The organism is Cognatishimia activa (assembly GCF_001458335.1).
GTDB classification, from domain to species: Bacteria; Pseudomonadota; Alphaproteobacteria; order Rhodobacterales; family Rhodobacteraceae; genus Cognatishimia; species Cognatishimia activa.
Genome location: NZ_CYTO01000009.1, coordinates 320,385 through 548,837, shown reverse-complemented (window position 1 = coordinate 548,837; position 228,453 = coordinate 320,385). Strand labels below are relative to the sequence as shown.

The 228,453-nt window shown below is 55.0% G+C and carries 220 protein-coding genes, 3 tRNA genes, 1 other RNA gene, 1 pseudogene and 3 riboswitches (1 of these 228 cut by a window edge); of the genes and pseudogenes, 96 read left to right on the top strand and 129 right to left on the bottom strand.

The features are described from left to right. A protein-coding gene (locus TA5113_RS07165; protein WP_058315648.1) for a YebC/PmpR family DNA-binding transcriptional regulator crosses the window boundary here: on the bottom strand, window positions 1-150 show its beginning. It extends 591 nt beyond the left edge of the window; 150 of the gene's 741 nt are visible here — the first part of the coding sequence; it begins with the start codon at window positions 148-150; the stop codon falls past the left edge of the window. A gap of 154 nt (window positions 151-304) precedes the next feature. Here TA5113_RS07165 and TA5113_RS07160 point away from each other — a divergent pair, with 154 nt between their 5' ends. After that, window positions 305-2,077 carry an SLC13 family permease gene (locus TA5113_RS07160; protein WP_058315647.1) on the top strand — a complete coding sequence of 591 codons (1,773 nt, stop codon included), beginning with the start codon at window positions 305-307 and terminating at the stop codon, window positions 2,075-2,077. 74 nt (window positions 2,078-2,151) lie between these two features. Here TA5113_RS07160 and TA5113_RS07155 read toward each other — a convergent pair whose 3' ends face one another. Together TA5113_RS07155 and TA5113_RS07150 are read right to left on the bottom strand one after the other, a co-directional pair. Then, entirely contained in the window at window positions 2,152-3,936 is a 1,785-nt protein-coding gene (locus tag TA5113_RS07155) for an SLC13 family permease (protein WP_058315646.1), read from the bottom strand. 120 nt (window positions 3,937-4,056) lie between these two features. Then, on the bottom strand, window positions 4,057-4,878 hold the full coding sequence (locus TA5113_RS07150) for a TIGR00282 family metallophosphoesterase (RefSeq protein WP_058315645.1): 822 nt from the start codon (window positions 4,876-4,878) through the stop codon (window positions 4,057-4,059). Between the two features lie 138 nt (window positions 4,879-5,016). Between TA5113_RS07150 and TA5113_RS07145 the strand changes: the two genes are divergently transcribed. Further along, window positions 5,017-5,940 (top strand): DMT family transporter, encoded by a 924-nt coding sequence (locus TA5113_RS07145; protein WP_165589389.1) that lies wholly within the window; start codon window positions 5,017-5,019, stop codon window positions 5,938-5,940. On the opposite strand, the gene TA5113_RS07140 is transcribed toward TA5113_RS07145, so the two are convergent. Continuing rightward, on the bottom strand, window positions 5,937-6,506 hold the full coding sequence (locus TA5113_RS07140) for a 5-formyltetrahydrofolate cyclo-ligase (RefSeq protein ID WP_058315643.1): 570 nt from the start codon (window positions 6,504-6,506) through the stop codon (window positions 5,937-5,939). The genes TA5113_RS07145 and TA5113_RS07140 overlap by 4 nt on opposite strands. Then, complete coding sequence (mgtE, locus tag TA5113_RS07135) at window positions 6,503-7,900, bottom strand: magnesium transporter (RefSeq protein ID WP_058315642.1); 1,398 nt, start codon at window positions 7,898-7,900, stop codon at window positions 6,503-6,505. Before mgtE ends, TA5113_RS07140 begins: the two co-directional genes overlap by 4 nt. Window positions 7,901-8,155: 255 nt before the next feature. On the opposite strand from mgtE, the gene guaD reads away from it, so the two are divergent. Beyond that, a complete protein-coding gene (gene guaD, locus TA5113_RS07130) occupies window positions 8,156-9,463 on the top strand; it encodes a guanine deaminase (protein ID WP_245627178.1) in 1,308 nt (435 codons plus the stop codon). Window positions 9,464-9,470: 7 nt separating this feature from the next. Here the strand turns inward: guaD and TA5113_RS07125 are convergent, their stop codons facing one another. The 4 genes from TA5113_RS07125 to TA5113_RS07110 form a co-directional block, all read right to left on the bottom strand. Then, window positions 9,471-9,959: a CAP domain-containing protein gene (locus tag TA5113_RS07125; RefSeq protein ID WP_245627177.1), complete on the bottom strand. Its 489-nt coding sequence runs from the start codon at window positions 9,957-9,959 to the stop codon at window positions 9,471-9,473. Further along, window positions 9,959-11,308 carry an 8-oxoguanine deaminase gene (locus tag TA5113_RS07120; RefSeq protein ID WP_058315640.1) on the bottom strand — a complete coding sequence of 450 codons (1,350 nt, stop codon included), beginning with the start codon at window positions 11,306-11,308 and terminating at the stop codon, window positions 9,959-9,961. The genes TA5113_RS07125 and TA5113_RS07120 overlap by 1 nt, the downstream gene beginning before the upstream one ends. Before the next feature lie 115 nt (window positions 11,309-11,423). Next, entirely contained in the window at window positions 11,424-12,227 is an 804-nt protein-coding gene (gene hisN / locus TA5113_RS07115; protein ID WP_058315639.1) for a histidinol-phosphatase, read from the bottom strand. 53 nt (window positions 12,228-12,280) lie between these two features. After that, window positions 12,281-12,649 carry a helix-turn-helix domain-containing protein gene (locus TA5113_RS07110; protein ID WP_058315638.1) on the bottom strand — a complete coding sequence of 123 codons (369 nt, stop codon included), beginning with the start codon at window positions 12,647-12,649 and terminating at the stop codon, window positions 12,281-12,283. 289 nt (window positions 12,650-12,938) lie between these two features. On the opposite strand from TA5113_RS07110, the gene TA5113_RS07105 reads away from it, so the two are divergent. Then, window positions 12,939-13,898, top strand: a complete 960-nt coding sequence (locus TA5113_RS07105) for an NADPH:quinone oxidoreductase family protein (RefSeq protein WP_058315828.1) — start codon at window positions 12,939-12,941, stop codon at window positions 13,896-13,898. Window positions 13,899-13,903: 5 nt separating this feature from the next. Here TA5113_RS07105 and TA5113_RS07100 read toward each other — a convergent pair whose 3' ends face one another. Then, on the bottom strand, window positions 13,904-14,797 hold the full coding sequence (locus TA5113_RS07100; protein ID WP_058315637.1) for a LysR family transcriptional regulator: 894 nt from the start codon (window positions 14,795-14,797) through the stop codon (window positions 13,904-13,906). Between the two features lie 125 nt (window positions 14,798-14,922). On the opposite strand from TA5113_RS07100, the gene TA5113_RS07095 reads away from it, so the two are divergent. The 3 genes from TA5113_RS07095 to TA5113_RS07085 all read left to right on the top strand — a co-directional run bounded on the left by TA5113_RS07095 (window position 14,923) and on the right by TA5113_RS07085 (window position 16,654). After that, a complete protein-coding gene (locus TA5113_RS07095; RefSeq protein WP_106387483.1) occupies window positions 14,923-15,147 on the top strand; it encodes a DUF1127 domain-containing protein in 225 nt (74 codons plus the stop codon). 167 nt (window positions 15,148-15,314) lie between these two features. Next, window positions 15,315-16,052, top strand: coding sequence for a Bax inhibitor-1/YccA family protein (locus TA5113_RS07090; protein ID WP_058315635.1), 738 nt, complete (start codon window positions 15,315-15,317; stop codon window positions 16,050-16,052). A 155-nt stretch (window positions 16,053-16,207) separates the two neighbouring features. Next, complete coding sequence (locus tag TA5113_RS07085) at window positions 16,208-16,654, top strand: hypothetical protein (protein WP_058315634.1); 447 nt, start codon at window positions 16,208-16,210, stop codon at window positions 16,652-16,654. A gap of 16 nt (window positions 16,655-16,670) precedes the next feature. Here the strand turns inward: TA5113_RS07085 and TA5113_RS07080 are convergent, their stop codons facing one another. Together TA5113_RS07080 and rpmG are read right to left on the bottom strand one after the other, a co-directional pair. After that, on the bottom strand, window positions 16,671-17,180 hold the full coding sequence (locus TA5113_RS07080) for a GNAT family N-acetyltransferase (protein WP_058315633.1): 510 nt from the start codon (window positions 17,178-17,180) through the stop codon (window positions 16,671-16,673). A 138-nt stretch (window positions 17,181-17,318) separates the two neighbouring features. Beyond that, window positions 17,319-17,486, bottom strand: a complete 168-nt coding sequence (gene rpmG / locus TA5113_RS07075) for a 50S ribosomal protein L33 (RefSeq protein WP_058315632.1) — start codon at window positions 17,484-17,486, stop codon at window positions 17,319-17,321. Between the two features lie 235 nt (window positions 17,487-17,721). Between rpmG and TA5113_RS07070 the strand changes: the two genes are divergently transcribed. Further along, window positions 17,722-18,177 (top strand): ion channel, encoded by a 456-nt coding sequence (locus TA5113_RS07070; protein ID WP_245627176.1) that lies wholly within the window; start codon window positions 17,722-17,724, stop codon window positions 18,175-18,177. Between the two features lie 3 nt (window positions 18,178-18,180). Here TA5113_RS07070 and TA5113_RS07065 read toward each other — a convergent pair whose 3' ends face one another. From TA5113_RS07065 to TA5113_RS07025, 10 genes are all read right to left on the bottom strand, one after another. Further along, window positions 18,181-18,948 carry an ABC transporter permease gene (locus tag TA5113_RS07065; protein WP_058315631.1) on the bottom strand — a complete coding sequence of 256 codons (768 nt, stop codon included), beginning with the start codon at window positions 18,946-18,948 and terminating at the stop codon, window positions 18,181-18,183. Continuing rightward, on the bottom strand, window positions 18,945-19,739 hold the full coding sequence (locus tag TA5113_RS07060; protein ID WP_058315630.1) for an ABC transporter ATP-binding protein: 795 nt from the start codon (window positions 19,737-19,739) through the stop codon (window positions 18,945-18,947). The genes TA5113_RS07065 and TA5113_RS07060 overlap by 4 nt, the downstream gene beginning before the upstream one ends. 56 nt (window positions 19,740-19,795) lie before the next feature. After that, window positions 19,796-20,806, bottom strand: coding sequence for an ABC transporter substrate-binding protein (locus TA5113_RS07055; RefSeq protein ID WP_082625908.1), 1,011 nt, complete (start codon window positions 20,804-20,806; stop codon window positions 19,796-19,798). A gap of 199 nt (window positions 20,807-21,005) precedes the next feature. After that, window positions 21,006-21,373: RNase P RNA component class A (gene rnpB / locus TA5113_RS07775), an RNA gene on the bottom strand. 91 nt (window positions 21,374-21,464) lie between these two features. Then, a complete protein-coding gene (locus TA5113_RS07050; RefSeq protein ID WP_370736434.1) occupies window positions 21,465-22,151 on the bottom strand; it encodes an N-acetylmuramoyl-L-alanine amidase in 687 nt (228 codons plus the stop codon). 14 nt (window positions 22,152-22,165) lie between these two features. After that, the gene (locus tag TA5113_RS07045; protein WP_058315629.1) at window positions 22,166-22,837 is read right to left on the bottom strand and encodes a hypothetical protein; all 672 of its coding nucleotides are present in this window, start codon (window positions 22,835-22,837) and stop codon (window positions 22,166-22,168) included. 49 nt (window positions 22,838-22,886) lie between these two features. Then, entirely contained in the window at window positions 22,887-24,374 is a 1,488-nt protein-coding gene (gene gatA / locus TA5113_RS07040; protein ID WP_058315628.1) for an Asp-tRNA(Asn)/Glu-tRNA(Gln) amidotransferase subunit GatA, read from the bottom strand. Beyond that, on the bottom strand, window positions 24,374-24,661 hold the full coding sequence (gene gatC, locus TA5113_RS07035) for an Asp-tRNA(Asn)/Glu-tRNA(Gln) amidotransferase subunit GatC (protein WP_058315627.1): 288 nt from the start codon (window positions 24,659-24,661) through the stop codon (window positions 24,374-24,376). The genes gatA and gatC overlap by 1 nt, the downstream gene beginning before the upstream one ends. 33 nt (window positions 24,662-24,694) lie before the next feature. Then, window positions 24,695-25,351 (bottom strand): ceramidase domain-containing protein, encoded by a 657-nt coding sequence (locus TA5113_RS07030; RefSeq protein ID WP_058315626.1) that lies wholly within the window; start codon window positions 25,349-25,351, stop codon window positions 24,695-24,697. A 108-nt stretch (window positions 25,352-25,459) separates the two neighbouring features. Next, window positions 25,460-25,915 (bottom strand): nucleoside deaminase, encoded by a 456-nt coding sequence (locus TA5113_RS07025; RefSeq protein ID WP_058315625.1) that lies wholly within the window; start codon window positions 25,913-25,915, stop codon window positions 25,460-25,462. A gap of 64 nt (window positions 25,916-25,979) precedes the next feature. Between TA5113_RS07025 and TA5113_RS07020 the strand changes: the two genes are divergently transcribed. The 8 genes from TA5113_RS07020 (at window position 25,980) to dtd (ending at window position 33,937) form a co-directional block, all read left to right on the top strand. After that, window positions 25,980-26,951 carry a pseudouridine synthase gene (locus tag TA5113_RS07020; protein WP_058315624.1) on the top strand — a complete coding sequence of 324 codons (972 nt, stop codon included), beginning with the start codon at window positions 25,980-25,982 and terminating at the stop codon, window positions 26,949-26,951. 132 nt (window positions 26,952-27,083) lie between these two features. Beyond that, window positions 27,084-27,902, top strand: a complete 819-nt coding sequence (locus TA5113_RS07015; protein WP_058315623.1) for a TerC family protein — start codon at window positions 27,084-27,086, stop codon at window positions 27,900-27,902. A 215-nt stretch (window positions 27,903-28,117) separates the two neighbouring features. After that, window positions 28,118-29,005 carry a 5-bromo-4-chloroindolyl phosphate hydrolysis family protein gene (locus tag TA5113_RS07010; RefSeq protein WP_058315622.1) on the top strand — a complete coding sequence of 296 codons (888 nt, stop codon included), beginning with the start codon at window positions 28,118-28,120 and terminating at the stop codon, window positions 29,003-29,005. A 23-nt stretch (window positions 29,006-29,028) separates the two neighbouring features. After that, complete coding sequence (locus tag TA5113_RS07005) at window positions 29,029-30,228, top strand: toxic anion resistance protein (RefSeq protein ID WP_058315621.1); 1,200 nt, start codon at window positions 29,029-29,031, stop codon at window positions 30,226-30,228. Window positions 30,229-30,234: 6 nt separating this feature from the next. Further along, entirely contained in the window at window positions 30,235-31,179 is a 945-nt protein-coding gene (locus TA5113_RS07000) for a DUF2927 domain-containing protein (RefSeq protein WP_058315620.1), read from the top strand. 30 nt (window positions 31,180-31,209) lie between these two features. After that, complete coding sequence (locus tag TA5113_RS06995) at window positions 31,210-32,322, top strand: SPFH domain-containing protein (protein WP_058315619.1); 1,113 nt, start codon at window positions 31,210-31,212, stop codon at window positions 32,320-32,322. 31 nt (window positions 32,323-32,353) lie between these two features. Continuing rightward, window positions 32,354-33,469 (top strand): TFIIB-type zinc finger domain-containing protein, encoded by a 1,116-nt coding sequence (locus tag TA5113_RS06990; RefSeq protein ID WP_058315618.1) that lies wholly within the window; start codon window positions 32,354-32,356, stop codon window positions 33,467-33,469. Window positions 33,470-33,487: 18 nt separating this feature from the next. Then, a complete protein-coding gene (gene dtd / locus TA5113_RS06985; protein WP_058315617.1) occupies window positions 33,488-33,937 on the top strand; it encodes a D-aminoacyl-tRNA deacylase in 450 nt (149 codons plus the stop codon). Window positions 33,938-33,961: 24 nt separating this feature from the next. Here the strand turns inward: dtd and glpK are convergent, their stop codons facing one another. The 3 genes from glpK to TA5113_RS06970 all read right to left on the bottom strand — a co-directional run bounded on the left by glpK (window position 33,962) and on the right by TA5113_RS06970 (window position 39,607). Further along, a complete protein-coding gene (glpK, locus tag TA5113_RS06980) occupies window positions 33,962-35,446 on the bottom strand; it encodes a glycerol kinase GlpK (protein WP_058315616.1) in 1,485 nt (494 codons plus the stop codon). A 211-nt stretch (window positions 35,447-35,657) separates the two neighbouring features. Further along, entirely contained in the window at window positions 35,658-37,541 is a 1,884-nt protein-coding gene (locus TA5113_RS06975) for an acyl-CoA synthetase (RefSeq protein WP_058315615.1), read from the bottom strand. A gap of 269 nt (window positions 37,542-37,810) precedes the next feature. Further along, a complete protein-coding gene (locus TA5113_RS06970; protein ID WP_058315614.1) occupies window positions 37,811-39,607 on the bottom strand; it encodes an ABC transporter transmembrane domain-containing protein in 1,797 nt (598 codons plus the stop codon). A 254-nt stretch (window positions 39,608-39,861) separates the two neighbouring features. Between TA5113_RS06970 and TA5113_RS06965 the strand changes: the two genes are divergently transcribed. The 8 genes from TA5113_RS06965 (at window position 39,862) to TA5113_RS06930 (ending at window position 47,985) form a co-directional block, all read left to right on the top strand. After that, a complete protein-coding gene (locus TA5113_RS06965) occupies window positions 39,862-41,580 on the top strand; it encodes a sensor histidine kinase (protein WP_058315613.1) in 1,719 nt (572 codons plus the stop codon). A 3-nt stretch (window positions 41,581-41,583) separates the two neighbouring features. Next, the gene (locus TA5113_RS06960) at window positions 41,584-42,921 is read left to right on the top strand and encodes a sigma-54-dependent transcriptional regulator (RefSeq protein ID WP_058315612.1); all 1,338 of its coding nucleotides are present in this window, start codon (window positions 41,584-41,586) and stop codon (window positions 42,919-42,921) included. 139 nt (window positions 42,922-43,060) lie between these two features. After that, window positions 43,061-43,801 carry a ZIP family metal transporter gene (locus TA5113_RS06955; protein WP_058315611.1) on the top strand — a complete coding sequence of 247 codons (741 nt, stop codon included), beginning with the start codon at window positions 43,061-43,063 and terminating at the stop codon, window positions 43,799-43,801. 130 nt (window positions 43,802-43,931) lie between these two features. Beyond that, window positions 43,932-44,942 (top strand): TRAP transporter substrate-binding protein DctP, encoded by a 1,011-nt coding sequence (gene dctP, locus TA5113_RS06950; RefSeq protein WP_058315610.1) that lies wholly within the window; start codon window positions 43,932-43,934, stop codon window positions 44,940-44,942. Between the two features lie 85 nt (window positions 44,943-45,027). After that, window positions 45,028-45,660, top strand: coding sequence for a TRAP transporter small permease subunit (locus tag TA5113_RS06945; RefSeq protein WP_058315609.1), 633 nt, complete (start codon window positions 45,028-45,030; stop codon window positions 45,658-45,660). 12 nt (window positions 45,661-45,672) lie between these two features. Then, window positions 45,673-47,073, top strand: coding sequence for a TRAP transporter large permease (locus TA5113_RS06940; RefSeq protein ID WP_058316656.1), 1,401 nt, complete (start codon window positions 45,673-45,675; stop codon window positions 47,071-47,073). A 177-nt stretch (window positions 47,074-47,250) separates the two neighbouring features. Further along, window positions 47,251-47,841, top strand: coding sequence for a peroxidase-related enzyme (locus TA5113_RS06935; RefSeq protein WP_058315607.1), 591 nt, complete (start codon window positions 47,251-47,253; stop codon window positions 47,839-47,841). A 70-nt stretch (window positions 47,842-47,911) separates the two neighbouring features. Continuing rightward, window positions 47,912-47,985: transfer RNA gene (locus tag TA5113_RS06930), tRNA-Gly, on the top strand. 39 nt (window positions 47,986-48,024) lie between these two features. Here TA5113_RS06930 and TA5113_RS06925 read toward each other — a convergent pair. The 3 genes from TA5113_RS06925 to TA5113_RS06915 all read right to left on the bottom strand — a co-directional run bounded on the left by TA5113_RS06925 (window position 48,025) and on the right by TA5113_RS06915 (window position 53,104). Next, window positions 48,025-49,404, bottom strand: coding sequence for an FAD-binding oxidoreductase (locus tag TA5113_RS06925; protein ID WP_058315606.1), 1,380 nt, complete (start codon window positions 49,402-49,404; stop codon window positions 48,025-48,027). Window positions 49,405-49,564: 160 nt separating this feature from the next. Then, complete coding sequence (locus tag TA5113_RS06920; RefSeq protein WP_058315605.1) at window positions 49,565-51,325, bottom strand: diflavin oxidoreductase; 1,761 nt, start codon at window positions 51,323-51,325, stop codon at window positions 49,565-49,567. A 30-nt stretch (window positions 51,326-51,355) separates the two neighbouring features. Beyond that, entirely contained in the window at window positions 51,356-53,104 is a 1,749-nt protein-coding gene (locus TA5113_RS06915; protein ID WP_058315604.1) for a NirA family protein, read from the bottom strand. 750 nt (window positions 53,105-53,854) lie between these two features. Between TA5113_RS06915 and TA5113_RS06910 the strand changes: the two genes are divergently transcribed. Together TA5113_RS06910 and TA5113_RS06905 are read left to right on the top strand one after the other, a co-directional pair. Then, on the top strand, window positions 53,855-54,994 hold the full coding sequence (locus TA5113_RS06910; RefSeq protein WP_220387197.1) for an NAD(P)/FAD-dependent oxidoreductase: 1,140 nt from the start codon (window positions 53,855-53,857) through the stop codon (window positions 54,992-54,994). 55 nt (window positions 54,995-55,049) lie between these two features. Then, window positions 55,050-56,063 (top strand): arsenic resistance protein, encoded by a 1,014-nt coding sequence (locus TA5113_RS06905; protein WP_082625907.1) that lies wholly within the window; start codon window positions 55,050-55,052, stop codon window positions 56,061-56,063. A 33-nt stretch (window positions 56,064-56,096) separates the two neighbouring features. Here the strand turns inward: TA5113_RS06905 and TA5113_RS06900 are convergent, their stop codons facing one another. Then, window positions 56,097-57,323, bottom strand: a complete 1,227-nt coding sequence (locus TA5113_RS06900; RefSeq protein WP_058315603.1) for a CobW family GTP-binding protein — start codon at window positions 57,321-57,323, stop codon at window positions 56,097-56,099. Window positions 57,324-57,463: 140 nt separating this feature from the next. On the opposite strand from TA5113_RS06900, the gene TA5113_RS06895 reads away from it, so the two are divergent. The 3 genes from TA5113_RS06895 (at window position 57,464) to TA5113_RS06885 (ending at window position 60,251) form a co-directional block, all read left to right on the top strand. After that, entirely contained in the window at window positions 57,464-58,228 is a 765-nt protein-coding gene (locus TA5113_RS06895; RefSeq protein ID WP_058315602.1) for a LamB/YcsF family protein, read from the top strand. A gap of 133 nt (window positions 58,229-58,361) precedes the next feature. Continuing rightward, the gene (locus TA5113_RS06890) at window positions 58,362-59,486 is read left to right on the top strand and encodes a glycosyltransferase family 61 protein (RefSeq protein ID WP_131726429.1); all 1,125 of its coding nucleotides are present in this window, start codon (window positions 58,362-58,364) and stop codon (window positions 59,484-59,486) included. An 18-nt stretch (window positions 59,487-59,504) separates the two neighbouring features. Continuing rightward, on the top strand, window positions 59,505-60,251 hold the full coding sequence (locus tag TA5113_RS06885; protein WP_058315600.1) for a class I SAM-dependent methyltransferase: 747 nt from the start codon (window positions 59,505-59,507) through the stop codon (window positions 60,249-60,251). 90 nt (window positions 60,252-60,341) lie between these two features. Here the strand turns inward: TA5113_RS06885 and TA5113_RS06880 are convergent, their stop codons facing one another. Together TA5113_RS06880 and TA5113_RS06875 are read right to left on the bottom strand one after the other, a co-directional pair. Further along, complete coding sequence (locus TA5113_RS06880; RefSeq protein ID WP_058315599.1) at window positions 60,342-61,241, bottom strand: response regulator transcription factor; 900 nt, start codon at window positions 61,239-61,241, stop codon at window positions 60,342-60,344. After that, on the bottom strand, window positions 61,234-64,563 hold the full coding sequence (locus TA5113_RS06875) for a hybrid sensor histidine kinase/response regulator (protein ID WP_058315598.1): 3,330 nt from the start codon (window positions 64,561-64,563) through the stop codon (window positions 61,234-61,236). Before TA5113_RS06875 ends, TA5113_RS06880 begins: the two co-directional genes overlap by 8 nt. Window positions 64,564-64,804: 241 nt before the next feature. Here TA5113_RS06875 and urtA (TA5113_RS06870) point away from each other — a divergent pair, with 241 nt between their 5' ends. The 7 genes from urtA (TA5113_RS06870) to TA5113_RS16630 all read left to right on the top strand — a co-directional run bounded on the left by urtA (TA5113_RS06870) (window position 64,805) and on the right by TA5113_RS16630 (window position 71,325). Beyond that, on the top strand, window positions 64,805-66,076 hold the full coding sequence (gene urtA / locus TA5113_RS06870) for an urea ABC transporter substrate-binding protein (protein WP_058315597.1): 1,272 nt from the start codon (window positions 64,805-64,807) through the stop codon (window positions 66,074-66,076). A gap of 80 nt (window positions 66,077-66,156) precedes the next feature. Next, on the top strand, window positions 66,157-67,083 hold the full coding sequence (gene urtB, locus TA5113_RS06865) for an urea ABC transporter permease subunit UrtB (protein ID WP_058315596.1): 927 nt from the start codon (window positions 66,157-66,159) through the stop codon (window positions 67,081-67,083). A 12-nt stretch (window positions 67,084-67,095) separates the two neighbouring features. Next, the gene (urtC, locus tag TA5113_RS06860) at window positions 67,096-68,223 is read left to right on the top strand and encodes an urea ABC transporter permease subunit UrtC (protein ID WP_058315595.1); all 1,128 of its coding nucleotides are present in this window, start codon (window positions 67,096-67,098) and stop codon (window positions 68,221-68,223) included. Window positions 68,224-68,232: 9 nt separating this feature from the next. Further along, window positions 68,233-68,973, top strand: coding sequence for an urea ABC transporter ATP-binding protein UrtD (urtD, locus tag TA5113_RS06855; RefSeq protein ID WP_058315594.1), 741 nt, complete (start codon window positions 68,233-68,235; stop codon window positions 68,971-68,973). Between the two features lie 15 nt (window positions 68,974-68,988). Beyond that, a complete protein-coding gene (urtE, locus tag TA5113_RS06850) occupies window positions 68,989-69,678 on the top strand; it encodes an urea ABC transporter ATP-binding subunit UrtE (RefSeq protein ID WP_058315593.1) in 690 nt (229 codons plus the stop codon). A gap of 26 nt (window positions 69,679-69,704) precedes the next feature. After that, window positions 69,705-70,934 (top strand): formamidase, encoded by a 1,230-nt coding sequence (gene fmdA / locus TA5113_RS06845; protein ID WP_058316655.1) that lies wholly within the window; start codon window positions 69,705-69,707, stop codon window positions 70,932-70,934. 61 nt (window positions 70,935-70,995) lie between these two features. Then, window positions 70,996-71,325: an FmdB family zinc ribbon protein gene (locus TA5113_RS16630; protein ID WP_082625905.1), complete on the top strand. Its 330-nt coding sequence runs from the start codon at window positions 70,996-70,998 to the stop codon at window positions 71,323-71,325. A gap of 196 nt (window positions 71,326-71,521) precedes the next feature. On the opposite strand, the gene TA5113_RS16925 is transcribed toward TA5113_RS16630, so the two are convergent. From TA5113_RS16925 to TA5113_RS06810, 7 genes are all read right to left on the bottom strand, one after another. Further along, entirely contained in the window at window positions 71,522-71,674 is a 153-nt protein-coding gene (locus TA5113_RS16925) for a hypothetical protein (protein WP_165589388.1), read from the bottom strand. Further along, window positions 71,671-72,135, bottom strand: a complete 465-nt coding sequence (locus TA5113_RS06840) for a hypothetical protein (protein ID WP_058315591.1) — start codon at window positions 72,133-72,135, stop codon at window positions 71,671-71,673. The genes TA5113_RS16925 and TA5113_RS06840 overlap by 4 nt, the downstream gene beginning before the upstream one ends. After that, window positions 72,135-73,409 (bottom strand): agmatinase family protein, encoded by a 1,275-nt coding sequence (locus TA5113_RS06835; RefSeq protein ID WP_220387196.1) that lies wholly within the window; start codon window positions 73,407-73,409, stop codon window positions 72,135-72,137. The genes TA5113_RS06840 and TA5113_RS06835 overlap by 1 nt, the downstream gene beginning before the upstream one ends. Then, complete coding sequence (locus TA5113_RS06830) at window positions 73,396-74,154, bottom strand: ATP-binding cassette domain-containing protein (protein WP_058315589.1); 759 nt, start codon at window positions 74,152-74,154, stop codon at window positions 73,396-73,398. Before TA5113_RS06830 ends, TA5113_RS06835 begins: the two co-directional genes overlap by 14 nt. After that, the gene (locus TA5113_RS06825; RefSeq protein ID WP_058315588.1) at window positions 74,151-74,963 is read right to left on the bottom strand and encodes an ABC transporter permease; all 813 of its coding nucleotides are present in this window, start codon (window positions 74,961-74,963) and stop codon (window positions 74,151-74,153) included. The genes TA5113_RS06830 and TA5113_RS06825 overlap by 4 nt, the downstream gene beginning before the upstream one ends. 60 nt (window positions 74,964-75,023) lie before the next feature. Continuing rightward, window positions 75,024-76,088, bottom strand: a complete 1,065-nt coding sequence (locus TA5113_RS06820) for a putative urea ABC transporter substrate-binding protein (protein WP_058315587.1) — start codon at window positions 76,086-76,088, stop codon at window positions 75,024-75,026. A 94-nt stretch (window positions 76,089-76,182) separates the two neighbouring features. Continuing rightward, window positions 76,183-76,291: riboswitch (guanidine-I (ykkC/yxkD leader) on the bottom strand. A 161-nt stretch (window positions 76,292-76,452) separates the two neighbouring features. Continuing rightward, window positions 76,453-76,542 (bottom strand) — tRNA-Ser (locus tag TA5113_RS06810). A 222-nt stretch (window positions 76,543-76,764) separates the two neighbouring features. Here TA5113_RS06810 and TA5113_RS06805 point away from each other — a divergent pair. Genes TA5113_RS06805 through TA5113_RS06775 form a run of 7 tightly spaced genes read left to right on the top strand, consistent with a single transcriptional unit; the run spans window position 76,765 to window position 83,150 of the window. Continuing rightward, window positions 76,765-77,622: an SPOR domain-containing protein gene (locus tag TA5113_RS06805; protein WP_058315585.1), complete on the top strand. Its 858-nt coding sequence runs from the start codon at window positions 76,765-76,767 to the stop codon at window positions 77,620-77,622. A 39-nt stretch (window positions 77,623-77,661) separates the two neighbouring features. Then, window positions 77,662-78,843: a D-alanyl-D-alanine carboxypeptidase family protein gene (locus TA5113_RS06800; RefSeq protein ID WP_082625904.1), complete on the top strand. Its 1,182-nt coding sequence runs from the start codon at window positions 77,662-77,664 to the stop codon at window positions 78,841-78,843. Then, window positions 78,840-79,487 (top strand): dTMP kinase, encoded by a 648-nt coding sequence (gene tmk, locus TA5113_RS06795; RefSeq protein WP_058315584.1) that lies wholly within the window; start codon window positions 78,840-78,842, stop codon window positions 79,485-79,487. The genes TA5113_RS06800 and tmk overlap by 4 nt, the downstream gene beginning before the upstream one ends. Beyond that, on the top strand, window positions 79,484-80,605 hold the full coding sequence (locus TA5113_RS06790; RefSeq protein WP_058315583.1) for a DNA polymerase III subunit delta': 1,122 nt from the start codon (window positions 79,484-79,486) through the stop codon (window positions 80,603-80,605). The genes tmk and TA5113_RS06790 overlap by 4 nt, the downstream gene beginning before the upstream one ends. A 2-nt stretch (window positions 80,606-80,607) precedes the next feature. Then, complete coding sequence (locus TA5113_RS06785) at window positions 80,608-81,414, top strand: TatD family hydrolase (protein WP_058315582.1); 807 nt, start codon at window positions 80,608-80,610, stop codon at window positions 81,412-81,414. Next, complete coding sequence (locus tag TA5113_RS06780) at window positions 81,411-82,214, top strand: MBL fold metallo-hydrolase (protein ID WP_058315581.1); 804 nt, start codon at window positions 81,411-81,413, stop codon at window positions 82,212-82,214. The genes TA5113_RS06785 and TA5113_RS06780 overlap by 4 nt, the downstream gene beginning before the upstream one ends. Before the next feature lie 6 nt (window positions 82,215-82,220). Continuing rightward, window positions 82,221-83,150, top strand: coding sequence for an AEC family transporter (locus TA5113_RS06775; RefSeq protein ID WP_058316654.1), 930 nt, complete (start codon window positions 82,221-82,223; stop codon window positions 83,148-83,150). Window positions 83,151-83,153: 3 nt separating this feature from the next. Here the strand turns inward: TA5113_RS06775 and TA5113_RS06770 are convergent, their stop codons facing one another. From TA5113_RS06770 to phnG, 8 genes are read right to left on the bottom strand one after another with little or no spacing between them, the layout of a single operon-like run. Beyond that, the gene (locus TA5113_RS06770) at window positions 83,154-84,341 is read right to left on the bottom strand and encodes an alpha-D-ribose 1-methylphosphonate 5-triphosphate diphosphatase (RefSeq protein WP_082625903.1); all 1,188 of its coding nucleotides are present in this window, start codon (window positions 84,339-84,341) and stop codon (window positions 83,154-83,156) included. After that, a complete protein-coding gene (gene phnN, locus TA5113_RS06765; protein WP_058315579.1) occupies window positions 84,338-84,886 on the bottom strand; it encodes a phosphonate metabolism protein/1,5-bisphosphokinase (PRPP-forming) PhnN in 549 nt (182 codons plus the stop codon). The genes TA5113_RS06770 and phnN overlap by 4 nt, the downstream gene beginning before the upstream one ends. Then, on the bottom strand, window positions 84,883-85,566 hold the full coding sequence (gene phnL, locus TA5113_RS06760; protein WP_058315578.1) for a phosphonate C-P lyase system protein PhnL: 684 nt from the start codon (window positions 85,564-85,566) through the stop codon (window positions 84,883-84,885). Before phnL ends, phnN begins: the two co-directional genes overlap by 4 nt. 2 nt (window positions 85,567-85,568) lie before the next feature. Beyond that, window positions 85,569-86,339 carry a phosphonate C-P lyase system protein PhnK gene (gene phnK, locus TA5113_RS06755; RefSeq protein ID WP_058315577.1) on the bottom strand — a complete coding sequence of 257 codons (771 nt, stop codon included), beginning with the start codon at window positions 86,337-86,339 and terminating at the stop codon, window positions 85,569-85,571. Then, the gene (locus TA5113_RS06750; RefSeq protein ID WP_058315576.1) at window positions 86,336-87,196 is read right to left on the bottom strand and encodes an alpha-D-ribose 1-methylphosphonate 5-phosphate C-P-lyase PhnJ; all 861 of its coding nucleotides are present in this window, start codon (window positions 87,194-87,196) and stop codon (window positions 86,336-86,338) included. Before TA5113_RS06750 ends, phnK begins: the two co-directional genes overlap by 4 nt. Further along, window positions 87,193-88,281, bottom strand: a complete 1,089-nt coding sequence (locus TA5113_RS06745; protein ID WP_058315575.1) for a carbon-phosphorus lyase complex subunit — start codon at window positions 88,279-88,281, stop codon at window positions 87,193-87,195. The genes TA5113_RS06750 and TA5113_RS06745 overlap by 4 nt, the downstream gene beginning before the upstream one ends. Then, window positions 88,281-88,844, bottom strand: a complete 564-nt coding sequence (gene phnH, locus TA5113_RS06740) for a phosphonate C-P lyase system protein PhnH (RefSeq protein ID WP_058316653.1) — start codon at window positions 88,842-88,844, stop codon at window positions 88,281-88,283. The genes TA5113_RS06745 and phnH overlap by 1 nt, the downstream gene beginning before the upstream one ends. After that, entirely contained in the window at window positions 88,844-89,293 is a 450-nt protein-coding gene (gene phnG, locus TA5113_RS06735) for a phosphonate C-P lyase system protein PhnG (RefSeq protein ID WP_058315573.1), read from the bottom strand. Before phnG ends, phnH begins: the two co-directional genes overlap by 1 nt. Before the next feature lie 96 nt (window positions 89,294-89,389). Here phnG and phnF point away from each other — a divergent pair, with 96 nt between their 5' ends. Continuing rightward, on the top strand, window positions 89,390-90,124 hold the full coding sequence (gene phnF / locus TA5113_RS06730) for a phosphonate metabolism transcriptional regulator PhnF (RefSeq protein ID WP_058315572.1): 735 nt from the start codon (window positions 89,390-89,392) through the stop codon (window positions 90,122-90,124). Between the two features lie 7 nt (window positions 90,125-90,131). On the opposite strand, the gene TA5113_RS06725 is transcribed toward phnF, so the two are convergent. From TA5113_RS06725 to TA5113_RS06690, 8 genes are all read right to left on the bottom strand, one after another. Then, window positions 90,132-90,749, bottom strand: coding sequence for an LbetaH domain-containing protein (locus TA5113_RS06725; RefSeq protein ID WP_058315571.1), 618 nt, complete (start codon window positions 90,747-90,749; stop codon window positions 90,132-90,134). Then, window positions 90,749-92,080, bottom strand: coding sequence for a phosphonate ABC transporter, permease protein PhnE (gene phnE, locus TA5113_RS06720; RefSeq protein ID WP_058316652.1), 1,332 nt, complete (start codon window positions 92,078-92,080; stop codon window positions 90,749-90,751). The genes TA5113_RS06725 and phnE (TA5113_RS06720) overlap by 1 nt, the downstream gene beginning before the upstream one ends. 1 nt (window position 92,081) lies before the next feature. Then, a complete protein-coding gene (gene phnE, locus TA5113_RS06715; protein ID WP_058315570.1) occupies window positions 92,082-92,960 on the bottom strand; it encodes a phosphonate ABC transporter, permease protein PhnE in 879 nt (292 codons plus the stop codon). A gap of 66 nt (window positions 92,961-93,026) precedes the next feature. Continuing rightward, on the bottom strand, window positions 93,027-93,935 hold the full coding sequence (phnD, locus tag TA5113_RS06710) for a phosphonate ABC transporter substrate-binding protein (protein WP_058315569.1): 909 nt from the start codon (window positions 93,933-93,935) through the stop codon (window positions 93,027-93,029). Between the two features lie 57 nt (window positions 93,936-93,992). Beyond that, window positions 93,993-94,802 carry a phosphonate ABC transporter ATP-binding protein gene (gene phnC / locus TA5113_RS06705; RefSeq protein WP_058315568.1) on the bottom strand — a complete coding sequence of 270 codons (810 nt, stop codon included), beginning with the start codon at window positions 94,800-94,802 and terminating at the stop codon, window positions 93,993-93,995. 213 nt (window positions 94,803-95,015) lie between these two features. After that, on the bottom strand, window positions 95,016-95,795 hold the full coding sequence (locus tag TA5113_RS06700) for an ATP-binding cassette domain-containing protein (protein ID WP_058315567.1): 780 nt from the start codon (window positions 95,793-95,795) through the stop codon (window positions 95,016-95,018). 1 nt (window position 95,796) lies between these two features. After that, window positions 95,797-96,915, bottom strand: coding sequence for an ABC transporter permease (locus tag TA5113_RS06695; protein WP_058315566.1), 1,119 nt, complete (start codon window positions 96,913-96,915; stop codon window positions 95,797-95,799). 87 nt (window positions 96,916-97,002) lie between these two features. Beyond that, the gene (locus tag TA5113_RS06690) at window positions 97,003-97,953 is read right to left on the bottom strand and encodes a sugar ABC transporter substrate-binding protein (RefSeq protein WP_058315565.1); all 951 of its coding nucleotides are present in this window, start codon (window positions 97,951-97,953) and stop codon (window positions 97,003-97,005) included. A gap of 186 nt (window positions 97,954-98,139) precedes the next feature. Between TA5113_RS06690 and TA5113_RS06685 the strand changes: the two genes are divergently transcribed. Then, the gene (locus tag TA5113_RS06685) at window positions 98,140-99,138 is read left to right on the top strand and encodes a LacI family DNA-binding transcriptional regulator (protein WP_058315564.1); all 999 of its coding nucleotides are present in this window, start codon (window positions 98,140-98,142) and stop codon (window positions 99,136-99,138) included. Between the two features lie 15 nt (window positions 99,139-99,153). On the opposite strand, the gene TA5113_RS06680 is transcribed toward TA5113_RS06685, so the two are convergent. Genes TA5113_RS06680 through TA5113_RS06670 form a run of 3 tightly spaced genes read right to left on the bottom strand, consistent with a single transcriptional unit; the run spans window position 99,154 to window position 102,324 of the window. Beyond that, window positions 99,154-100,287, bottom strand: a complete 1,134-nt coding sequence (locus TA5113_RS06680) for a Gfo/Idh/MocA family protein (RefSeq protein ID WP_058315819.1) — start codon at window positions 100,285-100,287, stop codon at window positions 99,154-99,156. A 21-nt stretch (window positions 100,288-100,308) separates the two neighbouring features. Beyond that, window positions 100,309-101,202, bottom strand: coding sequence for a TIM barrel protein (locus tag TA5113_RS06675; protein WP_058315563.1), 894 nt, complete (start codon window positions 101,200-101,202; stop codon window positions 100,309-100,311). Window positions 101,203-101,220: 18 nt separating this feature from the next. Beyond that, entirely contained in the window at window positions 101,221-102,324 is a 1,104-nt protein-coding gene (locus TA5113_RS06670; protein ID WP_058315562.1) for a Gfo/Idh/MocA family protein, read from the bottom strand. Between the two features lie 165 nt (window positions 102,325-102,489). On the opposite strand from TA5113_RS06670, the gene iolD reads away from it, so the two are divergent. The 6 genes from iolD to TA5113_RS06640 all read left to right on the top strand — a co-directional run bounded on the left by iolD (window position 102,490) and on the right by TA5113_RS06640 (window position 111,216). Beyond that, window positions 102,490-104,358: a 3D-(3,5/4)-trihydroxycyclohexane-1,2-dione acylhydrolase (decyclizing) gene (gene iolD, locus TA5113_RS06665; protein ID WP_058315818.1), complete on the top strand. Its 1,869-nt coding sequence runs from the start codon at window positions 102,490-102,492 to the stop codon at window positions 104,356-104,358. Continuing rightward, complete coding sequence (iolC, locus tag TA5113_RS06660) at window positions 104,358-105,338, top strand: 5-dehydro-2-deoxygluconokinase (protein WP_058315817.1); 981 nt, start codon at window positions 104,358-104,360, stop codon at window positions 105,336-105,338. Before iolD ends, iolC begins: the two co-directional genes overlap by 1 nt. 12 nt (window positions 105,339-105,350) lie before the next feature. Continuing rightward, window positions 105,351-106,208 carry a 5-deoxy-glucuronate isomerase gene (locus TA5113_RS06655; protein WP_058315561.1) on the top strand — a complete coding sequence of 286 codons (858 nt, stop codon included), beginning with the start codon at window positions 105,351-105,353 and terminating at the stop codon, window positions 106,206-106,208. Next, the gene (locus tag TA5113_RS06650) at window positions 106,205-107,041 is read left to right on the top strand and encodes a class II fructose-bisphosphate aldolase (protein WP_058315560.1); all 837 of its coding nucleotides are present in this window, start codon (window positions 106,205-106,207) and stop codon (window positions 107,039-107,041) included. Before TA5113_RS06655 ends, TA5113_RS06650 begins: the two co-directional genes overlap by 4 nt. Then, window positions 107,041-108,027: an inositol 2-dehydrogenase gene (iolG, locus tag TA5113_RS06645; protein ID WP_058315559.1), complete on the top strand. Its 987-nt coding sequence runs from the start codon at window positions 107,041-107,043 to the stop codon at window positions 108,025-108,027. The genes TA5113_RS06650 and iolG overlap by 1 nt, the downstream gene beginning before the upstream one ends. 396 nt (window positions 108,028-108,423) lie before the next feature. Further along, window positions 108,424-111,216, top strand: coding sequence for a bifunctional aconitate hydratase 2/2-methylisocitrate dehydratase (locus TA5113_RS06640; protein ID WP_058315816.1), 2,793 nt, complete (start codon window positions 108,424-108,426; stop codon window positions 111,214-111,216). Between the two features lie 49 nt (window positions 111,217-111,265). Here TA5113_RS06640 and TA5113_RS06635 read toward each other — a convergent pair whose 3' ends face one another. Beyond that, window positions 111,266-112,276 carry a 5-oxoprolinase subunit C family protein gene (locus TA5113_RS06635; protein WP_058315558.1) on the bottom strand — a complete coding sequence of 337 codons (1,011 nt, stop codon included), beginning with the start codon at window positions 112,274-112,276 and terminating at the stop codon, window positions 111,266-111,268. After that, on the bottom strand, window positions 112,269-112,958 hold the full coding sequence (locus TA5113_RS06630) for a 5-oxoprolinase subunit B family protein (protein WP_058315557.1): 690 nt from the start codon (window positions 112,956-112,958) through the stop codon (window positions 112,269-112,271). The genes TA5113_RS06635 and TA5113_RS06630 overlap by 8 nt, the downstream gene beginning before the upstream one ends. Before the next feature lie 137 nt (window positions 112,959-113,095). Continuing rightward, a riboswitch (cobalamin riboswitch) is annotated at window positions 113,096-113,310 on the top strand. Window positions 113,311-113,413: 103 nt separating this feature from the next. On the opposite strand from TA5113_RS06630, the gene TA5113_RS06625 reads away from it, so the two are divergent. The 7 genes from TA5113_RS06625 to fdhD all read left to right on the top strand — a co-directional run bounded on the left by TA5113_RS06625 (window position 113,414) and on the right by fdhD (window position 120,313). Further along, window positions 113,414-113,821, top strand: a complete 408-nt coding sequence (locus TA5113_RS06625) for a DUF1636 family protein (RefSeq protein WP_058315556.1) — start codon at window positions 113,414-113,416, stop codon at window positions 113,819-113,821. Further along, on the top strand, window positions 113,818-114,624 hold the full coding sequence (locus TA5113_RS06620; protein WP_058315555.1) for an ABC transporter ATP-binding protein: 807 nt from the start codon (window positions 113,818-113,820) through the stop codon (window positions 114,622-114,624). The genes TA5113_RS06625 and TA5113_RS06620 overlap by 4 nt, the downstream gene beginning before the upstream one ends. An 11-nt stretch (window positions 114,625-114,635) precedes the next feature. Further along, on the top strand, window positions 114,636-115,568 hold the full coding sequence (locus TA5113_RS06615; protein ID WP_058315554.1) for an ABC transporter substrate-binding protein: 933 nt from the start codon (window positions 114,636-114,638) through the stop codon (window positions 115,566-115,568). A gap of 2 nt (window positions 115,569-115,570) precedes the next feature. After that, a complete protein-coding gene (locus tag TA5113_RS06610; protein ID WP_082625902.1) occupies window positions 115,571-116,620 on the top strand; it encodes a FecCD family ABC transporter permease in 1,050 nt (349 codons plus the stop codon). Between the two features lie 287 nt (window positions 116,621-116,907). Further along, complete coding sequence (locus TA5113_RS06605) at window positions 116,908-119,202, top strand: FdhF/YdeP family oxidoreductase (protein WP_058315553.1); 2,295 nt, start codon at window positions 116,908-116,910, stop codon at window positions 119,200-119,202. Further along, window positions 119,199-119,525: a hypothetical protein gene (locus TA5113_RS06600; protein WP_058316651.1), complete on the top strand. Its 327-nt coding sequence runs from the start codon at window positions 119,199-119,201 to the stop codon at window positions 119,523-119,525. The genes TA5113_RS06605 and TA5113_RS06600 overlap by 4 nt, the downstream gene beginning before the upstream one ends. Next, entirely contained in the window at window positions 119,522-120,313 is a 792-nt protein-coding gene (fdhD, locus tag TA5113_RS06595) for a formate dehydrogenase accessory sulfurtransferase FdhD (RefSeq protein WP_058315551.1), read from the top strand. The genes TA5113_RS06600 and fdhD overlap by 4 nt, the downstream gene beginning before the upstream one ends. Before the next feature lie 86 nt (window positions 120,314-120,399). Here fdhD and TA5113_RS06590 read toward each other — a convergent pair whose 3' ends face one another. The 4 genes from TA5113_RS06590 to TA5113_RS06575 all read right to left on the bottom strand — a co-directional run bounded on the left by TA5113_RS06590 (window position 120,400) and on the right by TA5113_RS06575 (window position 125,472). Beyond that, window positions 120,400-122,211, bottom strand: a complete 1,812-nt coding sequence (locus TA5113_RS06590) for an assimilatory sulfite reductase (NADPH) flavoprotein subunit (RefSeq protein WP_058315550.1) — start codon at window positions 122,209-122,211, stop codon at window positions 120,400-120,402. Window positions 122,212-122,216: 5 nt separating this feature from the next. Then, window positions 122,217-122,957, bottom strand: a complete 741-nt coding sequence (locus TA5113_RS06585; RefSeq protein WP_058315549.1) for a phosphoadenylyl-sulfate reductase — start codon at window positions 122,955-122,957, stop codon at window positions 122,217-122,219. A 47-nt stretch (window positions 122,958-123,004) separates the two neighbouring features. After that, complete coding sequence (gene cysI, locus TA5113_RS06580) at window positions 123,005-124,723, bottom strand: assimilatory sulfite reductase (NADPH) hemoprotein subunit (protein ID WP_058315548.1); 1,719 nt, start codon at window positions 124,721-124,723, stop codon at window positions 123,005-123,007. Window positions 124,724-124,818: 95 nt separating this feature from the next. Next, a complete protein-coding gene (locus TA5113_RS06575) occupies window positions 124,819-125,472 on the bottom strand; it encodes a peroxiredoxin (RefSeq protein WP_058315547.1) in 654 nt (217 codons plus the stop codon). A gap of 501 nt (window positions 125,473-125,973) precedes the next feature. Here TA5113_RS06575 and TA5113_RS06570 point away from each other — a divergent pair. Beyond that, window positions 125,974-127,116 (top strand): AMP-binding protein, encoded by a 1,143-nt coding sequence (locus tag TA5113_RS06570; protein ID WP_058315546.1) that lies wholly within the window; start codon window positions 125,974-125,976, stop codon window positions 127,114-127,116. After that, window positions 127,113-128,213, top strand: coding sequence for a thiolase family protein (locus tag TA5113_RS06565; RefSeq protein ID WP_058315545.1), 1,101 nt, complete (start codon window positions 127,113-127,115; stop codon window positions 128,211-128,213). Before TA5113_RS06570 ends, TA5113_RS06565 begins: the two co-directional genes overlap by 4 nt. On the opposite strand, the gene TA5113_RS06560 is transcribed toward TA5113_RS06565, so the two are convergent. The 5 genes from TA5113_RS06560 to TA5113_RS06540 are packed head-to-tail and all read right to left on the bottom strand — an operon-like array spanning window position 128,210 to window position 131,373. Next, on the bottom strand, window positions 128,210-128,791 hold the full coding sequence (locus TA5113_RS06560) for an MOSC domain-containing protein (RefSeq protein ID WP_058315544.1): 582 nt from the start codon (window positions 128,789-128,791) through the stop codon (window positions 128,210-128,212). The two genes, TA5113_RS06565 and TA5113_RS06560, sit on opposite strands and share 4 nt — an antisense overlap. Then, window positions 128,788-129,468 carry a nitroreductase gene (locus tag TA5113_RS06555; protein ID WP_306338070.1) on the bottom strand — a complete coding sequence of 227 codons (681 nt, stop codon included), beginning with the start codon at window positions 129,466-129,468 and terminating at the stop codon, window positions 128,788-128,790. Before TA5113_RS06555 ends, TA5113_RS06560 begins: the two co-directional genes overlap by 4 nt. A gap of 23 nt (window positions 129,469-129,491) precedes the next feature. Further along, a complete protein-coding gene (locus tag TA5113_RS06550) occupies window positions 129,492-130,052 on the bottom strand; it encodes a biotin transporter BioY (protein ID WP_058315542.1) in 561 nt (186 codons plus the stop codon). A 3-nt stretch (window positions 130,053-130,055) separates the two neighbouring features. After that, complete coding sequence (locus TA5113_RS06545; protein ID WP_058315814.1) at window positions 130,056-130,670, bottom strand: CbiQ family ECF transporter T component; 615 nt, start codon at window positions 130,668-130,670, stop codon at window positions 130,056-130,058. Further along, window positions 130,645-131,373 (bottom strand): energy-coupling factor ABC transporter ATP-binding protein, encoded by a 729-nt coding sequence (locus tag TA5113_RS06540; RefSeq protein WP_082625901.1) that lies wholly within the window; start codon window positions 131,371-131,373, stop codon window positions 130,645-130,647. The genes TA5113_RS06545 and TA5113_RS06540 overlap by 26 nt, the downstream gene beginning before the upstream one ends. Before the next feature lie 557 nt (window positions 131,374-131,930). Here TA5113_RS06540 and TA5113_RS06535 point away from each other — a divergent pair. From TA5113_RS06535 to TA5113_RS06520, 4 genes are all read left to right on the top strand, one after another. Continuing rightward, the gene (locus TA5113_RS06535; RefSeq protein ID WP_058315541.1) at window positions 131,931-133,127 is read left to right on the top strand and encodes an ABC transporter substrate-binding protein; all 1,197 of its coding nucleotides are present in this window, start codon (window positions 131,931-131,933) and stop codon (window positions 133,125-133,127) included. Next, window positions 133,114-134,829 carry an ABC transporter permease gene (locus TA5113_RS06530; protein ID WP_245627174.1) on the top strand — a complete coding sequence of 572 codons (1,716 nt, stop codon included), beginning with the start codon at window positions 133,114-133,116 and terminating at the stop codon, window positions 134,827-134,829. The genes TA5113_RS06535 and TA5113_RS06530 overlap by 14 nt, the downstream gene beginning before the upstream one ends. Further along, window positions 134,822-135,463, top strand: coding sequence for an ATP-binding cassette domain-containing protein (locus TA5113_RS06525; protein WP_058315540.1), 642 nt, complete (start codon window positions 134,822-134,824; stop codon window positions 135,461-135,463). The genes TA5113_RS06530 and TA5113_RS06525 overlap by 8 nt, the downstream gene beginning before the upstream one ends. A 161-nt stretch (window positions 135,464-135,624) precedes the next feature. Beyond that, complete coding sequence (locus TA5113_RS06520) at window positions 135,625-137,373, top strand: sugar phosphorylase (RefSeq protein WP_058315539.1); 1,749 nt, start codon at window positions 135,625-135,627, stop codon at window positions 137,371-137,373. A gap of 1 nt (window position 137,374) precedes the next feature. Here TA5113_RS06520 and TA5113_RS06515 read toward each other — a convergent pair whose 3' ends face one another. Genes TA5113_RS06515 through TA5113_RS06470 form a run of 10 tightly spaced genes read right to left on the bottom strand, consistent with a single transcriptional unit; the run spans window position 137,375 to window position 144,527 of the window. Continuing rightward, the gene (locus TA5113_RS06515; protein ID WP_058315538.1) at window positions 137,375-138,595 is read right to left on the bottom strand and encodes a glycosyltransferase family protein; all 1,221 of its coding nucleotides are present in this window, start codon (window positions 138,593-138,595) and stop codon (window positions 137,375-137,377) included. Window positions 138,596-138,613: 18 nt separating this feature from the next. Continuing rightward, complete coding sequence (locus TA5113_RS06510; RefSeq protein ID WP_058315537.1) at window positions 138,614-139,402, bottom strand: HAD-IIB family hydrolase; 789 nt, start codon at window positions 139,400-139,402, stop codon at window positions 138,614-138,616. Window positions 139,403-139,451: 49 nt separating this feature from the next. Beyond that, entirely contained in the window at window positions 139,452-140,069 is a 618-nt protein-coding gene (gene ureG / locus TA5113_RS06505; protein WP_058315536.1) for an urease accessory protein UreG, read from the bottom strand. Then, entirely contained in the window at window positions 140,066-140,749 is a 684-nt protein-coding gene (locus TA5113_RS06500) for an urease accessory protein UreF (RefSeq protein ID WP_245627173.1), read from the bottom strand. The genes ureG and TA5113_RS06500 overlap by 4 nt, the downstream gene beginning before the upstream one ends. After that, a complete protein-coding gene (gene ureE / locus TA5113_RS06495) occupies window positions 140,703-141,209 on the bottom strand; it encodes an urease accessory protein UreE (protein WP_058315534.1) in 507 nt (168 codons plus the stop codon). Before ureE ends, TA5113_RS06500 begins: the two co-directional genes overlap by 47 nt. 10 nt (window positions 141,210-141,219) lie before the next feature. Then, window positions 141,220-142,932 (bottom strand): urease subunit alpha, encoded by a 1,713-nt coding sequence (ureC, locus tag TA5113_RS06490; RefSeq protein WP_058315533.1) that lies wholly within the window; start codon window positions 142,930-142,932, stop codon window positions 141,220-141,222. After that, a complete protein-coding gene (locus tag TA5113_RS06485) occupies window positions 142,933-143,238 on the bottom strand; it encodes an urease subunit beta (RefSeq protein WP_058315532.1) in 306 nt (101 codons plus the stop codon). After that, window positions 143,235-143,423, bottom strand: a complete 189-nt coding sequence (locus tag TA5113_RS06480) for a hypothetical protein (protein WP_058315531.1) — start codon at window positions 143,421-143,423, stop codon at window positions 143,235-143,237. Before TA5113_RS06480 ends, TA5113_RS06485 begins: the two co-directional genes overlap by 4 nt. 12 nt (window positions 143,424-143,435) lie before the next feature. After that, complete coding sequence (locus tag TA5113_RS06475; RefSeq protein WP_058315530.1) at window positions 143,436-143,738, bottom strand: urease subunit gamma; 303 nt, start codon at window positions 143,736-143,738, stop codon at window positions 143,436-143,438. Window positions 143,739-143,741: 3 nt separating this feature from the next. After that, a complete protein-coding gene (locus TA5113_RS06470; protein ID WP_058315529.1) occupies window positions 143,742-144,527 on the bottom strand; it encodes an urease accessory protein UreD in 786 nt (261 codons plus the stop codon). 433 nt (window positions 144,528-144,960) lie between these two features. On the opposite strand from TA5113_RS06470, the gene urtA (TA5113_RS06465) reads away from it, so the two are divergent. The 5 genes from urtA (TA5113_RS06465) to urtE (TA5113_RS06445) all read left to right on the top strand — a co-directional run bounded on the left by urtA (TA5113_RS06465) (window position 144,961) and on the right by urtE (TA5113_RS06445) (window position 150,857). After that, a complete protein-coding gene (urtA, locus tag TA5113_RS06465) occupies window positions 144,961-146,241 on the top strand; it encodes an urea ABC transporter substrate-binding protein (RefSeq protein ID WP_106387470.1) in 1,281 nt (426 codons plus the stop codon). Window positions 146,242-146,309: 68 nt separating this feature from the next. Then, window positions 146,310-148,247, top strand: a complete 1,938-nt coding sequence (gene urtB, locus TA5113_RS06460; RefSeq protein ID WP_058315528.1) for an urea ABC transporter permease subunit UrtB — start codon at window positions 146,310-146,312, stop codon at window positions 148,245-148,247. A 4-nt stretch (window positions 148,248-148,251) separates the two neighbouring features. Further along, window positions 148,252-149,418 carry an urea ABC transporter permease subunit UrtC gene (urtC, locus tag TA5113_RS06455; protein WP_058315527.1) on the top strand — a complete coding sequence of 389 codons (1,167 nt, stop codon included), beginning with the start codon at window positions 148,252-148,254 and terminating at the stop codon, window positions 149,416-149,418. Continuing rightward, window positions 149,415-150,155: an urea ABC transporter ATP-binding protein UrtD gene (gene urtD, locus TA5113_RS06450; RefSeq protein WP_058315526.1), complete on the top strand. Its 741-nt coding sequence runs from the start codon at window positions 149,415-149,417 to the stop codon at window positions 150,153-150,155. Before urtC (TA5113_RS06455) ends, urtD (TA5113_RS06450) begins: the two co-directional genes overlap by 4 nt. A 3-nt stretch (window positions 150,156-150,158) precedes the next feature. Beyond that, the gene (urtE, locus tag TA5113_RS06445) at window positions 150,159-150,857 is read left to right on the top strand and encodes an urea ABC transporter ATP-binding subunit UrtE (protein WP_058315525.1); all 699 of its coding nucleotides are present in this window, start codon (window positions 150,159-150,161) and stop codon (window positions 150,855-150,857) included. Here urtE (TA5113_RS06445) and TA5113_RS06440 read toward each other — a convergent pair. The 3 genes from TA5113_RS06440 to TA5113_RS06430 are packed head-to-tail and all read right to left on the bottom strand — an operon-like array spanning window position 150,854 to window position 154,818. Next, window positions 150,854-151,468, bottom strand: a complete 615-nt coding sequence (locus TA5113_RS06440) for a response regulator transcription factor (protein ID WP_058315524.1) — start codon at window positions 151,466-151,468, stop codon at window positions 150,854-150,856. The two genes, urtE (TA5113_RS06445) and TA5113_RS06440, sit on opposite strands and share 4 nt — an antisense overlap. 35 nt (window positions 151,469-151,503) lie before the next feature. Beyond that, entirely contained in the window at window positions 151,504-153,450 is a 1,947-nt protein-coding gene (locus TA5113_RS06435) for an ATP-binding protein (RefSeq protein ID WP_058315523.1), read from the bottom strand. A gap of 36 nt (window positions 153,451-153,486) precedes the next feature. Next, a complete protein-coding gene (locus tag TA5113_RS06430; RefSeq protein WP_058315810.1) occupies window positions 153,487-154,818 on the bottom strand; it encodes an aspartate aminotransferase family protein in 1,332 nt (443 codons plus the stop codon). Window positions 154,819-155,056: 238 nt separating this feature from the next. On the opposite strand from TA5113_RS06430, the gene TA5113_RS06425 reads away from it, so the two are divergent. The 4 genes from TA5113_RS06425 (at window position 155,057) to TA5113_RS06410 (ending at window position 159,720) form a co-directional block, all read left to right on the top strand. Next, window positions 155,057-156,028, top strand: coding sequence for a TAXI family TRAP transporter solute-binding subunit (locus TA5113_RS06425; protein ID WP_058315522.1), 972 nt, complete (start codon window positions 155,057-155,059; stop codon window positions 156,026-156,028). Between the two features lie 102 nt (window positions 156,029-156,130). Beyond that, window positions 156,131-158,734: a TRAP transporter permease gene (locus TA5113_RS06420; protein ID WP_058315521.1), complete on the top strand. Its 2,604-nt coding sequence runs from the start codon at window positions 156,131-156,133 to the stop codon at window positions 158,732-158,734. After that, on the top strand, window positions 158,731-159,162 hold the full coding sequence (locus TA5113_RS06415; protein ID WP_058315520.1) for a universal stress protein: 432 nt from the start codon (window positions 158,731-158,733) through the stop codon (window positions 159,160-159,162). Before TA5113_RS06420 ends, TA5113_RS06415 begins: the two co-directional genes overlap by 4 nt. A 9-nt stretch (window positions 159,163-159,171) precedes the next feature. Then, a complete protein-coding gene (locus TA5113_RS06410; RefSeq protein ID WP_058315519.1) occupies window positions 159,172-159,720 on the top strand; it encodes a carboxymuconolactone decarboxylase family protein in 549 nt (182 codons plus the stop codon). A 61-nt stretch (window positions 159,721-159,781) separates the two neighbouring features. Here TA5113_RS06410 and TA5113_RS06405 read toward each other — a convergent pair whose 3' ends face one another. From TA5113_RS06405 to TA5113_RS06330, 16 genes are all read right to left on the bottom strand, one after another. Next, window positions 159,782-160,705, bottom strand: coding sequence for an SMP-30/gluconolactonase/LRE family protein (locus TA5113_RS06405; RefSeq protein WP_058315809.1), 924 nt, complete (start codon window positions 160,703-160,705; stop codon window positions 159,782-159,784). Then, entirely contained in the window at window positions 160,705-161,454 is a 750-nt protein-coding gene (locus tag TA5113_RS06400; RefSeq protein WP_058315518.1) for a cytochrome b561 domain-containing protein, read from the bottom strand. The genes TA5113_RS06405 and TA5113_RS06400 overlap by 1 nt, the downstream gene beginning before the upstream one ends. After that, window positions 161,454-162,329 carry a carbohydrate ABC transporter permease gene (locus tag TA5113_RS06395; protein WP_058315517.1) on the bottom strand — a complete coding sequence of 292 codons (876 nt, stop codon included), beginning with the start codon at window positions 162,327-162,329 and terminating at the stop codon, window positions 161,454-161,456. The genes TA5113_RS06400 and TA5113_RS06395 overlap by 1 nt, the downstream gene beginning before the upstream one ends. Window position 162,330: 1 nt before the next feature. Then, window positions 162,331-163,257 carry a carbohydrate ABC transporter permease gene (locus TA5113_RS06390; RefSeq protein ID WP_058315516.1) on the bottom strand — a complete coding sequence of 309 codons (927 nt, stop codon included), beginning with the start codon at window positions 163,255-163,257 and terminating at the stop codon, window positions 162,331-162,333. 99 nt (window positions 163,258-163,356) lie between these two features. Next, entirely contained in the window at window positions 163,357-164,685 is a 1,329-nt protein-coding gene (locus TA5113_RS06385; protein ID WP_058315515.1) for an extracellular solute-binding protein, read from the bottom strand. Between the two features lie 32 nt (window positions 164,686-164,717). Further along, entirely contained in the window at window positions 164,718-165,806 is a 1,089-nt protein-coding gene (locus TA5113_RS06380) for an ABC transporter ATP-binding protein (protein WP_058315514.1), read from the bottom strand. Window positions 165,807-165,900: 94 nt separating this feature from the next. After that, window positions 165,901-166,941 carry a LacI family DNA-binding transcriptional regulator gene (locus TA5113_RS06375; RefSeq protein WP_082625898.1) on the bottom strand — a complete coding sequence of 347 codons (1,041 nt, stop codon included), beginning with the start codon at window positions 166,939-166,941 and terminating at the stop codon, window positions 165,901-165,903. A 61-nt stretch (window positions 166,942-167,002) separates the two neighbouring features. Then, complete coding sequence (locus tag TA5113_RS06370) at window positions 167,003-168,505, bottom strand: aldehyde dehydrogenase (NADP(+)) (RefSeq protein ID WP_058315512.1); 1,503 nt, start codon at window positions 168,503-168,505, stop codon at window positions 167,003-167,005. A 1-nt stretch (window position 168,506) separates the two neighbouring features. After that, window positions 168,507-169,421 carry a dihydrodipicolinate synthase family protein gene (locus TA5113_RS06365; protein WP_058315511.1) on the bottom strand — a complete coding sequence of 305 codons (915 nt, stop codon included), beginning with the start codon at window positions 169,419-169,421 and terminating at the stop codon, window positions 168,507-168,509. Window positions 169,422-169,423: 2 nt separating this feature from the next. Further along, window positions 169,424-170,599 (bottom strand): L-rhamnonate dehydratase, encoded by a 1,176-nt coding sequence (locus TA5113_RS06360; RefSeq protein WP_058315510.1) that lies wholly within the window; start codon window positions 170,597-170,599, stop codon window positions 169,424-169,426. A gap of 12 nt (window positions 170,600-170,611) precedes the next feature. Further along, the gene (locus tag TA5113_RS06355) at window positions 170,612-171,622 is read right to left on the bottom strand and encodes a 4-hydroxythreonine-4-phosphate dehydrogenase PdxA (protein WP_058315509.1); all 1,011 of its coding nucleotides are present in this window, start codon (window positions 171,620-171,622) and stop codon (window positions 170,612-170,614) included. Beyond that, window positions 171,619-172,581: a YncE family protein gene (locus tag TA5113_RS06350; RefSeq protein WP_058315808.1), complete on the bottom strand. Its 963-nt coding sequence runs from the start codon at window positions 172,579-172,581 to the stop codon at window positions 171,619-171,621. The genes TA5113_RS06355 and TA5113_RS06350 overlap by 4 nt, the downstream gene beginning before the upstream one ends. A gap of 117 nt (window positions 172,582-172,698) precedes the next feature. Next, a complete protein-coding gene (locus TA5113_RS06345) occupies window positions 172,699-173,124 on the bottom strand; it encodes a GlcG/HbpS family heme-binding protein (protein WP_058315508.1) in 426 nt (141 codons plus the stop codon). 96 nt (window positions 173,125-173,220) lie between these two features. Next, entirely contained in the window at window positions 173,221-174,198 is a 978-nt protein-coding gene (locus TA5113_RS06340; RefSeq protein ID WP_058315507.1) for a TRAP transporter substrate-binding protein, read from the bottom strand. Window positions 174,199-174,215: 17 nt separating this feature from the next. Next, the gene (locus TA5113_RS06335) at window positions 174,216-175,496 is read right to left on the bottom strand and encodes a TRAP transporter large permease subunit (RefSeq protein WP_058315506.1); all 1,281 of its coding nucleotides are present in this window, start codon (window positions 175,494-175,496) and stop codon (window positions 174,216-174,218) included. After that, a complete protein-coding gene (locus tag TA5113_RS06330; RefSeq protein WP_058316650.1) occupies window positions 175,493-175,975 on the bottom strand; it encodes a TRAP transporter small permease in 483 nt (160 codons plus the stop codon). Before TA5113_RS06330 ends, TA5113_RS06335 begins: the two co-directional genes overlap by 4 nt. 161 nt (window positions 175,976-176,136) lie before the next feature. On the opposite strand from TA5113_RS06330, the gene TA5113_RS06325 reads away from it, so the two are divergent. After that, on the top strand, window positions 176,137-177,156 hold the full coding sequence (locus TA5113_RS06325) for a LacI family DNA-binding transcriptional regulator (protein WP_058315504.1): 1,020 nt from the start codon (window positions 176,137-176,139) through the stop codon (window positions 177,154-177,156). A 41-nt stretch (window positions 177,157-177,197) separates the two neighbouring features. Here the strand turns inward: TA5113_RS06325 and TA5113_RS06320 are convergent, their stop codons facing one another. From TA5113_RS06320 to TA5113_RS06290, 7 genes are all read right to left on the bottom strand, one after another. Further along, window positions 177,198-178,349, bottom strand: a complete 1,152-nt coding sequence (locus tag TA5113_RS06320) for a substrate-binding domain-containing protein (protein WP_082625897.1) — start codon at window positions 178,347-178,349, stop codon at window positions 177,198-177,200. Between the two features lie 80 nt (window positions 178,350-178,429). After that, entirely contained in the window at window positions 178,430-179,557 is a 1,128-nt protein-coding gene (locus tag TA5113_RS06315) for an ABC transporter permease (protein ID WP_058315502.1), read from the bottom strand. A gap of 11 nt (window positions 179,558-179,568) precedes the next feature. Continuing rightward, on the bottom strand, window positions 179,569-180,330 hold the full coding sequence (locus TA5113_RS06310) for an ATP-binding cassette domain-containing protein (RefSeq protein WP_058315501.1): 762 nt from the start codon (window positions 180,328-180,330) through the stop codon (window positions 179,569-179,571). Window positions 180,331-180,357: 27 nt separating this feature from the next. Then, window positions 180,358-180,783, bottom strand: a complete 426-nt coding sequence (locus TA5113_RS06305) for a c-type cytochrome (protein WP_058315500.1) — start codon at window positions 180,781-180,783, stop codon at window positions 180,358-180,360. A gap of 127 nt (window positions 180,784-180,910) precedes the next feature. Continuing rightward, window positions 180,911-181,957 (bottom strand): substrate-binding domain-containing protein, encoded by a 1,047-nt coding sequence (locus TA5113_RS06300; RefSeq protein ID WP_058316649.1) that lies wholly within the window; start codon window positions 181,955-181,957, stop codon window positions 180,911-180,913. A 22-nt stretch (window positions 181,958-181,979) separates the two neighbouring features. Continuing rightward, entirely contained in the window at window positions 181,980-182,999 is a 1,020-nt protein-coding gene (locus TA5113_RS06295; RefSeq protein ID WP_058315498.1) for an ABC transporter permease, read from the bottom strand. 10 nt (window positions 183,000-183,009) lie between these two features. Then, window positions 183,010-184,515, bottom strand: coding sequence for a sugar ABC transporter ATP-binding protein (locus tag TA5113_RS06290; protein WP_058315497.1), 1,506 nt, complete (start codon window positions 184,513-184,515; stop codon window positions 183,010-183,012). Between the two features lie 122 nt (window positions 184,516-184,637). Here TA5113_RS06290 and TA5113_RS06285 point away from each other — a divergent pair, with 122 nt between their 5' ends. Continuing rightward, on the top strand, window positions 184,638-185,726 hold the full coding sequence (locus TA5113_RS06285; RefSeq protein WP_306337892.1) for a LacI family DNA-binding transcriptional regulator: 1,089 nt from the start codon (window positions 184,638-184,640) through the stop codon (window positions 185,724-185,726). 6 nt (window positions 185,727-185,732) lie between these two features. On the opposite strand, the gene TA5113_RS06280 is transcribed toward TA5113_RS06285, so the two are convergent. From TA5113_RS06280 to TA5113_RS17160, 5 genes are all read right to left on the bottom strand, one after another. Then, entirely contained in the window at window positions 185,733-186,554 is an 822-nt protein-coding gene (locus TA5113_RS06280) for an SDR family oxidoreductase (protein WP_058315495.1), read from the bottom strand. Between the two features lie 18 nt (window positions 186,555-186,572). Continuing rightward, the gene (locus TA5113_RS06275; protein ID WP_082625922.1) at window positions 186,573-187,289 is read right to left on the bottom strand and encodes an enoyl-CoA hydratase/isomerase family protein; all 717 of its coding nucleotides are present in this window, start codon (window positions 187,287-187,289) and stop codon (window positions 186,573-186,575) included. A gap of 272 nt (window positions 187,290-187,561) precedes the next feature. Then, window positions 187,562-187,795, bottom strand: a complete 234-nt coding sequence (locus TA5113_RS17340) for a caspase family protein (protein ID WP_370736432.1) — start codon at window positions 187,793-187,795, stop codon at window positions 187,562-187,564. Beyond that, a complete protein-coding gene (locus TA5113_RS06270; RefSeq protein WP_058315494.1) occupies window positions 187,755-188,393 on the bottom strand; it encodes a caspase family protein in 639 nt (212 codons plus the stop codon). The genes TA5113_RS17340 and TA5113_RS06270 overlap by 41 nt, the downstream gene beginning before the upstream one ends. Further along, window positions 188,378-188,962: an OmpA family protein gene (locus tag TA5113_RS17160; protein ID WP_058316647.1), complete on the bottom strand. Its 585-nt coding sequence runs from the start codon at window positions 188,960-188,962 to the stop codon at window positions 188,378-188,380. Before TA5113_RS17160 ends, TA5113_RS06270 begins: the two co-directional genes overlap by 16 nt. Before the next feature lie 183 nt (window positions 188,963-189,145). On the opposite strand from TA5113_RS17160, the gene TA5113_RS06255 reads away from it, so the two are divergent. Then, complete coding sequence (locus tag TA5113_RS06255) at window positions 189,146-190,345, top strand: peptidoglycan-binding domain-containing protein (RefSeq protein ID WP_165589387.1); 1,200 nt, start codon at window positions 189,146-189,148, stop codon at window positions 190,343-190,345. A gap of 51 nt (window positions 190,346-190,396) precedes the next feature. On the opposite strand, the gene TA5113_RS06250 is transcribed toward TA5113_RS06255, so the two are convergent. Both TA5113_RS06250 and TA5113_RS06245 read right to left on the bottom strand, forming a co-directional pair. After that, on the bottom strand, window positions 190,397-191,641 hold the full coding sequence (locus TA5113_RS06250) for a D-amino acid dehydrogenase (protein ID WP_058315490.1): 1,245 nt from the start codon (window positions 191,639-191,641) through the stop codon (window positions 190,397-190,399). A 119-nt stretch (window positions 191,642-191,760) separates the two neighbouring features. Then, window positions 191,761-191,846: riboswitch (glycine riboswitch) on the bottom strand. Window positions 191,847-191,917: 71 nt separating this feature from the next. Further along, window positions 191,918-192,856: a carbohydrate kinase family protein gene (locus TA5113_RS06245; RefSeq protein WP_058315489.1), complete on the bottom strand. Its 939-nt coding sequence runs from the start codon at window positions 192,854-192,856 to the stop codon at window positions 191,918-191,920. Window positions 192,857-193,092: 236 nt separating this feature from the next. Here TA5113_RS06245 and TA5113_RS06240 point away from each other — a divergent pair, with 236 nt between their 5' ends. After that, window positions 193,093-194,127 (top strand): LacI family transcriptional regulator, encoded by a 1,035-nt coding sequence (locus TA5113_RS06240; RefSeq protein WP_082625895.1) that lies wholly within the window; start codon window positions 193,093-193,095, stop codon window positions 194,125-194,127. Window positions 194,128-194,142: 15 nt separating this feature from the next. Further along, complete coding sequence (locus TA5113_RS06235) at window positions 194,143-195,363, top strand: AGE family epimerase/isomerase (protein ID WP_058315487.1); 1,221 nt, start codon at window positions 194,143-194,145, stop codon at window positions 195,361-195,363. A 311-nt stretch (window positions 195,364-195,674) separates the two neighbouring features. Here TA5113_RS06235 and TA5113_RS06230 read toward each other — a convergent pair whose 3' ends face one another. Both TA5113_RS06230 and TA5113_RS06225 read right to left on the bottom strand, forming a co-directional pair. Beyond that, on the bottom strand, window positions 195,675-198,149 hold the full coding sequence (locus TA5113_RS06230) for a heavy metal translocating P-type ATPase (protein ID WP_058316646.1): 2,475 nt from the start codon (window positions 198,147-198,149) through the stop codon (window positions 195,675-195,677). Between the two features lie 56 nt (window positions 198,150-198,205). Continuing rightward, entirely contained in the window at window positions 198,206-198,424 is a 219-nt protein-coding gene (locus TA5113_RS06225) for a heavy-metal-associated domain-containing protein (RefSeq protein WP_058315485.1), read from the bottom strand. A 300-nt stretch (window positions 198,425-198,724) separates the two neighbouring features. On the opposite strand from TA5113_RS06225, the pseudogene TA5113_RS06220 reads away from it, so the two are divergent. Further along, window positions 198,725-199,273: pseudogene (locus tag TA5113_RS06220) on the top strand (peroxiredoxin). Window positions 199,274-199,941: 668 nt separating this feature from the next. Here TA5113_RS06220 and TA5113_RS06215 read toward each other — a convergent pair. From TA5113_RS06215 to ychF, 3 genes are all read right to left on the bottom strand, one after another. Beyond that, window positions 199,942-200,031, bottom strand: a tRNA-Ser gene (locus TA5113_RS06215). Window positions 200,032-200,144: 113 nt separating this feature from the next. Continuing rightward, window positions 200,145-201,062, bottom strand: coding sequence for a nucleoside hydrolase (locus tag TA5113_RS06210; protein WP_058315484.1), 918 nt, complete (start codon window positions 201,060-201,062; stop codon window positions 200,145-200,147). Window positions 201,063-201,187: 125 nt separating this feature from the next. Continuing rightward, the gene (ychF, locus tag TA5113_RS06205) at window positions 201,188-202,285 is read right to left on the bottom strand and encodes a redox-regulated ATPase YchF (RefSeq protein ID WP_058315483.1); all 1,098 of its coding nucleotides are present in this window, start codon (window positions 202,283-202,285) and stop codon (window positions 201,188-201,190) included. A 144-nt stretch (window positions 202,286-202,429) separates the two neighbouring features. Between ychF and trpA the strand changes: the two genes are divergently transcribed. Further along, window positions 202,430-203,221: a tryptophan synthase subunit alpha gene (trpA, locus tag TA5113_RS06200; protein WP_058315482.1), complete on the top strand. Its 792-nt coding sequence runs from the start codon at window positions 202,430-202,432 to the stop codon at window positions 203,219-203,221. Between the two features lie 109 nt (window positions 203,222-203,330). Here the strand turns inward: trpA and TA5113_RS06195 are convergent, their stop codons facing one another. Further along, window positions 203,331-203,651: a 4a-hydroxytetrahydrobiopterin dehydratase gene (locus TA5113_RS06195; protein WP_058315481.1), complete on the bottom strand. Its 321-nt coding sequence runs from the start codon at window positions 203,649-203,651 to the stop codon at window positions 203,331-203,333. 3 nt (window positions 203,652-203,654) lie between these two features. Further along, complete coding sequence (gene phhA, locus TA5113_RS06190) at window positions 203,655-204,455, bottom strand: phenylalanine 4-monooxygenase (protein ID WP_058315480.1); 801 nt, start codon at window positions 204,453-204,455, stop codon at window positions 203,655-203,657. Between the two features lie 120 nt (window positions 204,456-204,575). Between phhA and TA5113_RS06185 the strand changes: the two genes are divergently transcribed. From TA5113_RS06185 to TA5113_RS06155, 7 genes are all read left to right on the top strand, one after another. After that, window positions 204,576-205,034, top strand: coding sequence for an Lrp/AsnC family transcriptional regulator (locus tag TA5113_RS06185; RefSeq protein ID WP_220387195.1), 459 nt, complete (start codon window positions 204,576-204,578; stop codon window positions 205,032-205,034). 60 nt (window positions 205,035-205,094) lie between these two features. After that, window positions 205,095-206,261 (top strand): alpha-hydroxy acid oxidase, encoded by a 1,167-nt coding sequence (locus TA5113_RS06180; RefSeq protein WP_058315479.1) that lies wholly within the window; start codon window positions 205,095-205,097, stop codon window positions 206,259-206,261. A gap of 295 nt (window positions 206,262-206,556) precedes the next feature. Continuing rightward, the gene (locus TA5113_RS06175) at window positions 206,557-206,835 is read left to right on the top strand and encodes a hypothetical protein (RefSeq protein WP_058316645.1); all 279 of its coding nucleotides are present in this window, start codon (window positions 206,557-206,559) and stop codon (window positions 206,833-206,835) included. 110 nt (window positions 206,836-206,945) lie between these two features. Beyond that, window positions 206,946-207,476, top strand: coding sequence for a hypothetical protein (locus TA5113_RS06170; protein WP_058316644.1), 531 nt, complete (start codon window positions 206,946-206,948; stop codon window positions 207,474-207,476). 79 nt (window positions 207,477-207,555) lie between these two features. Then, complete coding sequence (locus tag TA5113_RS06165; RefSeq protein WP_058315805.1) at window positions 207,556-208,167, top strand: hypothetical protein; 612 nt, start codon at window positions 207,556-207,558, stop codon at window positions 208,165-208,167. A 118-nt stretch (window positions 208,168-208,285) separates the two neighbouring features. Then, window positions 208,286-208,942, top strand: a complete 657-nt coding sequence (locus TA5113_RS06160; protein ID WP_058315476.1) for a 50S ribosomal protein L25/general stress protein Ctc — start codon at window positions 208,286-208,288, stop codon at window positions 208,940-208,942. Window positions 208,943-209,115: 173 nt separating this feature from the next. After that, window positions 209,116-209,862 carry an alpha/beta hydrolase family protein gene (locus TA5113_RS06155; protein WP_058316643.1) on the top strand — a complete coding sequence of 249 codons (747 nt, stop codon included), beginning with the start codon at window positions 209,116-209,118 and terminating at the stop codon, window positions 209,860-209,862. On the opposite strand, the gene TA5113_RS06150 is transcribed toward TA5113_RS06155, so the two are convergent. Next, window positions 209,852-210,532: an FkbM family methyltransferase gene (locus tag TA5113_RS06150; RefSeq protein WP_165589386.1), complete on the bottom strand. Its 681-nt coding sequence runs from the start codon at window positions 210,530-210,532 to the stop codon at window positions 209,852-209,854. The two genes, TA5113_RS06155 and TA5113_RS06150, sit on opposite strands and share 11 nt — an antisense overlap. 153 nt (window positions 210,533-210,685) lie before the next feature. On the opposite strand from TA5113_RS06150, the gene pth reads away from it, so the two are divergent. Genes pth through TA5113_RS06135 form a run of 3 tightly spaced genes read left to right on the top strand, consistent with a single transcriptional unit; the run spans window position 210,686 to window position 212,794 of the window. After that, entirely contained in the window at window positions 210,686-211,363 is a 678-nt protein-coding gene (gene pth / locus TA5113_RS06145) for an aminoacyl-tRNA hydrolase (RefSeq protein WP_058315473.1), read from the top strand. Further along, complete coding sequence (locus TA5113_RS06140; RefSeq protein WP_058315472.1) at window positions 211,360-212,409, top strand: DUF2332 domain-containing protein; 1,050 nt, start codon at window positions 211,360-211,362, stop codon at window positions 212,407-212,409. Before pth ends, TA5113_RS06140 begins: the two co-directional genes overlap by 4 nt. Window positions 212,410-212,422: 13 nt before the next feature. Beyond that, window positions 212,423-212,794 carry a DUF2237 family protein gene (locus tag TA5113_RS06135; protein WP_058315471.1) on the top strand — a complete coding sequence of 124 codons (372 nt, stop codon included), beginning with the start codon at window positions 212,423-212,425 and terminating at the stop codon, window positions 212,792-212,794. On the opposite strand, the gene TA5113_RS06130 is transcribed toward TA5113_RS06135, so the two are convergent. From TA5113_RS06130 to rpsA, 9 genes are all read right to left on the bottom strand, one after another. Continuing rightward, a complete protein-coding gene (locus TA5113_RS06130) occupies window positions 212,791-213,270 on the bottom strand; it encodes a helix-turn-helix transcriptional regulator (protein ID WP_058316642.1) in 480 nt (159 codons plus the stop codon). The two genes, TA5113_RS06135 and TA5113_RS06130, sit on opposite strands and share 4 nt — an antisense overlap. Before the next feature lie 35 nt (window positions 213,271-213,305). After that, a complete protein-coding gene (locus tag TA5113_RS16920; RefSeq protein WP_058315469.1) occupies window positions 213,306-213,665 on the bottom strand; it encodes a hypothetical protein in 360 nt (119 codons plus the stop codon). 129 nt (window positions 213,666-213,794) lie between these two features. Continuing rightward, window positions 213,795-214,187, bottom strand: coding sequence for a hypothetical protein (locus TA5113_RS17055; RefSeq protein WP_058315468.1), 393 nt, complete (start codon window positions 214,185-214,187; stop codon window positions 213,795-213,797). Between the two features lie 501 nt (window positions 214,188-214,688). After that, entirely contained in the window at window positions 214,689-215,942 is a 1,254-nt protein-coding gene (gene trpB / locus TA5113_RS06110; protein WP_058315465.1) for a tryptophan synthase subunit beta, read from the bottom strand. Between the two features lie 80 nt (window positions 215,943-216,022). Further along, window positions 216,023-216,682, bottom strand: a complete 660-nt coding sequence (locus TA5113_RS06105) for a phosphoribosylanthranilate isomerase (RefSeq protein WP_058315464.1) — start codon at window positions 216,680-216,682, stop codon at window positions 216,023-216,025. Window positions 216,683-216,747: 65 nt separating this feature from the next. After that, the gene (locus TA5113_RS06100) at window positions 216,748-217,098 is read right to left on the bottom strand and encodes a lipopolysaccharide assembly protein LapA domain-containing protein (protein WP_058315463.1); all 351 of its coding nucleotides are present in this window, start codon (window positions 217,096-217,098) and stop codon (window positions 216,748-216,750) included. Between the two features lie 2 nt (window positions 217,099-217,100). Continuing rightward, complete coding sequence (gene ihfB / locus TA5113_RS06095; protein ID WP_058315462.1) at window positions 217,101-217,385, bottom strand: integration host factor subunit beta; 285 nt, start codon at window positions 217,383-217,385, stop codon at window positions 217,101-217,103. 248 nt (window positions 217,386-217,633) lie between these two features. After that, a complete protein-coding gene (locus TA5113_RS06090; protein ID WP_058315461.1) occupies window positions 217,634-219,628 on the bottom strand; it encodes a DEAD/DEAH box helicase in 1,995 nt (664 codons plus the stop codon). 106 nt (window positions 219,629-219,734) lie between these two features. After that, complete coding sequence (gene rpsA / locus TA5113_RS06085; RefSeq protein ID WP_058315460.1) at window positions 219,735-221,414, bottom strand: 30S ribosomal protein S1; 1,680 nt, start codon at window positions 221,412-221,414, stop codon at window positions 219,735-219,737. A 349-nt stretch (window positions 221,415-221,763) separates the two neighbouring features. On the opposite strand from rpsA, the gene TA5113_RS06080 reads away from it, so the two are divergent. Further along, window positions 221,764-222,177 carry a GNAT family N-acetyltransferase gene (locus tag TA5113_RS06080; RefSeq protein ID WP_058315804.1) on the top strand — a complete coding sequence of 138 codons (414 nt, stop codon included), beginning with the start codon at window positions 221,764-221,766 and terminating at the stop codon, window positions 222,175-222,177. Between the two features lie 2 nt (window positions 222,178-222,179). Here TA5113_RS06080 and TA5113_RS06075 read toward each other — a convergent pair whose 3' ends face one another. Next, window positions 222,180-223,142 (bottom strand): 2-dehydro-3-deoxygalactonokinase, encoded by a 963-nt coding sequence (locus tag TA5113_RS06075; protein ID WP_058315459.1) that lies wholly within the window; start codon window positions 223,140-223,142, stop codon window positions 222,180-222,182. 121 nt (window positions 223,143-223,263) lie between these two features. On the opposite strand from TA5113_RS06075, the gene TA5113_RS06070 reads away from it, so the two are divergent. The 5 genes from TA5113_RS06070 to TA5113_RS06050 all read left to right on the top strand — a co-directional run bounded on the left by TA5113_RS06070 (window position 223,264) and on the right by TA5113_RS06050 (window position 228,331). Further along, the gene (locus tag TA5113_RS06070; RefSeq protein ID WP_058315803.1) at window positions 223,264-224,172 is read left to right on the top strand and encodes a dihydrodipicolinate synthase family protein; all 909 of its coding nucleotides are present in this window, start codon (window positions 223,264-223,266) and stop codon (window positions 224,170-224,172) included. A gap of 9 nt (window positions 224,173-224,181) precedes the next feature. Continuing rightward, window positions 224,182-225,351 carry a mandelate racemase/muconate lactonizing enzyme family protein gene (locus TA5113_RS06065; RefSeq protein ID WP_058315458.1) on the top strand — a complete coding sequence of 390 codons (1,170 nt, stop codon included), beginning with the start codon at window positions 224,182-224,184 and terminating at the stop codon, window positions 225,349-225,351. 64 nt (window positions 225,352-225,415) lie between these two features. Beyond that, the gene (locus TA5113_RS06060) at window positions 225,416-226,384 is read left to right on the top strand and encodes a TRAP transporter substrate-binding protein (RefSeq protein WP_220387194.1); all 969 of its coding nucleotides are present in this window, start codon (window positions 225,416-225,418) and stop codon (window positions 226,382-226,384) included. A 142-nt stretch (window positions 226,385-226,526) separates the two neighbouring features. Next, a complete protein-coding gene (locus TA5113_RS06055; protein WP_058315457.1) occupies window positions 226,527-227,018 on the top strand; it encodes a TRAP transporter small permease in 492 nt (163 codons plus the stop codon). Continuing rightward, window positions 227,018-228,331: a TRAP transporter large permease gene (locus TA5113_RS06050; RefSeq protein WP_058315456.1), complete on the top strand. Its 1,314-nt coding sequence runs from the start codon at window positions 227,018-227,020 to the stop codon at window positions 228,329-228,331. Before TA5113_RS06055 ends, TA5113_RS06050 begins: the two co-directional genes overlap by 1 nt. Window positions 228,332-228,453 lie beyond the last annotated feature (122 nt).

The window sequence follows — 228,453 nt, the reverse complement described above, 5'->3', positions numbered from 1 at the left end:
ACGCAGTCGCGGGTTTTTCTCTGGGTCCGGGTCACCCATTTTCGCGGCAACCGTGATTTCTTTTGCGAGTTTAGAAAACAGCTTGGACCGCGCGGCGTCCTGACGTCCCTTGCGGTGCTGGATGTTTGCCCATTTACTGTGGCCAGCCATGCGTATTGTCCTGTTCTTAAGTCTGGTTTCGCCTCGTATACCGCAAGGTCGGTAGGGGCTGCAAGTTACCGATGGCGCGGTTTTTGCGCCCTTTTTCCCCTTGCCTGCAACCGCCCCGTAAGATTGGCTAAGATCAAAGCATTTGAGGCCCTTTATGACCCAAGACCAGATCATTCTTTTTTCCCTTTTTGGTGCGGTGTTTGCCTTCTTGATCTGGGGACGTTTTCGCTATGATCTGGTCGCGTTCTCGGCGCTGCTGATCGGAGTTTTGCTAGGCGTCGTCCCTGAAAAAGACGCGTTTTCGGGCTTTGGACACCCGGCAACATTGGTCGTTGCGCTTGTTTTAGTGGTCTCCGCGGGTCTCGTGCGCTCTGGAGCAGTGTTCTTGATCACACGCACCCTCGTGGACAGTTCCCGCAGCTTAGGCGGCCATATCGCCCTGATGGGCGGCGTTGGCGGTGTCCTATCGGCTTTTATGAACAATGTGGCCGCCTTGGCGCTCTTAATGCCTGTGGACGTGCAAACGGCGCGTAAGGCGGGCCGCAGCCCGGGCCTGTCTTTGATGCCCCTGTCCTTTGCGACGATCCTTGGCGGCATGGCGACATTAATCGGCACGCCGCCCAATATCATCATCGCAACCATCCGAGAGGACGCATTGGGAGAGCCGTTCCGGATGTTTGACTTTGCTCCAGTGGGCGGCGTTACGGCAATCGCAGGTCTCGCATTTGTGGCTTTGGTGGGCTGGCGTTTCATCCCCAAGCGCGAAGATGCGGGCCAGGCGATGGCGGATATCACAGAATATGTGGCCGAACTGACCGTACCAGAGGGAAGCAAACTGATCGGACAGCGTTTCGGCGCGCTCGAAGAAGATGCCGCCAAAGCAGATGTTGCCTTGCTGGGTCTCATGCGGGATGGAAAACGGCGATACGGCCGGGCCAGAAACTCGATCCTTGCGGCGGAAGACACATTGATCTTAGAGGCAACACCGGACGCGCTTGATGAGTTTCGCGCGGCGTTGGGGCTGAATTTTTCTGACGAAAGCCGTGAGGAGCGTCTGAAAGCTGCGGGTGAAGGGCTAGATGTGGTCGAGGTCGTGGTGCCAGAGACCGCCCGCATTGCTGGTAAAACGGCCGAACGCGTGGGGCTGGCATGGCGTCAAGGCGCGGTTCTGATGGGGATGTCTCGCCAAGGTAAGCGCATCACCAAGCAGTTGCGAAAAACCGAAGTTCGCCCCGGTGACATTCTCTTGCTCTTGGTGCCAAAGGATCGCGGTGCCGACATCACCGAATGGCTTGGCTGTCTGCCATTGGCAGATCGTGGTCTGGCCGTCACTGCGGATCAAAAAGTATGGCTGGCCATTGGCTTGTTCGTGGGCGCGGTGATCGCCGCGGCATTGGGCATCATTTACCTGCCAATCGCTTTGGGCATTGTGGTCATGGCCTATGTATTTACACGCATTGTGCCCCTGTCAGAGCTTTACACGCACATTGAATGGCCCGTTGTGGTGCTGTTGGGCAGTATGATCCCCCTTGGCGCGGCATTAGAACGCGTTGGCGGCACCGAACTGATTGCAGGAACCTTGGTGGATTTGACCGCAGGATTACCCGCATGGGCAATTTTGACGGTGCTCATGCTCGTCACAATGACCCTGAGTGACGTGTTGAACAACACAGCGACCACCATCGTGGCGGCTCCGGTGGGTATTCAGATGGCGCAGTCGCTGGGCGTGTCGCCCGATCCGTTTTTGATGGCTGTGGCCGTCGCCGCCAGTGCAGCTTTCCTGACGCCTATTGGCCATAAGAACAATACGTTGATCCTTGGCCCGGGCGGCTATCAGTTCGGAGATTACTGGCGCATGGGTTTGCCGCTTGAGATCTTGGTGGTTGCGGTGTCGATCCCGTCCATCCTGGTCTTCTGGCCATTATAGAAATGGGGGCTTTGCCCCCGGATGCGCTGACACGCATCCTCCCCCAGGATATTTTAGCCAAAAAGAAAGCCGTTTTAGGGGCTTAAAGGCCAGATGAATGGGATAATGGCGCTGGCCAAGAGGCCGATGCTGAGGTTCAGAGGGATGCCGACTTTCATAAAGTCGCTAAAGCGGTAGCCGCCGGGGCCGTAGACCAACATGTTGGTTTGGTATCCGATTGGCGTTGCGAAACTGGCGGATGCGGCAACCATCACCGCGACGACAAGTGGTCGTGCGTCAATTCCCATAACGTCAGCGAGGCCGACGGCAATCGGGGTCACAACCACCGCAACGGCGTTATTGGACACCATTTCCGTGAGCACTGAAGTCAGCAGATAAATCGCCCAGACCAACAGAAACGGCGGCAACATGCTGAGGTAAGGAGCGATCCCTTCAACGATCAGACTGACGGCACCCGAGCTTTCCAAAGCCACACCGATCGCAAGCATAGAAAAAATCAAAGCAAGTAAGCGCCCATCGACAGATGCAAAGGCTTCGTCTGCATCAATACAGCGGGTCAACAAGACAGCAGCAACCGCCAAGACGGCGAGCAAGAAGATCGGCGCAACGCCGAGACCCGCCAGCAAGACCAAGCCAATCAGCGCAGCGAAGGCAATCGGCGCGTGTCCTCGGCGGTATTCGCGCTCGGTCGGTTGGCTGACAGAGACCAAATCCATATCGGACGCCAGTCGCTGAATGTCCTCGGTTGTGCCTTCCAGTAGCAAGGTGTCCCCCACGCGGACGATCAGATCATCGATCTGCATGCCAATATTCTGGTTTTTACGGTGCACCGCCAATGTGTACACACCATAGCGACGGCGCAGGCGCAGCGACCCAAGGCGACGCCCGACCATGCGACATCCCGGAGTGATCAGAACTTCAACTGTATTGGTTTCAACCGAGCTCACCTGATCCACGCGTTTGAGGGACTTGTCGCGCTGAAGGCTCAATAGCTCGGTCATTTTTGTCCGCAGGATCACTCGGTCACCGACTTGCAACTCGACCCCTTTGAGTTTGCGCCGCAAGGATTCATCGCCCCGGACCACGTCGATCAGGCGGACCCCTTCTCGCTTAAAGAGCTGAACGCCGGTCACTTCGCGACCAATCAGGTTTGATTCAGGTGGGATCACCGCCTCGGAGAAGAACTTCATCTGGCTGCGATTGCCCAGAAGGTTCGCCATACTATCGCGATCTGGCAGCAACCGTGGCGCAATGAAACGCAGATAGATCATGCCCCAAGCGACAAGGATAATGCCCAATGGTGTGACCTCAAAGATTGAAAACCCTTCGAGGCCTTGTGCGCGGGCCACACCGTCTACGAGCAGGTTGGTCGAGGTCCCGATCAACGTGAGTGTACCACCTAGGATGGCCGCGTAGCTCAATGGGATCAGTAGCTTACTGGCTGACACACCTAGCGTCGTGCTGAGCTGAATAAAGACCGGGATCATCACCACGACCACCGGTGTGTTGCTGACAACTGCGGACGCGATCACCACAAATGCCATCAACATCGCAACGGCAATCTTTGGGTTGGTCTTTGCCTTTGCATCCGCGACTTGAGTGAAAGCAGAAAGAGCGCCAGTCCGAACCAACGCTCCCATGACGATAAACATCGCGGCAATGGTCCAAGGTGCGGGGTTTGACAGCACTGTCAGCGCTTGCTCGTAGGGCAGCACTCCAAGGATCAAGAGCGCCGAAACCCCGGCAATGGCCACAACCTCTGTGGGAAAGGTCTCCCTTAGAAAGAAGATGAACATGACCGCGACGGTCGTCAAAGTCAGGATCGCTTGGGTGGTTTGGGAGAACGCAAAGAAGTCCATACGGTAAAAGTGCCCTGTATTGCATTGCGCAAAATGCGTTACGCAAGCTTCCCCTAAGGGGCCACAGGGGGCAACCCCTTCTTTGCATTGACAGAAACTTGAGGGAAAATGGTCTGGTTTTTAATCAAACACCGGACCAGATTGGCTCAAACGCCCCCCTTGGCGCACCATTTCGACCCGTGTCGCGGCACCGGTGCGGTCATCTGTTTCCACATAAACCCCCGCCACCGTCGCTTCGCCCAAAGCCGGCGTGAAACGCCCCTTTGGCATGCCCGTGATAAAACGGCGCATGGGTTCGGCCTTTTCCATGCCAATCACAGAATTGTAGTCGCCACACATACCTGCATCCGCCTGAAAAGCCGTGCCTTTGTCCAAGATTTGAGTATCCGCAGTCGGCACATGGGTATGTGAACCCACCACCAAAGACGCACGTCCATTGCAGAAATGGCCCATGCCCATTTTCTCGGACGTGGCTTCGCAGTGCATATCGACAATGATTGCCTGAGCCAGACCGCCGCGCGGGTGGGATTTTAGCACCCGGTCCACCGCAGAGAACGGATCTGCGTAAGGGCGTTTCATAAAGACTTGGCCAAGAGCTTGAAGCACAAGGACTTTCTTACCGCGCACATCAAAGATGCGGTGCCCCCTGCCCGGCACGTCGCCCTGGGCATAGTTCAAAGGTCGGATCACACGGCTATCGTTTTGAATATACTGCATCATGTCTTTCTGATCGAAAGCATGATCCCCCAGCGTCACACAATCTGCACCCGCTTCAAACAACAGCTTGGCATGATCCCCGCTGAGCCCCATTCCGTTGCTGGCGTTCTCGCCGTTCACCACAACGAAATCCAGCCGCCACTCTTTGCGCAGCCGTGGCAGGTGCTCTTTGACCGCGTTGCGTCCCGCGCGGCCCATGACATCTCCGAGGTACAGTATTTTCATGGGGTTCTCGCCTATAGGGCCAAAAGGACAAGAGCAAGAGGGATGTTGATATGTGCGGTCTGGACCTAACGAAAAGGTCTATGCAGAGCCCCGTCTCTCGTGCCACCAATGCGCAGAACGCCTTCTTTTGGAGCAGAAATGAGTAGCATAGCGACACATCAAAATGTGACAGCCGGGCTTGTCCTGATTGTCTTTACGGCGCTGACAATTTCGCTGCAGGACGTGGTGTTTAAACTATTCGCAAGCGATATGACGCTTTGGCAGATTTTCAGCCTGCGGGGCGTCTTTGCTCTGGCGATCCTTTTCGTGATTGCCCGGGTGCGACATGGTTCATATGAGGCGATCAAAGCGGCCTTTCACCTTTGGCCGTTGATGCGCGGCCTGTGTCTGACATGCGCCTTGCTATGCTTCTATGCGGCGATCCCTTTCCTAAGCTTGGCGACAATGGGCGGGGCCATGTACCTCGCGCCGATTTTTATTGCCCTGCTCTCGGCCTTCCTGATCGGAGAGCCGGTCAGCCGTCTGGGATGGATTGGCGTTGTTCTGGGCTTTATCGGCGTTTTGGTGTTGTTGCAGCCGGGATCAGACGCGTTTTCGACCTTCGCGCTTTTGCCAGTCTGCGCCGCAGTCCTATATGCGTTTACTCACATCATTACACGCGCACGGTGTCAGGGTGTTCCTCTGGAAGCATTGTCTTTCTCTTTGAATACAATGATGTTTTTGGCAGGTTGCCTGATCAGCCTTGCATTATTCACTTTGAACCCCAGCGCAGAGTTCTTTCAGACCTACCCCTATTTGTTCGGGCAATGGTCTTCGGTTTCAGGTTCAGACATCCTTGTATTGATCCTGCTGGCGGTGTTTGCCGTGTGTATCGGCATGATGTTGGCGGGTGCCTATCAATTGGCACCTCCTGCAACGGTCGCCACGTTTGAGTACAGCTACCTCGTCTTCGTGGCAGTTTGGGATATCCTATTCTTCGGAATCCCACTCAGCACCACAACGTTGCTCGGTATGGTCATGATTTTCGGAGCCGGCGTTTTGATTTTGCGAAAGCCAGCTTAGGCTTTGAAATCGCGGATACCAGTCTCAGTGATCATCAGATCGAGCGGCTGATCCGTCGGCTCTAACGGCAAGCCATCTGCCTCTTGCGCATCAAATGCAAAGCCGACAGCAAGCGTCGCGCGCTTGCTGCGCAACAGTTCCAGTGTGCGATCATAGAAGCCGCCGCCATAGCCCAAACGACCGCCCTGCCCGTCAAATGCCACCAACGGTACAATCACAATTTCGGGCTCAAAATAGGTGGCATCCGCTGGGATCTGGGCTCCAAACGGACCAGAGACCATCTTTGCATCCGGCTCCCATTGCGCGAACTTCAATGGCTGCCCCGCCGCTTCAATCACCGGCACACCGACGGTGCCATGAGCCGCAGCTTCTGCCATTGCAGCCAATGGGTTGATTTCTGTGCGGATCGGCATGAAACCGGAAACCGGCACGCCCCTGTAGCCTGCCAGAAACTCGGAAAGATAGGCCGATTGCCCCGGATGGGCAGTTTCAAACGCAACCTTACGACGGGCGAAAGCCGCCTTACGAGCTGCGTCTTTGCGCGCCTGCAAATCTTCTGATGTCACAGCAAAATCGCTCCTGCCAATGCCAAAAAGGCAAAGAAACCAACCACATCGGTGACCGTTGTCACAAAGGCACCAGACGCCAGCGCGGGGTCGACACCGATCTTTTCAAGCAACACTGGAATACCGGTTCCCGCAAGGCCAGCCACGACAAGATTGACCACCATTGCGACAGCAATCACCACACCGAGCATCGGCGAACCAAACCAAATGATGCCGACCACGCCCATCACAAGGGCAAACACCACCCCATTGATCAGGCCCACAAGCACCTCGCGGCGGATAACTCGCCAGACGTTGGCGCTGGTCAAGTCTTTGGTCGCAAGTGCGCGCACCGCAACCGTCAAAGACTGGGTGCCCGCGTTGCCACCCATGGAGGCGACAATCGGCATCAAAACTGCAAGCGCCACGTATTGCGCAATGGTGGCTTCAAACTGAGCGATCACTAGGGAGGCCAAGATCGCCGTCACCAAGTTAACCGCCAGCCAAGGCAAACGTTGGCGTGTGGTTTCCACCACCCGGTCCGACAGCGAGCTTTCCTCACCAACACCGGCGAGACGCAGAATGTCTTCTTCATGCTCTTCATCAAGCACTTCCATCGCGTCATCAATGGTGATGACGCCGACCAACCGTTCGTTCTCATCGACAACAGGCGCGGTAATCAGGTGGTATTGGTTAAACGCGTAAGCGACGTCCCCTTCATCCTGCGTCACAGGAATGATCTGAAACATCTCTTCGGCGATGTTCTTCAACGGTACGGTGCGCGGCGCACCCATGATTTTGCCCAGCGTCACATTCGCGACCGGTCGCATGCGCGGATCCACAAGGATCACGTGGTAGAATTGCTCCGGCAACTCTTCGGCATCGCGCATATAGTCAATCGCATCGCCAACGGTCCAATGTTCCGGGGCCATAACCGTTTCGCGTTGCATCAGACGACCGGCGGAAAACTCCGGGTAGCTCAGCGCCTGCTCAACCGCGACCCGGTCCGCGTCTTCCAGCACCTCAAGGATGGCTTCCTGTTGCGGTGCATCAAGGTCTTCGACCAAATCCACAACGTCATCGGATTCCATATCCCGAACCGCTTCCGCAAGCGTTTCGGGGCGCAGAGCCGCCATAACCTCTTCACGGATATTCTCATCCAGATCAGAGAGGATTTCCCCGTCAAACTCTTGATCATAAAGCCGGATCAGACGCCCGCGATCAAAGGGATTGATCTGTTCTAGAAGGTCCGCGATGTCGGCGGAGTGCATCGGCTCCATAAGCGCAAGCAACCGATCACGATCGCCAATCTCGACCGCATAAAGAACGGCTGCGACGCCACGACGATCAAGGACATATGCGTCTTCTTCCTCAAGCTCAGTTTCCGGTGCGATCTGATCATTAAGGTCTGCCATAGTCGCCTCCCGGTCTTAATGCTTTGGGGTTGAGGCGACCATAGGGGAGGTTTCGGGTGAAACTCAATGGCGCTTGGGGAAAATCCTTTGTTTTCGGGAATGAACGAAAGCGTTTCTAAAAAAACTTGATGTGAAATCGCGCAACAAGCCGTTAGGTTCGCCCGAATGTGGCCGCCCCCCTTCGTTTCCAGTGCAAATTGCGTAGAATGAACCCGCAGGTCGCACGCGCCTATGCCATGTCTGAAAGGATACCCCGTGTCTGACACGCCTGACACCCGTCAGCCCACACTACTCTTGGGCCAAACGCTGAGCTTCACGGCAAACCCATTTGAGGTGCCCTTTGAAGATGCGGTGAGCCATGAGACAGTGGGCGCAGTTTTGATCCGAGACGGGCAAATCGCAGCGGTGGGTCAGGCAGAGACTCTGCGCGCACTTAACCCAACCGCCAAGGTGATTGATTACGGCAAAGGCCTGATCATGGCGGGCTTTGTAGATGCCCATGTGCACTACCCGCAAACCGCAATGATCGCGAGCTGGGGCAAACGGCTGATTGATTGGCTGAACAGCTACACCTTCCCAGAAGAAATGCGTTTTGCGTCAAAGACCTACGCGGCAGATATTGCAGGGCGTTATTTGGATCTGACGAAAGCCCACGGCACCACAACAGTGGCCAGCTATTGCACCATCCATCCTGTATCTGTGGATGCCCTATTTGAAGAAGCGCAGAAACGCGGGCAGCGCGTGGTCGCAGGCAAAACCTGTATGGATCGCAATGCACCCGAAGGGCTGATGGACACAGCCCAGACTGCCTATGACCAAAGCAAGCAATTGCTGCAAGCTTGGCATGGTGTGGACCGGATCAGCTACGCGATTACTCCGCGTTTTTCCCCCACATCAACGCCAGAACAATTGGATGCCATGGGTGCGCTTTGGGCAGAGCATCCGGATTGCCTGATGCAGACCCATTTGTCAGAACAAACTGACGAGATCGACTGGGTCCTCGGCATGTTCCCAGACGCCAGGGATTATCTGGATACCTATGAAAAGTTTGGTCTTTTGGGCGAGCGCGGCCTTTATGGGCACGCCATTCACCTGACCGATCGAGAACGCGCGCGTCTCAAAGAAACCGGTGCAGGTTTGGTCCATTGCCCAACATCCAATACGTTTATAGGGTCAGGACTATTTGACATGCAGGGCCTCATGGCTGAAGGCCACAACGTCGGACTTGCCACGGATACCGGCGGCGGTTCGTCCTTCTCGATGCTCCGCACCATGGCAGCGGCCTACGAGGTCGGACAGTTGCGGCATAACCCACTGCATGCCTCGCAACTTCTGTGGCTCGCCACGCAAGGCAGCGCGCGGTCTTTGCATCTTGATGACAAGATCGGCAATTTGGCTGCCGGCATGGAAGCTGATTTGGTTGTACTTGATTTGGCGAGCACGGATGCGATCTCTCAGCGGTCAAGCCGCGCAGAGGACCTTTGGGAATCAATCTTCCCCACCATCATGATGGGCGATGACCGCGCCATCCGCGCGGTCTGGATCAACGGCAAAGCCGCTTAACAGGCCCTCAACAAGTACGGCTGCCCAGAACCATCACCCAGGTATTGCCACGGCCACGGGTCACACCAATCTCAGTCACGTCTGAGTCCAAGATATTCTGGCGATGCCCTGGGGACTTGATCCACCCCCGTGTCACGGCTTGGGGCGAACGATGACCTTGAGCAATATTCTCGGCAATCACACAGTATTGGTAGCCTGCGCGAAGGGCACGGTCGCCAATATCAGACCCATCGGACCCGGAATGAGAAAAAAACGAATAGCGCGCCATGTCCTCGCCATGTGCTTCTGCCACCCGCTCGAGGTTCCGAGAGATATGCAGCGGCTTAAGCCCATATTTTGCGCGATATTGGTTGGTCATGTTGGCGACATCACGAACCGGTTCCGCTTGAACAAATGAAGGAATGGCGAAGAGCGCGGTGAGCAGCATCACAGCAAGCGCCCAAACACGGAACCTTGGCTTCTGCGTGCGGGTGCGTGTGAAATCCAAATTTGACATTACAGTTTCTCCTGCAATGCCCCCACAAGCTTATTCTGTCTCTCAATCATTAATGGCAGGTTTATGGCAGAGATGTGGTAATCGCGCACAATTTGGACACCTTCCACAAAGAGGGTCCGCACCTTGCGCGGGCCCGCCAAGACCAATGCGGCGGGGTCCCAACTTCCTGCGCTTTCAATGCCCGACACGTCCCAAATCGCAATATCTGCACGCTTCCCAACGGCGATCTGACCGCATTCCGGCCGATTCAAAACCTCAGCGCCACCCCGTGTCGCGATCTCTAATGCTTCCCGCGCGCTCATGGCGTCTGCCCCCTGACTGACACGCTGAAGAAGCATCGCTTGGCGGGCTTCTTCCATCAGGTTGGAGCTGTCATTGCTGGCAGACCCATCCACGCCAAGCCCAACATTCACCCCCGCATCTCGCATCTGACGAACAGGCGCGATACCTGAACCCAGGCGGCAATTTGAACAGGGACAATGGGCGATCCCGGTATGACTTTCGGCAAAGAGATCAATCTCTTGACCATCAAGTTTGACGCAATGGGCATGCCAAACGTCATCCCCTGTCCAACCCAGCTCTTCAGCATACTGCCCGGGACGGCAGCCAAATTTCTCTAAGGAATAAGCTATATCCTCGTCATTCTCCGCGAGGTGCGTATGCAGCATCACTTGCTTATCTCGGGCGAGCTTGGCCGCGTCTTGCATCAGACCTCGGCTGACGGAGAATGGAGAGCACGGCGCAATGCCAACGCGCAGCAAACTGCCCTCAGACGCATCGTGATATTTGTCCACGACACGAATGCAGTCTTCGAGAATAGCGTTTTCCTTCTCGACCAATGAATCCGGTGGCAAGCCACCGTCACTTTCGCCAATGCTCATAGCGCCGCGCGTGGGGTGAAACCGCATCCCGATCTCTTGCCCCGCGGCGATACTGTCATCCAGCCGCGCCCCGTTTGGGTAAAGATAAAGATGATCAGACGTCATCGAACACCCGGTTAAGGCAAGTTCCGCCAAGCCAATCTGCGTCGATACGTAAATCTCTTCGGGCCCAAACTTTTCCCAGATCGGATAGAGGGTCTTGAGCCAACCAAACAGCAAAGCATCTTGTGCTTCTGGCACCGCGCGGGTCAGGGTTTGATAAAGATGGTGATGCGTATTCACCAAACCCGGTGTGACGACGCACCCAGTCGCATGAACCAGCTCACCGTCACTGCTAAGCCCCTGCCCCAATTCAACAATCAGGCCATCCCGAACGCGAATATCTGTGTGGACTAGGTCCTCACGCGCGTCATTCATCGTGAGAATAACATCTGCATTCTTGATCAAGATTTCTGATTTTGGATTCATACGCCACTCCTTTGACCCGTTTCGGAGGAGCGACTGAGGCGCTGACAGAAATCGGGCAAAGGACTCAGCGCGGGATCAGGCTATCGAAGCGCAAATAGCTTTTCAACTTAAGCGATTAGGATTTTCGTAAAATTTCTAGGGCTTTGGCGTGAATTTCAGCATTTGCCGCCGCTAGAACGCGCCCACCCTCATGGGCTGGATTGCCTTCCCAATCGGTCACCACGCCGCCAGCCGCTTGAATGACGCCAATCGGACCTTGAATATCATACGCATTCAATCCTGCCTCAATCACCAAGTCGACCTGCCCCGCGGCCACCAGAGCATAGGCATAGCAATCCATTCCATAGCGCGTAAGTTGCGCGTTTTCGGAAACCCGTTCAAATGCAGCACGCTCATCTGGGGTGCCAACTTCTGGGAATGTGGTGAAAAGAATAGCGTCGAAAAGCTCAGAAGTATCTTTTGTTTTTAAGGGCATAGCGCCATGTGGCCCGCTGCGTTCAGCAATCCCAAAACCCCCAAAGAACCGCTCGCCAATATATGGCTGATCCACGACACCAAGCACGGGACCGGTTTCATCGCTGGCCGCAATCAGCACACCCCAGGTCGGCGTACCGCTGATGAAGCCGCGGGTGCCGTCAATCGGATCAAGCACCCAAGTTAGCCCAGATGTACCCTCTTGCGCGCCAAATTCTTCGCCCAGAACGCCATCCTGCGGACGACGCTTTGTGAGAACCTCGCGCATGGCTTCCTCGGCAGCGCGATCCGCCACTGTGACGGGATCAAAGCCATCATCCAGCTTGTTTTCGGTATTCAGAGAAGTCGTGCGAAAAAACGGCAAAATGGCCGCACGCGCTGCGTCGGCCATCTCATGCGCCACAGAAATCAACTCGGCGCTGGTCTTGTCATTGATGAGCATCATGTTCCCTTCCCTGCCATAGCCGCGCTACCGCAGGGCGAGAAGAAACTCAAGGCTTATGCGACGTTGCTAAGAACCCGCGCTAGATCGAACAAACGACGGCGCTGGTTTTCAGGGATCGCATAGTAAGACCGCACCAGATCCAATGCTTCTTTGTCTCCCATCAAATCAGCAGGGAAAGCGCCGGTCGGTGCTTCTTCTGCTTGATCCCCAATGCCTTCAAAGAAAAAGCTCACCGGCACGTCAAGCGCATCGGCGATATCCCATAGCCGAGATGCACTCACACGGTTTGCACCGGTTTCATATTTTTGAATCTGTTGAAATTTAATACCGACCTGCTCTGCCAGCTGTTGTTGGGTCATACCGACCAGCCAACGCCGATGGCGAATACGCTTGCCAACATGCACGTCTACGGGGTGCGTCATTGGAATACTCCTAATTTTTAACAACAAACCGGTACAGCGCTCCCGCCGCCCTACCGGGCGTTTTGCCAGCTCCCACACTGGCTCAACGTCTTGATGCATGCTGCGCATCCCTACAACAGCAGACCTGTTTTAGCAGCTTCTCTGAATTGATCAAGTTATTTGAGAAAAAATGATGCGCCATATAACCTAGGGTTGCTGGATCATAGCGCCTTGTGACGCTGGGTTTTGGGTTCAAAAATTGCGCCAAAGCCCCTAGGAAATGAAGGAAATTACCAGCGGAGCAAGAATCATGCGCGGCTACCAAGTTTATTCACATAGTGAACGCCCTAAGGTCGTAGATCTACCTTTACCTGAGCCCTCAAAAGGTCAATTTCGTATGAAAATATGCGCATGCGGATTGAACTTTGCCGACCTGTTGATGCAACGCGGAACATATCAGGACACCCCAGAATTGCCCTTTGTGGCGGGAATGGAGGTTGCAGGCGTCGTAGATGCAATTGGTCCTGACACAAGTGGTTTGAACATCGGAGACCGCGTCGCGGTTTTTGGTGGGCAAGGCGGGCTTGCGGAGTACGGATGCTTTGAAACTGACCGAGCGGTCGGCCTTCCTGATTCGATGTCTTTCGAAGAAGCTGCGGCCTTTCAGATTGCCTATGGCACCAGCCATGTGGCGCTTGACTACCGCGCAAGGTTGCAACCCGGCGAAACGTTGTTGGTGCTGGGTGCCGCCGGAGGCGTCGGATTGACTGCGGTTGAAATCGGCAAGCTTATGGGAGCAAAGGTGATCGCCTGTGCCCGTGGCGCAGAAAAACTGTCGGTTGCGAAAGCCGCAGGCGCAGACCATCTCATAGACGCAAAGACTGAAGACATTCGAGACGTCGTGCGATCTCTGGGTGGCGCAGACGTGGTCTATGACCCGGTCGGCGGCGAGCAATGGGACGCGGCATTCCGCGCCTCAAATCCCGACGCGCGACTGCTTCCAATTGGTTTTGCCAGCGGCGATGTTCCTAAAATTCCCGCCAACCATATGCTGGTGAAAAACCTCACAGTGATCGGCGTTTATTGGGGGGGGTATCTGAAATACAAACCCTCAGTGGTCACTGACAGTCTGAAAACCCTGTTCGATTGGTATGAGGCAGGAAAGTTAAAGCCCCATGTCAGCCACACCCTCCCACTGGAGGATGTAGCCGAAGGCATGGAGCTTTTACGGAGCAGAAAATCCACAGGCAAAGTGGTGATCGTGCCTTAAGCGCGCTAACTGGCTGACTTTAAGTGTGTCACCGCGTGGGCCTTTGCCTGTGCACCCATCTCTCTGAATGCTTGGCGCACCAAGTCGGCCATCGCTGTGACCCCTTCCCCTTTCACGGCTTCCCCGCCGTACATATTAATGTACTGCATACCGATATCGGGCAACGTCCCCCCATGGTCGATCACCTCGAGCTGGGCGGGCTCAGTTCCCTCGATCATCGCCGAAACCGCCAAGTCGGCAGCGACGGTCACTTCAATCGATCGATCAGACCCCGTATCCACTGCGCTTTCCCAATCGACACCCTGTTCATCGAGCACGCCAATCATGCGCGGACGAAACGAGCAATTGCGGCTTTGTGCGATCTGTAGAGGGCGGCGGCGCCAACACGCACCGCCAGGAGATCCAATCCAGACCAAAGGCAGTGCGCAAAGCGTATCACCGCTTTGTGTGGGCTCTGTAGTCAGGATGAGATCGTACATTCCCTTTTCGAAATTCGGCAAAAGCTGGTGCGTGTTTTCATTCACAACATTCACTTTCAACCGCGGATAGGTTGCCCGCATCTTTTTCAAAACATTTGGAATGGATGGATAAAGGATGTCGTGTGGAATGCCGATCGTAACTTCGCCCTCAAATTCCTGATCGGTTAGTCGGCGGACCGCCTCATCGTTCAATGCCACCATGCGACGAGCGTACCCTAAGAGTTGTTCCCCCGATGCTGTCAGTGCAATCCTGCGCCCGGTACGATCAAATAGATCCAGACCCAGCAGTTCTTCTAGTCGCTTAAGCTGCATGGACACGGCCGATTGGGTCAGATTCAAAAACCCAGCTGCCTTGGTGACACCACCCAAATCGGCGACCGCCATAAAGCTGCGCAACGTGGTTACGTCGAGATTTCTCATAATCACAATCCTTGATGCATCACTTAACAAACATTCGTTTTCCTAATGTTTCATGATGACGCATATATATCAAGAGTTTTGATGAAACTCACTGAAAGCATCAATTTTTAAGAATGGAGAAGACAATGGCATTCCTACAAACCCTAAGCCGCTTTGCAGGTCTCTCTTTCGAGAAGGCCGGTCATAAAAACCACAGCTGGCAGGATCTGGTCGAATTGCGTCGCCAACGTAAAGTGTTGGGCAAACTGACAGATCGCGAGCTGCGCGATATCGGGCTGACCCCCTATGATGTGGAACGTGAAGTTTCTCGTTCGTTTTTTGACGTTCCAAGCCACGGGCCACGGACCTAAACCGGCGTGAACGCGCGCAACACATCAAAATACTGAAAATCGCTCGGAATTCCGGCGGAATACCTGCCGGAATTCCTTGAAAAAGACCCAAAGACGACCGATATTCATGTACAAAGGTCCGTTGCGAACAAATCGGACTTTCAAAGGACAACCTATCGGAGGCTTTAATGGCTCAATTTGACACCATCCGTGGCGTCGCAGGTGCACGCGCTGCAGAGATCGACGCGGGTCTGCGCGCCCATATGAACAAAGTATACGGCACCATGTCTGTCGGCATGTTGCTGACATTCGCTGTTGCGTGGGCGGTGGGCACATCCCCTGCACTGCTCAGCGTATTCCGTGACCCAATCACCCTGTCCCCGAACATTCTGGGCTGGATCGTGATGTTTGCCCCATTGGCAATGGTGTTCCTGTTTGGCGCGGCGATCAACCGTCTCTCTGCAGCTGGCGCACAAACATTCTTCTACGTGTTTGCTGCGGTTATGGGTCTGTCCATGGCGTGGATCTTCGTGGCCTTCACAGGCTTCTCGATCGCGCAGGTCTTCCTTGTGACAGCGATCGCCTTTGCGGGTCTGTCGCTCTATGGCTACACCACAAAACGTGACATTTCTGGTTGGGGCTCTTTCCTGATCATGGGTGTGATCGGAATCTTGGTCGCGTCCATCATCAACATCTTCCTAGGCTCCCCAGCGCTGCATTTCGCAATCACCATCTTGGGTGTGCTGATCTTTGCTGGCTTGACCGCTTACGACACACAGAACATCAAAAACACCTACCTGGCACACGCTCATCACGGCGACCAGGAATGGCTGGCGAAATCCGCGATCATGGGCGCTCTGTCCCTGTATCTGGACTTCATCAACATGTTCATGTTCCTGCTGCAACTGCTGGGCAACCGCGAATAAGCAACTGTGAACAGTTTGAATTTGAAAGGCCGGCGCATGCGTCGGCCTTTTTCCTTTGGTGTAAGCGATATTTTGCGGTGTTTTGTCAGATCGTTAAAAAGCGATTCACTTTTTCCTAAGTTCATGGCAATGTCCCTGAAAATGCAGAGGGACCTATGTGTAAACAACGCATCGCTTTAGCCGCCGCCATGACCACCGCCGCCGCCTCTGCGGCCACAGGCGTAATTGCCGAAACCGATGCTTGGACCCTGCTAGAACAGATCGAAATCAAAGAGATCGTCACCGATACCTCCTACGAGGTCCGCAAGACTTTCCCGGCACAAATGTCGACCCTAGGTGAGGGCATTAAGATTTCTGGTTATGCGGTGCCAATGTATCCCGGCGAAAAGATCAAGGATCTCATCCTAGTCTCTGACATGGGCCTTTGCCCGCTCTGCGGCAATTCGGGCCACGGTGCGAACCTACAGATCACTTTGGCCGAGCCAATCGAGATTCTGGACGAAAGCCAGCGCATCGAGCTGGTAGGCGACCTGACTCCCGTGACCGATCCGGAAACTTGGCAGGCCGCCATTTTAAAGAACGCGCGGATCGTCACCCGCTAAGGCACCCCCGCGCCCTTCAGTTCAATCTGCGTCGCATTTCAATCGCTGGAAAGAACAGACCCGGCTCTAGCGTCAGTTCAATCGGCTGCACGGTCTCAAACCCCATGCGTTCATAAAATGGTTCTGCAGTCAGTGTGCTCATGCAGCGCAGACACGTGACGCCACTGTCTCTTGCGGATGCAAATGCCGCCGCTGCAAGCGCCCCTGCAATCCCTCTACGCAAATGACTTGGATCAACCGCCACGTGGCGCATATGGCCCTCGCCCGCAATGCCAAGGCCACGGGTTGGGCTAATGTCAGTCCACCCCCCTGCGCCAAGGATGTCGCCATTTTCTGACTCGGCAACGAAATAGGTGCCAGTGATCAACAGCTCTGGCCGCGCTTTACCAATGCGCGGCAAGGCCTTTGCCAGTATGCGTGGGTTGTAGTCAGGCTTGAGCAGCTCTGAATAGCTGCGCGTGATCATAGCTGAGATCGCGTCAGCGTCATCAGTTATGGCGGGGCGGATTTCATATTCAAAAGGCATTTCCCTGTTCCAATATCATGGTCTGAAGTTTGATTTCGTCTTCAGCGCGGGATTTGCTTTTTGAGAGGTTTCCTAATCCAGAAAAGCAAAAAGCCGCGCTGGTTGGCGCGGCTTTTGCATGTGTCCTAGAAAGCGATCTTACTTGATCTTGCCTTCTTTATACTCGACATGCTTGCGCACCACCGGGTCGTACTTTTTGACGACCATCTTTTCGGTCATCGTGCGTGCGTTTTTCTTGGTCACGTAGAAGTGGCCAGTACCCGCGGTCGAGTTCAGGCGGATCTTAATTGTGGTCGGCTTCGCCATTGGTCTTCTCCTGCGCGGGCAGCAGATGCCCGTGAAATCTCTATGAAGCCCGCCTTTTAATGATAGCGGCAGTCGTGTCAATGGGTGTCGCAAGGAAATGTCGCGGATTACGAGAAAATTGTGCGGATCCGATGCCCCTCCTGCCCCATGGACATGTTTGTAGGAACTTGATCCTATGCGTTAGCGCCCGGCAACTGATGCGACATGCTGTGGAAAATGAGATTTAGGGACTGTTATGTTTAGCCAACTTCTGATCGGATCGATCATCACCTTTGTGTCCCTTCTCGGGGCAAGCGTCGTTTGGTGGTGGATGAATGAAATCTTGTTCATGTTGGAACCCGCACTGCGGGCACCATATGGGCGTCACAAATCGGCTTTGGTGTTTTTCCTCGCCGTTGTTTCGGCCATGGTTATCATGGGATTTGGTGTGTCCCTTTGGGCCGTCGTATTTGCCCAAATGTCGGTCTTTGCCAGCTGGGAAGAGGCCGTCTACTATTCGCTTGTCGCCTACAGCACGCTGGGCCTTGGGGATGTCACGCTCCCCCAAGACCAAAGGCTGCTTGGGGGTATGACTGGTGCGAACGGATTTCTCATGTTTGGTCTGGTCACAGCGATGCTGACGGATTCCCTGCGCCAGATCGGGCGTATGCAACGCACCTCAAACCGCATGAGCGACGATCAAATCACGTAATGCCTATCCCGCCGGTCGTTCTGCCCAGCCCGCAAAGATACGTTCTAAGGCCACAACGATGTAGTAAAGCACAATCCCCAGCACCGCCAAGGCGATGAGGACCGCAAACATGAGCGGGTAATCCGAGTTTGTTTTGCCGCTGTCAAACAGGGCCCCAAGCCCACGCCCATGGGGGCTAACAATTTCCATCAAGTTGGTCCCGATAAACGCCAAGGTCACCGCCACTTTGAGCGCGCCAAAGAATTCCGGCAGGGTCTTTGGCAGGGCAATCTTCCAGAAAATCGTTGCCTGAGAAGCACCGAGCGCGCGCAGGATGTCACGGTATTCAGGTTCCAGTGTGGACAGGCCGATTGAGACAGACACCGCGATTGGGAAGAATGAGATCATGAAGGCAATCAGCACCGTGTTGAAATCATGAGCACCCACAAACAGTAGTGCGACGATCGGCACGATGGTTGCCTTTGGAATGGCGTTAAAGCCCACAAGAAGAGGATAAAGCGCGTCGCGCATGGTGCGAGAGAAACCCATGACCATACCGATGGCGACACCTACGATAATGGCCAAGATCAAGCCCAGTACGGTGCGCCAGAGGGTTTGCCAGCCCATTACGAGGAAAAGCTCCCAATAGCGCGTATAGGCAGGCCACAGATCGCTCGGAGAGGCCATTTTGTAATTCGGCCAGTTGTTCACCCAAACCAGTGCTTCCCACAGCAACAGGAAGACCACCATCGCAATTAGCGGAACAATGACTTTGCGCAGAGACTGGATCATGCGGAGGCCTCCTCGGTCACGCGCCCTTGGGCGATTTCGATCTGATGGCGCAGGGTGTTCAGGCGTTCTGCCGCAATTGGGGTGTAAAGATCATCAAGGCTTGGAGCCTTGTCCCGGCTGATCTCCATGACGTATTGCGTGCGCGCGGGGCGACCTGAGAGCACGACCACTTGGTCGCCGAGGAAAATTGACTCGCGCAAGTCATGGGTGATCAAGACACCGGTGAAAGGTTCTTTGGCCTTTACCTCATGCATGGTCTGCCAAAGGTCTTCACGCGTGAACGCATCCAATGCGCCGAACGGTTCATCTAGGATCAACACCTCGGGTTGATGCACAAGTGCGCGGCAGAGCGATGCTCGCTGACGCATGCCACCCGACAACTCGGACGGGCGTTTGTCTTCAAACCCTTCAAGCCCCACCAAAGACAGTAAATAACGCGCACGGTCTTCTGCGGCTTTGCCTTTAAGGCCGCCGGGCACGATTTCGAGCGGCAGCATGACGTTTTTGAGGATCGACCGCCATTCCAGCAGAACTGGGTTTTGAAACGCCATTCCTACTGTCGAGCGCGGACCACGGACCGGTTCACCATGTAGCGTGACCTCCCCCTCATCGGGCTTCATCAGCCCGGCAACCAAACGGGTCAGCGTGGACTTGCCGCACCCTGATGGGCCAACAACAGCGCAAAAACCGCCTTCGGGCACAGACAGGTTCAATCCATCCAGCACAGGCAACGGGCCATTGGCCGTTTTATAGGCGTGGCGCACGCCTTTGATATCGATGAGTGAGGTCATAATCGTTCTTTTGCAAAAAAGCGGAGCGCGCGAGATAAGCGCGCTCCGTATTTGACTTATTTCAGAGCAAAGCCGCCTTCAGGCAGGTATGCATCGGTGAAATAGAGGCTCGCGTCTGGTGCGTTTGTGAACTCGTAGACCAAGCCGATCTGCTCAATCGCGCTGTCCAGACGCGCCGCATCAATCGCGCCCATGCCGTTGGCCATGGTATAGTCGGTGACCACGTTGGCATCGATGGCAAGCTTCAGACGACGTTCTTCCAGTGCCGCATCCGCTGCTGGGTTGCGTTCGATCAAAGATGGGATAGCCGCCGCTGGGTCAGCAATGGCGTCTTTCCAGCCTTTAGCGACCGCGCCCAAGAAGCCCTTGACGATCTCTGGGTTTGCTTCGGCAAACTCGGTATTCACGATGATCGCGTTGCCATAAAGATCCAGACCGTAATCCGCCATCAGGATGGTGGCGATATCATCTTCTGGCACCCCAAGGCGCACGAGGTTCAGGTAAGAGCTGAAAGAGAACCCAGTGATGGATGCCACATTTCCTTCGGCCAGCATCGGCTCACGTGTTGGGAAGCCGACGGGTTCCACGGTGATTGAGTCCATATCGATGCCGTTTTCCTTGGCAAAGATCGGGAACTGCGCCCATGCGCCATCTGGCGGTGGAGCACCGAGCACTTTGCCCGGTAGATCAGCAGGCCCTGAAACGCCCAGGGATTTGCGGCCAATCACAGCAAATGGTGGTTTGTCGTAAACCATCATCGCGGCAATCACCGGTGCACCCGGGTTTTGGTCCAAGAATTTGATCAGCGAGTTGATATCCGCAAATCCAATTGGGAAAGCGCCTGTGGCGACTTTTGGGATCGCATCAAGGGAGCCTTTGCCCGCGGTGATTTCTACGTTCAGCCCCGCTTCTTTGAAGTGACCATTGTCGATCGCTGCAAAGTAAGGCGCTGATGGGCCTTCGAATTTCCAATCAAGCGCGAATGGCACATCAGTGCCATGGCCCCCGGCAATGGCGGATGTCGCGGCGAGGGTCATCGCCGCTGTGAGTGTCGTAAGTTTATTCATTAAGCCTCTCCGTTGTACCAAAAGATGCTATTTCGGCAGCCATTTGATGAGCGATATTCAGCATGCCCCGGTTCTACCGCACCGAGCAGATTGCTCGGAAATTCAGCAAATATTTTCTCATTCGTTCAAAACTTGACCGTTTGAGCAAGAAAAAACTGCCTCAGATATGCTTAAGAAGATGAAAATATACGCAGTGTATCAGCACAGGGGGCCTATAAGCCGGATTCTGTCCAGGGTCGAAACCCTTGGATGACCATTCATCTAAAGCGCCTGTTGCCAAGCGCCCTCTAGCTGCCAACCCGGACCTGCTCGGGGCAAGACACCCCTGCCATGCGGCACGCGGTCCCTATTTGGCATTGCTCCTGGTGGGGCTTGCCGCGCCGGTTCTGTTGCCAGTCCCGCGGTGGGCTCTTACCCCACCGTTTCACCATCACCCTGACAAGCAGGGCAGTCTCTTCTCTGTGGCGCTATCCCTTGGGTTTCCCCAGCCGGGCGTTACCCGGCACCATTGCCTTGTGGAGTCCGGACTTTCCTCGAGGTTGCCCCCGCGGCCATCCAGCCCCCTGTGCGAGAGGGAGTGATAGGGGGTGGGACAAGAGCCGTCAACGGGGTGGTTTTGGCTGGCCACGCGTTTTGAGTATTTTTGCAAAGAAGAAGGCTATTGGGTGGATTGCGCCGCAAGCCGCGCCATGATGCGGGCATCTTCTTGGTCTTGTGGGCCTTTGGCCCAAGGACGGAAGCGGCTGCGGAAGGCTTGGAAGCAGGCAGCCTCTGCATCTACATCCTCCCCAAAATCGCCGAAAATGGGATAGCCGAAGCTATCTGCTAAGTCCTTCCACCACCACATGTCTACAGGTGCAGCAACATTGTCGGGCCAGACCGCGAGCCCTTGAAGCGCAAGCCGCTTCCAATCAAAACGCGGGCCCGGATCGATCTTGCGGTGCGGAGCAAGATCGGAATGGCCGATGACGTTTTGCGCAGGGATCGACCAGCGTTGCATGATTTGCGGCAATAGCAGTTCCAGTGCGGCCATTTGTGGCTCCGCAAACCCGTGAGTGCCAAGGTTATCCAATTCAATCCCAATGGAGTGGGAGTTCACATCCGTGATCTCTCCCCATTGCCCTACCCCGGCATGCCAGGCGCGCATCTCTTCCGCCACCAGTTGCTGGATCACGCCTTTAGAGGAAATCAGGTAATGCGCCGAAACTTCCGTGTCAGGATTACAGAGCGTTTTGCACGCCGCCTCGGCGCTTTTCATTGCCGTATAGTGCAGCACAATCAACGAGGGGCGCGCGCCATCGCGGCGCGGGCCAAAGTTTGGGGATGGCGTTTGGATGATATCCAAGGCGCGCGGCGCGATCAGTTGCTTAGGCTGCGGAACGGCGTTGGGTTCCAGCTGCACGCATAGCCGTCGCCATCCGGGTCAATCCCAAGACGGTCTTTTTGCGGGCCACCACGGCTTAGAAAATCAATCTGGGCTTGGTCCGCACTTGGGTATTTGCGGCAGTTTTTGTCAAAGCGTGCCACCGCGTTCAGGCCAAAACGTTGATAGATTGGATTGCCCAGTGGGTTGGTATGCTGCAGGGCAAACTCAACAATGTTCGGGCCAGCCGATGCGGTGCGGGTGGGCAGTTTGGTGGCTTCAACCACTTGATACTGCCCTGCGATCTGTTCCCGCCGACGCGCGTCGTCTTCGATGCTGCGACGAGAGCCAACGGCGTCAAAGTCGTTTTCATCCGAGATACCAGCATTTTCAAGTTGAACAGGCGCTGGGTTAGATGGGCTTGCCTCAACGACCTGACGGCCATCCGTTGACTGCCCTGTCTGTGGTGTCACCGGCCCGGTCGCCTCCAGTACGTCCAGAGTTTCCGAGGACACCGCCTGTGCAGGCGGCACAGATGGCTCAAAGCCCCGCGGCGCGGAACGGTTGAAATTGCTGTTGTCAAAGCCAACACCAGCCGCGCTGTCAGGCACCGGCGGGTCACATGCCGCCAGAGCCAGAATTGCGCATCCTGAGAAAATCCACCGCATCACTTCGCCTCTCAGCTTTTTACTTTGCCTTTTTGCTTTGAGGAGCGTCTTACCACCATTTGCCCGGCTTGGCTACGAAACCAGCCGCAGACTCAAGCGCATAGGCAGTATTCAGCAGATCGCCCTCTTCCCAAGGACGGCCGATCAGCTGCAGACCCAGCGGCAGACCCTGGCTATCGGTGCCGGTTGGGACGGTGATACCGGGCAGGCCTGCGAGGTTTACGGTCACGGTGAAGACATCGTTGAGATACATTTTCACCGGATCGGCATCGTTCATCTCACCCAAACCAAAGGCCGCAGATGGGGTGGCCGGGGTCAAGATCGCATCAACGCCGGTGGCGTAGACATCATCGAAGTCTTTCTTGATCAGGGCACGGACCCGGCGGGCACGGTTGTAATAGGCGTCATAGAAACCAGCAGACAGCACGTAAGTGCCAACCATGACACGACGCTGGACCTCTGAGCCAAAGCCTTCGGCACGGGTCTTTTCGTACATTTCCGTGATGCCGTCACCCGCATCCAAAGTCGCGCGGTGGCCGTAGCGGACGCCATCATAGCGCGCAAGGTTTGAAGACGCTTCTGCTGGCGCAATCACGTAATAACCTGGCAGCGCGTATTTGGTGTGTGGAAGAGAGATATCAACGATCTCGGCACCAGCGGCTTTCAGCATCGCTGTGCCGTCTTCCCACAGTTTTTCGATCTCTGCCGGCATGCCGTCCATGCGGTATTCTTTTGGAATACCGATCTTTTTGCCTTTGATATCGCCGGTCAGCATGGCCTCAAAATTTGGCACGGCCAGGTCCATGGAAGTGCTGTCTTTTGGGTCGTGACCACACATGGCTTCTAGCATGATCGCCGCATCGCGCACGGATTTGGTCATGGGACCCGCTTGATCCAGCGAGCTGGCAAAGGCCACAACGCCCCAACGGGAGCAACGACCATAAGTCGGCTTGATGCCGGTGATGCCTGTGAAGGCAGCGGGCTGGCGGATGGAACCGCCTGTGTCAGTGCCGGTCGCCGCAAGGCAAAGGTCGGCCGCAACAGCAGAGGCAGAACCGCCGGAAGAGCCACCCGGAGTGAGCTCTGCAGTGTCGCCTTCGCGACGCCATGGGTTCACGGCGTTGCCATAGACAGATGTTTCATTGGAGCTGCCCATGGCGAATTCATCCATGTTCAGCTTGCCCAGCATCACGGAACCTGCATCCAGCAGGTTCTGCGAGACCGTGGATTCATATTCCGGCACAAAGCCTTCCAAGATGCGGCTTGCCGCTTGGGATGGCACACCTTTTGTGCAGAAGAGGTCTTTGATGCCGATCGGCAGACCACACATTGCCGGTGCATCGCCTTCAGCCAAACGCGCATCTGCCGCTTTCGCCTGTTCAAGCGCCAGCTCCGGTGTGTTGTGCACAAATGCGTTGAGCGCGCCAGCGCCTTCGATTTCTTTCAGGCAGGCTTCTGTCAGTTCAACAGAAGTTACGTCTTTGGCGCGCAGTTTGTCGCGTGCTTCGGCCAGTGTGAGTTTGTTCAGATCAGACATTACTCGACCACCTTTGGAACTGCGAAGAACCCTTCGCGTGCATCTGGCGCATTTGACAGCGCTTTGTCTTGTTGATCGCCATCGGTCACTTCATCGACGCGGCGTTTGAGTTTTTGCGGGGTCACAGAGGTCATCGGTTCAACACCGTCCACATCGACCTCATTGAGTTGCTCAATAAAGCCAAGGATCGTGTTGAATTCTTCGGCCAGCGCCGGAAGCGCGTCTTCTTCGACCTTGATACGCGCCAGTTTTGCAACGCGCGCCGCGGTGTCCTTGTCTATCGACATTGGCAAACTCCAAATGAAACTTGGGTGTAGCGTTTAGCCAAGGTTTTTGGGCGGTGCAAGCATGTGTCGGCGGTAGGTTTCAATCATCCAGCCTAGAGCCACCGCATTGAGCACATGCCAAAGGAAATGGGTGCCGTAAGGCAACGCATGGCAAAGTGGAATATCAATGGAGCGCAGGAAGAGTGAGAGACAGATTAGTCCGGCCCCAATCGCGAGGTTTCTCGCGGTTTGAGGCGCTTTGTTTCTGAGGCCGACGGCGTAAATCACAATCAATAGCGGCACCGGACCATAGGCGGATGAGCTTTCAAAGCCCGGGATTTGAGCGAAGAGCGGCACCAGCGCTGCGGCGTATGGGAAGAAGAGCGCAACTGCGAGCGCTGCAACCCATGTCTTTTGTCCATAGAAATCTCGGGTCGCCGCGAAGATATAAGCTAGCACATAGGCAATGATGGGAAGCACATCGGCGATGGCCGCCCAGGTTTGGGCGTAGGTGTGGAACAGGAAACTGCCGATGCCGATCACAAATAGGATCACGCAAAGAAGGCGCGCCATCGCGAGTTCCCTGCTGCGCGGCCACATGATGATGGCTGAGATCAGAAAGGCGACATTGGTGATCGCGTTGATCGGTTCCGCCCAAAAGCTTGGGTCGAGGCGTTCGCAATAGCCATCAAGGGTTTGAGTGAGATCCATTTGTCGCTCGCTTATTCGTTCGGAAGGAATATGGGGGCTTCGCCCCAGCGTGAACAAGGGTTCACTCTCCCGCGCCCGTTTCATGTGAGTATTTTTGCAAAGAAGAAGCTATGGGCGTTTGTCGCGGAAGAAGGTTTTCAGGATTGCTTCGCAGTCTTCTGCGGCAATGCCGTCATAGACGTCAGGTTTGTGGTGGCTTTGGGGGTGATCAAAGACTTTAGGACCATGGGCGACACCGCCGGACTTTGGATCAGAGGCCCCATAGTAAAGCCGCGCGATGCGGGATTGAGAAATCGCAGAACTGCACATTGGGCACGGCTCTAGCGTCACGTAGAGATCGCAACCCGGCAGGCGTTCAGAGTCGAGTTTCTCGCAGGCCGCGCGAATGGCTAGGATTTCGGCATGGGCCGTCGGGTCATTGAGCTCTCGGGTTCGATTGCCCGCTTGCGCGAGAATGGCACCATCAGGGCCGATGACAACCGCACCAACAGGCACTTCGCCGCGCGCGGCGGCGGCGCGGGCTTCGCTTAGGGCAAGGTCCATATGGCTTTTGAAAGCACTCATGAATTCAGGAGATGCCCGATGATTGACCCTTTCGCAATGGGGCAATCGGCGCTAGGAAGCGCAAATGACCCATGATCCTTCCAAAAAAACGCCCGCGGGCGACCGTATCGCCAAAGTTCTATCACGTGCCGGGATTGCCTCGCGCCGGGATGCGGAGCGCATGATTGAAGCAGGTCGCGTGGCGGTGAATGGGCAGGTTCTGACCTCTCCTGCGCTGAACGTAAGGGAGCGTGATCTCATTGAGGTAGATGGCAAGCGCATTGCTGAAAAAGAACCGGAACGGATTTGGCTCTATCACAAGCCAGTTGGTCTTGTGACCACACATAAAGACGAAAAAGACCGGTCTACGATTTTTGATGCGCTACCGGACACAATGCCCAAACATGTGATGACGGTTGGACGGCTTGATTTGAACTCTGAAGGTCTGTTGCTTTTGACCAATGATGGTGAGGTCAAACGCAAGCTTGAACTGCCGGCAACCGGTTGGGTGCGCAAATATAAGGTCCGGGTGAATGGCCGCCCGACCGAGGAGACATTTACCCCCCTGCGCCGCGGTATCACCGTGGATGGCGAGCGTTTCGCCCCCATGACCATCAGCCTTGATCGTCAACAAGGGGCCAACGCTTGGCTGACCGTGTCTTTGAAAGAGGGCAAAAACCGCGAGATCCGCCGCGCAATGGCGGCGATTGAGCTGACCGTGAACCGGCTTATTCGTGTGGCTTATGGCCCGTTTCAACTGGGGGATTTGAAACCCGGCGAAGTGGATGAGCTGCGCAGACGGGTGGTGCGCGACCAGCTGGGTCTGGACGGCGCAGTGCCGCCGGAAGAGCGCAAAAAACCGCAACGTCGCAGAAAGCCGAGTGGTCAACCGGGCAGCGGACCAGCAGGCAAACCGGGTTCGAGAGTTGGCAAGCCAGGTGCAAAATCAGGTAAGCCCGGTGCAGCCAAACCGGCGTTTCGCGGAAAGTCGGCAGAGAAGCCTGGTGGCAAAAAACCAAACGCACCGCGCAAGTTCACGCCAAAGCGCAAACCCTAACCATCGGCCTTATCTGTCGTCACTGATTTGAACGGTGCCAGCACGTTGCATTTTCCCCGCCATCGTTGCTTTGCCCCTGCCCTAAGTTGCGTTATGCCTTCGTAAAACCAGCGATGCGAACGAGGGCAAACCATGGCCGAACTGTTAACTTTTGAAAATCTAGGCAATCTTTTAATGCTCTGCTTCCTGCAGGCCGTGCTTGGGTTTGATAACCTGCTTTATATTTCTATCGAGAGCCAACGCGCGCCCGTTGCCCACCAACGCGCCGTGCGCTTTTGGGGCATTATCATCGCAGTCGCCCTGCGGGTGGTGCTGCTCTTTACGATGATCCGGCTGATTGATGCGCTGTCCGAACCCTTCTGGATCTTCAACAGCCCCGGACTTATCGAAGGCGGCGTGAACTTCGCCACTTTGATTTTCATTCTGGGCGGTATCTTTATCATTTACACCGCGGTGAAAGAGATCAGCCATATGCTGACCATCCAGCATTTGGATGCGGATGTGGATCATAAATCCGGCAAATCAGCGGTGAAAGTGGTTGCATTGATCGTGATGATGAACCTGATTTTCTCTTTTGATTCCGTGCTTTCCGCGCTTGCGATCACCGATGTCTTCCCGATCTTGGCCATCGCCATCCTACTATCCGGCGCAGCGATGTTGGTTCTTGCGGACGGGGTCACCGCATTCCTGGAACGCAACCGGATGTACGAGGTGCTGGGCCTCTTCATTTTGTTAATCGTTGGTGTGGTGCTGCTTGGCGAAGCGGGTGTTGCGGCGTCTCACGCGATGCATGACGATGACCTTGCGCTTAAGTTCTTTGGTTATGCGCTGGAGCCGATGTCTAAGACCACCTTCTACTTCAGCGTTGTCGTGCTCTTCCTCGTAGAGATCATCCAGTCGGGCTATGCGCGCAAACTGAACACAGAGCGCACTGCTGAAACCCGCCACTAACTGGCGCTTCAAACAAAAATTGTCGCGGCGGCGAAGCCCCGCCGTGATACCTCCGTCGATTTCTTCCCCCTAGTAACGAAGAGCGAAACTTCCTAGGTTTCTGGCAGGCTTACTGGGGAAATCACATTTATGTCAGACACAGGTTTGCAAAAACTGGCGTTTGTTTTGCTTGTCATATTGATGTTCTACGTCTCCATCGCGGGAGGTGGCACATAATGGCCAAGCGGTATGGTGGAAAATTTAGCCCGGATGGCTCCACAGAACAGCACGAGGCGCAAAAGCCCGGCCCTTTCCTGAATGCCAAGCGCAGCAAAGCTGGCGGCCGCACCAATATGTTGTTCATTGCGCCCCTTCCATTGATCTGGAAAGCCTTCACGTCCGAGCCAATCGTTATGGCGCAATATCTTGTGGCGCTAGGGGTGTTGCTTTTAGCCGCCTGGATGACGCGCGAAGGGATTTTGGCCCAAGAAGCCTATGAGGCACGTAAAGTTGCCCGTCGACCAGCCCTGCCACGTAAGATGTTTGGCTCGCTTTTGACAGGGCTTGGCCTGGCCACCGCAGGCATCGCTGGATTTGGCGCCATCGAAGCAGCCATCTTTGGTGTGCTTGGCACTGTCATTCACAGCTTTGCCTTCGGTTTTGACCCGCTCAAGGACAAAGGCGCGGAAGGTATTGATACCTACCAGACGGACCGGGTCGCGCGCGCTGTTGACGAAGCGGAGAACCACCTGACCGCGATGTCTGACGCGATCAAGCGCGCTGGCAGTCGGCCGATGGAGCGACGGGTCGAGGACTTTCAGAAAACCGCACGCGATCTTTTCCGCACCATTGAGGATGATCCGCGTGACCTGACCTCTGCGCGTAAATACCTTAGCGTTTATTTAAAGGGCGCACGCGATGCGACGGCGAAGTTTGCCGATGTTTACAGCCGCAATCAAAGCGAAGAGGCGCGCACGGGCTATGCGGAATTGCTGGATGATCTGGAACAGAACTTCGCGGCACGCACCCAGAAACTTCTGCAGAACGATCACTCTGATCTGACAATCGAAATCGACGTGTTGCGCGAAAGACTGCAACGCGAAGGCATCAGAAATGATGCGTGAACAAATTTAACGAGGGGAAATACATGTCTGAGACCATCCGTCAAAAAGCCGAGGCCGTATTGGCCGAAGTGAATGAAGTCACCGCAGTGGTGTTGCCAGAGCCAATCGAGGCGAATGCCATTGTGCCGCTCGCGGACGCGGACAAACCCACCAGCGCCGAAATCACAAAGCGCATGGCCGAGCTCGACATGAGCGACACCAACTCCATCGTGACCTTTGGCTCTGCGGCGCAATCTGAGTTGCAAGAAATCAGCCAAGCGATGCTGCAGGACGTACGCAACAAAGACGTGGGTCCAGCGGGCGATAGCCTGCGCAATATCGTGACCACAATCCGTGGTTTCTCTGTTTCCGAACTGGACGTGCGTCGCGAGCGGTCTTTCTGGGAAAAACTCTTAGGCCGCGCCGCGCCATTTGCGAAATTCACTGCGCGCTTTGAAGAGGTCCAAGATCAGATCGACCGGATCACCGAAAACCTGCTGGATCACGAACACACCCTGATGAAAGACATCAAGTCTTTGGATGTGCTCTATGAAAAGACCCTAAGCTTCTATGACGAGTTGGCGCTTTACATCGCAGCAGGCGAAGCCAAGATTGCTGATCTGGATGCCAATGACATCCCAGCCAAAGAAGCTGAGGTGCAAGCGGCAGAGGAAAAAGATCAGGTGATGAAGGCGCAAGAGCTGCGCGACCTACGCGCAGCGCGCGATGATCTAGAACGTCGCGTGCACGACCTGAAGCTGACCCGTCAGGTGACCATGCAGTCCCTGCCCTCTATCCGATTGGTGCAGGAAAACGACAAGTCTTTGGTCACCAAGATCAATTCAACCTTGGTCAACACCGTGCCGCTTTGGGAAACCCAATTGGCACAGGCCGTTACGATCCAACGCTCCGCAGAAGCAGCGGCGGCTGTTCGTGATGCCAATGATCTGACAAACGAGTTGCTGACCGCGAATGCCAAGAACCTGCGTGACAGCAATAAGATGATCCGCGAAGAGATGGAGCGTGGTGTGTTTGATATCGAAGCCGTCAAGCAAGCCAATGCAGATCTGATCGGCACCATCGAGGAAAGCCTGCAGATTGCTGACGAAGGCAAAGCCAAACGCGCGGCAGCAGAAGAAGACCTTAAGGCGATGGAAGCGGAATTGCGCGACACGTTGGCTGCGGCAAAAGCCAAAGCAACAGGTCTGGGCGATACAGTCGCAACTGCAACTGGCGGCGAATAAGACAGTATGGTTCCACGCATCCTGAAATTTTGCCTTTTTGCGGGCGCGCTCAGCGCCTGCACTTTGGCTGATCCGGATGCGCGGTCCCCTAATCCAACTCCGGTGGCCCTGCCCTTGCCCTCGGCGCAACCGTTTGTGCCAAGCCAGCAAAGCGAGGCCATCGCGAAATACTATTCCAATTTGCAAGCAGACCTTTTGGTCCAAGACCTGCTACGCACTGACGGGGGCGGGCCGGATAGCCCCTATACCTCTACGATGCTCGCGCGTAATTTCGAGCGCATTGCCTTTTACGACGAACACCAGATCGGCGCACGTCTTGAAGCATCAGATGGAGGTGCGCGCCGCCTCGCACGTTGGACCGCGCCGATCCGGGTTAAAATCGAATTCGGGCCCAGTGTCAGTGACAACCAGCGCCAAGAGGACAAAGCCACCGTGCAGGCATTTGTTAGCCGCTTGTCAGGCATCACCGGCCACCCGATGCGCGTCAGCCCAATGCGGTCAAATTTTCATGTCTTAGTCATTGGTGAAGACGACCGTGCTGCCATGCAGCCGCGTTTTGCGGCACTTCTGCCAAACCTCTCGCGCATCAATCAATCGCTACTGCAAAACCTGCCGCGCGACATGCATTGCCTGATCATTGTGAACCACGCAGACGGTCCAATGCCAACGATCCAATCCGCCGTCGCCATCGTGCGCGCTGAACACCCAGATCTGCTGCGCAAATCCTGTTTCCACGAGGAAATCGCGCAAGGCATGGGATTGATGAATGACAGCGACCAAGCCCGCCCCTCGATTTTCAACGACGACGATGAGTTCGCCTACCTCACCAGCCACGACGAAAAGCTGTTGCAAATGCTTTACGATCCACGGCTTAACATCGGTATGAGCGCAACTGAGGCGCGGCCCATCGTCAACGAAATGGCGCTCGCCCTAACGGCGGAAAGCCTGTAGTTTCACCTGTGACCAAGTAAGGAGTGTCCAATGGGTATTTTTGATTTTCTGACCGGTGAATTCATCGATGTCATTCATTGGACCGATGACACGCGTGACACCATGGTCTGGCGGTTTGAACGTGAAGGCCATGAGATAAAGTACGGTGCAAAGCTGACCGTGCGCGAGGGGCAATCGGCGGTGTTTGTGCATGAAGGCCAGCTGGCGGATGTGTTTACGCCCGGTCTTTACATGCTTGAAACCAACAACATGCCAATCCTGACAACGCTTCAGCATTGGGATCACGGTTTCAAAAGCCCATTCAAATCTGAAATCTACTTCGTCAACACAACACGCTTTAACGATCTGAAATGGGGCACAAAAAACCCGATCATCGCCCGCGATCCAGAGTTCGGCCCAGTCCGCCTACGTGCCTACGGCACCTACTCGATCCGCGTCTCTGATCCTGCCCGGTTCCTCACGGAAATCGTGGGCACCGATGGTGAATTCACCATGGACGAAATCTCGTTCCAGATCCGCAACATCATCGTTCAGGAATTCTCTCGGGTCATCGCAGGCGCAGGCATTCCGGTGCTGGATATGGCGGCAAATACCGCTGAATTCGGCAAGATCGTCGCTGAGGCGATTGATCCAGTGATTGCGCAATACGGATTGTCGATCCCAGAGCTTTACATTGAAAATATCTCTCTGCCGCCAGCGGTAGAGCAAGCACTGGATGACCGCACATCACGCGGCATTGCGGGCAACCTGAATGATCACATGAAATGGAAAGCCGCCGAAGCTGTTGGCAACGGTGGCGGTGCCGGTGATGCCATGGGAATGGGAATGGGCGCAGCCATGGGTCTGCAGATGGCGCAAGGCATGATGGGCGGCCAGCCGGGCCCTTGGGGGCAAGCACCCCAAGCAGCGCAACCTGCCCCACCGCCTCCGCCGGTCGAACATGTTTGGCATATTGCCGAAAACGGCAAAACCACGGGCCCATTCTCCAAAGCACGTTTGGGTCAGATGGCTGCTGATGGCACGCTGACGCGCGAAACCTATGTCTGGACCGCGGGTCAAGACGGCTGGTTGGCGGCCGGAGATGTGCAAGAACTTGCACAGCTCTTCACCGTGATGCCACCGCCTCCGCCGCCTGGTGCATAATCCCTAACGCAACACATTCGTCCGGACGACCATGACCAACATGCCGCCCCCCGCCCCTGCGCCCGAAACGACGCATCGTTTTCCGTGTGATCAATGCGGGGCGGATTACCGGTTTGCGCCGCGAGAGAAGCAATTGGTTTGCGACCATTGCGGCTCCACCGCTGACATGCCCGAGCTCGGCCCGTGGCAGGGCTCAATCAACGAGCTCGACTTCAAAGCAGCCATCAACAACCTTTTGCCTGCGCAAGAGATTGAAGAGACCCGGATTTCCAAATGCCCCAACTGCGCCGCGCAGGTGGAGTTTGACGAGGTCACCCACTCTTCTGAGTGCCCATTCTGTGCGACACCCGTGGTGGTCGATACGGGCACCCATCGTCAGATCAAGCCAAAGGGCGTTTTGCCTTTTGCGCTGGACGAACGGGCGGCCAACCGCGCCATGACGGATTGGTTGGGTAAGCTGTGGTTTGCCCCCAATGGCTTGCAGGAATACGCGCGCAAGGGTCGTAAGATGGACGGCATCTATGTACCCTATTGGACCTTTGATGCGGACACCAAGTCCAGCTATCGCGGCGAGCGCGGCACTGAATACCACGAAACACGCACCGTCATGCGTGACGGAAAACAAGAGCAGCAGCGCGTGACCAAAGTGCGTTGGCGCGCAGTCTCTGGCCAGGTAGCGCGGTTCTTTGATGATGTGCTGGTCCTGGCCTCAAAAAGTCTGCCCAAACGCTTTACGGATGCTCTAGAGCCATGGGATCTTGGCGCAATGGAGCCCTACCGCCCAGAATTCCTCGCCGGATTTCGAGCCGAGGGCTACTCGGTCGAGTTGGAAGAGGGTTTTGTTGAAGCCCGCGCCCATATGGACCGGGTCATTCATCGCGATGTGAAATTTGACATCGGCGGAGACCGGCAAAGGGTCCATAAGATCGACACGCAGATCTCAGATGTGACCTTTAAGCACGTCCTGCTGCCGGTCTGGATGGCTGCCTATAAGTACCGCGGCAAGACCTACCGTTTTGTGGTCAACGGACGCACCGGCCGGGTTCAGGGCGAACGCCCTTGGTCTGCTTGGAAAATCGCTATTGCGGTGGTATTTGGCGCAATCATCGCGGCGGGCGTGGGTTACGTCGTCGCAATGAACCAATAAGATCATAAGGTTAAGAACATGCGTGCATTGATTCAACGGGTTTCCGAGGCTGCAGTCCGTGTGGATGGCGAAGTTGTCGGAGAGATCGAGCACGGCCTTCTGGTGCTGATTTGTGCCATGAAGGGGGACACCAATGCTGAGGCGGATCGTCTGGCAGCCAAGATCAGCAAGATGCGCATTTTCACCGACGAGAACGGCAAGATGAACAAGTCTGTGCTGGATATCGGCGGCAGCGCCTTGGTGGTGAGCCAATTCACCCTATCTGCGGACACCAAAAGCGGCAATCGCCCCGGTTTCTCATCGGCCTGCGGCGCTGAAGACGGCAATGCGTTCTACGAGTATTTCGCGAGTGCGTTGGCTGAAACAGGTGTACCCATCGCCAAAGGCATCTTTGGCGCGGATATGAAAGTGTCACTGGTGAATGATGGCCCTGTCACGATCTGGATCGATACCGATCAGTGGTCGTAGGGTGGGGTTTCACCCCACCTGCAATCAGACCGACAGCGTCGCCTCAATCGCTTTTTTCCAACCCGCATAGCGATCTTCGCGATACGGCGCCTGCATCTTTGGCTCAAAGGTTCGGTCGAGCGCCCATTGCGCAGCGAATTCTTCTTGGGATGGGTAAACCCCTGCCCGCATTCCAGCCAGCCATGCGACCCCCAAAGCGGTGCTTTCCAGAACCGTCGGCCGATCTACAGGCGCGCCGGTAATGTCCGCAAGGAACTGCATCGTCCAATCGCTGGCGGTCATGCCGCCATCCACCCGCAGTTTTGCTTCGCTTTCGCCGCCCATATCACCCTGCATCGCTTCCAAAAGATCGCGGGTTTGGAAACCAACACTCTCCAGTGCAGCCCGTGCAAATTCAGCAGGCCCAGACCCACGGGTCAGGCCGTAGATCGCCCCGCGGCAGTCCGGCGCCCAATATGGCGCCCCAAGCCCCGTGAAGGCTGGCACAAGGATCAAATCTTGTGATTTATCAGCAGATTCAGCCAGTGCTTGGGTCTCTTTGGCGTCTTCAATAATGCCCAACCCGTCGCGGAGCCATTGCACCACGGCCCCTGCAATAAAGATCGCGCCTTCCAGCGCGTAGGTTGGTTTCCCATCTAGCTGATAAGCGATGGTCGTGAGCAAACGGTTTTGAGAGGTGACCGGTTTATCCCCAGTGTTCAGCAAAGCGAAACACCCGGTTCCGTAGGTGGATTTAAGCATCCCCGGTTCAAAACACGCATTGCCGATGGTCGCGGCTTGCTGGTCACCTGCAACGCCAAGAATTGGCACTTCTGCACCAAACACACCGGCATCCGTCACGCCAAAATCTGCTGCACAATCAAGCACTTCTGGCAGGATCGCTTGTGGCACATCCAGCAAAGAACATATTTCTGAAGACCACTCACCGTTATGAATGTCATAGAGCATCGTCCGCGCAGCGTTGGTCGCATCGGTCACATGACGCTTGCCTGCCGTGAGTTGCCAAATGATCCAGCTGTCCACTGTGCCAAAGGCCAATTGCCCCAGCCGCGCGCGGGCGTGCAGACCTTCGTTATGGTCCAAAATCCACTTCACTTTGGTGGAAGAAAAATAAGGATCCAGCAAAAGCCCTGTGGTCTTGGTGATCAGGGCTTCATGGCCCTCTGATTTTAAGATCCGGCAGATGTCAGCTGTACGGCGGTCTTGCCAGACGATGGCGTTATGTACAGGCTCGCCGGTTTCGCGATCCCAAATCAAGGTGGTTTCCCGCTGATTGGTAATCCCAATTGCGGTGATGTCCCCCATCTCAAGCCCCGCCTTGGCAACAGCGTCTTTGCAGGTCGCCAAAGTGGTGTTCCACAGATCCTTGGGATCATGTTCCACCCAGCCCGATTGCGGGAAATGTTGAGGGAATTCCTCTTGCGCACTGGCCACGATCTTCATCTGCGCATCAAACACGATGGCGCGGCTGGAAGTTGTGCCTTGATCGATGGCCAGAATATGCGTCATTTGGGTCCCCTCCTCACGGTCTTGCCTGTCCTCAGCATTGCGAAAGACAGGCTAAAACCAAAATGCCAAAGAATATGCAGGAGGCAATGGTGACGGTTTGATCCGTCACTTTCCTCCCACACAGTGTTTCAACATGTGTTAGCGGCAACATGCGCGTTTGAAAAGACATGAACTTAAAAACAACATGCCTTTTCTAAAACGAATGGAGGAATTAGCCGTCCACCCACTCCCAAGGTCGCGTAAAGGACCCCAAGACGTTGCCAACGGCGGCGTCATCGGCACCATTCTTGGCCAAACGTGCCACCAGGCCGCGTTTCTTATCGTCGATAACCTCAGAGACCCGCGCAGGAACGCCCGCCTCTTCTAAAGCAGCATCATAGATGCGCGTAATTGCCATTTTGCGCAGGTCCGGTTTGAACACTTTGCCCACAGCGGTCTTTGGCAACTCAGTCAGCACTTCTACATGCTTTGGATGCGCTGCCCGCTCGTGAACCAATGTCTTTGCGTGGCTCAGCAGTTCCTCTGAGGTCACCTCAGCCCCTTCGACCAGCTCCACATAGGCACAAGGCAATTCGCCTGAATGGCTATCGGGCTGACCGATTGCACCTGCCATTGCGACGGCTGGGTGCTGCGCCAAAGCTTCTTCAATTTCGGCTGGATCGATATTGTGGCCGCCCCGAATGATCAGGTCTTTCGCGCGCCCCGTGATCCAAAGATAGCGATCTTCATCGATGCGACCGAGGTCACCGGTGCGCAGATATTTATCGGCATGGAACAAATCCGCGTTTTTATCCGCTTCGGTGTAGGTGTGCCCCGCATAGACACCCGGGTTAGAAATGCAAATCTCACCGATCTCGTCGGTTGCACATTCAACGGGACCATCCGCGGTCTGCTTGATGATCCGCACATCGGTGTGAGGGAATGGAATACCGACAGAGCCCACCTTCTTCTCACCGCTCGGTGGGTTGCAAGACACAAGACAGGTTGCTTCGGTGAGGCCATAGCCTTCGACAATGGTCACCTTGGAGGCTTCTTCAAAACGCTTGAAAAGCTCCATTGGCATTGGGGCGGAGCCTGAGAAAGCCACTTTGACGGAAGAGATATCCGCATCCACCGGGCGCTGCATCAAGGCAGATACTGCCGTTGGAACGGTAATGACAAAGCTGATCTTCCAGCGTTCAATAAGCTTCCAAAAATTGTCAAAGACGCCATCGCCGCGATAGCCCTGCGGGGTTGGAAAGACCACGTGAGCACCCGATGCAATCGCGGACATCATGATCACCTGAACCGCAAATACGTGGAACAAGGGCAGCGGACACATGATCGTGTCTTCTTCGGTAAAGAGCAGCGTATCGCCCAGCCAACCGTTATAGACCATGCCATCGTAACGGTGCTGCGCCACTTTCGGCATGCCGGTGGTGCCGCCAGTGTGGAAATAAGCCCCCACCCGGTCGCCTGCACTGTCTTCAAAATCCAGCGTGGTGTTGTGCTTTGCCATTTCTTTACGGAAATCCAGCACTTCCGCATGGTGCTCGCCATCATTTTTGGGGCGGATCAACGGAACGATCCAGCTCTTCGGCGGCGTCAGATAGCGCAGCAGGTCTACTTCAAGAACGGTGTGGACGTGCGGCGCATGACGCACCGCCTCAGTCACTTTCTGAGGCAGATCGGTCTTGGGGAACGCCTTCAGCGTCACGACAACCTTGGCATCAGTCTCACGCAAAATCGACGCGATCTGCTCTGGTTCCAGCAGCGGGTTGATCGGGTTCGCAATGCCCGCAATCATCCCACCAAAAAGCGCGAACAGCGTTTCGTTGGCGTTTGGCAATACATAGGCGACGGTATCATTCTCGCCGACACCGAGGCTGCGAAACAGATTGGCAGCCTGAACGGTAAACCTGTGCAATTCGTCCCAAGTCAAAGTCTCCGCTTTGTCTTTTGGACCGGACGTCAATTGGTAACTCACCGCAGGCCGGTTCGGGAACCGATCTCGCGCGTGGGTAAGGAATTGATACATGGTTTTAGAAACGTCACGCTCTTCCCACGGCATTTCCTGCTCAATGGCGTCGCGATCTGCACAAGATGCAAAATTCATTAGGTCCTCCCTCAGTCAGCGCCACCCCTTCTCCCCGGGTGGTTTTGGCGTTTACCGAATGTGGCAAAATCAGCCTACTCAAGGCAAGCTTACCCGCAGGTCAACTTTAGTGCGAACGTTACGTCGAACAAGAGGATTCAACACTCGAATTAATCCTAAACCCCAGTCCGCGCTTTCTTTTTGGCTCAAATATCCTGGGGGAGTGGGAACGCAGTTCGCACGGGGGCGAAGCCCCCTCGGAACCAAAAGTTGGGCAAAGACCCAATACCTTATGCGGCAACTCCATCTGTGAACTGCAAACGCGCCAGTTTGGCATAAAGTCCATCCTCAGCGACCAATTCATCATGACGCCCCTGCGCCACAATACGCCCCTGATCCATAACAATAATCCGGTCAGCCTTTTTCACCGTCGCCAAACGGTGGGCGACAATAATGGTGGTGCGTGTTTCCGCCAGCCCCTCAACCGCTTGCTGCACAAGCCGCTCGCTTTCTGCGTCCAATGCAGAGGTTGCCTCATCCAGCAACAAGACCGGTGCATCCCGCAGGATTGCGCGTGCAATGGCGATACGCTGCTTTTGGCCACCGGATAGCATCACTCCGCGCTCGCCCACATAGCTGTCATAGCCTTCAGGCAATTTAGCAATAAACTCATGCGCAGCCGCGGCTTGGGCAGCGGCCTCCACTTCCCCATCTGTCGCGTCCGGACGGCCAAAGCGAATGTTTTCTCGCGCGGTATCTGCAAAAATCACTGGATCCTGAGGCACCAGAGCAATGTTTTGGCGGAAATGCGTGCGCTCCATTTCGTTCAGCGCGACCCCGTCGAGACGCACCTGACCTGACAAGGGATCATAGAAACGCTGAATCATCTGAATGATGGTGGTCTTACCCGCCCCGGATGGTCCGACAAAAGCGACGGTTTCACCGGGCCTGATCGTGATGCTTACGTCTTGCAAGGCCGGAATATCTGGTCGCGCAGGATAGTTGAAGTTCACATTCTCAAAGGTGATCTCACCACGAACCGTATCACCAAGCTCGACCGGACTTTCTGGATCAAGAACCGTATCTTCTGCTTGCAGCAGTTCCACCAAACGCTCCGTCGCGCCAGCCGCACGTTGTAACTCGCCCCAGATCTCTGACAGCGCCGCCACAGAGCCCGCCACCATCACTGCGTAAATCACAAATTGGATCAAAACCCCTGGGCTCATATCGCCGACACGCACATCATGCGCGCCGATCCAAAGCACTCCAACCACGCCGGAGAAAATCAGGAAGATCACGATCGAGGTCATCAAAGCCCGTGTATTCACTCGGCGCAGCGCAGCTCCCAACGACAGGTCAGTAATGTCCACAAACTTCTGGCGGCTATCGGCTTCATGGGTAAAGGCCTGCACCGTCTGCACCGCTGTCAGCGTCTCAGAGGCGTTGCCAGAGCTTTCAGCAATCCAATCTTGGTTCTCACGGGAAAGCTTACGCAAGCGCCGTCCCAAAACAACGATCGGCACAATCACCATTGGCACGATCAACAGCACAAGCCCTGTCAACTTGGCCGAGGTGAACAGCATCAACACCAAACCGCCCAGCAAAAGCAGCACATTGCGCAGCGCCACGGAAATCGAGCTGCCAATCACAGAGAGGATCAAGGTCGTATCCGTGGTGATGCGGCTCAGCACTTCACCGGTCATGATCTTTTCATAAAACGCGGGGCTCATGCCCATCACGCGCTCAAAAACCGCTTTGCGAATGTCGGCCACGACCCTTTCGCCCAGCTTAGTCACAAGCATGTAGCGCAGCGCTGTGCCAATCGCCAAAAGTCCGGCGATTGCAATGGCTGACAGGAAGTACTGATCCAGCAAAGCCGCGTCAGCAGCGCGGAAATTATCCACCACCCGGCGCACCGCCATTGGCATGATCAAGGAAATTGTCGCTGTGAGCACCAGCGCCATCCCAGCGAAAATCGCCAAGAATCGGTATGGCTTGATAAACGGGGCCAACTGGCGCAAGGCGCCTACATCCTTGGACTTTTCCCGTTCATCTTCGGTTTTTGCTGGCTGAGGTGAGCGCGCCATCTGGTCCCCTTTGCGTGGCTTAAGTCGTTAGTGGCAACCGGATCAAAGGAGGTCAAGAGGCGCCTATGTCACGGGTGAATGTCGCAGCGACATATTTGGATCAAACAATGCGATTTCAACCATCATGAAAACCGAACATTTTTGCCCCCTTGTCTGCCCGCCTCAAATGCCCATAGGGTGCCCCTTGCGGAATTTAGCGCATCTTTGGGCAGCGGAGAGACCCATATGCGCGCGATTCCGTTTGGGAGAGACACATGGCATCGCTTCGATACATTCTGCCTTTATTGGCGACAATTGCTCTGTCGGTGATTGGCTTTCAGGTCTCACATTCCCTGTTCACATCCCAAGAACAGGCCCGCGCAGAGGGCCGTCTTTCGCTTTACCGCAGCTCAGTGGTCGCCGAAATCGATCGGTTCTCGCACCTCACCTATGTGCTTGCGCGCGATAGCTTTGTACTGAGCACGGCAGAGGGCGGCGAAACTGATGTGCTCAATAAGCGCCTCAACGGAATGGCCGACGCGGCCGGGCTAGATGCCATTTACCTAATGACCACAGAAGGCCTGACAGTTGCGGCCTCAAACCATGATGACCCTTCTAGCTTTGTCGGCCAAAACTACGGCTTCCGCCCCTATTTCCGCGACGCGCTTGCTGGTGACACGGGTCAGTTCTATGCCATCGGCGCAACGACGGGCCTGCCGGGCTATTTCATCGCGGACCCCGTTCTAAGCGCAGGCGGCACGATAGAAGGCGTGATTGCCATCAAAATCGCCTTCGCCAATCTGGAAGATCGCTGGCGTAACGCGGGTGAACAAGTTTTCTTGGCCAATGAAGATGGCGTTATCCTGTTGTCGTCTCAGCCTGAATGGCGATACCGCACCCTTGGCCCTCTTTCAGATCAACAGCGTGCAACCATCCAACAGGCGCGCCAATTCACTGGCCAGCCGCTTGCCCCGTTAGATTGGAAACAACTCAACGACCAAAAGGCTGAAGTCGCAGGGGTCGAACGCATTTACTTGCGTGCGAACGATCTGCCGCATGGCTGGACATTGCACTATTTCGCAAGTGACGATCAGGCGATTGCGCGCAGTTGGCTGGTTGCCGCGCTCATCGTTCTTCTGGCTGGGGCGCTATTGATCGCCGCCCAAGTGCAACGCGCCCGGCGCGTGGCCCGCGCGCTCGCCCGTTCAGAGAAAGAAGAAGCGATTTTGCGTAGTGCCAATGAACGTTTGGCGGTGGAAATCGATGAGCGTCGGACAGCGGAACGCAGATTGCAGCGCACGCAAAAGGAGCTGGAACAGGCCAGCCGCTTGGCGGCGCTCGGGCAACTGGCGGCCTCCGTGACCCATGAACTGGGCCAACCCATTGCCGCAATGCGCAATCATGTGGCGGCCGCTGAAATCGGTACCAAAGCAGACACGCGGTTCACGGGCAAGATTGGCGGTCTTGTGGACCGGATGGAAGGTATCACCCGTCAGCTCAAGTTCTTTGCCCGCAGCGAAGACGACCCGTTTCAAGACGTGGACCTTTGCGCTGCCATGCGTGCAGCACTGGCATTGGTGGAACCAAATATCACCACCCGCGAAGTCCAAGTGGACCTGACGATACCTAAAACCTCGGTCACCGTCCGCGGCAACCGTTTGCGTTTAGAGCAGGTGATGACGAACCTCCTGCGCAACGCGATTGACGCCATGGAAGACAGCGACGCGCGGGCCTTATCTGTCACGCTGGATCACTCTGATGGCGCTGCTTGGTTTGAAATCCGCGACACAGGCCATGGTTTGGGGGAAGCCACGCTGGCCGACCTGCAGGAGCCCTTTGTCACAAGCCGCGAGAGCGGCCAAGGCATGGGGCTTGGCCTTGCGATCTCTGCCAGTATCGTAAACGATCACGGTGGCCAAATGACCGCGCGCAATGCCCAACGGGGCGGCGCGGTGTTCCGCGTGACCCTGCCCATAGCTTTGAGCGAGACTTGATCGATGAGCGACCCTTCCCCATTCCGCATTTTGGTCATTGATGACGACACAGGCATGCGTCAATCCTTGGTGGATCTCTTGGAAGCTGCCGAGTGGCAGGTGGAGGCGCTTTCCCGCGCTTCCAAAGTGGCTGATCACCTGAAAGGGTCCGTGCCAGATGTGATCCTGTCTGATGTGCGCATGCCGGGCATGTCCGGGCTGGAACTGCTCGCCAGTCTGGATGCAGAAGCACCTCCGGTGGTTCTTATCAGTGCCCATGGCGATATCCCTATGGCAGTGGAAGCCATGCAAAACGGCGCGTACAGTTTCCTGGAAAAGCCATATGAGCCACGTCGTTTGCTGACAGCCCTGCGCCACGCAGCAGAACAGTCCCGCATGCGTCTCAGCAATGAAAGGCTAAAAGAGCGCCTCTATCGTCTGTCCGGTCTCGACCGAATTTTGCTTGGCGAGACCGAAGACGTCGCCAATCTGCGCAGAGACATCCTTGATTTCGCGGAAACCGACGTGGCGATTTTGGTCGAAGGAGAAACGGGCACAGGCAAAGAACTCGTTGCCCGTGCGCTGCACGATCTTGGCAAACGGCCCGATGCGCCCTTCCTCGCGGTCAATTGCGCCGCGCTTTCCTCGGACCGTTTTGAAAGCGAGATGTTTGGCGTGGAAGGTCAGAACAAAGGGCGCCTTGTGGCTGCGTCAGGCGGCACGTTATTTTTAGATGAGATCTGTGCCTGCCCCCTCGAAGTGCAAGCAAAATTGCTGCGCGTCATTGAAGACAAAGAAGTCCTGCCCATAGGCGCAAGCACGCCAATCCCCGTGGACTTCCGCGTGCTTTCGGCCACCAACCAAGATGTCAGCGCTTCCGTCACCGACGGACGCCTCCGCCAAGACCTGCTGTTCCGCATCAATACGGTCACCATAACCGTGCCGCCTTTGCGTCAACGCCCGGATGACCTGACCATATTGGCCGCGCATTTCTTGGCGGAATATGCACGTATTTATGAAATCGAAGCACCAGAAATCCTGCCCGAAGACCTGACGGCGATGCTCGCCCATAACTGGCCCGGCAATGTGCGCGAACTGCGTCATGTCTGTGAGCGCCGGGTGTTGTCTGCCCGTCGCGGCGCAGGGTCTTTGGCCCAATCGATTTCTGGTGGCTCACAGATGGATGACCTCCCCGCCACGCTTCGCGAAGCCGTGGCCGCACTAGAGCGGGAGTTGATTGCCAAAGCGGTCCGGTCTCACGAAGGCCGCATGGACGCAGCAGCCGAGGCACTTGGCATTGGGCGACGGACTTTGAATGAAAAAATCGTGAAGCTTGGCTTGGACAAAGACGCATTGCTTTAAGATCGATGCACCCTCGCATCGCTTACTCAAATTAGGTCTTTTAATTGTTTTAGAATAATTCTAAATTGAGCACATACGTGACCAAATTAGCGATCCAGACGTATTCAGCGTCCGGATTTCTGCGACAATCGAGGCTGCTATGGACCCTGTCATTTATGTCTTTCTCGCTGCATTGATTACGGCTTTGGCCACGGGCCTTGGCCCTTTGCCTTTCGTCATCTGGCGCAGCATGTCGCCGAAAGCTGTTTCCATCTGCAATGGGATTGCGGCGGGCTTGATGATTGCGGCCAGTTTCAGCCTGCTTCAGGAAGGTATGGCCCTTAGCCCGACACGGACGATCCTAGGATTAGTCGGTGGCTTTGTCTTTATCGCAATCAGCCATCAAATCATTGAACGCTACGACAATTTTCACATCGGCGATATCGTGGGGGCAGACGCGGTCAAAATGCTCATGATCGTTGGCATTATGACACTGCATTCTGCCGCTGAAGGGGTGGGCGTCGGCGTTGCCTACGCTGGAGAAGGCAACCTGGGCGAATTCATCACGGCGGCGATTGCGATTCATAACATTCCGGAAGGCCTAGCCATTGCGCTTGTACTGGTGCCGCGGGGCGCGAAGGTCTGGCAAGCCATGGGGTGGAGCGTCTTTTCAAGCTTGCCCCAGCCCCTCTTGGCGGTTCCCGCGTTCATGTTTGTGACCTTTTTCACGCCATTCTTGCCCATTGGTTTGGGACTTGCCGCTGGAGCCATGATTTGGATGACCCTTTCTGAGTTGATCCCAGAAGCGTTGGAAAACGCCACAAGCCCCATGATCGCAAGCGCCGTGACCATGTCGATTGCTGGCATGCTGCTCTTTGAACTGCTGTTGCGTGCGGTCTAACTAGCGTCGCGAGACCGCTCTGCGGAAATCCGCAGAGCAATCTCTTTTCTGACGGCATTTTCCTTCATAGCGCGGCAACCATTCGCATTGTTAATCTTTCCCCACATCAACGCATGATTGGGAGGATCACATGCGATATTCACTAAAGGCTGCAGCAATTGCAGCAGTGACTGTTACCTTTGCCACCGAAGCCGCAGCGACATCATGGGACGTGTCCCTTTGGGGCAAACGTCGCGCCTTCACAGAGCACGTGGAAAAGCTTGCTGAACTGGTCAGCGAAAAGACCGGCGGCGAGTTCACTTTGAACATCAGCTATGGCGGCCTGTCTAAGAACCGCGAGAACCTGGACGGTATCTCCATCGGCGCGTTTGAAATGGCGCAGTTCTGCGCGGGCTACCACCGCGACAAGAACCCATCCATCACCGTTCTGGAGCTGCCATTCCTTGGCGTTGCATCGCTGGAGCAAGAGATCGAGCTGTCCAAGGCAGTTTACAGCCACCCGGCCACTCAAGAAGACCTGGGGCGTTGGAACGCAACGCTTCTGATGCCGTCCCCACTGCCTCAATACAACATCGTCGGTGTCGGTGTGGCGCCTGCGACACTGGCAGATTTCGAAGGTCTGTCCGTGCGCGCAACCGGTGGTATCGGTGCTGCGATGGAGACCATTGGCGCGGTGCCAACTTCCATGTCCGCATCCGAAGTACGTCAAGCTATGGACAGCGGCGTTGTGAAAGCGGTGAGCTTCGCACCACATGCGCATATGTCATTTGGCACCATTGAAAATGGCAAATGGTGGACCACCAACCTGAACCCAGGCACCGTAAACTGCCCGGTTGTTGTGAACACCGATGCGCTTGCTGATCTGCCTGACGCCCACCGTGACGCGCTGCTTGGATCCATCGACGAAGCGCTGGATCACTACGTGGACAACTACAACAACAACACAATGGCGGCATGGGGCCCAGCGCTGGAAGAGCGTGGCATTTCTCAGGTGACTTTCGCTGACTCAGAAATCGCAGCCTTCAAGGAAGCTGCAGCTGCACCTGCCGCAGCCGCTTGGATCGAAGACAACACGGCCCGCGGCCTGCCAGCGCAAGAGCTATACGATCTTGTCACCGGCATGATCGCAAAAGGCATGTAATCCGCAAACGCAATGAAGCCCGCGCTGATCACCCTTTCAGCGCGGGTTTCTTTCGGTTTCACCCGACATAATAGGAGAACATGGCATGGCCGGTTCCTCTTTGGTTCTGTCTGATGACAGCCTGCTTAGCCGCATCGACCAGCGGCTTTATCGACTAGAACGTATCTTTGCTTTGATCAGTGGATTGGCGGTTTTCTCGCTCATGATCTTGGCGGTGATTTCAGTTTCCGGTCGCAACTTTTTTAACCAACCCCTGCCCGGCTATGTGGACTGGATCGAACAAGCCATGCCGCTGATTGCATTCATGGGGATTTCGTTCACCCAACGCGATGGCGGGCATATTCGGATGGATATGGTTGTCGGCGCTTTAAAAGGCCGCACGCTTTATTTGGTCGAATTCATCACAACGCTCGCGATCTTCTTGCTGATGGTCCTGCTTGTGTGGGGCACATGGTCCCATTTCGACCGGAGCTTTGACTTTGGAGCCCCCATGTGGAGCCGCGATAGCTCGATGGATATTGCGCTGCCGATCTGGCCCGCAAAACTCATGGCGCCTTTGGCATTTGGGCTCTTGGCAATCCGCCTTGCGCTTCAGCTTGTGGCCTATGCCCGCGCCTTTCTGACAAATGTAGAAAATCCCATTGCCGTGCCTTTGATTGCCGACGCTGCAACACAGGCCGCCATGGAAGCCGAGCAAGTCTCGGGCAATGAGAAATAGGACGACAACACAATGGAACCTATCGATATTGGACTTGTCGTCACCGGGGGCATGTTGGTGCTGGTTGTTCTGGGCATGCGCGTGGCGTTTGCTGCGGGCATGGCGGGCATGATCGGATTGATTTTGATCTTCTGGGCCAAGTCCGGCTATGATCCCGCACGATTTGAAAAAGCCCTGACCGTCGCGGTGAAAACTGCAGGCCAAGTGCCCCATTCAAAGATCTCTAGCCAAGCGCTTAGCCTGATCCCAACCTTCATTCTGATTGGCTACCTCGCCTATTACGCGGGCCTGACAAAGGCCCTTTTTGAAGCGGCGAAGAAATGGCTCGCTTGGGTGCCCGGAGGACTGTCCGTCTCGACCGTTTTCGCAACGGCAGGCTTTGCCGCGGTATCCGGTGCGTCAGTTGCAACATCGGCCGTCTTTGCCCGGATCGCGATCCCTGAAATGCTCAAGATTGGTTACGACAAGCGGTTCGCCGCTGGGGTTGTCGCTGCGGGGGGGACACTTGCATCCCTGATCCCTCCCTCAGCGATCCTCGTGATCTACGCCATCATTGTTGAACAAGACGTGGGCAAACTGCTGCTGGCTGGCTTCATCCCCGGCGCATTCTCTGCGCTGATCTATGGGCTTTTGATCATCGGCATGGCGCTGACCATCAAAGGCTTTGGCCCAGCGGTCAGTGGCTTTACGTGGAAAGAGCGTTTCCTCGCCCTGCCCCCAGCCCTACCAATCGTCTTTGTCGTCGTGACCATCATCTTCTTTGTCTACAACCCGTTTGGCGGAGACGCTTGGGGCACGCCGACTGAAGGCGGCGCGATCGGGGCCTTCGTGGTCTTCCTCATGGCGCTCGTCCAAGGCATGCGCTGGCCACAACTGAAAGAAGCCTTGCTTGAGACCGCAAAGCTTTCCGTCATGATCTTCACCATCATCTGGGGCGTTCTGATCTACGTGCGGTTCTTGGGCTTTGCGGACCTGCCGGGTGCGTTCTCTGACTGGATCACCAGCTTGACCATGTCGCCCATGCTGATCCTGATCTGCATCCTTCTGGCCTACGCCGTCTTGGGCATGTTCATGGACGCCATCGGCATGCTTCTGTTGACCCTACCTGTGGTCTACCCAGCGGTTATGGCTCTGAATGGCGGAGAGTTCGTTTCAGCCGCTGAAAGCACATTCGGCATGAGCGGACCCATGTGTGCGATCTGGTTTGGCATCTTGGTCGTGAAAATGGCCGAGTTCTGCCTAATCACCCCGCCGATCGGCCTGAACTGCTTTGTGGTCGCCGGTGTGCGCGATGATCTGAGTGTGCAAGACGTGTTCAAAGGCGTCACGCCTTTCTTCATTGCCGACGCGATCACCATCGCGTTGTTGGTGGCCTTCCCAATGATTGTGCTTTGGCTACCGGGACAAGTTTAGAATTCAGGGTCCACCCATTCAAACCTGAATTCACGTGGCCATCCAACGACAGTTGGGTGGCCTTTTTCCTTTGGTGCAACAGTGAAGCGAACGCACCGTCACAACCGAAAACCCCTGACAGGCGTCATTCCCTATGATCAACTCATCGCGATAACGCCATCAAACCAAAGGTGCCGCATGCCACAGCCAGACCACATCTCTGTCTTTGACCTTCCTGAATATGAAGCTTTGGACGATGAGACGAAGAAATACTTCGACATTTGCGTGGAAAAGCTCGGCATGGTGCCAAACGTGTTGGCCACCTTTTCGTTTAACCTGGAAAAGCTGCGGAACTTCTCCAACTATTATAACACGTTAATGCTCGCCCCCTCAGGCCTCTCAAAGCTAGAGCGCGAGATGGTGGCAGTGGTCGTGAGCTCCGCCAACCGATGCTTCTATTGCCTTGTGGCCCATGGCCAAACGGTGCGCGCATTATCCGGCGACCCTGAGCTTGGTGAGATGATGGTGATGAACTATCGGGTTGCCAAACTGTCGGATCGACAACGCGCCATGCTCGATTTTGCGTGGAAACTCACGAAAACACCATTTGATGTGGGTGACACGGATAGAGAGGCGTTGTCAGCGGCGGGTCTCAGCCAGGAAGAGATCTTTGATCTGGCGGACGTGATCGGGTTCTTCAACATGTCCAATCGCTTCGCCATCGCATCAGACATGATGCCGAACCGAGAGTATCATGGAATGGATAGGTCAGTTTCAGACAAAAGCTAATCCAGCACCCAATTTCGCGCTTTCACTATTGACCTCGGAATCTGGATAAAATAGGTCCTATTTCTACCGAGCGGGTATGGTGAAATGGTATCATAAGAGCCTTCCAAGCTTAAGGTGCGGGTTCGATTCCCGCTACCCGCTCCAACACTCTTCCTTTTGAAATCAGAGCTCTACCGCTTGTTCTTAATTGATCTGCACCACTTTGCCCGGGTTCAGGATATTGTCCGGATCCATTGAGCGTTTCAGCATCGCCATCACACCATAAGCCGCGCCATTTTGCGCTTCCATATATGCGATTTTTCCCAAGCCAACACCATGCTCGCCCGTCACCGTGCCCTCGTGCTCAATCGCTACGTGGTTTAGTTCAGATGCCAGCGCTTTGGCGGCTGAAAACTCGACTTCATCCTCGGGATCGATCAGAATTTGCAGGTGAAAGTTCCCGTCCCCAACATGCCCGACAATCGGAGAGATAAGCCCCGCCTCGGCAATCTTATCTTTTGCGATGCGAATACAATCAGCCAAGGCGGAGATCGGCACACAGCAATCCGTCAAAACGGCAGATCCCTGTGGGCGAAGGGAGCGCGCCGCATAATAGGCGTTGTGTCGCGCCGCCCATAAGCGATTGCGATCCTCGGTTTTCTTAGCCCACTCAAAATCAGTGGCACCCAGATCCTCGGCAATATCTTTGAAACTCTCGACCTGTTCCGCAACCCCAGCCGGCGAGCCATGGAATTCAAGAAACAGATGCGGTTTTTCAGGCAGATCGAAGCTGTCATTATAGCTGTTCAGCGCCTTGATCTGGACTTCATCAATCAACTCGATCCGTGCCATGGGCAGACCGATTTGGATTGCAAGGATGACGCTTTGGACCGCGTTATCAATATCTTCAAAGGCGCAGGTGGCGGCCGAGATGCTTTCAGGCTGACCAAACAGGCGCACGGTTAGTTCGGTGATAATCCCCAGCGTGCCTTCTGACCCCACAAAAAGATGGGTCAGGTCATACCCCGCCGAGGACTTTTTGGCGCGGGTGCCTGTCCGAATGATGCTGCCATCTGCGGTGACCACCTCCAGCGCCAGAACATTCTCTCGCATAGTGCCATAGCGCACGCTGTTGGTGCCCGATGCCCGTGTTGCGGCCATCCCGCCCATCGTCGCGTCCGCGCCGGGGTCGACGGTGAACATCAATCCGGTATCGCGCAGCTCTGTATTCAGTTCCGTCCGCGTCACGCCGGGCTGCACAACCGCATCAAGGTCCTCGGCATGGATCGCCAGCACTTTGTTCATCCCCATCATATTGAGGCTCACACCACCTTTGACGGGCACCACATGCCCTTCAAGCGAAGACCCCACCCCATAGGCCACAATCGGGCATTTATGGCGCGCGCAAATCTTAACGATTTCAGAGACTTCCTGTGTGCTTTCCGGAAAGGCCACCGCGTCTGGCAGAACCGGAGTTGTGTAGGCTTCGTCATGGCTATGCGTCTCACGCACCGATTGGCCTTGGGACAGACGATCCCCCAAAAGGTCTTTCAGTTCAGCAATGGCTTCAGCGTGATTGGTCATGTCTCTTCCCTTAGTCCCTGCAACGCGATGGCTGCGGGCAACAAAGAACAAGGGAGACGCTAGGTTGTCCAGAGTGTCGGGGATTAAAAACGCCAAAACCCCGGCTCCAAACGCAAAAAACCCGGCGTTGTCGCCGGGCTTTCTTTAGCATGTGAACGCTTTAGTAAACGTCGCGCTGGTAACGATGGGAAGAGCTGAGCATGTCCATGTAAGCGTCCGCCTCCTCCGCGGACTTGCCGCCATGTTCTTGGATTACTTCGCGCAGGGCTTTGTCGACGTCAGACGCCATGCGGCTTGCGTCACCGCAGATGTAGATCGCGGCGCCCTCTTCCAGCCAATCATAGATTTCTTTGCCATCTTTCTTAAGCAAGGTCTGAACGTAAACCTTCTCAGATGTGTCACGGGACCAAGCGAGGCTGGCTTTGTTAAGCACTTCGCTTTCACACCACGCTTCGATCTGGTCGCGGTACAGGTAATCGCAGGCTTCGTGCTGATCCCCAAAGAAGAGCCAGTTCTTTCCTTCCGCACCGCGGGCTTCGCGTTCTTCAAGAAAGGCGCGGAACGGCGCAATGCCTGTGCCCGGCCCGATCATGATCAAAGGCACGTTATCATCATCTGGAATGTGGAAATGCGCGGATTTTTGGACGTAAACGCCCACCATTCCACCTTCTGCCAAACGCTCGCCCAAGTAAGTGGAGGCCACCCCTTTGCGGTCGCTGTCATGCAGATTGTAGCGCACTTCACCCACGGTCAGGTGAACCTCGCCCGGATGGGCTTTGGGGCTGGAGGAAATGGAATATAGACGCGGCTGCAATGGGCGCAGCCCATCCACGAGGCTTTGTGGAGATAGCCCCTCAAGGCTTTCACCCTTCAGCAGGTCAATGATCTGAGCATCGTCCGCGACGCTCTCAAGCCCCCAGGCTTCCAGGGTCTTTGGCGTCACTGTGGTTAAGTCCAACCGGCTCATCAGGGCTGACTTGAGGCTCGCAGGCCCGGCTTTAAGCTCAACCGCTTCTTTTCCGGTGAATCCAGTCGCCGCGAGGATCGCCGCCACTTCGTGATTACAATTCATCGGCCAAACACCAAGCGCATCTCCAACCGCGTAATCCAGATCAAGCCCACCCCCTGCGAGAGAAAGCTCGATATGGTTCACACATTTTGCAGAGTCCGCGCCGCTCAAACGCTCGGACACCATCAAGCTAGACATAAAGGGATGGTTCTTATCGAATGCGGGCCCGGCTGCGGTCACAGGTTCCGGTGCCGCACTTGCGCCAGCCGCCGCTTGGAAAGCCTCGCTTGCGAAAGCCCCGTCGCGCCATTGGGCGTAATCGTCGTCAAAGTCTACATCGCAGAAAATTGGGTCCGAGGCGCGCGTCGCGCCCAATTCGCCCAAGCGGCGATCGATGTCGCGTGCGGCTTTGTTGAACTCTGCATAGCTGGAGTCGCCCAATCCACACACACTAAAGTTCAGCGTCTCTGGCAGAGGCATCGCCGCCTCATCCATCAATGCAGCATAGAATTTCGCAGCGTTGTCGGTGGGTTCCCCTTCTCCAAAGGTCGCAGCAAGGATCAAAACGTGGTTTGCTTCAGCCAGATCCGCCGGGGTTTTGTCATCCAGCGCCGAAACCTCAGCTTCAAACCCCTGAGTCTTCGCGAATTTCCGAAGGTCCTTGGAAAGGGCTTCGGCATTACCTGATTGGGACCCGTAAAGAACCGTCAATGCGGTGCCCACCTCAGCTTCTGCGCCGGCGTCTGCCGCATTGGCCACCGCGTGCAAGCCGCTGAGCAAACCATTCAACCATTGGCGCTGCGCGTCGTTAAACGGCGCGTCTTCGCCGATAAAGGCCGATGGCGCTTGGGATTGGGTCTGGCCAATTGCAACGGCGAGATTCTTGATCAGATTTGGGTCTTGAGCGGTCATTGGTCGTCTTCCGAAAAAGGAATGTCAGGGTTAAGCGGCCATCGCATTGTCGGCGGGCAGCAATGTTTGCAGGGCCGCATCATCAAGCGACCGCGTGAATGCGAGGAAAGTCTGGCCTGGCTCTCGGCGCTCTAGGTATGCGCCAACCACATGTTCCAGAATAGCCAGCGTGTCTTCGGCGGGCACCGGACCACAAAGCGTTCGCGCCAAACCTTGGTCTTGGTCAGTGCCACCACCGATCACGATGTTGTAGCCTTCGGCCCCGCCCGCAAGCGCTGCACCAACCATGCCAATGTCACCAATATAGTGCTGCGCACAGGAGTTCGCGCAGCCCGTCAGGTGAATATTGATGGGCTGATCCAGAGTGAATTTGCTTTCCAGGTGACGCACAATTTTCAGGGCATCTTGTTTGGTGTAGGCAGCGGCCAGTTTGCAGGCCCACTTACCTGTACATGCCACCGCGCCCGCTGCGAAAGCCGTGGCGTCCGTGCCCATACCAAGAGCAGCCACTTCTGACTGTACCGTTTCAACCAGATCATCTGGCACGCCCACGATCATCGGGTTTTGCCAAACGGTCAGTCGGATATCATCGCTGCCATACATTTTGGCGATACGCGCCAAGCCCCGCATCTGCTCTGGGGTTAGACGGCCAAGCTCTAGGGACACACCGATATAGTTCAGCCCATCTTGCTTTTGCGGATGCACACCAATGTGACCTTGACGGTCAATGGTCGCGCGCGGTGCATCGATACCGGCGGGCAGAGTGGTCAGTTTGATGCCTGTGTTGAACTCTTCGTCCAGCTTTTCCTGCGTGCGTTCACAGAACCAAGCGGCCCCTTTGTCATCCAGCACATATTTCAAACGTGCCTTGCCGCGGTTGGTGCGGTTGCCGTGTTCGACATAGACCCGCAGCATGGCTTCTGCCACATCAACGGCTTCATCAACGCGACACGCCAATCCTGTGTCTTTCGCGAAGTCCTTATGACCGGTGATGCCACCCAGTGCGATGCGGAACCAAAGACCCGGCTCAATACCCTGATCGTTTTCAAGCACGGTGACCGCTTGGAACGCGATGTCGTTGGTGTCAGAGGCACAAGAGATCACCCCGCCTCCATCAAAGGAAATATTGAACTTGCGCGGCAAGCCCTGCAGTTCTTTTGTCTTCAGAATGCGGATCGACAGACGCGATGTTAGGGGACGCGTATCAAGCAATTCCTGTGGGTCAAATCCCGCGGTTGGCGAACATGTTAGGTTGCGCGCGGAGTCAGCGCCGGTGCCCTGTGCGGTCAGGCCAACAGTTTGCAGTTTCTCAACAATCGGAATGATGTTACCTGGCAGGATCTCACGCAGTTGCAAGCTACCGCGGGTTGTAACGTGGGAGTAGCCACCGGCATTTTCCTCAGCGACGTTGGCAAGCATGCTCATCTGGTCACTGCGCATCACGCAGCCGGGCAAACGCAGGCGCATCATGTAACCCGGGCTTGCGGGCGTCACATTAAAGAAACCGTGGTGGCGCAGAAGGAATTGATCTAGGCCTTCCGCCAGATGTCCCTCGGCTTCCCATTTCTCGATCTGACGCCACATATCAAGCGGATGCGTTTCATACTTGGCGACTTCCTCTTTACAAAGATCCTCCAACGGCACGCCATAAACCGTTTCTTCTTCTGCTGCGGCACCGCCGCCTTGCGAAGGAACAAGTCGGTTCAAGTTGATCTTTGATAAAGCATCGATCAGGTATTTTTGTTGTTCGGTGCTAAATCCTGGGCCCGTCTGCGACATTTGTGTTTCCTGTCTTTGGTGGCTCGCTGATCAATTCCGAAAAGCTCGCGTAGAAATCTATGCCGCGCATCTGATCACGGTCTGAATGGGAGGTGGTTGCGATCTTTAGAGGGCCAGCAAAAATGGGCCGCGTCTACGAACGCTCCGGGCGGCTCTGCCCAGTTTGTGTTTGGCGCAAGGACCAGATCTGACGCCGCTGTCAGACATGAACACAGGGTGCACGAAGTGCTTTTGCCCTATCTGCATTGGCGCAATTCAGATTCTCAACCCATGCGGACCGGAATTTGGCGGCGCGGAACAAAACGGGCCAGATTTGTCTAAAAATTAAGCGTCCTTGCGCAAATTGCCCAATTTGCAATCAATCTCGAACTTACCGGTTTTTACTTTGCAAGATGGACTAAATTACGCCCAACGTCTTACGACTGGATTGTGAAATCCCACGAGACAGTTGGGGCAATTAAGGCCAATCAAACCATTGCACCCAGAAATGTTACGTTATAACATCCGTCGACTGTTCAAAATCGGAGCTGAGAAACCGAATATATTGCGCCAATCCATCGCGCTAATCATTTGCTGCAATCAGATTTGATTTTGGCCTGACAAACCAAAAAATACACGCCAAATCAATTCATTGGCCAATAATCGCCCTGGGTCTTTTGTCGTAATGACAAACCGCCCATGCCCTGTTTATTGCGCTGACGTGAACTGATATATTGCGTCGATGCGTGGCTTACCGAAGGGGATCAATTGATGATCTGCGAAGACGGGGTGCATTTCCCCGAACATATGACTGTAGCAGTGATTGGCGCAGGGCCTGCGGGCCTTGGAGTCGCGCGTGTCCTGCGTGATCTGGCGATCCCTGACGTATGGGTATTGGAACGCGACAAAATAGGACAAAGCTTTCGCGATTGGCCTGCAGAGACCAAGCTCCTGACCCCTTCTTTTCCCGGCAACGTTTTTGGCATCACCGACCTTAACGCCGTGAGCTATGACAGCTCTCCGGGTTGGTCCCTGCGCACTGAACACCCAAACGGGCCTGCTTATGCGCGCTACTTGGAGCAAGCCGCCGAAATCTATGATCTTAACGTCCAGTGTGGCGTAGATGTTCAATCCATCACGCCCGAAGACAAAGGTTTTACCCTGCACACGAACCACGGATCTTTCACAGCAGATTTCGTGATTTGGGCCTGCGGTCAGTTCGGTGCGCCAAGCGGGAAAGGCTTGAAAGGCGCGGAACTGGGCCGTCACTATGGCACCGTCGACACATGGACCGAGATTGAGGGCGACACAGCCTTTGTGATTGGAGGCTATGAAAGCGGTATGGATGCAGCCCTAGGCCTCGGAGCAAATGGCAAAAAGGTCTACGTACTAGATCGTGGCGCGCCTTGGCTCGATGGAAACAAAGACCCAAGCGCCAGCCTCTCTCCTTACACACAACAACGGCTTAGCACCTTCCACGCCCATTTGGACATCGAGCTCATCCCAGACGTAGACATTGAAGCGCTCCAAGAAACCGAAAGCGGTGTCGAAATAATTGCGCGCGATGGCCGCTCTTGGGTATCTGAGCAACCGCCTATCTTGGCCACTGGCTTTGGAACTGGCACACGCCCTGTTTCCGAACACTTTGACTACACAGACGCCGGGCTGCCGTTGCTGACGCAAGACGATGAATCCACGTCGCAGCCGGGGTTATTTCTCGTCGGTCCAGAGGTGTCTCACAACGGCCATTTGTTTTGCTTCATCTACAAGTTCCGTCAACGTTTTGCCGTGGTCGCGCACGCCATCGCGGGTCGAATGGGTGTCGATACCGCACCGCTTGAAGCCTATTACGACAACAACATGTTCCTTGACGATCTCAGCTGCTGCGAAGCTGACAAATGTCTATGCTAATGCCCAAGCGACGCCACTGATTGCCGTCATGACCACCTAAAGAGGTTAATTCAAAATGCCCGTGAATGATTCACAGCATAAAACCGAACCAAACACGCCAGAACCCGGGCTCGCCGGTAGCGGCGTTGCAGCGCTGTTCATTGGCGCGATCATCGCTGGCTCTTTCCTCGGCCTAGCAAGCCCAGAGGCGAGCGGCATGGTCAGCAACTACATCGATCAAACGCTTCTGCTGATGATCTTCTTGCTTTGTTTTGAGCTGCGTCCTAGCGCGCTGCTTGATGGCCTGAAAAACCTGCGTTTTCTGGGCATCGCCTGGGGTGCAAACTTCCTTGTGATCCCGGTCATTGGTTTTGCAATCGCGACGGTCTTTTTATCAAACCAGCCAGTGTTTTACACCGGCTTGCTGATCTATTTCCTTGCTCCTTGTACGGATTGGTTCCTTGGCTTCGCACGCATGGCCAAAGGCGACACGGCCTTGGGTGCCGCGCTGATCCCAATCAACATGCTGACCCAACTCTTGTTGTTTCCAGTTTGGCTGTGGCTCTTCACGCGCCACACCGGCGTTGTGGATCTTGAATCCGTGCCCGGCACGCTGATGGATTGGTTCCTTGTGCCACTTTTAGCCGCGCAAGCCCTACGTTTTGTGATGACGAAAGCGCTGCCCGAGGACCTTTTTGCGCGCATCATGACTTGGGCTGGCCACATCATTCCGGTGGTGATCGCCGCGCTGATCCTGCAGATCTTTGCAGGCAACATCATAACAATCGCAGATCAAGCACAGATCTTTGGCATCATCCTAGTGGCGATCTTCCTGTTCTTCGTGGTGACTTACTTTGTGGTCGAAGGCATCTCTCGCGTCACTGCCCTGCCCTATGAGCAGCACGCGCTTTTGACAATGACCACCGCTGCGCGCAACGCGCCAATGATGCTCGCGGTCACCGCAGTCGCAATCCCCGGTGAGCCGCTAATTCTGGCAGCACTGGTGATTGGTATGTTGGTGGAATTCCCGCATCTCACTGCGATGAAGCAATTGCTGCTGCGTCAGCGCAACCGCAAACTCGCGGCCTAACACATTATGCCCGACCCACTGGCCGGGCGTATCTTAGCTTTCAGAAGAAAGTGTTGAGACCGACCGCGGCCATGGATCAGCAAAACCAGAGACATCGCCCGCTTTCCATACGGCAATTTCTTCGTCCGTACAGAAGCACTGTTTAAGCGCCTCAACAAACGTATCAAGCTCTGCCTCTTGGCCAATCACCGTCAGTTTGCAGCGACGATCCCCAAAGTCTGGGTGCATATCCACCAGTTTCTGCTGCATGGCCTCAACCTCCCAGTCAGAAAGGTTCAGGCTTTCATCCTGCAGTGCTGTGATCTTCCAATAGTTCACAATCTCAAGGCCAACACTGCCAGCGGTCTGGTTCCACAAGAGCACAAGATTGTCCCGTGTCGGCATCCAAAAGAAGCCTTTGCTGCGGTAAATGCCGATCCCAAGGAACTTGTTATAAACGTCCCATAGGCGCTGCGGATGGAATGGGCGCGGATCATTCACAACCCGGCTGCCAATGGCGTAGCTTTCGGGCTTTGCCATGGACACCGTGCCATGCTTGTCTTCCCACTCGGTGAGCTCTGCCCCAAGGGTCTCCACCCGGCCATAGTCATAGGCAGGCATCGCGAGCAGGTCCGTCAGGCGCACATTTCCCCACTGCATTCCAATGATATCCGCGTAAGGGTTGAGGGGGTGCACCGCTTGGGCAACTTTGGTCAAAACCTCGCGCTCCACCTTGTCGCTTTTGCTCAACAGCAAGCGATTTGCGAACATGATCTGTTCCGCAAGCAGGTTCTCAATCCCACGGGTGTCGTTTTGCAAGTTCGCGCTGGCCTTGGCCTGAACCGCCCTGCCCTGATCATAGTCCTGCCACAGCACCACCGTGTCCACGACCGAGACGACCCCATGCAGGTCTAGTTCTCTCATCTGACGGATTGCAGAGAGCAACGGCCAAGGATGGGTACTACCGGACGTTTCAAGCAGCAGGTGTGTCACCTCTCCATCTGCCAATACGCTTTGCACCGCCTCGTGGAATTGCGGCAAACCATCCGTGCTGCTGACACTGCCACCGGGGATGGACGCGAAATGTGGACTATTTCGCGAGATCACTTCGCTTGTGTCCAACACACTGCCATCCACATCCAGCGTACTCATTTCATTCACCACGACCCCAAGGGTCACATCGTCTGACGCACGCGCCTGCACAAGAAGGTTCTGCAACAGGGTCGTCTTCCCGGCTCCTAAGAAACCGTTCAGGATCGTGACGGGGATTGGTGCTGACATGGCAGACAGTTTTCCTTGGACATAATTTGGTGCCTCAGGTGTTACTATATAGCGCCCACACCGATCTCCAGCGCAAATCACGACCCTACCATTTGCTGTCACGCTGTGAGCCGTGTAAACCAGCCAAAAGCGAGGCCTAAATGACCAAAACCATCGATCTAAACGCGGATATGGGTGAGAGCTTTGGCTCTTGGCAAAAAGGCGACGATAGTGCGCTTTTGGACATCGTGACATCGGCCAATATTGCCTGCGGATTTCACGCGGGTGATTGGGATGTCATGGCTGCAACCATGCAGAAAGCGGTTGAGAAAGGCGTCAACATCGGTGCCCATCCTGGCTTTCCAGATCTGCAAGGGTTTGGCCGCCAACGGATGAACTTCTCCCATGCTTCACTGGGCAATCTGGTGCGCTACCAGATCGGTGCCGCGCAAGCCATGGCGCGTGCCGTTGGCGGCGAAGTCAAACATCTGAAGCTGCACGGTGCATTGGCCAATATGTGTGCTGAAGATGAGGCCATGGCCAAAGCTTGTTATGAGGCAGCGCTTTCCGTGGCTCCGGATCTGATCATCATGGTCATTGCGGGCACCGCCCAACAGCGCGCTGCACAGGCGCTCAATTGCAAATTCGCCTGCGAAATCTTTGCCGACCGCGCCTATAACGACGATGCGACATTGGTGGATCGTAAACAGCCGGGTGCCGTTATCCATGATCCCGATGCAGCAGCAGACCGCGTCGTTCAGATGGTCAAAGCCGGTGCGATCATCGCGGCTTCGGGTCAGAATATTCCAACAGCTATAGATACAATCTGCCTTCACGGAGATACGCCGGGGGCCATTGAAATCGCAAAATCCGTGCGCACAGCTTTGGTAAATGAAGCCATAAAAATTGTGCCGCTTTCAAAGTAAAAACCCACACTTAATGACGCCAAAGGTTCGCACCCGCGCGGTGAAATGTGGATAAGCCTGTGGAAAAGATAGACAAAAGGCGAATTCCGCGTTAGCTCTAAGAAAAAATTAATGAGCAGTTAAAGAGTTCGCATTGAGTTTATCTCGGTCTTTTGAACCAGGGGTTCAGGGCCCGTTTAAAGGGCATTTTTTGGTTGGCCAAAGGCTTAACCGAACCCAGCGTGTTTTCAGTATTTATGATGACAACGGCGTTGCCCTACCGGGCTGCGACATCCGCTCTGAACATGTGATGTCAGTGCCCGAGGGCGAGCCAAATATCCCCGCAGAGCTGCCCATCATTGATCAACCAACGCTTTTTGCTGGGGTCGCGCGCGATCAATTTGGCCACGTCATTCTGAATTGTTTGGGTCGACTGTGGGCGCTTGATGAGCTGCCCAAGGACACAAAGCTGGTTTTTTGGAACTCTGCAAAGCGTCCCAATCAGCAGTTCCCCTTCATTCGTCCGTTTCTGGATCTACTGGGTGTTGAGAACGACATTGAGGTTCGGTTTGAAAATGCCACCTATTCAGAGCTTTACACTGCCAGCAATGTCTACGGCGAAGCATTGGGCGGCCTGGGCACACCACGCTTTCATGCTTGGATCGACGATCGTCTGCCGCCCGCTGGACCGGTCGATCCTGATCGGCGGATCTATCTAACGCGCAGCGCTTTGGGTCCATCCGCGGGACGCTATGCATGTGAAGACCATCTTGAAACGCTGCTTAAACGCGAAGGCTATGAGATCATCGCGCCCGAAAGCCTGTCTTTTGCTGAGCAAATCGCGCTTTTTCAAAATGCGGGCAAGTTGATCTTTGCAGAAGGCTCCGCCCTGCACCTTTACGCGATGGTCCGCCGCGAAAACCAACAAGCGGCGGTCATTCAGCGTCGCGCGCATCTGCCTCGCATGATGCTCTTACAAATGAACGACCGGCGCGGCCTGCCCGTTGAGCCGATTGAAACGCTGAAATCCATCTATTGGCCGCCCAAACGCAGCGATCACTTTTCTGTCGCCTTTTTAGATTTTGAGGCCCTTCGGGCGAGGCTGATTGAATATGACCTGATCAGCCCAAATGCTTTTTGGGATCTGCCGGATCAAGATATGGAACAAGTCTCGCTTAATGCAGGGCTCGCCCCGGGTGAAGAAATGCTTGATGAGAGCGGGCGTCGCAAATGGTTGCGAAAATTCAGACGTGAGCGCCGGGCAAAACGCGCCGCTTAATGCAGATGAGGAAGAGCAATGTTTAACCGACCAGACGACATGCGCTATGTGCGATTTCTCAGGAACATCCATCAAGCCAACCTTTTTGATTGGTACATGGAGGTCGGCTGCCGCACCGGACGAACCTTTGAACCCGTACGTAGCAAAACCATTGCAGTTGATCCGTTTTTTCGCATTGAAACCAATGTAATCGGCCAAAAACCTGCATTGCTTTGCTTTCAACAGACCAGCGATGATTTCTTTGAGAGCAAGGTTCTCAGCGCGCTCAAAGCAAAGCTCAGCTTTAGCTTTCTGGATGGGATGCACTTGATGGAGTTCTTGCTGCGAGATTTCATCAATACCGAGCGTAATTCCTTGCCCGGCGGTGTGATCGCACTGCATGATTGCTGCCCTTACGACTACGACATGACCACACGCAATGTGGAGGACGCCCCGGAAGAGGCGTGGACCGGCGATGTTTGGAAACTGATCCCGATCTTGCAACGCTATCGCCCGGATCTCAAAATCACAGTGATCGGCTGCAAACCCACTGGACTGGTTTTGGTCAGTAATCTCGCACCGCGTTCGCGGGTTCTGTCCAAAAACTACGAACACATCGTCTCTGAATGGCAAGACGTCTCGCTTAAGGATTATGGTGCCGATACATTCTATGACAGCTTTGACTACACCCCTGCCCAAGACATCATCGACGGTGGGTGCGCGATGTTTAGGGAAGTTTCCGTTTCAGAAAGCACTCAATCCCTGCCGGAATTTGTGTCTCCGTAAGGGCGAATTCACGGCGCTTGATAAAAGTAGTCAGCCGGTTCACCTCGGAGAGGTTCGGTTACATCAAACCTATAAATAACAAAGCTTTAATTAGTCCCGATGTTCCAAATTCAGCTGCCGATCCGCCAAAACCGCTGCCGATGTGCGATTGTCGACACCCATCTTTTGAAACACTTGTTCTAAGTGTTTGTTCACCGTCCGCGCGCTCAGCGACAGGATCGCACTGATGTCACGGTTGGTTTTTCCGAGCGTGAGCCAAAACAAAACCTCTGCTTCCCGAGCGGTTAAACCAAACGCCACCCTCAGCGTCTCTTCATTTGTTTCCGATTGTTTGGCAACGAGCTTCACCAAGATCTCTTGGGCATCCGAATAACCAATAAACTGTAGTGTGCTCTGTTCGCTTTCATACGGCGCTATCGAGGACACCGGCTGTGCAATACAACTGCGCAGCCACGCTTTGAACGCAGCGGTCTCCAGATCAAGGTTTCCGGCGTTTTTCACCTCAAGGGCTTTTTGCGACCCCCACTTTAGGTCACCGTCCTTGCCGAAAGCCAAAACAAGTCTTTCAGAGGCGTCGATCGCTTGTCGCGCGCTTTGTAAAAGGCGCGAGTTCAGGACATGCGTTGTCATACGCGCAAGCAATTCCTCGATCACAACCGGCTTCGTAATGTAGTCGACACCTCCTGCCTGAAGGCCTTTGACCACGTGTTCCTGGTCACTCAGGCCCGTCATAAAGATAATCGGTGCAAGGGTTGGGTTGGGTCCGGTTTTCAGAATGCGGCACGTTTCAAAGCCATCAAGCTCCGGCATAATTGCATCCATCAAGATAACGTCAGGCTGCACACGCTCTGTCAGTTGGATCGCAGAATGTCCGTCTTTCGCGACGAGAACCGTCAGGCCTTGGGTTTCAAGAGCGGCGGAAACCATCCCCAAAGATTCCGGGTTATCATCCACCACCAGCGCTATGCTCTGAGATCCAAAATCATTCATGGCTTTCGTGCTCCCTTAGAATTTCGACGAGCCCCGCCATATCAAAGCTTTCCAGCTTGCTATTAATTTCTGACATCAGCCTGTCTGGTCCGGTCCGCGCAATTTTGAGTTCCAAGAGTAGTTTGCGCAGCGCGCTGACATGACCGATTTGGGCAAATTCGATCAGGCGATTGGTATCTTCCTCGGTCAGAAGACAATGGAAGTCTGAATCTTGCGCTTCTTTGAAGACAAGTTTGACCTTGAGAAGTTCTGCGATTTGCAACAGGAGATCATCCAGGTTGTAAGGCTTCGCCAAGAAAGCATCGTGCAAACCAATTTCAGACCGATGGAGCCCTTCCTCATGGGCGTGCCCAGAGATCATCGCGATTGGGGTACTGGCGTGTTTGCTTGACCTGAGTTGTCGCGCAAAGCTCCAACCATCTCGTCCGGGCATGTCGATATCCAGCAAAATGATATCTGCATTGGCATCTGCCAGCATCGCCTCGGCCATATCAACGGTCGGTGCGCTAAGAACCACGAAGCCAAAACCACTTAGAAAACTGTCAATGAGTGCCAAGTGATTGAAGTCATCATCAACGACCAAAATTGTTTTGCGCGGCCCTTCATACCCCGTCACGGGAAGCGTGCTGCTATCGCTCTCACTCATTGTTGGTTCAAACGCACTTGGTGTCACTGAAGGCAACATGAGCCGTACCGTAAAGGTGCTGCCTTTTCCCTGAACGCTTTCAACACCAATGTCGCCGCCAAGCACCTCTACAAGCAGCTTTGTGATGGTCAAACCCAACCCAGAGCCCTGCCCACCCCGTCGCTCGCCGCGCTCAAATGGCCTCCAGATACTTTCAAGATGATCAGATGCGATCCCGACGCCGGTATCAATGACTTCGATGATCGCGACTTCGTTGCGGTATGAGAAGTTCAGACGCACAGAACCATTGTTGGTATAGCGAATGGCATTGGACAGCAGGTTGATGATGATCTGGCGAAGGCGCTTCTCATCGGATTTGACAAAGGCCGGCAGATTGCCATGGGTTTTCAGTTCAAAAGAGATGCCCTTATTGCGTGCCTCTTCTTCAAAAATTGACGCAACCTGACTGAGGAAGACCACAAGGTTGATGCGGTCATTCATGATTTCTAGACGTCCCGCTTCGATGCGGGAAATGTCAAGCAAACCGTCAATCAAACCCGCCAGATGCTCGCTTGAGCGGCGAATGCTTGAAAGGGATGATTGCCAAGGCCCTAATGCGCTGTCCTTCTCTAACAATTGGGCGAAGCCATAGATCGCATTTAGTGGCGTGCGCAGTTCGTGGCTGAGGCCTGACATGTAACGGGTTTTGGCACTATTGGCGGCTTCTGCCTTTTCCTTGGCCTTTTGCAGCGCTCGGTCCGTACGCTCATGCGCACGGATTTCTTTGAGCAACCGATCCGTTTGCCGTTCTGCTTCCTCCGTGGCCTTCTTCCGACTTTCCCCAATCAGCAAGAACATCCACACGCAAATGCCAATAACAATGACAGCGGAGCCATAAAGCACGGTCAGAACCGCATCAAAATTCGCTTCACCTTCGTGGTTTCGTATCACCAGCAACAAGGTCCCAACAGCAATTGAGATCGCCAGTGTGGCTAACAAAAACTGCGCCAAACGCGTCATCAAAAGCTGAGCGATCGGTGCAGGCAAATAGGAAAAGAGCCAACGCTGGATATTTACCTTCAGGCCAGCTTCGGTGCGGCATTCATCATGACACGACGTTTCAAGCGTGCAGCAGAGCGAGCAAACATGCCCTCCGTGAAAAGGGCAGTTTGTCATATCTTCAGGGTCAAAGCTGTACTCACACACGTTGCAGGTCTGGGTTCCAGTGAGATTTGGCGCCGCTTCGCGCACCAGGTAATATTTGCCTTTGGTGACATAGGCGATCACGGGTGCAAGGGCGAAGGAAGCGCCAAGGGCAACAAAGGAAGAGAACGCTTCCAACAACGGCCCAAGTAGGCCGCTATAAGCCATAAAAGAGAGGATGCAGGCCGCAAACATCGCCCCAATTCCAACCGGATTGATGTCGTAAAGATGTGCTCGGCGGAATTCGATCCCCTTTGGACTTAGTCCCAAAGGCTTGTTGATCACCAAATCAGCCACCAGGGCCCCAATCCATGCCACCGCAACGTGGGAGTAGACGCCTAAGACATGTTCGAGGCCCGTAAAGACGCCCAATTCCATCAACATCAGCGCGATGCACACGTTAAAGACCAGCCAGACAACGCGGCCGGGGTGGGTTTTGGTTAGGCGGGAGAAGAAATTCGACCAAGCAATGGAGCCGGCATAGGCGTTGGTCACGTTAATCTTGAGCTGGGACAGCGTGACAAAGACGCCGGTCAGCGCCAGCACCAAAAAGGGGGATCCGATGAATTGATCAAAGGCGATGTAATACATACGCGTCGGGTCGCCAGCCACTTCCAAAGCAACCCCTTCGCGGACTGCCAAAGTCACGAGATAGGAGCCCGCCAGCATTTTGAGGACGCCTAAGATGGACCAACCGGGTCCAGCGGCCACCAGTGCGATCCACCATTTCTTGCGTTCTTGTGGCGTTTTGGGTTCGGGCAAGAAGCGCAAGAAGTCTACCTGTTCGCCAATTTGTGCAACCAAGGAGAATATGACCCCGGACGCCGCTCCAAACATCAGCAGGCGTGACGCATCTGGAACGTCAGACGGGCCGGAAAACCCGGTCCATGTGTCGATATCGTAGCCCACAAATGCCAGGCACACGAAAGGCATGATGTGCAAAAGCACCCAAAGCGGCTGCGTCCAAGTCTGGAAGGTAGAGATTTTGGAGAACCCATGAACCACCAGCGGAATGACGATTAGGGAACTGACCACGTAGCCGACGAACAGTGGAATTCTTAGGCAGAATTCCAGCGCAAGGGCCAATATCGCAGCCTCTAACGCAAAGAATATAAATGTAAATGACGCGTAGATCAGCGATGTGATCGTCGAGCCGATATAGCCAAAGCCCGCGCCTCGGGTCAGAAGATCGATGTCTAATCCATAGCGCGCCGCATAATAGGAAATGGGCAAACCCGTCAGAAATAAGATCGCGCCAACCATCATGATTGCAACGATCGCAATGTCGAACCCATAGGTCAGCGTGATGGCGGCGCCGATCGCTTCCAAAGCCAAAAAGGAAATTGAGCCCAGCGCCGTATTTGCAACGCGCCCGTAGCTCCAGCGGCGCGCGCGGCGTGCCGTAAAGCGGAGGGCAAAATCCTCCATCGTTTCGTTGGCAACCCAACGATTATATTTGCGCTTCTCACGGGTCGCGCCAAATGCCATAGCCATTTTCAGACGTCCCCAACACACAATCTCCGATTGAAAACAAGGATGTAGGCAACACCCAAATTTTCGCGGCGACGTGTTTCCCCAAAATTTCCGATCACCTGAGGAATGAGAATACTGCTCAAAACGCGCACCGGTATACGTCATTTGACGTATACTGCACTGCAGCATTGCCAACGAACATGATTGTCAGCCGGGTGAGCCAGAATCGCCCGTTTTTTAAGCGCACTGAAAAGGAAGCGATATGTCTGACAAGGGAAAAACCAATGTTTCACAGGGTATGAGCCGTCGCGCCATGCTCGCAGGAGGTGCGGCGCTGACCGGCACTCTGTTTATGCCAAAAGGGTTGAAAGCTGCTGATTATCCAACATCTGCGGTGAACACGACTGGTCTTGCTGTGACCGATGATACAGTGACCTGCGGTATCCTGCACTCGATCACAGGCACCATGGCGATTTCTGAAACGGGTTCTGTACAGGCCGAAAAACTGGCGATTGAGCAGATCAACGCACAAGGCGGCATCTTGGGCCGTAAAATCGAATATGTTCAAGAAGACGGCGCATCCGACTGGCCGACTTTTGCGGAAAAAGCCAAAAAGCTGCTGGTGAACGACAAAGTGGCCAGCGTCATGGGCTGCTGGACCTCCGCAAGCCGCAAAGCGGTTCTACCAGTGTTCGAACAGTATAACGGCTTCCTTTATTACCCGACCTTCTATGAAGGTTTGGAAGAAAGCCCGAACGTGATCTACACCGGTCAAGAAGCCACACAGCAGATCATCGCGGGTCTGGACTGGGTGAACAAAGAGAAAGGTGCGAAGACCTTCTATCTCTTGGGTTCTGACTACATCTGGCCACGCACATCCAACAAGATCGCGCGTAAGCACATCGAAAACTTCATGGACGGCTGTAAAGTTGTTGGCGAGGAATATTATCCTCTGGGCCACACCCAGTTTAACTCTGTGATCAACAAGATCCGCTTGAAAAAGCCTGACGTGATCTACGCGATTGTTGTGGGTGGCTCTAACGTTGCCTTCTACAAACAGCTGACTGCGGCAGGTATCGACCCAGCGGCTGAGAAGCCACTTGTTCTGACCATCTCTGTGACCGAGGACGAAATCCGCGGCATTGGCGGCGAAAACATCGCCGGGTCTTATGCCTGCATGAAGTACTTCCAATCCCTGCAGAACGAAAACAACCTGGAATTCGTGAAAGCCTTCAAAGAAATGTGGGGCGAGGACATCGTGATCGGCGACGTGACACAGGCCGCATATCTTGGTCCATGGCTCTGGAAAGCGGCGGTAGAAAAAGCTGGAAGCTTCGACGTCGATAAAGTTCGCGCGGCTCAGGTTGGCATCGAACTTCCATCCGCACCGGAAGGATATGTGAAGGTCCACGAAAACCATCACCTTTGGTCCAAAACGCGCGTCGGTAAAGCGCAGGCTGATGGTCAATATGAGGTTGTCTTTGAGACCGCTGACCTCGTGGAACCTGACCCGTTCCCAGAAGGGTACCAATAAACCCGAACCGGAACTTCCCCTCGCCAGCCCGCGTTTAACTCCCCGGGCTGGCACCCCCCTTACATCGACCGGAGGCAGGCATGTTTGCTGACTACTCTACGGCCGAGCTTGGCGCGATTTTCGCCATGCAAGGCTTTGCGGGCTTAATTCTCTTTTCCGTTTTTGTCCTGATGGCACTCGGCCTCGCAATCATCTTTGGGCAGATGGGCGTGATCAACATGGCGCATGGCGAGTTCATGATCCTTGGCGCTTACGTCACTTACATTGTTTCAAACATTTTCTCGGCTTACATGCCCGGGCTCTTTGGCGCATATTTCTTTGTCGCCATGTTTTTGGCCTTCATAGCGTCTGGCGCTCTCGGGTTATTGGTCGAATGGGCCATGATCCGGCACCTATATAAGCGTCCTTTGGATACGCTTTTGGCCACTTGGGGCCTCAGCCTGATCCTGCAACAGATTTACCGCAGTGTATTTGGCGCACGTGAAGTGGGCGTCAGCATCCCCGATTGGATGATGGGCTCTTTGCCGCTTACTGATCTGATTGAAATTCCGATCAACGGTATCTTTGTGATGGTTCTCGCGGTGAGCATCTCGCTGGCGGTTTACATCATGATGTTCCGCTCGACTTGGGGTCGCCAAGTGCGCGCCATCAACCAGAACCGCGTGATGGCTGGGGCTGTCGGCATCAACACCGAATGGACCGACCGTCTGACCTTTGGCATCGGGTGCGGTGTGGCCGGTGTCGCAGGCTCTGCCTTCACGATGATCGGATCTACCGGCCCAACCGCTGGCCAGCTGTATATCGTCGACACCTTCCTTGTAGTCGTCTTCGGCGGCGCGGCGTCCTTGCTCGGTACGATCGCCAGCGCGTTCTCTATCTCTCAGGCGCAGTCGATCATGGAATTCTTCCTTTCTGGCTCCATGGCAAAGGTCATCACCCTGCTGGTTGTCGTCGGCATCCTGATGATCCGTCCGCAAGGCCTCTTTGCCTTGAAACTGCGTAAATAAGGAGCCATCGGAATGACACTGTCCAATTACATGAACCGCAAAGAGCTCTTGGGATTTGTGATCCTTGCGGTGGTCATCTTTCTTGTCCTGCCACTTGCGCTCGACACCTTCCGCCTGAACTTGTTTGGCAAATACCTGACCTACGCCTTTGTGGCGATCGGTCTGGCCTTGTGCTGGGGTGCGGGGGGCATCCTCAGCCTTGGTCAGGGTATCTTCTTCGGGCTTGGCGGTTATTGCATGGCGATGTTTCTGAAGCTTGAAGCATCCACGCCAGAGAACACATCCATCCAATCCACACCTGGCATTCCAGACTTTATGGACTGGAACCAACTGACGGAACTGCCAGTGTGGTGGCAACCCTTCTACAGCCTAGGTTTTACAATGTTGGCTGTGGTCATGGTGCCGGTCGTCTTTGCCTTTATCATCGGGTTCGCCATGTTCACCCGGCGTGTGGGCGGTGTTTACTTCGCAATCATTACACAGGCCTTCGCTGCGATCCTGACGATCCTGATCATCGGTCAACAGGGCTATACCGGCGGTGTGAATGGCATCACGGATCTGCGCACCCTGATGGGATGGGACATCCGCACGGACGAAGCCAAGAACATCCTTTATTTCGTCAATGGCGTCCTGCTTTTCGCGGTCCTGTTTGTGGCGCAGTTTGTGCGCAAGTCGAAACTAGGGCGGCTCTTGATCGCCATGCGCGACCAAGAGGATCGCGTACGCTTCTCGGGTTATAACGTCGCGAACTTTAAGATCTTCATCTTCTGTCTTGGTGCGGCCTTTGCGGGCATCGGTGGCGCAATGTTCACCCTACAGGTTGGCTTTATGTCCCCTACCCTCGTGGGCATCGTACCTTCGATCGAGATGGTAATTTTCTGCGCCGTTGGCGGACGGCTATCCATCCTTGGCGCGGTCTACGGCGCGCTTTTGGTGAACCTCGCCAAAACCACCTTCTCTGAAGGTTTCCCAGAACTTTGGCTGCTTGGCCTTGGTGGTTTGTTCATCGCCGTTGTGATGGCCTTCCCCAACGGATTGGCAGGTCTTTGGTCCGAAAAAGTTGAACCTTGGATCGAGAAGACCCTGAAAAAAACCAAGGTTGCTGAAGCACCCGGCCCTAACAAAGCACCGGCAGAATAGGAGCATCCAATGTCAGAACGTTTTATTCTCAGCGTCGAAGATCTGACCGTCTCCTTTGATGGCTTTAAGGCAGTCGATGATCTCAGCTTCTATGTTGAACCCAACGAGTGCCGGGTGATCATTGGCCCAAACGGAGCGGGTAAGACCACCGTCTTGGACCTAATCTGCGGTCGCACCAAAGCCACCGGGGGCACCGTGAAGTTCAAGGGTATGAACCTCTTAGATATGCGCGAAGACCAGATCGTGCATGCCGGTGTTGGGCGCAAGTTCCAAACGCCAAGTGTGTACGAAGATCTCTCGGTCTTTGAGAACCTCGAACTCTCCTACCCCAAAGGCCACGGTGTGTTTGGTGCGGTCTTCTTTAAACAAGATCAGGCGGTGAAGGACCGCATTCAAGAGATCGCGGAAACCATTTTCCTTACCGATCAACTGGATGAAAAAGCGGCCTATCTCAGCCATGGCCAAAAACAATGGCTCGAGATTGGGATGCTGCTGATCCAAGACCCCGAGCTGTTGATGCTGGATGAACCGGTGGCCGGGATGTCGGTCGCGGAACGTAAGAAAACTGCCGAGCTTCTCAACCGCATTATCCAGGACCGTTCCGTGATCGTGATCGAACACGACATGGGTTTTGTGGCCGACATCGCGACGCGCGTCACGGTTTTGCATCGCGGCGAGTTGCTCAGCGAAGGCTCCATGGATCACGTCCAGAACGACCCAAAGGTCGTCGAAGTTTACCTAGGCCATTAAGAAAGGGCATTCCAAATGTTGAATGTAGAATCCCTGCGCGCCTCCTATGGCGAAAGTGAAATCCTGCACAGTCTGGATCTGAACGTGAAGCCCGGCGAGATCGTCGCCATCATGGGTCGCAATGGCATGGGGAAAACCACGCTGATGAAAACCCTGATGGGCATTGTGCCTGAAAAGGGTGGAGATGTGGTTGTGGGCGACAAAGCCGTCACCGGCATGAAATCCCACCAGCGCGTTGCCAATGGTATCGCCTATGTCCCACAGGGTCGGATGATTTTTTCATCCATGACCGTGCAAGAAAACGTGGAAACCGGCCTGACCGTCACCGGGCAAAAGAAAGTGCCGGAAGACATTTACGAACTGTTCCCGGTGCTGTTGGAAATGAAAGACCGGCGCGGTGGCAACTTGTCAGGTGGTCAGCAACAACAGCTCGCCATCGCCCGCGCCTTGGCGTCAAACCCCAAGGTTTTGCTGTTGGATGAACCCACCGAGGGCATCCAGCCGTCCATCATTCGAGAAATGGCCCGCACCTTGCGCAAAATTCGCGACCAGAAGGGCCTGACGATCATCGTTTCGGAACAGGTTCTGAGCTTTGCCTTGGACGTCGCCGATCGCGTGATGGTCATCGAAAACGGCACCTTCGTGCACGACAGCCCCCGCGATGGGGTGGATGAGGCCAAGGTCTCAAAATTTCTCTCAGTTTAACGGAAGTCAAAAGAAAGGATTGCGTTATGGCCGATACGCTCATCTCTGTGGACCTTAGTGAAAGCCCACATACAAACGAGAACATTCACAACCGTTGGCATCCAGACATCCCGATTAATGTCTGGGTTGAGCCTGGCGATGATTTCAAAATCGAAACCTATGACTGGACCGGTGGCCAGATCAAAAATAACGACGACGCCAGCGACGTACGTGATGTTGAACTGGAACAAGTGCACTATTTATCGGGGCCTATCGGCGTCAAAGGTGCAGAACCCGGCGATTTGCTTGTTGTTGAGATTCTCGACATCGGTGCCAAAGAAGACATGCTGTGGGGCTTTAACGGTTTCTTCTCCAAGCAAAACGGCGGTGGCTTCCTAACAGAGCACTTCCCCGAAGCCCAAAAATCTATCTGGGATATCGACGGGATGTTTACGAAATCCCGCCACGTGCCCGGTGTGAAATATGCCGGTCTGATCCACCCCGGTCTGATCGGCTGTCTGCCGGACCGAAAAATGCTGGATATGTGGAACACACGCGAAACGGAGTTGTTTAATACAGACCCAAACCGCACGCCTCCGTTGGCTGCTCTGCCAAACACGCAGAGCGCTCATATGGGTGCAATGAAAGGCGAAGAGCGCGACGCGGCAGCAGCAGAAGCCGCGCGGACTGTTCCGCCCCGTGAACATGGCGGGAACTGTGACATCAAAGACCTTAGTCGCGGTTCAAAGATCTACTTCCCAGTCTATGTGGATGGTGCGGGCCTTTCTATTGGGGATCTACATTTCAGTCAGGGTGATGGCGAAATCACCTTCTGTGGTGCGATTGAGATGGCTGGCTGGCTGCACCTGAAAGTGTCTTTGATCAAAGAGGGCGTATCCAAATACGGCGTGAAGAACCCAATCTTCAAACCGTCACCGATCACACCGTCCTACAATGATTACCTTATCTTCGAAGGCATTAGTGTCGATGAACAGGGCGAACAGCATTATTTGGACGTACATATCGCCTATCGTCAGGCCTGCCTGAACGCGATCGAGTACCTGAAGAAATTTGGTTATTCCGGCGCGCAGGCCTATGCGATCTTGGGAACCGCGCCGGTGCAAGGCCACATTTCTGGCGTCGTCGATATTCCGAACGCATGTGCAACGCTTTGGTTGCCGAACGATATCTTTGAGTGGGACATGATGCCGAATGCGGATGGGCCGACCAAATATCTAGATGGTTCCATCGACGTTCCACTCGCCCCCGATCTTTAAACAACTCTTTTGCCTCCTGTTCATCAGGGGGCAATTCCCGAACTAGAGCGAAAGGTATGTCATGCCGGTCTATGAATATGAATGCGACGAATGTGGGGTTTTTGAGGAAATGAGGCCAATGAGCCGGTTCATGGATCCTTGCCCGTGCCCTGAATGTGGAACCGAGGCCCGTCGGGTGATGATATCAGTCCCGCGTTTATCCGCGGTATCTAGCCGCGTGCGCCACGCTCATGAAACAAACGAACGTTCCGCAGACAGCCCTAAACGCAGCAACCATGGGCCAGGTTGTGGATGTTGTGGGGGAGGAACCAAAAAGCCAAGCAAAACACTGCATCACCCAAACGGAGCCAAAAGCTTTCCAACGAAGCGCCCGTGGATGATCTCTCATTGACCGGACTTCATACGCTCTGACCACCGAAATTTCTGCATAATCTACTATATTTTAGGAACGCTCGCCCCAGCTTCGATCCCTCTTCGCGGAGTTGGGGCACTTTTTGAGCCAGTATTCTAGAAAGCCCATTTCGCAATACGCCCGCAGCGTTCCGTGTTGGGCCCAGCGACAGACTCTGGGCCCGATTAGGTCGCGATCAACGCTTCCAAAGCAAATAAGCGGTTCCGGCAGCAAGCAGCGCCAAAATCAGCGTATTTTCGATCCCGTGGGTGTGAAAATGCCCATCTACATGGGCAAATGCTGGGGATGCGACCAAGAGGCCGACGATGGTCATAAGGCTACGTTTCATGCCTCAATCTCCTGTTTTCGTTGATAAAGAAAGTCGCGAATATCGAGCGTGGATTTTTCATCCATCGACACGTAGATCAGCGACATATTGGTGCGTTCTTGGACCATCTCGCCGGGAAATGGCAGGTAGCTAAGTTCACGAGATCCAAAAGACGGGGATGCGGTGCCAACCTGCCAATCGGTGGTCAGTTCTACATCGATCAGCTTGAGCGCTTTTGCCCCGTCCTTTGAGGGGCGTTCAAAGGGCACGCCAGCCAGTTTTAAATAGCTGGTTTTATCCGCTGCCTGAAGAAAGCCTTCGATGAATTGCGTGGCTAAAACCTGAAGGTCCGCCGCCTCATCCGCGTGATGCATGTGACTGTGCAGATGATCGCCATGGGCATGATTGTGACCATGCCCGTGCGGGGCATGGCTGTGATCATGGTCATGGTGGTGGTGGTGATGTGGGTGATCGTGTGGCATCAGACCCCCACCTTATGCGGGCCATCGTTGCGCCAGCGGCGACCGTTGAATTCACCATGCGGTAAGCTCACTGGCTTATCGATGAATTTCTTATGCGCCCCCAGCTTGCCGTTGGACACCAAGGCCCCCAAAACGTCCACGATCACCCGTGTCCCCATCAGCGCGGTGATGTCGGATGTGTCATATGGCGGAGACACCTCGACCAGCTCCAAGCCACAAATGCCTTCTGCTGCGATGCCAGAGGCCAATGCCAAAGCTTCACGAGGCAAGAAACCGCCGGGTTCTGGCCAGCCTGTGCCCGGTACAAAACCACAGTCGATGCTATCGATGTCAAAGGACATGTAGACCATGTCGACGTCTTTCCAGGCCATCTCCAGCGCCATCTCGATGGTCTTGTCGATGCCCATTTTTTCCATGTCACCCATGGTGATGATGTTCGTGTTGCGCTCACGCGCGACCTTCACCGCCTCGCGTGGCACCTGCCAGCCCCCAATGCCGATCTGTACGAGATTTGTCGCGGGGACATTGGGCAAGTTGGTGGAATGGAACCATGGCGTCGTGTGCATCCGCTCATCCAAGTCTTTCTCTTGAATGTCCGCATGACGGTCAAAATGCACGATACCGATCTTCTTGGACGTACACTCTGCGATCCCGCGCACACAGGGGAAGCCGATGGAATGGTCGCCACCAATCATGATTGGCAAAGAACCAGAGCTGGCCACGTGGCTCACAGCACGGCTGATCTGATCAAAAGACTTTTCGATATTTGCAGGGATCGTGAACACGTCACCTGCATCACAAAGGGTCATTTGCTCGCGAAGATCGACGCCAATCTCGTAGTTATAGGGCGTATAAAGCGCCGAGATTTTACGGACCCCTTGCGGGCCAAAGCGGGTGCCTGGACGGTAAGTTGTACCGCCGTCAAATGGGATCCCAAGTACCGTGGCATCATAGTCTGCGACCTCCAGAACGTCCTCGGCATAAGGTGCCTTGAGGAATGTGTTGATCCCGGCGAAATGCGGCAGTTCCCCGCGCGCAAAAGTCGGGATGGATTTGTCTTCGATGCTGTCAGCACCGGTCAGGCCCATGCGGAGCGCCCATTGGCGTTCTTCTTCCATGCGGCCTTCGGGCAGATCAGCCTCTAGATGCATGGCCTTCCAGCCTGCAAGCTTGGTCAGGTCCGGGTGGTGATGGCGCTTCTCGCGCGCCTCGATGGTGCCCTTTAAGTCCATAGGGTGGTGGGTTCGGGAACGGTCCCGATCATGCAGAAACATCTGCGTCCTCCTTCAATTGAAACGGGATGCCCCCATCGCGGGCATCGAAATCATATGTGATGGTCGCGCCATACATGCCTGGGTCATGCGGGTCCCAGCGCGGCTTATCAAAGACCAGAACACGGTCCCCGAGTTTGAACCCCTCCTGCAGGTCGTGCGTGACCATAAAGACCGTCATGTTGGTCTCATCACGCAGTTCCAAAAGAAAATCGTGCATTTGCAAACGTGTGCCCGGATCAAGCGCGCCGAACGGCTCGTCGAGCAGCAGGATGCGCGGTTTGGCGGTCATGGCCTGTCCAATAGCCAAGCGTTGCTGCATGCCGCCAGAGAGCGATGCCGGGTATTGGTCGGCAACGTGATTGAGGCCAATGCGCTCGAGCATTTCATCGGCGCGCGCTTCAGCAGCTTTGCGTTTCGCTCCGCTAAGGCGGCCAAAGGCTGTGTCAAAGCTTTCCGCAGCAATCAAGTTCTCGCGCACGCTGAGATGTGGAAAGACCGAGTACTTCTGAAACACCACACCGCGTTCGCGGTTGGGTTCTTTGGCAGTGTCCCCGCCATCGATGCTGATCTCGCCCTTATAGGGGCGTTCTTGCGCCAGGAGCATGCGCAAGAAAGTGGATTTACCGCAACCAGATGCGCCGACGATTGAGATAAATTCGCCTTCCTCGATGGTCACATTGACCCGTTCCAAGATCGAGCGATCCCCGTATTTTTGCCAAACATTTGAGACAGTTACGAAACTCATAGGCCTGACTCCATCCAAGGGAAGGCTTTGCGCGAGAGCGTCTTGAGCAGCCAGTCGATGATGAAGGCGAGGATTGTGATCCAAATCACGTAAGTGAGGATGACATCCATCGCCAAATAGCGGCGCACAAGGAAGATGCGGTAGCCAAGGCCGACATTGGACGCGACTGCTTCTGCGGCAATGAGAAAGAGCCAAGCAGACCCAAGCGACAGGCGCACGTTAGAGATCAACCGCGGCAGCACCTGCGGCAGGGCCACCCGCATCGCGATCACAGCGGAAGATGCGCCAAGGGTTTGTGCTTTGACAATTTGTTCTTGCGGGATTTCCAGCACGCGCTGTGCAAGATCGCGGGTCATAAACGGGGTGATCCCGATGACAATCAGGACAACTTTAGATGTTTCCCCAAGACCAAACATGATGAAGAGGATTGGTAAGAGCGCAAGAGGCGGCACCATAGAGAGTACTGCGATGAAGCTCGACATTGTTGAACGCGCGTAAGGCAGCAACCCAATCGCGAGGCCGATGAGCAAGGACAACAAGGCTGAGATCCCTACCCCACCGAAAAGACGCGCAAGGCTCGCGAACGTATCATTCCAAAGGAAAATTTCTTTGGACCGCCGATCGGGTTCCGTGAACAACCGTTGCGCGGTTTCGGCGATGGTGGACGGCGCTGGCAGCAACTTGTCTTGCGGATTGGCTTCAAGGCGAATGTCAGAGCCGATGGAATAGGCTGCGAAAATCGCGATGAAAGGCAAAGCCGCCAGAAAAATGGCCGCCGGTCGTGCCGGTATGAGGTTGATCAGGCGCATTAACGGACCTCCTGTTGTGAAGGAGCAGACCTTTGCCAGGTCTGCTCCGGTTTCAGGTGCTTACAGCGCGCCGTCGGCGGCCATCTGCATGTAGGTCGTGTCAAAGCGGAACTTCACGTTGCCCGCGTCCCCGGTGGTGGAACCATCCGGGTAAGCGATGCCCACGAAGTCAGCGCTTGGCGCGCCTTCGCCAAGGATGCCTTTGTCAAACAGGAACTCAGCGACGCTGGTCATTGTGGTCGGAAGATCAGCGGATGTGGACTGCGCTACCGCTGCTGCGGGATCGTAGAACATCTCAGTCGCGGCAAGCTGTGCTTTATAGCCCGCCAGATCGGTACCGGACGCTTCTGCCATCGCCGTCAGCGCAGCTTCGTCGCCCGCTGCCATCAATGACATCAGCTCGTACCATGCTCCCGCCACAGCCTTACCGAAAGATGGGTTGCCGGCGAGGGTTTCGGTATTCACCACCATCAGGTCGAGGATTTCGCCCGGAATGTCAGAGCTATCAAACAAGACGTTCGCGGTCGGGTTGGACCCAGTGATTTCGGACACCAACGGGTTCCAGGTGACTACCGCGTCCACATCATCGGTGGCATAGGCCGCGATCATGTCGGCATCAGACGTGTTGATGACACCGTCAAGATCGGATTCCTCAAGGCCGACGGAATCCAAACCGCGTGCCAGAAGATAGTGAGATACAGAGAGCTCGACCAAATTGACCGGCTTGCCCTTAAGGTCCGCGAGACCACCCTCGCCTTTCATAATCACCGCGTCATTGCCGTTGGAGTAATCGCCCACGATCAGAGCGGTTGTGTCGACACCGCCACCCGATGGAATGGACAGCGTATCCATGTTGGTCGCGGAAACACCGTCAAAAGCGCCTGCGGTGTATTGGTTGATGGACTCGATATAGTCGTTAAACTGAACAATCTCGACGTCGATGCCGTATTTGTCGGCCCATTTGTCCATGATCCCGCTGTCTTCCAGATAGCCCCACGGCATCCAGCCCACATAGATGGACCAAGCGAGTTTGAATTCGGTTTTCTCTTCTGCGGCCAGCGGCGCTGCAGCGGTAAGCACGCCCAAAGACAAGGCGGTTGCGGACAGTAGCTTTGTGATCTTCATGTCATTCCCCATTGCGCGTCCCGCCGATTTTTTCGTTGGTTTGGACCCGCTGGCGGAACAAAGAGATCAGGGCGCGGACAAAACCAGCGCAGTAGTCTCCCGGGATTTTGGCCCGCCGTGTGCCTTGCTGGATTTTGCCAACAAGGTGACGCTTCTCGGACCTGACCCGCTGGGAATGCGGCGGAACCCTAAGCGTCCTGCACCTTCATCACACCCGTGCAAAAGGTCGAAAAACAATAAAACTGCGTGCCAAAAATAATGAAAATGGTGGTATTTGCTCGAAAATCAGGCAGAAAAATCCACCAAGGATCAAAAAATGACCAGCAATTCGAGTGCGTCGCCAAGAGTGGATTGTCAGGGATAGTGGCGGAGGAGGTGGGATTCGAACCCACGAAGGGCGTTAACCCTTGCTGGTTTTCAAGACCAGTGCATTCAACCGCTCTGCCACTCCTCCGGTCGGGCCTGACTAAAGCGGTTGAAATGATTCTGAAAGATCAAATTGGGGAAAAATCGCCGATGCTTCCATGCAGCCTTTTCAGAAAGCCCCCCGCGCGATAGACTGCGCTCAAAGGAACGGGCGCCACGAGGGGAATGGGCGCTTGGCAGATAGAACGTCGACACATAAGACCGGTCATAAAGGCCACAAGCGGCGCGATATTCAGGCAGAGGGCATGTCATGAAGTATTCCATCTACACTCTGGGTTCAGGAACCCGTTTTATGCGCGGCGCAATGCTTGTATCGGCACTGAGCTTGGTTGCAGCTTGTGAAGATTTTCAAGGGTTTAACCTTGGTGGTGGTGCGGATTCTGCTGGCCCCACACAAAGCACGTCAACGACGTTTGTTGAACGGGATGTGGAAGCGCCAGAAGTGTTTTCCGCAAAAGAAGCCGGTCTTTGGGACGGCCGCCCATCATTGGGCGGCGTTTGGGTTGCCCACCCCGACGTGACCGACCCGGAGCGGGTCATCATTCGCAACCAAGCCAATGGGAAATTCGTGATCGGTGCTTTGTTCCGTCGCGAACGCGCTTTGCCCGGCCCACGGCTGCAAGTGTCGTCTGACGCAGCAGGCGCTCTTTCTATGCTTGCGGGTCAGCCCGTTGAGCTAGAAGTCACAGCTTTACGCCGCGAGGAAGCGCCGGTTGAGCCGGAAGTGGTAGAGACAGTAGACGCGGTTGAAACCGTTGAAACCGAAACGCTTGATCCGGTGGCTTCCGCAGCTGCAGCGATTGATGCGGCAGAGGCCGCTCCTACGGCAACGGCACCTGCGCCTGCAGCGGCTCCAGCCCCAACAACCAGCAGCTTGTCTAAGCCTTATCTTCAAATTGGCATCTTCAGCGTCAAAGCAAATGCCGAGAATACGGCTGCGCAGATGAGCCGCGCTGGCTTAGACGCGACCATTAAGCCCGGGGAAAGCAATGGCAAAGCCTTCTGGCGCGTGGTGGTGGGTCCTGCGCAATCCTCATCTGAACGTTCTGCGATGCTGAAAAAGGTCAAAGAGACCGGCTTTAGCGACGCGTACGCGGTCACCCATTAATTTTCACTCGTTGAACTCTGTTTCCAAGGGATCAGGATCATGAAAAACACACTTAAATCCATGGTTTTGGGCACTATCGCCGCAGCGATGATTTCTGTACCTGCCTGGGCGTTTGAGACCCGCGCGAAGACAGCTTTTGTGATCGACCAGACCACCGGCACGGTGCTTTTGACCAAAAATGCCGATGACGCGGTTCCCCCTGCCTCCATGTCAAAGCTCATGACGCTGTATATGGCGTTTGAGGCAGTGCGCGATGGGCGTTTGTCCATGGAAGAACGGCTGCCCGTGTCCCAACATGCGATGAGCTATGGCGGCTCCACCATGTTTTTGGACACAACAGACCGTGTAAAGGTCGTCGACCTGCTGCGCGGCATTATCGTGCTCTCTGGCAATGACGCCTGTGCTGTAATCGCCGAAACCCTAAGCCCTGATGGAACGGAAGAAGGGTTTGCGCGCCAGATGACTCTGCGCGCGCGCCAGATCGGCATGACAAATTCGACCTTCGCCAACTCCAACGGTTGGCCCGCGCCGGGGCATCGCATGTCGATGCGCGATTTGGCCCTATTGGCCAATCGCCTGATTTCAGACTTTCCTGAATTCTACCCAATGTTTGCCGAAACCGAGTTTGCCTTCGACGGTCGCGCCCCGCGTAACACGCTGAACCGCAACCCGCTGCTCAAGCTTGGCATTGGCGCCGATGGACTGAAGACCGGCCATACCCAAGAAGCAGGCTATGGCTTGGTCGGCTCCGCCAAACAGGGCAATCGCCGCGTGATATTTGCGGTGTCTGGCATGGACAGCACCAAAGATCGTGCTGAAGTGTCCGAGCAGATCGTGAACTGGGCCTTCCGCCAGTTTAGCGAGCGACAAGTGCTGCGCGCGGGCAAACGGGTTGCTCAAGCGGATGTTTGGATGGGGGCATACCAGAAGGTTAGCCTGGTTTCCGCTGAAGATGTGAATGTTTTGCTTCCAGTCATCGGGCAGAATGATCTGGAGGCCGAGGTTGTCTATAACGGACCACTTCAAGCGCCGATTTCTAAAGGTCAGCAACTGGCGGAACTTGTGATAAAACCCATGGACTTGCCTGAAATCCGTGTACCGCTTGTGGCAGAGGCCGATGTGGCCGCAGGAGGCTTTACGGTCCGCTTGCGCACCGCTACAGCAGTGTTGATGTCACAGTTTGGCATCGCACCAGACACGGCTCCTGAGGAAGCAAGTTGACGTCACCAGAAGATCAGCCGGATCGTCCCGGTACATTTATCACCTTTGAGGGCATCGACGGGTCCGGGAAATCCACGCAGACCCGATTGCTTGCCGAACACCTCGAGAGCCTTGGGCATGAGGTCATCCTGACCCGAGAGCCCGGCGGCTCGGTTGGGGCCGAAGAAATTCGCTCTTTGGTGCTTGAAGGCGACCCGGATCGCTGGTCTGCAGAGACGGAGTTGTTGCTTTTTACTGCTGCGCGTCGGGATCATCTGGAGCGTACGATTTATCCGGCGCTAGATGCAGGCAAGGTTGTGATCTGTGATCGTTTTGCGGATAGCACACGCATGTACCAGGGCCTCTCTCGTGGGGATTTGCGGGAAAAAGTTGATAAGCTTCATAGACTTATGATTGGGACAGAACCAGATCTGACGATCCTGATCGACATGGACCCTGCCGTGGGTCTCGCCCGTGCCAAAGGCCGTCAGACAGCGGAAGAGCGATTTGAAGACTTTGGCCAAGAGCTGCAGTTCAAAATGCGCCACGGGTTCCTAGACCTCGCACAGCAATTCAAAGACCGCTTTCGCCTGATCGACGGCAATCGCAGCGTTGATGATGTGGCTGGCGACATCCGACTGGCTGTGACAGACTATCTGGCATGAGCGAAGACGACCTCCCCCAAAGCGACCAGATTGACGGCGCGCCGCATCCGCGTGAGACGGTGAAACTGTTTGGTCAGGACGCCGCCCAAAATGGGTTCTTGGAGGCGTTTAACGCTGACCGTTTGCACCATGGCTGGTTGCTGACAGGCCCCAAAGGGGTCGGTAAAGCAACCCTCGCTTGGCAGATCGCACGGTTTTTGCTGGCGACGCCTAAAAGTGATGGCGGCGGCATGTTTGATGATGCGCCCCAGATCGCGCAGAGTTTAGCGATTGATCCTGAACACCCGGTCGCGCGCCGCATTCAAGCGGGGTCAGAACCGGGGCTTTTCTCGGTCAAGCGACCTTATGATGAGAAAACCAAGAAGCTCAAAAGCCAGATCACGGTGGATGAAATCCGCAAGCTGAAGAATTTCTTTGCGCTTTCGGCCACCGATGGCGGGCGTCGGGTGGTGATTGTGGATAGCGCCGATGAAATGAACGTCAGCGCCGCAAACGCTCTCTTGAAGCTTCTCGAAGAGCCACCGGCAGACACGGTGATCTTTCTGATTTCACACCAACCATCGCGGCTTTTGCCCACCATTCGGTCCCGTTGCCGAGAACTACGCCTTTCGACGCTGAACGCCGAGGATATGGCCGCTGCGCTTGAACAGGCGGATGTGGAGACTGATCATTCTGCGGCAATGGGCGAGCTGGCGTCGGGCTCGGTAGGCGAAGCCATTCGGCTTTCTCAATCTGGCGGGATGCGGATTTATGCGGATCTGATCAACCTATTTTCAGAACTCCCACAAATGAATCGCCCACGCGCCTTGGCGCTGGCGGATTCAGCGGTTGGGCGCGGCTCGGAGGAGCGGTATGAAATGCTGCTCAACCTGATAGATCTCTTCCTGATCCGGGTTGCCCGCACGGGCGCGACCGGTCAATTGCCGGGCGTGGAAGCAGCCCCCGGCGAGGCAGACCTGCTAGGGCGTCTATCCCCTACACCGCACAAAACCCGGGCATGGGCCGAGGTCGCTGCAGAGATCACCTCACGAAGCCGGCATGGTAAGTCGGTAAACCTTGACCCGGCGGCGATGGTGCTGGATACGGTTTGGAAGATACAACAAACCGCGCAAAGCTGATTATGACCAAAGCTCCGCTTATTACCGACAGTCACTGCCACCTGGATTTCCCGGATTTTGACGGCGAACACGAGGCGCTGATCGAACGCGCCGCTGAGGCAGGCGTTGGTCGCATGGTTACGATCTGCACGCGGCTTAAGAACGAGCCGCAAGTGCGTGCTTTGGCAGAGAAATACGACCCAGTGTTTTATGCGGCAGGCACCCATCCCATGAGTGCAGCAGAAGAACCTTTGGCCACTGTCGAAGAGCTTGTGGCCATGGCCAAACATCCCAAGTTCGTGGGTATTGGTGAAAGCGGTCTGGACTACCACTACACCGCGGAAAGCGCTGAGATCCAAAAGCAATCTTTGTATGTTCACATCGAAGCGGCGCGGCAGACTGGCCTGCCTTTGATCATCCATGCCCGCGCGGCAGATGAAGACATGGCACGCATTCTTTCTGATGAATATGCTAACGGCGCATACAGCTGTGTGATGCACTGCTATTGCTCGGGCCCGGAATTGGCCAAAACCTGTGTGGACCTTGGTTTTTATCTGTCTATGTCTGGCATTGCGACGTTCAAGAAAAGCCAAGAAGTGCGCGATATTTTTGCGGCCGCGCCTGTCGACCGGGTGCTGGTGGAAACCGATAGCCCCTATCTGGCCCCGACCCCGTTCCGCGGCAAACGCAATGAACCTGCCTACACGGCACATACCGCGAAAGTGGGCGCAGAGGTATTCGGCATGGACTATGCGGAATTCGCAGCTCAGACCGAGGCGAATTTCGAACGACTCTTCACCAAAGCGGTGCCAAAGGCGGTCGCTGCATGAGTGACACGCTGACCTTCACAATTCTGGGCTGCGGCAGTTCTGGTGGTGTGCCCCGTTTGGGCGGCATTTGGGGGGATTGCGATCCTGAAAACCCAAAGAACACCCGCACCCGCTGTTCGCTTTTGGTGGAGCGCGAGAATGCCAAAGGCAAAACCACGGTCCTGATCGATACCAGTCCCGACATGCGCCACCAGTTGCTGCGTGAGAATGTCGGTCGTCTGGATGGTGTGATTTACACCCATGCGCATGCTGACCATGTCCATGGGTTGGATGATCTTCGCATGATCGTTTTCAATATGCGCGAGCGGGTGAAAGTCTGGGCGGACACCCCAACACAAGACGCCCTGCTCTCTCGCTTTGGCTATGCGTTTGTGCAGCCCCAAGGCTCGCCCTATCCACCGATCCTTGATCTGCATGGCATTGCCGATGAGCCTGTCGATATCGACGGCCCCGGCGGCCCGATCACCTTTGAGCCACTAGAAGTCGCGCACGGGGGCATTGATGCGCTGGGGTTCCGCATGCATGACGTGCTCTACATGCCGGATGTGTCTGAGATCCCAGAAAACGTCGCCCCGAGAACTGAAGGTTTGCGCTGCTGGATTTTGGACGCGTTGCGCCGCACACCACACCCAACGCATTTCCATCTGGACACGGCGCTGGAATGGATTGAACGCTCAAAACCAAAAGAAGCGGTTTTGACCAACATGCATGTGGATCTGGATTACGAGACGCTTTCGGCGGAAACCGCAAGCCATATTCGGCCCGCCTATGATGGGCTTAAACTTAGCTTTCCGATTTAATTTCAAATGCTTGACATCCTAAACATCGTTCTGCCGGTCTTTGTCTTGATCGGTTTGGGCTATGTTGCGCGTTGGGTAGGTTTGGTCACCGATACGGTGGTCGACAGCATGATGCGCTTCACCATTCTGTTCTTGGTGACAGCCCTGCTTTTTGGCGCGATTGCGGATCTAGACCTTAAAGCCAACTTTGATGGGGCGATGCTGGGCAGCTATTATGCCGCCGGGTTTGCGTGTTTCTGCGCGGGGCTTTTGGGCGCTAGACATCTCTTTGGCCGCCCGTGGGAAGACAGTGTTGTGATCGGCTTTGGCAGTCTTTTCGCCAACTCTCTGATGCTGGGCCTTCCGATTGCAGAGCGCGCCTTTGGAGCAGAGTCACTGGGCGGCAACTTTGCGATTATCTCGGTGCACTCGCTCTTTGCCTATGGGGTCGGCATCACAGCCATGGAAATTGTGAAAGCACGCGGCAAGTCCTTCTTTGCCACGGTGACCACGGTTTTGAACGGTATGGTGTCAAACGCGCTGGTTTTGGCGATTGCGGCTGGCTTTGCGGTGAACCTTTCGGGCATCACCCTGCCAACAGCCATCGATGACAGCATCGATCTATTGTCCCAAGCCGCCCTACCGACCGCACTTTTTGCGATCGGCGGCGTCTTACGGCGGTATCGACCAGAGGGTGATCTGCGTGTTGTCCTATATATTTGCGCACTTTCCTTGGGGCTTCCCCCTGCCCTTGCATATGCGCTTGGCAGCCATTTTGACATCTCCCAAGACAATGTCAGATCGATGATTACAACCGCCTCGATGGCGCCGGGCGTTAATGCATACCTCTTTGCCAACCTCTATGGGCACGCAAAACGCGTTGCCGCCAGTGCGGTGTTGATTGGCACCGCACTGTCAATTGTCACCGTCTCATGTTGGCTCTTGATCCTTCAATAGGCCCTAGCCAACCTGCCGCGCTTGGCTCCATACACCGCGCACCACTGGGGTGCTTCCTAGAGCAGAAACCCGCACAATATCGGCGCGGAGACCTTGTGCGAGACGGCCTCTGTCCTTGAGACCCGTCGCATCTGCTGGATTGGCGGTCACCGTGCGTACGGCGCGCGGTAGATCATCCCAACGTTCAGCCAGTCGGAAGGCCGATAGCAGCAAAGCCGCAGGCACATAGTCAGAGGAGATGATATCCAGCAAGTTGCGATCCGCCAGATCAAGCGCAGACACGTTGCCGGAATGAGATCCACCGCGAATGATATTTGGTGCGCCCATCATGATGGCGATGTCATTGGCGCGGCAGGCCCCTGCGGCTTCAACCGTGGTGGGGAACTCAGCAAGGTGGATGCCGTGACCAGAAGACACTTCGACCTGTTCTGTTGTGGTGTCGTCGTGGCTTGCCAGCACGGCGCCAAACCGACGCGCTTCAGACACGGTCTTTGCCTCGTGCAACTCGCCATAGGTCTCGCGCAGCTTGAGAAGCTTTTGAACATGCTCGTCAAATTCCGCGTCATTCATGCCGCGTTTTGAAGCCACATAGGTTTTCAATTTCGAGATATCTCGGAACTGACGTTGTCCCGGAGTGTGATCCATCAGGCTGACGATGCCGACGCGGTCGGTTTCATCGAACTCTGACAATTCTTCCGCCAAGGTTTCTGAACACACCTCTGCCCGAAGGTGCAGGAAGTGGCTGATTTTCAGAACGTTTTTCTCTCGCAGCTGCCAAAGCTCTTTGGACAGTTGCCGCGCATATTTGATGTAGCCGCCCTTGCCGGTTGGGATCGAGCCAACACGCATAGCGTCGAACACGGTTGTGATGCCCACACTGGCCAGTTCCGCATCATGGGCGAGGATTGCCGCATCGTGCGGCCAATCGACGCTTGGACGCGGCTGGATGTGGCGCTCTAGGTTGTCGGTGTGCAGCTCGATCAGGCCCGGGATCAGGTAGTCCCCTGCACAGTCGATGGCACCATCTGGGACATCAGAGGTTTCTTCGATCTTCGCAATGATCCCGTCCTGCACCCAAAGTGCGCCGGTGATGACATGATCTTCCAGGACGATCTGCGCGTTCGCGAGACAAAAGCTGCCCAGTTGAACCGACGATGGGGCCAAGTTGTTGGACGCAATGGGAGAATTCATAACGGCACCTTTTGCGGGAATAGAATTTCAATAGCATTGGCGACGGTTTCTTCCAAAGAGCCGTCGTTAGACAAATCGGTGACCTTCGCCCCTTCCGGCAATGGCCTGCTTGCGCGCTCAAGGCGCTTGACGATCTCAGCCTCGCTTTCGCGCCCCCGTCCAGCCAGACGCGTGGCAAGGGTTTCAGGGGTCGCGGTGATGTTGAGGGTCAGCAATTCGGGAAACACCTCTTGCGCACGAGGCAGGACGGCACGGGATAGGTTCACCAGAAGCTGCTCGCCGCGCGCGATGCGGGTGCGAACGGTATCTGGCACGCCGTAGTACAGACCATGCGCTTCCCAATAGAGGCAAAATTCCCCTGCTCCGGCGCGCATGTCGAATTCTTCTTCAAGTACAGCCTCATAGTCTTCGCCACCCAAACCCGGTGCGCGGGTGATGGTGCGTTTCACGAGCTTCAGTGCTGGCACGGCCTCCACAAGGCCGTGCATGACGCTGTCTTTGCCCACACCAGACGGGCCGACAATCCCGATCAGACGCCCACTCATGCGGCCGCCTGTGGGGAAAACCCGGTGACGTCGATTTCTCGGTCGCAGACCCGTGCACGGGCGGCTTCGTCATGGAAAATCCCGACGATAGAGGTGCCGCGTGCTTTGGCATCCTCAATAAGCCCAAGAACCACTTCTCGGTTCGTGGCATCCAAACTCGCGGTTGGTTCATCAAGCAGCAAAGCCGGATATTCATGGGCAAAGCCGCGCGCGATGTTCACGCGTTGTTGTTCACCACCGGAGAAAGTCGTTGGGCTCAGTCCCCAGAGCGCTTCGGGAATGTTGAGTTTGCCCAGCAACGCCGCCGCGCGGTCTTTGGCTTCATCAGCTGCCACGCCCAAAGACAGAAGCGGCTCGGCGACCACGTCCAGTGTCGAGACCCGAGGCACCACCCGCAGGAACTGGCTGACATAGCCCAGCGTGTCCCGGCGCAGCGCGAGGATTTCCCGTGGCGCAGCCTTGGTCACATCCACATCGCCCACTTTAACGGTGCCTGCCGCAGCCAGGTAATTGCCATAGATGATCCGCATGAGCGTGGACTTGCCCGCACCGGATGCACCGGTCAAAGCAACGCACTCCCCTTTTGGCACCACAAGATTTGCGCCGCGCATCACTTCCAGCACGGCACCGCCTTGATTGTGCAGGGTGAAGGTTTTGGAAACGTTTGAAAGTTCAATCATAGTCACACCTGCAGAACCGAGCTGACCAGCAGCTGGGTGTAAGAATGTTGTGGGTCATCAAGCACTTGATCCGTCAGACCGGTCTCAACCACACGGCCTGACTTCATCACCATCAGGCGATCCGCCAGAAGGCGTACAACCGCCAAGTCATGGGTCACGATAATCGCTGAAAGTCCGAGATCACGCACTAAGCCACGCAATAAGTCCAACAGGCGCGCCTGCACAGAAACGTCTAGGCCCCCGGTCGGCTCATCCATGAAGACAAGCCGCGGTCCAGTTACCAAGTTCCGCGCTATCTGTAGACGCTGCTGCATGCCACCAGAGAATGTCGTCGGGCGGTCATCCACACGGTCTTCCGAAATCTCGACCCGGTCGAGCCATGTCACAGCTTCAGAGCGAATATCGGCATAGTTACGCGCACCAACGGCCATGAGCCGCTCGCCCACATTGCCGCCGGCACTTACCCCCATGCGCAGGCCATCCCGCGCGTGTTGATGTACAAATGCCCAATCAGTCCGCCCTAGCATGCGCCGCTCGGGTTCTGACATTTTCAGCGTGTCTTTGGGGCCATCGACGCGGGTGTCAAAGATCACCTCGCCTTTATCAGAAGGCAAATGCCCCGCCAGACAGTTGAGCAAAGTGGATTTGCCGGAGCCAGATTCCCCAACGATTCCCATGACCTCACCGGGGTAAAGGTCAAAGCTGACATCGGTGCAGCCGATGTGATTGCCATAGTGTTTGGCAACGTCTTTGACTGACAATAATGGTGTCATGCCGCTGTCTCCTTGGTCAGGTCACCGGTATGGCCTTCCGCCCGACGCTTTTCGCAATAGTCCGTGTCAGAGCAGACAAACATCCGCCCGCCTTTGTCATCTGTGATCACTTCATCCAGATAGGAATCTTCGGCCCCGCACAGCGCGCAGGCATGGGGGGCTTTAGACGGATCAAACGGGTGATCTTCAAAATCCAGGCTCACAACCTTGGTGTATGGCGGCAGCGCGTAGATCCGTTGCTCGCGCCCTGCGCCAAAGAGCTGAATGGCAGACATTTCCATCTTTGGATTGTCAAATTTCGGGATTGGCGACGGGTCCATCACGTAACGGTCTTCCACCTTCACGGGATAGGCATAGCTGGTGGCGATATGGCCGTGTTTGGCGATGTCTTCATAGAGTTTCACATGCATGAGGCCGTATTCTTCCAACGCATGCATTTTGCGGGTCTCGGTTTCACGAGGTTCTAAGAAGCGGAGTGGTTCCGGGATGGGCACTTGATAGACAAGGATCTGGTCCTCGCTCAGGTCCTCTTCAGGAATGCGGTGACGGGTTTGGATGACCGTTGCCGCCGAGGTTTCCGTGGTGGTTCCGACCTCTGCCGTCTTTTCGAAAAACTTGCGAATGGACACGGCGTTGGTGGTGTCATCGGCCCCTTGGTCGATCACTTTCAGCGTGTCCTCTGGCGTCAATGTCGCCGCTGAGACCTGCACCCCGCCGGTGCCCCAACCATAGGGCATCGGCATTTCGCGGCTGGCGAACGGCACTTGGTAGCCGGGGATTGCCAGACCTTTGAGGATCGCACGGCGGATCATGCGTTTGGTCTGCTCATCTAGGTAAGCAAAGTTGTAATCGCTCATTCTGCTGCCTCCGGCACAGCCCGTTCCATGGCCTCACGGCGCAATTTGCGGATCAATTCCAATTCAGATTGGAAGTCCACGTAATGGGGGAGTTTGATATGTTCGAGGAACCCGGTCGCCTGGATATTGTCGCCGTGATAGAGCACAAATTCTGCATCTTGCGCCGGTGCGCCAACATTGTCTTCGCCCAGTTCTTCCCAACGCAATGCCCGGTCTACAAGAGACATCGAGATCGACTTGCGCTCTGACTGACCAAAGACCAAACCATAGCCGCGGGTGAATTGCGGGGGTTCTGTTTTGGAACCGGTGAACTGGTTCACGGTTTCACATTCCGTCACGGTGATTTCACCAAGATCAATGGCAAATCCCAGTTCTGGAATGTCCATTTCCACAGACACCGCGCCAATGCGCAGCTCGCCTACAAAGGCGTGGGTGCGGCCATAGCCCCGTTGGGTGGAATAAGCCATGCCCAGCGTAAAGCCTTCATCCGCACGTGCCAAAGACTGCAGGCGCAAAGCTCGGTCGGCGGGCAGTTCGAGTGGCTCGCGCGTCAGGTCGGGCGGCGTGTCTTCGCTGGCCGCTTCATCCTGAATAAGCCCTTCCTTGTTCAGGAATTCCGTCACATGGGGCACCGTTTCAGGCACCGCGTCGCGCTCTGGAACTTCGATTGTCTCACCATCTGCGGCCAATTTGAAATCCAGCAGACGGTGCGTGTAGTCAAAGGTTGGGCCCAAAACCTGTCCACCCGGCAGGTCTTTAAAGGTCGCGGAAATCCGGCGCTCGCAGTCCATCTCACTTGTCTCAATTGGGTTTGAGGACCCAAAACGCGGCAATGTTGTGCGGTAGGCACGGATCAGGAAGATTGCTTCAATCAGATCGCCCCGCGCTTGTTTGATGGCCAATGCCGCAAGATCAGGATCATACAGCGAGCCTTCCGCCATCACCCGGTTCACCGCCAGCTTCAGCTGTTCGCGAATTTGCGCAATGGACAGTTCTTCAACAGACGTATCCCCCCGGCGCTCTTCAGCAAGCCAGGCATGCGCGTTTTCAATGGCGCGTTCGCCGCCCTTTACAGCAACATACATCAGCGGACCTCCGTCGTGCGTGGCAGGGCCGCGACGCGGCTGCCTTGGGTGAAATAGAAATCGAGCCCTAGCGGGAAGAGCATCTGATTGGCTTGGAATGCCGCCGTTTCCGGCAAGCTCAGCGCCGCACGGTCTTTGATGCCCGGGCCTTGCAGCACCGCACCTTGGTTTTCAAGAACGTCACTTTCCACGATCAGGCTGGCAGAGCGATCCGGGTATTCGGAGGTGCCGATTTTGAATTGAGACAGCGGCGCAAGCGCCTCCCATGTGCCAACCGCAAAGTCGCAGGTCGCAGCCGATACAAGCGGTGCGCCGATGTGGAAGTTGATCCAATTGCGTACGGCATCAGTGTCAGCGTCCCCGGCAAGGTAGATGCCTGTATCCGGATCACAAAGGGTCAATAGCAAGGTCGCTGCAGCTTTTGACACCGGTGCTGGGGCCTCGGCCTGATCCAAATCTAGAATGGTGCCCGGTTTTGCCATGACCGTCATGATCTGGCGAAAGGCACGGGCGGCTTCTGGTGCGGGATCGAAAAACCCGCCTGTGAGTTCAAGAGCTTCCATCAGTCCTCTCCTCGCGCCATGGTGAAGAAATCGACCTTCGTCGATGCTGCTTTGCGCGCACGAGCCGATTTGGTGTCAGCAACTTGTTGAGAGAGCGGAGACAAAACCGCTGCCTGCAACTCAGTCGCCGCCTCTGTCTGCATCAGCGCGTCGACCAGTGCTGCGCTTTCGGCGTCTTCTTTGCGGCGTCCTTGCACATAGCCATGTCCGACTTCACCGGTGCTGAGTTTGAGCGAGCAGCGCGTCACGGTCATCTCACCCAAATTAAAGGGTGCGCCCGTTGCGCCGGTGCGGCCACGTACCATGACGCTGCCAATTTCCGGGGGACGCAGCCAGTCAAACGCGGGCGTCTCGGCGGTTTGTGCAAATAGCTTGGTCAACGCGCCATCAGGCGACGTCGCCATCAGGCTCAACCAAGCTTTGCGCTCTTTTTGTTGGATCTCTTGCATGGCCTCTCGACAAGTTTGCAGTTTACTATACAACTAGACATATTATCGCCGACTGAGGTGATTCCGACCAGCAGAGTTTTGTGAAGTTTCCATGAAATGACCCAATCAAATCGATCATCCAACGGCCGTACGCCGATCTGGCGAGCCATCGCAAATGCCTTGCGCATGGATATTGCCGAGAACCGCTACAAGCCGGGGGACAAGCTGCCCACTGAGGCGGTTCTGTCTGAACGGTTTGGCGTCAACCGTCATACGGTGCGCCACGCCTTGTCTGCATTGGTGGAAGAAGGATTAGTCCACACCCGTCGTGGCGCGGGGGCTTTTGTAAAATCGGTCCCGGCGGAGTATCCGCTGGGAAAACGCATGCGCTTTCACCAGAATTTGCGGCAGGCTGGGCGATTGCCATCAAAACGGACCCTCAGCCTTGAAAGCCGCCCCGCAACCGAAGAAGAGGCGGACCGGCTAAAGATCCCAACCGGCGATACAATCTGTGTCAGACACGGTGTGTCTTTGACGGACGGACACCCGATCGCGCTTTCGATCAGCCATTTTCCTGAAGCACGACTGCCGGGAATTGCGCAAGCGCTGGCAGAAGAAACCAGTATTACCAAAGCCCTCGCCAAAGCAGGCGTGACGGACTTCACCCGTTCCAGCACCCGTATTCGAGCGGTCTTGGCGGATGCCACCCAAGCTTTGCGGCTTCAGGTCCGCGAGGGGGCTCCTTTGCTCTACTCAACGGGGTTAGATGTGGATGGCGACGGCATGCCGGTTGAATACGGCATGACGTGGTTTTGCGGTGAGCGGATGACGCTGACTTTTGAAGAAGACTAACGTGCTATCAGCGCTCATATTTTTCTAGGAACGCTTCAGCGCTGAGGCCTCTGAAGTCCTCCAAAGCAGACCGAATCTGTTCGTGATCCCAGTCCCACCAAGCCAGCGCGATCATGCGCTCGGCAATCTCAGCAGGTTGGCGCAAACGCAGAACTTTGGCCGGGGTCCCTGCCACGATTGTGTAAGGGGCCACATCTTTGGTCACAATCGCGCCCGCGGCGATCACCGCGCCATGGCCAATTGTCACCTCTGGTTTGATCATCGCCCCGTGGCCGATCCAGATGTCATGACCCAAAGTCGCTCGCCGCGACGCGCGGTGTTCAAAGAAAGCTTGATCGTTTTCCGCATCATCCCAGTAGCACCCTGAACGATACATGAAATGATGAAGCGAAGCTGTCGTTAGAGGATGATCCGTGGCGCCGATCCGCACAAAGCTTGCGATATTGGCGAACTTGCCGATCGTTGCATTCGCGATGTCGCAAAGCCGCTCGCAATAAGAGTAGTCGCCCAAAGTGGAGTTGAGCAGCCGTGCGCCCTCACCCACCTCACAAAACGCGCCAATGTCTGAATTCACGACACTTGCATTGTCGTGCAGAACCGGCGCGTCAGCCTTTAGTCTCGCCATTAATGCTTGTCCTCAGAGGACCCAATCAACTTGCCGCGCAGCCAGCCAGAGATTGTGTCCATCATCATCACCATCAGCACGACGAGCACGATGTAGTAGGTCACCTCTTCCCAGTCTTTCTGGGTGATGATCGCTTGGGTCAGCATCAGGCCGATACCACCGCCTGTGATCGCACCAATAATGGTGGCAGAGCGGGTATTGGATTCCAGATAGTAGAGGATCTGAGAGAGCAGCACCGGGGTGATCTGCGGGATGACGCCAAAGCGATAACGTTGGATCGGTTTGGCACCAGTGGAACGGATGCCTTCGATCTGCTTTTTATCCACATTCTCAAGCGCTTCTGAGAACATCTTACCAAAGCTGCCCGTATCCGTGATCAAGATCGCCAGCGCACCGGTCAAAGGCCCAAGGCCAAAGGCGCGGGATAGGATAATCGTCCAGATCAAGGCGTCCACGCCGCGTAGGAAGTAAAAGAACCGGCGGGTGGCAAAGCGCACCGCCATAAGGGGCGCAAAGTTCTTGGCCGCGAGGAAGGCGAGTGGCAGAGCAACAATCGCTGCGCCCATGGTTCCAAGGAAAGCCATCAGAATGGTTTCACCAATGGCCCAAGCGACTTGGCCATGCAGCCACATCGGGTTGTTCCAAAAGTCGTTCATAATTGCAGCGGCTTCACCGTTGAAGGCGCGCGACACCAGTTCGCCAAATCCCATGCCGTGATACGGGCTAGACAGCGTGAAGAAGAACAGCTCCCAGCCGGTGAAGTAACGGAACACCTCGGAACGGTTACGCGTCACAGTCAGACGGCCCGCTTCTGTGGTGATCGCCATCCGGTTCTTAGAGGCGTTGATCCATTCTGGGATCTCATCGGTCGGGTATTCTTGCACCACACCCCGAGAGCGGCTTGGGGTCGCTTTGATTAAACCGTAGCCTGGCACATCATAAGTGATGGTTTCAGGACCATAGGTGATGATGTGTCCGTCACCCAGATCAATGACCGTTGTCTCGCCGAGTTCTACCCAATCCGGCGCGGTGCCTTCTGGGTAGCGACCCTTTTTCTCGCCTTCGATGGCCGCAGTCACCGCGCCATTGCGGTTGTCGCGGGTGATGTGAACCTTGTGGCTGTAAGTGTCGGCGATAAGCGAACGCGCGTTGTCGCCATTGGCTTTCTGCACTAGCCCCATGATGTCAAAGGCAAAGAAGATATAGGTCAGATAGACCAGGATCAGCGCAGGAACCGCGAAGGAAAACAGGCGCTTTTTGCGGAACAGGCGGCTTGCGTCAGCCTGCAAAGCGGCGGTGTTGGTGACAGGATTGGTGTCCAGAGCAGCCATCTTAGTGCCCTCCCTCACCCGCGCCATGCACCAGCCGGTCGCGGTAGTAACTTGAAATTTGGTCAAACAGGACAATCGTTAAGAAGAGCAGGATGAACATGGCCCCTGCCTCGTCATAACGCCCCTGCCCCCAGGAGATCGCGTTTTTGAGCTCGTAGCCCAAACCGCCCGCGCCGACGAAGCCCAAGATGGCCGAGGCGCGAATGTTGATTTCAAAACGCAGCAATGCGTAAGACAGCCAGTTTGGCGCGACCTGCGGCACCACGGCCAGCAGCATTTTTTGCGACCAAGTGGCGCCAACAGAGCTTAGCCCATCCACCGGTTTGAGGTCGGCGTTTTCATTCACTTCGGAATAAAGCTTGCCCAGAGCGCCCGCGGTGTGGATCGCAATGGCGATCATCGCGGGCACCGGGCCACCGCCCAGAATAAAGATCAGGATCAATGCAATCACAATCTCTGGCACCGCGCGCATGATGTCCATCGCACGGCGGAAGACGCCAACCAGTTTGGGGAATTTCGCCAGACCACGGGTGGATAGAAGCGAAAGGATGATTGCAAAAAGCGCGCCGATCAAAGTGGAGACAGCGGCGATATTCACCGTCTCTACCAAGGCCGGGAAATAGGTCACGAAATGCGCAGGAAGTTCGGCAAATTTCTCTGCAGCTTCGCCGACAACATCTGCCGGATAGTCAAAGAAATTGTCGATCCCACCCCAGAAAGAACCACCGTTCCGGGCGGCAGCGGTGTTAAAACCGGATACCATTAACGCGGCGAAGATGATCAAAGCGATAAAGGAATACAGTCGTTTGCGGCGCACCTGCTCCATATAAGAGTTTTGGATGCTATTGACGCTGACACTGCCTGCGGAAAGTTCTGCCATATCGGGGCCTTATCATGAAAAAGGCGAGCCCCAAGACTGGGGCCCGCCATCAGGGGAAAAACTGAATTATTTAGACTTCAGTTTGCGTGCTTCGATGATGGACTCATAGGTCGCGTGGGTCACTGGCTGGAAGCCAAGAGTTTCGCCCGCTGCGATGTTGTATGCGCAGTCCTGATCGTTTTCATACATGTTGTCTACGAGTGCAGTCATGGTCGCTTTTACGTCCGCTGGCAGCTCTTTACGCAGAACGATTGGACCTTCTGGGATCGGCTTGGATTTCCAGATTTGAACCAGGTCGTTCATGTCAACCAGACCCGCGTCAACAGCTTTGCGCAGCGCGCCAGAGTTGTAGCCGTCTTCCCAGTTGCCTTGGCCGTCTGCCCAAGTCACACCGCCGTCGATGTCGCCGTTGTTCACCGCAACGATTGTTTGCTCGTGGCCACCGGTGAATTTCACTTCACCAAAGTATTTGCCGGAGTCCATTGTGATGCCGTCTTTGTACTGAGGGATCTCGATGGATGGGATCAGGTAACCGGATGTGGAGTTAGGGTCGCCAAAGCCGAACACTTTGCCTTCCATGTCGTCCAGGTTCCCAATCGCTGCGTCTTTGCGTGCGAAACCGATAGAGTGGTAGCCGATGGAACCGTCCAGGTTCACTTTGATCAGCACTGGCTCAACTGCATCTTCGTTTTGCAGGTAAGTTGCAGCGTAGGAAGACGCGCCCAACCATGCGAAGTCCAGAGTGCCGCCAACGAGACCTTGGATAACACCAGCGTAGTCAGCAGGTGCGAACAGTTTTGTTGGAACGCCCAGAGCTTCCTCTGTGTATGCGCGCAGGCACTCGTAAGAGTTCATGCGGTCTTGTGCGTTTTCACCGCCCAAGATGCCGATGCGGAATTCAGAGATGCCTTCTGCCATTGCAGCAGAGGACAGAGCAGTAGAAGCGGCCAGAGCCAGTACGATAGTCTTTTTCATCAGTCTCTCCATGATGATAGGTCTCGCGCACACCTCCGTGCACGATGAGGTTCAGGATCAGGCATTGACGGCGGTTGCCGCGGACCTGTCCAAAGCTTGAATTTCGGTGGATGTGGCGGCTTCAGAGAAGTCATCGCCGGCGCCGTAGATGTCGCGTGCCGCTCCGGTGGTTAGCTGATCCGGGGTGCCATCGAATACGATGCGCCCGTCGCGCATGCCGATCACGCGGTCACAGTAGCGACGCGCGGTGTCGAGCGTGTGCAGGTTCGCGATCACCATGCGCCCGTCTTCTTCATGAATGCGGCGCAGAGCCTCCATCACGATCTGTGCGTTCATCGGGTCAAGGGAAGCAATCGGCTCATCCGCAAGAATGATCTGCGGGTCCTGCATCACGGCACGGGCAATCGCCACACGTTGTTGCTGACCGCCAGACAGCGCCTCGGCGCGCTTTGGGGCTTGGTCCGCAATACCAAGGCGATCAAGGATCTCAATCGCTTTGTGGATGTCATCCTCTGGATAGAGGTTGAACATGGTCGCCACTGTGCTGCGGCGGTTCAGTGTTCCGTGCAGAACGTTGGACACAACGTCCATCCGAGGCACCAGATTGAACTGTTGAAAGATCATCGCACAGCGGGACTGCCACGCGCGCTTTGCTGCGCCTTTTAGGGCAGTGATGTCTTCACCTTCGAAGACGATTGAGCCCTCGGATGCATCCGCCAAACGGTTCATCATCCGCAACATGGTAGATTTACCAGCGCCCGACCGACCAATAATGCCAATCATAGCGGGTTCGTTGACATCAAAATTCGCGTTATCGACCGCGGCTTTGCTGCCAAAGCGTTTCGTCAAGTTTGTGACGGTGAGCATTCCAGTCCCCCAAAAATTCGAGGCCGAACCTATGGGGATGCGATTGCAGTTTCTTAAACATTAAGTGACAGAGTCACGACAGGACTGCGTCAGTTTTGTAAATCGCTAGACAAATTTTTTGGGCTTGAAGAGTCTCTTAGACAACCCCAAACAAGAAAAAACCGCCCGGATCACACCGGGCGGTTTTGATCTCATCGTTACTGAGCGCGAGTCTTAGACGGTGCCGCCGAGGCTGCCCTCAAGCGTCGCAAGCTCCTGGCCGCCAGCCATGAGATCTTGCAACTCTTCATGCTGAATTTCGCCCTTCAATGCGGTTCCAAGGGTCTTACCCCGGTTCAGCACTGTGAAGCGATCTCCAACCGCCATGGCATGGCGCACGTTGTGGGTGATGAAGACAACACCAATGCCCTGCTTGCGCACCTTGTCGATGGTTGCCAGAACGTTGGAGGTCTGACGCACACCCAATGCCGACGTTGGCTCGTCGAGGATCAACACCTTCGCCCCAAAATGTACTGCACGAGAGATGGCCACCGTCTGACGCTCACCACCGGATAGCGTGCCAACCGCTTGGTCAGGACCTCGCAGGTTGATGCCCATCTTCTTCATCGCGTCCATCGTGACAGTATTGGCATATTCGTGATCAAAGAACTTGAACGGTCCGACTTTCTTCTCAGGCTCATTGCCCATGAAGAAGTTACGGCTGACCGACATCAAAGGGATCATCGCCAAATGCTGGTGCACCGTCGCAATCCCTGCTGAGATGGCATCCCGAGGGTCGCCAAAGTTCATTGGTTCGCCTTCAAAATAGATCTCGCCCTTGGTGGGCTGGTGCACACCGGACATGGTCTTAATGAAGGTCGACTTACCGGCACCGTTGTCACCCAACAGGCAGTGACATTCCCCAGCAAAGACATCTACAGACACCCCCGCCAAGGCAATCACAGAGCCGAAGTGCTTTTCGATGTTGGTCATACGAATGATAGGTTCAGCCATCTTAACGCTCCCCTGTGATGATGCGGCGGATATAGGTGTTCAGGATCACCGCGCCCAAAAGGATCACGCCAAGGAACACGCGGAAGAGCGAGCTTTCCACGCCTGCGAAGAACAGACCCTGCTGTACGACACCGAAGATCAGCGCACCGAGGGCTGCACCCACAACGGAGCCATAACCGCCTGTTAGCAAAGCGCCACCGATCACCACCGCGATGATGGCTTCGAATTCTTTCAGCAAACCACGGTCAGCACCGGCGGATCCGAACTCCATCACCTGACAGGTGGCGAAGACCGTCGCGCAGAAGGCTGAGAACATGAACATGGAAATTTTCACGCGGTTGACCGGAACACCAGAGTTACGCGCCGCTTCTGCGTCGCCCCCAGCAGCAAAGATCCAGTTGCCAAATTTGGTACGGGTTAACAGAACGTGGCCGAGAATGACCAAGACAATCGCCCATACGATCAACATTGGAATGCCGTCGACCACCGGCTCCCCTGCCCGGGTGCCCCGCTCAAAGGTCGCGATCACACCATTATCGCCCAGCCATTGGAAGAACCCTTTTAGGATCTTGCCGCCAAACACTACACCCAGCCAGTCGCCTTCCGCGGCATCTTTGATGCCACCAATGATGGTTTTCCGCTCAATCACCTGAGGCAAGAAGATGGTGAAACCGCGCAAGATAAACAGAAAGGCCAAGGTCACGATAAAGCTTGGAAGGCCCGTGCGCACAACAATCATGCCGTTCACCCAACCGATCGCCATGGCCATCAGGAAGGTAACGATGATCGCAAGCCAGATCGGCCAACCCAAGGTGACGCCAAAAATGGCAATCATCATGCCAGAGAAGCCAATCATAGAGCCCACGGAGAGGTCAAACTCACCAGCAATCATGAGGAGGCAAGCCCCCACAGCGATGATCATGAATTGCGCGGAGACCACGCTCCAGTTCATGACCCCTTGGGAATTGAACATGCCGCTGTCGCCAGCGAAAAGAAAAAACAGGATAAAGACGATGACTGTGCCACAGATGCCGCCAAGTTCTGGTCGGATCAGGGCTTTGCGCAGGCTGGATTGTTGCTTAACGCGCTCGTCAACGCCCGAGGTTTGTGCGTCGGACATGGAAAGCTCCACGAAGTTTGTCGATGTGAGGGGAGTATACCGAAAACAGGGCGGCCAGCTAAGCCGCCCTGCTGGAGGATATAAAACTTAGCGGAATTCGCCCGCATATTTCTCAACCAGTGTCAGGCCGTCTGCAGTGACGAAACCCGGACCAGAGTTGATGTTGTTGCCTGGCAGTACGCCGTAACGGTGGTAGTTCGTCATCACAACAACTGGCAGGTAAGCCTGCAGGAATGGTTGCTGGTCGATACCCCAGTTGATGACGCCACCTTTGATGCCTTTGACGATCTCGTCGCCCAAGTCGAAGGTGCCGAAGTAGATGTCACCAGCCATGCCGTTTTCATCAAGCGCAAGCAAAGTTGGGTCCGCAGATGTTGGCCCAAGGGTCAGAACCGCTTCTGTGCCTGGGTTTGCGTTCAGGTATGCCAGAACACGGTTTTTGATTTCCGCAGGGTCTTGACCGGAGTCAATCATCTGGCTGCCCAGATCCACACCCAGACCGTCCGCGAAACCTTGGCAACGCTCGGTAGAAGATGGTGAGTTGATGTAGTGGTTCACACAAAGGAAGCTGCCAACGCCGTCACCCTTCGCGCGCAGGCCTGCTGCGTAACCCGCGTCATACTCTGGCTGACCCACATACATCAAAGCGCCCACTTCGCGCGCCTGATCTGGTGTACCAGAGTTCATGATGATCACGTCAACGCCACTTGCAACGGCATTTTGGATTGGGCCGGACAGAACATCATAATCAGCCAGAGTGGTGATGATGCCGTTTGGACCAGATGCTGCTGCCTGCTCGATAATACGTGCCATATCTGCAAGGTCGCCGGTTGGCGGGTTGCGATACTCGACTTCCACGCCCATTTGGTCACCCGCCAGCGCGATGCCGTTCTTGATGGTGTTCCACCAGCTGTCGCTGTCAGGGGCGTGGCTGACCAGAATATACTTCTCGCCTTCCGCACTGGCACCGGTTGCAGCCATCAGTGGTGCGGTCACCACTGCCGTTGCCAATGCCAGTTTTTTCAAAATTGAAGCCATATTTTCCTCCCAAGGTTTTTGCTCGGAGGATCAAACGCAAAGCGCACTCCTCCGGGGCCGACTCAATTTTAACCACATCTCAAAACTTTTTGCAACCGGTTGCAAAAAGAGTTTTTTCCGGACATGCTGTATAACGCTGCAAAAACAGTTAAAAGGACGCTAACGACTAGAAAGGACGACGCCAGAATGGCCGTGACATTGAAAGAGGTTGCAGAACGTGCAGGCGTTTCGCGATCCGCGGTTTCCCGCACGTTTACTGACGGGGCATCGGTTTCCGAAAAAATGCGCCGCAAGGTAGAAAAGGCTGCAAAAGACTTGGGCTATAGCCCCAATGCGCTGGCATCTTCCCTCACGACCGGGCGGACCAAGCTTATTGGTCTTGTATCCAACAACTTTCACAACCCGATCTTTCTAGAAGTCTTCGATCTCTTCACCAAAGGCCTGCAAGATCGCGGCTTGCGCCCGCTGCTGGTGAATCTGTCTGATGAGACTGATGCAGAAAATTCTGTGCGCATGTTGCGGCAGTACTCTGTGGATGGAGCGGTGGTCGCATCATCCACACTGCCAGCAGGGTTTTCAAAAGCCTTCAAAGACGCAGGCGTTCCGGTGGTGCATTCCTTTGGTCGCGCATCTTCTGCCCCAAAGGTCCATATCGTCAGCATCGACAACGTCCAATGTGGCCGCATGGCTGCGCAAACCCTCGTGGCGCGCGGCTATAAAAAGGTCGCGTTTCTGGGCGGCCCATTAAGCGCAACATCGACCCAAGACCGCCATGCGGGGTTCATGGCCGAAATGGAAAACCACCCGGACATTGAGACCACCTTCTCTTTTGCAGAGAAATACTCATTTGAAGCGGGTCGCAAAGAAATGCTGCGCCTATTGGATAAAGGCCCAGCAGAAGCCTATTTCTGCGGTGATGACGTTCTGTCTATTGGTGCTTTGTCGGCAATCCAAGACAGCCCCCTCTCTTGCCCCGAAAACATCGGGATCATTGGGCTAAACGATATGGAAATGTCGCGTTGGGAAAACATCAATCTGACGACCATTCACCAGCCGATCCGTCAGATTGTGCAATCATCGATCGAGTTGATGGTTGCGATGCTGGATGAGAATGACCGCTATCCCGAAACGCGCATTTTCCCTTGCGAAATTGTGGAACGGGGCACGTTGCGCCCCATCCCCTAATTTAAAGACCCGCCTTTACCGGAAAATCGATGGCCGCGCGTCAAGCCACGCTCCGCCGTCTTTTGCAGACTCAACCGCCGTGTGCACGGCTGCCATAGAGCGCACGCCAGCCGCTGCATTCGGCAGCCCATCTCTATTCTCGCCACGGATGGCATCCGCGAGGTCACAATAGATGTTGGCCACCGCCAACGGGAACCCTTCCGGATGCGCAATCGCTACGCGGCTCAGGCGTTGGGCGTCTTCATAAAGACCGCCCTCTCCCTTTTCGATCACCTGCGTGCGACCACCGACTGGCGTGTAGATCAGTTGGTTTGGCTGTTCCGAGGCCCAACGCAGACCACCTGTCTCGCCAAACACCTGAATGTCAAAACCGTGTTGACGGCCAATTGCCACGGAAGATGTCCAAAGGCGACCAACGGTACCCCCTTCCATACGGAAATTGACCATCGCGTCATCTTCTAGCTCGCGGCTGGGGATGGTGGATGCAAAATCTGCGGAAAGGGTTTTCACCTCGTCATCACAAATAAAGCTCGCCATATGCAGCGCGTGAATACCGCAATCGGCAAACTGGCCAGAGACACCCGCCATCGCCGGGTCATAGCGCCAACGCACGCGCGGGTTATCCGCGTCGGTGGCATCGCCGTGATGACCATGGCTGAAATTGGTGACCACCAACCGCACTTTACCAAGTTCGCCATTTCGCACCATAGCACGGGCTTGGCGCACCATCGGATAAGCGGAGTAGCAGTAGTTTACAGCGCAGATTTTCCCTGATTTCTCAGCGACTTTGACGATTTCTTCGCCTTCTTCGACGGTCATCGTCATGGGCTTTTCGCAAAGCACATTAAAGCCCGCCTCAAGGAAAGCCTTGGTGATTTCAAAATGCGTGGCGTTCGGGGTTGCGACAGTCACCAGGTCGATCCGATCCTCGCGCGCTTTTTCACCCGAAAGCATCTCGGTCCAGTCGCCATATGAACGGTCCGCATCAAGCCCAAGCCGCTGGCCATATTCACGACCCACGTCAGGACGGTGATCCAAAGCACCCGCAGCGAAAGCAAAGTGCCCATCCGCCAAGGCACCCAGTCGGTGTGCTGGACCGATTTGGCTGCCTTCACCGCCGCCAATCATGCCCCATTTGAGTTTACTCATGGTTGCCATAGTGCCGTTTCCTTATGAAAAGCCAATGGATTCAAGGTATTCCCGGTTCTTGCGCGCGTCACCAAGTGTGTCCGGATCAAGGGTTGGGTCACAGTCTTGTTCGACGGTGCACCAACCTTCAAAGCCCGCATCCAGCAGCACTTGTCGTACCTGAGGGAAGTCCACATCGCCGTCGCCGAGATTGCAGAAGATCCCCTGTCCGCAAGCGTCATAGAATCCGGTCCGATTGGCAATGACGTCTGCCTTCACCTTTGGATCGATGTCCTTGAAATGCATGTAGGAAATGCGATCCACATAGCGCTTCATGAAGGCCACCGGATCAAAACCTGCATAGGAGTGGTGCCCCGTATCAAAGCAGATTTTCAGGATCTTCTCGTCAACCTCATCCAGCAGGCGCACGAGCTCTGGTTCGAAGTCCATGAACCCAGCTGCATGTGCGTGAATACCAACGGTGAGCCCGTATTCCTCGGTGCCGATACGAGCGGTTTCAGCAATGCGGTCGCGATACGCGATCCACTCGGCCTTATCCATTTGCTCGGCTTCCGCGGCACGCCCAGCAGTAGGCGCACGACGGGGTGAAATGGAGTCAATCAAAACCAAATGCTGCGCCCCATGGGCCTTTAGCGCTTTGGCCGTGCGATGCGTTGCATCGAGCACATCTTCCCATGCATCCGGATCGTGGTAGGCGCGGAACACCACACCCCCGATCAGCTCTAGATCGAATTCTTCCAGCGCTGGGGCCAGCTCGGCCGGATCCTCAGGCATAAAGCCAACCGGTCCCAGCTCGATCCCTTTATAGCCCGCCTCAGCGCACTGTTTCAAAACCTCCCGCCAAGTTGGGTTGCGCGGGTCATTTGCAAATTCCACACCCCATGAACAAGGGGCGTTGCCAATTCTGATGCTCATCTTTTTCCTTCCTGATGCTCAGAATGCGTTGACGTCTTGCCAGGACTTTGTGTCCGAGGAAGCAAGCGCCGCAGCGACAATTCGGTTCACGTCGTGGCCGTCTTTGAAAGTCGGCCATTTGTTCGTTTTGGTGGCGACGGCTTCGAGGAAGTCCTTCGCCTCAATGATGATCTGATCCTGATACCCGGTGCCATGGCCTGGGCCTTGGCAGAACGGCAGATAGTCAGGATGGGCAGGCCCGGTCAGGATTTTGCGGAACCCGCGGGTCGCCTCGGGGCCATCCATTTCATAAAGCCAAAGCGCATTCTGATCCTCTTGATCAAAGCGAATGGCGCCCTTTGTTCCAGTGATTTCATAAGCATAGCCCATCTTGCGACCCGTCGCGATACGGCTGAAGAACATATGCCCCATGGCACCGCTCTCAAAACGGCACATCATTTGGGCCTGATCATCATTTGTCACGTCACCGCCGGGGCGTTTGGCATGGACCGTTTCTACATCTGCCATAACTTCCGCTACGGGCCCCAACAAAGCGAGCGCGGCGTTGATCATGTGAGGCGCGAGGTCTCCCATCGTGCCATTCGCCATGCCCGATGTGCGCCAAGTTGCGGGCGCTTGCGGGTCTGCGTAAAAGTCTTCGGTGTGTTCACCGCGGAACCACGTGACGTCCCCAATGGCCCCTTCTGCAATCAATTGGCGAGCAAACTGACTGGCTGGCGTGCGGATATAATTAAAGCCGGTCATATTCACGACCCCAGCCGCTTCCGCAGCCGCGACCATAGCCGCACTGTCGGCTATGGATGCGCCGAGTGGTTTTTCACAGAACACAGGTTTGCCCAAGGCAAAGGCTGCCTCTGCGATTTCTCTGTGGGTCTCTTGCGGCGTGGCAATGACAATGGCCTCTACCGCTGGATCATTCACCAATAAACGCCAATCATCTGTTGCGCGCGCAAACCCGTAGGCCGCGCGATAGCGCTCAGCACTTTCGGGTGACGATGCACAGATCATCTCAAGGCGCGGACGCAGCGCTGTATTGAACACAGCCCCAACCGCAGCCATGGCCACAGAATGGGCCTTGCCCATATAGCCACCCCCAAGGATGCCAATGCCGATCTGGGTCATAAGGCCCTCCCTCCCAATGAGCTCAGCGTGCGATTCACTTTACGATTTTTGAAAACCAGTTTGCAACCGGTTGCAAAAACTGTATCTTGAGATTCGAAAACTCGCAAGCACCATTCGGCATAGCGTCGAATTTTTGAAGAAAGTCGCCCACCTATGAGCGAAACAATGACATCATCAGCCGACACAATTCAGCTGACCACAGCGCAGGCTATAATCCGTTGGCTTTCCAACCAATTCATCGAGATCGACGGGCAGGAAATGCGCGTTTGTGGCGGTGGGTTTGGCATCTTTGGCCATGGCAATGTGACCTGCCTTGGTGAAGCCCTTTATAACCATCAGGACGCGCTGCCGCTTTACCGTGGCCAGAACGAACAAAGCATGGGGTTTGCGGCGGCTGGCTATGCAAAACAGTGGTTGCGCCAACGCTTTATGTTCTGCACAGCCTCTGCTGGTCCTGGCACATCCAACCTAGTCACATCCGCCGCTTTGGCCCATGCAAACCGCCTGCCGATGTTGCTTCTGTGCGGGGACACGTTTCTGACCCGCCTGCCCGACCCTGTGTTGCAGCAAATGGAGAATTTTCAGGATCCGACCTACGGCGTTAATGACGCGTTCAAACCGGTTGTCCGCTATTGGGATCGCATCACGCACCCGGCACAGATCATCCAGTCATTGCCAAATGCGCTTGCGACTCTTCTTGATCCGGCGGATTGCGGGCCGGCATTCCTAGGTCTGCCGCAGGATGTTCAAGGCTGGACTTATGATTTCCCCGCTGTGTTCTTTGAAAAGAAAGTACACCGCATTCGCCGCGTGACACCGGATGCAAATGAGATTGCAGACGCGGTAGAAGCCTTGAAAAGCGCCAAACGCCCGATGATCATCGCGGGCGGCGGTGTGCAATATTCCCGCGCGGTCACCGAGTTGACCGACTTTGCAGAGAAACACCAGATCCCTGTGGTCGAAACCATTGCCGGTCGCGCAAACTTGGTCGCGACGCACGATCTCAATATCGGCCCTATTGGGGTAACTGGATCAAACAGCGCCAACACCATCGCAGAGCAGGCCGATGTGATCCTCGCAGTTGGCACCCGGTTGCAAGACTTCACAACGGGGTCTTGGACAGCATTTGCAAAAGACGCGCAGATCATCTCGATCAATGCAGGCCGTCATGACGCGGGCAAGCACCGCTCTTTGCCAATCGTTGGTGACGCGAAACTCAGCCTCACGGCTTTGGATGCAGCACTGGACTATGCGGCCCCTACTGAATGGGTCGATTTTGCCAAAACCGAACGTAAGAAATGGGATGGCTATGTGGCGGAAAATGTCGCCCACGGAAACCGCCCGAACTCTTATGCGCAAGCCATTGGCGTTGTGAACGAACTTTGTGACGCGCGCGACCGCGTTGTGGCCGCAGCTGGTGGCCTTCCAGCTGAAGTCACCGCCAACTGGCGGACGCTGTCGACTGGCACAGTGGATGTCGAATTTGGCTTTAGCTGCATGGGCTATGAAATCTCTGGCGCATGGGGCGCTCGCATCGCACAGGCCGAAAGCGAGCCGGATCAAGACACGATCGTTTTCATTGGCGACGGTTCTTACATGATGATGAATTCCGACATCTATTCGTCGGTGCTGAGCCGCAAAAAACTGATCATTCTGGTGCTCGACAATGGTGGCTTTGCGGTGATCAATAAACTGCAAAACAACACTGGCAATGAGAGCTTTAACAACCTGCTTGAGGATTGCCCGACCATTCCAGAACCCTTTGCCGTGGATTTCGAAGCGCATGCCGCTTCGCAAGGTGCAATTGCTGAAACGGTGTCCAATCCTGCCGAGCTGGGCGACGCCTTCAAGCGCGCCAAAGCCAGCGACAAAACTCATGTGATCGTGATGAAGGTTGACCCTTATGAAGGTTGGACCGCTGAAGGTCACGCATGGTGGGAAGTGGGCAGCCCTCATATCACCGAAAGTGACCGCGTGCGCGCCGCTCATGTGGATTGGGAGTCCTCCCGCAGCAAACAGCGGAAGGGCGTTTGATGGCTAACGTTATAGACGCAATTAAGGGCCGCAAATTTGTGGTCTTTGGCCGGGCCGGCATGGACATGTATGCTGACCCGATCGGCACAAAGTCGGAACACGCCCAGGTGTTTAAGGCCGATCTTGGGGGCTCCTCCGCAAACATTTGTGCCGGCCTGGTCAAATTAGGGTGCGAAGCAGCATTGGTGACCTCTGTATCTGACGACGCGGTTGGCCGTTTTGCCACCAATCGACTGGAACATTATGGGGTCGAAACGACCTATGTGCGCCCGGAAGGCGGCGAGGCGCGAACATCTCTGGCAATCTATGAGAGCTGCATAGAAGACTTTCAAAATGTCATCTACCGCAATGGCGCGGCAGACTTTGAAGTCACCGAAGAAGATGTTGATCGCGTTGACTATTCTCGCTTCACCGCCCTGATCACAGCGGGCACCGTTTTTGCTGCGGAACCGTCCAGAGGTGCCACTTTCAAAGCCTTCGAAAACGCCCGAGCGGCAGGCATTCCTGTGTTATTTGACATCGACTATCGCCCCTATTCTTGGCCTTCACCACAGGTGGCCGCAGATGTGCTAACCCAAGCTGGCAAGGCCAGCGATATGATCGTCGGCAATGACGAAGAATTCGGCTTTATGGCGGGCGGGATCGACAAAGGTCTGGATATGGCCAAACGGCTCGCCGATGACGGTCGCTTTGTGATCTATAAGATGGGTCACGAAGGTGCGGTGACGTTCTATGAGGGCGAAGAAATCCGCACCGGCATTTACCCGGTCGATGCAGTGAAACCCAATGGCGCAGGCGACAGTTTCATGTCCGGGCTTCTGGCCAGCATCGCCGACGGGCACGACCTAAAAACCGCCATCCTGCGCGGCTCTGCCAGCGCCTCAATTGTTGTAAGCAAACCGGGCTGCGCGCCCTCTATGCCGACCACCGACCAACTCAATGATTTCTTGGCCGCTCATGCCGGCCCAACAGCCCCTTAAAGGACCAGCCAAATGCATATTGCGCCCCATGACAACCAGAACAAACCCATCGTGGATGCGGAGAACGCGCTGGTCCCGCTGAACTATTTCAACATCGTCAAGCTCAAGAAAGGCGAGGTGTTTGAATATGCCGTGCCGGGATATGAGACCTGTGTGGTGCCAGCGACCGGCACCGTTGATGTAGACGTAGAAGGTGCAATCTATCCTGACCTTGGTCGCCGTACGGAAGATGTGTGGGATGGCGAGCCAGAAGGCGTTTATGTCCCAGTCGGCGCGAAAGTGCGTATCACTTGCGTGACCGAGGCCACCGAGACCTTCATCGCCGGTGCGAAATACGACAAGGTGCTTGAGCCATTTGACGTGCGCGAAGCAGAGCTGGATGTTGTCCAATACGGGTCTGACGACACGAAAACCCATCGCAAAATCAAACACATCCTTGGCACTAAGTATCATGATAAAGTCGGCCGGCTTTTGGTCAGCGAACTCTTCACCGTCGGCGAAGGTGGCTGGTCTGGCTTCCCAAGCCACAAGCACGACACGGATCGTCCCGGCGAAGATGGCGAGATGATCGAAACCCGCCATGACGAGACTTACAATTTCCGCTTCAAGCCGAACTACGGCTCTGGCATCCAGATGCTGCAGCGCGAAGACAACAAGCCGGGCGATGCCTATCACATCATGGATGGCTCCACGATTTGTTTGGACAAGGGTTACCACCCTTGCGCCGTTCTGCCGGGCTATCAGATGTATTACTTCACCATTCTGGGTGGCCTGTCTCAACGCAGCTTGAAGCAATACTTCCAGCCAACCCATGAAGAGCAACTCCATACGATCCCGGGGATCATGGATATGGTGGCCAAGTTCAAATGAGCCTCGTCACACTTGCAGATGTCCTGCAACCCGCTTTGAAGAACGGCCACGCGGTGGCCGGATTGGTGACCCTTGGCTGGGAAGAAATGCGCGCCTATGTGCGGGCCGCCGAAGCAGAAGGCGTGCCCGTGATCTTGCAGGCCGGGCCGAGCTGTCGCGAACACACGCCCCTGCCCGTCTTAGGTAAAATGTTCCGTCATTTGGCCGAGGAAGCATCCGTCCCCGTGGTGGCGCATCTGGATCATGGCTACACCCATGAGGACTGCCAGATTGCCATTGAGAGTGGCTTCACATCGGTAATGTTTGATGGCTCTCGCAAACCCTTGCAGCAAAACATCGATGAAACCGCAGCGATTGCCGAAATGGCCCATGCGGCGGGCGTCTCCTGCGAAGGCGAGATTGGGTTTGTGGGCTATTCTGGCGGCGAGCAGTCTTCAGGCACCGATCCGGAAGAAGCTGCTGTTTTTGCGAAAAATTCTGGCGTTGACGCGATGGCGATTTCCGTCGGAAACACGCATTTGCAGCAAGACAAGGATGGCCCGGGCCTTGATGAGCCACGCATCCGCGCCATCGAGGCGGTGACCGATATCCCACTGGTCATCCATGGGGGATCTGGCGTGCCGGTCGCCCAGCGCACCAGCCTTGCGCGCAGCTCTGCGATTTGCAAATTCAACATTGGGACCGAATTGCGTATGGCCTTTGGACATGCGTTGCGGGATGCGGTGAATGCCGACCCAGATCGGTTTGACCGCGTGAGCATCCTAAAGGAAACCCACGATCCAGTTATGACCGCCACACGGACGGTTCTTCAGGCCTTCAAAGGAGCCGCATAATGATCAATATCGGACTTTTGGGCTGTGGGCGCATTGGCGCGGTGCATGCTCGGTCAATCTTTGGCATCGACGACGCAAGGGTCTCTGTCGTGGCTGATGCTTTCGCGGAACCTGCCGAAGCGCTGGCCGCAAAGACCGGAGCGCAAGTGCTTGGCGCGGAAGAGTTGATTGCGAGCGATGATGTGGACGCGGTGGTGATCGGCACGCCGACAGACACCCATTACGACCTGATCCATACGGCTGCGAAAGCCGGCAAGGCGATCTTTTGTGAAAAGCCCGTCGACATGTCCGCGGACCGTATTCGCGACTGTATCAAGGTGGTTGAAGAGGCTGGGGTGTCTTTCCTGACCGCGTTTAACCGGCGTTTTGATCCGAACTTCGCTCATTTGCAGGCGCAATTGGCGAATGGTGCCATTGGCGATGTGGAACTTGTTACGATCCAAAGCCGCGACCCTTCCCCGCCGCCGATTGGTTACGTGAAAACATCAGGTGGTCTGTTCCGGGATATGATGATCCATGATCTCGACATGGCGCGGTTCCTTCTGGGTGAAGAGGTGGTCAGCGTTTATGCGAAGGGCTCGTCACTCGTAGACCCAGAGATTGGTAAAGCTGGGGACGTGGACACTGCCGCAGTCATTTTGACCACTGCTTCAGGGAAGATCTGTCAGATTTCCAACTCTCGCCGCGCAACCTACGGCTATGACCAACGGATCGAGGTCCATGGCGCAAAGGGCATGTTGCGTGCGGAGAACCAGCTAGAGAACACTGTCGAGCAAGCCGATGATACAGGCTATCGCAAAGCACCGGCACAGCATTTCTTCTTAGAACGCTATGAGGCCGCATACCGGGCCGAGATGCTGCACTTCATTGATGCTGTATCAGGCAAAGTGACCATGTCGCCGACAATCCATGATGGGTTGCAAGCGCAGATTCTTGCGGATGCAGCCGCTCAATCCAACGAGGATGGACAACCGGTTCTCCTATAAGAACCAAGAAAGTCTTCGTAACAAAATCATCCGGCCCGCGTGTTTTCTAAATGCGCGGGTCTTTATTTTGATCGCTGATCAACGCATCCACCCAAACAGTGATCCGCACGACTGACCCGCCGGATTTGGCGCAATAGCCCCCAGCGCTGACGCAGCAATGATGGTTTGGTCATAGAACTTATGCTATTTTGTCGTTCATTCTCTGGTGAGATTGGCAATGGCGCAGCTGATCTGCAAGGCGGGCGTACTGGATATACCCTTATTTTTCTTGCTCAACACCCTTGCATACAATTGTATGCTGAATTATATCAGCGCTCAGCAAGCTTCTCCGGCGCGCCAGTTGATTCTGCGTCCCGGCAGCAAGCAAAACATACTATGGAAGGCGTCGGGAATATCATGAGCTTGTATGCAGATTACCTCACAGAGATTGAAACACGCAAAGGCGAAGGCCTGAGCCCTAAACCAATTGATGATGGTGCACTGGTTGCTGAGTTGATCGAACAGATCAAAGACACCGGCAATGAGCACCGCGAGCAGTCTCTGAACTTCTTCATTTACAACACCTTGCCGGGCACCACGAGCGCCGCGGGCGTGAAAGCGGCCTTCCTGAAAGACATTATTCTGGGCAACGCAGGTGTAGAGGAAATCACCCCGACATACGCCTTTGAACTGCTGTCCCACATGAAGGGCGGGCCTTCCATCGACGTTCTTCTGGACCTAGCACTGGGCGACAACGACGCCATCGCCAAAGACGCTGCAGAAGTTCTGAAAACCCAAGTCTTCCTTTACGACGCTGACATGGCGCGCCTGAAAGACGCCCTGGACGCGGGCAATGCCATCGCCAAGGACGTGTTGGAAAGCTACGCGAAAGCAGAATTCTTCACCAAGCTGCCGAAGATCGAAGAAGAGATCAAAATCGTCACCTATGTAGCTGGCGAAGGCGATATTTCGACCGACCTTCTCTCCCCTGGCAACCAAGCGCACTCTCGTGCGGACCGGGAGTTGCACGGTAAATGCATGTGTTCCCCTGAAGCGCAGAAAGAGATCGAAGCGCTGAAACTGAAGCACCCAGACGCGCGTGTGATGCTGGTTGCAGAAAAAGGCACCATGGGTGTTGGCTCTTCCCGTATGTCCGGCATCAACAACGTTGCGCTTTGGACCGGTAAGCAAGCTTCTAAATACGTGCCGTTCGTGAACTACGCCCCAATCGTTGGCGGCACCAACGGCATCTCGCCAATCTTCCTGACGACCGTTGGCGTGACCGGCGGCATCGGCATCGACCTGAAAAACTGGGTCAAGAAAACCGACGAAGACGGCAATGTGATCCTCAACAACGATGGCGACCCAATTCTGGAAGAAGTCTACTCTGTTGCCACAGGCACGGTTCTGACCATCAACACCAAAGAGAAGAAGCTTTATAACGAAGCGGGCGACAAAGAGCTGGTGGAACTCGACGCCTCCTTCACGCCGCAAAAGATGGAATTCATCAAAGCAGGTGGCTCCTACGCGATTGTCTTTGGTAAAAAACTACAGACATTCGCTGCAGAAGCGCTTGGCCAAGAGCTGAAGTCCGCCTTTGCTCCTTCCAAAGAAATCCACAACGAAGGCCAAGGCCTGACTGCTGTTGAGAAGATCTTTAACCGCAATGCATTGGGTGTGAAATCTGACAAACCACTGCACGCCGGTTCCGACGTCCGTGTGGCCGTGGATATCGTTGGCTCTCAGGACACCACTGGTCTGATGACCATGCAGGAACTCGAAGCAATGGCGGCGACTGTTGTTTCTCCAATCGTTGACGGTGCGTATCAGTCTGGCTGTCACACAGCGTCCGTTTGGGACCTGAAAGCACAAGCGAACACACCTCGCCTGATGAAGTTCATGAACGATTTCGGTCTGGTCACCGGCCGCGACCCAAAGGGCGTTTACCACTCCATGACAGACGTTATTCACAAGGTGCTGAACGACATCACCGTGGATGACCGCGCGATCATCATTGGTGGTGACAGCCACACCCGTATGTCCAAGGGTGTCGCGTTTGGTGCTGACTCCGGTACAGTGGCGCTAGCACTGGCGACCGGTGAGGCAGCGATGCCAATCCCAGAGTCAGTCAAAGTGACCTTCAAAGGCACAATGGCGGATCACATGGACTTCCGTGATGTGGTACACGCAACCCAAGCACAGATGCTTGAACAGCATGGCGACAACGTTTTCCAAGGCCGCGTGATCGAAGTTCATATCGGCACACTCTTGGCGGACCAAGCCTTCACCTTCACCGACTGGACCGCAGAAATGAAAGCGAAAGCTTCCGTCTGTATCTCCAACGATGAAACGCTGATCGGCTCTCTGGAACTGGCGAAATCCCGCATCCAGATCATGATCGACAAAGGCATGGAACACGACAACGGCACGCTGGGCCGCCTGCTTGAGATCGCCGACAAACGGATCGCGGAAATCAAGTCTGGTGAGGTTCCTGCCCTGACCCCAGATGACAACGCGAAATATTTCGCAGAGGTTGTTGTTGATCTGGACCAGATCATTGAACCAATGATCGCTGACCCTGATGTGAACAACGCGGATGTGTCCAAGCGCTATACACACGACACCATCCGTCCGATCTCTTTCTACAAAGCAGAGAAGAAAGTCGATCTGGGCTTTGTTGGCTCTTGTATGGTTCACAAGGGTGACATCAAGATCGTGGCAAAAATGCTGAAGAACCTTGAAGCGGCCAATGGCACTGTTGAGTTCAAAGCACCACTGGTTGTGACCGCGCCAACCTACAACATCATCGATGAGTTGAAGGAAGAAGGCGACTGGGAAATCCTGCAGAAATACGCAGGCTTTGAGTTTGACGACAACGCTCCAAAGGAAGTTGCGCGTACTGAGTATGACAACATCCTGTATCTTGAACGTCCTGGCTGTAACCTTTGCATGGGGAACCAGGAAAAGGCGGAAAAAGGGGACACCGTTCTGGCGACATCCACACGCCTGTTCCAAGGCCGTGTTGTGGCTGACCTTCCTGAAAAGAAAGGTGAAAGCCTGCTGGGCTCTACTCCGGTTGTGGTTCTGTCCGCAATCTTGGGCCGCACCCCAACTTTGGAAGAATACAAAGTGGCCGTGGAAGGCATCGACCTGACCAAGTTTGCCCCACCGGTTCAAAAGCCGCTGGATACAAAATCCGTTCACTTCTAAGAACGCAAAAACCCCGGAGCCTCAAAGCGCCGGGGTTTTTCTTTTGCAATCAGTCTGGCGTTTCAGAGACTGCGCCGCTGATCAAGTTTTCCCGCATCAGCCTCTGTGCAAGCGTTCCCCGCGGGACCGCCACTTCTTCTAAATACACCTGCATTTTCAGAGCCTTGTCTCGTGCGATTGAGACGGCTTGCTCAGGCGAAACCGCCTCAAAATGCACCACATCCCCTGCGCGCATCTGGCTTATTCGATCCAGATCGGTGCTGATCACAGTGGCAATCTTAGGATAACCGCCTGTGGTTTGATGATCAGCAAGCAGCACGGTGGGTGTTCCATCTCCAGCAACCTGAATTGCGCCTTTCGCAACCGGTTCTGATGGGATCGACAATGCCCCATCTATTGACAATTTCGGCCCATCTAGGCGCACGCCCATTCGGTCAAATTGCGCGGACAGTCTAAACGGCTGTTCCTGTAGCGCAGAAAGAGCACTTGGATCAAAGAACCGGTCCTGCGGGCCCATCACCACGCGGATGGCCTCGCTTGCAGCAATGGCGGGGCGCTCAATGGCGCCATGGCGATCTTCGCGCAGGGCAGCATCGCGAACGGTCAGGACCTGCCCAGCGCTTAAAGCACCGCCACCGAACCCAGAGGTCGAATGGGTCGCGCTGTGACCAAGCCATTCCTGACTTTCTAAATTCCCGGCGAAAGCCAAATACGCCCAACTGCCCTTGTGACCCGCACGGATCGACAAGCGCTCGCCCGGCGACAACGAGATAACATTCCAACTGCCCAAACTGTCGCCGCAGGTTTCGACCAAACAGTCGGCACCTGTCACCGCGAGAGAAAGGGTGCCGCTGACACATTCCAACACCAATCCCCCCATCGAGATCTCGATGCCGCTCGCCTCAGGTGCGTTGCCAAGAGCAACATTGCCCGCCGCATGAGACAAGCGGTCCATAGGACCGCTCGCAGCGACACCAAAGCGCATATAACCCGTGCGCCCGGCATCTTGCACGGTCACTAAGGGTCCTGCGGCCACCACTTTGAGACGCGCTTCACCCATGGCGCAGACCTTTCTCTGCTTCAAAGGTTGCGCGGTCAATGCGCTCAAATCGAACCGTGTCACCCACATCGAACAGGAACGGATGTCGCGGATTGTCAGTCAGGATCTCTGTTGGCGAGCGACCAATGATAGACCAACCCGTCGGCATGGTCAGGGTCGTCACCAAGCATTGAGGCCCAGCGATAATAACGCTCCCTGCCGGGACATCGCGCAAGGCCGAAGGTTTGCGCGGCACTTGAATCGCTTCATTCACGCCGGAAAGGTAAGCATAGCCGGGTGCAAAGCCATACATGCCCACGCGGTAGGACGCGCCAAGATGCATGTTGATGACCGTATCCTCAGAAAGCCCCGCCTGCGCAGCGACTTCGGACAGGTCCGGCGCGATATCGAGATCATAGCAGACCCGGACCACGCGCTCTGTCCCCCGCCCTTGAACCGCAGAAACATCTGCCAACAGCGGTTTGATCGCCGCCTCGATGCTGCCGTGGTCAGTTACCAAAGGATCAAATACCACCAAAATGTTCACAAAGGCCGGGATTGATTCCAAGAAACCGTTGATCCCAGCGGCAGCAATTGCTCGATCTAGCGACTGGATCTCAAGATTGATCTTATCACTGATCTCATCCCCCAACTGCACCAAAACAGCATGGTCAGAAACCGCAGTGAACCGGGCTTGGGGCATAATTTATTGGTCTTTCAGAACAATTTGTGGCGTATTGTCGAGGTAGCCAAACCCACATAGCTTTGTCCAGCGATAAGCGTCGTGGCGTCATTTTATTGCGCCGCAGCAATCGTGATTGACAAGGTGAACCGTGCGCTGTTAGCTCTCTCCTCGATGGTTTCAAGGCGCATGCCTTGTAAAAGGGAATACGGTGCGGCGCGCTTCACAGCTGCCAATTCCGTAACTGCCCCCGCAACTGTAAGCGGCGAGCAACTCTGAATAGCCACTGGGCCCACCACTTGGGAAGGCCTGGGAAGGATCAGAGACGCGACGACCCGTAAGTCAGGATACCTGCCATCATTGTTGTAACCAAACCGGGCGGGGTGCCTCGGAGGGAAACCTATGATGACTTATTTGGCTCCGGCCTTTGACATGACTGGTCTACCTTCACGCTCCGCGCATGCGCGGAGGGCGAGATGAACCGGAAAAGCACTCACCAAATTACTGTCTGTACCTCTTGCCGTCACAAAGACCAAAGCTGTCGGCCGGGCTATGACCTAATCTTAAAACTGCGCGATGCGATTGCCGCTGCGGGCGATGCAATCCCTGAAGAATTCGAAATCTCAGGAACCGCCTGCATGGCGGGCTGTAATCGCCCATGCACCGTGGCCTATTTTGGCTCGCGCAAAGCCACCTATCTTTTTGGCGACATTGATCCAGACCAAGACATCGATGACCTCGTGAATTTCGCAAAAACCTATGCGTTCCTGAATGATGGCTGGTGCAGCTCTGTCGACCGGCCGGGAAAGCTGCGCAAGTCCACGTTGGCGCGGGTCCCCGCCTCCATCATCGCCTTTGAAGCCACGCCGGAACTTGTGCAATGAGCTGCCTGTCCGGAGCGAACCTCGGCAGCGCGGATGTTAAGGTCGACAACGTCTCATGGGGTCCAAGTGCCTCAGAGCCGCTGATCCTCAAACCTCTGAGCTTTCATTTGCAAGCTGGCCGTGTGCTTGGCCTCATTGGGCCGAACGGAGCAGGCAAGTCCACTCTGTTGCGCCTACTTTATCGCTTTAACGTTCCGGCGACGGGACGGATCGAAGTAGATGGGCAAAACATCTGGTCGATGGCCCCGCGTGCCGTCGCCCGTGTGGTTGCCGCGGTTCTGCAAGAACAGGCCACGGATTTTGCACTTACCGTGCGCGACGTAGTCGCCTTGGGCCGCCTGCCTCATCGTTTGGGTTTTAGCACCACAAACGAAGACGATGACATGATCATCGACGAGGTCATGGAACGCATGCATCTGGGTGCGCTGGCCCATCGCGAGTTCGGCACCCTTTCAGGGGGCGAACGCCAACGTGTCATGGTCGCGCGCGCCCTCACCCAGTTGCCAAAGGTATTGGTGCTGGATGAACCCACCAACCATTTGGACATCCGTCATCAGCTGGAAATCCTGCATCTGATCTCGGATCTCGACCTGACCATCATCGTTTCATTGCATGATCTGAACATGACCATGCAAGCCTGCGACGATGTGCTGGTGCTGAAAGATGGCAACGCCATGGGCTTTGGTCCGCCGGACCAAGTGTTGTCAACGGACCTTGTATCGTCGGTTTTTGACGTTTCGACTCAATTGGAACAGCTAAGCCTGAGCCAAACAAACCAATTTACATTCCAACTCTCTCATTGAAAGGACAGTCAATGAAATCCCTCCCCATCGCATTTGGCCTGATGGGCCTGGCAAGTGCAGCCGCAGCGGACGTTACCGTACAAAGCTGTGACCGCGATGTGACCTTTGATAAGGTGCCAACAGCTGCGATCTCTAACGATGTGAACCTCACAGAGATGATGCTTGTTCTGGGTCTGGCGGACAAAATGGTCGGCTACACTGGCATTTCCGGCTGGAAAACTCTGGATGAGGACATGCGATCCGGTGTTGAAGAACTGCCAGAACTGTCCGCAAAATACCCAAGCAAAGAAGTGCTGATCGGCGCGGACGCGGACTTCTTCTTCGCGGGCTGGAACTACGGCATGAAAGTGGGCGGCGAAGTCACACCGGAGTCTCTCGCACCATTCGGCATCGACGTATACGAGCTGACGGAAAGCTGCATCCACGTGGGCGACAAGCCAAAAGCCAGCTTGGATGACATGTACAACGATCTGCTGAACTTGGGCAAAATCTTTGACGTAGAAGACAAAGCGGCAGCGCTGGTCGACGGCTACAAAGCAGAGCTTGCGGCGTTCCAAGAGACTTTGGAAACCGGCGACCCACTGCGCGTGTTCGTTTATGACAGCGGCGAAGACAAGCCGTTCACCGCAGGCCTTTATGCAATGCCAACCGCGCTGATCGAAGCGGCCGGCGGCACCAACGTCATGGATGACTTTGAGAAAAGCTGGGGCACCGTGAACTGGGAAGCAGTTGTTGAAAAGAACCCTGAAGTGGTTGTGATCGTGAACTACGGCAACGTAACTGCGGAAGAAAAGCGCGCCTTCATGATGAACAACCCAGCCTTTGCTGAATTGGACGCGGTGAAGAACGATCGTTTCGTCACTCTGGAATATGTTGACGCGACCCCAGGTCCGCGCAACATCAAGGCAGTGAAAACCCTGTCTGAAGCGTTCTGGAGCAAGTAAGAATGACGACCGAGGCCAAAAAAACACCCTCGCGCAAAACCAATCGCCCTATGGCGATGCAGGTTCTGCTTTGGGGGGCATTGTTTTTGGCCTCGATCACCATTTCGGTGGGGACCGGAGCCATTTCGATCCCCGTCGACACAGTCTGGGGTGTGGTGATCAACAAGATCAGCCCTGAAACTGTCGAGACCACGTGGTCCAAAGGCCGCGAGGCCATTGTCTGGGACATCCGTTTCCCGCGTATTTTGCTCGCTATCATGGTGGGCAGCGGTTTGGCGCTTGTTGGCGCTATGTTGCAGGCCGTTACGCGCAACCCGCTTGCTGACCCCCATCTTTTGGGAATTTCATCCGGCGGTGCATTCGGGGCGATTTTGGCGCTGCTGCACACTGGCTTGTTTCTTGGCCTTCTGACCGTGCCTTTGATGGCCTTTCTTGGCTCACTCGCCGCAACGCTGTTGGTCCTAGGCGTTACGCGATTCACCCAATCCAGCAGCGCGGACCGATTGGTTCTGACCGGTGTCGCCATCTCATTTATCGTAATGGCACTCGCCAATGTGCTGATTTTCCTCGGAGACCCGAAAGCCACCCATACCGTTGTGTTCTGGATGCTTGGTGGCTTGGGGCTCGCGCAATGGAGCCATCTGATCTACCCGCTGATTATCCTTCTGCCATGCGCTGTTTGGGCAGTGCTAAACGCGCCTTATCTGAACGCCATGACGATCGGCGATGAAACCGCCACCACGCTCGGCATTTCGGTCAAGCGGTTCCGCCTGACAGTCTTCGTCATTTCCGCTCTGATCACCGGAGTCATGGTCGCTTTCTCAGGCATGATCGGCTTTGTCGGTCTTATGGTGCCTCACATCGCCCGCCGGTTTGTGGGCGGCGATTATCGCCGGGTGCTGCCTGTGTCTGGTTTGTTTGGCGGGCTGTTTGTCCTGTGGGCTGACGTCATTGCCCGCAAGGTCGTTGCGCCAGAGGATCTGCCGATTGGGATCGTCACTGGTTTGATCGGTGGTTGTTTCTTCCTTTGGCTCCTACGCGCACGGTCGTAATAGCCCGTCGGGCAAACACCGAAACAGCGAAACAGTTTTCCAAAGACGATCTTGCGTCTGACAATCGGAAACTTTCACCCTCGATGCGATCAACGATAGCGGATTTACGCAAAGAAATGACGCTTTAGAGCATTGTTTAGCCGAGTCGTTTGTCTAGTTTCCACGAAAGAGGACAGTCGGGTCCTCGAGACTTAGGTATGTCTGGTTCGTCATATTTTGGCGGCTCAGACCTTACCCAAACCCCTAACAACTGAAGCATTTCTGCTTAGGCGACAGGATAAAGTGCGGTGGCGAAAGATAACTGTGAGCGCAAGCCTTCTAAGGCGGCGGGCGGCTGGGGCGCGCTGAAAAGCGTTGCGCGTCAACTCAAGAACAGCGGCAAACCGGTGAGCGGCGCGAAGACGCTACTGAGCTTGAACCAAGCGGATGGGTTTGACTGCCCCGGTTGCGCATGGGGCGATCCTGAACACGGTTCATCCTTTGAGTTCTGCGAAAACGGTGTAAAGGCCGTCACTTGGGAAGCCACGAAAAACCGCGTGACACCAGAGTTTTTTGCGGCGCATTCCGTTCAAGAGCTACGCACGTGGAGCGACCATGACCTTGAACACCAAGGCCGCCTGACAAATCCAATGCGCTACAATCCAGAGACCGACCACTATGAAGCGGTTTCATGGGAAGACGCTTTTGCGGGTATCGGCGCGGCTTTGAATGCGATTGAAGACCCAAATCAGGCAGAGTTTTATACCTCTGGCCGCGCGAGCAACGAAGCCGCGTTCCTTTACCAAACTTTTGTGCGCCTGTTCGGAACCAACAACTTTCCCGATTGCTCCAACATGTGCCACGAGGCCAGCGGCGTTGCCCTAACCCAAGCCATCGGCATTGGCAAAGGCACAATCCTTCTGGAAGACTTTGACGAGACTGATCTGGTCTATTGCGTTGGCCAAAACCCCGGCACGAACCACCCGCGTATGCTCGCAAGCCTGCGTGAGGTTGTGGAGCGTGGCGCGAAAGTGGTTGCGATCAATCCTCTCAAAGAAAAGGGTCTGACCCGTTTTGCTGACCCGCAAAACAAAATCGAAATGATCCGCGGCACGTCGGCGCCGACTTCAACACACTACATCAGCCCGCGTCTGGGCGGCGATATGGCGATCTTCCGTGGAATGTCCAAAGTGGTGCTTGAAGCAGAAGACAAAGCGCAAGCGGAAGGCAAACCAGCGGTCCTGGATCATGCTTTCATTGCGGAACACACCCACGGATTTGATGCTTGGTGTGATTTGGTCCGCGCGACCTCTTGGGATCAGATCCTTGATCAATCCGGTCTCACCCGCGAAGACATCGAAACCGCGGCGCAGATGTATATCGACGCTGACCGCGTGATTGTCGCTTGGGCAATGGGTATCACTCAGCACGTGCACTCTGTCGATACGATCCGCGAGATCGCGTCTTTCATGTTCCTCAAAGGCAATGTTGGCCGCAAAGGCACCGGCCTTTGCCCCGTGCGCGGCCACTCCAACGTGCAAGGCGACCGGACTGTTGGGATCAATGAAAAGGCCCCAGCCGCATTCATTGATGCGATGGAAGCAGAACTGGGCGTCTCCCTGCCCCGCGAGCGTGGCCATAACGTGATCCAAGCCATTGGCGCGATGCTGGATGGCACCGCAAAAGCCTTTATTGCATTGGGCGGCAACTTTGCCCGTGCGGTGCCAGATAGCCACTTGGTGGCCGAGGCCATGGGCAAGCTGGACCTGACAGTGAACATTGCCACCAAACTCAACCACGGCCACCTGATGCCCGGCAAACAGTCTTATGTGTTGCCCTGCTTGGGTCGGACCGAGATCGACAAAAACCTTGAAGGCACCCGCCAGATGGTCACCGTCGAAGACTCCATGTCGATGGTGCATGGGTCATCGGGCATTAACCTGCCTGCCTCTAAGTCGCTGCTGTCTGAGGTGCGTATCATTGCAGGCATCGCCAAAGCCACCGTCGGCAGCGAACGGGTCGACTGGGATACGCTGGGCCAAGACCACGACAAAATCCGCGAGATGATTGCCCGTGTTCTGCCGATCTTTGGGGATTTCAACAAACAGGTCCGAGAACCCCGTGGTTTCTGGCTGCGCAACCCCGCGTCCGAACGTGAGTTCCGCACCCCGACGGCCAAAGCCAACTTCGGCGACGCGGACTTGCCCGCCCTGACCGAATGGCAGAGCGTCAACGGCAAGGATGCGCATTTCGTGCTGCAAACCTTCCGCTCTCACGATCAATACAACACCACGGTCTATGGCATGGATGACCGCTATCGCGGTATCTATGGCGAACGCGAAGTGGTCTTTGTGAACAAGCGCGATCTGAAGGCGATGGATCTCAAGGGCGGTGATATCGTTGATATCATTGGCACTTACGAGGACGGTCACCGTCGCGAATGCAAAGGCTTCCGTGTTGTCGAATACGACACTCCGCGTGGATGTATCGGCGGCTACTACCCTGAAATGAACGCGCTGGTGCCCCACCAAACCGTGGGCGACCTGAGCTTCACGCCAACTTCGAAGTCCGTGCTTGTTCGCTTGGAGAAATCCAACCCATGAGCAACGCCGCCACCCAAGACCAACAGGATGCGCTTCTTGATCTGCTCGATCAGGTCATGCAGCACGAGCTCGACTTCCTCACGGAACTCGGCCCGCTGATCCTGTGTGCATCGGCTTTGGGAGTGGAAAAGGATACGCGCAGCTCCGCCCGCCTCTTTGAGGCAGCCCATGCCTTGGTGATCCGGGAATGCACGCATTTGGATGAGGAGCTTGGGTTGATCACGGTGGAGGATCGCGGCGAGAAATCCGGGCGGCGGTTCTTTGCGCTGACGGCGCAGGGCGCGCATTTCACCAAAGCTGATCCATTGGAGATGGCGTCATGACCGCACAGATCAATCACGACAGCACCGGCGTAACGCAAATCGTGCACGCGCAATCCGCGAACGGCTCGGACAAAATGCGCGAAGTGATCGTGGAAGAACCTATTGCCATCGCATTCAATGGCTCTTCCGCCGCCGTCATGATGGGCACACCCAGCGATATTCGTGATCTGGCTTTTGGGTTCGCGCTGACCGAAGGCTATGTGTCCTCGATCCAAGAGATCGAGAGCTTTGAGGTGATCCGCCACGAAAAAGGGTTCGAGGCTCAACTTTGGGTGACAGAGGACCGCGCAGAAGCCATTGCCGCCCGCCGCCGTGCCATGGCCGGCCCCGTAGGATGTGGGCTTTGCGGGATCGAAAGCCTTGAGCAGGTTGCTAAGTCACTGCCAAAAACCCCCGCCCGCTTGAATTTGACACCGAGCGAGATCAGCCAAGCAATGGCGGAAATCTCAGACTGGCAACCGCTGAAAGAACGCACGCGGTCCACCCATGCGGCAGCATTCTTTGTACCCGACAAGGGGATCATCTTGGCGCGCGAAGATGTGGGTCGCCACAATGCGCTCGACAAACTGGTCGGGGCATTGGTGCAAGATGGGGTTGATACATCGAAGGGTGCCGTCGTGGTTACGTCCCGTATTTCATTGGAACTCGTTCAGAAATGCGCTGTGCTTGGTAGCCCGCTGTTGATTGCGGCTTCTGGCCCGACCAGCCTTGCGATTGAAACCGCGCGTGCCTGTGGTCTTGGAGTGATCGGCTTCTGCCGTGGTGAAGATTACGAAGTCTTCTGCTAGCGGCCCCTGCGGAAGACACCAAAAATAAGAAAGGCCGCTCTGAGAACCCTCAGAGCGGCCTTTTCTGATTAACCTTTGCGTGAGCCTTAGTAGACGTCGCGCTGGTAACGCTTCTGGTCTTTGAGGTTAGCCAAGTACTCTTCGGCCTTCTCTTCATTCAAACCGCCATGGGTTTTCAGAACCTCAAGCAGCGCCGCGTGTACGTCTTTGGCCATGCGGTTTGCATCGCCACAGATGTAGAAATGCGCGCCATCTTCGAGCCATTTGAAAAGCTCTTCACCATTCTCAAGGATGCGGTCCTGCACATAGACTTTCTCCGCTTGGTCACGGCTAAAGGCCACGTCCAGTTTGCTCAGCAGACCGGATTTCAGGTAGCCCTGCAGCTCGACCTGATAAAGGAAGTCCTGCGTGAAGTGTGGATTGCCAAAGAACAGCCAGTTCTTGCCTTCCGCTTCCTGCGCTTCGCGTTCCTGCAAGAAAGCGCGGAATGGCGCAATGCCGGTGCCAGGGCCAACCATGATGGTTGGTGTGTCAGGGTTTTGCGGCAGACGGAAATTGTTGTTGCTTTCCACGAACACGCGAAGGCTGTCGCCTTCGTCCGCGCGGCGGCCAAGATGGCCAGACGCACCGCCCAAGTGGCCACGCTCAAACGCATCCCATTCCACAACACCGACCGTCAGGTGTACTTCGTCTTCAACTTCAGACTGGCTGGAGGCGATAGAGTAAAGACGCGGCTGCATCTTACGTAAGGAGTCCACCAGCGCTTGTGGTTCGATCTGGTGCGGGTGATCGCGCAGGATGTCAAAGATCTGGCGTGGCTCAAGGTAGTCACGCAGCAGGACCTTGTCTTCTGCCAGTTTGATCAGCTTCTCGTCACCGGTCGCATTGCCGTATTTCTCAGCAAATGTTGGGTAAGCTTGGGTCAGCTCCAGATCTTCGATCAACAGATCGCGCAGGGATTTGGTCACATCGCCCAGCTTGGCTTCCGCCGCACCGTCAACTCCAAGCACTTCCAAGATCGCGTCGACTTCCGCCGCATCGTTATGGAAATATACACCCAGCGCATCACCGGCTTGGTAAGTCAGATCTGAGCCATCCAAAGAGATCTCCACGTGGCGCACATCTTTGGTGCTGTCACGGCCAGTGATCTTTTGAACAACGCTGACTTCCGCCGCGAATGGGTTCTTTTTGGAATACTGAGACACCGAAGCAGCTGCAGCAACACCCGGCATTGGAACGACATTGCCACCCGGAGCAGGCGCCGCGGCTTTCAGCTCTGGTTCAAACACATCCAGCGCACCGTTGATCCAGCCCTCGGTGTGATCGTCATAATCCACGTCAAACATCGCGCGTTCATGCACAACTTTCGCACCCAGCGCGCTGAGGCGGTCTTCAAAGTCAACCGCAGTCTGGCAGAAGAACTCGTAGCTGCTGTCGCCAATGCCCAGAACGGCAACCTGAACACCATCCAGTTTTGGTGCCTTTTTGGACGCCAAAAACGCATGCAGTTTCTCCGCAGGCTCTGGTGGCTCACCTTCACCGTAGGTGGACACGATGATCGTCAGGAACTTTTCGTCCTTCAGCTTGGCTGGTTTGAAATCAGCCATATCAACCAGTTTCACGTCCATGCCGCGCGCTTTCGCCGCCTCTGCATAATCCGCCGCGATATGTTTCGCGTTACCGGTCTGAGAGCCGTAAAGAACGGTCAGCGGCGCAGCTGCGGCAACCGGCGCAGCCGCTGGGGCCGTCGCAACGACGCCGCTTTGCGCGGTCGCAGCCAGATAGCCACTGATCCAAGCCTGTTGGATCGGCGACAAAGAGCCGGCGAGTTGCGCAAACTGTTGCGCTTGTTCAGTGGAAAGAGGGTTAATGCCTTGAGGCACTTGAGTGAGCATCATGGGTCTTAATCCTGATCAACGTGCAGGCCGCATTCACGGTTCATGCCAAAAAATCGAGTGTCTTCTTCACGCATGCCGTCTTCCAGCTTGCGTGTAGTGTGGGTGTCGCCGACGCTGACATATCCTTGTTCCCAAAGCGGGTGGTATGGCAGGTCGTGATCTTTGAGGTAGCGGTGTACATCGCGGTTGTGCCAATCCACGATTGGGTGGAATTTCACCCGGCCGTGTTGGAACTCCAAGATCTTACGCTCAGACCGGCTTTCCGCCTGAGCGCGACGCAAGCCAGAATACCACGTGCCTGCGCCCACCTGGGACATAGCGCGCTGCATTGGCTCTACCTTATTCATATTGTTGTACTTTTTCAGGCCTTCATCGCCTTGTTCCCAAAGCTGACCAAAGCGTGCTTCTTGCCATGCCGGGCTCATGTCAGAGCGATAAACCTGCAAGTTCAGGTTCAGGCGTTCTTTCAGCTCATCCACAAAGCGGTAGGTCTCTGGGAACAGGTAGCCGGTATCAAACAGCAGAACTGGAATGTCAGGCACATGCATGGTCATCAGGTGCAGCATGACGGCGGATTGAATGCCGAAGCTGGACGAGATGACATGATCGCGCGGCAGGTTTTCCAACGCCCACGCGATCCGTGTGTCAGCAGTCTGTTCTTCCAACCAAGTGTTGGCAGCGGTGAAGACCTTTGGGCCTGTTGCCGCTACTTCAGACTGTGGTTTTGTTTGTACTGCTACATTCATGGGATAATCCCTTCAGTCTTAACTCATGCCTAGGTTCAGGCGTCTTATCAGGCGTGGAAATCGGTCTTGGACACTTTGACTTCCGCCACGACGCCCTTGCGGATCACAAAATCCCCAAACCCTTCGTCTTCATTGCGTTCCGCAACCCAATCCGCGATCAGCGGATCAAGCGCCTCATAGATGACCTCTGGCGAAACGTTCTCTTTGTAGAGCTTCGGTACACGGGTCCCTTCGCGGTTGCCGCCAAGGTAAAGGTTGTATTTGCCCGGGCCTTTGCCGACCAAACCAACTTCTGCCAGCATCGCGCGGCCACAGCCGTTCGGGCAGCCCACAACGCGCAGGATGATGTGATCCTGTGGAACGTTGTGCTTCGCCAAAAGGCCTTCCACGTTAGAAACCAGATCAGGCAAGAAACGTTCTGCTTCCGCCATCGCCAATGGGCAGGTTGGCAGCGCCACACAAGCCATAGAGTTCTTGAGCTGCGGCGTCATCAGATCGTCGATCAAACCGTGGTCGCGGGCGATCTGTTCGATCTCGGCGCGGTCTTCCGGAGCAATGCCTGCGATCACCAAGTTCTGGTTCGCTGTCATGCGGAAATCACCTTTGTGGATTTCAGCAATCTTGCGCAGACCGGTTTTCAGCGGACGACCTGGGAAGTCCAAGATGCGGCCAGACAGAATAAAGAGTGTCAGGTGATGTTTGCCATCGATGCCTTCAACCCAACCGAAACGGTCACCACGAGACGTGAACTCATATGGGCGGGACTCTTCAAATTTCACACCTGCGCGGCTCTCAACTTCTGCTTTGAAGGTGTCAATGCCAACGCGGTCCAGCGTGTATTTTGTCTTTGCATTCTTACGGTTGGTGCGGTTGCCCCAGTCGCGCTGCACAGTCACAACATGCTCAGCCACTTTCAACGTGTGCTCCAGCGGGATAAAGCCAAAGTCATCTGCTTTACGTGGGTATGTCGCTGTGTCGCCGTGGGTCATCGCCAGACCACCGCCTACCAGAACGTTAAAGCCAACCAGCTTGCCGTCTTCAGCAATGGCGACAAAGTTCAGATCGTTTGCGTGCACGTCCATTTCATTGTTTGGCGGCACGGTCACGGTGGTTTTGAATTTCCGTGGCAGATAGGTGGAACCAAGAATTGGTTCTTCGGTTGTGTGAACCTTTTCCTCGTCCAGCCAGATTTCATAGTAAGCGCGTGTCTTTGGCAGCAGGTGCTCAGAGATTTTCTTCGCCCACTCATACGCGTCCGCGTGTAGCTGGCTTTCCACAGGGTTTGTAGACGCCAAAACGTTGCGGTTCACGTCACCAGCGGTTGCGATCCCATCAATATTGATGGAGTTCAGCACCTGGTGCATGTGCTTGATATTTGGCTTCAAAACGCCGTGGAACTGGAACGTCTGACGGGTGGTCAGGCGGATCGAGCCATAGCTTGTGTGCTCGCGTGCGAAGTCGTCAATCACCAACCACTGATCTGGCTGGATCACGCCACCGGGCATACGGGCGCGCAACATCACGTTGTGCAGCGGCTCGAGTTTTTGCTTGGCACGCTCGGCGCGGATGTCGCGGTCATCCTGCTGATACATGCCGTGGAAGCGGATCAGCTGGAAGTTATCATTGGTGAAGCCACCGGTGATCTTATCTTGCAGATCTTCTTCAATCGTCCCGCGCAGGAAATTGCTTTCGCGCTTCAGACGTTCGTTGTCTGCAAGTTTGCCCTCAACAATGAGGTTCTGTTTATCAGATTGGCTATCTAGCATGGTGTGTCGCTTTTGATTGCACTGAAGGTGGCTTTTGATTGGAGGTGACGTCGGGCGGCCAAATCGCCGCCCTCGCCATGTTTGTTAAGAGACGCTTATGCAGGCTCTTTGGTGAAGCGCAGGTAAGGCAGAACCGCGTTGAATTCGCCGAACTTCGCTGCTGCGTCTTCGTTGTTCACGGTTGGTGGGATGATCACATCTTCACCGGAAACCCAGTTCGCTGGTGTCGCAACACCTTTGCCCAAGGATGTCTGCAGACCGTCCAGAGCGCGCAGGATTTCTGCAAAGTTACGGCCGACAGTCATTGGGTATGTCATGGACAGCTTCAGTTGCTTGTCTGGGCCAATGATGAATACGGAACGTACGGTCGCGCTGTCCGCAGGTGTACGGCCATCTGGCAGGTACGCTTCTGCCGGCAGCATGTCGAATGCTTTGGAAACTTCCAGACCATCGTCCGCGATGATTGGGAAACCAGCGGTTGCGCCGCCGAAGGATTCAATGTCGCCTTTCCACTTTTTGTGGTCTTCAACACCGTCCACGGAAACGCCGATCACCTTGGTGCCGCGCTTTTCCCACTCGTCTGCCAACTGTGCAACTGCAGAGAATTCAGTGGTGCAAACTGGTGTGAAGTCTTTTGGGTGGGAGAACAGGATCGCCCAGCTGTCGCCGACGAAATCATGCAGAGAAAACTCACCCAGGTCGGTGGTCACGGTCAGGTTAGGGATAGTGTCGTTAATACGCAGGCCCATGTCTTTTTCCTTTTTAGTTTAAATCGCCAGGACACCGGGTCCCTTTGATCAATGCGGTTCGACCGTGGAAGTTTCCGTTGGTCTATGTCGGTTGTGCGGATGCAGAAGATCAGCGCACAGATGTTTCGGTTACCATTCACCGCACCGGACAAAAACCGGATTGGGTTGGTGTTTTCGATATAGGGGCAAAATAGACGAATTTCCCGATTTACATCAACACGGCCCGGCAAAATAGGACAAAAGTCCACTTCGAAAAATGAAATGAAACAAATTCCTGCAATTTTCCATTTAAAGAAAAACTGGTGCGCCCTGGGTCGCAAAATAAGACCTTGGTCCTAGGCCAAAGAATTGAGCAAACCGGATTTGGCGCGAATTCACATTGAAAAACGCGATTCCCGTGCGCCTGTTAGAGCCCCATTTTTATTGGCAACGACACCGCTCTACTGGCTAAATTCGCCCAATTTGCTATGGTCCTCAAAAGAGCCATCAACGAAGCCCAACATGCGCGACAGCACCCGTTTTTCCATCTCAGATCAAAGCACCATCCTTCACGCGGGAAGCGCGGACGTGGACTTGCTATTGCAGGCAATTCGCGATGGAAAAACGATCTTCGCAGGCGCAGAATTGGCCATCCGATCCGGCGATCCGCAACGGCTGATCGTGCAAACCGCGGGGACAACGGGCACACCGAAAAAGATCCGGCGCACCCCGCCGAGCTGGCGCGCGAGCTTTGACGCCAATCGCTCTCTTTTCGAAATAACTGACCGCGACACATACGCGGTTTTCGGGCAGCTCAGCCATTCCCTTGCGCTTTACGGGGTCATGGAAGCCCTGCATCTCGGATGCGATATCGCCATTTTGGATGACATATCCCCTACCCGCCAAGCAAAGGCATTGGCAGATTTCGGTGTCAGCGTTTTGTACGCAACGCCCACTCAGCTGCGGTTACTGCTTCGAACGAAGCCCGCTAAAATCACTGACATACGCCTTGTCATTTGCGGCGGTGGCAAGATGGATACGAGCCTGCGTAAGGATCTGGGCGACGTCATACCAAAGGCGCAAATCATTGAATTCTTTGGAGCTTCTGAAACCAGCTTTATCACACTTGCCGACCAGTCGGCACCAGCAGGCTCTGTCGGGCGCCCCTACCCCGATGTCTCTGTTCGCATCGGCGACGACTTTGCAGCTGGGCAAGTCGGTGAAATTTGGGTGAAAAGTCCGTATCTCTTTGAAGACTATGAAAGTGGCGAGAGCGCTGTATGGGATGAGGACTATCTCTCCATCGGCGAAATGGGGCTGCTGGATGAGAGCGGGCATCTATTTCTAAAGGGACGTAAGAAGCGTATGGTCACGATCGCGGACCAAAATGTCTTTCCAGAGGCGATTGAAGCGCGGATGTTGGACCACCCAGCGGTGTCGGAGGCCGCTGTAATCACGCCCGAAGACGCATTGCGCGGCCATTCGCTTGTGGCTTTTGTCGTATCGTCTTTAAGTGAAGGCGACATTCGCAAACTGTGTCGCGAGACTTTGGGGCCCGCTGCGGTGCCCCGCGACGTCATGTTCCTTGAGACTTTGCCAAAGCTCGCCGCAGGCAAACCAGACCTTCAAACCCTTATGAAACTCTGGCAGGAGCACCGCTCATGAGCCATATCATTGCTGCCAAACGGTCTGCCGTGGTGCCCCGCAACGGGGCTTTTGCGCAACTCCTCCCCCACCAAATCGCAGCACCTGTGATCCAAGACGCCATACAAGAAGCAAGTCTGACGCCGGATCGAGTCGGAGAGTTGATCCTCTCCAATGCACTTGGCGCTGGCGGCAACCAAGCGCGGATTGCAGCCCTTGCGGCTGGATTGCCCGAGCGGGTTGGCGGCCTCTCTATTGATCGCCAATGCGCTGGCGGTTTGGATGCGTTGATCTTGGCAGATGCCATGATCCGTTCGGGACTGCATGATGTGGTGATTGCAGGCGGTGTCGAAAGCTACTCGCGTCGCCCCTTGCGCATGCATCAGTTTAGCGATGGCCGCGATCCAGAACCTTATGATCAAGCGCCATTCACCCCATGGCCAGACCGCGATCCTGATATGGCGACGGCAGCGGATACCTTGGCGCAGAAGTTGGGCATTACGCGAGACGCTCAGGACCGTTGGGCGCAAGATAGCCATTCCAAGGCGATGTCGCACCGGGCAGATTTACAGCACGAACTCACAGTTGTTTCTGACACTATCAATGACACCTTCACCCGCAACCTTACCCCGCGCCATTGCGAAAAGGCTAAGACCGTCGCTGGAAGCATCACCGCCGCGAATATGGCGGTTGCGGCGGATGGAGCAGCGTTTGTAGTGATGGTATCAGACCGGATCGCCAAACAACTCGCGCGACCGTCCCTGCGTTTCTCTGCCGGGGTCAGCCTAGGCGCCGATCCAGAACAGCCGGGTCTCGCGCCAGTCCCGGCGATCAACGCTCTTTGCCAACAGACAGGCCACGGACCGCAAAGCTTTGATCATATTGAAATCATGGAAGCTTTTGCGGTTCAGGCCATCGCATGTGTTCAAGGTGCGCGCCTCGACCCATCCAAGGTGAATCAAAAAGGCGGCGCATTAGCGCGCGGGCACCCAATCGGCGCATCTGGCGCAATCTTGGCTGTTCGGCTCTTTCATGATCTTTCGGCGTCAGGTCAATCAGGCCTAGCGGCCATCGCCGCCGCAGGCGGTTTGGGCAGCGCCGTGATCCTTGAAGCCTAACCGGGCAGTTTGCAGATCAGATCCCCAAGCCGGACCTCTCCATCCTCGACAATACGGCAGAACAAACCGCGCAGACGGTAGGTTTTATTGGCCGGGGCATTCAACCACGCAAGGCTCTCCGCGCCATAGCGATCCCGCCATTTCACGCAAGCCGTATTAAAGAACCCTGTGACCTCTACCACCGCAGACCCAATCGCCAGATGCGTGCCCGCAGTTAGGTTTGCTTCCGACGTATCCAGATCAGCGATGAACGGATCCCCCGGATGAATTGTGTTCTCACGATCTCGCCAACACAGGTCCATGACGCGCTTGGGCAGGATCGAAACCTGAATGCGGGGATCAGGGCGGCCGTCTGGCAGCTTGAGCCACGCATCCTTTTGCCAACGCTCGCCAACGATGCCCAGTTCTTTTGAAAGTTCCAGTCGGTCCGGAAAGCTGCGCTCGCTATAGCCGGGGCGGAAACAGATCATCTCGACCGGCACGTTATCCTTGGGGGCAGCCAAAACCTGCGCTAACGCCGCATCGCATTCCGCGCGGGTCACGCTTGGTTGCGTAGACGCGCTCAGATCAAGACTCATTCAGTGGAGTCCTCAGAGGATTCATCTGGGAAACCACGAAAACTGGTGAATTCCTCAAGCGCGGCGCGTTCTGTGCGGAAATTATTCACCGGCGCGTCCAAATCCGGGTGCCCGACTGCAATGCCGCAAACAACCATTTCATCCTCAGCCAACCCGAGGTGAGCATGCGCCACGCTCGCATAATTCGCCAGCGCGCCAATACCAGTCGCGCCCAAGCCTTCGTCTTCGGCAGCCAACAGAAAACTCATGATGGCCATGCCCATATCCATGAAGCAACCTTTGCCCATGTCTTTCTGGATGGTCACCACCACGCCGACCGGCGCGTCAAAGAAATCGTAGTTCTTCGCAAACTGTGCCCGCCGTCCGGCCACATCGCGTTTTTCGATCCCCAGTGCCTCATAAAGCGCAAACCCAGCGCTGCGCTGGCGCGCTTTTAGCTCCGCAGGAATGGGATCGGGGAAATAGGAATATTCACTGTCAAAGGGACGATTTTCAGCAATGGCCGCTTGCAAAGACGCGCAAAGACCGGCGAGCGCGTCGCCGGTTAGCACATGGAATTTGCCCGGTTGCAGATTTGCCCCGCTGGGAGCTTTGCGTGCTGCCTGACAGATCGCTTCCATTTGCGACCGCTCGACCGGGGCTTTCCTAAAAGCCCTGACCGAACAGCGCGCGTTCATTATGTCCTGAAAGGACTTTGGCATTACGCCGCAACACCTGCGCGGGACAGGATGCTAGATGGGCGTGCTTTGTAAAGCGCGCCGGTGATCAGGCCGGTGATCACCGCTTTGATCAGGTCACCCGGCATGAAAGGCGCCATAACGACCAGCAGAGATTCACCAAGACCCGCAGGCTTAGCGATGATGTAGTAAGGCACCGCAACCAGATACAGCGCGCCGATCCCACCGATCACGGCTGCGATACCCGCGATCAGGCCAACATTGCCGCCTTTCCAGCGCTCCATCACCAGACCAGTGACAAATGCCGCCAGTGGGAAGCCATAGTAAAAGCCTGCCCAAGGGCTTGCGAAGACGCCCAGACCACCACGGCCACCGGCCAAGAGCGGCAGACCTGCCGCGACAAGCACCACAAACAACAGCGCAGCCAATGCACCGCGTTTCGCGCCCAAAATCGCGCCCGCCAGCATAAAGCCCATGCTTTGCGCAGTGATCGGAATACCACTTGCCAAAGTCAGTTTCGGCAACAGCCCCAGCGCCGCAATCAACGCAGTAAACAGGGCGATCATCACCACATTACGTTCCATTTCTCAGCTCTCCTTGCTTTCGAGAAGTCCACCCCGAGCCCGCAGCGCTTCTGCCAAATGATCGGCATCGTCTAGAGCATTCAGGGTAAAAGGTAAAACAATCCGCCATCCGGGGCGGCGATGGGACCGCACGCGCCAGGCGTCCACCAAGCGGCGGCCATTCTCAATCAGGGATGGCAATATGCGAATAACCAGCGCGATCGCCAGCTCCAGCGCGCGAGTGTTTAACCCAAAGCGGCGCAAAGGCGTCGCGAGCCAGCGAATGACCTCGATCATCTCGGTCAATGCTGTGGTCATTGTGACCAGGTTGGCCAATCCAAAGGCACAGATCAGGCGCAGCAGAAACGTGACGCCATCCAGATAGGTCGCAGTCGCGATATGCCAAATCGCCAACACCGCCACAAAAGGCCAAAGAATGGCGAGGCGGCGCATGCCCCCCATAAAAAACACACGCCCCGGCAGTGCATAAAGCCCGATGACAAAAAGCGTGACCAAGCCAAGCTGCCACAACTCAGGGATCAGGTAGAGCCCCATGGTCACCAAAGCCAGCGCCGCGAGTTTCAACTTCGCAGGCCACTCATGGGCGCGGGTCCTAACGGGAGAGGTCAGCGAGATCATCATCCCCTCCTAGCGCATGCATGGCCTCCAAGTAGGCGGCGATGACGTCATCGCGCGCACCGGTCATTTTGATATTGCCCTGATCGATCCAGATCAGCTGTTCATAGCCCTCAAGATCCGCCAGATCGTGGGTGATATGTACAAGGCTGCCCTCGTAATGGGCCAAATACCGGGTCAGCTGTGCTTTGGTTGGGATATCAAGACCTGCAAAAGGTTCATCCAAAATCAAAAGCTTAGGAGCCATGGCCACAATCGCCATCAGACAAACAAGATGCTTTTGGCCCTGAGATAGCGAGGCGATATAGGCGTTTTCCCAATGGCTCAAGCCGAACCGCGCTAGGATTTCCTTCGCGTTCTCCGCGGCCTCTGTTTTGGACTGGCCAAGCTGACCCACGCCAAAGGCAATCTCTTCGATGACTGTGGGAAAGATGATTTGGTGTTCCGGGTTTTGAAACAGAATGCCAACTTCGCGAAGCGCGGCGCGGCGGTCTTTCGCCAGATCATGCCCATTGATGCGCACGTCGCCCGAACTCGGCGCAACCAGTCCAACCAGCAATCGGGCGAGCGTGGACTTGCCGGACCCGTTTCGACCAATGATGCCAATGCGCGGCGCGGCGATGTCGAGGTCCAGCCCATGCAAAATGGCTTTACCTTCAACCTCAAACTTAGCGTCGCGAAGCTCTATCCGGCTGGGCATATTCATTGCCTTGCCTCGTGCAACGGGGCAGCTCGGCGCAGCGCGCAGAGATTTAATTGATAATTGATCGCCATGGTTTCAAAGCTGTCCCGTTTTGTTGATGCTAGGGATGACCGCTGCGCTTCCAAATCACAAGCGCCGCAGAGTGCGAAAATCAGAACGACAAAACTTATCAGTTTAAAAACAATAAGTTAGAAGGATTTTCCGTTACGGCGCGAATTTTTACGCCCATTTCTTGGGTGTGTCATTTTATCGTTATTATTCAATTGCTTAGAATCTCTTTTGCGCCTGAAATTTTTTATAGATAAAAATTTTACACACGATTCGACGACCCGAAGAAACGGCCTGGCCAGGCACCAAAACTGCACCAACCAAAGTCACTTTGTCGACGTCATAAGATGACCTTCAATCACAAGTTCGTAAGATAACGGATGCAATCCTTCATCACCGTTGCGAGGGCGTGCCCGCTTCTCTATCCCTGTTTAAAATGGTCCGGGCCCGCCTCAAAAACGCAGGCATTGCCAAGACTTAACGAATAAAAAGTACCAAGGGAAGGACACCCCATGAAACATCTATTGGCCGCAGGCAGCCTTGTTCTCGCCTCAGCCGCGTTTGCTGACACAGACCCAAGCGATTGGGACAGCGTGTTGAAAGCGGCAAATGGCGAGACCGTTTATTGGAATGCTTGGGGCGGCTCTACCACCACCAATGACTTCATCGCTTGGGTTGGTGATCGGGTCAAAGAAGACCATGGGGTCACCCTTGAACATGTCAAACTGACGGACACGGCCGATGCGGTCGGCCGCGTTGTAGCCGAACAGGCTGCGGGCAAAGATGAAGGTGGCGCGGTTGATATGATTTGGATCAACGGCGCGAACTTCAACGCGATGAAAGAAGCCGACCTTCTGTTTGGCCCTTTCGCGGAAAGCCTGCCGAATTGGCAATATGTCGACGTGGCTGGAAAGACTGTAACAACCGATTTCACGGTCCCCACAGACGGGTATGAAAGCCCATGGGCCATGGCGCAGGTGGTGTTCATCTACGATAGTGAAACCCTGCCAGAACCACCAAAATCCGCAGACGCGCTGCAAGAGTGGATCGCCGCCAACCCGGGCCGTTTCACCTTCCCACAGCCACCGGACTTCTTGGGGTCCACATTCCTCAAGCAAATGCTGATCGAATTGGCACCGGATGCCACAGCACTGCAAGCACCTGCAGGCGACAATTATGCAGAGGTCACCGCACCGCTTTGGGCATGGCTTGAAACCGCAACGCCAAACCTGTGGCGTTCTGGCAAAGCCTACCCACAGACTGGCCCGCGCCAATTGCAACTGATCAACGATGGCGAAGTCGATCTGGCGATCAGCTTCTCTCCGGGTGAAGCAACCGCAGCCATTGCCAACGAACAACTGCCAGAAAGCGCACGCACCTACGTGCTTGACGGCGGTACCTTGGGCAACGCGAGCTTCGTGGCCATCCCTTACAACGCAAACGCCAAAGCCGGTGCCATGGTGGTGGCAAACTTCCTGCTCAGCCCAGAAGCACAGCTGCGCGCCCAAACCCCTGACATTCTGGGTTACGGCACCGTTCTGGACATGGCCGCGCTGCCCGCCGCTGATGCGGACGCATTCGCCAATCTCGATCTGGGTATTGCGACGCTGCCCCCTGCCGAGCTGGGCAAAGCCCTCCCGGAACCGCACCCAAGCTGGATGACACAAATCCAAGCGGACTGGACAGAGCGTTACGGTGTTGCGCAATAAGACCAACAACGGCGGTGGTTGGGGGCTTATCCCCCTTATCACCATCGCCGTTCTTCTCGGCCCCATCGCCGCTGGATTACTGGGCACGTTGCTGCCCGCCTTCGGCGGCATGCGCCTGACAGGCGAAAGTGGGTTCTCACTCACCCCATGGGCCATGTTTCTGAGTGAGCCGGGCATTGAAATGTCCATCTGGCTTTCCGTCAAAACCGGAGTGATCTCTACCGCCATCGCCCTTTTGGGCTGTATCCTTCTCATCGCCGGATGGCATGGCACCCGTGTTTTCAAAGCGTTAGAGCGCGTTCTGTCACCGCTCCTTGCCATGCCCCATGCTGCCGCCGCGCTGGGTCTTGCCTTTATGATCGCCCCATCGGGCTGGGCCTCGCGCCTTTTATCCCCGTGGGCCACGGGCTGGGAGAGGCCGCCGGATTTGCTGATTGTTCAGGACCCGCAAGGGATCGCTCTGATCGCAGGATTGATCGCGAAAGAATTGCCATTTCTGCTGCTTATGTCCCTCGCGGCCCTCCCCCAAATCGGCGTGCGCGGGCGTATGCAAGTGGCGCAGTCGCTAGGCTATGGCAAGACCCGCGCATGGTTGCTTTTGGTGTTGCCTGCTCTCTATGGCCAAATCCGCCTGCCCGTTTACGCCGTGCTCGCCTATGCCATGTCGAACGTCGATGTGGCCATGGTGCTGGGCCCCACAACACCGCCAACGCTTTCCGTATTTATCCTACAGTGGATGACAGATCCGGATCTCGCCCTGCGCGCGCCAGCGGCTGCGGCGGCGCTCACGCAACTGGCATTGGTCGCAGCCACTATCCTAATCTGGTTCTCTGGCGAACGCGCGTTTGCTTGGCTTCGCAATCGATCCGTGAACAAAGGCGCGCGCGCAGCCGGAACCCGCGACAGCGTCAGCCGCCTGTTCGGTCTATCCCTCGCAAGTTTTGCCGCCATCACCATCATCGGTGGCCTGATCAGCCAAGCCATCTGGTCTTTCGCTGGACGCTGGCGTTTTCCCGAAGCGCTCCCCAGCTCATTTGGCCTGCGCAGCTGGAGCCGTCACGGTTGGGAGGCGCTCGATGTCACCTTGGTCACGCTTGGTTTGGCGATTGCCGCGACGCTGATTGCATTGGTTCTTGTGCTTGGTTGCCTTGAGGCCGAGGTCAGACGTGGTCAAAACCTTGGCCGGGGCGGCATGATCATTCTCTACCTGCCACTCATCTTGCCGCAGATCGCCTTCCTTCCGGGCTTACAAATTTTGCTCCTACAATTCGGGGCGGCGCAAGGATTTACCCCAGTGTTGATCAGCCACGTCATCTTTGTGCTGCCTTATGTGTTCCTCGCCCTCGCCGGTCCCTTCCGCGCTTGGGACGCCCGCATTGGAACGATTGCAGCCACGATGGGCAGTTCAGCGGACGGTGTGTTGTGGCGGCTGCGCCTGCCCATGCTCCTCGCCCCCATTCTGACTGCAGTGGCGATTGGAATGGCCGTGTCGATTGGGCAATTTCTGCCAACGCTCATGACCTCGGGCGGGCGCGTCGCAACTTTAACCACCGAAGCACTCGCCCTATCGTCCGGCGGAGACCGACGCGCCATCGGCGTCTGGACCCTTGTGCTTACCGCCAACGCATGGTGGCCATTTGCTGCTGCGTTGATCATACCTCGATTGGTGTTTCGCAACCGAAAAGGATTGCTCCATGGCTGAGACAGGTCTTTGCCTAGACAACTTACAGATCCATCACCGGGATGGGCGGCTTTTGGCCGCCGTAAACACCCAAGTGGCACCGGGCACTGTGGTTAGCCTGATGGGGCCATCCGGCGTTGGCAAATCAACAATTTTGTCGGCAATTACAGGAGCATTGGCACCAGAATTCACTTGTTCCGGCGTCATCACTTTGAACGGACGCAAGCTAAACGAGCTTGCACCGCAAAAGCGACGCGTCGGCATTTTGTTTCAAGATCACCTGTTGTTTCCGCATCTGTCCGTCGGCCAAAACATAGGCTTTGGGCTGCCGCCCGGCGTTGATGATCGCGCGACAAAAATCGACGCAGCGCTATACGAAATCGGCCTCGAAGGTTTCACCAACCGCGATCCTGATACGCTTTCAGGTGGTCAACGTGCGCGGGTTGCTCTTATGCGGATGCTTCTCGCGGAACCAGAAGCCATTTTGTTGGATGAGCCATTCTCGCGCCTGGACGCGACCCTACGAGACCGCATGCGTAAATTGGTTTTTGATCGCGCACGTGCTGCCAATTTACCCGTTTTGATGGTCACCCATGATAAAGCAGACGCCGACGCTGCTGGCGGCGAGGTCATTGAATTGACCTTATCCGACTGAGCCAAATCACAAGGCTGTCGAATTTCAACCAGAGGGTTTGCTCCCCCTTAAACACTAAAAATCTGCACAAATATCAGGCACATGCGCTTTAGCTTTCGCAGTTCAGGCAGAATTGATGCAAAATCGGTTGCGATGACCCACTGCTTTGGCAAACCAGACTCATGAGCGACCAAAAAACCAGCACCTTTGATGCCCGACTAACCGCGTTGATCAAAGAGATTTACCCTGACATCGACGTAACGGCCTTTGGGTCCGAGGTAAAACAGGCCTTTTGGCCAGAAGACAAAGCGCGTCTTGAAAAAGGGCGCGCGCCCAGCAATGACCTTTGGAATGAAAAAGACGCCTTGCTGATCACCTACGGCAACTCGATTTTGGATGGCTCCCATAAGCCGCTGGATTTGCTGCATGACTTCTTATTGCGTCGCCTAAACGGTGTCTTGAACTCCGTCCATATTCTCCCGTTTTTCCCATATACCTCTGACGATGGTTTTGCGGTCTCTGATTTCCGCGCCGTAAATCCACAGCTTGGCGATTGGCCCGACATCAATCGCATCAGCGCAGATTTCAACCTGATGTCTGATTTGGTGCTGAACCACATGTCCAGCCAAAGCACATGGTTTAACGCCTATCGTCAGGGCCAGTCACCATATGACAAATTCTTTTTTGAGGCCTCCCCCGACGATGATGTTAGCGAAGTGGTCCGTCCCCGCACGACCCCTTTGCTCCAGAAAGTCGAGACGTCAAATGGACCGCGCCACGTCTGGTGTACCTTTAGCCATGACCAGATCGATCTGGACTTCCGCAATCCTGAGGTCTTGCTCGAGTTCCTACGCATCATCCGTTTGCACGTAGACAACGGGGTGAAAATCATCCGGCTTGATGCGGTGGCCTTCCTTTGGAAAGAGGTCGGCACCCCATCAATTCACCTGCCCCAAACCCATGCGGTGGTGCAGCTGATGCGCCACCTTTGCGACTTTGCCGAAGAAGACATCATCCTTCTTACGGAAACCAACGTACCAAAGGCTGAAAACCTAAGCTATTTCGGCAAGCGGGACGAAGCCCATGCGATTTATAACTTCCCGTTGCCGCCGCTGATCTTACACGCGGTTATGTCGGGCTCGGCGCATTACCTGCGCCGTTGGCAAAGCGGCATGCCACCCGCACCAATGGGTTGCGCCTATCTGAACTTCACCGCAAGCCATGACGGTATCGGCATGCGCCCCGTCGAGGGCATCTTGCCGGAAGATGAAAAAGCGAAAATGATCGATACGATCAAAGCTATTGGCGGCCTGGTCTCTATGCGCGCGCTCCCCAATGGAGGCGAAGCGCCATACGAGATCAATACAACCTTCTATGACGCCACTGGCCAGACCTTTGATGGTCCGGACAACCTGCATTTTGAGCGGTTCCTGTGCACCCAAACCATCGTGATGTCCCTTGAGGGGATACCAGCCTTTTACATTCACTCAATGCTGGCCACCCCGAACGATCACGAACAGGTCGCACATCGCGGCATGAACCGCGCGATCAACCGCCATCGTTGGGATTATCCTGAGCTGAACGCGCGTTTGGATGATCCAAATTCCGCACAATCTCGCGTGTTAAGCGCTCTAAGTGACCGACTGAAAGTCCGCGCCGCGCAGCCTGCGTTCCACCCCAACGCAACACAGTTCACCATTCCTTTGGCGGACGAGGTCTTTGGCATCTGGCGGCAAAGCTTGGATCGCAGCCAGTCCATCTTTGCATTGCACAACGTCAGTGATCGCAAGGTAGAGATACCTCACCTATCCATGAATCTCATCGATGACGAGCAATGGATCGATTTGTTGACCGGTGAAGCGGTGGACATGAATGAGGAAAACCTAACCCTTGCCCCTTACCAATGTCGATGGATCACCAACAGGCCCTAACCTATTGGTATTCCGCCTCATCTGCCCGTGCCGCATCCTGAAGATCTGACAAGAATGCAGGATCCGCGGAATGCACGCGGTTCCAGGTTGGAATGAAGGGGGTTTCGTTCGGGTTCTCCAAGAAAACCTGCCCTGCGCGCACGATATTCTCGGCGAACAATTCGATCGATTTCTCTTCCGTATGGCGGTCAATCTGAAGCCCGTTCATTTTGGCATCGTTGTAATAGGACTCCAACGCATCCAATGCGCAGCGATAATAGGTCGCTTTCAACGTGCGGAAGGTGTTTTGCGTGAAAACCGTGCCATCAGCAGCAAGCTTTCGGAAAATCGCTTTGCAGATATCTGTCGACATGCGGTTTAGGCCTGCTGTGGCCTCATCCGGACTTAAGGACTGATGTTTGTGGTCATAGGCGTCGGAAATCTCGACCTGACAGACCGCTTTGCGCGCGAGATTGCGCCAAGCCTCAGAAAGAACACCAATCTCCAAGCCCCAGTCCGAAGGAATGCGCAAGTCCGGCAAGATCGCGGTGCGCATCGCGAATTCGCCCGACAACGGATATCGGAAGCTGCGCAGGTAATCGATGTAATCGCGCGACCCGATCACACGGTTGAGCGCGATCAAAAGCGGGCTGACAAGCAGGCGCGTCACGCGGCCATTCAGTTTGCCGCCACCAATACGCGGGTAGAACCCTTTTGCCACTTGATAGGGAAAGTTTGGATTGGCCACCGGATAGACCAATTTCGCCAGCATATCACGATCATAGGTCAGAATATCGCAATCATGGATCGCCATGACCGCACTGTCAGCACAGCTGATCAGATACCCAAGCGACGACCAGACATTCTTGCCCTTGCCCTTTTCCGTCGGCGCGAGCCCCATAGCTTTCAACCGGTCACCAAGCGCCAGCATGCGCGGGCTATCGTTCCAAATCACGATATGGTTCTGGTTCAATCCTTCAAAGAACGCCTTTGCGTGGCGAAATTGCGCTTCGTCTGCGGCGTCTAAGCCAATGATAATACGATGCAAATAGGATACCTTGGACAATTCTTCCAAGATGTGGGGCATCGCCTCACCTTCAAGCTCGGAATAAAGGCACGGCAGGATCAACGAGATTTTGCGGGTCTCCGCAAAGGTGCGCAGCTCCATCTCCAAGTCCTCCGGCGAGCGCACCCGCAAATCGTGAAGCGTGGTGATATTGCCGTTCTGATGGAAGTCTGCCATGGAATTTTGCCTTTAAATTTAGGTCGTTGGGTTCGGTGCTATTTGGTTCAACAGGTCAAGGATGGCTACGTTCCAGCCTTGTGGCCCGGGAAGCTGCGTTCGGATTGCGCGGGTCTCGTTTACGAGCGGTGCAAGCGGCGCACGGTGAGGGTTTTTGATCACCACCGGAAACTCAGCTGCTTCCAACATCTGAATATCGTTGGGGGCATCCCCAAGCGCAATGGTGTGTTTGGGATTGAACTTATGGGCCAGTGCACGCATTTGATCCGCTTTGTTGCTGCCAAATGACAGGGTCAAAAACCGACCGCCTTGCTGGGCGGTAATACCTTGATCTTCGAGAGCTTTGAGAAAAACGCCCTTCTGCGCTTCGTCGCCAGACCAAAGTCCCGGCTCTGAAAAACAACGCTCTTTCGCCAAAGCCGCGGCGTCTTGATCAAGGCCCGTTGCCTCAACCAAATCCGCGATGCTCATATCACCAAATCCAGTGAACATTTGGCGAAACTCTTCTGGCAATTGGTCCAGCACCGCTCTGAGTTGTGCATACTGGACAGGCTCAGGAAGGGCCGCAGCACCAGAGGGCAAAACCCCTGCCCCGTTTTCAACAATTGCGGGCCAATCATTCAAACCCATCTCTGTGCGCAAAACGATCATTTCGGCCGCCGTTTTACTGCTTGAGAGCACAACCCCTGCACCCGCTTTTTTGAGAGCGGCCAAGGCAGGTTTTGCCGCAGACCACGCATAGGTTTCGTGATCGATCAGCGTTCCGTCCAGATCGCTAAAGACCAGAATGTCTGGCGAGATTGTCATGAACACCCCTCAAAGGCCAAGCCATGCGGCTTATTCAAGGCTCTGGGCCTCAAGCCGCTAGCCCCGCCTGTTTTAGCACCTCATCTTTCACCGCAGAAGCACCTTCACCTGCCTTCAGATTGGTGAACAGAAACGGTCGACCACCACGGGCCTTCGTCGCGTCAGACTGCATTACCTCGAGAGAGGCGCCCACATGCGGGGCAAGATCGGTTTTGTTGATGATCAGAATGTCCGACCGCGTCAGCGCAGGACCACCCTTGCGTGGGATCTCTTCGCCAGCCGCCACATCAATCACGTAGATGGTTAGATCCGCGAGTTCCGGAGAAAACGTTGCAGACAGATTATCCCCACCGCTCTCAATCAAAACGATTTCCAAATCCGCATGGCGTTCCTGCATTTCAGCAACTGCTGCGAGGTTGATGGACGCATCCTCGCGGATGGCCGTATGAGGGCAACCCCCTGTTTCTACGCCAATAATGCGGTCTTGCGGCAAGATCTGCATGCGCATCAGCGCTTCAGCATCTTCTTGCGTGTAGATGTCATTGGTGATGACGCCGATCGAGTATTCAGTCTTCAGCGCTTCGGACAAGCGCGCGGTCAAGGTCGTCTTGCCAGCGCCCACCGGGCCGCCAATGCCAATGCGCAATGGACCGTTCATTTTCGTCATGATTGAAAAATCCGAGGTTGTAGAGTTTCGTGCCGCATCGCGGCGATATCAGACAGGAAAGCAGTCGAGGAGATATCGTCCAACTGCTTGCCTTGGGTTTGCGCGGCAATGTCTAAACAAACAGGATTGAGCTTTGCCAAAATCCCTTGCGCATCGGTTTGCCCCAAAGGCATCAAACGCTGCGCGGCAGCCACAAGATTGCCAAGAAAGCCCTGCAGATAAAGGGTGATCACCGCTTCAATATCCAGATCTTCCTGCCGCGCTGCAAAGCCCAGCGCCACCGGGAATTGCAGATCGGGCAGTGTCAGCGTCCAGACTTCTGAGGCCACTTTCGCAAAGGCGCGCCCTTGCCGTTCTGCCTCTCGTTGCCGCTCAAACGCAGGCGCATAAGCCCGGCATTTAAAGTTCAACGCCTCAACCGCAGCCACGTCTTCACACGCATAAGCCAGCCGGATCCAGATCGCATCGCTATGGCCACTTCCATAGAGCGCCACATCTTCAAGCCAAGCGGCCAGACTGCCGCCGTCCTTCACCCAATCACTGCGCACCGCCTGCTCTAGCCCATGGGAATAGGCAAACGCTCCCACCGGGAAAGATGGCGACAACCATTGGGTTAAGGTCAGGAGTTTCGGATCAATGGGCATGGCTGTGATCGTGGGAATGTCCGTGGTCATGATCATGGGCGCTGTTCCCATGATCATGGGAGTGGGTGCGCCCGTGACCATAGGCCCCCCCTTCCGGCGTGAAGGGTTCGTCCGCATCCAAAATGGTTGCGCCGAGGTGTTCCAGCATATGTTTGATCACCGGATCGCGCTGGATCAGCAGCCGTTCCGCCTCGATCTGGCATGGCGTATGGCGGTTGCCAATATGCCAGGCCAGGCGTGGCAGGTTCTCACCGGTCACCACCAGCACCTCTTCAACCGCCGCCTTCACTTTGATCAGACGCCCATCAGCCAATTCCAACGCGTCGCCCTGATCCAACGACGTGGTTTTTTCCAAATCCACCACAAAGGCCTCGCCACTGTCCATGATCAGGCGTTTGCGGCGCAGGAAACGGTCGTCATAGCTCAAAGTCACCGTCCCCGCGTGGTCCGCGTGGCTGTGGCGGTGGAGTGTCTGAGCCAAAGGTAGTGCAGTCATCGTTTTGGCCTTAGTAGAGGAAATAGCGCTGCGCCATGGGCAATTCAGTCGCTGGCTGACAGGTCAAAAGTTCGCCATCTGCGCGCACCTCATAGGTTTCGGGGTTCACCTCAACCTCGGGTGTGGCGCTGTTCAGTTTCAGGTCTTTCTTACCGATGTTGCGCGTGTTTTGCACGGCCATGGTCGCCTTTGCGATGCCGAGCTTGTCGCCAATCCCATCCGCTTGCGCCGCTTCAGACACAAAGGTCACGGCAGAGTTTTCAACAGACCGTCCATAGGCGCCAAACATCGGGCGGCTGTAGACTGGTTGCGGTGTCGGGATGGACGCGTTCGGATCACCCATCTGCGCCATTGCAATGGTGCCACCCAGCAGAACCATTTCCGGTTTCACGCCAAAGAAGGCAGGGTTCCACAGCACAAGGTCAGCCCGTTTGCCTTCCTCAATTGAGCCAATCGCATGGCTGAGACCATGCGCAATCGCCGGGTTGATGGTGTATTTTGCCACATAGCGGCGCACCCGGAAGTTGTCGTTATCGCCCGTTTCTTCCGCCAGACGACCCCGTTGTTTCTTCATCTTATCAGCGGTTTGCCAGGTGCGGATCAACACTTCGCCCACACGGCCCATGGCCTGAGAATCCGAGGCAATAATCGAGAACGCACCCATGTCATGCAGGATGTCTTCGGCCGCGATTGTCTCACGACGAATACGGCTTTCGGCAAAAGCCACATCTTCTGGGATCGACTTGTCCAAGTGGTGACAGACCATGAGCATGTCCAGATGCTCTTCGATCGTGTTCACCGTGAAAGGACGGGTCGGATTGGTGGAAGATGGCAGAACATGCTCTTCGCCGCAGATCTTAATGATATCCGGCGCGTGACCGCCCCCGGCCCCTTCCGTGTGGAAGGCGTGGATGGTGCGGCCCTTCATGGCGGCGACAGTGTTTTCTACGAACCCGCTTTCGTTCAGCGTATCCGTGTGGATCATCACCTGAACGTCCATGTCATCCGCCACGGATAGACAGCAATCAATGGCCCCCGGAGTAGTGCCCCAATCCTCGTGAAGCTTCATGGCACAAGCACCGGCCTTGATCTGTTCTTCCAAAGCCGCTGGCAAGCTCGCGTTACCTTTGCCTGCAAAAGCAAGGTTCATCGGAAACGCATCTGCCGCCTGCATCATGCGACCAATGTGCCAAGCACCGGGAGTACAGGTGGTGGCCAATGTCCCATGGGCTGGCCCGGTGCCTCCGCCGAGCATGGTGGTCAGGCCCGAGTGCAATGCGTCCTCGATCTGCTGCGGACAGATAAAGTGGATATGGCTGTCAAAACCGCCTGCGGTCAGGATGCGGCCCTCGCCAGCGATCGCCTCTGTGCCGGGGCCTACAATGATGTTCACGCCCGGTTGCGTGTCGGGGTTGCCCGCCTTGCCAATTTTGTGAATGCGGCCGTCTTTTAAGCCCACGTCAGCTTTGTAGATGCCCGTATGGTCGACGATCAAAGCATTGGTGATAACAGTATCAACAGCGCCATCGGCGCGGGTGGTCTGGGCTTGGCCCATTCCGTCACGGATCACTTTACCACCGCCGAATTTCACCTCTTCGCCGTAAGGGCCGGTGAGGTCTTTTTCGACTTCAATAATCAGGTCTGTATCCGCAAGGCGCACTTTGTCGCCCACGGTCGGGCCAAACATAGCCGCATAGTCAGAGCGTTTGATGGTTGCTGGCATTTAAAGCGCCCCCATGACTTTTTGATTAAACCCATAAACGACACGGTTCCCGGAAATCGGGATCAGCTGAACTTCGCGGCGCTGGCCCGGTTCAAACCGCACGGCAGTGCCCGCAGCAATGTCCAGGCGCATGCCATGGGCCGCTTCACGATCAAATTCCAAACCGGGATTGGTTTCAGCGAAATGATAATGGCTGCCCACCTGCACCGGGCGGTCCCCGGTATTGGCAACCATCAATGTGATCGCTTCCGCGCCCTCATTCAGCACCAGTTCGCCCGGTGCGGCCATAACCTCACCCGGGATCATTTGCGGCTCTCCACGCGAAGGGCTGCAAGACGGCGCGCGCCATAAACAGCAACACAGGTGCCCACAAGCAGCGCACCCGCGATCCAGTTCTCGCTCCCATGTGGGTGCATATGCACACCAGTATGAGCAAGCGCAGGAGATGCGGTCAGGGCAATCGGCAGAATGGTTTTCAGTGCAGTTTTCATAACGGGATCTCCTCAGCGAATTGGGTTGTGTACGGTCACCAGCTTGGTGCCGTCAGGGAATGTGGCTTCAACTTGAACCTCGTGGATCATTTCGGCGACGCCATCCATGCATTGGTCGCGGCTGATGACCTCGGCACCTGCTTCCATCATGTCAGCCACGGAACGCCCGTCTCGTGCGCCTTCCACAACGGCATCCGTAATCAGGGCAATCGCCTCAGGGTGGTTCAGCTTCACACCGCGCGCCAGTCGTTTGCGCGCCACCTCAGCGGCCATGGCCACCAGAAGCTTGTCTTTTTCCCTCGGGGTCAGGTTCATCGTTCAAAGTCTCCAAGAGGTAGGGAGCTGGTCTTTGGTCAACCGCTCTAAAATAGGAATGAGGCTGCGACGCAGTTCAAAACCGTCAGGCGCAACCATGCGTAAGGTTAAAAGGTCGGGGCCAAGAAGGCTGGCACCACCGGTTTCGGGCAAGACCGCGCGGATCGCATCAAGATGAGCCTCCGCGTCAGGCGCGACATAGATCAGGCTGACCATCGCCCCGGCCCCGGCCCCGATTGCCGGGCGCGCGAGATGGGCGACGGTGTCGCCGTCCAAATCAAGACCATCCCAATAAAGCGGCTCGCCATCGCGGTTAATTCGAATGCGGTCTTTAAACCAAACCGATGTCAGGGTTTCCCCCATGGCCACGCGCCCAAAGATCACCGGCTCGACCATCAGCAATCGCGCGTCAGGCGCAAGGTTCGCTGCCAAGCGTCGCTCGAGTGCAGACCCATCAAACAGGATCATCTCTTGTGGCAGCCAATTGATCTGGGCATCCGGGCCAACCTCAAGCGAAGTGGTCATCCGCGCATGACCTTCTTGCGCGCGATAGGCCCGCTCTGCCGCCTGTGTGGTCAATGTCAAAGAACTGCCAGCGCCCGCCGCACATTCAAGATCGATGGTATCCCCGCCTGTCAGCCCTCCAGATGTATTGATAAGAATGGCCTGAACATCTTCAGCGCGTGGAAACAGCGCTTTCATTGCCCCAGAGGTGCGGAACCGATCAATTCCACTGGCTCCGCCAACAGACTTAGACGATAGCGCAAGCGTCCCCTTGGTACGCGGCACAGGACCGATCGCAGTTTGGGTCTGATATGTAGCAGCAGTGATTATGGTAACGATTCCCGAAACTGTTCTGCTGCATCCTTCATCAAATGCGTCAGGAAGTGATCAGTTAGCGGTAAAATTGACGCTAAGGCGCGCCTAACTGATTAATTTTTAGACTACGGCAAATATATTTGCACAAAAATTAACCTCAGCCCCGAAATAAGCTCTGGTTTCGCCTCCAAACATTGAACGAAAGCCAGTTCAGAACTTTTGATAAGGCCACCTGATCACGGGTTCATGCTCTCAGCGGCTCGTGGGGGAAAATGGTGTGTGACGGCCAAACGATTGGACCTCGGTAAGACCGCCACACGAAATGCAACAAACGTTGCGGAGTCATTGCTACTTGTTTGTGCAGTTTTGCGCAACGTAGCTGGTGCTCCGCGGGGAGTTAAATATGATGAAATTCGCAAAAACCCTAACCAGCGCAGCTGCTCTGACGATTGCTGGTTCTGCGGCGATGGCGGCGGACTGTACTGTTAAAGTGGGTGTTCTGCACTCTTTGTCCGGCACAATGGCGATCTCTGAAACCACTCTGAAAGACACCATGCTGATGCTGGTTGACCAGCAAAACGCAAAAGGCGGCGTTCTGGGTTGTGACGTGGAAGCGGTCGTCGTGGACCCAGCGTCTGACTGGCCACTATTTGCTGAAAAAGCGCGCGAACTGCTGACCGTAAACGAAGTTGACGTGATCTTTGGTTCTTGGACATCTGTGTCCCGTAAATCCGCCCTGCCAGTTCTCGAAGAACTGAACGGCCTTATGTTCTACCCTGTTCAGTATGAAGGCGAAGAGTCTTCCAAGAACGTATTCTACACCGGTGCGGCACCAAACCAGCAGGCGATCCCTGCGGTTGACTACTTCCTGGAAGAGCTGGGCGTAGAAAAATTCGCTCTGCTGGGCACTGACTACGTTTACCCACGTACGACAAACAACATCCTTGAGCAGTACCTGCAAGACAATGGTATCGCGAAAGAGGACATCTTCGTGAACTACACACCATTCGGTCATTCCGACTGGGCGACCATCGTTGCAGACGTTGTTGCTCTGGGCGAAGACGGTAAATCCGTTGGCGTGATCTCCACCATCAACGGTGACGCGAACATCGGCTTCTATAAAGAGCTGGCAGCAGCTGGCATCTCTGCAGACGAAATCCCAGTGGTTGCGTTCTCTGTGGGTGAAGAAGAGCTGTCCGGTCTGGACACATCCAACCTCGTTGGTCACCTGGCTGCTTGGAACTACTTCCAGTCCGCAGAGACTGACGTAAACGCTGAATTCATCGACGCATGGAAAGCCTTCGCAGGTGCAGAGCGTGTAACAAACGACCCAATGGAAGCGCACTTCATCGGCTTCAACATGTGGGTAAACGCGGTTGAAGAAGCGGGCACAACTGACGTTGATGCAGTACGTACAGCGATGTATGGCCAAGAGTACCCGAACCTGACAGGCGGTACAGCCGTGATGCTGCCAAACCACCACCTGGCGAAACCAGTTCTGATTGGTGAAATCCAAGCGGACGGTCAGTTCGACATCATCTCCAAAACCACTGAAGTTCCAGGTGACGCATGGACAGACTTCCTGCCAGCATCTGCAGTTCTGAAGTCCGACTGGAAAGAACTGGGTTGCGGTATGTACAACACCGAAACCAACTCCTGCGTTCAGATCAAGTCTAACTACTAATCTGATCTAAGAACGACCGGCCAAGGCGCGTTTTTCGCCTTGGCCTCACTTAACTCGGCGACCCTCCCATGATCCGTATCCTCTCGATGGTGCTGGCCCTCTTGTGCCTGCCACTGACCGCCCATGCGCAAGAGCTGCAAAGCCTGCTGCAAGAAAACCAAAAGGTGGTGGCGAAACCTTCCCGTAAAACCGTTGGTCCCGTGCTAGATGCGTTGGTGGCGTCCGGTCTTCCGACAGCCCCACAGTTTCTTGAGAGCTGGCAGAACAAAGACGTCTACAGCCGCAAAGAAGACGGGCTGTTCTTTTACGGAGCAAAAGCGGATGGGGGCATTGCCCTGACCGATGTGGATACAGGCGACGTGGTTTCCACGGTGGACGCAAAAGCGGTCAAACAAATCAAACCCAATGGCGGCGTGCGCAAAGAAATCGCCTCGGCCTTGGTGCAATTCCAACTCAGCGATCCTGATATTGCGCGCCGCAGCAGCGCAGTAAACGCCATTGCCCGCAATATGACCGGCGCAATGCTCGCCCCCCTCTTGGGATCAATTGAGAATGAACCAGACGCAGCTTTGAAAGCGCGCAAAGAACAACTGGCCAACTACCTCAACGCCCGTTTTGGTGACGACAGCGCAGCACGGGTTGCCGCGATTGAAAGCATGTCAGATGACCTCAGCGTAGAAGGCCGCGCGGTGCTTTCACAGATTTTGGAAAGCGAACTCGTTAGCTTTGAAGGTGACGCAGAAGGCAATATCGCCGAGAAGCTTACCGTCGGCGAAGATATCACACGCAATGCGGCCTACGAATTGCTTGTTGAACAGCAAAGCCTCACCCCGCAGATTTCTGAAAATGAACTCCGCTTGGCGCTGGAAGCCAATGTGGAAGGCGGCAAAGTCGCGGACATCCCTGTGGCGCAACTGGCCGACCTCAGCAAACGCGAGCAAGCTTATGACAGCTTGGCAGCCGCGGGTGCGGTCCCTACTCGCGTAACAGACACAATGGTCACCGAGGCGCTTGAGACCTACCAGTTCAGCCGCGTCTATTTAGAAGACGATGCCGATGTGACCTCTGCTGCAGCGGAAGCACAGCGCGAAGTGCAAACCAATGTGGCTGTGAACCAGTTCTTTGACCTCAGCCTCGATGCGATCTCTCTGGCATCAATCTACTTCCTCGCAGCAGTCGGCCTCGCCATTACATTCGGCGTCATGGGCGTCATCAACATGGCCCATGGCGAGTTCATTATGATGGGCGCTTACACAGGCTACGTGGTTCAGCAATTTGTGCCCAACTACACCGCGTCTTTGATTGTCGCGATCCCGCTGGCCTTCATGGTGACCTTCGCCGCAGGCGTGGCGATGGAGCGCTTGGTGATCCGTTGGCTCTATAATCGCCCGCTGGAAACACTGCTGGCCACTTTCGGTATTTCAATTGCACTGCAACAGCTTGCGAAAAACATCTTTGGCACGCAGGCGCGTCCTCTGACCTCTCCGGGCTGGTTGGATGGCGCGTGGATCATCAATGACGTGGTTCAGATCAGCTATATCCGGATTGCGATCTTTGTTCTGGCGCTCCTGTTCTTGGGCCTGTTGCTCTTCATCCTGAAGAAAACCCGTCTGGGACTGGAAGTGCGCGCCGTGACGCAAAACCCGCGCATGGCGTCTTCTATGGGGATCAACCCGGACAAGATCAAAATGATGACCTTTGGTTTGGGTTCGGGCATCGCGGGCATCGCCGGTGTGGCCATCGGCCTCTTCGCCAAAGTGACCTCTGAAATGGGCTCTGACTATATCGTACAGTCCTTCATGACCGTGGTTGTGGGCGGTGTCGGTAACGTTTGGGGCACCCTTGCAGGGGCTGCGATGATCGGCACGTTCCAAAAGGGGGTCGAGTGGCTCAACCCGTCCAACACTTTGGCGGCGCAAACCTATATGATCCTCTTCATCATCCTGTTCATTCAATTCCGGCCAAAGGGCATCATCGCCCTCAAAGGCCGCGCGGCGGGAGATTGATCCGATGCGTAAGAGCTTTCTTGCTGAAAACCCATCCGTCCTGTGGTTCCTCGCCTGTCTGGGTCTGTTCACCCTTGGCGTGACCCTACTGGCGGAAGCCACCGGCGCAGGGGTGATTTCCACCTCTTTTGTTAAGACCTTGGGCAAGGTTCTATGCCTCTGCCTTGTGGCCATCGCCATGGACGTGGTCTGGGGCTATTGCGGTATTCTTTCGCTTGGTCACTTCGCCTTCTTCGGCATTGGTGGCTACGCAGTGGGCATGTGGCTGATGTATGCGCGCACGGAAACCATCGTGACGCAGAACTTGGCGGAACGCACCATTCCGGCCACGGCCACCGAGATCAACGACGCCATTGCGACGCAAATCTTTGGAGTCGTCGGCTCGTCTGAATTCCCGCTGATCTGGGCCTTCTCCCACAGCTTGTTCCTGCAGCTCTTGCTGGTGGTTCTGGTGCCGGGCCTTTTGGCATTGATCTTTGGCTGGCTCGCCTTCCGCTCTCGCGTCACCGGCGTTTACCTGTCGATCCTGACCCAAGCCATGACCCTCGCGCTGGCGCTCTACCTGTTCCAAAACGACAGTGGTTTGCGCGGCAACAATGGTCTGTCTGGCCTGCAGAACATTCCGGGCTTTGAAGCGGTGCCGCAATCGATGATCTCTATGGCTTTCTTCTGGGCATCCGCCCTGGCTTTGGCTTTGGGCTACGTTCTCTTTGCCCGGGTTCTGTCCGGCAAAATGGGCAGCGTCATCCGCGCTATTCGCGATGATGAAGCCCGCGTCAGGTTCCTTGGCTATCACGTTGAAAGCTATAAGCTCTTTGTCTTTACGCTCACCGCGATTATCGCCGGCATCGCAGGCGCGCTTTACTACCCGCAAGCCGGTATCATCAACCCGGCAGAAATTGCCCCAATCGCGTCGATCTATCTGGCGGTTTGGGTGGCAATCGGGGGTCGTGGTCGCCTTTACGGAGCAGTCATCGGCACAGCCTTTGTTTCGCTGCTGTCTAGCTGGTTCACCGGCGGCGGAGCGCCAAATGTGAACCTTGGGTTCTACACGATTCAATGGACCGAATGGTGGCTCGTGCTGCTTGGTTTCTCTTTCGTAGCGGTCACCCTCTTCTTCCCGGGCGGCATCGGCATGATCTTTGACAGATTGAAAAAGGACGCGTTATGAGCACCCTTCTAGAACTCTCGGGCGTCTCCGTTTCTTTTGACGGCTTTAAGGCGATCAACAATCTGGCCTTCCAGATTGGCGAGCCGGAAATGCGCGCAATCATTGGCCCCAACGGGGCCGGCAAAACCACCTTTATGGACATCATCACCGGCAAGACCAAACCCGATGAGGGCCGCGTTTTGTGGGGTGAGAAATCCATCAACCTGATCGGCAAATCCGAGAGCATGATTGCCCGTGAAGGTATTGGTCGAAAATTCCAAAAACCCACGGTGTTCGAAGATCAAACCGTGCGCGAAAATCTCGCCATGGCGTTGAAAAACCCGCGTGGCCCGTTCGAGGTGCTGTTCTATCGCAAATCCGCCGAGGGCGCGGCACGCATCGAAGCTTTGGCGGAAGAGATCAACTTGACCGAACAGCTGACCCGCAAAGCAGGCGAACTCAGTCACGGCCAAAAGCAATGGCTCGAAATCGGTATGCTGCTCGCCCAAGACCCGCGCCTCTTGCTGGTGGACGAACCAGCGGCGGGTATGACCCCGGCGGAGCGTGAGAAAACCACGGAAATCTTGGTGGAGGCGGCCAAATCCCGCGCGGTGGTGGTTGTTGAACACGACATGGAATTTGTGCGCCGTTTGAACTGTAAAGTCACCGTGCTGCATGAAGGGTCTGTTCTTGCGGAAGGCTCCATTGACCACGTCACCCAAGACCCTGAAGTCATTGATGTTTATCTGGGGCGCTAAGAGATGCTGAATGTAGAAAACCTGACCCTGCACTACGGGCATTCGCAGATCCTGTATGATGTGTCCATCGCCGCCGAAGTGGGCAAAGTCACCTGCCTCATGGGCACCAATGGTGTTGGCAAAACCAGCCTGCTCAAAGCGATTTCAGGCACCCATGGACGCTCTGGTGGAGACATGACCTTGGACGGACAACCTGTCGCCAAAGGCGCGAAAGCATACACGCTTGCCAAGATGGGCGTGGGCTATGTGCCCCAAGGTCGCGACGTGTTCCCGCTGATGACCGTGCGCGAAAATCTGGAAACGGGCTATGCCTGCTTGGACCGTGAAAAACGCAAGGTCGAAGATGAGATTTTCGAGCTCTTCCCGGTCCTGCAAGACATGCGCAACCGCCGTGGTGGTGACCTTTCCGGCGGCCAGCAACAACAGCTTGCAATTGCCCGTGCATTGGTGGCGAAACCAAAACTACTCCTGCTTGATGAACCCACCGAAGGCATCCAGCCCAATATTATCAAACAGATCGGCGACGTGATCCGCTACCTGCGCGATCAAGGCGACATGGCGATTATCCTCGTGGAGCAATTCTTTGATTTCGCTTACGATCTTGGCGATGAATTCACGGTGCTGACCCGCGGCGAAGTCACTTTCTCGAAAACCAAAGCAGAGCTGAAACGCGAAGAGCTGCTGGCAAGCGTGTCGATTTAAGACAGCACTTTCTGTGACAATTCCACCAGTTCGATCACCGACCCGATCTCCATCTTTTCCAAGATACGAGCACGGTGGTGGTCGACGGTGCGCGGTGAAATATCAAGCGCGCGGCCGATTTCTTTGCTGGCCGTGTTAGACGGGTTTTCCATCATAAACACCGCAATTTCCCGTTCGCGAGAGGTCAGGCGGCCAAAGCGTTCTTTGGCGGCGTTTTCTTCCGAGGCGACCTTGCGGTTTTGCAAATCCCGTTCAAATGCAGATTCAATGCAGGCCACCAAAGCACTCTGGCGAAACGGTTTTTCCAAGAAATCCACAGCGCCCGCTTTCATCGCCTGAACCGTTTCCGGAATACCGCCATGGCCAGAGATGAAGATCACGGGGATCGAAATCTCCGCATCATTCATCATCGCCTGAAGCTCTAACCCATTCATCTCGGGCATACCGTAGTCCAGAACCACGCACCCCGTCTGCTCCGGTCTGTATGCGTCCAAGAAGGCCTGTGCAGACTCATAGGCCACAACCGTGAAGCCACGTTTGCGCAGGGCACGCGACAGGGTTGCGCGCACTTCTTCTTCGTCATCCACCAGAAATACGATTGAATTTTCCAAGATTTTGTCCCGACTTCCGCGATTTGGTCGGCCTTTTAGGCGCTTTCACGGGGAATGGTAAAGCAGAAGCGCGTTTTGCCAACTGCCGTTTTGTCCAGCCACAACCGGCCACCATTTGTTTCAATGATTTTGCGAGAAATCGACAGGCCTAGCCCCATGCCGTCTTCTTTGCTGGTTTGGAATTGCTTAAAGAGCTTCACCCCTTCCGGCACCCCCGGCCCCGTATCTTCAACGCGAACTTCTAGGACCTTGCCATCCGCTTCTGCGTGCACCACCACCTGTCGGGTTTTAGACTCTGCCGCGGCAATAGCCTCAATCGCATTCCGAATAAGGTTAATCAGGACTTGAGCTACCTGAACACGATTGCCGATGACCATCGGATCTGCCGCGCGCTCATAAACCAATGTCACGTGATGATCTTCCGCCTCATGGCGCATCAGACGTTTGGCCTGATCGATCAACTCGTTGAAATTAAACGATGCAATCTCGCCTTCATCCTTACGCACAAACCCACGCAGAGCCCGCACCACGTCTCCGCCTTGGTGGGCTTGTTCATCCAGATCGTTCAGGATCGCCAAGAGGTCTTCATTATTGGCGCCCTCTTCCTTCGCAGTCGAAATCGCGGCGTCCACATTCTGAGTGATCGCGGTCAAAGGCTGGCTAAGTTCATGGGCCAAACCGCTGGCCATTTGTCCCATAACACTGACGCGCGAGAAATGGGCCAGGTCTCGGCTAAGCTCCTGTACCTTCGCCTCAGATTCTCGCCGCTGCGCAATCTCGTCAATTAGCGTTTTGTTGGCCTTGCTCAGCTCTTTATAGGTCTTTGGCAAAGGCGCACGTGCAGAGACTTCGCCCTGCGAGACCAATGCCGTTCGCACAGCAAAAGCTCGAACGGGTCGCAGGATCAATTCAGCAATGGTCAATCCAACAATCGCGGTCAGCACGGAAATCCCTGCTGCAATCCAGATATTGCGCTCTCGATTGGCTTTGATTTCACCGATAAAGTCATCTTCCGGGGCGTAAACGGCCACGGTCCAAGGCAGGTCCACCCCGGCGAGCGGCGCGAATAGCCCCATGTATTCGTGGTTTTGATAGTCAAAATTGGACTGGGACACCAAATTGGTGATGTTTGGGCCTTCGATATTGCCGAAAGCCGCCCGAGAAATCGGATCGTCGATATCGCCGATATTGGCAAAGCTCAATGAGCCGTCTTCGTTCTGCACCTTGATCTGATTGGGATCGGGATGGGCCAAAAGGCTGCCATCTTCCCCAAGGATCATGGCAGCACCGCTATCGCTGACGCGTAGGTCTGACAAAAAGCCGGAAATATCCGAAATCTCGATATCAACGCCGACCACACCCTGTAGCCCGTCCCTTTCGAAAATGACCGGAGCTGCAACAGTGATGCCCGGTTGTTGGGATGAAAAGAAGATATAGGGATTGGTCCAGATGCGGCGCTCTAGATCACTGGCTTTCAGATACCAAGGCCGCGTCCGCGCATCATAGGTATCGAGTGGATCGTTGCTAAAGGCCACCGCTTGGTAATTCTCGTCACGCCAGATGAAATCCACGTGACGCACGCCGTTCTCTATCGTGATAAATTTAGTGCGATATGGGCCTGGCCCATCGCTCTTCATCACATAGACAAAGTTGCCTTCTTCATCGCCAAAGTTCACGCCGGCAATCTGAGGCTCTGTTTGCACGAGCTCAAAGAAATACCTTTCCATTGTCTCGCGGTCTGTGGTGCCGACAAGCCCGGTTGTTAGAACACGTTGGGCCTGATCCGTAATCTCACCCGCCGGCTCTAGGAAGCGTTTGGTGTGCTCTACTGCGTTAGACCCCACACCTTCCATCAACCCGCGCGCGTGATCCAAGATCGCGCGTTCGGAAGACAGGTAAGATGTTGTCACCACGAACAAAATCGCGATGAACTGTAGGCCCGCAAGGGAAATCGCCAGGACGAAGCCCAGCGAAAATCTCATACCATCATTTCTGAAACGATACGCCAAAGGCTCAGATCACATCCCTAGATCAGTGGTCACTTGGGCGACGGCGCTCGACAATTTATGGACCACTTCCTCAAGATGATGCGTTTCCGAGATGAAAGGTGGTGCGAGCAAGACGTGATCCCCGTGTTTTCCATCGATGGTACCGCCCATCGGATAGCAAATCAAACCCGCTTCAAAGGCGGCTGCCTTCAGGCGCGCATTGAATTTCTGCGCCGGGTCAATAACGGCTTTGCTCTCTCGGTCAGAAACAAATTCCATCCCCACAAACAAGCCCCTGCCGCGGATGTCTCCGACATATGGATTTTGGCCAAATGCGTCGCGCAACAGCGCTTGCAGTTGGTTACCCTTTGCCGTGACTTGGTCAACAATCCCACCCGTCAGTTTTTGAACAACCGCCAAACCCGCAGCGCAAGCCGTGGGGTGACCAATATATGTATGGCCGTGTTGGAAGAAGCCGCTGCCATTTTTGATGGCATCATAGATCGTTGCTGAACACATCATGGCTCCGATGGGCTGATAGCCAGCCCCCAGTCCTTTCGCGATTGTGCAGATATCTGGGCTAATGCCTTCTTGCTCGGCGGCAAACAGCGTCCCTGTCCGACCCATGCCGCACATGACCTCATCAAGGATCAAGAGCACGCCATATTGGTCGCAGATCTCTCGGATGCGTTTGAAGTAGCCTTCCACAGATGGAACCCCGCCCATGGTCGCGCCGACCACCGGCTCGGCTACAAATGCCATAACTTGTTCAGGTCCAAGACGCAGGATTTCGGCTTCCAGCTCGTTCGCCATGCGCTGACCATAGTCATAAGCGCTCTCGTCATCGCGGCGGCCGCGGTACTCATAGCACGGGCTGATATGGCTCACATCAATCAAGAGCGGCGCAAATTGCGCACGGCGCCATTCATTTCCGCCAACCGCAAGCGCGCCCAATGTGTTGCCGTGATAGCTTTGCTTGCGCGCAATGATTTTGGACCGTTCCGGCTGGCCGATTTCGATGAAATATTGCCGCGCCAGCTTTAGAGCGGCTTCTACTGCCTCCGATCCTCCGGAGACAAAATAGACGTGGTTCAACCCTTCGGGCGCATGCTCTACTAAGAGATCCGCGAGCTGTTCTGCAGGCTCTGACCCAAGGAATCCCGTATGGGCAAACGCCATGGAATCAAGCTGTTTTTTGATCGCATCAATGATGTCCTGATCACCGTGCCCGAGGCATGAAACGGCGGCACCGCCAGATCCATCGAAATAGGCCTTTCCTGATTTGTCATAGAGGTAGACCCCTGCGCCCTTTGCGCCGATCGGGGGCAACTTATTGGAATTGCGTGGGAAAACGTGGCTCATCGTCTTGATTCCGTGAATTTCAACCGGCGGCATGTCATCATTTCGACCTTGTGAATTCTATAGGTAGTTACGCGCATAGACAGAATGCGCCCTGTAAACGACCATTTTGCAATGTGCTGAGCCCCCTGCTGCCTTTAGTCGCCACCTCGTAAACTAACGGCAAACCATGTGCGTAATCAGTAATTCGTGTTGGCGGGGGGCCAGCATCAAAAAAAGAAAAGACAATTGGGAGTGACACATGTCTTATTCTAAAATCAACACAGCTGCCGCTGCAGTCGTCGCGCTGGCGGTTTCCGCACCAGCAGTTGTTGCCGAAGAGTTCATCACGATCGGCACCGGCGGCGTAACCGGCGTTTATTACCCAACTGGCGGCGCGATCTGTCGTCTTGTGAACAAGGGCCGCAAAGAGCACGGCGTTCGCTGTTCCGTGGAATCCACCGGTGGATCTGTTTACAACATCAACACCATCCGCGAAGGCGAGCTGGAGTTTGGCGTTGCGCAGTCTGACTGGCAGTACCACGCCTATAACGGCACATCCAAATTTGCGGATGCGGGTAAATTCGAAGGCCTGCGCGCAGTGTTCTCTGTACACCCAGAGCCATTCACCGTTGTGGCCCGTGCAGATGCAGGCGTGACATCTTTTGACGACCTCAAAGGCAAACGCGTCAACATCGGCAACCCAGGTTCCGGTCAGCGCGGCACAATGGAAGTTCTGTTGGAAGCAAAAGGCTGGACAACTGGCGATTTCGCTCTGGCAACAGAGCTGAAAGCGGCAGAACAGTCCGCAGCGCTTTGCGACAACCAGATCGACGCGATGGTTTACACCGTCGGCCACCCATCCGGTTCCATCCAAGAAGCGACAACTGCATGTGACTCTGTTCTGGTGAACGTGTCTGGTGATGCGGTTGACGGTCTGATCGCTGACAATTCTTTCTACCGTACAGCAACCATCCCCGGTGGCATGTACCGTGGTAATGACGGCGACACATCCACATTCGGCGTTGGCGCGACTTTCGTGACTTCTGACGCTGTTTCCGAGGAAGCGGTTTACACCGTTGTCTCTGCGGTCTTCGAAAACTTCGATGACTTCAAAAAACTTCACCCAGCATTTGCAAACTTGAAGCCAGAAGAAATGGCCACTGCGGGTCTGTCCGCTCCGCTGCACCCAGGTGCCGCGAAGTACTACCGCGAGCAAGGCTGGATTGAATAACCCAGTGTGACGAAAGAAAGAGGCGCTCTCAGCAACGAGGGCGCCTCTTTCACTTAATAATATTGAACCCAAAAAAATTGGGACAATTCAGGGGGAATTTCCATGTCGGATCAAAAGACAGAAGGCCGTGCGCTCAGCGAAGAGGAATTGCAGGATCTGGTATCCTCTTCCGACGCAGGTGCGCGTAATCCAGAAGGCAGTGTCGGCACATTCTTGGCCATCATCGCCATCACCTGGTCGGTATTTCAGGTTATTTTGGCATCGCCACTTGCCAACTACATTTTGCCCGGTTCCGTCATCAACAACTCGCGTCAGATCCACCTGGCCTTTGCAATTTTCTTGGCCTTCATGGCCTACCCGGCGCTGAAATCGAGCCCCCGCAACTACATCCCTATTCAGGATTGGATCATGGCGGGCGTTGGTTCTTTCATCGCGCTTTATGGCTATTTCTTCTACCAAAAGATCGTGAATTCCGGCGGTTTGGCAGACAACACCGATAAGTGGTTCGCGCTCGCGGGCCTGATCCTGCTGTTTGAAGCCGCGCGCCGCGCGCTTGGCCCAGCAATGGCGATCATCGCGACGATCTTCCTTATGTACGTCTTCTTTGGCTCCTCCGAGCTGGTTCCCGACGTGATCCGTTGGGGCGGCGCGTCCCTGAAAAAGGCGATGAGCCACATGTGGATCACATCCGAGGGTGTGTTTGGTATTGCTCTGGGTGTTTCTACCAAGTTTGTGTTCTTGTTCGTGCTGTTTGGGGCCCTGCTAGATAAGGCTGGCGCGGGTAACTACTTTATTAAAATGGCGTTCGGTGCTTTAGGGCATTTGAAAGGCGGTCCGGCGAAAGCTGCTGTGGTTGGTTCTGCCGCCACTGGTCTAATTTCAGGCTCTTCCATCGCCAACGTTGTTACCACCGGCACCTTCACCATCCCCCTGATGAAACGTGTGGGCTTTACGTCAGAACAGGGCGGCGCGGTTGAGGTGGCCTCCTCTGTGAATGGCCAGATCATGCCCCCGGTTATGGGTGCTGCGGCCTTCCTGATGGTGGAATATGTGGGCATTTCCTATGTGGAAGTGATTACCCACGCCTTTGTCCCTGCGGCGATTTCCTATATCGCGCTGGTCTACATCGTTCACCTAGAAGCGGTGAAACGCAACATGCCGGTACTGGGTGACCGCGTGGTTTCCATGGGCAAAACCATTGGTGGCATGGCCGCGTTCTTCGTGGGCTTTGCAGCGCTTTGCTACGGGGTCCAGTACCCGGTGAGAGCCATCACCTCGGTGCTGCCAGCCTCTGGTCTGATCCTCTGTGCTCTCGTGTTCTTGGCCTATGTGGCTCTGCTATACCTCGCGGCACAGGTGCCTGACTTGGAGCCAGACGACCCACACGCAAAGGAGGTTGAGCTTCCTGTTGTGGGCGAGATCTACAAATCCGGTCTCTACTTCCTCTTGCCGATCATCGTTCTGGTTTATTTCCTGATGATCGAACAGAAGTCTCCAGGTCTTTCGGCCTTCTGGGCCACAACGCTTCTGTTTGTGATCCTACTGACCCAGCGCCCGCTGAAGGCAATCTTCCGCGGCGAAAGCGAAACCGTTGAGCGTTTCAAAGACGGGATCGTGGATCTGTTGCAAGGTCTGGTGGATGGCGCGCGCAACATGATTGGTATCGGTCTTGCGACTGCCACTGCGGGCGTGATCGTGGGCACTGTGACATTGACCGGCGTGGGCCAGGTCATGGCTGACCTCGTCGAATTCCTATCCGGCGGCAACTTGATCCTCATGCTGGTCATGGTGGGTCTGTTGTCTCTGGTGCTTGGCATGGGCCTTCCAACAACCGCGAACTACATCGTGGTCTCCTCCCTGATGGCAGGTGTGGTTGTGGAACTCGGTGCGCAATCGGGCTTGATCGTGCCGCTGATCGCGGTGCACCTCTTCGTGTTCTACTTCGGTATCATGGCCGATGTGACCCCTCCTGTGGGCCTCGCGAGCTTTGCAGCGGCTGCTGTTTCCGGCGGGGATGCGATCAAGACCGGCTTTACGGCGTTCTTCTACAGCTTGCGCACCGTGGCCCTGCCCTTTGTCTTCATCTTCAACACAGACCTCTTGTTGATAGATGTGACGCTTGTGCAAGGCATATTGGTCTTTGTCATATCCAGTATCGCGATCCTTGTATTTACCGCAGGGACCATGGGCTACTTCGTCACCAAAAGCCGCATCTATGAGAGCGTTGCTCTGGTGTTGATCGCCTTCTCGCTGTTCCGTCCGGATTTCTTCCTGGACCGCATTCAACCTCCGTTCGCGCAAGTCCAACCAACAGCCTTGGCTGAAGCGGTGGATGCAGCGGCGCCGGGGTCAGAGTTGCGCATTGTTCTGAATGGGCCTGACTTTGACACGGGCGAGCTGAAAGACACCACCTTGGTGTTGCCGATCAGCGAGACCCCAGCCGGTGCACGTATGGACGAACTGGGTCTTCTGACCTTTGAGGAAGAAGGTAAGCTGGTGGTCGAAGAGCCTCTCTTTGGCACACCATTTGCGACAACGCTGCAAGGCTATGACTTCTACGGCGATGAATATGTCACCGTGAAAGAAGTGAAAGCCCCAGCAGATCAAATGCCAAAAGAACTGCTGTTCATTCCGGGCTTGCTGCTGTTGGCACTGATCTTCTTTGCTCAAAAAGCGCGCGCGTCCAAACAAGGAGTTCCAGCATGAGCCGTTCCGTTCTATGTGCCGTCGACATCTCGAACAAAGGTAAAGATGACGCGGTTTTGAAAGAAGCCAAACGCCTTGCGGATATGGATGGCGCGCAGCTTGATGTTGTGACCGTCATCCCTGACTACGGAAAAAGCGTGGTGGCGACCTTCTTTGACCAAAGCCACCATGACCAAGCGGTTGCAGAAGCCAAGACTGCCTTGAAAGAGCAAATCATCGCGAGCCTTGGCGCGGACGCGGATGCCTCGGTGCGCCATGTTGTGGCCACTGGGTCAGCCTATGAAGAGATCCTGCACGTGGCGGCTGAAACCAATTGCGGGCTTATCGTGATCGGGGCGCACAAGCCTGATTTTTCAGACTATTTGCTTGGCCCGAATGCGGCACGTGTTGTGCGCCACTCCAAGTGTTCGGTTCACGTAGTGCGTTAGTCTTAGAACATGACGTCCCCCTACCCTCCGCTGTCTGATGAAGACTGGCCCCAAGAGCTCGCCGATATGTTGGCGGGCTTTGCGGGGGGATTGAATGTCTATCGCACCATGGCCCATCATCCTGCTTTGCTGAGGGCATGGGCTGATTTGCGAGAACATGTGGTCAACCAAACGACGCTTGGTCTTGAGTTCAGCGAAGTCGTCATCTTGCGCACCGGTTGGCAGCTGGGATCCTCGTATGAGTGGCACCAGCATATTGTCCGGGGTCGCAAGAATGGGTTGAGCGATGTGCGTATTGCTCGATTGAGCGGACCCATCATCGACATAAAGGGCGATGACGCCGTATTGGCCACTGCGGTGGACGACCTGTTTAACGAGCGGCAACTGTCTCAAGACTCACAAACCGCACTGGTCGCACTGGTCGGCAAATCGGGGATGTTCGATCTGATCGCGACGGTCGGGTTCTATTCAACGCTGGGCTATATTTTGAACAGTTTTGGAACGCCGCTTGATCAAGACATCGCCGGTGAACTCGCTGCGAACCCATTGAGGCCATGACAAAAAACCCCCGCGCCAAGGCGCGGGGTTTTCCTGTTGTACTGGTCAAATTTTGAACTGGTTACTTCAACCCATTCACATTCAGATAAACCGAATAAAGCGAGCTTGTGGCCGCGATAAACAGGCGGTTCAGTTTAGCGCCGCCAAAGCAGACATTGCCGACGATCTCTGGAATATGCACCTTGCCGATCAAGACGCCGTCGGCATTCAGGCAATGCACACCATCCCCAGCAGAGCTCCAGACACGGCCATCACGGTCCAGGCGGAAGCCATCAAAGAAACCATTGGTGCAATCGGCAAACACAGAGCCGCCGGTCAGGCCTTTGCCATCGGCAGTTACGTCCAATTTACGGATATGCGCAGGACCACCTTCTTGGTGCGTACCGCCAGTGTCAGATACAAAAAGCGTCTTTTCGTCATCAGAGAAGGCCAGACCATTGGGTTTCACAAAATCTGTCGCGACCGCTGACGCAACGCCGGTTTCCGGGTCCCAACGATAGACATGGCAGGCGCCAATCTCGCTCTCCGCCCGATCACCTTCATAGTCCATCATGATCCCATAGGACGGATCGGTGAACCAGATAGAGCCGTCGGACTTCACCACCACGTCGTTTGGTGAATTCAGGCGTTTGCCATCAACCGCGTCCGCGATCACTTCGATAGAGCCATCAAAGCCCGTGCGTGTCACGCGGCGCGTGAGGTGTTCGCAAGACACCAGACGCCCCTGCCCGTCTACCGTGTTGCCGTTGGTATTGTTGGATGGTTCACGGAAAACAGAAACAGAGCCGTCCGTCTCATCCCAACGCATCAGGCGATTGTTTGGGATGTCAGACCACACCAGATAACGGCCCGCTGGGAACCACGCTGGGCCTTCGGACCAACGTGCACCCGTCCAAAGCCGCTCAACCCGGGCATGGCCAATGAAACATGCTCCAAACTCTGGCTCGATGACTTCAAAGCCTGTGCCTTCAATGACGCCAAACATCATTCAGCTCCTTCTAGGGTCTGGCCGGATTGGCCATTCGTCTTCTCGCTGGGCCGGACAGTACGCCAGCCCATTTTCGGCAATTTGTTTCCGGGAAGAGACGGGTCAGGTCCCCAAATGGCTTGATAGGTATCCACCGCATTGCCGCGTATCTGGGCAATGACCGACGCCACCACGAGGAACATCCAGTAGTTCACCAGAACCACCCACATCCACCGCGGCGCGTTTGCGTTCCACATGCCCACCAAAATGGTGATCATGCCAAGCAACAAAGCCAAATACCCGAGGGACCGGTGCACGCGTTCAAACATCAAGCGTTTGGGTGTCATGTCATAGTGGTCGCCATGTAGGCTCCCATCCGTCGCACGAGCCGTTGGGCCGCCTTTGCTGCCGCGAAAGATGCCCAGCAAAACCTGACAAGTGCCAAAGGCCAAAACGACGTAACCAAGCACCGTGTGGAGATTCAGCTGAAACGGGTTTTCGCCGCGCCCCAAGACCAGACCTAGGCCAATCAAAGAGATGGCATAGGCAAGGGCCTGCCCCATCCAGTGAAAATGCCACCACGTCTTGTTATCGAGCTCCCGCGGCCAATCCTGACCCGGCACGATTTTCATGTATCGTGCCGCGAAGATCGCCGCTGGGACAAGAACGCCCCAAGCCAGCGTCATCAGCCTCGCGTGCCATGAGATGGCAAAGCCAACCTCATGACCACGCGATGGGTCGATGGATGAGAGCAACCAGTCCAGCATCAGCCTTTAACCGCACCTGCTGTCATACCAGTGATGATTTGGCGGGACGCTGCGAAGGTGAAGATGATCGGCGGTACCGCCAGCAACATACCCGTCGCCATAATCACACCCCAGTCGATGTCATATTCGGTGATGGAGTTCACGATGGTCACAGGCACCGTCCGAGTGGAGCGACCCAACAAGGCATTTGCCAGCAGGAATTCGTTCCAAGCGATGCGGAAGGTAAAGATCGCCGCCGCTGCAAGACCCGGTTTGATGATTGGCAAAACCACCATGAAAAAGATCTGCACCGGGTTTGCGCCATCCATACGTGCCGCTTCTTCAAGCTGAATTGGCACCTGCACGATGAAACTCTGCAAAATCCAAATCACGAAGGGCAGGTTCATGGCTGTGTAGACCAGGATGATCCCCAGATGGGACTGGTCCAAACCATATTGGAAGGTCCAAATCCCGAACACCGGCACCAAGAGAACCGCAGGGGGCACCATACGCATCATCAGAGTGGTCATAGACACCGCACCGCGGCCCATGAACTTAAAGCGCACGAGCGCATAAGCCGCCATGCAGCCAATCACCAAAGTCAGACCGGTGGAGACAATCGCGATGAAGAGCGAGTTGCCAAGCGCACGACCGAAGGTTGGGTCGCAATAGTCTACATGTGCCGGCTCGTACCACAGAACGTTACACAGGACGGTCTCGTAGTTGCGGATGGTTGGCGTGAAGAAGAAGGCTGAAACGCTCTCGTCATAGATGTCCACGTTCATCTTGAAAGATGTGGCCAGCATCAGGGCGATTGGCCCCACGGACATGACCACAAGGGCCACCAGTAGCGCGTAAAACGCCGGGTTTTGTTTTTCTGTGGTTGAGGCAGCCATCTTATTCGTCCTCTTGCTGAGCCGCTTTCAGCATGCGTGCTGTGCGGGCTTCTTGAATTTTCGTGTACATGAACATGCCGATGGTCAGGGCCATGAGCATCAGGAGAAGAAGGTTGGACATTGCTGCCGCTTCACCCAGCTCTTGGAATTCCTGCGCGGTGCGGAAGATGCGGAGCGCAACGATCTCGGTCGACAGACCCGGGCCACCGTTGGTGAGAACCATGATCACCTCGAGCACTTTGAACGCATCGATCAGGCGGAGCAGCAGCGTCACGATGAGAACCGGCATCATCAGCGGGATTTTGATCATGATGACCTTCTGCCACTCAGTTGCGCCGTCGATTTCTGCTGCTTCCAGAGCAGAGCGTGGCAAGGATTGCATCGCAGCCAGGGCAAGGATGAAGATGAATGGGGTCCACTGCCATACGTCAGCAATCACAACCGCAATGAAGGACCATGTGCTGTCAGAGAGCCAAGGAATGCCGGTCTCAAAGCCCAAGTTTTTGATGGTGCGGTTAAAAATACCCACGGTTGGGTGGTACATATAGCGCCACATCAGACCCACGACGATCGGAGCGATCATCATTGGCAGGATGAAGATTGTGCGCAAAAGCGACATGCCGCGGATGTTGCGGTCAAGAAGCAGCGCGAGGCCGACACCGATCACCATTTCGAGCGTCACGACCACAGCCGCGAATTTGATGGTGACCCAGAAGCTTTCAAGGAAAGCTGCGTCGGTCAGGAGGTTTGCGTAGTTCCGTAGGCCAATGAAGTCGGCCTGGCCGATCCGTTGGCTTGGGCTCCAGTCAAGAAAGCTGGCGTATACCATGTACCCGATCGGGTAGAGCAGCGCGAAGACCAGCACGACGGCGGCAGGCGCAAGAAACATGTATGGGGTGAGCCGATTGGCCCTTGCTACAGCACTCATGATTGAGGCCCTTCGATGTAGAGAGTTTGGTCTGGGTGGGCGCCGCACCGTGGCGCGGCGCCCGAGGAGGAAAACCAGTTTAAGAGCTGGTTTCAGAGATTAGTTCCAGGTGTAGTAACCTGCGTCATCCATGATGCCGCGTGCACGTTCTGCAACACCGTCCAGAGCTTCTTGGATGTCCGTACCTTCTGTCAGAACTTTAGACAGGGAAGTCCCGATATCCGCGTTGATCTTACCCCATACTGGGATGATCGGACGCCAGTCTGGGTCAGCGTTTTTCAGCGCTTCACCGAAGACTTCCAGGTGTGGGTGCACTTCCAGCACAGCTGGGTCAGCGTGTGTGGAGAAGCGAGATGGGTTACCACCAGCGATGGCGATCATCTTGTCTGCTTCTTTGCTTGTCAGCCACTGCATCAGCAGGAATGCTGCATCTTTGTTACCTGCGTTGGATGGGATACCGATGCCGAAGCCACCCGTCTGGGAACCCGCGCGGGTGCCAACTGGGTGTGGCGCCCAACCGATTTTACCAACAACTTTGGACTTAGATGGGTTGTTCACCTGACCCGCGAACACTGTGGAGTCCAGGAACATTGCAGATTGACCTTGCAAGAAGGACGCACCCGCTTCTGCGAAACCAAATGTTTCCGCACCTTCTGCACCACAATCAACGATTGTTTTCAGTGCTTCTGCTGCTTTCACACCCGCTTCGTTATTCACGATTGGGTTCCACTGATCGTCAAAGATGCGACCGCCCAGAGGGGCAAGGTGCAGCAAGAACGCGTGGGATGCGTGGTGACCAGACGCCGCACGGGACGCAAGACCTCCCATGCCAGGCTCTAGCTCAGGGATCTTACATGCAACGTCGAGCAGTTCGTCGTAGTTTGTAGGAACCTCTAGGCCGTGCTTTTCAAAGATGTCTTTGCGGTAACCCAGGATGGATGTCTCAGAACCAAATGGGATGCCGTAGAGAGAGCCAGTTGGACCAGGCAGGTAGCCTTTTGTACCACCAGCAACACCGATGTTACCAACGTAACCGTCGATCAGGTCATCTGCGTCATAGCCAGGGTCAGCCAGCTTTGGGTTCATGAAGTACTTCGCCAGGTTTTCCAGCTGGTCCGCATAAACGTAGTCAGCTTTGGAGAAAACAACGTAAGCGATCAGGTCATAGTCGCCTTTGTTCTTTGTCAGCTCCAGAGTCTGCTTTTCACGCATCTTCAGGTACTGCAGTTGGTCAACTTCAACGCGGATCCCAGTTTCTTTTGTGAATTCTGGCAGCACTTTCATGACCGCATCAAAGTGCGGGTGTGCTGGGAAGTTCACGACCAGAGTCTGGCCCTCATAATCCGCATAAGGGTTGGCCACTGCCAAGGTAGTGGACAGGGTTAGGGCTGCGACGCCCGCTCCTGCTTTCGTAAGGTAATTCAGCATATGCTCCTCCACTGCTGTTTTGTGCCGCTTAATTAAAGTGCGGCCTCCGTTTCGCGATCGAATAGGTGAATGGCGTCTGTATTGGCCTCAAAGCGCAGCTTCTCTCCAAGTGCGATTGGGGTGTCAGACTTCAGTTCGACTTCTACTTTCTGGCCTGCACAGTCACAGATCAGAACTGATTGCGCGCCGATGTATTCAGAGACGACAACTTGCAGATCAAAACTTTGATCATCCGCCGCTTTCGGTGCGAAGGTCAGGTCCGCGGGACGGATGCCCATGGTGACCGGACCTTTTGCATTGGCTGGTAGCGTGTGTGCACGCTCTTCTGGCAATGCAATCTTAAAGCCGGACCCAACAACGAAGAGTTTGCCACCTTCGTCGGTCAGCTCGGCATCCAAGAAGTTCATCGGAGGCGACCCAAGGAAGCCTGCCACGAATTTATTCACCGGGCGCTTATACAGCTCTTCAGGGGTGCCCTGCTGCTGGATATAGCCGCCATGCATAACCACAATCCGATCCGCCAGCGTCATCGCTTCGATCTGGTCGTGGGTTACGTAAATCATGTTCTTCTGAACCTGCTGACGCATCAGCGCGAGCTCTGCACGCATTTGACCGCGCAGCTTCGCGTCCAAGTTGGACAGTGGTTCGTCAAAGAGGAAGGTGCCGCTGTCACGGGTCAAAGCACGGCCCATGGCCACACGCTGACGCTGACCACCGGAAAGCTCGCCCGGCTTACGATGCAGGAATTCGGTCAGACCGAGCATCTTGGCAACATCTTTGACTTTAGAGTCGATTTCAGACTTTGGCGCTTTTTGCAGACGCAGGGCAAAAGACATGTTTTGCGCGACGTTCATATGCGGGTACAGCGCGTAGTCCTGGAACACCATCGCTAGGTCACGCGCCTTTGGCTCGAGGTTGCTGACTGGTTTTCCGTCAATATAGATTTCCCCACCGGATACGGACTCAAGACCTGCAATCATACGCAGGGTCGTTGACTTACCGCAGCCTGAAGGACCAACGAAAACGGTGAACTCGTTTTCTTCCATTTCGAGGTTGATCCCGTGAAGAACCTCAAAGTCCCCATAACGTTTTACGAGGTTTTCTAGCTGAATCTTTGGCATTGTTCCTCCGCCTTGTTACCGGTCACACTATCACTAATGTGACCGGTCACAAAGAAAAATAAAATGTTATTTATCAGCACATTAGCCACTTTATTTAGACTGTCTTTGAGCTGGCCCGGAATTCAAGCTTTGGGGGCAGAGTGACATGGGTTGGGGATTCGTCGTTTTCGTTAGCGCCATCAAGCAAGCGCACGATCAACTCCCCTGTTTCACGACCAATTGCGATTGGATCCACCACCACTGTGCTGATCGCTGGCGACGCAAAACGAGAGACTTCAAAGTTACCAAACCCGACCACAGATATCTGATCTGGAACCGAAATCCCCATGGCTTTGAGACGGCTTTGCACACCGAAAGCGGCCATGTCTGAAACGCAGAAAACGCAGTCCACATCCGGGTATTCTTTCAGGATCAGCTCGACAGCTGCGGCACCGTTCTCAATAGACAATGGCGGCGTGCCGAAACGTACTTCGGCTTTTGGATCTAACCCCGCCTCTGCCATCGCACGTTCAAACCCATTGCGACGCGCCGCACCACGGGTCCAGTCATCGTCGATTTCGCCGAGGAAAACGATGTTCTTGAACCCCTGCCCGATCAACGCCGTCGTCATGTCGTAGGCAGCGATCTCATTGGAGAAGCCGACTGTGTGCTCGATTGGATTCTTAGGACGCTCCCAGATTTCGACCACGGGAATCGCGGCATCTTGCAGAAGTTCCAAGGTGCGATCCGTGTGGCCATCGTAAGACAAGATCATTGCCTCTGGCCGACGGCGCAGCATAGTTTCCAAAATTTGTTCTTCGCGTTCTGGTGAATAGGCCGTGTGGCCAAAAAGCATTTGCAGACCGTTTTCTTCAACCACTTGAGTGAGCGACTGAACCGTCAATGCAAAGTGCAAGTTGTCCAAAGAGGGTAGTAAAAGCCCAACAAATCCTGATTTTTTGGTGGTCAAAGAGCCCGCCATTTGATCAGGAACGTATTTCATATCCTTCACAACTTTCAGGATATGCTCGCGCGTTTCTTTTGAGATGGGACTGTCTTTTTTCAACGCACGGCTGACAGTCATTCGCGATACCCCTGCTGCCTTGGCAACATCACGCATCGTGGTGGGTTTGTGACCGGAATTCTTACTGCCCAAATTTCCTCTCCCTTTGACGAAGAGGTTAGCGCAGAATGTTCCCGGTCACAATTGTTTAATTTCAGCCTTTTAGCTCTTCGGGAAGCAAAGCTGCTGGGATGTTCTGGTAGCTGACTGGGCGCAGCCAACGCACGATCGCCAAGGTCCCCACCGAAGTTGCACGCACATCGGTGCTGGATGGGTATGGCCCACCGTGCATCATTGAGGAACAAACCTCAACACCGGTTGGGAAGCCATTGGCCAGAATACGACCGGCTTTTTCTTCCAGAACAGGGAAGAGCGCTTGGGCTACTTCCGTGTCACCCTCATCCATATGCAGGGTGCAGGTCAGCTGACCTTCAAGGCTTTCCGCCAAGGCCTGCATTTCGGCAACGTCATCACAAAGCACCAAGATACCCGCTGCGCCAAAGACTTCTTCTTGCAGCTGATGGTTTGCCATCCACTCTTTTGCAGAGACTTTGAAGAGCGCAGGCAGGGCCGAGCGTTTGGCGGCCGCGGTGCCGCAAGAGCCCACTTCCACCATCAGTTCCTTGAAGGTCTGAACCCCCTGCTCAAACGCGTCATGAATGCCATCGGTGAGCATTTTCTGCTCGGCCACGCATTTCAGCCCGTCAACACAAGCCGCTTCCAGCGCATCCGCGCCGGAGCCTTTGACCATCACGGCCACGCCTGGATTGGTACAGAACTGGCCTGCGCCCATGGTCAGGGACCCGGCCCAGCCCGCGCCGATTGCCGCGCCGCGCGCCTCAACCGCTTCTGGCAGGCAGAACATTGGGTTCACAGAGCCCAGTTCGCCATAGAATGGGATCGGTTTTGGACGGGAGTGACACTGGTCATAGAGTGCACGACCACCGGCCAGAGAGCCCGTGAAGCCAACGGCGGTGATCTCTGGGTGATTGACCAGACCAGACCCAACCTTGCGACCAGAACCTTGCAGCATCTGGAAGGTGGCTTTTGGCATGCCGCAGATTTCAATCGCTTGGGCGATGGCTTGCGCCACCAGATCCGCGGTGCCCGCATGGGCGCTGTGGCCCTTGACGATCACTGGGCAACCAGCCGCCAATGCAGAGGCGGTGTCGCCCCCGGCGGTGGAGAAGGCCAGTGGGAAGTTCGACGCACCAAACACGACCACTGGGCCGATGGCTTTGTGCGTCAGGCGCAGGTCCGGACGGGGGAGAGGTGTCCGGTCAGGAAGGGCGCCGTCTTTACGAATGTCGAGGTAATCTGTGCCCTCGATCAGGTCAGCAAACAGGCGCAGCTGACCGGTGGTGCGGCCGCGCTCGCCTTCAAGGCGCGCATCCGGCAGACCGGTTTCTGTGGTGCCTGCTTTGGTGATTTCATCACCCAATGCATCCATTTGCACAGCAATTTCGCGCAAGAAAGCAGCGCGTTCCGCGCGGGACTTGCCGCTATAAGCGCGGAAGTCACGGCGTGCGGCTTCACAAGCGTCATTCACCTGCTCGCTGGTGGCCAGAGCAAAGCTTTGGCCCTCGATGTCAGGGGATTGTGCTGCTTCGTCTGAGCCAACCCATTGGCCGTCGATGAGATTTTTACCGATAATCATATTATTTGCCCCAGGTTAGGACCATCGGGTCCAGAGGTTTCAAAAGGTCAATCAAGCGTTCCCGGATGGCCGGGTGAAGCGGTTCAATCGGGTGGCGGCAGAACTCGGATTTGATCACGCCGCCTTCAACCATGGCCGCCTTACAAGACTGCCAACCGCATTGGCGGTTCTCATGGTTGATTGCCATGGCCACACGACCGTAAGCCGCAGTCGCCTCTTCAATTCGGCCCGCATAGTGGTGTGTCAGAACCGGTTTGATCTGATCCACGATCATGCCAGAGGTCATGGAGCCAGTGCAGCCCGCATCCAGATCGGCCAGCAAGGTGATCGCTTCTTCGCCATCAAAGGGCGCTTCAATGGCGTCCCCGCCCTGCGCAATCAGATCACGCAGTTTGTTCGCCGCCCGCGGGCATTCGATCTTAAACAGTTTCACCATTTCGATCTCTTGCGCCATCTTCACCAAAAGCGGCACCGGCAGTTCCACACCAGAGAGCGGCGCGTCTTGCACCATGATTGGGATACCGACCTCGCCCACAGCCTTGAACTGATCATAGCTTTGCTGTGGCGTGCCTTTCAGCAGAGCGCCGTGATAGGGCGGCATCATCATCACGATGTCTGCACCCAGATCTTTACAGAACTGTGCCCGCTCCACCGCGATCTGGGTCGCGTAATGGCTGATCGTCACAATCACCGGCACGCGGCCCGCGATATGTTCGATGCTCAGACGGGTTAGGACTTCGCGTTCCTGATCAGACAGCAAAAACTGTTCTGAAAAGTTCGCCAGAATACAGATCCCATCTGCACCCTGATCGATCAGGCAATCCAGAACACGTTTCATACCCTCAAGGTCAAGCGTGCCATCCGGGTTAAACGGCGTTGGCGCAACTGGCCAAATTCCTGTGTAACTGACTGACATGCTTATTCCTCGATATCGAAGTGTTCGAGGTGCTTGTCAGAGATGGTGATGCCCAGACCCGGCAGATCATCATCCAGCTGCAAGAAGCCATCGACCGCGTCTGGGTCGCCCTCAAAGATATAATAGAACAGCTCGTTGCCCACTTCGACGTCATGCACCGGGAAGTATTCCGAGATCATGCAGTTCGCATTGGCCATGGTCAGGTGGTAGTTATGCATCTGACCCGCATGTGGGATCACCGGCACTTGGAAGGCTTCGGCAATCGCGTTGATCTTTTGCGCCGCTGTGATGCCGCCCACACGGTTGGTGTCATATTGCAGAACAGAAACCGCTTTCTTCTCGATCAGATCTTTACAGCCGATCACCGAGAATTCGTGCTCACCGCCAGAGATTGGCACGATGTTCATGGCATTGAGTTCGGCATAACCCGCCACATCATCGGCAATCACCGGCTCTTCCAGCCAGCGAGGTTCATATTTGACCAGCTTTGGCAGCATGCGTTTGGTGTAGTCCAAGTTCCAGCCCTGATAGCATTCCAGCATCAGGTCCACGTCATAGCCGACAACTTCGCGCACCGCTTCGACACGCTTGAGGTTCTCGCGCATGCCGGCCATGCCGTCTTTTGGACCCCAACCAAAGCGCATCTTATAGCCTTGGTAGTTGTTCTTCTTGGCTTCTTCCGCTTCCGCTTGCATGGATTCAATCGAGCCAGAGTAAAGCTTGGAATAGTAAACCGGAATCTTCTCTTTGGTGCGGCCACCGAGCAGCTTAAAGACGGGCTTGCCCGTCAACTTGCCCATCAGGTCCCAGATCGCCAGGTCGATCGCTGAGATCGCGGTCATGCCGACGCCTTTGCGGCCCCATGCATGGGAGCGGCGGTACATCTTTTCCCAGAGATAGGCGTAGTCAAACGGATCTTCGCCAATCACCATCGGCGCAAACCAATCATCGATGGCTTTCTTCACAACCGTCGGCGCTAGCGCCGCGTTGCCGATGCCAACAGTGCCGTCTTCCGTCTCAATCTCACAGGTCAGCCAGTTGTGGAACCGGAAGGACGACATCGCGTCCCCCTTGTCCCACAAAACATCCGATGCGTTGGTGCAGAAGTTACCCGCTGGCGGTACCGTTGGGCCCTTCCAGTTCCAGACACGTGTGCGAACGCTCTTAATCTTTGTCATAGTCTTAACTCCTTAAGCCGCGTCGCGTTCCGCGCGGTGTGTTTTTGCCATGCGCACCAGCAGGTCAAAGGCCTGACGGGTTGCGCCTACATTGGCTTTGTTCTGTCCTGCGATATCGAATGCGGTGCCGTGGGCCGGTGTTGCCACTGGGATCGGCAAGCCGCCCGCAACGGTCACGCCGCGCTCAAAGCCCATGAGCTTGATCGCGATCTGGCCTTGGTCATGATACATGGTCACAACCGCGTCCACTTCGCCGCGCTTTGCCTTCAGAAAGACGGTGTCAGACGGCCAAGGACCCGTCACATCCATCTGTTTTTCCTGCGCTTTCTTGACGGCTGGCTCCAGCACCTCGATCTCTTCACGACCGAACTTGCCGTTATCCCCCGCATGCGGGTTGAGCGCGGCAACAGCGATGCTTGGTCGATCTTTGCCCGCTTTGCGCAGGGTGTCATTCGCCAGATTGACCGCCTTCATGATCCCTTCCTCAGAGATATTGGCCGCCACATCCTTAAGACCGATATGGCTGGTCACACGGGTGGTCATCAGCTCGTCCAGCACGTTGATTTCAGAGTGATAGCCCTCAAATCCAAGGTAGCGCGCCATGTATTTGTGTTCGTCTTCCGCGTTCAGACCCGCAGAGGTCATGGCCGCCTTATTGAACGGGCCAAAAAGCACGCCATCCACCAGACCGTCTTGCGCAAGATCCAGGGCCTTATCCAAGCAACGCAAGGATGTGGTACCACCTGCAACGGTCACTTCCGCGATGCGGATGTCGTCAGGCTCGATGGTTTCCATTTCCAAGTGAGACAGGCCGGATTGGTCGGCAATCTCGGCTTCAGAAATTGTTGTCAGAGGCACGTCCAGCTCTGTCTGGCGCCCGCCTTGCTGCCAAAGGTGGCTATCACCCACCAATAGCACATTCGCGGCATCCAGCACGCCTTCGTCGTTGATCAGTTTCGCGATCAGTTCCGGTCCAATGCCAGAGGGATCCCCCGGCACGATGGCGATACGAGGCTTGGTCATGCCTTGTTCTCCCAATGTTTAGAAAATCCGTCCGGCAGGATGACCATCACGTCTGGTTCCTTACCGGTGTCAAAGGTCTGCACGACCTCAAATGTGTCTAGGTTAAAACGCTGCACCTGCTCGCAATCGATGGCGATATAGGCGTAGTCGCAGCTGTCATCGATACAAAGCGCAAGCGGGTTCGCCGGTGTCTTTTGTTCGTGCAGCATCTCGCCTGTTGCTTCGTCAAAAACAGAGAAAGAGCCGCCGAAGTGGTTCATGGTGACCAGACGATTGCGCTTGCCGTCATAGTAGATGCGGCATGGATCATCTGGTGTCGGGAACTGGCGTTTGATTTCCAGAGTGTCCGTATCGATCACGGCGACGGTGTTGGAAATACGCTGCGACGTGTAAAGGATGCCTGCCTCTTCGCGCAAGCAACGGCCTTCTGGTTTTTCACCGGTTTTGATGGAAATCGGTTTGACCGACGCATCATAAGGATCAAAGACGGTCACATCGCCAGAGGTCAGGTTCATGGAATAGGCAGTGCGCCCATTTGCGGTCAAGGCAAACAGGTGACATTTGCTGCCGCCCGTTGGGGTGATGTGATCCCAGCCTTGATCAAAGGCACGTGGGTTTTCTTTCACCAGAAGATGACCTGTCCATTCGGACAGAACGTAAAGACGTCCTTCCCCATCTAGGTCAATGCCATGGGGACGCGCGTGTTCGCCAAGATCATAGGTATGTACGATTTCTTGCTTCTGAATGTCGACCACGATGACAGAGCGGCCATCAGTGCCATCGATGCCAGAGTTCTGCACGCCGTAGTGGCCCACATAGGCATAGCGGAATTCGTCATCCACCACGAATTCGTGCGGAAAGTCAGGCAGTCCCAGACGCCCTTGCAGCTCACCGGTGTCGATATCGTACCAGCTAACGCAGTGACTGCATTTTTCGATAAGCATCATGGATTGCGCCACGAGAATCTCCTCTTCATTCACAAATGTGACCGGTCACAGTGTTACCGGTCACACACAAGCCCTGTCAACACAAATCGAGTTCAATTCAGGGCGATGGTTGATATGAAACGCGCACAATTACGCGAATTCGGTTTCTGCTCCGATGGCTTCAAGCGCGGCCGTCGCCACGGCGATATCCTGAGCAGGACTTCCAGACCCGATGCCTATGCCACCAAGCAAAGCAGAGTCGCAGATAATGGGCAGCCCACCCCCTAAACCCGTGACGCTTCCAGAGGTTGCCGCCGCGATTTGCGGCCTCACAGATTCGGGGATTTTCGAGGACGGCGCTCCGATAGAAGCTGCCGTAATTGCTTTAGATTTTGCGGACTTACGACTTAAGAACTTTGCCCCAGACATGCGGATTTCCGCCAGCAATTCGCCGCTTGCGTCAACGATGACGATACATTGCGGTTGTCCAATTTTTTCAGCAGCGGCGATCGCCGCATCCAGCATTTTCATAGTGCCCCGATGTGTCAAAACACGGGCCTGTATCGTATTTTCCATAGTGCACCTTTGCGACATCTCTTGTGATGCCAAAAATCAATATAGTGGTGTGTTTGAGGAGCTGCCGATGGTTCCGCAGCTCCTCGATATTTGAACTTATTTGGAAGCCGCGAGGATCGCGTTCACCAGCGTGTCGCCGTTCTGGGAAATAAAGGAGTCCCAAACCGGTGTGATGGCTGCTTGGAAAGCCGCGCCGTCGACATCTTGGTTCACTGTCATGCCCGCTGATTCGAGCTCTGCAATCATGCTGTCTTCTTTCTCGATGCTCAGTTCACGTTGCAAATTGACCGCTTCCTGGGCGACCTCCAGAATGACCGCTTGTTCGTCCGCGGAAAGGCCTTCGAATTTCTTCAGATTCATAGCAACAGCCAGCGGAGAATAGGCATGGCGTGTCATGCTCAGGTACTTTTGAACTTCAAAAAACTTGAATGATAGTGTCACGCCAATCGGGTGATCCTGCGCGTCCACAACACCTGTTTCTAGCGCCGTATATAACTCAGCAACCGGGATTTGCTGCGGGTTCGCTTTCAACGCATTGAACATATCGTTCAAGGCTTTGGAGTTGTTCACACGCATTTGCAGGCCCTGCACATCCGCTGGTGTTTTGATTGGACCGCGGTTGTTGGTCATATTGCGGTAGCCATTCTCCGGGAATCCGAGCCCCTTCAAACCATGCGCGCCCATGTCATCCAAGACGCCTTGGCCAACTTCGCCGTCCAGAACTTTGTAGGCAGTGTCACGTGTCGGGAACATAAAAGGCAAAGTGAAAGCCGCAGATTCAGGCATCAGGCCGGAATAGTTATTCAAGCCAACCATCGAAATATCGATAATACCTGAGCGCGTCCCATCAATCATCTGAGCGTCATTTCCCAGCTGACCTGATGGAAAGATATTTACTTTGACCTCGCCATTTGTGCGCGCTTCAACCTGTTCTTTGAAAAACAAAGACATGGTCTGCTGCAAATCGGATTCAGGTGCAGCATGAGCCAGCTTCAGCGTGGTCCCAGCAGCCGCGACAGTTGCGCTCACAGCGAGTGCTGCGGCTACGCCTGCAATTCGTTTCATAGTTTTCATCGTTTACTCCTCCAGTTTTACCCAATGATGATTTTCATTGGTGCGATGATGATTTGTGGGAAGATCACAAAGAGCGTCAGCAGCGCGATGTAAGCCAAAATGAAAGGAGCAACCCCTTTCACCGCAGCCGACATGGGCACGCGCCCTACCCCGCAGACAACATTCAAAACGTTGCCAACAGGCGGTGTGATCAGACCGATAGATGTATTGATGACGAACATTAGGCCGAAATAGACAGGGTCAATCCCGGCCATCTTCACAACGGGCATCAGCAGCGGAACGAGGATCAAAACTGTCGGAGCGAGATCCATAACCATACCCACGGCCAGAACGATCAGCATGATCACCGCCATGAGAAGCCGGGGGTTGTCCACAAGTGGACCAAGCATTGCCGCGAGCTGTTGTGGGAGTTGCGCAATGGTGATCAGCCAAGCCGCGACCATGGCGCAGCCCACAAGGAACATGACCATTGCAGTGGAGCGACCTGCAGAAACCAGCACAGAGAATAGTGTTTTCAAGTTGAGTTCACGATAAACCAATGTCGAAACAAAAAGAGCGTAAACAGCTGCTACAACCGCCGCTTCGGTTGGCGTGAAGATTCCGAAGCGGATCCCTCCGATAATGATGATCGGCAAAAGCAGTGCCCAGAAGCCGTCTTTCAATGCCTCCAGTTTTTCTTTTCCTGTCGCGCGCGGTGTGACTTCCATGTCCTCATCGCGCACCAAGAATGACCAAACAATCATCAGGGTGACGCCCATCATGAGGCCGGGAACGATGCCGCCCAAGAACAGGTTTTTAATGGAAATGCCGCCGGCTACGCCGATTAGAATTAACGGCAAGGAAGGTGGGATGACAGGCGCGATAATCCCGCCTGCCGCCAACAATCCCATTGAACGGCCCTCTGGATAGCCCGCCTTTTTCATCATCGGGTAAAGGATGCTTACCAATGCGGCAGCATCGGCGACCGCAGACCCGGACAGCCCCGCCAGAAGGATCGATGTAAAAATCGCGACATATCCCAAGCCACCGCGACGATGACCAACCAATGTGGTCGCAAGTCGAACGATGCGCTGAGATAATCCACCCGCAGACATAACTTCCCCTGCGACGAGAAAGAAAGGAATTGCCAGAAGAGGGAAGCTATCGACACCATTGATAAGCGACTGCGCCAGAATATCAGGACTGAAGCTATCCAAATGAAACATCAATGCGATTGAAGACAAGAGCAGCGCAAAAGCCACCGGTAGGCCCAAAAAGATAGAAACCAGCAGAACGCCAAGGAAAAGTGCAAGGGTCATGACAAGTCCAACTCTTTCGGAAGCAATGCTGTCGGAATGAAAATACAAACCGCCGCAACGAAGGCCATCAAACCGCCAGAGATCACCCCCGCCAGATAGAAAAGAGCGGAAGGCAGCCCAGTTAGCTGAGAGATATTCCCCCAATTCGCCTGCATTTGGCGAAATGCACCAATGAACAACATGGAAACGCAGATCAAAGTGATCGCCCAACCAATGCGGCGCAACACTGGCACTGCCCTGGGGAACAGCTTGGCTGAAAACTCCGTTACGGCCAAATGCTCGTCACGACGCATTGCCACGACTGCTCCCATCATCACAACCCACACCAATCCAAGCCGGGAAAGCTCGACCGATGGGCGCAAGCTTGAAGAAAAACCGTAACGCAAGACAACATTGGTAAAGACCAGGCAAATCATGCCGATCGTTAACACCGCGATAAGCCCATCCAGGGCTTTCCAAAGCCAATTCAATAGTCGCATTGGCCTCCCTTCCAATACTTATTTCTACGCCGTACAGCATTGAGATCTTGCAAAATCACTTCGTAGCGGCATTCTTGGGTTAACGATAACCCAATGTAGCCGAACGTCAATAAAATATTGTAGAATGGTTTTCGGAAAACATCTGACCTGAGGTTAAGATCATGACAATAAACAACAAAACTAACCAGAAGGTGACTCTGTCGGATGTCGGAAAACTGGCAGGTGTCAGTGCAATGACCGTTTCCAAGGTTCTGCGAGGAACCGGACGAATCCCTGAAGAGACCAGAAAACGCGTCCAGGCAGCTGCAAACGAACTGGGCTATGTCACCAATCAGTTGGCAAGCCTTCTTGCAGGTGCAAGCAGCAATATGGTCGGCGTGCTTATTCCAACGGCTCGCGACGTCGTTTATTCGGATATCCTGAGCGCGATAAACGCCGAGTTGCGCCCAGCCGGCTTGCGCACATTCATAGGTGAAAGCTACTTCGATCCTGCGGTTGACTATGAGCAGGTCTCGTCCTTTCTGTCGATCCGCCCCGCAGCCTTGATCCTGCACGGCGGGATCGAACGAAAAGCAGAAACGATCAAGCTTCTGAAAAAACAGGCTTGCCCGGTCGTCCAGATCTGGGACGTTGAAAACACTGATTTCAACATCAACATTGGGCCTTCTCATGCTGATGCGGGCAAACTGATGGCAGAACATTTCCTGTCCCTTGGGCTGAAAAAAGTTGGTTACGTTGGCGCTGAACTGGAACTTGATATTTGCGCGGCTCAGCGGGCGAATGCGTTCGAAGACGCGCTTAAGGCGCAAGGTGTCGACTTAATACGTTGCGTTGCCGAAGATCTCCCCCGACAGGCCGAAGGCGGCGAAGTTCTGACCCGGCGTTTACTCGATCATTACCCAGATATTCAGGGCATCCACTATCTGAACGACGCAATGGCTCTGGGTGGGATGCGGGTCTCTTATGAACGCGGGATCTCGGTTCCTGACTCTCTGAAAATTGCAGGGTTCAACGCAACGTCCAATGTTCATTCGGTGCGGACAAAGCTGACTACCATCAACATGTCTTATCTGGATATCGGCACCAAGGCCGCTAAAGGCGTTGTGTCCCTTTATACCGGAGAGAGTGTAGACCGTGTGCAGATAGAACCCATCGTTCTCGAGCGAGGCAACACCACCTAGGTCTGGAAAACGGGTGGGCCAAAAGGCCCACCCAATTTGCTTTAGCGCTCAAGGGCACCGACGCCGGAGAAGCGGAAGGCTTCTTTCTCAAGTGCATCGATCTCATCCGCAGACATCTGGTCATGCGCGACGGTGATCCGGCCTAGGAATACGAATGGCAGGTCCCCTGCCCGCTCTTCCATATGCGCCTTGATCGCCTCAGCTGTGGCCGCACCAACATCGTCACCCATACGCATTGGGGTTGCGTCCAGCTCGCCGCGACGGATCGCGTCAAGTTCCAGACCTGTACCACCCCAACCGGTTGAGAAGATGTCTTTTTCCTTGCCCATGGCAACTTGCGCTTCCACAGAACCCATCGCCATCGCGGTGTTCGCGTTGTGGATGATCTTCGCTTCTGGGTAAGCCTGCATGATCAGGGATGTGCCTTCAAAGCCGCCTTCACGCTGGTATTCACCATAGTGCTCATAGGCGGTTGTCCAGTTGCCCTTCTCTTCGACGCAAGCTTTGAAATCGCCAGAACGTTGGTTGTCGGTGATACCCGGAATACCGCGGTTCATGGCCATCGTTACGTCATTGCCCAAACGACCAAGCATGTAGTCACACATGGTCAGCGCACCGGCTGCAGAGCTGAAGTCAAACCACGCATCAGGCTGCGCTTTCAGATCTTTCAGCGGTGTGTGGAACGCCCAGACGAAAGTCGAGAAACCATCGCTTTGTGCCATCTTATCGATGTTATCAGCTTGGATCGCAAGCTCGGACGGGCCGAAGATCACAAAGTCATAAAGGTCTGCGTCTTGCACGACTTGGTTTGCATATGTGGACTGCAGAGAGTGCTCGATCTGACGGCTGGCGAATTCGGTTGTTTCGAATTCAATTCCCAACTCCTCCAGACGTTTGGTCATCGCAATATAGTTGCGTGCCCAGAAGTCGGAGGTGTCCGCTGATGGATAGATCAGAGCGATCTGGATCGGACCATCTTGGCTGCCGCTAAACGGCACCGCTTCTGCGCCCACGACCGCTTGCATCGCTTCCAGCTTGCCTTCGGCGTTCACTTCGCCGGGGATCCAGTAGTCGCGGTCTTCAATCCCTGGCAGCTCGACCAGCGGAAGTTTTGCGTGGCCTTCCGCCAACGCTGCGCCGGAAATCGTACAGATTGCACTTGTAGCGAGTAGTAGTTTGTTGAATGTTTTCACGGTGAGTCCTCCCTTTCGCGAAAAATGTGGAGCCTTACAGGGACGCCGGAGCTCCTACCTCCGACGTCCCAACTTTATCCTTAGCCGCTTGGCGTCGGATCAGTTGCCAGACCAGCCCCAACGGCTAGCAACAGGATCAGCAACCCAATCAGCAGGGCTGAAAATTTGATCATCTTTTGTGCTTCAGTGGTCCGCAGGCCTGCCAGCAGGCTGCGTGCACCGTCGCGGTCTTTCTTTTGCATCCATGTGTACAGCGCGACCGAACTCACAATCACCACGCCGGAGGCGACGGATTGCCAGAAGAATTCGATGCGCAATGTCACCAGAGCGTTGATCATCATGGATAGAAGCAGGACGCCTGCGAGCGAGCCCAACATGGAGGCGCGGCCACCAAAGAGGGACGTGCCACCCACAACCACAGCCGCAATGACATGCAGGTTGAAGTAAGGCGCAGAGGTCGCTTGGATCGCGTTCAGTTTGCCGGTCAGCATGACACCGGCAAGCGCGGCACAGGCCCCCATCAGCACATAGGCATAGATCTTGTGACGATCCACTGCGATGCCAGTCATCTCACTGGATTCAGGGCTAGAGCCGATCGAGATCGTGTAACGTCCAAAATGCGTTTGCGTCAGCGCCCAATAGCCCAGCGCCATGGTCAACAGACCGATCACAACCGGAACAGGGATGAAGCCTGGGATTTGGCCACGGCCAATATCCGTCAATAGATCGGGGAACCGCGCCAGAACCAGACCTTTCGCAATCACCAGCGCGAGGCCGCGATAGACAAGGTCCATGGCCAAGGTGCCGATCAGATCAGGCACTTTAAAGCGAGTGATGATCAAGCCATTGATCAGGCCCATGACCGCGCCCATCAGGATCGCCAGAGGGATCGCGATATAGGCTGGGAATCCATATTGCTTGATCAAGAAGGCCATCAGAATGCCAGAGAGCGCGGCGATGGAACCAATTGATAGGTCGATCCCGCGCTGTGTGATGACAAAAGTCATCGCCATGGCCATCGGCATGTATAGCGCCGCATCCAGCAGGATCAGGTTCAAATTTGACAGGCGGAAATAGCGTGCCGGTTCAGCAATCCCCATAAACAGAAGGATCGCGAAGATCATCACCATGGGACCAATGAAGGCCAGATACGGCTCGAGCCGATCCATGATGGTGCGTTCTTGTAAGTTTGTTGTAGCTGCAGCCATTGTCTCTCTCCTTACGCCGCAGCGTCTTGCGCGCCGACGATGAGGCCAAGGACCTCTTGCACGGAGCTTTCAGCGGTTTTCACAACCCCCACGGCACGGCCACGGCGTTGCACATGAACGCGGTCAGACACTTCAAACACGTCATCCAACGAGTGGCTGATCAAGATGACGGCTAGACCCTGCTCGCGCAGCGCCTTGATCAGTTTCAATGTGCGTGCTGTTTCCTGCGGACCCAGCGCAGCGGTGGGTTCATCCATCACCAGCAGTCGCAGATCTTCATGATAAACCGCACGTGCAATGGCCACCGCTTGGCGTTGACCGCCCGACAGGCTATCGGTTTGCACGTCCATGGAGCGCAAACGCACACCAAGGCGTTCATCCAGAACACGGGTCGCCTCAGATTTCATACGTTTGTTGTCGAGAACCTTTATGCCCATGACAGTCTTGGTCAGTTCATTCCCCAAGAACATGTTATTGGCCGGTGTCAGGTGATCCGCCAAGGCAAGGGTCTGGTAAACGGCATCGATACCCACATCGATTGCGTCAGAGTGGCTCCCCATTTCAAGCGGTTTTCCATCCAGAAAGATCTCACCTTCGCTGGCTTGATAAACACCGGTGAGGATTTTGATCAGGGTGGACTTGCCCGCCCCGTTATCCCCAACAATGGCCAGGACTTCGCCGGCATAGGCTTCTAGGTTTACGTCTTGCAAGGCAGTGACGCCCCCGAAACGTTTTGTAATGTTCTTCATTTGCACGAGCGGTTTACCAGCCATTGTGCATCTCCTTTGTTTGCAGCTGGATCAGTTCTTGATCCGGTATGCCTTGTGGCAAGCCGCGCAGTTTTTCAGCAAAGGCTGATAGGCTGACTGAAGTGACAAAAGGTCATTCGGTTGCATCGCAACAGCCGCTTCGGCATTGGAAATGAATTCCAAAACCTTTGAATCAAAGTCAGCTTTGTTTTCCCAAATCGCGGGATTTGCCCCTTTGGACGTGCTGCCTTCCGGGAATTTTCCTTCAAAGGCCAAAGCGCCCGCATAGGTCATCCGCAAAGCCAGATCTGCGACCTGCGCATCAAACTCTTTGTCGCCTTTGATCACAGGCACCAAAGTGGCCGCCCCCATACGGATTTGATCCATGGCTGCGGTGCGTTTCTTAACGTCGTCTGCAGATGCGAAAGTTGCCGCAGCGGCCAGCGCGCATGATGCGATAAGTGTGTATTTCCCCATTGTGTCATCTTCTCTTTTGACAAAGCTCCGCAATCCTGGTCACAGACCAAGCAACGCGCTTCGTACAGTTTGCGTTAAAAGTGGCGACCCTCTCTCAGGAAGCGGAGAGAGCCGCCGAGGGAGAGCCTTATTTGCCCCAGATCGCGGTGTATGCTTCGCGATATGGGCTATCAGGATCGAACTCGTTGGTATCTCCCAGCTTCGCGAGACCCTCTTGGGTCACCAACGCCGGAGATGTCACGTAGCCAGAGCAAGCCTCGCCTTGGATGGCGCGGTTAAGCTCGTCCACCAGTTGCCAACCCTGAAGGTTCAGAGGCTCGGCCACCGTGATGGTCTGATAGTTACCAGAGCGAATGCGCTGGAAGGCCGCTTCAGAGCCGTCACCTGCAGAACCCGCCTGAGGACCATCTTTGCTGCTGATGCCAACGGACGCCAATGCTGGGCCCATGAAGTCAAAGTAAAGATCGTTGATCGCTAAAGCATGCGTCCATTGATCGCCATACTTCTGCAACAGGCTGGTGGTCAGTGGCCCCATGCGCGAAGACGTGTCCGCGATTGGTGTGTCCACGTATTCCAACACGGTGCCGCCCATCGCCTCAATCGTTTCCTTGATACGGTCCGCTTTGTCGATCGCAATTTGATATGTGCTGTCGGTAAAGATGATGGCTCCTACCCCATCACCGGCGTCTTTGATCGCCCATTCCGCGGCCACTTCAGATACGGTCATCGCATCGGTTGAAACATTCGCGAAAATGCCACCCGGCGCGTCACAGCCGATCTTTGGACCGGAGTGCCAGGCCACCATTGGGATGCCCGCACCTACAACACCTTCCAGCGCTGCTTGCTGTTCAACCGCGTCAAAGCCGTTGATGATGATCCCGTCTGGGTTCAGCGCAAGTGCCTGACCAATGGCCGCGGTGCGACCTTGGATCGAGCCAGCGCCGTCAAGAACGCGCAGGTCCCATCCGATGGTTCCACCCGCTTCCTCCCCGCCGTTGGTCACCCCAAGAATACCGCCGTTTTTCAGATCACCGGCAACAACCACGATGGACTTGCCACCCGCTGCCGTTGGGCCTGATGTCGGGCCGTCAAATGGTGTTTCTGCGAAAGCCGGTACACCTAGACCGGATAGTAGTGCGGCAGTTGATACTGCCATGAAGGTCCGTTTAAGCATAATCTCCTCCTTATGCTTGGCTTCACTTTTTGGCGCCTTTGCGCCGTTGAGCGTAACCCGCGATGCCGATGGCAATAAGCAAGGTTACACCGTTGAACATCGGTTCGACCCAGAAAGAGCCGCCGAATTGCTGAATACCCGAGATGCCCACAGCGAGGATGGCAACACCAACTATGGTGCCCCAAACATTCACGCGGCCGGGTTTAATGGTTGTTGAGCCCAAGAATGCGCCCACAAGTGCAGGCAGCAGGAACTCTAGGCCCACAGATGCCTGACCAATGCGCAGTTTGGAGGCAAGCAGCACGCCTGCGAAAGCGGTGATGAAACCGGAGGACATAAATGCCCCGATGACAAACTTGCGTGTGGGAATACCGTTGAGTTGAGCGGCGCGTTGGTTGGCTCCGATGGCGTACAGGTAACGGCCAATCGGTGTGTATTCGAGGATCAGCCACATGGTGATGGTGATGCCGAGCACGTAGTAGCCGGTGATGGGCAAGCCAAAGACGAAGGTACCGTTGATGGCATAGAAACTATCGGGCAGTGCACCCACCATCTGACGACCTCCGGTATGCCACAGAGCCAGCGCATAAAGCACAGTGCCCGTGCCCAAAGTCGCAATAAAGCTGTCGATTTGCGCCACTTCCACCAGCAAGCCATTCAGGAAACCAGTGAACAGTCCCAGCACAAGCACGATGGCGACCGCCATGGGCCAAGGCAGGCCATAAAGCGTTTGCAGTGAGATCGCGAGAATGTGCCAGAGGACGATGCCATAGCCCACGGTCAGGTCGATGCGCCCCGCGGCCATCGGGATCATGGCCCCCAAGGACAGCAACGCGATGATGGCTTTGTCCGAAATGATCGCCCGCAGGTTCAGCATCGTCGGGAAGGTATTTGGCAACAGGATCGAGAACAGCAGGATCAGAAGTGCAGTCAAAATCACCAGACCATAGACGGGTAGCAGCCGCAGGAGGCGGGTGCGCGAGCTGGCATTTTTCAGCTCTGCTTTGGTGGGCTCAAGTGCATTGGATTCAAGGGATTGCATTTCTTCTTCCTCAGTTCGTCGCCACGTTTGACGCCGATGCAACCTGGATCAGGTTTTCAGTTGTAAGTTCAGTGCCGGATAGCTCTCCGGCGATTTTGCCTTGGCTAAAGACGATGGCGCGGTGGCAGATCGCGGCGACTTCTTCAAAGTCAGTGGATACCACAACAATGCCAACGCCGTCTTCAATGGCGGTGTTCAAAAGAGCGTAGATCTCGGCCTTTGCCCCCACATCCACACCGGCGGTGGGGTCTTCGCAGATCAAAAGCTCCCGCTTGGTTTCCAGCCAACGACCGATCACAACCTTTTGCTGGTTGCCCCCCGACAGGCTTTCGATCGACATGCTTTGATCATTGGGCGAAAGCGCAACCTCCGCGCCGATCTTTTCGGCCAAAGAGGATTCCTCTCTTGGGCTCATGAAGGAAAACAGAGACCGACCCACAGCCGCAGGGTTCATAAAAGTGTTCTCACGGATGCTGAGCGACATAGCCACGGATTCAGCGGTACGATCCCGTGCGACCAAGCCGATACCGGATTCCAGCGCGGTCTGCGGCGAAGCGAGGTTGGGCTCGCGTCCATTCACAGACACCATGCCAGAGAATGGTTCACAGCCAAACAAAGCGCGAGAGACATGTTCGTGCCCTGCCCCGCGCAGGCCCACAAGTCCGATAATCTCATTGCGGTGCAGGCTAAAATCAACCGGACCAGCCGCATCCACTTGCATATTGCGCACGCTGAGGATCGCTTCGCCTGGCGCAGCTTTGGGTTTCAGAACCTGACGCGTCTTGCGGCCGACGATCATGTAAACCAGCTCTTCTGGCGTGGTGTGGCTAATGGCGCGCATGCCGACCAGTTCACCATCCCGCAGTACCGCCACGCGGTCGGCAATCTGGAAGATCTCGTCCAGACGGTGAGACACATAGATCATGCCCACCCCCTGCTCTTTCAATGGACGCAATGCCTCGAAAAGACGTTCGACCTCATCGGCGGGCAAAGATGCGGTGGGTTCATCAAGCACCAGAAAGTCGCAATCCACTGCCAATGCTCGCGCAATGGCAACCAAAGACTTCTCAGTGCGCGACAGGTCCTGAACCCGCGTCGTTGGATCGATATCACACCCGACCTTGTCCAGGGCCTGCTGGGCGAACTCTTCGACAGAGCTCCAACGGATCAGCCCCCCCTTTCGCGAATAACCGAGAGCAAGTGCGATATTCTCAGCAACTGTCATCCATTCGATCATGCCAAGGTCTTGGTGGATGAAAGCCACCGACTGGCGCTCTCCAAATCCACCCGGGCGGTGCTCGTAAGGTTCACCATCGATTAGAACCCGACCGTCATCCGGTTTGTGGATCCCGCCCAGAATTTTGATTAGCGTGGACTTGCCCGCGCCGTTTTCACCGAGAAGGGCAACAATTTCCCCACGCTCGATGTTGAGGGACACATCACGCAGCGCGTAGGTCCCACCGAAGTGCTTTTGAATGCCATCAAAAAACAGATTGTTCTGTAATGCGCTTGGCACGCGGTGTCCTCCTCAGTGACAAAGCTTCAGTCACGAAGCTAAGTGGTTCAGGTAACTCGACGCTCCTCAACATCTTTATTGAGTTACCCGTAACGTTACGCTAGCATTCTCTCGATTAAGCGATGTGTCAACAAAAAAGAGTTACCCGTAACGTTAGCGTAACCCCGATGAGCAAAAGCCAAGATAAATCAATTAAAAACAATAAGGTAAGCCTTGCAGAGGTCGCAAAGGCCGCTGGGGTCTCAAAGATGACCGCAAGCCGCGTTTTGCGCGATGAAGGCGGTTTTTCGGAGAGCACGAAGGTTAAAGTTATGGCTGAGGTTGAGCGCCTTGGCTATGTGCCGAATCGATTGGCGACGGTTTTTGCCGGGGATCAGAAGTCGACTTTTGTCGGGGTTTCGATCCCCGAATTGGGCAATGAAATCTTCACGCAGGTTCTTGAAGGGATCGACCGCAAACTGGTCGCCTTCGGACACCAAACCGTTCTCGGCATGACAGAGCATGCGCTGGAACAGGAAGAGAAGTGGCTGGAGACGGTCCTGTCTTGGCAACCGGCGGGTCTGATTATCACTGGGGGGTCGCATTCCCCAAAATCGATCCAGCTGCTGCGTGGCTCTGGCATTCCGCTGGTGGAGATCTGGGATCACAACACCAGCCCTTTGGATATGTCTGTGGGGCTAAACCATTTTGACAGCGGCTATAGCATGGGCCGGTACCTTGCTGGGCTAGGTTACAAAAAGTTCGGTTATGTTGGCACATCCCATGACACGGCCAACGCCGCCAGCGCACGTCTCGCAGGATACGCGAAGGTTATCGAGGATTCCGGCGGCTCGCTGAAAAAGCAGCTCTTGCTTAAAGACGCGCCGGGTTTTTACACGGGCTTCTATGGCACAGAGCAGCTCTTGGCGGCCAATCACGACGTGGAAGTCATCTATTACCAGAACGACAATATGTCTGTGGGTGGGCTTCAATATTGCCAGAAACGCGGCCTGTCCGTGCCCGATGACATTGGCATCGCCGGTTGGGGTGATCTGCCGATTGCGTCGATCCTCCCCCACCGTTTGACATCTACATCGGTGCCGCACCTGCGCATCGGTCAGATCGCGGCAGAGATGGTCTTGGCACAAATCAATGGTGAGCCAGTTAAACGAGCCCAAGACGTGGGCTTCAACTTAATCCCCGGCTCAACCGTACGCTCGAAGGTCGAATAACCGGCCTTAACGACCTGTCATCTTATCCAGAAATTTCGCGGCACCGGTCATCACAACGGATGCGCCAGAAACGCCCCAGCCCCCATCAACGGGCAACACCACGCCTGACACATAAGAACCAGCGTCAGAACAAAGGAAGCCTGCGGCCTTTGCAATGTCATCTGGCGAGCCGAACCGCTGGATCGGCACCGACTTGGTGACCATTGCGCGCAGCTCTTCTGTTGGGGCCAGCCGCGCCATGCCTTCCGTGCCATCGATTGGGCCCGGCGAGATAGAGTTGAGACGAATTCCGTCTTCTCCCCATTCCAGCGCCAAGGATTTCGTAACCATATCGACACCGGCTTTGGCAGCACATACGGGGGATTGATGGCTCATTGCGGCAAAAGCTTGAGGCGCAGAGATATTCACGACGCTCGCGCCGGGCTTTTTTAGGTGCGGATAGGCCGCGCGCATCACGTGAAATGTGCCCATGAGGTCGATCTCGACCATCGATTTCACGAGGTTTGGCGATTGATCCATCAAACGGCCTGGGACATTGCCCGCCGCGCCAGAGATCAAGTTGTCGATCTCACCACCAAAGAAGTCCGCCGCCTTGGCAAAACCTTCTTCGACAGCCGCATAATCGCGCACATCAAAGGAAACCCCTGCCGCCTCAGCGCCCAGCGCCTTCAGACCTTCAACGGCCTTATCAACTTTGTCCTGCTTACGGGACGCAACCATCACTTTCGCACCCCAGCGGGCAAAGCCCTGCGCGATGCCGTAGTTGATGCCACTGGTGCCGCCAGCGACAAATACGTTCTGGCCGGAAAAATCAAAACTCATGCTCATCTGAAGGGTCCTTTCGGCTTACGCCATAAGTTGGAGGGACTCGATCAGCGGTTTATCTTCCGCTTCCATCACCTCCAGAATGTGTTTGTGCAGGCGGCGCTTATGCTCGCCAAAAATCCCGCGGGCTTTGTTGAAGGTGCCAGCAAACTCCATCGCTTTCGCGAACGTATCCTCGGCATCCACACAGGCCAACTCAATGATGTGGTCATCTTGCAATTCGGGCGCCCCCACCCGACGACCCGTCAGCTTCATCTCGTTGAAACGATAATAAGGCACTGCGGTTTTTACGAAAGCGATCATGCCCGGGAGGAATGGGATCGAGATATCCACCTCAGGAAAACAAAAATAGCCTCGATCAGAGCGCATAAACCGGAAGTCGCAGGCACAAGCGAGCATCGCCCCATTACCAAACGCGTGCCCGTTGATGGCTGCAATCACCGGGAACGGTGCAAGTAAGAGGCGCGAGAACACCTCGTTCATGCCATACATAAAGGCTTTGATGTCATCATGGCGCTGCTCTTTGAGCGCCGCATTCAGAAACCCGAGATCGACACCCTGACTCCAGTTCTTCTCATCGCTTGAGGTGATCACCATGGCTTTGACGGATTTATCCGCCTCTGCCTGATCCAGCGCAGCCAGCATTTGCCGGGCGAATTCCGGGTTCTGCTTGTTTTCAGCATTATTCATGGTGACAACGGCAACTTTGCCCTGCACCTGATATTCAATGATGGCCACGGTCACCCCCCCAATATTAAGGAGCACTCAGATTGACCCGATGCAAAAGCTCCTCATCTCTCAAATGTATGCTACAGAGGTCCTTTCTCTGCAATATTTCGACAGGATGACGTCGCGTTGGCAGAAAGCTAGGTTTTTGTATTCATTATGAATTTTTAGATCCCTGGAATGGCTAAAGGACAAGTAACCCTGCGTCTCGTTTCCTTCGCATACTGCGTAAACTCGTAAGAATGAGACATCATTGCCAGCTCGTTGCCTTGTGAACGCGCAGTTTACGCTTGCGGCAAATGGCCGGCAATTGAGATTGGCAGGAGCAGAGAAGAGCGCATCCAAGGCACCTGCAAGCCCTGAGTCCGCTTGATGACATCCAAGCGTATGTGCCGCGTCGCGCGCTCAAACTCCATTTCCGGAGCCTCCAAGCTGTGCAAAAAGGCATGGGCGAAGGGACTGTGCGGGCCGATCCCATCATAGGCCGCCCCCCCCTCGTTGCGCGGCGTAGGTGACACAAATGCCCGCCTGGCCCGAAGGCGTGATAGCTCTGTTTCCAACACAACGATCACGCAAAACACCCGGAGCCGTGCGACAGCAATCTAAGATAAGAACCCGCTGCCTTGGCTGGTCTCCTGTCGCCTGCAGAAAGCTGGTCTCTGGAACCAACTTCTCCGGTCGAATGTCACCCGCGTTAAAGGCGTCCCGTGTCAGAAAATGAAGCGTGTCTGCGATCTGTATCCCATGACCCGCAACGTAGATCAGAGTTAATTTAGCGCCTCTTGATTGCAGTCGAAAAGATGCAAGTCCGCGAAGCGTTTCTTTGAAAGTCGGGTTGATAAGGGTGTGCACCTTATAACCAAGCCTGGAAAGCCGATCTGAGACCGCTTTGGCGTCTGCACCCGGTGTACGCAGATACGCACGGCCTTCATAGTCCGCTACGCCGATACATAACGCAGTTGCCTGCCCCGGCAACCATGGGGAAACTGACCCATTTCCCGCGCCGTGTTTGGCTGAACGCAACAATTCCGATGACTGTGCGACCCCAGCAGAACTGACCGCCAGTCCGCCGCCAAAACTGAACAGCAGATTGCGCCGCGTCAGCCGCTGCGACATGCGCCATCCGACTCTCGTGCAAGAATTTCAACCCGACGATGATGCGCATCTGAGGGTGTATACCCGTCTAGCAGGTTCCCTTCACCATGCCCCTTTGCCGCGAAGCGCCCAGAGGACATGGATAGCGCACCGACCAAGAAATTTTTAACGCTGCGCGCGCGTCGCTCTGACAGAATTTGGTTATACGCCGATGACCCAACCGCATCAGTATGCCCGACCAACAAAATGCAAATCCCGGCCATATCTTCGGAGCGAAGCGCCAGAGACAGGTTTTGCAAGTGTTGCTGGTACGCACTGGTCAAGCGATCGGAATCAAACGCAAAGTGAATAAAATAACCATTTTGCGGCGTCCCCGCATCCACGACCAAACCGTTTTGATGCGTGTTCATCGACCTCATCTTGCCGAGGTTTATATCAGCAACGCAGCCCGCAGGCGGTTTGCCTGCCAAGGCCGTTTTGATCGCGCAAACATCTGCTTCTAAAGACAATTCATACACATCAGCCTGCGTCGTGGATGACACGAAAGCGGCACTCATTACCAACGAAAGCGAAAACACAAATCGTCGCATTGTCCGTCTCCTTCTCAATCACAATGAGGTTCTGACGGCAAAACCTTAATCAAACGCAAAACGTTCAATTTTAGATATGTTTCTGTGTTGATGAGCCTCTGGTTAACATTTCCGACCTAGCAAAGGCCCATGCGATGTCTCAAAGAGTTTAGAAAAAATTGCGTGTTGGCAGCGAGGGCGGGATTGCGCGGGTGGGCCGGCATTGTCGTCATTGCAGCGACGACGCTCGCAAACTGTGGCGTTACACCACCGCGTTTAGCGCCGGAAATCGCCCAACCAAATACGCGGCCTGCGCGGAATTTCACATCATTTGACGCGCCTCTCCGCTGCATGGACGGGCTTTTGCAGGGCAAACGCACCATCAAGGTGTCTTCAACAGGCATTCCCGACAAAACGCGACGCATTTCCGTCGGCGGTGATGATATGTTGATCAATGCGATCAATCGCATGACCCGCACGAGCCGCGCCTATGTCTTCCTTGACCAAGGTATTGTTAAAGATGGCGGGCTGATCGATCTCAGCATCACACAAGGCAAAAAGGAACCGCGACCGGACTATTATATCCGTGGCTCTATAAGTCAGCTTGATTCAAGTGTCGCTACTGATGAAATTGGGTTCGGTTGGGAAGACGGGACAGACGCCTTGGCGCCAGACGATAGCCTATTAAACGTCACAGGAAACCGACGGCAGGGCTTGTCCGTTGTCAGTGTCGACTTACATCTCGTGTCCTATCCTAGCCGACGGGTGGTCCCCGGTGCATCGGTCGCCAATTCAATGGTCGTGCGCAGCATGCAGCGGCGCTCTACGGCGAGCGGGATCATTAACCTGGATGATCTAGGACTGTCAGTCCGCCTCGACCGCATTGAAAGTCAGGGGCAAGCGGTGCGAAACCTGATCGAATTGTCTTTGATTGAACTGATCGGACGCCATCGCGGCGTGCCCTATTGGCAATGTTTGTCGAGCATCGAAACCGATGCCAAACGCAGCAACTTGCAAGAACATGCCTTTACGGCGCGCACTCAAAAATCCGCGCTGATAGAGCTGCAACGGGGTTTGACCCAACTCGATTACTATAATGGGCCCGTAAATGGGCAGAACTCAGCTGCAATGCGCCGCGTGATCGGGAAATTCCAAGCAGACGAACAGCTTGTTGTGAATGGCATCGCGGATTTTGACACGCTCAAACGCTTACGGATCCGGTTGGCAAAGCGCGTTCCGATAGGAACAGATATTAGCGCTGCAACAGACACCGCCGTACAATTCAAGAAGACCACAAATAAACCAAAGCAAACTGCCCGCGCTGGATGCGCCTTGGTTGATCCCGAAGCATATAGACCTCTGACCGATGTATTGCGTTGCAAACAATCGAAATCGGCAGACTGAGTAACAACCAAAATGCACCCCTGACAGACGCAGGGGCGCGGGATTTCTGGTTTAGACAGGGACAACGGCTCCGGAACTTGATCCATTGACGCCCAAATTTGCTCTGGTCGTTTCGGCGACAACGTCCCCTATGATCGAGGCAGTTGCTGCGCTGAGCGTCCACCCGAGGTGACCATGACCTGTGTTATAGAAGACCCGACTATGGCGGCCACGGCCAACGCGCGGCATCATGTTCGGCATCATTGGACGCAGTCCCGCCCAAGGAACGACGCTTTCCGTGCTGACGTTCGGGAAATAGGTTTCACACCACGTCACCAAAGGTCTGACCCGATCCTCACGGATGTCGCGGTTCTCGCCATTGAACTCTGCAGTCCCAGCGATCCGAAAGCGATCCTTTCCAAGGCGAGAGGTCACGATTTTAGCCTTATCATCCAAAAGCGAAACCATCGGCGCACCATTCTGGCTGACCTCATCGCGCAGGTTTACGGTGATTGAATAGCCTTTCACAGGATAGATATTAACGCGATCACCAAACTGCTTGGCCAAGGCGCGCGAGCCGACACCGGCAGCGACGACCACACTGTCGAAACGGTCTCCATCGACGTCCACAAAGTTGTCAGTTGCGCGCACGTTACCGACGGGACGCCCTAACCTAAATAGCACCCCCTGACGCGCGAGCCAGTCTACGAGGCCAATCGTGAATTTGTGAATATCACCGGTGCTGTCGCTTTCCGTCCAGAAACCACCGAGGATGTCTCCCTCTAGGCTTGGCTCGATCTCTTGCACCTCAGCAAGCGTCAATTGCCGGCGATGAACACCCCCTTCTGACAAGAGTTGCGTCACCATTTTTGCGTGATCAAAATCAGATTTGGTTTTATAGAAATGCAGAATTCCTGCCGGAGAAAAATCAAAATCCAACCCCGCCAGTTCCGCCATTTCAGATAGGCCAGCACGCGCCTGAACCGCCAAACGCGCCGTCTGAATTGTATTGCGGCGATAACGGGGAATTTGCGCCAAAAATTCTGCCATCCAGCTGAATTTGTGCCAACTTGGGCGGGGACTGACAGATAGGGGCGCGTCCGTTTGCAACATCCAGCGGATGCCCTTGATCACCGTGGACCATTGGTTCCAGACTTCCGCATTCGATGCGCTAAGCTGACCGCCATTGGCAAACGATGTTTCCATAGCTGCGTAGCGCTGGCGATCAAAGACGGTGACATCAAAGCCTTTTTGATGAAGGGCAAAAGCGGTCGTGACACCGGTAATTCCGGCGCCAAGAATTGCGACGTGAGGCATGGCAAACTCCGGCCATTAAGGTGGCTGCGCCACCTGCCCCCGCCGTCCTGTAACCTGAGAGATTCACCCTGCCGGGCTTGCTCCGTCGGTGGGCCAAAAGGCCGCTCTTCGGCGTGTTGCACGTCCCACCGGTCCATTTGCCTGAGAGGGACCGGGGCGGTTGCTCCTTCGGCGCTGGAATTCCAGACTCTCCCGGCGGGCGTGTTTCCTATAGGAAACGCATACTGCGGGACAAAGTGCCGTGCAACAAAAAAGAATACGCGCAACGCACGCGCGTTACAGTTCCTGCGCCCAAGGCGGGTTCGCCCCAGCGCGAGACACGGTGACTGCCGCAACTTTAGCGCCAAAACGCAGCGCTTCTTCGATGACGTCGGTCCCCGCAGTGTTCAAAGCCGCTCGTGACAAATGATCTAAACGTGAAAGCATGCACAGCACCCCGGCATTGAACGTGTCGCCTGCCCCAACAGTATCGACAACATCAACTTTATTGGCGGCCACCCTCACCTGCGTGCCATTTTGCAAATAGGCAGTGGCCCCTTTGCTGCCCTCCGTCAAAATCACAACACTTGGTCCAGCCGCTAACAAGTCTTTGATTGCTTGATCAAGGGAAACAGACTGGCCCGAGAGCCACAGCAAATCTTCGTCCGAAGTCTTCACGATGGTCGCCAGAGACATCATCTTAGCAAGACGCGCCCGGTAACGATCTTCGTCTTCGATAAAGCTCGGCCGTATGTTCGGGTCGATCATAATCAAACAATCCTCTGGCGCTTGCTCAAGAAAGCCCGCGTAAGCATCGCCACAAGGTTCAGACGCCAAACTGATCCCGCCAAAATAGAGCGCCTTCACCTCGTCTGGCACCGCTGGCATGTCTTCTACCGTCAACATTCTACCGGCGGTATTCTCGTCATAAAATTGATAGCTTGCATGTCCGTCAGTCAGTTGAACGAAAGCAAGTGTCGTCGGACGGTCCTGGCGGACAAGGTAAGAGGTATCCACCTTTGATTTCGCCAAATCGTCATAAAGCTGCTGGCCAAACAGATCGTTTGAAAGCCCGGTCATCATAGCAACCGGCGCATTCAATCGGCCTAAAGCGATGGCTGTGTTAAAAATCGCCCCACCAGAATGGGGCACGAACCCATCCGCGCCCGAAGCCGAGCTCATAGCGAGTGGCTCTGGGATCATATCAATCAGTGCTTCTCCGCAACAAAGGATCATAGCGCCTCTCCTATTTCCATCGCATCAACGCAAGCCCGCCAGCTTTGAACCCACCATGGAATCACAAGGCAGAAATTGGGGTTTACTACCGCGACTCCAATTTAATACGTTTTAAAGTCATTGGAACTCAAGTCATTTTTAAAAACTTGATAAATATAAGTTGCTTATTTCATAAACTCCGTTGGGTATTGGCGGGAAAGCATTGACGTTTAAAACGTTTAAAATTATGAAACCCTTTGAAAACAGGAGAGAACAGGTTGGCGGAAAAGACCCAGGATCAACGCCCCACCCAGAAATCTATAGCTAGCAAAGCTGGGGTTTCTGTAGGAGCAGTGTCGCGAGCTTTGGCCAATGATCCAAAGATTGCCGCAGACACACGCCAACGCATTCTGAGTATCGCCACTGAACTTGGCTACACGCCTGACCGCGCGGCACAGCGGCTGCGGACCGGAAAAACCCAAGTCATCAACCTGATCCTACCGCCTCATGACGAGATTTTTGGATTTGGGACATCTATCATTCGAGGGATCACCCGTGGTCTGGAAGGCAGCGGTTACCATCTTGTTGTCACACCTGATTTCGGGGCGGATGATCATGGAGACGTCCTCACCCGGATCGTAAAAAACAAGTTGGCCGATGGGATCCTTTTCTCAAGAACAGAACCCAACGACCCGCGCGTGAGGTACCTGTCTGAAGCGAATTTCCCATTTGTGTCGCATGGACGTACGGAACTTGCGACGCCGCACGCATATGTTGACTACGACAACTTCGGTTTCGCATATGAAGCCGCGCTGCGCATGATCCAAAAGGGCGCAGACAAGATTGCCATCTTGCTCCCGCCCTCTACCCTGACCTTTCGACAGCATTTGCTGCATGGATTCATGACAGCAGTGCGAGAAACCGGCGTGGCCTTTGAAATCATTGAAGGTGCAACTTTGGAAAGCAGCGCCGAACAGATTGAAACGGCAATCTCTGAAAGGTTTGCGAAGGCGCACCGGCCCAATGGCCTTATTCTGCCTGGCGAAGTGTCTGGGCTCGCCGCCCTTGCCGCCATTCAGGACCTCGAACTGACTCCTGAAAAAGACGTTCGCATGGTCGTAAAACAAACCTCTGGCCTCTTCGATCTTACGCGGCCGAAAGTCGGTAGCATCTATGAGGACCTGGCCACGGCGGGATTTCAAATGGCCACCCTCTTGCGCAAACGCATCGACAATGCCCCCATTGAATCGCTGCAATACGTTCAGCCAATCTCTCAAGCTCCAAACCGATAACAGGATTCCTTAACGATGTCCGCTTTCTCCCAAGCTCATTGGATGACCCCAGACCATCAGAACTTTTTGGTCCAGAACGCTAAGACCCAATTTGATTTTTTTCAGCCAAGCCTTTGTCCTTCGGGCGGTTTTTACACTCTGGACCTCACCGGACAACCGTTACCTAGCGCAGTTCAAGAACTACACACCACCACGCGTCTTGTGCACTCTTTCGCGTTGGGCAAACTTGCTGGACGCAACAATTGTGACAACATCATCGATCAAGGTGTCTCGTACCTTTTCTCCCACCACAGAGACGCAGCGCATGGCGGGTATCTATGGGCCCTAGAGGGCGCTGACATTCACGACGGTCGCAAACTCGCCTACGGGCACGTCTTTGTTTTGCTAGCAGCATCAAGCGCTCTTGCGGTGGATCATCCAGACGCAATGGCGTTGCTTGAGGACGTGGATCAGATTCTGGAACAACGTTTTTGGGAAGAGGATCACGGTCTCTTCTGCGATGAATTCAATGCGGATTGGACGCCTTTTTCGACCTATCGCGGCATGAATGCCAACATGCATGGAATTGAGGCTTTACTTGCGGCGTTTGAAGCGACGGGCCGAGAGAAATATCTGGATAGGGCCAGCCGCATCCTTCATTTCTTCGCCCACAAAATCGCCCCGTCAGAGGGTTGGAGGCTGCCCGAACACTATATGGAAAACTGGGCCGTAGACCGCAGCTATAGCGGCAACCCAATGTTTCGGCCAGCAGGCACGACACCCGGCCATTCCTTTGAAATTGCAAGACTTTTACTGCAGTTCAACGAACTCTGCGGCCAACCAAACGCAGACCGCATCGCAACCGCCAGAACGATCGCCTACCGCGCCCTCGAGGACGCATGGAACACCGAAGCGGGCGGCTTTTGCTATACTTTGAATTTCGACGGCACACCTGACATCACAGACCGCTATTGGTGGCCCGTGACTGAAGCCATCGGTGTTCTAGCCGCCCTAATGAAGACGGATGCCGCCGCCTCTGATCTAGAATGGTACAATCGCGTATGGGACTTTGCGCGCACTCATTTCGTCGATCAAGAAAATGGGGGGTGGTTCCCGGAGATTGATGCGAATGGCGTTCCGACAGTGACGCAATTTGAAGGCAAGCCTGACATCTATCACTCGATACAGGCGGTGCTTTTCCCGCTGACACCAACGGTTTCAGGCGCTTACGAAGACCTTAAGCAACTGCAACTTTGAGATAGCCAGTCTTCTGGCCCTTCAAAGAGAAAACAGAGATAGAGATCGCCTTAGACTTACGGCGATCTCTACGATCTACCGACAATCGGTATCATCAGAGATACCTTCAAAACACCGAAACAATTCGCAGTGTTGTTGCCCACCCAACCAACGGGTGCGCTGAGTTCAAGATCCCGGGACGAAACAAACTAAACGTTTGTTTAGATGTACGGATTTTGTTGGGTTACAAACGCCTCACAAAACCATCATGCAGATGGACCATAGGCCGATCATGAACTAACAATCAAACTGGACCACTCATGTGGGTTTGATCACGCCGGCACTTGGGATGTGTCGTCCAACGCCGGTTTTATCCAACGCAACCTCAGTGCATTCGTCAGGACAAAAACCGAGCTGAGCGCCATCGCGCCTGCGGCAAGAACTGGCGATAACAATAGGCCAAAGACAGGAAAAAGAACTCCTGCTGCAACTGGAATCAAAGCTATGTTATAGCCAAATGCCCAGCCCAGGTTCTGCTTGATATTGCGCAGAGTGCTGGCCGAAGCTTCGATACCGTTGACCACTCCGCCAAGATCGCCTGACATTAAAACCACATCAGCGCTTTCGATGGCGACATCCGTGCCGGTGCCAATCGCAATCCCCACATCTGCACGCGCCAGCGCTGGGGCATCGTTGATTCCATCACCAACAAAGGCCACACTGCCTTCTTTGGAAAGTGCTTCAATCGCCTTGGATTTGGCATCCGGCAAGACACCTGCCACGACGTGCTCAATCCCTGTCTCGCGAGCAATGGCTTCTGCTGTCTCTTGTTTATCGCCTGTGATCATCACGACTTTCAGACCCTTGGCTTTCAGCTTTGCGATTGCGTTGCGACTATTGGATTTGACCGGATCAGCCACACCAACGACGGCGGCAATCTGACCATCAATGGCCGCAAAGAGTGCGGACCGCCCAGATTTTGCAATCTCGCTTTCCACCTCGCTTAGCGATTGAAGCACGATACCCTCCCGCTGCATCAAACGATCCGCTCCGATTAAGACCTCTCGCCCTTCAACCTGAGCTGCGACGCCATACCCGGTCGCTGAGACAAACTCATTCGCTTCAGATAGCTCAACGCCTTCCGCTTTAGCGGCGCGCACGATAGCATCGGCAATCGGATGCTCGGAACGCGCTTCTACTGAGGCCACAAGGCGTAGGACATCCTTTCGTTCAAATCCGCTGGCCAAGACCAAATCGGTCAACTCCGGCCGGCCTTCCGTTACGGTGCCAGTCTTGTCCAGCGCCACGATATCAACCTTGCCCAGCGTTTGAAGCGCGTCCCCCTTTCGGAAGAGCACACCCATTCCCGCCGCCCTGCCTGTGCCAACCATGATCGAGGTTGGCGTTGCCAACCCCATGGCACAGGGGCATGCAATGATTAGAACCGAAACACCCGCCACGAGTGCATTGGTCAATGTGGGAGTTGGACCCAAGACCAGCCAAACCACTATAGTAAAAGCAGCCACTGCCATGACAGCTGGAACAAATCGCAATGTGATCTGGTCCACCAAACCTTGAATTGGCAGCTTTGCCCCCTGTGCATCTTCCACCATACGGATGATCTGGGCGAGTGTTGTGTCACTTCCAACGCGAGCCGCGCGGAAGGTCAGGCTGCCTGCACCATTTACAGTGCCACCAGTCACGGTTGCACCTTCGGATTTGACCACTGGAACTGGTTCGCCTGTGATCATGCTTTCGTCGACATAGCTTTCGCCTTCGGTCACGTCGCCATCGGCAGCTAAACGTTCGCCCGGACGCACGATCACAAGATCGCCGACGCGCAGGTCAGTCGCATCGATCTCGGACTCTGCGCCATCGCGTACCACACGCGCCTTGCGCACCTGCAGTCCCAATAGTTTTTGGATCGCTGCCCCGGTTCGCCCCTTTGCGCGAGCTTCCATCCAGCGCCCGAGCAGGATCAGCACGACGATGACAGCAGCTGCCTCAAAATAGACCGCGCGCACGTTATCCGGCAAAAGCTGCGGTAAAAAAGTAGAGATCACCGAATAGCCGTAAGCCGCACTGGTGCCTACGGCCACCAAACTGTTCATGTCCGGAGCGCCTTTGAAGAGTGCCGGAAACCCTTTAAGATAAAACTGCCGCCCCGGACCAAACAAAACGGCAGTGGTAAGCAGGAATTGCAGAACCCAACTGGTCTGGTGGCCGATTGTCTGCCCGATCATATGATGCAAGGCCGGGATAGCATGGCCACCCATTTCCATCAAAAACACCGGTAGCGCCAAGATCGATGCGAACAAAACACGGCGCGCAAGTGCACTGGCCTCTTCTTCCTTTCGCGCTGAGCGGTCTGGAGTATTTGCCGCCTCCACCACTGTGGCAGGGTACCCGGCTTCTGTCGCAGCTTTTTGAATCGTAGATGCATCTGTAGCGCCTTCAACAAACGTTACTCGTGCCGTTTCCGCTGCTAAGTTCACGTTGACCGCAATGACACCCGGCACGGAGGACAAAGCTTTTTCCACTCTCCCCACACAAGACGCACAAGACATGGAGTCAATTGTCAGTGTTAGCGTGTTTTCGCGCGCTGGATACCCCAGCTCCCGCAGCGCCTCGACCGCGTCCCAGACGTTTTTCGTATCCTCAAAAGAGAACCGCGCCGTTTCAGAGGCTAGGTTCACTGTCACATCCGTCAGACCGTTGACGCCCTCTAGGCTGCGTTCCACCCGTCCAACACAGGACGCGCAACTCATTCCTTCAACTTGAACCGTGGTAGAATGTGGGTATCCCATCTAGATAGCCTTTCGAAATCTTAATGCTTCATCAGTGGTGTGTGGCAGACATTTTCTTAGGCAACTTGGGCGGGGTAGCCCAAATCGCTAAGGACTCCAGTTGCCTTGTCGAGCAATGCAGAAGATTCGTAGTTGAAATGCACTTTCGACGCCTTGAAATCCACGGACACGCCTGAAATTCCTTGGGTCGCGTTCAAGCCACGTTCGACGCGACTTGCACAGGATGTGCAGCTCATTCCCTGAACGGTAAGAATCGCAATATTGGTTTGGGTCATCTCGGCCTCCTTTGTTGTGCCGAGACTTCAAATAAAGGTTCCAGTCACTGTAAGGTCAAGATGAAACAAAGTACTCTTGTCTCGAGTCTTTCCTAGCCTCTACGAGCGCAGACCAGTTCTACGACCAACTTTTTCATATTTATTGCAATGACTTAACCAATAAGTTGGAAAGACACGTTTTCCGACCATCAAGTTTTTCTTCTCAATTGATTAGTACACCTTAACGGACGTGCATTGATCTTCCAACGGGGCAAGCTTGTATGCGCGACCAACGAACACAGCCAATCCAAGGATTTTCCAATGTTTGCAGGACAAAAGCTCCCTAATGTGACCTTCCGCACCCGCGTTCGTGATGAAAGCATCGAAGGTCCGAACCCTTTCCGCTGGCAGGACATGTCCACCGAGGATTATTTTGCAGGCAAACGTGTGATCCTGTTCTCGCTGCCGGGCGCTTTCACCCCGACCTGTTCCACTTACCAGTTGCCGGGCTTTGAAAATGGTTTCGAAGATTTCGCGGCAGAAGGCATTGAAGAGATTTACTGCATGTCCGTGAACGACAGCTTTGTCATGAACAAATGGGCCGAAGCGCAAGGCATCAACAACGTTAAAGTGATCCCTGACGGTTCTGGCGAGTTCACTCGCAAAGTTGGCATGCTGGTTGACAAAGACAACCTGGGCTTTGGCATGCGGTCCTGACGTCATGCGGCGATCGTCAACAACGGTGTCGTCGAAGCATGGTTTGAAGAGCCAGGCCGTGACGACAACTACCCAGAGGATCCATATGGCGTGTCCAGCCCTGAGAACCTGCTGAAGCACCTGAAAGAGGCGAAAGCCGAAGCGGCGGCCTAAGGGTCTTATCTAGTGAAAATGCGAAAGCCCGCGATCTGTCGCGGGCTTTTTTAGCCGATTGGGTTGGAACCGAAGCTATGTATCATGCCCGTTTGACGTCTCGCCGGTATCCACACGATGCAGATCGCTGAAAACAAGAAACTTGCGCATGCGCGACTCCAGTGCCATATCGTTCAGCCTGAAATAACAGCAGTTCAAGATTCAGCCGCGTGACAGCGCCGCGAATATCTTGAGATTTAGCCTCTGCCTTCACACTAAGCGCCGGAAAAAGTCATCTCAACGATATGCTCTTTTACTGACTTTCTTCGGCGTGCTGTAATCGAGTTGGCGTATGTTACGCGGCACTATTCCTATCATGCGCTGACCTGGCGCAGCATTGGAGCCTAGTTCCGGCTGCGCTTGAATGTCCGCTTTGGGCTGGCTGCTGCCATTAGACGTTTTTTGCACCAGTGTCTGCTATGGGCCGAGATCGACGATCGGCAAATCCGCAGGGAAGCGTGATGGCAATGCCGTGTGCGAGAATGTCTCTTTCGCGCGTGGGTGAGCGGCACGAATTCAAACGAACAAGGTGCGCGCTTGATTCGACACCTATTGGAGGAAAGAATGGGGGAAATCAGCGGATTGAGCCTCATATTTTCCCGCATTTTCAGCGCACTGCAAAATTATAGTGGCGGAGACGAAGGGATTCGAACCCTCGATACGCGTTAACGTATACTCCCTTAGCAGGGGAGCGCCTTCGACCACTCGGCCACGTCTCCGAGAACCGGTAGTAATGATAAGGCCTTTGGAGGACAAGCGGTTTTTGTCACTTTTTTGAAGGCGCAGGCAAAGAAATCCGCCCGCGCCAATCAGTGTCTTTTGCGCGGTCAGCTTATGCCAATTTCGCGATTTGCTCCATGAAGCGTGCTTTGACCTTGTCGGCCTCAACCGCCACGTAAACCGCTGTTGGGCGACGCTCGTCCGTTGCGTCGATTGTGGCACCTGACGTCTCTTCTTCACAAGACACTTGGATCGCGACGTTTTCTGCCGTGAACCATTCTGGATGGGTGCAGGCGATCACGGCGGCTGGGTCGTGGAGCGAGCAGCCGTCAAATTTACCGACAGTCTTGTAGAACTCCAGATAGAAGTGGCTCATGTCCTGAAGCATGCCACCCAGTTTTGGCGCCGTTGCTGCCATTTCTGCAAAATCCTCAGCCGTGCAAAGGATCCGGTGGGTCACATCAAGACCAACCATTTCCACCCGTGCTCCGCTTGCAAAGACAACTTCTGCGGCATGGGGATCGTGATAGATATTGGCTTCGGCGTGAGGGGTAATGTTGCCCCCTTCCCGATAGCTACCGCCCATCAGAACGATGCGTTTCACATTGGTGGCAAATTCAGGATCTTGCTGGATCGCATGGGCAATGTTGGTCAGCGGGCCAATCGGGCAAACGACCAGTTCGCCTTTATGTTCACGCGCCATACGACACAGGAAATCAGCGGCGCTTTCGTCGATTGCTTTGCCTTTGGGGGTCACAGCAGGAATGTCGCCGAACCCCTCGTCGCCATGGACGTGGAAAGAGGGCGTAAATGGAGGCAAGACCAATGGTGTCGGGGCCCCGGCGGCCACGGGAATATCAAGCCCAGCGGCCTCAACCAAACGCAGAGCATTCCGGGTGGCCATTTCGACGGTCACGTTGCCAAAAATCGAGGTCAGCCCCAGCAGTTCAATGTCAGGCGCAGCTGCCGCATAAAAAATCGCCATCGCGTCATCGACGCCTGGATCCGTATCAATAATCAGTTTTGTCATTTTTATTATTCCTGTACGCGCTCAGCTAAGTTTGATCGCTTCTTATTTCGAAACGCAACAGGAGGTGCAAGCGCGAAACCAATCGCGCCCACTGACAGCAGTTTCAAATTTTTCCGAAAACGGGATTAGGTATTAAACAAGAAGTGCATCACATCGCCATCTTGGACGATGTAGCCCTTGCCTTCCGCCCGCATTTTACCCGCTTCTTTTGCGCCCTGCTCACCGTTAAATGCGATGTAGTCATCGTAAGCGATGGTTTCAGCGCGAATAAAGCCGCGTTCAAAATCGCCGTGGATCACGCCAGCCGCTTGAGGTGCCGCAGTGCCCTTGGTGATGGTCCACGCGCGCGCCTCTTTTGGGCCGACGGTGAAATAGGTTTCCAGTTGCAGTAGGTCGTGGCCTGCGCGGATCAGACGGTCAAGGCCCGCTTCTTCAAGGCCCATTTCGCTGAGGAACATCTCTGCTTCTTCTGCTTCCAGCTGGCTGATCTCTTCTTCGATCTGCGCAGAAATGATCACATGAGTATTGCCCTGCTTGGCCGCCATCTCAGCCACAGCCGTAGAGTGTTCATTACCCTCGGCTGCTTCAGATTCACCGACGTTACAAACATAGAGTACCGGTTTGGTGGAGAGCAGTTGCAGCCCTTTCCAAAGCTTTTCGTCCTCTGGATCAATTTCAACGGTGCGTGCAGGACGGTCGTTCTCAATCGCCTCTTGCGCCATGGCCAACAGGCGATCCTGCTCTTTGGCTTCTTTGTCATTGCCCTTGAGCTTGCGCACCAGACCCTGTCGGCGCTTTTCGATGCTTTCCAAATCCGCGAGCATCAGCTCGGTTTCAATGGTTTCAGCATCGGCGACCGGATCAACGCGATCATCCACGTGAGTGACATCATCGTCATCAAAACAACGCAGTACGTGGGCGATGGCATCTGTCTCACGAATGTTTGCAAGGAACTGGTTACCCAGACCTTCACCTTTAGACGCGCCTTTCACCAAACCTGCAATGTCCACAAAGGTCATGCGGGTTGGGATGATCTGTTTGGAGCTGGCAATGGCCGCAAGCTTGTCCAGACGATCATCAGGAACGGCCACGTCGCCGACATTTGGTTCAATCGTACAGAACGGGAAGTTCGCCGCCTGCGCCGCAGCGGTTTTTGTCAGCGCGTTAAACGTGGTGGATTTGCCAACGTTTGGCAGCCCGACGATCCCAACTTTAAAGCCCATTCTGGTCTCCTGTCACATGTTGGAACCGCTCTTATGCAAGGATCAGAGATGACGCAAGCGCCCGCAGACATTCCAGAGCGCAACGGCCATTGATTTTCCCGGATTTAACGGGCAAACCCCTAGCAAGACTAGTAAGGGGCCCCCATGACTCGTATCGACGCCAAATTCGCTGAACTAAAAGCCGCAGGCAAAAAGGCATTTGTGTCCTATGTGATGGCGGGCGACCCCAACTATGAGACCTCTTTGGAGATCGTCAAAGGTCTGCCAAGTGCTGGCGTTGATGTGATTGAGTTGGGTCTGCCCTTCACCGATCCGATGGCCGACGGTCCAACCATTCAGCTTGCCGGCCAACGCGCGTTGGATATCGGCATGACCTTGGAGAAGACTCTTGAGCTGGCACGTGAGTTCCGCAAAGAGGACGATACAACACCGATCGTTCTGATGGGCTATTACAACCCGATCTATAATCGCGGCGTGGATAAGTTTCTGGTCGATGCCAAAGAAGCAGGCATTGACGGATTGATCGTTGTAGACCTTCCACCGGAAGAAGATGACGAGCTTTGCATTCCAGCGCAAAACGCCGGTTTGAACTTCATCCGTTTGGCAACGCCCACAACCGATGACAAACGCCTGCCAACTGTTCTGCAAAACACATCCGGTTTTGTGTATTACGTGTCCATCACAGGCATCACCGGCGCGGCGACCGCGCAGGCGACAAATGTCGGGCCTGAAGTGGCACGGATCAAAGCCTCTACCGACCTCCCTGTAATTGTAGGCTTCGGCATCAAAACCCCTGAAAACGCAGAAGACATTGCGTCGATTGCGGATGGTGCTGTTGTTGGCTCTGCGATTGTCAGCGAAATCGCAGAAGGCAAGCCGGTTTCAGAGGTTTTGGACTTCGTGAAGTCCCTCGCAGACGGCGCGCACCGCGCTTAATCACTGAAAGCCGACGCAGTCGGCCAGCCCCCGACCCTCCCCACGGGAGGGGGCTTCACCCCCACCCAGGGTCCGCGGCTGGCCTCGCCGATTGGTTATTATGGACATATCAATCCAGCAGCGCCTCAAGTCGTATCGCGCAGAGGAAATCATTCTCGGTCAGACCGCCCGCTTCGTGGCTCGTATAAACCACTTCGCAATAACCCCAGCCAAAGCTGATATCCGCATGGTGTCCCATCTTGTCTGAATGCCACGCCACCAAGTTCGCCATCTGCGTCGCCTTCGCAAAGCCTTTGAACGCGTAGCGCTTAAAGATCGTGTTGTCGCGCTGCTCCCATCCCGGCAAGCTCTCCAGCCCCTCTTCGATCCGCGCTTGATCCAACACGCCAGTCCCTTCTGAGCAAGGCACACATTCTGTTGCTTGTGTCATGATTTAAGATGCCTTCTTTTCAACAGTTGGGTAGACGAGTGCAAACAGTCCCTTGGCTTGAGCGGCTTTGATATCGACCATCAGATCACGGTCGGCGGCGGCAAACAACTCATCCATATCCTCAATCACGAAATAGATCGGCTGGTGGATATCAATCCGGTAAGGCGTACGCAGGATATCTTCGATATCAAAGGCGCGCAGTGTTGGTTCATTGGAGAGGACGGCATGGGGCAGTTCAGTCTTTGAAGATGCCAAGCCAGATCCAAGTGCTTTCAGCTCCCCATTTTCGCGGGTCAGGCCAAACTCGATGGTGAACCAATAGAGGCGAATGAGCCAGCTGAAGTCCTTTTTCTCAGCCTTCAGTCCCGCTTTTCCGATGGCATTAGAGAACTCTGCGAAACGCGGATCGGTCAGCAGTGGTGTATGACCAAAAATTTCGTGGAAGATGTCTGGCTCTTCGATGTAGTCAAAGTCCTCGCGCGACCGAATGAAGCTTGCGGCCGGAAAGGTTCGGTCTGCGAGCATACCGTAGAACTTGTCAAAACCAATCAACGCTGGAACCGGCTGAACCTTCCACCCAGTTTCCCGCGTGAGAGCCTCGGAAATATCCGGGCACTGCGGAACCTTGGATTGGGGCATGTTGAGCTTTTTCAGGCCATCAAGGTATGGCCGCGCCATATGCGCCTCTACCGCGTCAATCTGTGCCGCATACAGGTCGCTCCAAACCGCATCTTCCTCGGGTGTGTAGTCTATAAACCCCTGCTCGTTCGGGATTTTCGCAACATATTTGGTGGATTTTGGCATGTTTCTCTCCTCTACCCCGATTTTTTGCCGGATTTAGAGGGAAAACATGCCGTTTCACTTGGATTCGGGCTAATTATCAGCAAATATTACCCAAAAATCCCACCGAAGAGAAAAAATCCCATGTTGCTTGAGGAAAATGACAAAAAAATCCTCCGCGTTCTGCAAAGGGACGGCAAAATCAGCCTCCAAGCTTTGGCGGACGAAGTGAACATGTCCACGTCGCCCTGCTGGCGGCGGATAAAGCGGTTAGAAGAAGCTGGGCTGATCGACCGCTATGCGGCGATCTTGAACCCTCGACTGCTTGGGCTGCATGCGCAGGCCTATATGCACGTCTCCTTACTGGATCACACGGAGGCAACGATTGAGGCGTTTGACCGTTTTGTGCAGACGGAAGATCAGATTACTGAGTGTTGCTCGATCACTGGGTCCAATGACTACATGCTGAAAGTGGTGGCAGAGGGGCCAGAAGAACTTGAAACTTTCATCATGAAGCGCGTGTTACGGCTTGGGATTGTCCGGTCATCCCATACGAATTTTGTCCTCAGACGCACAAAATCCAGCACTGCCCTCCCCGTCTAGGCTTGACTCACATCCCCGGTCACATACTGGTTATGTTAGGTGACCAAAATAGGGTTAAACATGCCAGTCATTACAAATGTGGAAGACCTAAAGCGCATCTATAAGCGCCGGGTTCCAAAGATGTTTTACGATTACGCGGAGTCGGGCAGCTACACAGAGCAGACCTTCCGCGAAAACATATCTGACTTTGACCAACTGCGTTTGCGGCAGAGGGTGGCGATCGACATGACGGGGCGTAGCACCGCGTCGCAGATGATAGGGCAAGATGTGTCTTTGCCTGTGGCATTGGCACCGGTCGGGCTAACCGGCATGCAATCAGCGGATGGCGAAATTAAAGCTGCGCGTGCTGCAGAGAAGTTCGGCGTGCCTTTCACGCTGTCGACAATGTCGATCTGTTCAATCGAAGACGTTGCCGAGAACACCGACAAGCCGTTCTGGATGCAGGTCTATACACTAAAAGACGATGATTTCATGCGGCGTCTCTTTGACCGCGCCAAGGATGCAAAATGCTCTGCCGCTGTGATTACCGTTGATCTTCAGATGCTTGGCCAACGTCACAAGGATCTAAAGAACGGGCTCTCCGCCCCGCCAAAACCCACCTTTAAGAACATGGTGAACCTTGCAACAAAAGTCCCTTGGGGGCTGGAAATGCTGGGCACAAAACGCAGGTTCTTTGGCAATATCGTCGGTCATGCGAAAGGCGTAAAAGATCCCTCATCGCTGTTTGAGTGGACGCATACGCAGTTCGATCAAGCACTGAACTGGGATCGTATCCGCGAGTTCCGCAAAATGTGGGACGGGCCGCTTATTATCAAAGGCATCATTGACCCGCGCGACGCCAAAGAAGCGCTAAACGTTGGAGCGGATGCAATCATCGTGTCAAACCACGGCGGCCGTCAGCTGGATGGCGCGTTGTCCTCCATCCGCGCCCTGCCCGCGATTTTGGACGCGGTTGGCGACAAAATCGAAGTGCACTTGGATAGCGGCATTCGTTCTGGTCAAGACATCCTGAAAGCCGTCGCCATGGGGGCCAAAGGCACCTATATCGGGCGCGCCTTTATCTATGGCCTCGGAGCAATGGGCGAAGCGGGCGTTACTAAGTCCTTGGAAGTCATGCAAAAAGAGTTCGAGGTGTCCATGGCCCTGTGCGGTCGTACAAGCGTAGAGACAATTGACCGCGACATCCTGATGATTCCTGACGATTTTGAAGGGAATTGGGCATCGTGATTTGGCAAATCCCCAAAGTTCTGTTTTTGTACCAGTAAGCAATGTGCATAATCAGGATCTATAGGAGATGCGAAGCGGAAGGTCATTTCAACTACCTATAATCGCGACAGCGATTGGAGCGGCGCTTATGTGGATGGCGTTGTCGATAGCGCCTGTGTCTGCACAGTCTCTGGATGGCCGAATTTTCAATGGAGTGATCGGGCCCCGGACGAACCCCGATCTGGAAGATAGCTTGCATTTTTCCGACGGCCATTTTTGGTCAGACATCTGTACCCGCTGCGGGTTTAGGCCTGGAATGTACACAACTGAACCCACAAGCGAAGGTATGCGCTTTCAAGGGGTCTTGGAAAGCGAGAGCCGTGGTCGCTTCACCTATGACGGCGTGGTGCAAGAGGATGGCAGCATTGACGTTTCAATAAATTGGGAGCGCAAGCGTTGGTATTGGACCACAAAGCGAGAGATCGCGTTTCAAGGCCACGAACACCAAGACCGCACATCGATGACCCTGCCTGAAATCCTTGAAAAAATGTCAGCTCTGGACCCAGACGGGAACCCGATGTGCGCGCGCTTTTAGGGCGCATATGGACGGTCCGTCGCGCTGTTGCGCTTTACGCGGGGGTACTCACCTTAGGCTGGCTCGCTGGATCATACCTAAGAGACCTTGCGATTCCTGAAATGCGTCCCATGAATGAACCACGTATTCACGCGATGGTCATGGTGGCACTCGTGGTTTTTATCGTGGCCGCAGCAATACCTTTTGTCCCCGGCGCGGAGGTTGGCTTTGCGTTATTGTTCTTCTTCGGCGCACAAGCCGCGCCCTTGGTGTTTCTGGGAATGGTTGGCGCAATGTTTTTGTCCTATTCAGTCGCAAAAATTGTGCCAATTCGGTCTCTAATATCTTTGTCAAATTGGTTGAGACTGGGGAAGATCACCGAATTTCTTCGCCGACAGCAAGCGGCCGAACCTCAGAATGAACCTAAGGCTATCATGCAAAATCTCGACAACCGCCTCGCCCGATTTGCTGTAAAAAACCGATACCTCGTCTTGATCATTTTGCTGAACACGCCCGGAAATTCTATTCTCGGCGGAGGCGGCGGCCTTGCTTTCTTTGCAGGACTCTCAAATGCCTATCGTTTTTGGCCATTTCTGCTGAGCGTGGTAATCGCCGTCGCTCCTGTCCCGTTGGCATTCAAAATACTTGATTTAGCTGGGTGATCTGCCTGCGTCGGAATCGAAACATCTTTGACAGGCTTTATCCGTCGCGCGATAAATACAAAAAAAATTGGGCAATGCCGTGCAGATCTATTTCAAACAAAACCTTGCGTTTCTAGCGGTCCCGAAAACCGGAACCACGGCCTATGAAATGGCTTTGCGCGCAGATGCGGACATCGTTTTTGCCAAGCGGCGCAAGCATATGACGGCCGGTCAATTCCAGCGCCGCATGATGCCGTTTCTGGATCAGTTCTACGGCCTTAAACCCGAGCGCATGGCGATCATGCGCGACCCGATTGAACAGATCCGCAGTTGGTACAGATATCGCTCTGACCCAAAGCGCAAATATCAGGTGGCAAATTGTTCATTTGATGACTTCGTTTTGGCGGCTCTTCAGGACCCGGAACCACCCTTCGCGGCCATTGGCAGCCAGTATGGGTTTCTGACAATGGCTGACGGCAAACAACCACTCGAGCACCTCTTTGCCTATGAGACACAGAAGGTTGCCCGAAGCTGGCTGGAAGAGCGTTTTGAAAAGCGCCTTAAGTTCCCCATCAAGAACGTTTCACCAGAAGCCCCAACTCCGCTCTCGCCGGATGTCGAAGCCAAATTGCGCAAGGCCCGCGCCCCTGAATTTGCGCTCTATGACCGGATTTTGCAGGCCGGTGGCCATTTGAACCCGATGGAGAGCTGATTTCACGTTATTTAGGTGATTTTCGCCCTTTCCAGCCTCATGATTCTGCGCTATGGCCCGGGCTTCACGCGGGGTTACAGCCTTGGAGGAACCCTGCCCTAACTTTTGGAGAATTATTATGGCTGGACAGATCCCTGATCTTCACGCCGAAGTCCGGACGGGGACAGGCAAGGGCGCCGCTCGTCAAGCTCGTCGCGACGGCTTCGTACCTGGTGTTGTTTACGGTGGTGATGCAGAACCACAAGCGATCAACATCCCTTTCAACGTTCTGTTGAAAAAACTGAAAGACGGCCGCTTCCTGAGCACGCTCTTCAACCTGAAAGTCGAAGGTCAAGAAGACGTTCGTGTGATCTGCCGTAACGTGCAGCGTCACGTGGTTAAAGACCTGCCGACACACCTGGACCTGCTGCGCCTGAAGCGGACATCCCGCATCAGCCTCTTCATCCCAGTTGAGTTCATCAACGAAGAAGAAGCACCTGGCATCAAAAAAGGCGGCGTTCTGACTGTTGTGCGTAACGAAGTCGAACTGAACGTAATCGCAGGCGATATCCCAGAGAAAATCGTTGTGGATATGGCTGGCGCCGAGGTTGGCGACACATTCACAATCTCTGGCGTGACTCTGCCAGAAGGCGCGAAGCCAACCATCGACCGTGACTTCGTGATCGGCAACATTTCTGCACCATCTGCACTGCGTTCTGAAGACGACGATGCAGACGGCGACGCAGCAGAAGCGGATGCGGAAGCACCAGCAGAAGAGGCAGCAGCAGAGGAATAATCCTCAGCGCGCATTCTGCGTTAAGATTGAAACGCGGTCTCATAGGAGGCCGCGTTTTTTTTGTTAATAGCGAGCATTCAGTCGGTGACCAAACCCAACGGCGGTTGACCAAACCATTTAGATTGGGGAGTGTTCACCTTGTGTGTACCCTTTCATTTTCGAAGGACGTTTTGTTGTTTGTTCGCTGTTTTCTCATCACCCTCTGGATCGCACTTGGATTTGCAGCCAGTGCAGAAGAACCCCTAGCCGGGCTTCAACTCGGGTCGGGACAAGATCTAACAATTGTCATGTTGCACGGAGACGAAGGAAACGGCGGCGACCCCTTGGCCTACGCCGCATTCGGCGCAGAAATTGCCCGACGTCTCCCAATGGCCACTGTCCACATGTTACTGCGGCCCGGATACAAAGATCCGTGGGGGCGCGAAAGCCCGGGAAACAACTATGGCAGACGCGATCAATACACGCTTCAAAGTGCTGCTCTCATCGCAGAGAACCTAAAACGGTTGAAGGCAGACACACCTCTTATTGCGATCGGCCATTCCGGCGGCGCAGCGCAATTGGCTCTTGCAATGTCTCTCGAAAATAACCTCGCTGAAGAAGCGATCCTTGTCGGCTGCGCCTGTGATTTAGAACTTTGGAAATCCATGAACCCTGACTGGCCAAAGGGGACGATTACACGCTCAGTGTCGGCGGTCACTCGTCCCAGCCCAGTCATAGAACATATCACGCTTCTGGTTGGTGATAATGACAAGACGACGCCGCCTGTTCTCAGCGAAAGCTATGCCTGGCACTTGACGACCCATGGCGTTTCGGTGGACCTGCAAATCGTCCCGGGCGGAGATCATCGTGGCAATCGCGCGCTTTCTTCAGCATGGCTCGCTGCGGTTCTAAATGCTTCTCAACGCTTGCTTACGCGTTAGGCACGCGCCGAAACCCCAACGTGCGACCGCGCGATGTGACCGGATCATAAGTGAGCCCCGTCTCTGACATGCAATCCACGATCTCTTTGATCACGGAAGTGTCGTATTTGCTTGGATGCAGTTCCAGTACAACGAATTTCACAAATGGCGGCCAGGGCTTTTTAAACAGATCCGCCTCTCCCCCTTCGACATCAAGCATCACAAAGCGGGGGCGAAACTCCATCAATAATGGGCGAATGCGCAAAGCAGGGACTGGCACCATATCCTCTTTCTCAACCCCATTGGGCAAGGTCGCCCCGCCCCAAAACAAAGTGCCCGCGCGGAAGTTCACCATCGCATCATGGTGACCATTCCCCACCACCGCACCGTGTTCCAGCAAGACGTCTTCAAAACCGTTCCGCTTCAATGTGGCTTTGGCCGCCTCTACCATGCGTGGATTGGCCTCAATACTGACCACCGCGGCTGGTCCTGCGAGTTTTGCGCAGATCGAGCTCACGTAACCAAGCCCTGCCCCAACCTCCAAAACCCGCATCCCCGGCTTGATCCGCTGAAGCGCGGCATGGGCTTCATGCCCTTCGTAGTCGCCAGACGCGAGCTTTTCTTCAATCGCTGTCCCTTCCAGCCAATCAGGCAGCTCAATCGCAATGTCATTGATGGTAAAAACGCGCATTTGAACCCTAAGACTGCTCTTTTTTAGCTTATTGCCATACGCTACTGCCCAACGACCCAACCGCCAATGGCGATTGAAAAAAATCCCCCGCACCCATAGATTTGCCGCAACAGAGGTCGCCAACATATCGCGACCGTCAAAGGGCTAAAGATAATGAAACTTTTCGTCGGTCTGGGAAATCCGGGCCCAAAATACGCGGGCAATCGCCACAATATCGGGTTTATGGCGCTGGACCGTCTGGCAGAGGATCACGGCTTTGCTCCTTGGCGGAAAAAGTTCCAAGGCCAGGTGAGCGAAGGGAAATTCGGAAGCGAGAAGGTTGTGTTGCTCAAGCCCGAGACCTTTATGAACCTGTCGGGTCAATCGGTCGGTGAAGCGATGCGGTTTTACAAACTAGAAAGCACAGATGTAACCGTGTTTCACGACGAGCTCGATCTTGCCCCCGGTAAGTGCCGCGTGAAATCCGGTGGTGGCCATGCGGGTCACAACGGGCTGCGCTCAATCCACCAACATCTTGGGCCGCATTATGACCGTGTGCGCTTGGGGATCGGCCATCCCGGCCACAAAGACGCGGTGGCGGGCTATGTCTTGCGGGACTTTGCGAAAGCAGATCAAGACTGGTTGGATGACCTGATCCGAGGCATTTCTGACGGAGCGCCCCATTTGGCAGCTGGAGATTCAGGCAAGTTTATGAACGCGGTCGCTTTGCGGGTGGCTCCACCGCGGTCGTCCACAAGCAAGCCAAAAGCAGCCAAGCCAGCACCAGAACCACAGCCGGAACCCGAAGACACGCGTAGTCCGATGCAAAAACTTATGGACAAGTTTAAATGAGCAACCGCCTTGCCATCGCATGCCGTGATCAGGCGGTGCATTGCGACCGGCTTGGCAGCCCATTCATGGTGAAACTCATGGGCTTGCTGGCAGACAACAGCGCAACACATCCTGCTTTGCGCAGCTGGGAGAACCAGTTTTCTGGCGACATTAGCCCGGCTGGAATATCCTTACCGCTGCGGATCGCAGGCGGTTTGCAATATCTGGTTGTTGCCAGAAAGAGCACAGCTCTTGCAGCCTGTTACCCCCCCAATGAAGTACCCGACGCCGCACTTTGGGATGCGGTCGATACTGCATTAATCAGCAATCCGGAATTTTGGAATGCGTGGCTAGAAAACGCCCCACAAACCAATGAAGTGCGCAGGTCTGTCGCCCTTATTGCAGCAGCACATTACCTTGCAGCGCAAACGACCCTCCCTTTCCATCTCTCAGAGCTCGGCGCCAGCGCGGGGCTCAATCTGATGTTTGACCAGTTTTCAATGCAGGCAGGTCCGAACAGTTTTGGAGACGCTTCATCTGTCCACTTAACACCGGATTGGATCGGCACGCCGCCGGAGGCAAGATCCATCAAAGTGGCTTCGCGCCGTGGTGTCGACTTGAACCCGCTCGACAGCCAAGATCCCGAAACTCAGTTGCGGCTTCTTGCCTATCTCTGGGCCGATCAACCCGAAAGGGCCACGCTCACCAAAGCCGCGATTGCCATACAAAACGCCTCTGTTGATCAAGGGGACGCAATAGAATGGCTAGAGTCCCGGCTATCAGCTCCATTTGACGGGCTGCATTTGATTTATCACACCATCGCGTGGCAGTATTTTCCTGAAACAGCACAGGCTAAAGGGGCCTCTCTTATTGAATCCTCGGGTGAAAGCGCCACTGCTGACCGTCCTTTGGCTTGGCTCAGAATGGAAAATGACGGTTCCTCCCCAGGCGCTGCTTTGACGCTACGCCTATGGCCCGGCGACCTGACAGTTCAGCTTGGACGGGTCGATTTTCACGGCCGCTGGATGGACTGGCAGGCCCCGCAAACTTTAGACTGGATCAGATAGGTCAGGAACACACATGCAGAAAGACCCATCCCTGAACGTCTTGGGGGAAACTCTAGAACCCTGCTCAAGTGACCCAATGACCGGGTTCTTCCGGGACGGGCACTGTAATACATGTGATGCCGATGCTGGCAGCCATACGGTCTGTGCGGTGATGACGGCAGAATTTCTCGCCTATTCCAAATATGTCGGCAATGACCTGTCTACGCCGCGGCTAGAGTTCGGTTTTCCCGGCCTCAACCCCGGCGACAAGTGGTGTCTTTGTGCATCGCGCTTTCTGCAAGCCCATGACGAAGGCTGTGCGCCAAAGGTCTATTTAAATGCCACTCATGGACGCGCTCTTGAAATCATCCCATTGCGGATTTTGGAAGAGCACACTGCAACCTAGTCAACAATCAGATCTTCGATGAACAGGCTCAGCAACTGGCTGCGCCCACTGACTCCAGCTTTGCGATAGATCGCATTGCTTTGTGCTTTCACCGTGCCTTCTGACGTCTCACGCACGCCAGCAATCTCTGAGACCGATAGACCTTTTAATGAAAACAGAGCCACATCTCGTTCCGCTTTGGTGAGCGCCCATTGGTCAAACCTTTCCTCAAGATGTTCGTGAAATGAAGATTGAACCTGCCGCAGGCTTTCCTCGGCCTTTGCCTGCTGTTTTTGGGCGGTTCTTAGCGCGACAAACGCAAAGCTTGTGCCTAAAAGCAAACCCACAGCCGCACCAATTTCTAACAGCTCGCGAAGGCGCCAGCTGATGGGGGCAGTACGCCCGCCAAATATCGTTAAGACTATCTCTGAAACAAAAAAGAGTGCGCAGCCGATCTGAACAACGGCCAGAAGCAGCAAAAGATGCTTTTTATCCAATGCGCTTCTCCGTGGTCTGAAGATGGGACAAATGGCTAGTCAGAGTCATCATCATCTTCCTCATCTTCGCCATCGTCATCATCACCATCATCCTCTTCGTCTTCGTCTTCTTCTTCTTTCTTGTCCTCATCATCGTCCTCGTCTTCCCCATCCGAGAACAAGCCACCTTCTTCTACAAGGTAATCCCGAAGAACCTCGCCAGTGCTGCGGTTGATCACGATCTCACGGTCGATATCGCCTTTTTCTGCTTCAATCCGGATGCGCCCCAACCAGGTGCGTTCCATTTCAAAGCTGTTATAGCCTTCAGCCTTCAGCTGGCTCACGATGCGGTCAACATGCGGATTGGCAAAAGCAGGCGTCGCCAAAACGGCGCATAGTGTGGCTACGAGTATCATTCGATGTTGCATGGTGCCTCCAATGGCAATGGCCGGTCCGTGCTTTCGGGGGATGCAACACGGACCAGCCTGAGGATAAACAGGACTAGACTGGGAAATTCAAGACAAGGCCCTGTTACCCTGCCTTAGTTAGTCATCATCTTCGTCGTCGTCTTCGTCCTCATCTTCATCGTCATCATCTTCATCATCTTCGTCTTCATCCTCGTCTTCATCCTCATCATCCTCATCATCCTCGTCTTCGCCCTCGCCGTCTTCATCTTTGAGGTCATCTTCATCATCTTCGTCGAAGAGCTCTTCTTCAGTCTCAAGAAGCTCCTGGCTGGTGCTGTCATAAGTAAATTCATACTCGGTATCGCCTAGGACAGCTTCGACAATAGTTTTATCGCCGTCGGTTTCGACTTCGATGTCCGTGTAACCTTGCGCTTCAAGGTCGGCGACAATCGTGTCGGTAAAGCTTTGCGCATATGACTGCGTGGCAAACCCCAGTGTGATCGCGGCGGTAGTGGCAAGAAGTTTTTTCATTTGTTTCTCCGATGTGTTGGGCACCAGCAGTCTCGCTGGCTGTGAAAAACAAATGCAGCAGGATTGAGGGGTTCTCTATTGAACGCGGGTTTATCCAGCCAAAGATCAACCTAATGTGGATGGGCATAAACTTGAGTTTATGGCGCAAAGGCACCATTGCCGCCGAACGTACCGATACCGACACGATTTCCAAATTTCGTCGAAACCATAAAGTAAAATGGAACTCCGAAACGCGCATATCTGAATTAATTTTGAACTGAGGTGGATTATGCGAGTTGTAACGAAAGCGAACGAAAACAAACCAAAACCAATCTTGCGCATATGTGCGGCGATTTGGAATGCGGTGACTGACAGGCAACCAATGAGCGCCCGTGTCTCCCCCAATCGCTGCCCAAACGTCAATGAGTTTCAAAGAATAGCTCGGGAGATTGGCAGCCGCACCGCCATCAAAAATAAGCTGATCTAAAGAAAAAGGCGGGCTCTGGGCCCGCCTCTGAATTTTTATTCGAACACGCGGCCCTCGGGGCCTGACATGTCAAACCCGAGATGACGGGCCACCGTGAAGATATCTTTGTCGCCGCGGCCACACATGTTCATGACCAGGATATGATCCTTTGGCAGGGTTGGCGCGAGCTTCATCACATGTGCCAATGCGTGGCTTGGCTCAAGTGCTGGGATGATGCCTTCGGTGCGGCACGCAAACTGGAACGCCTCCAGAGCTTCTTTGTCGGTGATGGATACATATTGCGCGCGGCCAATGTCGTGCAGCCAAGCATGCTCTGGACCAATCCCCGGGTAATCCAGGCCAGCAGAGATCGAGAACCCTTCAAGGATTTGACCGTCATCATCCTGCAAAAGATACGTCCGATTGCCATGCAACACGCCCGGACGACCACCAGTTAGGGAAGCGCAGTGCTCCATCTTCTGGTTCACACCTTTGCCGCCTGCTTCAACACCGATGATATTCACGCTGTCATCGTCAAGGAACGGGAAGAAAAGACCCATCGCGTTGGAGCCGCCACCGATTGCCGCGATCACGGTATCAGGCAAACGGCCCTCGCCTTCTTGTTCCGCGAGCTGTGTGCGGACCTCTTTGCCGATGATCGCTTGGAAGTCGCGCACCATCGCTGGATATGGGTGCGGACCAGCCACGGTGCCAATGCAGTAGAAGGTGTCAGCGACATTGGTCACCCAGTCACGCAGCGCGTCGTTCATCGCGTCTTTCAGTGTGCCACGACCAGAGGTCACCGGCACAACTTCAGCACCGAGCAAGCGCATGCGGAAGACGTTTGGCGCTTGGCGTTCAACATCATGGGCACCCATGTAGACGACGCATTTCAGACCGAACTTCGCGCAGACCGTTGCGGTGGCAACGCCGTGCTGGCCCGCACCGGTTTCTGCAATAATCCGGGTCTTACCCATGCGTTTTGCCAGAATGATCTGACCCAGCACGTTGTTAATCTTATGCGCACCCGTGTGGTTCAGCTCATCGCGCTTGAGATAGATTTTGGCACCACCGAGTTCCTCGGTCATGCGCGGCGCGAAATACAGCGGGCTTGGGCGGCCTACATAATGTGTCCACAGGTCATCCATCTCCGCCCAAAAGGTCGGATCGTCCTTTGCCTTTTCATATTCCGCTTCCAGATCAAGGATCAGCGGCATCAGGGTTTCTGACACAAAACGCCCGCCGAAATCACCGAAACGGCCTTTTTCATCGGGACCGTTCATGAAGCTGTTGAAAAGATCGTTGGCCATGGATGCCTCTCTCACTGGTTCTTAGCCTTTGTCTTAGGGCGAAAGCGGGGAAGTTTCCATGCCAAAGTATTGCTTAAGTGTTAGGAAAGTTTCGGCGCGGGCTCTTGCATTGCAGCTTTGATGAAAGCACGGATCAAATCCGGGTCTTTCACACCCGGCGCGCTTTCAACACCTGAAGACAGGTCCACTTGTTTAGCGCCCGTCATTTGGATCGCACTGGCGACGTTTTCGACCGTCAGCCCCCCCGCCAGCATCCAAGGTTTTGGCCAAAACTTACGTTTCACCAAAGTCCAATCAAAGGTGATGCCGTTGCCACCCAACATCTTGGCATCTTTCGGAGGTTTTGCATCCACCAAAAGTTGGTCCGCGACCGCGCCGTAAACATCAATGTTCTTGGTGTCTTCTATGGAAGCGATGCCAAAAGCCTTGATCACAGGCAGGCCGTAGATTTCACGCACTTCTGCCACGCGCTCGGGTGTTTCGTGACCATGCAGCTGGATCATATCAAGCGGCACTTTGGCCAGTAGGTCATCCAGAAACGCATTCTCGACATTTACCACAAGCCCAACCTTGGCCACGCCAATGGGTGTCTGCAACGCCAATTCCCGCGCCTGATCAAAGGAAACAAACCGCGGAGATTTGGCAAAGAAGTTGAACCCAACGTAGGCAGCGCCCGCCTCGGCGGCCACTTTGATGTGTTCAGCTTCTTTTAGCCCGCAGATTTTGACGCGTGTTTTCATGACAAACCTTTAACGAAAAACGCCCCGGAACAATCCGAGGCGCTGCATCAGACTTGATGACGGGTTTAGCTTGCTTCTTCCAGAAGCGCCAGAACCTCGTCCTTGTCTTCTTCCTGCTTGCCTTTCAAGCGACGAACCTCGCGCTTGGTTTGCTGCAATTCGCGTTCTGTACGTCCGGCTGCAGCACGCAGTTTGTATTCGCGCATCCATTCCCATGCGAAGCCGATCATCAGGCCTGCAATGATGCTGCCAAAGATCACCACAAAAAGCGGAAGTGAAATCGAGTAATGCATGCCGGAGAGTTGCGCCAATGGATCTGGCAACAGGTTCAATGTCACCGAACCACGATTAGCCAAGGCAATAGAAATCAGCACCACGCCCAGCGTGGCCAAAAATGCATAGCGAATATAACGCATGTTTAGGCTTTCCCGTTCAGACGATCCCGAAGGAGTTTCCCTGTCTTAAAGAACGGAACGTGTTTTTCTTCAACTGCGACAGATTCACCGGTGCGCGGATTGCGGCCGACGCGGGCATCGCGTTGTTTTACGGAAAAGGCGCCAAAGCCGCGCAATTCCACCCGATCACCACGAGACATGGCTTCGGTAATTTCGTCGAAAATAGTGTTTACAATACGCTCGACGTCGCGCTGATAGAGATGCGGGTTTTCGTCGGCGATTTTTTGAATGAGTTCCGATCGGATCATCGATGTCCACTCCCCAGGGGTATTGCTTATGTTGTTATATGCATCCACCCCGACTATAGGCATCTCGGCCCATAACGGAAACATTAACTCCGGTTTCAGCCTCACAAACCCCTGATTTCTTACAAAAATACGCTTCAAAGTCGTATTTTGAGCAATAGCATGCCGATCAAAGACCCGATGTTCTGCGGGCGCAAAGAATGCTGCGTTGCGGCAAATCCTTGTCGATTCGCCGCAATCGCACGTCGCCTTTAGCGCCGTTTAGGGCGCGCGTCGCCACCAGCTGCTTTGGCTGCCGCACGGGCTTTGTTCTTTTTGCTATTGGGTTTGCCCTTTGGCGGCGGTGGGCCTTTTGGCTTACCGCTTGGCTTACCAGAAGGTTTTCCGAAGCTCTGGCCTTTAGACTTACGGTCGCCAGATTTCCCGCCTTTGGAAGAGCGATCTTTCCAAGCCTCTTCGTCACGCGGCTTGTAAGGTTTGTCTTCACGCGGCTTCGCGGCAGAATCTCCACCTTTACGGTGCGGCTTCTTTCTAGGTTTGTCATCCAACGGATCAAACCGCTTGCCGCCACCCGGCTTTTTGAACTTTGGAGGGCCGTCTCTTCTCGGTCCGCGATCATCGAACTTTCGGCTTTTGAACCCGCGGTTTGGCCGCTCAGAACGCTCTGGGCGCTCGAGCTTCGGCTCGCCGTCGACCTTCTCGATCTTGGCATCTTCGACCTTTTGATCCGGGCCAATGGCTGCAAGGAAGCCATCAACGCTCGAACTCAAAACCTGAACATAGGTTTCGTTGTCTTGAATGCGGATTGCGCCCAAATCGTCTTTGGTGAGGTTACCTGCCTTGCACAGCATAGGCAGCAACCGGCGCACTTCTGCACCCGCCTTGCGGCCACCAGACACAGAGAACCAAGTGCTTGGCCCAAAATCTTCTTTGCGTCGCGGTTTGGATTCGGTGAAAGCATTCAGCTCTTCTGGCGCAGATCGCGCAGTACGGCGCAGGCGCAGATAGGCTGCGGCCAGTTGTTCCGCGGAAAATGCTGCGGTCAGCGCATCCACACTGCCCTGCTCAACCTCGTTGATCGGTTGCGTCCAAGCCTCATCACCCATCATGCGCTCATCTTCACGCGCAGACACTTCGTCTGCCGTTGGCGCACCGCCCCATGTGGCATCCAGTTTTGCCATTTTCAGGATGCGGTTGGCTTTATTGGACGTGCGTTTGGTGACGATCAAAGCACTTGTGCCCTTGCGCCCTGCCCGGCCCGTCCGGCCAGAACGGTGCAGAAGCGTTTCATGGCTACCGGGAAGTTCGGCGTGCACCACCAGATCTAGGTTAGGCAGGTCAATGCCGCGCGCGGCAACGTCAGTCGCGACACAGACATTCGCCCGTCCATCACGCATCGCTTGCAATGCGTTGGTACGCTCCGCTTGGGTCAGTTCACCCGACAGACAAACAACCCGGAACCCACGGTTTGAAAGCCGCGTGGTCAGGCGGTTCACTGTTGCGCGTGTATTGCCGAACACAATCGCGTTTGGCGCATCGTAATAAAGCAATGTGTTGATCACCGCGTTTTCAACGTCGCGATCCACCACATTCATGGCGCGGTATTCAATATCGGCGTGTTGTTTGTTTTCGGATTTCACGACAACACGGATCGCATCGTTCTGGTAGTTCTTCGCCAGAGCTGTGATCATTTTTGGAACCGTCGCTGAGAAAAGCAGCGTCTGGCGGTCTTCAGGGCATGCGCCCAGAATGAACTCTAGGTCTTCACGGAAACCCAGATCGAGCATCTCATCCGCTTCATCAAGCACAACCGCGCGCACTTCAGACAGATCAATCGCGCCCTTTTCAATGTGGTCACGCAGGCGGCCTGGGGTGGCCACAACAATATGCGTGCCGCGATCCAGATTGCGACGTTCAGTGCGGATATCCATGCCACCCACGGTGGAGGCCAGAATTGCGCCTGCTTTACCATAAAGCCAAGCCAGCTCGCGTTTCACCTGCAAAGCCAATTCGCGGGTGGGTGCGACCACCAAAGCCAAAGGCGCGTCTGCGCGCTCGAACCGTTCGCCTTCGCCCAGCAATGTCGGCGCAATCGCCAATCCAAAGCCGATGGTTTTGCCAGATCCAGTTTGCGCGGACACCAACAGGTCTTTGCCCACATAGTCGTCGCTGATGACGGCCTGTTGCACAGGCGTCAGGGTTTCATAGCCGCGGTCATCCAGCGCGTCTTGCAGGGCTTGTTTCACGTAAGGGATCTTTCAAAAGGTGGCTCCAAGGGGAGCCGAAAAAGGAAAGGTCCCGCCCGATTGGGCGAGACCAAAAGGTTTTTAGATCGCTGATCTAAAGGTCGACTTATTCGTCGCCCTTCAGAGCTGCGCCCAGGATGTCGCCCAGGGACGCGCCGGAGTCGGAAGAACCGTACTGTTGTACCGCTTCTTTCTCTTCCGCGATTTCGCGTGCCTTGATGGACAGACCCAGACGGCGAGTCTTGGAGTCAACATTGGTTACACGTACGTCAACTTTGTCGCCTGCATTGAAGCGCTCTGGACGCTGGTCTGCACGATCGCGCGCCAGGTCAGAACGGCGGATGAAGGATTTCATGCCTTCGTATTCCACTTCGATGCCGCCATCTTCGATCGCAGTCACTTCAACAGTTACGATAGAGCCACGCTTCACGCCACCAACTGCGTCTGCGAACTTGTCGCCACCCAGTGCTTTGATGGACAGAGAGATACGCTCTTTTTCAACGTCAACTTCAGACACAACCGCTTTGACGACGTCGCCTTTGCGGTAGTTCTGGATCGCGTCTTCGCCGCGCTCATCCCAAGAGATGTCGGACAGGTGAACCATACCGTCGATGTCACCTGGCAGGCCGATAAACAGACCGAATTCGGTGATGTTCTTAACTTCGCCCTCAACCTCGGTGTTCTCTGGGTGAGATTCAGCAAACACTTCCCATGGGTTGCGCTGTGTCTGTTTCAGACCCAAGGAAACGCGGCGCTTGGTGCCGTCGATTTCCAGAACCATGACTTCGACTTCTTGAGAAGTAGAAACGATCTTGCCTGGGTGTACGTTCTTCTTAGTCCAAGACATTTCAGAAACGTGTACCAGACCTTCAACGCCTGCTTCCAGCTCAACAAATGCACCGTAATCGGTGATGTTGGTGACGCGACCAGTGTGCACAGATTCCAGTGGGTATTTCGCAGCAACCAGATCCCATGGATCTTCCATCAGCTGTTTCATGCCCAAGGAGATACGGTGTGTCTCTTTGTTGATCTTGATGACCTGAACCTTAACGGTTTCACCGATTGTCAGGATCTCAGATGGGTGGTTCACACGACGCCATGCCATGTCGGTGACGTGCAGCAGGCCGTCAACGCCGCCCAGGTCAACGAATGCACCGTATTCAGTGATGTTCTTAACAACACCGTCAACCGCATCACCTTCTGCCAGCTTGCCGATAACCTCAGCACGCTGTTCTGCGCGGGACTCTTCCAGGATCGCACGACGGGACACAACGATGTTGCCACGGCGACGGTCCATTTTCAGGATTTGGAATGGCTGCTTCAGACCCATCAGTGGGCCCGCGTCACGTACAGGACGTACGTCAACTTGGGAGCCAGGCAAGAACGCAACAGCGCCGCCCAGATCGACTGTGAAGCCACCTTTAACGCGTCCGAAGATCGCGCCTTCAACGCGTGCATCGTCTGCGTATGCTTTTTCCAGGCGATCCCATGCTTCTTCGCGACGTGCCATCTCACGAGAGATAACCGCTTCGCCACGAGCGTTTTCAGCTGCGCGCAGGTAAACTTCTACCTCGTCGCCAACGGAAACTTCAGGAGCTTCGCCAGGGTTTGCGAATTCTTTAAGTTCAACGCGGCCTTCCATTTTGTAGCCTACGTCGATGATGGCCTGACCCGCTTCAATTGCGATGATCTTGCCTTTAACAACGGAACCCTCTTCTGGGGTGTCCATTTCGAAGCTTTCTTGCAGGAGGGCTTCGAATTCCTCCATAGATGTTGCTTGAGCCATGTGGTCTCAGTTTCCTTTAACAATGTTTTCTGGCCGCGCGGTTGTCTCCGCCGGTCTTGGTTTCGTTGCATCTAACGCCGCGTGCTAAAGCGTTGCAAACATTGGTGAAAATACACAAACAACAAGGGCCGAAGGTTTCCCTTTGGCCCTGCTCACCAGATTTGCGACTCTTAACGGTCGTCAGACAAGGGGGCGTATAGGCGGGAATGGCCTTGTTTGCAAGGGGGGTCGGCGTTCCAAAAACGCGAAATCAAAATACTGAAAGGCAATTCAGAATTGGCTAGCATTGAAAACAGCCCACGGTGGCAACGTACAAAGCCGAATACAAAAAGGGATAAGCAACGCCAAAATGAATTTGACGATCAAACGCATCAGCGACGCTGAAACCCTCCCCCTTCGTCACAAGGTACTTTGGCCAAATCACCCGATCGAACAATCCAAGGTCGAAGGCGATGAAACGGCGTCGCATTTCGGCGGTTTTCTCGATGGTGGGTTGGTCTGCGTGGCATCGCTTTTTGAGGATGACGGAATCCGGCTGCGTAAATTTGCGACCGACCCCGATTACCAAGGACAAGGGTTTGGGAGCGAGATGCTGGCGTACCTTCTGGAGAGAGCTAAAGAAACGGATGCGACTTTCTTTTGGTTTGACGCGCGCGAAAGCGCACTGCCGTTTTATGAGCGCAATGGCTTTAAACCAGAAGGACCGCGTTTCTTTAAAAACGCGGTCCCTTACCGACGTGTCCGCCGTTCCTTAGCGGACTAAACTCAAGCCGCGTCCGAGCGCGCCTTGACGGATGCAAAGATTTCCAATGCCCCGGCGATTGCTGCGTGTTCGCCGCCGTCCACCGTGACCAAATCAAAGATCGCGGCCGCTCGGCGGTAACGGTCGTTCAAGCCATCATTGCCCACAATGCCAACGGAATCCCCGGCCTTCATCCAGCCGCAATCCCGTGCCTGACGGAACTCAAGTCCAATCAATAGACCCGAGACATAATCCTGCATCTCTTCTGATTTGAGTTCATTGGCCAACATTCCTGTTCGCACAGAGAAGAGTTGCGTCAGGAAAGCGGCATCGCCAGCAGTTGCATTTTCAGCCACCCTCACCCCACGATCATAGCTCTCCCAATCAATGCCTTCGGATTTCGCAGCAGCTTTGGCGATGAAAGAATGCTCTGACATCAAGGCAAAGATCTCGCCCGTCACAAAGGTCTGGAACCCCAAGATCCGGTTCTGACCAACTTTTGCCCACTTACTGTGGGTCCCCGGCAAAACAATTGTCGCCTCTTTATCTAGACCAAAACCAAGGATCTGCGTCTCTTCCCCCCGCATCACATCTGGGAAAGGCTGGCGCGTTGTGTCCGTGATCCCGGGCAAAAAATATAAATCAGCCCCATTGGGCAAACGGCGCTGAATAATACCGTCTGCTAGGTCGGATGCGGTCGCTGGGCAGCGCACATATGGCACCTCAATCCAGCCATTGCGGCTTGTGATCATTCCCAAAGCGATCACCGGTAAATTGCCAAATTCGTCAAACCAAGAAGACAGAGCGTTCATCAATTCCGGCTCAAATGCCCGGTCTGCAATGAACCGAATCCCCCGGCTTGATTCGGTTTCCCGAGCGATCTCCCCGTCAGGCTCCACCAACATGCAACGCAGGGACGTGGTGCCCCAGTCGACAACAATAACCCTTTTAGCAAAGGGGTTTGGGACACGTGTAGAAGTTTCCATTTGAGTTTTTCTCCGTTGAACTTTGGGCCTGAACTCAGGGTTTGAATTCTGGGGTTGATATATCGGGCAACCATCGCTAGTGTCAAAATATGTTTTGCAGTATCACAATATGGACCACACGATGCACGACGCTCTAAACGGAATACTTCCCGTCCTGCCAACCCCCTTCACGCCCGAAGGCGGCGTTGACCTTGAGGCGATGCCAAAGCTGGTCCGCTATGCGATTGACTCCGGCGTATCCGGTGTCGTTTTCCCGGGTTTTGCCAGTGAGGTAGAACACCTTCAGCCAGACGAGCGCGAGGCGCTGCTATCTGAAGTGGTGAAATCTGTTGATGGTGCGATTGCGATTGTCGCTGGCGCGAGCGCTGAGACTCCAGATGAGGTCATTTCGCATGGTCGCGTGGCACAGAAGCTTGGCGTGAACTGGCTTATGATCCAGCCGCCAAAATCCATTGGTAATGCGGTTGAAGCCGTGACAGCATTTTTTGAACCTATCTTCAGCGCGCTGCCTGAGGTCCGGGTCATCTTGCAAAACGCACCTGCCCCGCGCGGCTCTGATCTTTCCGCGGCGACCATTCTGGAAATTGCACAGCGCTTCCCTCAGGTGGCTTACGTCAAAGAAGAAACTCTCCCGGCTGGTCCTGCCATCACTGAAATCCTGGCACATAAACCCGACACTGTTTTGGGTGTTATTGGCGGTGGCGGGGCCCGTTATATTTTAGATGAGTACGCACGAGGTGCCTGCGCAGCGATGCCCGCTCTGGAGATTTCCGGCGAGCATGTCGAAATGGACAAAGCTTGGCGCGATGGCGACTTCGCAAGAGCGCGCGACCTGTATGTCCGTACCCTGCCCTTGCTGACATTGCAGGCGGTTTACCGCATGAGATTGACCAAACACACCATGATCCGCCGTGGTATTCTTGAAAATTCTTTCGTACGCGCTCCCACGGCAGCACTGGACGACCATGCCATCGCCGATATTGACTCAAACCTGGCAGAGCTTGGGATCATCCAAGCCGCAGCAGAATAGGAGTCATCCGTGTCTGAGACCGTTAATTCCGTCGAAGTCTTTACGCTGACCCTCCCTCGGGACGTGCCTTATTTAGGCGCGGCCCGGCCAGGGGAAGAACCAAATGCCAAAGGGTATTTGGTGCGCAAAGGCAACCGGACTGTCTATCCAACATTTGATCGCTCAATCCTCGTTCGGATTGAAACCACTGGCGGCACAATTGGCTGGGGCGAGACTTACGGGCTTGTTGCCCCTGGTGCGGTTGGTGAGTTGATCAATGACTTGCTCGCGGACTTCACTATCGGGCGCGACCCAAGTGATCCTGCCGCAATTTATGACGATCTCTACGATCTCATGCGCGTTCGAGGCTACACTGGCGGTTTTTATGTCGACGCATTGGCCGCCATTGATATCGCCCTTTGGGACATCGCGGGCAAACTGGCTCAAGAGTCCGTCGCCAGCCTACTCGGTGGCCGCAAACACGAAACCATTCCAGCATATATTTCTGGCCTGCCAGAAGACACAACTGAGAAACGCGTGGCCTTGGCACAGTCGTGGCAAGCCCGTGGTTTCAATGCCTTCAAGTTTGCCGCTCCGGTTGCGGATGACGGCCCGGTTGCCGAGATTGCCGCGTTGCGCGCAGGACTTGGGCCCGACGCACAAATTGCAGCCGACATGCATTGGAACCAAACTGCTGACGAAGCGATCGAGTTGATAGAGGGCATGGCCGCGCACGGCCTTTGGTTTGCGGAAGCGCCCGTTCGCACCGAAGACATCGCCGGATTGGAAAAGGTTTCCAAAGCCACCAAGACACCCACTGCTGTGGGTGAGGAATGGCGCACCCATTTTGACATGCAGCACCGAGTGGAGCGGTGTGACATCGCTATTGTACAGCCAGAAATGGGCCACAAAGGCATCACGAATTTCGTGCGCATCGGCGAATTGGCCCACGCGCATGGTATCGCGGTGATTCCACATGCCACAATTGGCAGCGGCATTTTCTTGGCCGCCAGCATCCAAGCGTCAAGCGCATTGGAAGCCACAACATTCCACGAATTCCAACATTCGATTTTTGAGCCTAATCGCCGCCTCCTGAAGGGGGACATGGACTGTCAAAACGGCGCTTACGTGCCGCCGACTGGCCATGGGCTTGGGGTCGAACTCTCTGAGGAGGCGATCGCCCTGCTCAAACCTTTGTAACCGGCGCGCCAATTCGGCCGCCAACCCATCAAACACCGAATTATTCATTGGAGGAGGAAAAACCGTGAATATCAAAACCACCATGCTAGGAGCCGTTGCTGCTTGCGCTATGGCATTTGGGGTTTCCGCTGAAACCCTGACGCTTGTAAACTCTGACGCCATCGACTCTCAGATGGACCGCATGAACAAGCATTTCAAAGGCTTGGTCGAAGAGCGGTCCGGCGGCGACATCACCGTGAACTACATCACCGGCACCCAGCTGGGCACGCCACCACAAGTGATGGACCAAATGGCGACGGGTTCTGTGGATGCGTTGGGCACCGCGGGTTCTTGGCTCTCTGCCTATGCACCAGATACAGCGATCATGACTTGGGGCTTCACTTTCCGTGACAGCGACCACGTGTTTGATTTCTTCCGCTCCGAACTCTTCCAAGACCTAACAACAGACATGCGCGAAAAGGCGGGTATCCGTGTGCTGTCTGGCGGCCCAACAGAACCACGCATCGTGTTCATGAATGATGAACTGCCAGCGGATGGCAGCTTTGATGGCCGCAAAATGCGCATCCCACAAATCCCATCCTATCTGGGTCTGTGGTCCGCTCTGGGCGCGCAACCAACGCAGGTTGCTTGGGGCGAGGTTTACCTTGGTCTGAACACCGGTCTGGTGGATGGCGCTGAAGGCCCTCCAACAGCGGCGATCTCTCAGCGTTTCCATGAGGTTGCACCGAATGTTTACATGACAAACCACGTTTGGGCCTCTTCCGCGATCATGATTAACGAAACCAAGTTCCAGTCCATGTCAGCAGAGCACCAAGAAATCCTGGTTTCTGCGGCTGAGGACGCTGCAAAATTCGCCTTTGACGACGCAAGCGCGCGTCGTGACGAAGTGTTGGATCAAATGCGTTCCACTGGTGCGACCGTGCGTGACTACGACACGACTGCCCTGCAAGCAGCGGCGCGTGAAGGTGTGGCAAAGGCCGAAGCAGATGGTCTGTGGAGCGCAGGCCTGTTTGAGAAAGTTCAAGCGCAGTAAGCCTCGCTTTCGATAACTCATGAGGTGGGCTGAGCCACGCTTGGCCCTCCTTTAAAACCTCAGGTGCAATGTTGCGCCAAAGGTCGTAGCCCATGCTACATTTGAAATCACTCAAACCGGGTTGAACTTTAAGGAGGGGGCAATGCGTCACGCTCTCAAATCATTCATTCGCGTGCAGGGCCAAATCGAAATGGCCATCTGCATGCTCCTCGTAGGGCTGATCATTGGCACCATCATCTACCAAGTAATTGCCCGCTATGTGTTCAACGCACCCTTGGCTTGGATGGAAGAGGTTGTGACCATCTTCTTCATTCTGCTCACTCTATTTGGGGCCTGCGTGGCCGCGAAAGACAAGCGCCATATCTTGGTGGACCTCTTCCCACGCGGTCCCGTTGCACGGTTCTTGGGTGTCGTCATGTCCCTTGGCACAATCACTATATTGGTTGTTTTACTCACATACACGGCCCCGGTCCTGAAGGTCCAGTTCATCCGCAGCACCATCTCGCTGCCGGTTAACTTTCCAATCGCTTACTACAATATTCTGCCTCTAATCTATTGTTTTGGCTCGATCATCCTATCGACGACCTATGACGTGATCTACGAGCGCAAAGACGAAAACGAGGCCTTGGTCTAATGGAAGCTCTCCTTCTACTTTCCCTACTGTTCGGGCTAATCTTCCTGCGTATGCCGGTGCCTTTTGCCATGCTCGGCGCCGCTGTGATCTTTATCTTGATCCAGCAAATGACTGGCGGCCACCTGATGATCTCTATCGCGGGACCAAAGGTGATCCTTGAACGGATGACCCCGTCACTTGAAAGCTTCCCGCTTTTGGCGATCCCATTGTTTGTCTTTGCCGGAAACCTGCTCAACGTGGGCGGCATAGCAGACCGGATCTTTGCTTTTGCGAAAACACTTGTGGCACATATTCATGGCGGTCTGGCACACGTGAACATCCTTGCGTCCATCGTGTTCTCCGGCATGTCCGGCGTGGCTGCGGCTGACGCTGCAGGCCTTGGCGCGATTGAAATTAAGGCGATGGAAAAGGCCGGGTTTTCGAAAGCCTTCTCCGCAGCTGTCACAGCAGCATCCTCCATCATCGGGCCAATCATTCCGCCATCCGTGATCATGGTGATCTATGCGGTGCTGTCTGGTGAATCCATCGCCAAACTGTTTCTTGCAGGCATCATCCCGGGTCTGTTCCTGGGTTTCGTCCTTATGGTGCTGATCTATTTCCTCGCTGTCACGAAGCGCGTGGAGGCACCGGTGACCCAACGCGCGACACTGCGCGAGGTTCGGTGTTCCGCTTGGCGCGCTCTGCCTGGCTTGATGGCCCCATTGTTGCTCGTCGGCGGCCTGTTGACCGGTATCGCCACCCCAACCGAGCTTGGCGCAATTGTGACTGTCTACGCGATCATCCTAGGTATCGCCATGAAAGAGCTAAGCATGCCAGCACTGCTAGATGCTACGAAGAGCACCGTTTTCACCATCGGCGCACTGGTCTTCATCCTTGCATGTGCGGCTCCAATTCAATGGCTGATTTCTGCGCTTAACGTGCCGCAAGACCTGCAGAACTTCCTGCTGTCCGTCACAGAAAACCCAATCCTGCTTCTGTTGATGATCAACCTGATGCTATTGCTGGCCGGCCTCGTTCTGGACACAGCAGCGATCCTGCTGATTGCCGTGCCAACCCTTTGGCCGATGGTGGGCTATCTTGGGATTGATCCTGTGCAGTTCGGTGTGATGATGATCTTCAACTTGCTGATCGGAGCCGTAACGCCGCCATTCGGTGTGATCCTGTTCATTATGATGGATGTGGCAAAGATCTCGTATGGATCATTGGTCCGGGCAATGATGCCTTTCTATATCCCGATCGTTCTAACTCTGATCGTGATCACCTTTGTCCCCGCCGTGACAATGTTCCTCCCAGAACTCGTTTACGGAAAATAGGAGCATAGCCCCCGAGGGCGATCAGCAAAATGATCGCCCTTGCTTTAATGCCGAGTTGATGTCGCAAAGCCTGTCGAAATACCTGGCCATAGAGTTTAGGATGCGGATCAACAACAAAAACG

Excerpts from the sequence above, each read along its gene's own strand:
- TA5113_RS07160 (WP_058315647.1), top strand. The coding sequence starts at position 305 with ATGACCCAAGACCAGATCATTCTTTTTTCCCTTTTTGGTGCGGTGTTT.
- TA5113_RS07155 (WP_058315646.1), bottom strand. The coding sequence starts at position 3,936 with ATGGACTTCTTTGCGTTCTCCCAAACCACCCAAGCGATCCTGACTTTG.
- TA5113_RS07150 (WP_058315645.1), bottom strand. The coding sequence starts at position 4,878 with ATGAAAATACTGTACCTCGGAGATGTCATGGGCCGCGCGGGACGCAAC.
- TA5113_RS07145 (WP_165589389.1), top strand. The coding sequence starts at position 5,017 with ATGAGTAGCATAGCGACACATCAAAATGTGACAGCCGGGCTTGTCCTG.
- mgtE (WP_058315642.1), bottom strand. The coding sequence starts at position 7,900 with ATGGCAGACCTTAATGATCAGATCGCACCGGAAACTGAGCTTGAGGAA.
- TA5113_RS07125 (WP_245627177.1), bottom strand. The coding sequence starts at position 9,959 with ATGTCAAATTTGGATTTCACACGCACCCGCACGCAGAAGCCAAGGTTC.
- TA5113_RS07120 (WP_058315640.1), bottom strand. The coding sequence starts at position 11,308 with ATGAATCCAAAATCAGAAATCTTGATCAAGAATGCAGATGTTATTCTC.
- hisN (WP_058315639.1), bottom strand. The coding sequence starts at position 12,227 with ATGATGCTCATCAATGACAAGACCAGCGCCGAGTTGATTTCTGTGGCG.
- TA5113_RS07110 (WP_058315638.1), bottom strand. The coding sequence starts at position 12,649 with ATGACGCACCCCGTAGACGTGCATGTTGGCAAGCGTATTCGCCATCGG.
- TA5113_RS07105 (WP_058315828.1), top strand. The coding sequence starts at position 12,939 with ATGCGCGGCTACCAAGTTTATTCACATAGTGAACGCCCTAAGGTCGTA.
- TA5113_RS07100 (WP_058315637.1), bottom strand. The coding sequence starts at position 14,797 with ATGAGAAATCTCGACGTAACCACGTTGCGCAGCTTTATGGCGGTCGCC.
- TA5113_RS07095 (WP_106387483.1), top strand. The coding sequence starts at position 14,923 with ATGGCATTCCTACAAACCCTAAGCCGCTTTGCAGGTCTCTCTTTCGAG.
- TA5113_RS07090 (WP_058315635.1), top strand. The coding sequence starts at position 15,315 with ATGGCTCAATTTGACACCATCCGTGGCGTCGCAGGTGCACGCGCTGCA.
- TA5113_RS07085 (WP_058315634.1), top strand. The coding sequence starts at position 16,208 with ATGTGTAAACAACGCATCGCTTTAGCCGCCGCCATGACCACCGCCGCC.
- TA5113_RS07080 (WP_058315633.1), bottom strand. The coding sequence starts at position 17,180 with ATGCCTTTTGAATATGAAATCCGCCCCGCCATAACTGATGACGCTGAC.
- rpmG (WP_058315632.1), bottom strand. The coding sequence starts at position 17,486 with ATGGCGAAGCCGACCACAATTAAGATCCGCCTGAACTCGACCGCGGGT.
- TA5113_RS07070 (WP_245627176.1), top strand. The coding sequence starts at position 17,722 with ATGTTTAGCCAACTTCTGATCGGATCGATCATCACCTTTGTGTCCCTT.
- TA5113_RS07065 (WP_058315631.1), bottom strand. The coding sequence starts at position 18,948 with ATGATCCAGTCTCTGCGCAAAGTCATTGTTCCGCTAATTGCGATGGTG.
- TA5113_RS07060 (WP_058315630.1), bottom strand. The coding sequence starts at position 19,739 with ATGACCTCACTCATCGATATCAAAGGCGTGCGCCACGCCTATAAAACG.
- TA5113_RS07055 (WP_082625908.1), bottom strand. The coding sequence starts at position 20,806 with ATGAATAAACTTACGACACTCACAGCGGCGATGACCCTCGCCGCGACA.
- TA5113_RS07045 (WP_058315629.1), bottom strand. The coding sequence starts at position 22,837 with ATGCGGTGGATTTTCTCAGGATGCGCAATTCTGGCTCTGGCGGCATGT.
- gatA (WP_058315628.1), bottom strand. The coding sequence starts at position 24,374 with ATGTCTGATCTGAACAAACTCACACTGGCCGAAGCACGCGACAAACTG.
- gatC (WP_058315627.1), bottom strand. The coding sequence starts at position 24,661 with ATGTCGATAGACAAGGACACCGCGGCGCGCGTTGCAAAACTGGCGCGT.
- TA5113_RS07030 (WP_058315626.1), bottom strand. The coding sequence starts at position 25,351 with ATGGATCTCACTCAAACCCTTGATGGCTATTGCGAACGCCTCGACCCA.
- TA5113_RS07025 (WP_058315625.1), bottom strand. The coding sequence starts at position 25,915 with ATGAGTGCTTTCAAAAGCCATATGGACCTTGCCCTAAGCGAAGCCCGC.
- TA5113_RS07020 (WP_058315624.1), top strand. The coding sequence starts at position 25,980 with ATGACCCATGATCCTTCCAAAAAAACGCCCGCGGGCGACCGTATCGCC.
- TA5113_RS07015 (WP_058315623.1), top strand. The coding sequence starts at position 27,084 with ATGGCCGAACTGTTAACTTTTGAAAATCTAGGCAATCTTTTAATGCTC.
- TA5113_RS07010 (WP_058315622.1), top strand. The coding sequence starts at position 28,118 with ATGGCCAAGCGGTATGGTGGAAAATTTAGCCCGGATGGCTCCACAGAA.
- TA5113_RS07005 (WP_058315621.1), top strand. The coding sequence starts at position 29,029 with ATGTCTGAGACCATCCGTCAAAAAGCCGAGGCCGTATTGGCCGAAGTG.
- TA5113_RS07000 (WP_058315620.1), top strand. The coding sequence starts at position 30,235 with ATGGTTCCACGCATCCTGAAATTTTGCCTTTTTGCGGGCGCGCTCAGC.
- TA5113_RS06995 (WP_058315619.1), top strand. The coding sequence starts at position 31,210 with ATGGGTATTTTTGATTTTCTGACCGGTGAATTCATCGATGTCATTCAT.
- TA5113_RS06990 (WP_058315618.1), top strand. The coding sequence starts at position 32,354 with ATGACCAACATGCCGCCCCCCGCCCCTGCGCCCGAAACGACGCATCGT.
- dtd (WP_058315617.1), top strand. The coding sequence starts at position 33,488 with ATGCGTGCATTGATTCAACGGGTTTCCGAGGCTGCAGTCCGTGTGGAT.
- glpK (WP_058315616.1), bottom strand. The coding sequence starts at position 35,446 with ATGACGCATATTCTGGCCATCGATCAAGGCACAACTTCCAGCCGCGCC.
- TA5113_RS06975 (WP_058315615.1), bottom strand. The coding sequence starts at position 37,541 with ATGAATTTTGCATCTTGTGCAGATCGCGACGCCATTGAGCAGGAAATG.
- TA5113_RS06970 (WP_058315614.1), bottom strand. The coding sequence starts at position 39,607 with ATGGCGCGCTCACCTCAGCCAGCAAAAACCGAAGATGAACGGGAAAAG.
- TA5113_RS06965 (WP_058315613.1), top strand. The coding sequence starts at position 39,862 with ATGGCATCGCTTCGATACATTCTGCCTTTATTGGCGACAATTGCTCTG.
- TA5113_RS06960 (WP_058315612.1), top strand. The coding sequence starts at position 41,584 with ATGAGCGACCCTTCCCCATTCCGCATTTTGGTCATTGATGACGACACA.
- TA5113_RS06955 (WP_058315611.1), top strand. The coding sequence starts at position 43,061 with ATGGACCCTGTCATTTATGTCTTTCTCGCTGCATTGATTACGGCTTTG.
- dctP (WP_058315610.1), top strand. The coding sequence starts at position 43,932 with ATGCGATATTCACTAAAGGCTGCAGCAATTGCAGCAGTGACTGTTACC.
- TA5113_RS06945 (WP_058315609.1), top strand. The coding sequence starts at position 45,028 with ATGGCCGGTTCCTCTTTGGTTCTGTCTGATGACAGCCTGCTTAGCCGC.
- TA5113_RS06940 (WP_058316656.1), top strand. The coding sequence starts at position 45,673 with ATGGAACCTATCGATATTGGACTTGTCGTCACCGGGGGCATGTTGGTG.
- TA5113_RS06935 (WP_058315607.1), top strand. The coding sequence starts at position 47,251 with ATGCCACAGCCAGACCACATCTCTGTCTTTGACCTTCCTGAATATGAA.
- TA5113_RS06925 (WP_058315606.1), bottom strand. The coding sequence starts at position 49,404 with ATGACCAATCACGCTGAAGCCATTGCTGAACTGAAAGACCTTTTGGGG.
- TA5113_RS06920 (WP_058315605.1), bottom strand. The coding sequence starts at position 51,325 with ATGACCGCTCAAGACCCAAATCTGATCAAGAATCTCGCCGTTGCAATT.
- TA5113_RS06915 (WP_058315604.1), bottom strand. The coding sequence starts at position 53,104 with ATGTCGCAGACGGGCCCAGGATTTAGCACCGAACAACAAAAATACCTG.
- TA5113_RS06910 (WP_220387197.1), top strand. The coding sequence starts at position 53,855 with ATGATCTGCGAAGACGGGGTGCATTTCCCCGAACATATGACTGTAGCA.
- TA5113_RS06905 (WP_082625907.1), top strand. The coding sequence starts at position 55,050 with ATGCCCGTGAATGATTCACAGCATAAAACCGAACCAAACACGCCAGAA.
- TA5113_RS06900 (WP_058315603.1), bottom strand. The coding sequence starts at position 57,323 with ATGTCAGCACCAATCCCCGTCACGATCCTGAACGGTTTCTTAGGAGCC.
- TA5113_RS06895 (WP_058315602.1), top strand. The coding sequence starts at position 57,464 with ATGACCAAAACCATCGATCTAAACGCGGATATGGGTGAGAGCTTTGGC.
- TA5113_RS06885 (WP_058315600.1), top strand. The coding sequence starts at position 59,505 with ATGTTTAACCGACCAGACGACATGCGCTATGTGCGATTTCTCAGGAAC.
- TA5113_RS06880 (WP_058315599.1), bottom strand. The coding sequence starts at position 61,241 with ATGAATGATTTTGGATCTCAGAGCATAGCGCTGGTGGTGGATGATAAC.
- TA5113_RS06875 (WP_058315598.1), bottom strand. The coding sequence starts at position 64,563 with ATGGCTATGGCATTTGGCGCGACCCGTGAGAAGCGCAAATATAATCGT.
- urtA (WP_058315597.1), top strand. The coding sequence starts at position 64,805 with ATGTCTGACAAGGGAAAAACCAATGTTTCACAGGGTATGAGCCGTCGC.
- urtB (WP_058315596.1), top strand. The coding sequence starts at position 66,157 with ATGTTTGCTGACTACTCTACGGCCGAGCTTGGCGCGATTTTCGCCATG.
- urtC (WP_058315595.1), top strand. The coding sequence starts at position 67,096 with ATGACACTGTCCAATTACATGAACCGCAAAGAGCTCTTGGGATTTGTG.
- urtD (WP_058315594.1), top strand. The coding sequence starts at position 68,233 with ATGTCAGAACGTTTTATTCTCAGCGTCGAAGATCTGACCGTCTCCTTT.
- urtE (WP_058315593.1), top strand. The coding sequence starts at position 68,989 with ATGTTGAATGTAGAATCCCTGCGCGCCTCCTATGGCGAAAGTGAAATC.
- fmdA (WP_058316655.1), top strand. The coding sequence starts at position 69,705 with ATGGCCGATACGCTCATCTCTGTGGACCTTAGTGAAAGCCCACATACA.
- TA5113_RS16630 (WP_082625905.1), top strand. The coding sequence starts at position 70,996 with ATGCCGGTCTATGAATATGAATGCGACGAATGTGGGGTTTTTGAGGAA.
- TA5113_RS16925 (WP_165589388.1), bottom strand. The coding sequence starts at position 71,674 with ATGAAACGTAGCCTTATGACCATCGTCGGCCTCTTGGTCGCATCCCCA.
- TA5113_RS06840 (WP_058315591.1), bottom strand. The coding sequence starts at position 72,135 with ATGCCACACGATCACCCACATCACCACCACCACCATGACCATGATCAC.
- TA5113_RS06835 (WP_220387196.1), bottom strand. The coding sequence starts at position 73,409 with ATGTTTCTGCATGATCGGGACCGTTCCCGAACCCACCACCCTATGGAC.
- TA5113_RS06830 (WP_058315589.1), bottom strand. The coding sequence starts at position 74,154 with ATGAGTTTCGTAACTGTCTCAAATGTTTGGCAAAAATACGGGGATCGC.
- TA5113_RS06825 (WP_058315588.1), bottom strand. The coding sequence starts at position 74,963 with ATGCGCCTGATCAACCTCATACCGGCACGACCGGCGGCCATTTTTCTG.
- TA5113_RS06820 (WP_058315587.1), bottom strand. The coding sequence starts at position 76,088 with ATGAAGATCACAAAGCTACTGTCCGCAACCGCCTTGTCTTTGGGCGTG.
- TA5113_RS06805 (WP_058315585.1), top strand. The coding sequence starts at position 76,765 with ATGAAGTATTCCATCTACACTCTGGGTTCAGGAACCCGTTTTATGCGC.
- TA5113_RS06800 (WP_082625904.1), top strand. The coding sequence starts at position 77,662 with ATGAAAAACACACTTAAATCCATGGTTTTGGGCACTATCGCCGCAGCG.
- TA5113_RS06790 (WP_058315583.1), top strand. The coding sequence starts at position 79,484 with ATGAGCGAAGACGACCTCCCCCAAAGCGACCAGATTGACGGCGCGCCG.
- TA5113_RS06785 (WP_058315582.1), top strand. The coding sequence starts at position 80,608 with ATGACCAAAGCTCCGCTTATTACCGACAGTCACTGCCACCTGGATTTC.
- TA5113_RS06780 (WP_058315581.1), top strand. The coding sequence starts at position 81,411 with ATGAGTGACACGCTGACCTTCACAATTCTGGGCTGCGGCAGTTCTGGT.
- TA5113_RS06775 (WP_058316654.1), top strand. The coding sequence starts at position 82,221 with ATGCTTGACATCCTAAACATCGTTCTGCCGGTCTTTGTCTTGATCGGT.
- TA5113_RS06770 (WP_082625903.1), bottom strand. The coding sequence starts at position 84,341 with ATGAATTCTCCCATTGCGTCCAACAACTTGGCCCCATCGTCGGTTCAA.
- phnN (WP_058315579.1), bottom strand. The coding sequence starts at position 84,886 with ATGAGTGGGCGTCTGATCGGGATTGTCGGCCCGTCTGGTGTGGGCAAA.
- phnL (WP_058315578.1), bottom strand. The coding sequence starts at position 85,566 with ATGATTGAACTTTCAAACGTTTCCAAAACCTTCACCCTGCACAATCAA.
- phnK (WP_058315577.1), bottom strand. The coding sequence starts at position 86,339 with ATGACACCATTATTGTCAGTCAAAGACGTTGCCAAACACTATGGCAAT.
- TA5113_RS06750 (WP_058315576.1), bottom strand. The coding sequence starts at position 87,196 with ATGAGCGATTACAACTTTGCTTACCTAGATGAGCAGACCAAACGCATG.
- TA5113_RS06745 (WP_058315575.1), bottom strand. The coding sequence starts at position 88,281 with ATGTATGTTGCTGTAAAGGGCGGCGAACGCGCCATTGAAAACGCGCAT.
- phnH (WP_058316653.1), bottom strand. The coding sequence starts at position 88,844 with ATGGAAGCTCTTGAACTCACAGGCGGGTTTTTCGATCCCGCACCAGAA.
- phnG (WP_058315573.1), bottom strand. The coding sequence starts at position 89,293 with ATGCAAGAGATCCAACAAAAAGAGCGCAAAGCTTGGTTGAGCCTGATG.
- phnF (WP_058315572.1), top strand. The coding sequence starts at position 89,390 with ATGACCCAATCAAATCGATCATCCAACGGCCGTACGCCGATCTGGCGA.
- TA5113_RS06725 (WP_058315571.1), bottom strand. The coding sequence starts at position 90,749 with ATGGCGAGACTAAAGGCTGACGCGCCGGTTCTGCACGACAATGCAAGT.
- phnE (WP_058316652.1), bottom strand. The coding sequence starts at position 92,080 with ATGGCTGCTCTGGACACCAATCCTGTCACCAACACCGCCGCTTTGCAG.
- phnE (WP_058315570.1), bottom strand. The coding sequence starts at position 92,960 with ATGGCAGAACTTTCCGCAGGCAGTGTCAGCGTCAATAGCATCCAAAAC.
- phnD (WP_058315569.1), bottom strand. The coding sequence starts at position 93,935 with ATGAAAAAGACTATCGTACTGGCTCTGGCCGCTTCTACTGCTCTGTCC.
- phnC (WP_058315568.1), bottom strand. The coding sequence starts at position 94,802 with ATGCTCACCGTCACAAACTTGACGAAACGCTTTGGCAGCAAAGCCGCG.
- TA5113_RS06700 (WP_058315567.1), bottom strand. The coding sequence starts at position 95,795 with ATGGCTGAACCTATCATTCGTATGACCAACATCGAAAAGCACTTCGGC.
- TA5113_RS06695 (WP_058315566.1), bottom strand. The coding sequence starts at position 96,915 with ATGTCCGACGCACAAACCTCGGGCGTTGACGAGCGCGTTAAGCAACAA.
- TA5113_RS06690 (WP_058315565.1), bottom strand. The coding sequence starts at position 97,953 with ATGGCTTCAATTTTGAAAAAACTGGCATTGGCAACGGCAGTGGTGACC.
- TA5113_RS06685 (WP_058315564.1), top strand. The coding sequence starts at position 98,140 with ATGGCCGTGACATTGAAAGAGGTTGCAGAACGTGCAGGCGTTTCGCGA.
- TA5113_RS06680 (WP_058315819.1), bottom strand. The coding sequence starts at position 100,287 with ATGAGTAAACTCAAATGGGGCATGATTGGCGGCGGTGAAGGCAGCCAA.
- TA5113_RS06675 (WP_058315563.1), bottom strand. The coding sequence starts at position 101,202 with ATGAGCATCAGAATTGGCAACGCCCCTTGTTCATGGGGTGTGGAATTT.
- TA5113_RS06670 (WP_058315562.1), bottom strand. The coding sequence starts at position 102,324 with ATGACCCAGATCGGCATTGGCATCCTTGGGGGTGGCTATATGGGCAAG.
- iolD (WP_058315818.1), top strand. The coding sequence starts at position 102,490 with ATGACATCATCAGCCGACACAATTCAGCTGACCACAGCGCAGGCTATA.
- iolC (WP_058315817.1), top strand. The coding sequence starts at position 104,358 with ATGGCTAACGTTATAGACGCAATTAAGGGCCGCAAATTTGTGGTCTTT.
- TA5113_RS06655 (WP_058315561.1), top strand. The coding sequence starts at position 105,351 with ATGCATATTGCGCCCCATGACAACCAGAACAAACCCATCGTGGATGCG.
- TA5113_RS06650 (WP_058315560.1), top strand. The coding sequence starts at position 106,205 with ATGAGCCTCGTCACACTTGCAGATGTCCTGCAACCCGCTTTGAAGAAC.
- iolG (WP_058315559.1), top strand. The coding sequence starts at position 107,041 with ATGATCAATATCGGACTTTTGGGCTGTGGGCGCATTGGCGCGGTGCAT.
- TA5113_RS06640 (WP_058315816.1), top strand. The coding sequence starts at position 108,424 with ATGAGCTTGTATGCAGATTACCTCACAGAGATTGAAACACGCAAAGGC.
- TA5113_RS06635 (WP_058315558.1), bottom strand. The coding sequence starts at position 112,276 with ATGGGTGAAGCGCGTCTCAAAGTGGTGGCCGCAGGACCCTTAGTGACC.
- TA5113_RS06630 (WP_058315557.1), bottom strand. The coding sequence starts at position 112,958 with ATGCCCCAAGCCCGGTTCACTGCGGTTTCTGACCATGCTGTTTTGGTG.
- TA5113_RS06625 (WP_058315556.1), top strand. The coding sequence starts at position 113,414 with ATGAACCGGAAAAGCACTCACCAAATTACTGTCTGTACCTCTTGCCGT.
- TA5113_RS06620 (WP_058315555.1), top strand. The coding sequence starts at position 113,818 with ATGAGCTGCCTGTCCGGAGCGAACCTCGGCAGCGCGGATGTTAAGGTC.
- TA5113_RS06615 (WP_058315554.1), top strand. The coding sequence starts at position 114,636 with ATGAAATCCCTCCCCATCGCATTTGGCCTGATGGGCCTGGCAAGTGCA.
- TA5113_RS06610 (WP_082625902.1), top strand. The coding sequence starts at position 115,571 with ATGACGACCGAGGCCAAAAAAACACCCTCGCGCAAAACCAATCGCCCT.
- TA5113_RS06600 (WP_058316651.1), top strand. The coding sequence starts at position 119,199 with ATGAGCAACGCCGCCACCCAAGACCAACAGGATGCGCTTCTTGATCTG.
- fdhD (WP_058315551.1), top strand. The coding sequence starts at position 119,522 with ATGACCGCACAGATCAATCACGACAGCACCGGCGTAACGCAAATCGTG.
- TA5113_RS06590 (WP_058315550.1), bottom strand. The coding sequence starts at position 122,211 with ATGATGCTCACTCAAGTGCCTCAAGGCATTAACCCTCTTTCCACTGAA.
- TA5113_RS06585 (WP_058315549.1), bottom strand. The coding sequence starts at position 122,957 with ATGAATGTAGCAGTACAAACAAAACCACAGTCTGAAGTAGCGGCAACA.
- cysI (WP_058315548.1), bottom strand. The coding sequence starts at position 124,723 with ATGCTAGATAGCCAATCTGATAAACAGAACCTCATTGTTGAGGGCAAA.
- TA5113_RS06575 (WP_058315547.1), bottom strand. The coding sequence starts at position 125,472 with ATGGGCCTGCGTATTAACGACACTATCCCTAACCTGACCGTGACCACC.
- TA5113_RS06570 (WP_058315546.1), top strand. The coding sequence starts at position 125,974 with ATGCGCGACAGCACCCGTTTTTCCATCTCAGATCAAAGCACCATCCTT.
- TA5113_RS06565 (WP_058315545.1), top strand. The coding sequence starts at position 127,113 with ATGAGCCATATCATTGCTGCCAAACGGTCTGCCGTGGTGCCCCGCAAC.
- TA5113_RS06560 (WP_058315544.1), bottom strand. The coding sequence starts at position 128,791 with ATGAGTCTTGATCTGAGCGCGTCTACGCAACCAAGCGTGACCCGCGCG.
- TA5113_RS06555 (WP_306338070.1), bottom strand. The coding sequence starts at position 129,468 with ATGAACGCGCGCTGTTCGGTCAGGGCTTTTAGGAAAGCCCCGGTCGAG.
- TA5113_RS06550 (WP_058315542.1), bottom strand. The coding sequence starts at position 130,052 with ATGGAACGTAATGTGGTGATGATCGCCCTGTTTACTGCGTTGATTGCG.
- TA5113_RS06545 (WP_058315814.1), bottom strand. The coding sequence starts at position 130,670 with ATGATCTCGCTGACCTCTCCCGTTAGGACCCGCGCCCATGAGTGGCCT.
- TA5113_RS06540 (WP_082625901.1), bottom strand. The coding sequence starts at position 131,373 with ATGAATATGCCCAGCCGGATAGAGCTTCGCGACGCTAAGTTTGAGGTT.
- TA5113_RS06535 (WP_058315541.1), top strand. The coding sequence starts at position 131,931 with ATGAAACATCTATTGGCCGCAGGCAGCCTTGTTCTCGCCTCAGCCGCG.
- TA5113_RS06525 (WP_058315540.1), top strand. The coding sequence starts at position 134,822 with ATGGCTGAGACAGGTCTTTGCCTAGACAACTTACAGATCCATCACCGG.
- TA5113_RS06520 (WP_058315539.1), top strand. The coding sequence starts at position 135,625 with ATGAGCGACCAAAAAACCAGCACCTTTGATGCCCGACTAACCGCGTTG.
- TA5113_RS06515 (WP_058315538.1), bottom strand. The coding sequence starts at position 138,595 with ATGGCAGACTTCCATCAGAACGGCAATATCACCACGCTTCACGATTTG.
- TA5113_RS06510 (WP_058315537.1), bottom strand. The coding sequence starts at position 139,402 with ATGACAATCTCGCCAGACATTCTGGTCTTTAGCGATCTGGACGGAACG.
- ureG (WP_058315536.1), bottom strand. The coding sequence starts at position 140,069 with ATGACGAAAATGAACGGTCCATTGCGCATTGGCATTGGCGGCCCGGTG.
- TA5113_RS06500 (WP_245627173.1), bottom strand. The coding sequence starts at position 140,749 with ATGATCATGACCACGGACATTCCCACGATCACAGCCATGCCCATTGAT.
- ureE (WP_058315534.1), bottom strand. The coding sequence starts at position 141,209 with ATGACTGCACTACCTTTGGCTCAGACACTCCACCGCCACAGCCACGCG.
- ureC (WP_058315533.1), bottom strand. The coding sequence starts at position 142,932 with ATGCCAGCAACCATCAAACGCTCTGACTATGCGGCTATGTTTGGCCCG.
- TA5113_RS06485 (WP_058315532.1), bottom strand. The coding sequence starts at position 143,238 with ATGATCCCGGGTGAGGTTATGGCCGCACCGGGCGAACTGGTGCTGAAT.
- TA5113_RS06480 (WP_058315531.1), bottom strand. The coding sequence starts at position 143,423 with ATGAAAACTGCACTGAAAACCATTCTGCCGATTGCCCTGACCGCATCT.
- TA5113_RS06475 (WP_058315530.1), bottom strand. The coding sequence starts at position 143,738 with ATGAACCTGACCCCGAGGGAAAAAGACAAGCTTCTGGTGGCCATGGCC.
- urtA (WP_106387470.1), top strand. The coding sequence starts at position 144,961 with ATGATGAAATTCGCAAAAACCCTAACCAGCGCAGCTGCTCTGACGATT.
- urtB (WP_058315528.1), top strand. The coding sequence starts at position 146,310 with ATGATCCGTATCCTCTCGATGGTGCTGGCCCTCTTGTGCCTGCCACTG.
- urtC (WP_058315527.1), top strand. The coding sequence starts at position 148,252 with ATGCGTAAGAGCTTTCTTGCTGAAAACCCATCCGTCCTGTGGTTCCTC.
- urtD (WP_058315526.1), top strand. The coding sequence starts at position 149,415 with ATGAGCACCCTTCTAGAACTCTCGGGCGTCTCCGTTTCTTTTGACGGC.
- urtE (WP_058315525.1), top strand. The coding sequence starts at position 150,159 with ATGCTGAATGTAGAAAACCTGACCCTGCACTACGGGCATTCGCAGATC.
- TA5113_RS06435 (WP_058315523.1), bottom strand. The coding sequence starts at position 153,450 with ATGAGATTTTCGCTGGGCTTCGTCCTGGCGATTTCCCTTGCGGGCCTA.
- TA5113_RS06430 (WP_058315810.1), bottom strand. The coding sequence starts at position 154,818 with ATGAGCCACGTTTTCCCACGCAATTCCAATAAGTTGCCCCCGATCGGC.
- TA5113_RS06425 (WP_058315522.1), top strand. The coding sequence starts at position 155,057 with ATGTCTTATTCTAAAATCAACACAGCTGCCGCTGCAGTCGTCGCGCTG.
- TA5113_RS06420 (WP_058315521.1), top strand. The coding sequence starts at position 156,131 with ATGTCGGATCAAAAGACAGAAGGCCGTGCGCTCAGCGAAGAGGAATTG.
- TA5113_RS06415 (WP_058315520.1), top strand. The coding sequence starts at position 158,731 with ATGAGCCGTTCCGTTCTATGTGCCGTCGACATCTCGAACAAAGGTAAA.
- TA5113_RS06410 (WP_058315519.1), top strand. The coding sequence starts at position 159,172 with ATGACGTCCCCCTACCCTCCGCTGTCTGATGAAGACTGGCCCCAAGAG.
- TA5113_RS06405 (WP_058315809.1), bottom strand. The coding sequence starts at position 160,705 with ATGTTTGGCGTCATTGAAGGCACAGGCTTTGAAGTCATCGAGCCAGAG.
- TA5113_RS06400 (WP_058315518.1), bottom strand. The coding sequence starts at position 161,454 with ATGCTGGACTGGTTGCTCTCATCCATCGACCCATCGCGTGGTCATGAG.
- TA5113_RS06395 (WP_058315517.1), bottom strand. The coding sequence starts at position 162,329 with ATGGCTGCCTCAACCACAGAAAAACAAAACCCGGCGTTTTACGCGCTA.
- TA5113_RS06390 (WP_058315516.1), bottom strand. The coding sequence starts at position 163,257 with ATGAGTGCTGTAGCAAGGGCCAATCGGCTCACCCCATACATGTTTCTT.
- TA5113_RS06385 (WP_058315515.1), bottom strand. The coding sequence starts at position 164,685 with ATGCTGAATTACCTTACGAAAGCAGGAGCGGGCGTCGCAGCCCTAACC.
- TA5113_RS06380 (WP_058315514.1), bottom strand. The coding sequence starts at position 165,806 with ATGCCAAAGATTCAGCTAGAAAACCTCGTAAAACGTTATGGGGACTTT.
- TA5113_RS06370 (WP_058315512.1), bottom strand. The coding sequence starts at position 168,505 with ATGATTATCGGTAAAAATCTCATCGACGGCCAATGGGTTGGCTCAGAC.
- TA5113_RS06365 (WP_058315511.1), bottom strand. The coding sequence starts at position 169,421 with ATGTCAGTCAGTTACACAGGAATTTGGCCAGTTGCGCCAACGCCGTTT.
- TA5113_RS06360 (WP_058315510.1), bottom strand. The coding sequence starts at position 170,599 with ATGACAAAGATTAAGAGCGTTCGCACACGTGTCTGGAACTGGAAGGGC.
- TA5113_RS06355 (WP_058315509.1), bottom strand. The coding sequence starts at position 171,622 with ATGACCAAGCCTCGTATCGCCATCGTGCCGGGGGATCCCTCTGGCATT.
- TA5113_RS06345 (WP_058315508.1), bottom strand. The coding sequence starts at position 173,124 with ATGGAAAATACGATACAGGCCCGTGTTTTGACACATCGGGGCACTATG.
- TA5113_RS06340 (WP_058315507.1), bottom strand. The coding sequence starts at position 174,198 with ATGAAAACTATGAAACGAATTGCAGGCGTAGCCGCAGCACTCGCTGTG.
- TA5113_RS06335 (WP_058315506.1), bottom strand. The coding sequence starts at position 175,496 with ATGACCCTTGCACTTTTCCTTGGCGTTCTGCTGGTTTCTATCTTTTTG.
- TA5113_RS06330 (WP_058316650.1), bottom strand. The coding sequence starts at position 175,975 with ATGCGACTATTGAATTGGCTTTGGAAAGCCCTGGATGGGCTTATCGCG.
- TA5113_RS06325 (WP_058315504.1), top strand. The coding sequence starts at position 176,137 with ATGACAATAAACAACAAAACTAACCAGAAGGTGACTCTGTCGGATGTC.
- TA5113_RS06315 (WP_058315502.1), bottom strand. The coding sequence starts at position 179,557 with ATGGCTGCAGCTACAACAAACTTACAAGAACGCACCATCATGGATCGG.
- TA5113_RS06310 (WP_058315501.1), bottom strand. The coding sequence starts at position 180,330 with ATGGCTGGTAAACCGCTCGTGCAAATGAAGAACATTACAAAACGTTTC.
- TA5113_RS06305 (WP_058315500.1), bottom strand. The coding sequence starts at position 180,783 with ATGGGGAAATACACACTTATCGCATCATGCGCGCTGGCCGCTGCGGCA.
- TA5113_RS06300 (WP_058316649.1), bottom strand. The coding sequence starts at position 181,957 with ATGCTTAAACGGACCTTCATGGCAGTATCAACTGCCGCACTACTATCC.
- TA5113_RS06295 (WP_058315498.1), bottom strand. The coding sequence starts at position 182,999 with ATGCAATCCCTTGAATCCAATGCACTTGAGCCCACCAAAGCAGAGCTG.
- TA5113_RS06285 (WP_306337892.1), top strand. The coding sequence starts at position 184,638 with ATGTGTCAACAAAAAAGAGTTACCCGTAACGTTAGCGTAACCCCGATG.
- TA5113_RS06280 (WP_058315495.1), bottom strand. The coding sequence starts at position 186,554 with ATGAGCATGAGTTTTGATTTTTCCGGCCAGAACGTATTTGTCGCTGGC.
- TA5113_RS06270 (WP_058315494.1), bottom strand. The coding sequence starts at position 188,393 with ATGTCGCAGCGGCTGACGCGGCGCAATCTGCTGTTCAGTTTTGGCGGC.
- TA5113_RS17160 (WP_058316647.1), bottom strand. The coding sequence starts at position 188,962 with ATGCGACGATTTGTGTTTTCGCTTTCGTTGGTAATGAGTGCCGCTTTC.
- TA5113_RS06250 (WP_058315490.1), bottom strand. The coding sequence starts at position 191,641 with ATGCCTCACGTCGCAATTCTTGGCGCCGGAATTACCGGTGTCACGACC.
- TA5113_RS06245 (WP_058315489.1), bottom strand. The coding sequence starts at position 192,856 with ATGATCCTTTGTTGCGGAGAAGCACTGATTGATATGATCCCAGAGCCA.
- TA5113_RS06235 (WP_058315487.1), top strand. The coding sequence starts at position 194,143 with ATGTCCGCTTTCTCCCAAGCTCATTGGATGACCCCAGACCATCAGAAC.
- TA5113_RS06230 (WP_058316646.1), bottom strand. The coding sequence starts at position 198,149 with ATGGGATACCCACATTCTACCACGGTTCAAGTTGAAGGAATGAGTTGC.
- TA5113_RS06225 (WP_058315485.1), bottom strand. The coding sequence starts at position 198,424 with ATGACCCAAACCAATATTGCGATTCTTACCGTTCAGGGAATGAGCTGC.
- TA5113_RS06210 (WP_058315484.1), bottom strand. The coding sequence starts at position 201,062 with ATGACAAAACTGATTATTGATACGGATCCAGGCGTCGATGACGCGATG.
- ychF (WP_058315483.1), bottom strand. The coding sequence starts at position 202,285 with ATGGGCTTTAAAGTTGGGATCGTCGGGCTGCCAAACGTTGGCAAATCC.
- trpA (WP_058315482.1), top strand. The coding sequence starts at position 202,430 with ATGACTCGTATCGACGCCAAATTCGCTGAACTAAAAGCCGCAGGCAAA.
- TA5113_RS06195 (WP_058315481.1), bottom strand. The coding sequence starts at position 203,651 with ATGACACAAGCAACAGAATGTGTGCCTTGCTCAGAAGGGACTGGCGTG.
- phhA (WP_058315480.1), bottom strand. The coding sequence starts at position 204,455 with ATGCCAAAATCCACCAAATATGTTGCGAAAATCCCGAACGAGCAGGGG.
- TA5113_RS06185 (WP_220387195.1), top strand. The coding sequence starts at position 204,576 with ATGTTGCTTGAGGAAAATGACAAAAAAATCCTCCGCGTTCTGCAAAGG.
- TA5113_RS06180 (WP_058315479.1), top strand. The coding sequence starts at position 205,095 with ATGCCAGTCATTACAAATGTGGAAGACCTAAAGCGCATCTATAAGCGC.
- TA5113_RS06175 (WP_058316645.1), top strand. The coding sequence starts at position 206,557 with ATGTACACAACTGAACCCACAAGCGAAGGTATGCGCTTTCAAGGGGTC.
- TA5113_RS06170 (WP_058316644.1), top strand. The coding sequence starts at position 206,946 with ATGAATGAACCACGTATTCACGCGATGGTCATGGTGGCACTCGTGGTT.
- TA5113_RS06160 (WP_058315476.1), top strand. The coding sequence starts at position 208,286 with ATGGCTGGACAGATCCCTGATCTTCACGCCGAAGTCCGGACGGGGACA.
- TA5113_RS06150 (WP_165589386.1), bottom strand. The coding sequence starts at position 210,532 with ATGCGCGTTTTTACCATCAATGACATTGCGATTGAGCTGCCTGATTGG.
- pth (WP_058315473.1), top strand. The coding sequence starts at position 210,686 with ATGAAACTTTTCGTCGGTCTGGGAAATCCGGGCCCAAAATACGCGGGC.
- TA5113_RS06140 (WP_058315472.1), top strand. The coding sequence starts at position 211,360 with ATGAGCAACCGCCTTGCCATCGCATGCCGTGATCAGGCGGTGCATTGC.
- TA5113_RS06135 (WP_058315471.1), top strand. The coding sequence starts at position 212,423 with ATGCAGAAAGACCCATCCCTGAACGTCTTGGGGGAAACTCTAGAACCC.
- TA5113_RS16920 (WP_058315469.1), bottom strand. The coding sequence starts at position 213,665 with ATGATACTCGTAGCCACACTATGCGCCGTTTTGGCGACGCCTGCTTTT.
- TA5113_RS17055 (WP_058315468.1), bottom strand. The coding sequence starts at position 214,187 with ATGAAAAAACTTCTTGCCACTACCGCCGCGATCACACTGGGGTTTGCC.
- trpB (WP_058315465.1), bottom strand. The coding sequence starts at position 215,942 with ATGGCCAACGATCTTTTCAACAGCTTCATGAACGGTCCCGATGAAAAA.
- TA5113_RS06105 (WP_058315464.1), bottom strand. The coding sequence starts at position 216,682 with ATGAAAACACGCGTCAAAATCTGCGGGCTAAAAGAAGCTGAACACATC.
- TA5113_RS06100 (WP_058315463.1), bottom strand. The coding sequence starts at position 217,098 with ATGCGTTATATTCGCTATGCATTTTTGGCCACGCTGGGCGTGGTGCTG.
- ihfB (WP_058315462.1), bottom strand. The coding sequence starts at position 217,385 with ATGATCCGATCGGAACTCATTCAAAAAATCGCCGACGAAAACCCGCAT.
- rpsA (WP_058315460.1), bottom strand. The coding sequence starts at position 221,414 with ATGGCTCAAGCAACATCTATGGAGGAATTCGAAGCCCTCCTGCAAGAA.
- TA5113_RS06080 (WP_058315804.1), top strand. The coding sequence starts at position 221,764 with ATGAATTTGACGATCAAACGCATCAGCGACGCTGAAACCCTCCCCCTT.
- TA5113_RS06075 (WP_058315459.1), bottom strand. The coding sequence starts at position 223,142 with ATGGAAACTTCTACACGTGTCCCAAACCCCTTTGCTAAAAGGGTTATT.
- TA5113_RS06070 (WP_058315803.1), top strand. The coding sequence starts at position 223,264 with ATGCACGACGCTCTAAACGGAATACTTCCCGTCCTGCCAACCCCCTTC.
- TA5113_RS06055 (WP_058315457.1), top strand. The coding sequence starts at position 226,527 with ATGCGTCACGCTCTCAAATCATTCATTCGCGTGCAGGGCCAAATCGAA.
- TA5113_RS06050 (WP_058315456.1), top strand. The coding sequence starts at position 227,018 with ATGGAAGCTCTCCTTCTACTTTCCCTACTGTTCGGGCTAATCTTCCTG.